Annotated in this window: 179 protein-coding genes, 5 pseudogenes and 1 riboswitch; of the genes and pseudogenes, 111 read left to right on the top strand and 73 right to left on the bottom strand. The window is 62.5% G+C overall.

The features are described 5' to 3' along the window. Window positions 1-57: 57 nt before the first annotated feature. The 3 genes from BJI47_RS13880 (at window position 58) to BJI47_RS13870 (ending at window position 3432) form a co-directional block, all read left to right on the top strand. On the top strand, window positions 58-1236 hold the full coding sequence (locus tag BJI47_RS13880; protein ID WP_217808487.1) for an IS30 family transposase: 1179 nt from the start codon (window positions 58-60) through the stop codon (window positions 1234-1236). Between the two features lie 104 nt (window positions 1237-1340). Further along, the gene (locus tag BJI47_RS13875) at window positions 1341-2939 is read left to right on the top strand and encodes an MFS transporter (RefSeq protein ID WP_088944247.1); all 1599 of its coding nucleotides are present in this window, start codon (window positions 1341-1343) and stop codon (window positions 2937-2939) included. Window positions 2940-2994: 55 nt separating this feature from the next. Next, window positions 2995-3432, top strand: a complete 438-nt coding sequence (locus tag BJI47_RS13870; protein ID WP_088944246.1) for an OsmC family protein — start codon at window positions 2995-2997, stop codon at window positions 3430-3432. 485 nt (window positions 3433-3917) lie between these two features. Here the strand turns inward: BJI47_RS13870 and mhuD are convergent, their stop codons facing one another. Beyond that, complete coding sequence (gene mhuD, locus BJI47_RS13860; protein WP_088944244.1) at window positions 3918-4226, bottom strand: mycobilin-forming heme oxygenase MhuD; 309 nt, start codon at window positions 4224-4226, stop codon at window positions 3918-3920. A 44-nt stretch (window positions 4227-4270) separates the two neighbouring features. On the opposite strand from mhuD, the gene BJI47_RS13855 reads away from it, so the two are divergent. Next, window positions 4271-5008, top strand: coding sequence for an alpha/beta fold hydrolase (locus BJI47_RS13855; RefSeq protein WP_088944283.1), 738 nt, complete (start codon window positions 4271-4273; stop codon window positions 5006-5008). Window positions 5009-5013: 5 nt separating this feature from the next. After that, window positions 5014-5820 (top strand): alpha/beta fold hydrolase, encoded by an 807-nt coding sequence (locus BJI47_RS13850; RefSeq protein ID WP_088944243.1) that lies wholly within the window; start codon window positions 5014-5016, stop codon window positions 5818-5820. Window positions 5821-5836: 16 nt separating this feature from the next. Here the strand turns inward: BJI47_RS13850 and BJI47_RS13845 are convergent, their stop codons facing one another. Beyond that, entirely contained in the window at window positions 5837-6733 is an 897-nt protein-coding gene (locus BJI47_RS13845; RefSeq protein WP_088944282.1) for an A/G-specific adenine glycosylase, read from the bottom strand. Between the two features lie 68 nt (window positions 6734-6801). On the opposite strand from BJI47_RS13845, the gene BJI47_RS13840 reads away from it, so the two are divergent. Beyond that, window positions 6802-7425, top strand: coding sequence for a carbonic anhydrase (locus tag BJI47_RS13840; RefSeq protein WP_088944281.1), 624 nt, complete (start codon window positions 6802-6804; stop codon window positions 7423-7425). 97 nt (window positions 7426-7522) lie between these two features. Then, complete coding sequence (locus BJI47_RS13835; RefSeq protein WP_088944242.1) at window positions 7523-8275, top strand: hypothetical protein; 753 nt, start codon at window positions 7523-7525, stop codon at window positions 8273-8275. Window positions 8276-8297: 22 nt separating this feature from the next. Here BJI47_RS13835 and disA read toward each other — a convergent pair whose 3' ends face one another. From disA to BJI47_RS13820, 3 genes are all read right to left on the bottom strand, one after another. Then, complete coding sequence (disA, locus tag BJI47_RS13830; protein ID WP_088944241.1) at window positions 8298-9395, bottom strand: DNA integrity scanning diadenylate cyclase DisA; 1098 nt, start codon at window positions 9393-9395, stop codon at window positions 8298-8300. 112 nt (window positions 9396-9507) lie between these two features. Further along, entirely contained in the window at window positions 9508-10917 is a 1410-nt protein-coding gene (radA, locus tag BJI47_RS13825) for a DNA repair protein RadA (protein WP_088944240.1), read from the bottom strand. A gap of 35 nt (window positions 10918-10952) precedes the next feature. After that, window positions 10953-11612 carry a hypothetical protein gene (locus BJI47_RS13820; RefSeq protein WP_088944280.1) on the bottom strand — a complete coding sequence of 220 codons (660 nt, stop codon included), beginning with the start codon at window positions 11610-11612 and terminating at the stop codon, window positions 10953-10955. A 358-nt stretch (window positions 11613-11970) separates the two neighbouring features. Here BJI47_RS13820 and BJI47_RS13815 point away from each other — a divergent pair, with 358 nt between their 5' ends. The 5 genes from BJI47_RS13815 to rlmB are packed head-to-tail and all read left to right on the top strand — an operon-like array spanning window position 11971 to window position 16022. Beyond that, window positions 11971-12459, top strand: coding sequence for a CarD family transcriptional regulator (locus BJI47_RS13815; RefSeq protein ID WP_084345496.1), 489 nt, complete (start codon window positions 11971-11973; stop codon window positions 12457-12459). A gap of 2 nt (window positions 12460-12461) precedes the next feature. Continuing rightward, a complete protein-coding gene (gene ispD, locus BJI47_RS13810) occupies window positions 12462-13145 on the top strand; it encodes a 2-C-methyl-D-erythritol 4-phosphate cytidylyltransferase (protein ID WP_088944239.1) in 684 nt (227 codons plus the stop codon). Beyond that, a complete protein-coding gene (gene ispF, locus BJI47_RS13805; RefSeq protein ID WP_088944238.1) occupies window positions 13142-13606 on the top strand; it encodes a 2-C-methyl-D-erythritol 2,4-cyclodiphosphate synthase in 465 nt (154 codons plus the stop codon). Before ispD ends, ispF begins: the two co-directional genes overlap by 4 nt. Window positions 13607-13629: 23 nt before the next feature. Then, window positions 13630-15045, top strand: a complete 1416-nt coding sequence (gene cysS, locus BJI47_RS13800; protein ID WP_088944237.1) for a cysteine--tRNA ligase — start codon at window positions 13630-13632, stop codon at window positions 15043-15045. Continuing rightward, entirely contained in the window at window positions 15045-16022 is a 978-nt protein-coding gene (gene rlmB, locus BJI47_RS13795; RefSeq protein ID WP_088944236.1) for a 23S rRNA (guanosine(2251)-2'-O)-methyltransferase RlmB, read from the top strand. Before cysS ends, rlmB begins: the two co-directional genes overlap by 1 nt. A gap of 20 nt (window positions 16023-16042) precedes the next feature. Here the strand turns inward: rlmB and BJI47_RS13790 are convergent, their stop codons facing one another. The 6 genes from BJI47_RS13790 to BJI47_RS13765 form a co-directional block, all read right to left on the bottom strand. Next, on the bottom strand, window positions 16043-16900 hold the full coding sequence (locus tag BJI47_RS13790; RefSeq protein ID WP_088944235.1) for a biotin-dependent carboxyltransferase family protein: 858 nt from the start codon (window positions 16898-16900) through the stop codon (window positions 16043-16045). Next, a complete protein-coding gene (locus BJI47_RS13785; RefSeq protein ID WP_088944234.1) occupies window positions 16897-17499 on the bottom strand; it encodes an allophanate hydrolase subunit 1 in 603 nt (200 codons plus the stop codon). The genes BJI47_RS13790 and BJI47_RS13785 overlap by 4 nt, the downstream gene beginning before the upstream one ends. Then, complete coding sequence (locus BJI47_RS13780; RefSeq protein WP_088944233.1) at window positions 17499-18257, bottom strand: LamB/YcsF family protein; 759 nt, start codon at window positions 18255-18257, stop codon at window positions 17499-17501. Before BJI47_RS13780 ends, BJI47_RS13785 begins: the two co-directional genes overlap by 1 nt. An 11-nt stretch (window positions 18258-18268) precedes the next feature. Further along, window positions 18269-19147, bottom strand: a complete 879-nt coding sequence (locus BJI47_RS13775; protein WP_088944232.1) for a metal ABC transporter permease — start codon at window positions 19145-19147, stop codon at window positions 18269-18271. Next, a complete protein-coding gene (locus tag BJI47_RS13770) occupies window positions 19148-19966 on the bottom strand; it encodes a metal ABC transporter ATP-binding protein (RefSeq protein ID WP_088944231.1) in 819 nt (272 codons plus the stop codon). Between the two features lie 73 nt (window positions 19967-20039). Further along, window positions 20040-20969: a metal ABC transporter solute-binding protein, Zn/Mn family gene (locus BJI47_RS13765; protein WP_088944279.1), complete on the bottom strand. Its 930-nt coding sequence runs from the start codon at window positions 20967-20969 to the stop codon at window positions 20040-20042. A gap of 217 nt (window positions 20970-21186) precedes the next feature. Between BJI47_RS13765 and BJI47_RS13760 the strand changes: the two genes are divergently transcribed. After that, entirely contained in the window at window positions 21187-22275 is a 1089-nt protein-coding gene (locus tag BJI47_RS13760; protein ID WP_176224850.1) for a LacI family DNA-binding transcriptional regulator, read from the top strand. Window positions 22276-22368: 93 nt separating this feature from the next. Here the strand turns inward: BJI47_RS13760 and otsB are convergent, their stop codons facing one another. Together otsB and kstR are read right to left on the bottom strand one after the other, a co-directional pair. Then, window positions 22369-24918, bottom strand: a complete 2550-nt coding sequence (gene otsB, locus BJI47_RS13755) for a trehalose-phosphatase (RefSeq protein WP_088944229.1) — start codon at window positions 24916-24918, stop codon at window positions 22369-22371. Window positions 24919-24969: 51 nt separating this feature from the next. Further along, window positions 24970-25662, bottom strand: coding sequence for a cholesterol catabolism transcriptional regulator KstR (kstR, locus tag BJI47_RS13750; RefSeq protein ID WP_254900592.1), 693 nt, complete (start codon window positions 25660-25662; stop codon window positions 24970-24972). Window positions 25663-25756: 94 nt separating this feature from the next. On the opposite strand from kstR, the gene BJI47_RS13745 reads away from it, so the two are divergent. The 9 genes and pseudogenes from BJI47_RS13745 to BJI47_RS13710 all read left to right on the top strand — a co-directional run bounded on the left by BJI47_RS13745 (window position 25757) and on the right by BJI47_RS13710 (window position 34529). Then, entirely contained in the window at window positions 25757-27898 is a 2142-nt protein-coding gene (locus BJI47_RS13745; protein WP_088944227.1) for an acyl-CoA dehydrogenase, read from the top strand. A 132-nt stretch (window positions 27899-28030) separates the two neighbouring features. Then, window positions 28031-28954 (top strand): annotated as a pseudogene (locus tag BJI47_RS24690) (acyl-CoA dehydrogenase family protein); the annotation flags it as partial. Between the two features lie 117 nt (window positions 28955-29071). After that, entirely contained in the window at window positions 29072-30211 is a 1140-nt protein-coding gene (locus BJI47_RS24685; RefSeq protein WP_254900596.1) for an acyl-CoA dehydrogenase family protein, read from the top strand. Then, window positions 30208-31128: a bifunctional MaoC family dehydratase N-terminal/OB-fold nucleic acid binding domain-containing protein gene (locus BJI47_RS13735; protein ID WP_088944225.1), complete on the top strand. Its 921-nt coding sequence runs from the start codon at window positions 30208-30210 to the stop codon at window positions 31126-31128. The genes BJI47_RS24685 and BJI47_RS13735 overlap by 4 nt, the downstream gene beginning before the upstream one ends. After that, a complete protein-coding gene (locus BJI47_RS13730; protein WP_088944278.1) occupies window positions 31125-31538 on the top strand; it encodes a MaoC family dehydratase in 414 nt (137 codons plus the stop codon). Before BJI47_RS13735 ends, BJI47_RS13730 begins: the two co-directional genes overlap by 4 nt. Continuing rightward, window positions 31535-32710, top strand: a complete 1176-nt coding sequence (locus BJI47_RS13725; RefSeq protein ID WP_088944224.1) for a lipid-transfer protein — start codon at window positions 31535-31537, stop codon at window positions 32708-32710. The genes BJI47_RS13730 and BJI47_RS13725 overlap by 4 nt, the downstream gene beginning before the upstream one ends. A 154-nt stretch (window positions 32711-32864) precedes the next feature. Further along, window positions 32865-33023 (top strand): annotated as a pseudogene (locus BJI47_RS13720) (gluconokinase); the annotation flags it as partial. 106 nt (window positions 33024-33129) lie between these two features. Next, on the top strand, window positions 33130-33951 hold the full coding sequence (locus BJI47_RS13715) for a DUF2637 domain-containing protein (protein ID WP_088944223.1): 822 nt from the start codon (window positions 33130-33132) through the stop codon (window positions 33949-33951). An 80-nt stretch (window positions 33952-34031) separates the two neighbouring features. Further along, the gene (locus tag BJI47_RS13710) at window positions 34032-34529 is read left to right on the top strand and encodes a DUF427 domain-containing protein (RefSeq protein WP_088944222.1); all 498 of its coding nucleotides are present in this window, start codon (window positions 34032-34034) and stop codon (window positions 34527-34529) included. 3 nt (window positions 34530-34532) lie between these two features. Here the strand turns inward: BJI47_RS13710 and BJI47_RS13705 are convergent, their stop codons facing one another. The 6 genes from BJI47_RS13705 to kstD all read right to left on the bottom strand — a co-directional run bounded on the left by BJI47_RS13705 (window position 34533) and on the right by kstD (window position 42818). Next, complete coding sequence (locus BJI47_RS13705; protein WP_088944221.1) at window positions 34533-35474, bottom strand: YncE family protein; 942 nt, start codon at window positions 35472-35474, stop codon at window positions 34533-34535. After that, window positions 35471-36115 (bottom strand): 5,6-dimethylbenzimidazole synthase, encoded by a 645-nt coding sequence (bluB, locus tag BJI47_RS13700; RefSeq protein ID WP_088944220.1) that lies wholly within the window; start codon window positions 36113-36115, stop codon window positions 35471-35473. The genes BJI47_RS13705 and bluB overlap by 4 nt, the downstream gene beginning before the upstream one ends. Next, a complete protein-coding gene (locus BJI47_RS13695; RefSeq protein ID WP_088944219.1) occupies window positions 36105-38396 on the bottom strand; it encodes a bifunctional diguanylate cyclase/phosphodiesterase in 2292 nt (763 codons plus the stop codon). Before BJI47_RS13695 ends, bluB begins: the two co-directional genes overlap by 11 nt. A 122-nt stretch (window positions 38397-38518) precedes the next feature. Continuing rightward, window positions 38519-40252 carry a cholesterol oxidase substrate-binding domain-containing protein gene (locus tag BJI47_RS13690; RefSeq protein ID WP_088944218.1) on the bottom strand — a complete coding sequence of 578 codons (1734 nt, stop codon included), beginning with the start codon at window positions 40250-40252 and terminating at the stop codon, window positions 38519-38521. A gap of 41 nt (window positions 40253-40293) precedes the next feature. Next, window positions 40294-41154, bottom strand: a complete 861-nt coding sequence (locus BJI47_RS13685) for a MaoC/PaaZ C-terminal domain-containing protein (RefSeq protein ID WP_088944217.1) — start codon at window positions 41152-41154, stop codon at window positions 40294-40296. Then, window positions 41151-42818, bottom strand: a complete 1668-nt coding sequence (gene kstD / locus BJI47_RS13680; protein ID WP_088944277.1) for a 3-oxosteroid 1-dehydrogenase — start codon at window positions 42816-42818, stop codon at window positions 41151-41153. Before kstD ends, BJI47_RS13685 begins: the two co-directional genes overlap by 4 nt. A gap of 115 nt (window positions 42819-42933) precedes the next feature. Between kstD and BJI47_RS13675 the strand changes: the two genes are divergently transcribed. Beyond that, window positions 42934-44565 (top strand): FAD-binding protein, encoded by a 1632-nt coding sequence (locus tag BJI47_RS13675; RefSeq protein ID WP_088944276.1) that lies wholly within the window; start codon window positions 42934-42936, stop codon window positions 44563-44565. A gap of 65 nt (window positions 44566-44630) precedes the next feature. On the opposite strand, the gene BJI47_RS13670 is transcribed toward BJI47_RS13675, so the two are convergent. Both BJI47_RS13670 and BJI47_RS13665 read right to left on the bottom strand, forming a co-directional pair. Next, window positions 44631-44954 carry a hypothetical protein gene (locus BJI47_RS13670; RefSeq protein WP_088944216.1) on the bottom strand — a complete coding sequence of 108 codons (324 nt, stop codon included), beginning with the start codon at window positions 44952-44954 and terminating at the stop codon, window positions 44631-44633. After that, window positions 44951-46093: a Rieske 2Fe-2S domain-containing protein gene (locus BJI47_RS13665; protein ID WP_088944215.1), complete on the bottom strand. Its 1143-nt coding sequence runs from the start codon at window positions 46091-46093 to the stop codon at window positions 44951-44953. The genes BJI47_RS13670 and BJI47_RS13665 overlap by 4 nt, the downstream gene beginning before the upstream one ends. 155 nt (window positions 46094-46248) lie before the next feature. Between BJI47_RS13665 and hsaA the strand changes: the two genes are divergently transcribed. Genes hsaA through hsaB form a run of 4 tightly spaced genes read left to right on the top strand, consistent with a single transcriptional unit; the run spans window position 46249 to window position 49775 of the window. After that, the gene (gene hsaA, locus BJI47_RS13660) at window positions 46249-47430 is read left to right on the top strand and encodes a 3-hydroxy-9,10-secoandrosta-1,3,5(10)-triene-9,17-dione monooxygenase oxygenase subunit (RefSeq protein WP_254900591.1); all 1182 of its coding nucleotides are present in this window, start codon (window positions 46249-46251) and stop codon (window positions 47428-47430) included. Beyond that, entirely contained in the window at window positions 47427-48305 is an 879-nt protein-coding gene (hsaD, locus tag BJI47_RS13655) for a 4,5:9,10-diseco-3-hydroxy-5,9,17-trioxoandrosta-1(10),2-diene-4-oate hydrolase (protein ID WP_088944214.1), read from the top strand. Before hsaA ends, hsaD begins: the two co-directional genes overlap by 4 nt. Before the next feature lie 3 nt (window positions 48306-48308). Then, complete coding sequence (hsaC, locus tag BJI47_RS13650) at window positions 48309-49208, top strand: iron-dependent extradiol dioxygenase HsaC (protein WP_088944213.1); 900 nt, start codon at window positions 48309-48311, stop codon at window positions 49206-49208. A gap of 12 nt (window positions 49209-49220) precedes the next feature. Continuing rightward, window positions 49221-49775: a 3-hydroxy-9,10-secoandrosta-1,3,5(10)-triene-9,17-dione monooxygenase reductase subunit gene (gene hsaB, locus BJI47_RS13645; RefSeq protein ID WP_176224849.1), complete on the top strand. Its 555-nt coding sequence runs from the start codon at window positions 49221-49223 to the stop codon at window positions 49773-49775. A 102-nt stretch (window positions 49776-49877) separates the two neighbouring features. Here the strand turns inward: hsaB and BJI47_RS13640 are convergent, their stop codons facing one another. Genes BJI47_RS13640 through BJI47_RS24680 form a run of 5 tightly spaced genes read right to left on the bottom strand, consistent with a single transcriptional unit; the run spans window position 49878 to window position 54035 of the window. Beyond that, complete coding sequence (locus tag BJI47_RS13640; RefSeq protein ID WP_217808540.1) at window positions 49878-50957, bottom strand: acyl-CoA dehydrogenase family protein; 1080 nt, start codon at window positions 50955-50957, stop codon at window positions 49878-49880. Next, window positions 50954-51928 carry an acyl-CoA dehydrogenase family protein gene (locus BJI47_RS13635; protein ID WP_088944210.1) on the bottom strand — a complete coding sequence of 325 codons (975 nt, stop codon included), beginning with the start codon at window positions 51926-51928 and terminating at the stop codon, window positions 50954-50956. Before BJI47_RS13635 ends, BJI47_RS13640 begins: the two co-directional genes overlap by 4 nt. Further along, window positions 51925-53067, bottom strand: a complete 1143-nt coding sequence (locus BJI47_RS13630) for an acyl-CoA dehydrogenase family protein (protein WP_088944209.1) — start codon at window positions 53065-53067, stop codon at window positions 51925-51927. The genes BJI47_RS13635 and BJI47_RS13630 overlap by 4 nt, the downstream gene beginning before the upstream one ends. Then, the gene (locus tag BJI47_RS13625; protein ID WP_084345462.1) at window positions 53068-53904 is read right to left on the bottom strand and encodes an enoyl-CoA hydratase; all 837 of its coding nucleotides are present in this window, start codon (window positions 53902-53904) and stop codon (window positions 53068-53070) included. After that, the gene (locus BJI47_RS24680; protein WP_254900590.1) at window positions 53901-54035 is read right to left on the bottom strand and encodes a hypothetical protein; all 135 of its coding nucleotides are present in this window, start codon (window positions 54033-54035) and stop codon (window positions 53901-53903) included. Before BJI47_RS24680 ends, BJI47_RS13625 begins: the two co-directional genes overlap by 4 nt. A gap of 55 nt (window positions 54036-54090) precedes the next feature. On the opposite strand from BJI47_RS24680, the gene BJI47_RS13620 reads away from it, so the two are divergent. The 6 genes from BJI47_RS13620 (at window position 54091) to dinB (ending at window position 61149) form a co-directional block, all read left to right on the top strand. Beyond that, window positions 54091-55287 carry an acyl-CoA dehydrogenase family protein gene (locus BJI47_RS13620; RefSeq protein WP_254900589.1) on the top strand — a complete coding sequence of 399 codons (1197 nt, stop codon included), beginning with the start codon at window positions 54091-54093 and terminating at the stop codon, window positions 55285-55287. Next, window positions 55284-56081, top strand: a complete 798-nt coding sequence (locus BJI47_RS13615; RefSeq protein ID WP_088944208.1) for an SDR family oxidoreductase — start codon at window positions 55284-55286, stop codon at window positions 56079-56081. Before BJI47_RS13620 ends, BJI47_RS13615 begins: the two co-directional genes overlap by 4 nt. A gap of 52 nt (window positions 56082-56133) precedes the next feature. Then, window positions 56134-57999, top strand: a complete 1866-nt coding sequence (locus BJI47_RS13610; protein WP_088944207.1) for a Na+/H+ antiporter — start codon at window positions 56134-56136, stop codon at window positions 57997-57999. Between the two features lie 46 nt (window positions 58000-58045). Then, window positions 58046-58675: a TetR/AcrR family transcriptional regulator gene (locus tag BJI47_RS13605; protein WP_254900588.1), complete on the top strand. Its 630-nt coding sequence runs from the start codon at window positions 58046-58048 to the stop codon at window positions 58673-58675. A 12-nt stretch (window positions 58676-58687) separates the two neighbouring features. Continuing rightward, window positions 58688-59836, top strand: coding sequence for an acetyl-CoA C-acetyltransferase (locus BJI47_RS13600; RefSeq protein ID WP_088944206.1), 1149 nt, complete (start codon window positions 58688-58690; stop codon window positions 59834-59836). Between the two features lie 131 nt (window positions 59837-59967). Then, window positions 59968-61149: a DNA polymerase IV gene (gene dinB / locus BJI47_RS13595; protein ID WP_088944272.1), complete on the top strand. Its 1182-nt coding sequence runs from the start codon at window positions 59968-59970 to the stop codon at window positions 61147-61149. Here the strand turns inward: dinB and BJI47_RS13590 are convergent. Further along, window positions 61135-62523 (bottom strand): cytochrome P450, encoded by a 1389-nt coding sequence (locus BJI47_RS13590; RefSeq protein WP_088944205.1) that lies wholly within the window; start codon window positions 62521-62523, stop codon window positions 61135-61137. The genes dinB and BJI47_RS13590 overlap by 15 nt on opposite strands. Before the next feature lie 125 nt (window positions 62524-62648). Next, on the bottom strand, window positions 62649-63263 hold the full coding sequence (locus BJI47_RS13585; RefSeq protein WP_088944204.1) for a TetR family transcriptional regulator: 615 nt from the start codon (window positions 63261-63263) through the stop codon (window positions 62649-62651). Between the two features lie 163 nt (window positions 63264-63426). On the opposite strand from BJI47_RS13585, the gene BJI47_RS13580 reads away from it, so the two are divergent. From BJI47_RS13580 to BJI47_RS13570, 3 genes are all read left to right on the top strand, one after another. Continuing rightward, on the top strand, window positions 63427-64536 hold the full coding sequence (locus BJI47_RS13580) for an ABC transporter permease (protein ID WP_254900587.1): 1110 nt from the start codon (window positions 63427-63429) through the stop codon (window positions 64534-64536). Between the two features lie 90 nt (window positions 64537-64626). Continuing rightward, window positions 64627-65202, top strand: a complete 576-nt coding sequence (locus BJI47_RS13575) for a TetR/AcrR family transcriptional regulator (RefSeq protein ID WP_088944270.1) — start codon at window positions 64627-64629, stop codon at window positions 65200-65202. Window positions 65203-65235: 33 nt separating this feature from the next. Beyond that, on the top strand, window positions 65236-65514 hold the full coding sequence (locus BJI47_RS13570) for a DUF2277 domain-containing protein (RefSeq protein WP_088944203.1): 279 nt from the start codon (window positions 65236-65238) through the stop codon (window positions 65512-65514). Window positions 65515-65570: 56 nt separating this feature from the next. On the opposite strand, the gene BJI47_RS13565 is transcribed toward BJI47_RS13570, so the two are convergent. From BJI47_RS13565 to BJI47_RS13550, 4 genes are read right to left on the bottom strand one after another with little or no spacing between them, the layout of a single operon-like run. Further along, window positions 65571-66638 carry a nitronate monooxygenase family protein gene (locus tag BJI47_RS13565; RefSeq protein ID WP_088944202.1) on the bottom strand — a complete coding sequence of 356 codons (1068 nt, stop codon included), beginning with the start codon at window positions 66636-66638 and terminating at the stop codon, window positions 65571-65573. After that, entirely contained in the window at window positions 66635-67381 is a 747-nt protein-coding gene (locus BJI47_RS13560; protein WP_088944201.1) for a CoA-transferase subunit beta, read from the bottom strand. Before BJI47_RS13560 ends, BJI47_RS13565 begins: the two co-directional genes overlap by 4 nt. After that, entirely contained in the window at window positions 67378-68211 is an 834-nt protein-coding gene (locus tag BJI47_RS13555; protein ID WP_088944200.1) for a CoA-transferase, read from the bottom strand. The genes BJI47_RS13560 and BJI47_RS13555 overlap by 4 nt, the downstream gene beginning before the upstream one ends. Then, entirely contained in the window at window positions 68208-68975 is a 768-nt protein-coding gene (locus BJI47_RS13550) for an enoyl-CoA hydratase family protein (protein ID WP_084345451.1), read from the bottom strand. The genes BJI47_RS13555 and BJI47_RS13550 overlap by 4 nt, the downstream gene beginning before the upstream one ends. Window positions 68976-69235: 260 nt before the next feature. Here BJI47_RS13550 and BJI47_RS13545 point away from each other — a divergent pair, with 260 nt between their 5' ends. The 4 genes and pseudogenes from BJI47_RS13545 (at window position 69236) to BJI47_RS24665 (ending at window position 70878) form a co-directional block, all read left to right on the top strand. Continuing rightward, a complete protein-coding gene (locus BJI47_RS13545) occupies window positions 69236-69655 on the top strand; it encodes a helix-turn-helix domain-containing protein (RefSeq protein ID WP_088944199.1) in 420 nt (139 codons plus the stop codon). 459 nt (window positions 69656-70114) lie between these two features. Further along, a pseudogene (locus tag BJI47_RS24675) lies at window positions 70115-70264 on the top strand (IS630 family transposase); the annotation flags it as partial. A gap of 80 nt (window positions 70265-70344) precedes the next feature. Next, window positions 70345-70470, top strand: coding sequence for a hypothetical protein (locus tag BJI47_RS24670; protein ID WP_254900586.1), 126 nt, complete (start codon window positions 70345-70347; stop codon window positions 70468-70470). Window positions 70471-70536: 66 nt separating this feature from the next. Continuing rightward, window positions 70537-70878 carry a transposase gene (locus tag BJI47_RS24665; protein WP_088944198.1) on the top strand — a complete coding sequence of 114 codons (342 nt, stop codon included), beginning with the start codon at window positions 70537-70539 and terminating at the stop codon, window positions 70876-70878. Here BJI47_RS24665 and BJI47_RS13530 read toward each other — a convergent pair. The 6 genes and pseudogenes from BJI47_RS13530 to BJI47_RS13505 form a co-directional block, all read right to left on the bottom strand. Then, window positions 70804-70989, bottom strand: a pseudogene (locus BJI47_RS13530) (IS1380 family transposase); the annotation flags it as partial. The gene BJI47_RS24665 and the pseudogene BJI47_RS13530 sit on opposite strands and share 75 nt — an antisense overlap. A 112-nt stretch (window positions 70990-71101) precedes the next feature. Then, a complete protein-coding gene (locus tag BJI47_RS13525; protein ID WP_088944197.1) occupies window positions 71102-72577 on the bottom strand; it encodes a carotenoid oxygenase family protein in 1476 nt (491 codons plus the stop codon). A gap of 35 nt (window positions 72578-72612) precedes the next feature. Further along, a complete protein-coding gene (locus BJI47_RS13520; protein ID WP_088944196.1) occupies window positions 72613-73071 on the bottom strand; it encodes a PaaI family thioesterase in 459 nt (152 codons plus the stop codon). 3 nt (window positions 73072-73074) lie between these two features. Beyond that, window positions 73075-74814 (bottom strand): class I adenylate-forming enzyme family protein, encoded by a 1740-nt coding sequence (locus BJI47_RS13515; RefSeq protein WP_254900585.1) that lies wholly within the window; start codon window positions 74812-74814, stop codon window positions 73075-73077. Window positions 74815-74869: 55 nt separating this feature from the next. Continuing rightward, on the bottom strand, window positions 74870-76066 hold the full coding sequence (locus tag BJI47_RS13510; protein ID WP_088944195.1) for a thiolase family protein: 1197 nt from the start codon (window positions 76064-76066) through the stop codon (window positions 74870-74872). Window positions 76067-76071: 5 nt separating this feature from the next. Beyond that, window positions 76072-77730, bottom strand: coding sequence for an aldehyde dehydrogenase family protein (locus tag BJI47_RS13505; protein ID WP_088944194.1), 1659 nt, complete (start codon window positions 77728-77730; stop codon window positions 76072-76074). A gap of 322 nt (window positions 77731-78052) precedes the next feature. Here BJI47_RS13505 and BJI47_RS13500 point away from each other — a divergent pair, with 322 nt between their 5' ends. Together BJI47_RS13500 and BJI47_RS13495 are read left to right on the top strand one after the other, a co-directional pair. Further along, complete coding sequence (locus BJI47_RS13500) at window positions 78053-79615, top strand: class I adenylate-forming enzyme family protein (RefSeq protein ID WP_088944193.1); 1563 nt, start codon at window positions 78053-78055, stop codon at window positions 79613-79615. Window positions 79616-79680: 65 nt separating this feature from the next. Further along, a complete protein-coding gene (locus tag BJI47_RS13495) occupies window positions 79681-80649 on the top strand; it encodes a nitronate monooxygenase family protein (protein WP_088944192.1) in 969 nt (322 codons plus the stop codon). A gap of 81 nt (window positions 80650-80730) precedes the next feature. Here the strand turns inward: BJI47_RS13495 and BJI47_RS13490 are convergent, their stop codons facing one another. The 3 genes from BJI47_RS13490 to BJI47_RS13480 all read right to left on the bottom strand — a co-directional run bounded on the left by BJI47_RS13490 (window position 80731) and on the right by BJI47_RS13480 (window position 84180). Next, on the bottom strand, window positions 80731-81924 hold the full coding sequence (locus BJI47_RS13490; RefSeq protein ID WP_088944191.1) for a thiolase family protein: 1194 nt from the start codon (window positions 81922-81924) through the stop codon (window positions 80731-80733). A gap of 99 nt (window positions 81925-82023) precedes the next feature. After that, the gene (locus BJI47_RS13485; protein ID WP_088944190.1) at window positions 82024-82920 is read right to left on the bottom strand and encodes a helix-turn-helix domain-containing protein; all 897 of its coding nucleotides are present in this window, start codon (window positions 82918-82920) and stop codon (window positions 82024-82026) included. A gap of 306 nt (window positions 82921-83226) precedes the next feature. Then, on the bottom strand, window positions 83227-84180 hold the full coding sequence (locus BJI47_RS13480; protein WP_176224848.1) for a helix-turn-helix domain-containing protein: 954 nt from the start codon (window positions 84178-84180) through the stop codon (window positions 83227-83229). Window positions 84181-84494: 314 nt separating this feature from the next. On the opposite strand from BJI47_RS13480, the gene BJI47_RS13475 reads away from it, so the two are divergent. From BJI47_RS13475 to BJI47_RS24120, 9 genes and pseudogenes are all read left to right on the top strand, one after another. Continuing rightward, window positions 84495-86219 (top strand): class I adenylate-forming enzyme family protein, encoded by a 1725-nt coding sequence (locus tag BJI47_RS13475; protein WP_088944188.1) that lies wholly within the window; start codon window positions 84495-84497, stop codon window positions 86217-86219. A gap of 12 nt (window positions 86220-86231) precedes the next feature. Beyond that, a complete protein-coding gene (locus BJI47_RS13470) occupies window positions 86232-87470 on the top strand; it encodes an acetyl-CoA acetyltransferase (protein WP_088944187.1) in 1239 nt (412 codons plus the stop codon). After that, a complete protein-coding gene (locus BJI47_RS13465) occupies window positions 87467-88684 on the top strand; it encodes an acetyl-CoA C-acyltransferase (RefSeq protein WP_088944186.1) in 1218 nt (405 codons plus the stop codon). Before BJI47_RS13470 ends, BJI47_RS13465 begins: the two co-directional genes overlap by 4 nt. Further along, on the top strand, window positions 88681-89670 hold the full coding sequence (locus BJI47_RS13460; RefSeq protein ID WP_088944185.1) for an LLM class F420-dependent oxidoreductase: 990 nt from the start codon (window positions 88681-88683) through the stop codon (window positions 89668-89670). Before BJI47_RS13465 ends, BJI47_RS13460 begins: the two co-directional genes overlap by 4 nt. Before the next feature lie 42 nt (window positions 89671-89712). Next, on the top strand, window positions 89713-91227 hold the full coding sequence (locus tag BJI47_RS13455; RefSeq protein ID WP_088944184.1) for a carotenoid oxygenase family protein: 1515 nt from the start codon (window positions 89713-89715) through the stop codon (window positions 91225-91227). A 73-nt stretch (window positions 91228-91300) separates the two neighbouring features. After that, window positions 91301-92002: pseudogene (locus tag BJI47_RS24660) on the top strand (IS3 family transposase); the annotation flags it as partial. A 151-nt stretch (window positions 92003-92153) separates the two neighbouring features. Next, window positions 92154-93203: a site-specific integrase gene (locus tag BJI47_RS13440; RefSeq protein ID WP_254900595.1), complete on the top strand. Its 1050-nt coding sequence runs from the start codon at window positions 92154-92156 to the stop codon at window positions 93201-93203. Beyond that, window positions 93200-95539 carry a tyrosine-type recombinase/integrase gene (locus BJI47_RS13435; protein ID WP_176224846.1) on the top strand — a complete coding sequence of 780 codons (2340 nt, stop codon included), beginning with the start codon at window positions 93200-93202 and terminating at the stop codon, window positions 95537-95539. The genes BJI47_RS13440 and BJI47_RS13435 overlap by 4 nt, the downstream gene beginning before the upstream one ends. A 206-nt stretch (window positions 95540-95745) precedes the next feature. Further along, complete coding sequence (locus BJI47_RS24120) at window positions 95746-95916, top strand: hypothetical protein (RefSeq protein WP_176224845.1); 171 nt, start codon at window positions 95746-95748, stop codon at window positions 95914-95916. Between the two features lie 16 nt (window positions 95917-95932). Here BJI47_RS24120 and BJI47_RS13430 read toward each other — a convergent pair whose 3' ends face one another. Further along, window positions 95933-97063, bottom strand: coding sequence for a steroid 3-ketoacyl-CoA thiolase (locus tag BJI47_RS13430; protein WP_088944181.1), 1131 nt, complete (start codon window positions 97061-97063; stop codon window positions 95933-95935). A gap of 230 nt (window positions 97064-97293) precedes the next feature. Between BJI47_RS13430 and BJI47_RS13425 the strand changes: the two genes are divergently transcribed. After that, entirely contained in the window at window positions 97294-98562 is a 1269-nt protein-coding gene (locus BJI47_RS13425) for a cytochrome P450 (protein ID WP_088944180.1), read from the top strand. 71 nt (window positions 98563-98633) lie between these two features. Here the strand turns inward: BJI47_RS13425 and BJI47_RS13420 are convergent, their stop codons facing one another. Genes BJI47_RS13420 through BJI47_RS13405 form a run of 4 tightly spaced genes read right to left on the bottom strand, consistent with a single transcriptional unit; the run spans window position 98634 to window position 102684 of the window. Next, window positions 98634-99494, bottom strand: coding sequence for a TIGR03619 family F420-dependent LLM class oxidoreductase (locus BJI47_RS13420; protein WP_088944179.1), 861 nt, complete (start codon window positions 99492-99494; stop codon window positions 98634-98636). After that, window positions 99491-100660, bottom strand: a complete 1170-nt coding sequence (locus BJI47_RS13415) for a thiolase domain-containing protein (RefSeq protein ID WP_088944178.1) — start codon at window positions 100658-100660, stop codon at window positions 99491-99493. Before BJI47_RS13415 ends, BJI47_RS13420 begins: the two co-directional genes overlap by 4 nt. After that, window positions 100661-101710: a thiolase domain-containing protein gene (locus BJI47_RS13410; protein ID WP_088944177.1), complete on the bottom strand. Its 1050-nt coding sequence runs from the start codon at window positions 101708-101710 to the stop codon at window positions 100661-100663. Between the two features lie 11 nt (window positions 101711-101721). After that, window positions 101722-102684 carry a Zn-ribbon domain-containing OB-fold protein gene (locus BJI47_RS13405; RefSeq protein ID WP_088944176.1) on the bottom strand — a complete coding sequence of 321 codons (963 nt, stop codon included), beginning with the start codon at window positions 102682-102684 and terminating at the stop codon, window positions 101722-101724. 67 nt (window positions 102685-102751) lie between these two features. On the opposite strand from BJI47_RS13405, the gene BJI47_RS13400 reads away from it, so the two are divergent. Further along, window positions 102752-103792 carry an LLM class F420-dependent oxidoreductase gene (locus BJI47_RS13400; RefSeq protein ID WP_088944175.1) on the top strand — a complete coding sequence of 347 codons (1041 nt, stop codon included), beginning with the start codon at window positions 102752-102754 and terminating at the stop codon, window positions 103790-103792. 11 nt (window positions 103793-103803) lie between these two features. Next, entirely contained in the window at window positions 103804-104166 is a 363-nt protein-coding gene (locus tag BJI47_RS13395) for a hypothetical protein (protein WP_088944174.1), read from the top strand. On the opposite strand, the gene BJI47_RS13390 is transcribed toward BJI47_RS13395, so the two are convergent. The 3 genes from BJI47_RS13390 to BJI47_RS13380 form a co-directional block, all read right to left on the bottom strand. Beyond that, window positions 104050-105213, bottom strand: coding sequence for an FAD-binding oxidoreductase (locus BJI47_RS13390; protein WP_125458731.1), 1164 nt, complete (start codon window positions 105211-105213; stop codon window positions 104050-104052). The genes BJI47_RS13395 and BJI47_RS13390 overlap by 117 nt on opposite strands. A gap of 73 nt (window positions 105214-105286) precedes the next feature. After that, entirely contained in the window at window positions 105287-105973 is a 687-nt protein-coding gene (locus tag BJI47_RS13385) for an ABC transporter ATP-binding protein (RefSeq protein ID WP_088944172.1), read from the bottom strand. After that, complete coding sequence (locus BJI47_RS13380; protein WP_088944266.1) at window positions 105970-107055, bottom strand: ABC transporter permease; 1086 nt, start codon at window positions 107053-107055, stop codon at window positions 105970-105972. The genes BJI47_RS13385 and BJI47_RS13380 overlap by 4 nt, the downstream gene beginning before the upstream one ends. A 184-nt stretch (window positions 107056-107239) precedes the next feature. On the opposite strand from BJI47_RS13380, the gene BJI47_RS13375 reads away from it, so the two are divergent. The 8 genes from BJI47_RS13375 to pyrE all read left to right on the top strand — a co-directional run bounded on the left by BJI47_RS13375 (window position 107240) and on the right by pyrE (window position 115878). Continuing rightward, window positions 107240-108424, top strand: a complete 1185-nt coding sequence (locus BJI47_RS13375) for a sensor histidine kinase (protein WP_176224844.1) — start codon at window positions 107240-107242, stop codon at window positions 108422-108424. Next, window positions 108421-109044, top strand: a complete 624-nt coding sequence (locus BJI47_RS13370) for a response regulator transcription factor (RefSeq protein WP_088944171.1) — start codon at window positions 108421-108423, stop codon at window positions 109042-109044. Before BJI47_RS13375 ends, BJI47_RS13370 begins: the two co-directional genes overlap by 4 nt. Before the next feature lie 97 nt (window positions 109045-109141). Next, entirely contained in the window at window positions 109142-111688 is a 2547-nt protein-coding gene (gene clpB, locus BJI47_RS13365) for an ATP-dependent chaperone ClpB (RefSeq protein WP_088944170.1), read from the top strand. Window positions 111689-111764: 76 nt separating this feature from the next. Then, on the top strand, window positions 111765-112805 hold the full coding sequence (locus tag BJI47_RS13360) for a DUF5666 domain-containing protein (RefSeq protein ID WP_254900584.1): 1041 nt from the start codon (window positions 111765-111767) through the stop codon (window positions 112803-112805). Window positions 112806-112872: 67 nt separating this feature from the next. Beyond that, window positions 112873-113736, top strand: coding sequence for a hypothetical protein (locus BJI47_RS13355; protein WP_088944168.1), 864 nt, complete (start codon window positions 112873-112875; stop codon window positions 113734-113736). Window positions 113737-113839: 103 nt separating this feature from the next. Beyond that, window positions 113840-114628, top strand: coding sequence for an SDR family oxidoreductase (locus BJI47_RS13350; RefSeq protein WP_176224853.1), 789 nt, complete (start codon window positions 113840-113842; stop codon window positions 114626-114628). Window positions 114629-114689: 61 nt separating this feature from the next. Then, window positions 114690-115265: a LemA family protein gene (locus tag BJI47_RS13345; RefSeq protein ID WP_088944166.1), complete on the top strand. Its 576-nt coding sequence runs from the start codon at window positions 114690-114692 to the stop codon at window positions 115263-115265. Between the two features lie 64 nt (window positions 115266-115329). Further along, window positions 115330-115878, top strand: a complete 549-nt coding sequence (gene pyrE / locus BJI47_RS13340; RefSeq protein WP_084345867.1) for an orotate phosphoribosyltransferase — start codon at window positions 115330-115332, stop codon at window positions 115876-115878. A 9-nt stretch (window positions 115879-115887) separates the two neighbouring features. Here pyrE and BJI47_RS13335 read toward each other — a convergent pair whose 3' ends face one another. The 3 genes from BJI47_RS13335 to BJI47_RS13325 all read right to left on the bottom strand — a co-directional run bounded on the left by BJI47_RS13335 (window position 115888) and on the right by BJI47_RS13325 (window position 119118). Then, window positions 115888-116409 (bottom strand): class F sortase, encoded by a 522-nt coding sequence (locus tag BJI47_RS13335; protein ID WP_254900583.1) that lies wholly within the window; start codon window positions 116407-116409, stop codon window positions 115888-115890. 67 nt (window positions 116410-116476) lie between these two features. After that, entirely contained in the window at window positions 116477-118270 is a 1794-nt protein-coding gene (locus BJI47_RS13330; protein WP_088944165.1) for a hypothetical protein, read from the bottom strand. A 248-nt stretch (window positions 118271-118518) separates the two neighbouring features. Further along, the gene (locus BJI47_RS13325; protein ID WP_125458730.1) at window positions 118519-119118 is read right to left on the bottom strand and encodes a hypothetical protein; all 600 of its coding nucleotides are present in this window, start codon (window positions 119116-119118) and stop codon (window positions 118519-118521) included. A gap of 127 nt (window positions 119119-119245) precedes the next feature. Between BJI47_RS13325 and BJI47_RS13320 the strand changes: the two genes are divergently transcribed. After that, complete coding sequence (locus BJI47_RS13320; RefSeq protein WP_088944163.1) at window positions 119246-119917, top strand: lysoplasmalogenase; 672 nt, start codon at window positions 119246-119248, stop codon at window positions 119915-119917. On the opposite strand, the gene BJI47_RS13315 is transcribed toward BJI47_RS13320, so the two are convergent. After that, entirely contained in the window at window positions 119882-120334 is a 453-nt protein-coding gene (locus BJI47_RS13315; protein ID WP_088944162.1) for a hypothetical protein, read from the bottom strand. The genes BJI47_RS13320 and BJI47_RS13315 overlap by 36 nt on opposite strands. An 88-nt stretch (window positions 120335-120422) precedes the next feature. Here BJI47_RS13315 and BJI47_RS13310 point away from each other — a divergent pair, with 88 nt between their 5' ends. The 4 genes from BJI47_RS13310 to BJI47_RS13295 all read left to right on the top strand — a co-directional run bounded on the left by BJI47_RS13310 (window position 120423) and on the right by BJI47_RS13295 (window position 123745). Further along, a complete protein-coding gene (locus tag BJI47_RS13310) occupies window positions 120423-121211 on the top strand; it encodes an SDR family oxidoreductase (protein ID WP_176224843.1) in 789 nt (262 codons plus the stop codon). A gap of 83 nt (window positions 121212-121294) precedes the next feature. Beyond that, window positions 121295-121909: a DUF6636 domain-containing protein gene (locus BJI47_RS13305; protein WP_088944160.1), complete on the top strand. Its 615-nt coding sequence runs from the start codon at window positions 121295-121297 to the stop codon at window positions 121907-121909. A 5-nt stretch (window positions 121910-121914) separates the two neighbouring features. Further along, entirely contained in the window at window positions 121915-122589 is a 675-nt protein-coding gene (locus BJI47_RS13300) for an RNA methyltransferase (protein ID WP_088944159.1), read from the top strand. A 43-nt stretch (window positions 122590-122632) separates the two neighbouring features. Continuing rightward, complete coding sequence (locus BJI47_RS13295) at window positions 122633-123745, top strand: glycoside hydrolase family 76 protein (RefSeq protein WP_088944158.1); 1113 nt, start codon at window positions 122633-122635, stop codon at window positions 123743-123745. 9 nt (window positions 123746-123754) lie between these two features. Here BJI47_RS13295 and BJI47_RS13290 read toward each other — a convergent pair whose 3' ends face one another. Next, window positions 123755-124405 carry a DedA family protein gene (locus BJI47_RS13290; protein WP_088944263.1) on the bottom strand — a complete coding sequence of 217 codons (651 nt, stop codon included), beginning with the start codon at window positions 124403-124405 and terminating at the stop codon, window positions 123755-123757. A gap of 60 nt (window positions 124406-124465) precedes the next feature. Further along, window positions 124466-125194, bottom strand: a complete 729-nt coding sequence (locus BJI47_RS13285; protein ID WP_088944262.1) for a VTT domain-containing protein — start codon at window positions 125192-125194, stop codon at window positions 124466-124468. A 214-nt stretch (window positions 125195-125408) separates the two neighbouring features. On the opposite strand from BJI47_RS13285, the gene fbaA reads away from it, so the two are divergent. Next, window positions 125409-126449 carry a class II fructose-bisphosphate aldolase gene (gene fbaA, locus BJI47_RS13280; RefSeq protein ID WP_088944261.1) on the top strand — a complete coding sequence of 347 codons (1041 nt, stop codon included), beginning with the start codon at window positions 125409-125411 and terminating at the stop codon, window positions 126447-126449. Window positions 126450-126542: 93 nt separating this feature from the next. On the opposite strand, the gene BJI47_RS13275 is transcribed toward fbaA, so the two are convergent. Continuing rightward, on the bottom strand, window positions 126543-127334 hold the full coding sequence (locus BJI47_RS13275; RefSeq protein ID WP_088944157.1) for a hypothetical protein: 792 nt from the start codon (window positions 127332-127334) through the stop codon (window positions 126543-126545). 101 nt (window positions 127335-127435) lie between these two features. Here BJI47_RS13275 and BJI47_RS13270 point away from each other — a divergent pair, with 101 nt between their 5' ends. The 3 genes from BJI47_RS13270 (at window position 127436) to BJI47_RS13260 (ending at window position 129985) form a co-directional block, all read left to right on the top strand. Continuing rightward, on the top strand, window positions 127436-127852 hold the full coding sequence (locus BJI47_RS13270) for a DUF3151 domain-containing protein (RefSeq protein WP_088944156.1): 417 nt from the start codon (window positions 127436-127438) through the stop codon (window positions 127850-127852). A gap of 52 nt (window positions 127853-127904) precedes the next feature. Beyond that, window positions 127905-128987, top strand: a complete 1083-nt coding sequence (locus tag BJI47_RS13265; protein WP_176224842.1) for an aromatic acid exporter family protein — start codon at window positions 127905-127907, stop codon at window positions 128985-128987. A 71-nt stretch (window positions 128988-129058) separates the two neighbouring features. Further along, on the top strand, window positions 129059-129985 hold the full coding sequence (locus BJI47_RS13260; RefSeq protein ID WP_088944259.1) for a cation diffusion facilitator family transporter: 927 nt from the start codon (window positions 129059-129061) through the stop codon (window positions 129983-129985). Here BJI47_RS13260 and BJI47_RS13255 read toward each other — a convergent pair. The 4 genes from BJI47_RS13255 to BJI47_RS13240 are packed head-to-tail and all read right to left on the bottom strand — an operon-like array spanning window position 129975 to window position 132474. Beyond that, window positions 129975-130442, bottom strand: coding sequence for a pyridoxamine 5'-phosphate oxidase family protein (locus BJI47_RS13255; protein WP_088944155.1), 468 nt, complete (start codon window positions 130440-130442; stop codon window positions 129975-129977). The two genes, BJI47_RS13260 and BJI47_RS13255, sit on opposite strands and share 11 nt — an antisense overlap. A 42-nt stretch (window positions 130443-130484) precedes the next feature. After that, complete coding sequence (locus BJI47_RS13250) at window positions 130485-131021, bottom strand: zinc-binding dehydrogenase (RefSeq protein WP_088944154.1); 537 nt, start codon at window positions 131019-131021, stop codon at window positions 130485-130487. A 47-nt stretch (window positions 131022-131068) separates the two neighbouring features. Beyond that, window positions 131069-131812: a site-2 protease family protein gene (locus BJI47_RS13245; protein ID WP_254900582.1), complete on the bottom strand. Its 744-nt coding sequence runs from the start codon at window positions 131810-131812 to the stop codon at window positions 131069-131071. After that, the gene (locus tag BJI47_RS13240) at window positions 131809-132474 is read right to left on the bottom strand and encodes a hypothetical protein (RefSeq protein WP_176224841.1); all 666 of its coding nucleotides are present in this window, start codon (window positions 132472-132474) and stop codon (window positions 131809-131811) included. The genes BJI47_RS13245 and BJI47_RS13240 overlap by 4 nt, the downstream gene beginning before the upstream one ends. Window positions 132475-132676: 202 nt before the next feature. Here BJI47_RS13240 and BJI47_RS13235 point away from each other — a divergent pair, with 202 nt between their 5' ends. From BJI47_RS13235 to BJI47_RS13195, 10 genes are all read left to right on the top strand, one after another. Further along, the gene (locus BJI47_RS13235) at window positions 132677-133966 is read left to right on the top strand and encodes an adenylosuccinate synthase (RefSeq protein ID WP_088944151.1); all 1290 of its coding nucleotides are present in this window, start codon (window positions 132677-132679) and stop codon (window positions 133964-133966) included. A 410-nt stretch (window positions 133967-134376) separates the two neighbouring features. Continuing rightward, complete coding sequence (locus BJI47_RS13230; protein WP_088944150.1) at window positions 134377-134931, top strand: alternate-type signal peptide domain-containing protein; 555 nt, start codon at window positions 134377-134379, stop codon at window positions 134929-134931. Between the two features lie 12 nt (window positions 134932-134943). Further along, on the top strand, window positions 134944-135504 hold the full coding sequence (locus BJI47_RS13225) for a hypothetical protein (RefSeq protein ID WP_254900581.1): 561 nt from the start codon (window positions 134944-134946) through the stop codon (window positions 135502-135504). Further along, window positions 135501-136100 (top strand): signal peptidase I, encoded by a 600-nt coding sequence (locus BJI47_RS13220; RefSeq protein ID WP_088944149.1) that lies wholly within the window; start codon window positions 135501-135503, stop codon window positions 136098-136100. The genes BJI47_RS13225 and BJI47_RS13220 overlap by 4 nt, the downstream gene beginning before the upstream one ends. Continuing rightward, window positions 136097-136615 carry a hypothetical protein gene (locus BJI47_RS13215; protein ID WP_088944148.1) on the top strand — a complete coding sequence of 173 codons (519 nt, stop codon included), beginning with the start codon at window positions 136097-136099 and terminating at the stop codon, window positions 136613-136615. The genes BJI47_RS13220 and BJI47_RS13215 overlap by 4 nt, the downstream gene beginning before the upstream one ends. Continuing rightward, window positions 136615-137238 carry a TasA family protein gene (locus BJI47_RS13210; RefSeq protein ID WP_088944147.1) on the top strand — a complete coding sequence of 208 codons (624 nt, stop codon included), beginning with the start codon at window positions 136615-136617 and terminating at the stop codon, window positions 137236-137238. The genes BJI47_RS13215 and BJI47_RS13210 overlap by 1 nt, the downstream gene beginning before the upstream one ends. An 11-nt stretch (window positions 137239-137249) precedes the next feature. After that, window positions 137250-137819 (top strand): signal peptidase I, encoded by a 570-nt coding sequence (locus BJI47_RS24115; RefSeq protein WP_176224840.1) that lies wholly within the window; start codon window positions 137250-137252, stop codon window positions 137817-137819. Continuing rightward, the gene (locus BJI47_RS24110) at window positions 137803-138420 is read left to right on the top strand and encodes a SipW-dependent-type signal peptide-containing protein (protein WP_176224839.1); all 618 of its coding nucleotides are present in this window, start codon (window positions 137803-137805) and stop codon (window positions 138418-138420) included. Before BJI47_RS24115 ends, BJI47_RS24110 begins: the two co-directional genes overlap by 17 nt. A gap of 13 nt (window positions 138421-138433) precedes the next feature. Beyond that, complete coding sequence (locus tag BJI47_RS13200) at window positions 138434-140155, top strand: signal peptidase I (protein WP_176224838.1); 1722 nt, start codon at window positions 138434-138436, stop codon at window positions 140153-140155. A 136-nt stretch (window positions 140156-140291) separates the two neighbouring features. After that, window positions 140292-140732 carry an LGFP repeat-containing protein gene (locus BJI47_RS13195; RefSeq protein WP_088944145.1) on the top strand — a complete coding sequence of 147 codons (441 nt, stop codon included), beginning with the start codon at window positions 140292-140294 and terminating at the stop codon, window positions 140730-140732. A gap of 146 nt (window positions 140733-140878) precedes the next feature. Here the strand turns inward: BJI47_RS13195 and BJI47_RS13190 are convergent, their stop codons facing one another. Further along, window positions 140879-141250 (bottom strand): methylated-DNA--[protein]-cysteine S-methyltransferase, encoded by a 372-nt coding sequence (locus BJI47_RS13190; RefSeq protein ID WP_088944144.1) that lies wholly within the window; start codon window positions 141248-141250, stop codon window positions 140879-140881. Between the two features lie 75 nt (window positions 141251-141325). Here BJI47_RS13190 and BJI47_RS13185 point away from each other — a divergent pair, with 75 nt between their 5' ends. Beyond that, window positions 141326-142804: a PLP-dependent aminotransferase family protein gene (locus tag BJI47_RS13185; RefSeq protein ID WP_088944143.1), complete on the top strand. Its 1479-nt coding sequence runs from the start codon at window positions 141326-141328 to the stop codon at window positions 142802-142804. Between the two features lie 11 nt (window positions 142805-142815). Here the strand turns inward: BJI47_RS13185 and BJI47_RS13180 are convergent, their stop codons facing one another. After that, window positions 142816-143892: a CaiB/BaiF CoA-transferase family protein gene (locus tag BJI47_RS13180; protein ID WP_088944142.1), complete on the bottom strand. Its 1077-nt coding sequence runs from the start codon at window positions 143890-143892 to the stop codon at window positions 142816-142818. 117 nt (window positions 143893-144009) lie between these two features. On the opposite strand from BJI47_RS13180, the gene purT reads away from it, so the two are divergent. After that, window positions 144010-145197 (top strand): formate-dependent phosphoribosylglycinamide formyltransferase, encoded by a 1188-nt coding sequence (gene purT, locus BJI47_RS13175; protein ID WP_088944141.1) that lies wholly within the window; start codon window positions 144010-144012, stop codon window positions 145195-145197. Beyond that, window positions 145194-145676: a DUF456 domain-containing protein gene (locus tag BJI47_RS13170; protein WP_176224836.1), complete on the top strand. Its 483-nt coding sequence runs from the start codon at window positions 145194-145196 to the stop codon at window positions 145674-145676. Before purT ends, BJI47_RS13170 begins: the two co-directional genes overlap by 4 nt. An 8-nt stretch (window positions 145677-145684) precedes the next feature. Here the strand turns inward: BJI47_RS13170 and BJI47_RS13165 are convergent, their stop codons facing one another. Beyond that, the gene (locus BJI47_RS13165; protein ID WP_088944140.1) at window positions 145685-146419 is read right to left on the bottom strand and encodes an amidohydrolase family protein; all 735 of its coding nucleotides are present in this window, start codon (window positions 146417-146419) and stop codon (window positions 145685-145687) included. Window positions 146420-146457: 38 nt separating this feature from the next. On the opposite strand from BJI47_RS13165, the gene BJI47_RS13160 reads away from it, so the two are divergent. Beyond that, complete coding sequence (locus BJI47_RS13160; protein ID WP_088944256.1) at window positions 146458-147327, top strand: SMP-30/gluconolactonase/LRE family protein; 870 nt, start codon at window positions 146458-146460, stop codon at window positions 147325-147327. Between the two features lie 73 nt (window positions 147328-147400). On the opposite strand, the gene BJI47_RS13155 is transcribed toward BJI47_RS13160, so the two are convergent. Then, window positions 147401-148786, bottom strand: coding sequence for an FAD-dependent oxidoreductase (locus BJI47_RS13155; RefSeq protein WP_088944139.1), 1386 nt, complete (start codon window positions 148784-148786; stop codon window positions 147401-147403). A 411-nt stretch (window positions 148787-149197) separates the two neighbouring features. Here BJI47_RS13155 and BJI47_RS13150 point away from each other — a divergent pair, with 411 nt between their 5' ends. Genes BJI47_RS13150 through BJI47_RS13140 form a run of 3 tightly spaced genes read left to right on the top strand, consistent with a single transcriptional unit; the run spans window position 149198 to window position 151432 of the window. Next, window positions 149198-149725, top strand: a complete 528-nt coding sequence (locus BJI47_RS13150; protein WP_088944138.1) for a hypothetical protein — start codon at window positions 149198-149200, stop codon at window positions 149723-149725. Between the two features lie 37 nt (window positions 149726-149762). Next, window positions 149763-150176, top strand: a complete 414-nt coding sequence (locus BJI47_RS13145; RefSeq protein WP_088944137.1) for a rhodanese-like domain-containing protein — start codon at window positions 149763-149765, stop codon at window positions 150174-150176. A 17-nt stretch (window positions 150177-150193) separates the two neighbouring features. Continuing rightward, window positions 150194-151432: an O-succinylhomoserine sulfhydrylase gene (locus BJI47_RS13140; RefSeq protein WP_088944255.1), complete on the top strand. Its 1239-nt coding sequence runs from the start codon at window positions 150194-150196 to the stop codon at window positions 151430-151432. Window positions 151433-151462: 30 nt separating this feature from the next. On the opposite strand, the gene BJI47_RS13135 is transcribed toward BJI47_RS13140, so the two are convergent. The 4 genes from BJI47_RS13135 to BJI47_RS13120 all read right to left on the bottom strand — a co-directional run bounded on the left by BJI47_RS13135 (window position 151463) and on the right by BJI47_RS13120 (window position 155291). Next, the gene (locus tag BJI47_RS13135) at window positions 151463-152578 is read right to left on the bottom strand and encodes an isochorismate synthase MenF (protein WP_088944136.1); all 1116 of its coding nucleotides are present in this window, start codon (window positions 152576-152578) and stop codon (window positions 151463-151465) included. After that, window positions 152578-153375 carry an HAD-IIA family hydrolase gene (locus BJI47_RS13130; RefSeq protein ID WP_088944254.1) on the bottom strand — a complete coding sequence of 266 codons (798 nt, stop codon included), beginning with the start codon at window positions 153373-153375 and terminating at the stop codon, window positions 152578-152580. The genes BJI47_RS13135 and BJI47_RS13130 overlap by 1 nt, the downstream gene beginning before the upstream one ends. 46 nt (window positions 153376-153421) lie before the next feature. Further along, the gene (locus BJI47_RS13125) at window positions 153422-153688 is read right to left on the bottom strand and encodes a WhiB family transcriptional regulator (protein WP_088944135.1); all 267 of its coding nucleotides are present in this window, start codon (window positions 153686-153688) and stop codon (window positions 153422-153424) included. A 115-nt stretch (window positions 153689-153803) separates the two neighbouring features. Beyond that, the gene (locus BJI47_RS13120) at window positions 153804-155291 is read right to left on the bottom strand and encodes an MFS transporter (protein WP_088944134.1); all 1488 of its coding nucleotides are present in this window, start codon (window positions 155289-155291) and stop codon (window positions 153804-153806) included. 312 nt (window positions 155292-155603) lie between these two features. Next, a riboswitch (SAM riboswitch) is annotated at window positions 155604-155701 on the top strand. Between the two features lie 4 nt (window positions 155702-155705). Here BJI47_RS13120 and BJI47_RS25010 point away from each other — a divergent pair. The 18 genes from BJI47_RS25010 to BJI47_RS13040 all read left to right on the top strand — a co-directional run bounded on the left by BJI47_RS25010 (window position 155706) and on the right by BJI47_RS13040 (window position 171543). After that, window positions 155706-155780: a putative leader peptide gene (locus BJI47_RS25010; protein WP_368655894.1), complete on the top strand. Its 75-nt coding sequence runs from the start codon at window positions 155706-155708 to the stop codon at window positions 155778-155780. Between the two features lie 111 nt (window positions 155781-155891). Beyond that, window positions 155892-156812, top strand: coding sequence for an amino acid ABC transporter permease (locus BJI47_RS13115; RefSeq protein WP_088944253.1), 921 nt, complete (start codon window positions 155892-155894; stop codon window positions 156810-156812). Next, entirely contained in the window at window positions 156809-157591 is a 783-nt protein-coding gene (locus BJI47_RS13110; protein ID WP_088944133.1) for an amino acid ABC transporter ATP-binding protein, read from the top strand. The genes BJI47_RS13115 and BJI47_RS13110 overlap by 4 nt, the downstream gene beginning before the upstream one ends. A 35-nt stretch (window positions 157592-157626) precedes the next feature. Further along, window positions 157627-158601, top strand: coding sequence for an ABC transporter substrate-binding protein (locus BJI47_RS13105; protein WP_088944252.1), 975 nt, complete (start codon window positions 157627-157629; stop codon window positions 158599-158601). Window positions 158602-158629: 28 nt separating this feature from the next. Continuing rightward, window positions 158630-159715 (top strand): FAD-dependent oxidoreductase, encoded by a 1086-nt coding sequence (locus BJI47_RS13100; RefSeq protein ID WP_088944132.1) that lies wholly within the window; start codon window positions 158630-158632, stop codon window positions 159713-159715. Further along, window positions 159712-160755 carry an LLM class flavin-dependent oxidoreductase gene (locus tag BJI47_RS13095; RefSeq protein ID WP_088944131.1) on the top strand — a complete coding sequence of 348 codons (1044 nt, stop codon included), beginning with the start codon at window positions 159712-159714 and terminating at the stop codon, window positions 160753-160755. Before BJI47_RS13100 ends, BJI47_RS13095 begins: the two co-directional genes overlap by 4 nt. A gap of 103 nt (window positions 160756-160858) precedes the next feature. Further along, window positions 160859-162472 (top strand): ABC transporter substrate-binding protein, encoded by a 1614-nt coding sequence (locus BJI47_RS13090; protein WP_088944130.1) that lies wholly within the window; start codon window positions 160859-160861, stop codon window positions 162470-162472. Window positions 162473-162474: 2 nt separating this feature from the next. Next, on the top strand, window positions 162475-163449 hold the full coding sequence (locus tag BJI47_RS13085; RefSeq protein WP_088944129.1) for an ABC transporter permease: 975 nt from the start codon (window positions 162475-162477) through the stop codon (window positions 163447-163449). Further along, window positions 163442-164302: an ABC transporter permease gene (locus tag BJI47_RS13080; protein ID WP_088944128.1), complete on the top strand. Its 861-nt coding sequence runs from the start codon at window positions 163442-163444 to the stop codon at window positions 164300-164302. Before BJI47_RS13085 ends, BJI47_RS13080 begins: the two co-directional genes overlap by 8 nt. Next, window positions 164302-165897 carry an ABC transporter ATP-binding protein gene (locus BJI47_RS13075; protein ID WP_088944127.1) on the top strand — a complete coding sequence of 532 codons (1596 nt, stop codon included), beginning with the start codon at window positions 164302-164304 and terminating at the stop codon, window positions 165895-165897. The genes BJI47_RS13080 and BJI47_RS13075 overlap by 1 nt, the downstream gene beginning before the upstream one ends. Continuing rightward, complete coding sequence (locus BJI47_RS13070) at window positions 165890-167002, top strand: LLM class flavin-dependent oxidoreductase (protein WP_088944126.1); 1113 nt, start codon at window positions 165890-165892, stop codon at window positions 167000-167002. The genes BJI47_RS13075 and BJI47_RS13070 overlap by 8 nt, the downstream gene beginning before the upstream one ends. Beyond that, a complete protein-coding gene (locus tag BJI47_RS13065; protein WP_088944125.1) occupies window positions 167002-168363 on the top strand; it encodes an NtaA/DmoA family FMN-dependent monooxygenase in 1362 nt (453 codons plus the stop codon). The genes BJI47_RS13070 and BJI47_RS13065 overlap by 1 nt, the downstream gene beginning before the upstream one ends. After that, window positions 168360-169136 (top strand): DUF1684 domain-containing protein, encoded by a 777-nt coding sequence (locus BJI47_RS13060; RefSeq protein ID WP_088944124.1) that lies wholly within the window; start codon window positions 168360-168362, stop codon window positions 169134-169136. Before BJI47_RS13065 ends, BJI47_RS13060 begins: the two co-directional genes overlap by 4 nt. Further along, window positions 169133-170260, top strand: coding sequence for an LLM class flavin-dependent oxidoreductase (locus BJI47_RS13055; RefSeq protein WP_254900580.1), 1128 nt, complete (start codon window positions 169133-169135; stop codon window positions 170258-170260). The genes BJI47_RS13060 and BJI47_RS13055 overlap by 4 nt, the downstream gene beginning before the upstream one ends. A gap of 70 nt (window positions 170261-170330) precedes the next feature. Beyond that, window positions 170331-170678, top strand: coding sequence for a multidrug efflux SMR transporter (locus BJI47_RS13050; protein ID WP_254900579.1), 348 nt, complete (start codon window positions 170331-170333; stop codon window positions 170676-170678). Next, on the top strand, window positions 170678-171001 hold the full coding sequence (locus BJI47_RS13045; protein WP_088944121.1) for a multidrug efflux SMR transporter: 324 nt from the start codon (window positions 170678-170680) through the stop codon (window positions 170999-171001). The genes BJI47_RS13050 and BJI47_RS13045 overlap by 1 nt, the downstream gene beginning before the upstream one ends. Before the next feature lie 45 nt (window positions 171002-171046). Continuing rightward, entirely contained in the window at window positions 171047-171205 is a 159-nt protein-coding gene (locus BJI47_RS25005) for an alpha/beta hydrolase (RefSeq protein WP_368655893.1), read from the top strand. A gap of 5 nt (window positions 171206-171210) precedes the next feature. Then, the gene (locus BJI47_RS13040; RefSeq protein ID WP_368655892.1) at window positions 171211-171543 is read left to right on the top strand and encodes an alpha/beta hydrolase; all 333 of its coding nucleotides are present in this window, start codon (window positions 171211-171213) and stop codon (window positions 171541-171543) included. A gap of 74 nt (window positions 171544-171617) precedes the next feature. Here BJI47_RS13040 and BJI47_RS13035 read toward each other — a convergent pair whose 3' ends face one another. Beyond that, the gene (locus tag BJI47_RS13035) at window positions 171618-171824 is read right to left on the bottom strand and encodes a dodecin (protein WP_088944251.1); all 207 of its coding nucleotides are present in this window, start codon (window positions 171822-171824) and stop codon (window positions 171618-171620) included. A 172-nt stretch (window positions 171825-171996) separates the two neighbouring features. Between BJI47_RS13035 and BJI47_RS13030 the strand changes: the two genes are divergently transcribed. The 3 genes from BJI47_RS13030 to fgd all read left to right on the top strand — a co-directional run bounded on the left by BJI47_RS13030 (window position 171997) and on the right by fgd (window position 174264). After that, on the top strand, window positions 171997-172704 hold the full coding sequence (locus BJI47_RS13030; protein WP_088944120.1) for a GNAT family N-acetyltransferase: 708 nt from the start codon (window positions 171997-171999) through the stop codon (window positions 172702-172704). 103 nt (window positions 172705-172807) lie between these two features. Then, complete coding sequence (locus BJI47_RS13025; protein ID WP_088944119.1) at window positions 172808-173149, top strand: YidH family protein; 342 nt, start codon at window positions 172808-172810, stop codon at window positions 173147-173149. 101 nt (window positions 173150-173250) lie between these two features. After that, window positions 173251-174264: a glucose-6-phosphate dehydrogenase (coenzyme-F420) gene (fgd, locus tag BJI47_RS13020; protein ID WP_088944118.1), complete on the top strand. Its 1014-nt coding sequence runs from the start codon at window positions 173251-173253 to the stop codon at window positions 174262-174264. A gap of 230 nt (window positions 174265-174494) precedes the next feature. Here fgd and BJI47_RS13015 read toward each other — a convergent pair whose 3' ends face one another. Continuing rightward, window positions 174495-175013 carry a nitroreductase family deazaflavin-dependent oxidoreductase gene (locus BJI47_RS13015; protein WP_088944250.1) on the bottom strand — a complete coding sequence of 173 codons (519 nt, stop codon included), beginning with the start codon at window positions 175011-175013 and terminating at the stop codon, window positions 174495-174497. A 61-nt stretch (window positions 175014-175074) separates the two neighbouring features. Here BJI47_RS13015 and pta point away from each other — a divergent pair, with 61 nt between their 5' ends. Continuing rightward, window positions 175075-177150: a phosphate acetyltransferase gene (pta, locus tag BJI47_RS13010; protein ID WP_088944117.1), complete on the top strand. Its 2076-nt coding sequence runs from the start codon at window positions 175075-175077 to the stop codon at window positions 177148-177150. Continuing rightward, a complete protein-coding gene (locus tag BJI47_RS13005; protein ID WP_088944116.1) occupies window positions 177147-178331 on the top strand; it encodes an acetate kinase in 1185 nt (394 codons plus the stop codon). The genes pta and BJI47_RS13005 overlap by 4 nt, the downstream gene beginning before the upstream one ends. Here the strand turns inward: BJI47_RS13005 and BJI47_RS13000 are convergent. Genes BJI47_RS13000 through BJI47_RS12990 form a run of 3 tightly spaced genes read right to left on the bottom strand, consistent with a single transcriptional unit; the run spans window position 178320 to window position 182931 of the window. Beyond that, window positions 178320-180632: a serine/threonine-protein kinase gene (locus BJI47_RS13000; RefSeq protein WP_088944115.1), complete on the bottom strand. Its 2313-nt coding sequence runs from the start codon at window positions 180630-180632 to the stop codon at window positions 178320-178322. The genes BJI47_RS13005 and BJI47_RS13000 overlap by 12 nt on opposite strands. 2 nt (window positions 180633-180634) lie before the next feature. Continuing rightward, complete coding sequence (locus BJI47_RS12995; protein ID WP_254900593.1) at window positions 180635-181573, bottom strand: glutamate ABC transporter substrate-binding protein; 939 nt, start codon at window positions 181571-181573, stop codon at window positions 180635-180637. 53 nt (window positions 181574-181626) lie between these two features. Continuing rightward, a complete protein-coding gene (locus BJI47_RS12990) occupies window positions 181627-182931 on the bottom strand; it encodes a hypothetical protein (protein WP_088944248.1) in 1305 nt (434 codons plus the stop codon). Window positions 182932-183046: the final 115 nt, after the last annotated feature.

Raw genomic sequence — 183046 nt, 5'->3', positions numbered from 1 at the left:
GGGCAATCTCAAGTGGTCGTTGCAACACAGCTCCTGACCTGAGGAGATGTCGAGCAGATGCCACGACGTGTTGTCCCGAATCGCGCAGAAGTAGTCGCTAAGTTCCATGCCATGCGAGATTCGGGTGCTTCAGTGATCCACGCGTCGGCCGCTGCCGGCGTCAGCCGCACCACCGGCAAGCGGTGGATAGATCAGAAGGCAGGAATCGTCCGCGGGGCCAAACGGGTCCGGCCCGAACCCAGCGGACGATTCCTCTCGCAAGCCGAACGAGAGGAAATCGCGATCGGCACCGCGATGGGACTAACCCAGACCGATATCGCCGACCTGATCGGACGTCACAAGTCCGTCGTCTCCCGCGAACTCAAACGCAACACCAACCTTGGCGGCACCTACCGATCAGTGTCCGCACACCAGCGAGCGGACACACGCGCCCGCCGACCCAAGGCCGCGAAACTCGCCGACCGCAACAGTGAGCTCCGCACAGAAGTCGTCCGCAGACTCCGCAAAAAGTGGTCACCACAACAGATCTCGGCGACACTGAAGATCGACTACCCCGATCGACCGGAGATGCACGTGTCGCACGAAACGATCTACAACGCCATCTACGTCCAAGCCAAAGGCGAACTCAAAGCCGAAGTCGCCGATGCACTACGGACCGGGCGGGCGCATCGCCGCAAACACGGCCGGGTACCCAGCAACGCTCATCACATCCCCGACAAAACGCTGATCTCCGAACGACCCGACGACGTCGAAGACCGCACAGTACCCGGGCACTGGGAAGGCGACCTGATCCTCGGTGCCGGCAACAAATCGGCGATCGGCACCCTCGTCGAGCGCACGTCACGGTTCACCATGCTGCTCCACCTGCCGCACTCGCACAATCTCGACGCCGTCCGAGACGCGATGATCGAGGCAATCCGGTCGATGCCTGCGGTACTCAAACAGTCGGTGACCTGGGATCAAGGTCTCGAAATGCGTCGGCATGCAGAAATCACTATGGCCACCGACATGGCAATCTACTTCTGCGACCCCCACAGTCCCTGGCAGCGCGGAACGAACGAAAACACCAACGGACTCCTGCGGCAATACTTCAAAAAAGGCACCGACCTGTCCGTGCACACCGCCGAACGACTCCAAGCGGTCGCCGCTGAACTCAACGACCGCCCCCGGAAAACACTAGGCTGGAAATCACCAGCAAAAGTGATCAACGAGTTAGTCGTTGCAACAACCACTTGAAACCGCCTTGATGGCTTCGATGTCACATTCAAGCGGCGGCGAAACCGTCGGATTCGCACTCGAGAGGTGAGGCGGAGAACGCGGCACTGGGTTTTACTGAGTACGTGACTACAGTCGACAGGCACACAGCACCCGCGCGGGCCGGTTTGGTTCTGTTCGTACTCATCCTCGTTGCTTCCGTCGCGAATCTGAATTTGGCGGTGGCCAACGTCGCGTTGCCGGCAATCGGTCGTGACTTCGACGCCAGTCAGACGCAGCTCAATCTGATCGCGGTCGCGTATTCGCTCGGCCTCGCTGGTTCAGTCCTCTATCTGGGTGCTCTTGGGGACCGCTATGGGCGCAAACTGTTGTTGGTTCTAGGGATGGTGCTGTCGATACCAGCCTGTGTCATCGCCGGTTTCGCGCCCAATTTCGAAGTCCTGTTCGGTGCGAGGTTGCTCGGCGGTCTGTCCGCTGGCCTGGCCTACCCGACGACGCTGGCGCTCATCACTGCGTTGTGGTCCGGGGCTTCGCGCACGAAAGCAATTGCGTTGTGGTCGGCTCTCGGCGGCGCTATGTCCGCGCTCGGACCACTGATGTCCGGGGCATTGTTGGAGAAGTTTCAATGGGGTTCGGTATTCCTGGTGACGTCGCCGCTAGCATTGGTCGCCCTGGTTCTGGCAGCTGCGTTCGTGCCTGCACATGTGAACGAAACTACCGATCCGGTAGACAATCTCGGCGGAATCGTGTCGGTTGTGTTCATTGCGGCGCTGGTGCTCAGTATCAATTTCGCTCCGGTCGACGGGATGGGAACCGTTGCACTCGGGTTGGGTGCAATCGCTCTCGCAGCAGGGGCGGTATTTCTCTTCCGACAGAGCCGCACGTCATTCCCGCTCTTCGATTTGAAAATCGCACGGCGGAGGACGTTCTGGGTTGCGGCCCTGGCCGGGATCATCGTGTTCGGTTCGCTGATGGGTGTCATCTTCGTCGGTCAACAGTTTCTGCAGAACGTTCTCGGCTACTCGACGCTCGCTGCCGGCGCGTCGACGCTACCTGCGGCAGTAGCGATGGTGCTGGTGGCTCCGCAGTCGGCGAAGTTGGTGGAGCGTCGGGGGTCGCGATTCACGTTGCTGCTCGGTTACGTCTTTATCGTTCTCGGATTGGTGATGGCCTGGCTGACATGGAAGGAGGACGTGTCCTATGCGGTGGTGGCGATCAGTTACGTATTGCTCGGCGTCGGAGTGGGCCTTGCAGGCACACCCGCCTCGCGTTCGTTGACAGGCTCGGTGCCGGTCGATCGCGCCGGAATGGCGTCGGGAACAGCTGATCTCCAACGCGATCTAGGCGGAGCGATCATGCAATCGACATTGGGTGCACTGCTCACTGCTGGGTATGCGGCATCGTTGACCTCGCAGATTTCGAGTTCGCCCGAGGCGAGCAGTATCAGCGAGGAAACCCAGTCGATTCTCACCAAGTCGTTTTCGTCGGCAACCGATTTGGCCAGCACCTATCCTCAGTACGCCGATCAGATCATCGGCGCAGCCAAGCAAGCTTTTCTCGACGGCGATCAAATGTCCTATGCCGCCGCGATAGTCGTGGTCCTGGTCGGTGCAGTATTGGTCTTCTTCGCTTTTCCGGGTCGCGACGAGGAGAGAAAGCTTCTCGCTCAATATCATTCGATCGACGTAGATCGATCTGCAACGCCGATCGACGAATCCGGTTAGCCTGGGGTTCTCCGGGCTCATCCGAGCTCGAATTCGAACGAGGAGTCGAAAAGCGATGCCTACACGCACTTCACGCACAGCCTGGAACGGGACCTTGGAGAAGGGTTCGGGTCAGGTCGAGCTGACCAGTTCGGGTGCTGCGACATTCGACGTGTCCTTCCCCAAGCGCGCGGCTGAAGACGCTGATGGCACGACGAGTCCGGAAGAACTCATCGCTGCAGCGCATTCGGCTTGTTATGCGATGCAGCTGTCGGCCGTGATCGCCGAGGCGGGCGGCACCCCGCAGAGCCTGGACGTCACTGCGGAGGTATCGCTAGGACCGGATACACCGGGCTTCAAACTCACCGGTATCAAGCTCACCGTCCGAGCCGAGGTCGACGGTCTCGACGCTGACGGTTTCGCCAAGGCTGCACAGGCCGCGAAGGAAACCTGTCCGGTGAGCAAGGCGCTGACCGGGGTCGACATCACTTTGGACGCTGCACTCGAATCTTGATCTATCGCACTGTTCAGCGTGATATTCGATCGATTCGCTGAGGTGCTCGCTACGAATTGCTCCCGGTCGGACCGTTTCTTCCCGATGCCGAGCACCGGCATGCCAATGCACCGGCATGCCAATGCACTGGCGTGTTGCAGTGCGTTGCGCCGCAACGGATCCAACATTCGGGTCGCGATCAATCTCTCGGTCCGGGAATTCGATCGACCTCACGCTCCTCGGGCAGGTCGCTCAGGCGCTCCAGTGTCACGATCTGCCTCCGGGGAGGGGAATTCGAAGTGACCGAGACCTCGGCAACGACCGATACACGTCGGTGGGTCGATTCCCTTGCGCTCAGTGATCTGGTGTGGCCATTGCGATCGACAACTACGGGACCGGCTACAGCCCGGTGCCGCCCGAAGAGCTAGCGGAATCGATCCTCCGAATCGAACGCATGCTCTGCGTCGCAGGAACGAGTGCCGACGACCGGCACTGCGACGGGGGCGTCAGGCCTTGGCTGCGACGTCCAGGACTACTTCGAATTCGAGTAGCGATGCTCCGGAGGCGACGGGCTTGGCTCGTTCCCCCGAATGTGCTGCCCTGGCTGGGCCCGCCGACCACGCCTGGAATGCCTCCTCGGTTTCCCATTGCGTCACCACGAAGTAGCGGGTTTCACCCTTGACCGGGCGCAGCAGTTGAAAGCCGAGAAAACCTGGCGAACCTTCGACAGCGCCTGCGCGGGCCGCGAAACGCTTCTCCAATTCCGTGCCTGCACCCTCGGGAACTTCGATTGCATTTATCTTCACGACAGCCATGACCGAGAGGCTACTCGGTCGTACGGAACGCTACAGTCGTGACGATGCTGCACGACGAGGGTGGGGACGGGCGACCGATCTTGCTGTTGCACGGGTTGATGGGTAGCGCGCGAACGTGGCGTCGCCAAGTGCCGTGGCTACGTGCGTTCGGCCACGTCTACACTTACGACGCGCCGGGGCACGGCAGGGCTGCCCCGCGAGGGATCGGTACCGAGGCGTTCGTCGAGGACCTGACTGCGCATGCGGAGCAACTCGGGGAGTGTGTCGTCATCGGGCATTCGATGGGTTCGCTGCACGGTTGGTGTCTCGCCGCGGCGAGACCCGATCTGGTGGCAGGTCTCGTCGTCGAGGATATTGCTCCGGACTTCCGCGGGCGCACGGCCGATGACTGGGCTGCACTCATTCGTCGGTGGCCACAGCCGTTCGAGACCGAATCGACGGTACGTGAGTTCTTCGGCGACGTCGCAGGACAATACTTTCTGGATTCCTTCGAGCGTCGAGACGACGGCTGGTATCTGCACGGTGACGTATCGACGTTCGAGGCGATCTCGCAGGAGTGGGGTACGAGGCACTTCTGGAACGAGTGGGAATCCGTCACCGCTCCGTCGTTGCTGATAGAGGGTGCGTCCGGAATCACACCGCCGGGGCAAATGCGTCGTATGTACGAGAAGAACGCCAAGTCGAGCTACGTACTGATTCCAGAGGCTGCGCACCTCGTGCACGATGAGCAGCCCGAGTCCTACCGCGCAGCTGTGGAAGTGTTCCTCCGACAACTACTATGACGCGAATGTCCCTAGTGAAGCTCAACGGAATCGATATCAACTTCGACGTCAAAGGTACCGGCCCTCTCGTCGTGTTGGTGATGGGATCGGGGAGCCCGGGGCGGGTGTGGCAGACGCACCAGGTGCCGGCACTGGTGAAGGCAGGCTTCCAGGTCCTCACGTTCGACAACCGGGGGATAGCGCCGTCGTCCGAGTGCGGTGCAGGCATGGTGCTCGACGATCTGGTTGCCGACACCGCCGCGTTGATCGAGCACGTGGGCACAGGGCCGGCACGAGTCGTCGGAACGTCGATGGGCTCGCGTGTCACTCAGGAACTCGCTTTGGCACGACCGGACCTCGTCTCGCACGCAGTCATGATGGCGACGTACGGCCGTTCGTCGACGATGCAGAAGGCCATGGCCCAGGGCGAACGAGATCTGTACGACGCGAGCATCACACTTCCGGCGACCTACCGCGCGGCAATTACCGCAATGAACAATTTTGCACCGAAAACCCTGCGCGACGAGGCGGCGATCGGTGACTGGCTCGCCGTCATGGAGTTCTCCGGCGGTACCAGATCGGCGGGTAAGCGAGCGCAGATCGGCCTCGAAATGCGTGCCGGATCCGAACGGCTCACCGCATATCGCACGATTGCAGCCAAGACCCTCGTGGTGGGATTCGCCGACGACCGGCTCATCCCCGTCCATCTGAGCCGCGAAGTCGCGCAGGCGATTCCGGGTGCTCGGTACGAGGAGATTCCGGACACCGGACACTTCGGCTACCTCGAGCGTCCCGAGAAGGTCAACGAAGTGCTCATCGACTTCTTGCGCTGACATACGGGGTCACCGGCTATCCGAGACCGGTCGGGGACCCCGCATCACCGGCCAGAGCGAAAAGCCCTGCCGCCGTCTGCTCGATCAGGCCGTCCACGAGTAGGGAGTCCAAGGCGCGATCGCGTTGCCCGGGATCGCTGAGCCACACGACATCCAACCGGGCCCGATCCACCGGACCGTCGGTTTCACGTAGAACAGACATCAGTTTCCCGCGTACTTGCCGATCGGTGCCCGTGAACTTCTGCACCTTCTTGGCAGGTCCGCTGTATGCCGGGCGGCCTGCTTCGATCCACGAGCACTCGGGCAGTGGGCACAGCAGGCAGGCAGGATTCTTGGCGGTGCAGATCAACGCGCCCAATTCCATCAGTGCTGCCGAATACCTGGCCGCGCGCGCGTTCCCCACTGGAAGCAATGCCTCGACGTCGGCGAGGTCCCGCGTCGTCGACGGATTGCCCGGTTCTGCAGCGCCGTGCACTGCCCGAGCGACGACGCGTCGAACATTGGTGTCGACGACGGGAACACGCTGGCCATACGCGAAGCAGACGACAGCGCGAGCCGTGTAAGCCCCGATACCTGGTAACGACAGCAGTGTCTCGATGTCCTGCGGGACGACGTCGCCGTGCTCGGCGGCCAATATTCCCGCGCACTGATGCAAACGCAACGCCCGACGCGGATAGCCCAACTTGCCCCACGCACGTAGGACATCGGCTTGCGAGGACGAGGCCATCTTCGACGGGACGGGCCAACGCGCGATCCACTCTTCCCAGATCGGAGCAACGCGGGATACGGGCGTCTGTTGCAGCATGATTTCGCTCATCAGAATCTGCCAAGCGCTGACGCCTGGACGTCGCCATGGCAGGTCGCGCTCCTCGGTGTCGAACCACCCGAGGAGTGCAACTGGACTGATCGGCACGCATATCTCCTCGAGTTGTTCGGTATCCGACTCGCCGGTAACAGCCGGATCGGTGCACAATGACGACTATGCCTTCGACGAATCCGATAACCGCGTGGAAATCACTTCGAGAGGGTAACCAGCGTTTCATCGCGGGCGAGTCTCTGCACCCGAGCCAGGGTATCGAGGACCGTGCACGTCTCACCCAGGAGCAGCATCCACGCGCCGTGCTCTTCGGCTGCGCGGACTCCCGCGTCGCCGCCGAGATCATTTTCGACCAGGGCCTCGGTGACATGTTCGTCGTCCGAACCGCAGGCCACGTCATCGATTCTTCCGTCCTCGGCTCGATCGAATACGGCGTAGCGATTCTCGATGTACCGCTCATCGTCGTGCTCGGACACGATGGGTGTGGGGCGGTCAAAGCGACTCTCGACGCGTTGGACTCCGGTGACATCCCCGGTGGCTACATTCGTGACCTCGTCGAACGCGTCACCCCGTCCGTGCTGTCCGCTCGCCGTGACGGCTACTCCAACGTCGACGATTTCGAGGCACGCCACGTCGAGGAGACCGGCAATCTGTTGATGCAGCGGTCGCGGATCATCGCGGAGAAAGTCGACGCCGGGGAAGTGGCCATCGTCGGCCTGACCTATCAGTTGTCCGAAGGTAACGCTCGCTTGCGCGGGGTAATCGGTGATATCGGCGAGCTTCCCTGAGCTTGTTCGTCGATCGCACGGTTTCTTGGTGACCTACAAGGCGACACGCCGCAGGCGCTTCAGAGAATCGTAGCTGGGTAACGCCTACGGTTGTTCTGTGTTGGAACCAAGCGGGCCGTTGCCCCCCGAAATCTATTGGCGTCGTCGCGCACTCGCCATCGGTGCGGCTGTTGTGGTGCTCGGTTTGATCGTGTGGTTCATCTCCTCGCTCAGTGGTGGCAACGAAGACCCGCCGCAGGCGGAACCGGCAGGTGTCGTGACGTCTCCGGGTCCCGCCGCGACGCCGAGTGCCTCCGCCGCAGCCAATGAATCTGGTGCCTCCTCGGAAGGTTCGGGTGCTGGATCCGGCGCCTCGGCATCCGGTGGTTCCGCATCCGGTGGTTCCGAAAGGGGCACGCCGGCGAGCAGTGCAGCGTCGACGACGACCTCGAAGCCTGCCGGGGCCGCTGCAGTCCCGAGCAGTCAGTGCTCGGATCAAAGCCTCGCTATCAAGGCGACGCCGGACAAAGCGTCGTACAAGGTCGGCGAAGAGCCAGGCTTCACCGTCGTCATCACCAACATCAGCTCCATGGAGTGCCAGCGCGACGTGGGTGCAGGTCTGCAGCAGGCGCTCGTGTTCACGCTCGACGATCGGCGGATCTGGTCCAACACCGATTGCTTCCCCGACGCGCAATCCGATCTGCGGACGTTCAAGCCCGGCGAGCAGGCAGGGTTCACGGTCAAGTGGTCCGGTACCAATTCGGTTCCCGGCTGTGGTGAGGAGCGCATCCCTGTCGGCGTCGGCTCGTACAAGGTGATCGCTCAACTCGGTGAGCTGCGTAGCTCGCCCGAGCCGTTCAACATGACCTGATCCGGCCGGCGTGCGGGTCCGGTCAGTCGAACGGGCCCGCGATGGACGACTCGGCCAGACGTGAAAGCCCTTCACGAATATGGCGCGCCCACAGTCCGCCGATGCCGTCGACCGACTGTAGGTCCGCCGCTGTTGCTGCAAGAAGCCCCTGCAGCGTGCCGAACGAGACGACCAGTCGATGAATTTGACTGAACTGCAGCCGCGGTACCCGGGTGAGGACGCGGTAGCCTCGGGGGCTCATCGGGGTGTCGAGTGCTTCGATGGTTGCCGGGTAGCCGAATGCGCGTGCGAGCGTCGTGAGGTCGAGTAGATCGACATCGGTCAATTTGTCGAGAGCAGCCAAGGCTTTCTCCACGGCTGCCGTGGTCGACGGTTCCGGACCGGCAAGGTAGTCGCGGACGACGAGCTGACGGTCGACGTCATTGTCGCCCAGTAGTTCCTCGAGCTGCAGCGCCAGCTGTCTGCCGTCGGTGCCGAGTTCGAGGACGTTCTGCTCGATTTCGACCGAGACCCTGCGAACCATCTCCAAACGCTGAGCGACCGTCAGTGCGTCACGCAGCGTGACGAAGTCCTCGATTTCCACGACCGAGAGCTGACGGGTGTTGTCGTCGAGACGCTGCTTGTAGCGCTCGAGTGTGGCTACTGCCTGATTCGCACGCGAGAGGATGGTTGCCGAGCCTTCGATGACATGTCGAACACCGGCCACGTAGACGCTGACGATGCTCATCGACTGGCTGACCGAGACGACCGGATATCCGGTCTCCATGGCGGTACGTTCGGCGGCGCGGTGCCGCGTTCCCGATTCGACTGTGGGGATCTTGTGATCCGGCACAAGCTGGACGTTGGAGCGGACGATCCGTTTGCCGTCCGTGGACAGGACGACGGCACCGTCCATCTTGGAGAGCTCACGCAGCCTGGTGGGCGCGAACTCGACATCGAGTTCGAATCCGCCGTCGCAGATCTTCTCGACTTCGTCGTCGTAGCCGAGGACAATGAGTCCGCCGGTACGACCTCGAAGTATTCGTTCCAGCCCGTCGCGCAGGGCTGTGCCCGGTGCCAACCGGGCGATGGTTTCACGTAGCGCCGGGGATGCACTCGCATCGCGTGCGTTCTCGTCCACGTTCGTCCCCTCGTCCCAGCATTTACTTCCACAACGGCTTGTCGGCTGCATCGGCACCACTTCTACAACAGTGGTGTCTCACAGTCTCGCAGCTAGAGGCTACGGGAGTTGATCAAACCGCCCGCATATGTGCGTAATCGAGTGCCTCGCCGAGATTGGTGACGGTGCGTACTTCGATTCCCTTCGGCACCGTGTCTTCGTGTTCGGGGGTGATGGCGTGAGTGAATCCGAGTCGCGCCGCCTCGGCCAAGCGTCGGCCTAGCCCCGAAACCCGACGGACTTCTCCCGCCAACCCGACCTCGCCGAGGATGACCACCCCTGTGGGTATCGGACGATCCGTTACGGCCGAGGCCACTGCCACCGCGAGTGCCAGGTCCACAGCAGGTTCGCTGGTACGCATTCCGCCGATCGTTGCTGCATAGACCTCGCTCCGGGCCACTTTTACCCCGCAGCGCCGCTCCAGGACGGCCAGAATCATGGCCACTCGCGCATGGTCGAGACCGCTGACGGCTCGGCGCGGGGAAGGCATGTGCGTATCGACGACGAGTGCCTGTACTTCAGCGAGCAGTGGACGCTTACCGTCCATGGTGACCGTCACTGCCGTGCCGGGTACCGCGTCGGTGCGGTGATGCAGGAACAGGCCCGACGGATCGGTGATGCCCTCGATGCCGGTATCCCGCAGTTCGAAGCACCCCACCTCGTCGGACGCACCGAAGCGATTCTTGACCCCGCGGATCATGCGGAGAGTGGAGTGCTTGTCGCCCTCGAAGTGGAGAACGACGTCGACCAGGTGCTCGAGTGAACGGGGACCCGCTACGGCACCGTCCTTGGTGACGTGACCGATCAGTAGGACCGCGATGCCGGTTGTCTTCGCCAGCGACGTGAGCGCACTGGTGATCGCGCGGACCTGGGTGACACCGCCGATGACTCCGTCGACGTCCGCGGCAAGCATCGTCTGGACCGAATCGACGATCAGCAGACTCGGTGCGACCTGCTCGACATGGCCGAACACCGTCGCGAGATCGGATTCTGCGGCGAGGAAGACGCGTTCGTGGACCGCGCCTGTCCGGTCTGCCCGTAACCGAACCTGACCGGCGGATTCCTCACCCGTGACATAGAGCGCACGCCGGTCCTCGCCGGTACGGGCCCAGCGGTGCACCACCTCGAGCAGCAGCGTCGACTTGCCCACCCCAGGCTCGCCAGCGAGCAGTACTACGGAACCGGGGACGAGCCCACCTCCGAGTACGCGGTCGAACTCCGGGATACCGGTCGAATTCGCCTGTGCGGTACTGCTGCTGACCTGGGTAAGGGCCGTTGCGGGTGACGTCGGAATCATGGCGGTGGTCGCCGACCGCGTGTTGCCGACGCCGAGACCGGAAGCTCCCGGTCTGCTTGCAACCGGGGTGAGCACGGGCACCTCGTCCATCGATCCCCAGCTACCGCAGTCCGGGCATCGGCCTACCCATTTCGCCACGATGTGTCTGCAGGCCGAACATCGGTAGTTCGTCTTCAGTTTGGCCACGTGGAGAACGCTAAACGACGGTACCGACAGGAACGTCAGTTGTTGCCGTCTGCGCCTTCCTCGACCTGAGTCTCCACGACGCTGTTCTCGGCGCCGTGCGCCTCGGCTTCGATGGGCGACTTCGTCGAAACGTCGCGAGGGAGAACCGGGCCTGCATCGACGGGGACCAGAACCTCGACGTCACCGGCTTCCTCGAACGTGAACGTCACGGGAACCGTGAGGCCTGGGCGAACTTCCTCACCGATGCTGTTGAGCTCGACGACGATCATCTGCAAGGGGATCAGCTCGTCATCGAGCTCGGTGCCCGAGGGCGCTCCGGCGCCGAGGGCGGTCAACGGTGCAATCTCGCTTCCGCCAGGCTCCTTGCCGACCGTCACCGAGGACGCCGCTGTCGTGGAGATCCGTGTGAGGCGATCGGGGGTCGTGGTGCTGTTGTTGACGGCGATGAAGCCGAGTTCGACCTTGCCACCCGGCTCGATCGAGTACTCCTCGCTCTGCGGGTAGACCACATGCACATTGCGCAGTGAGATGTCGCCGATATCGGCGAAGTTTCCGTTCACAGCGGAAACCTGCTGGGCGGTCTGAGAAATCTGACCGGAGCCGCAGGCAGACAGAGTCAGTGCTGCGCCTGCCGCGAGAGCGGTTGCCCACAGTCGGGTCTTTCGGTGCGTAGTCGCAGCGTTGAACGCAGTCACGGGTCGTCCTCCAGTTGTGCCGGTGTGTCCGGGGGTGCCGATGTGGTTCCGGGCCAGTGCCTTTGTCGAGCCCAGGCCGGTGGCTCCAGGTCCACTAGGCAGAGTAGTAGTCAGCTTTCGAGGGTAGACCGCTGGGTCGTCCGGAACGTGCGGAATCGGGCTCCGACCGGCGTGTTGACCGGCGATTGCTGTTACGTGGACCACCTTGGTGGGGGGTGTCGAGATGCCCACTCGAGGGGCTGCGGATACACGTTAACCCGCGGCTGTCAACCCCTGAAAAGACTGCGTTATGCCCCTGACCTGCGCCGTTGATCTGAGCGCGTGGTAAACTGGCAAAATCGAAAGGGGCACGGGACACATGATTTTCAAGGTCGGAGAGACCGTCGTTTACCCCCATCACGGAGCGGCGTTAATCGAAGCGATAGAAACCCGCACCATCAAGGGTGAACCGAGAGAGTACCTGGTTCTCAAAGTTGCGCAAGGTGATCTCACTGTTCGAGTTCCTGCGGACAACGCCGAGTACGTCGGAGTTCGTGACGTCGTAGGTCAAGAAGGTCTGGACAAGGTCTTCCAGGTGCTTCGGGCACCGCACACGGAAGAGCCCACCAACTGGTCGCGACGCTACAAGGCGAACCTCGAGAAGCTAGCTTCCGGCGACGTGAACAAGGTAGCCGAGGTTGTTCGTGATCTCTGGCGTCGTGAGCAGGACCGCGGCCTGTCTGCAGGCGAAAAGCGCATGCTGGCAAAGGCGCGTCAGATTCTGGTCGGAGAGCTCGCGCTCGCCGAGGGAACGGATGAGGCCAAGGCCGACATCATTCTCGACGAAGTCCTGGCCGCAGCCTCCTAGGTGTGACCAGCGTGCATGCTGGCCCGGTCGTCGCGCTCGTACCAGCGGCGGGCCAGGGGCTTCGGCTACAGCAAGGAATGCCGAAGGCATATGTAACTCTGAAGGGTAGAACCCTTCTGCAACATTCGGTCGACGGTCTGACAGCGTCAGGCGCCGTCGACCGAATTGTTGTGATTGTGCCGGCCGATCTGGTCGAGCACACGCGTGATCTCCTCGGACCTACCATCACGGTGGTCGAAGGAGCTCATGAACGAACCGAGTCGGTGCGTTGCGGTCTCGCGGTCGCTGGAGACGCAGCCATCGTGCTGGTTCACGATGCTGCGCGGGCGCTCACTCCGCCCGCCCTGGTTGCACGGGTGGTCGCCGAGGTGCGCGCTGGGCGCGGTGCCGTCGTACCCGCAGTTCCGGTAACCGACACCGTCAAGTCGGTCGATCTTCTGGGCGCCGTGGTCGGGACCCCTGACCGGAGTTCACTCCGAGCAATTCAGACCCCACAGGGATTTCGTGCCGATCTGTTGATCCGCGCCTACGCCGAATCCTCGGACTCCGCGACCGACGACGCAGGCCTGGTGGAGCGCCTCGGTGCGACGGTGCACACGATCACCGGTGAATTACTCGCATTCAAGATTACGACTCCACACGACCTTTTGCTCGCAGAAGCGATCACCGCACAGGAGACTGCATGAGAGTCGGCATCGGAACAGACGTGCATCCGATCGAGGTCGGGCGGCCGTGTTGGCTCGCGGGCCTGCTGTTCGAGGACGGTGACGGCCTCGAAGGCCACTCGGACGGTGACGTCGCCGCCCACGCGCTGTGCGATGCGCTGCTGTCCGCGGCAGGTCTCGGTGACCTCGGCTCGGTTTTCGGGATCGGACGACCCGAATGGGACGGCGTCAGCGGTGCCGCAATGCTGACCGAGGTACGTCGCCTTCTCTCCGAACACGGTTTCGGTATCGGTAACGCCGCAGTCCAGATCATTGGAAATCGGCCGAAGATCGGGCCGCGTCGTGTGGAGGCCCAGGAGACGTTGTCGGCGATTCTCGGAGCCCCCGTCTCGGTGTCTGCGACCACCACCGACGGTTTGGGATTGACCGGTCGTGGCGAAGGAATTGCAGCCGTTGCGACGGCACTTGTCATGAGCGAGTAAAACCCCCGGTAGCATGGCGAGTCGTGACCCTTCACCTTTACGACACCGAGACGAGGGCCTTGCGGGAATTCACCCCCTTGGTCCCTGGCCATGCGTCGGTGTACCTGTGTGGGGCGACGGTCCAGGGTGAGCCTCATATCGGCCACGTTCGTAGCGGTGTCGCATTCGACGTCCTTCGCAGGTGGCTCCTCGCCCACGAGGTCGACGTCGCTTTCGTCCGCAACGTCACCGACATCGACGACAAGATTCTGAACAAGGCACGCGACGCCGGACGGCCGTGGTGGGAGTGGGCCGCGACGTTCGAGCGATCTTTCGCCTGGGCCTACGACCAGCTCGGGGTGCTACCTCCGTCGGTCGAGCCGCGAGCAACCGGACACATCACCCAGATGGTGGAGTTGATCGACAGATTGATCGAGTCCGGGCACGCGTACGCCTCTGCCGGTGACGTGTACTTCGACGTGATGAGCTTCCCGAGTTACGGGGCACTGTCCGGGCACAAACTCGACGACGTTCATCAGGGCGAAAGCGCGGCCGAGGGGAAGCGTGATCTCCGGGACTTCACGTTGTGGAAAGCAGCGAAGCCCGGCGAGCCGTCGTGGCCGACGCCGTGGGGTCGTGGACGGCCCGGATGGCATCTCGAGTGCTCGGCGATGGCCGAGACCTACCTCGGGCCCGACTTCGATATTCACTGCGGTGGTCTCGATCTGGTGTTCCCGCACCACGAGAACGAGCGCGCGCAGAGCCAGGCGGCCGGTGACGGGTTCAGCCGATACTGGTTGCACAACGGCTGGGTCACGATGGGCGGCGAGAAGATGTCCAAATCGCTCGGCAACGTCCTGTCGGTCCCCAATGTTCTCCAGCACGTGCGACCGCAGGAGTTGCGCTACTACCTCGGTGGTGCGCACTACCGTTCGATGCTCGAATACTCGGACCACGCGTTGCGGACGGCAGCGGTGACCTATCGAGGAATCGAAGGGTTCGTCAAACGGACGGTCGAGCGAGCGGGAGACGTACCACTCGGCACATGGACCGACGGCTTCGCTGCCGCGCTGGACGACGACTTGGGAGTTCCCAAGGCGCTCGCCGAACTACACGCGACGGTGCGGGCAGGTAACAGCGCGCTCGAAGGGGGAGACCTCGAGTCCGCCGTCCAGCATGCCGGGCAGGTGCGTGCGATGCTGTCGATTCTGGGTGTGGATCCGTTGGATCCGCACTGGGCAAGTGGCTCCGGCGACACCGACGCCCTCGAGGAAGCCCTCGGAGTGTTGGTCGACGCAGAGTTACAGCGTCGAGCACAAGCCAAGGTGGACAAGGACTGGCCCGCCGCGGACGCGATCCGAGATCGCCTCGCCAAGGCAGGCATAGACGTGACAGATACTCCCAACGGGCCGGAATGGTCCGTCGGGGCAACACGCAGTAACGACGAAGCAGGGCAGTGATGGCAGGCAATTCAAGTAGGCGCGGCGCGATACGCAAGACCGGCACCAAGAAGGGGCAGGTCGCGGGCTCCGGCGGAAATCGGCGCAGAGGTCTCGAAGGCCGCGGCGCCACTCCGCCCGCTGAGGAGCGCACCAAGCATCCAGCGTCACGTCGCGCCAAGATGGCGGAGAAGTCCGCCCAGAACCGTGGCGACAGCCGTGGTCGCAGCACTCGTGTCCCGACTCGGAAGAACGACGACGGCCCCGAGGTCGTGCTGGGCCGCAACCCCGTCGTGGAGTGCCTTCGGGCGGGAGTTCCGGCGACGGCCCTGTGGGTTGCCGTCGGCACCGACAGTGACGAGCGGCTCAAGGAGAGCGTCCAGCGTGCAGCCGACGCTGGCATCTCCATTCTCGAGGTTCCACGTTCGGATCTCGACAAGCTGAGCGCGAACGGTCTGCATCAGGGTCTCGCCTTGCAGGTTCCGCCGTATCGCTACGCCCACCCGGACGACTTGATCAGCACCGCTCGTTCGCACCAGGAACCGGCGCTTCTGGTCGCACTCGACAACATCACCGACCCTCGTAACCTCGGCGCTGTCGTGCGCTCGGTGGCGGCGTTCGGCGGACACGGGGTGGTCATCCCGCAGCGTCGTAGCGCCAGCGTCTCGGCCGTCGCGTGGCGCACCAGCGCAGGTGCCGCGGCGCGACTTCAGGTTGCCCGCGCCACCAACCTGACCCGGACGTTGAAGGATTGGCAGGCCAAGGGTGTCACCATCATCGGTCTCGACGCCGAGGGCGACACCACGCTCGACGAATTCGACGGCACCGGGCCACTGGCTGTGGTTGTCGGATCCGAAGGCAAGGGTCTCTCGCGTCTGGTTCGCGAAACCTGTGATTCGATTCTGTCCATCCCGATGGCAGGTCCGGTCGAATCGCTGAACGCTTCGGTAGCAGCGGGCGTCGTGTTGGCCGATATCGCGCGTCAGCGTCGTCGGTAGGGCGGGACGCCAGTCGGGGGCTAGTGCACTCGGAACCGTATCGAGTCCCCGGGCCGCAGTTGGCCGATCGATGGCAGATCGGTATCTCGAACGACGGCGATGACGGGATACCCGCCCGTCACCGGGTGGTCGGCGAGGAAGAGGACGGGCTTGCCGTTCGGTGGAACCTGAAGGGCGCCGGGAACCATGCCCTCGCTGAGTAGCTCCTCGGTCCGCGCTCGTTCCAGCGGCGTACGACCGTCGAGCTTGACCCCGACGCGATTCGAATCAATGGTTGCCGTCCATATTTGGCTCGCCAGGACATGGAGTGCCTCGGAGGTGAACCAGTCCTGGCGCGGACCGAGGTTCACCGACACTTCCAGGTGTCCGGTTCGGTCCGGGGGCGGCGCCAATTCCGTTGCAGGCCAATGCGACTGTGCATCACCGATCGCGAGGACGTCACCTTCCGTCAGTGGGGCCGGACCCAGCCCCGACATCGTGTCGGTGGACCTGCTCCCGAGAACCATGGCGACATCGAATCCGCCGCGCGCAGCGATATAGCTGCGGAGTCCCGAAGTTGGTGTCGCCACTGACAATTGGTCCCCGTCGGACAGGTACAGCGTGTTGTACATCGCCACCGCAATGCCATTGACGGTGATACTGCCCGAAGCGCCGGTGACCGCTGCGACGACCGATCCCTGCATGCGAACCTGTACGCCACCCATCGTTGCCTCGAGTGTCGCTGCGTCGACGGTGTTTCCGACCAACCTGTTGGCAGCGTCGTGCGAGCGGAGGTCTGCGGCACCGGATCTTCCGACGCCGATGGATGCGTGACCGGGACGGCCTCGATCCTGCACGGTGAACAGTGGTCCGGGACGCAGTATCTCGACGGCTTTCACGACTGCTGGAACCTGACCTTAGTGCCCGGCTGTAGCCGCGCGGGGGGCGAGCCTCCCTCGTCCCACAGGACTGCATCGGTGGTCCCGATCAACTGCCATCCACCTGGGGAACTGCGTGGATAGATCCCGGAGAACTCGCCGGCAAGTCCGACCGAACCTGCCGGGACCGAAGTGCGAGGTTCGGATCGGCGAGGAACATGCAGACGGTCGTCGGGGCCGACGAGATAGCCGAACCCAGGTGCGAACCCACCGAATGCGACGGTCCAGATCCGACCAGTGTGCGTTGCCACGACTTCCGGCGTCGACAGACCGGTGTGTCTGGCCACATCTTCGAGATCCGGGCCGTCGTAGCTGACCGCAATCGTCACCGCGTCGGCCTTCGCTTCACTGTCCTCTGACACTGGTTCGACCGAACGAATCCATGTCACGATCCGTTCTCGCTCACCCCGGAATCGCACCAGAATTGTCCGTGCGGCCGGGACCAGATCCTCGACATCGACGGGGGCCGTCGCGCGCAGTGAACGGAAGAAGGTCATCGTCTCGCGGAGGTCGGCGTACTCGATCAGTACGGCATGTTCACCAGCATCTCGGACGATCATCAGACAAAGGATGAGATCGCGATACCGTTGTCGGACAGTATCTTCCGGACTGCAACGGCCATGTCGACCGCGCCTGGAGTGTCTCCGTGCACACACACCGATTCCGCGGAGACGGCGATGCTGGTGCCGTCGATCGACTCGACCGTTCCTTCCCTGACGAGCTGGAGTATGCGCGTTGCGACCACGACAGGATCGGACAGGATGGCGCCGGCATCACGTCGGGACACCAACTCACCCGCGGGTGTGTAAGCACGGTCGGCGAAGGCCTCCGCCACGGTCCGCAAACCGGCCGCCTCGGCTTCCTCGAGGAACACCGAGCCTGCCAGGCCGAGGACGGGGAGTGTCCGATCGTAGGTTCGGACGGCGTCGACGACAGCTTTCGCCTGATCCCGATGCGTCACGACGGCGTTGTACAGCGCGCCGTGCGGTTTGACGTAGGCGATGGCCGAACCGGCTGCCTGACTGAGTCCGTCGAGGGCCCCCATCTGGTAAAGCACGTCGGCAGTCAGATCAGCAGTCTCGATGTCGATGAATCGTCGCCCGAAACCGGCGAGGTCGTGATAGCCGACCTGAGCACCGATACGGACGGCCTTGCCTGCAGCGGCTCGGCAGGTCGCCAGGATCGTCTGTGGGTCACCTGCATGGAATCCGCAGGCAATATTGGCGCTGGTCACCACCGCCAGCATTGCATCGTCGTTACCGAGCTTCCACGTTCCGAAGCTCTCGCCGAGGTCTGAGTTGATATCGATGGATGTCATCGGCTTCGAGTCTAGGCGAGAACGACGCGACCGGAGTCGGCCTTCCGGCGAGACCCCACCGCGCGGCAGATGAGGTAGATGACGAACGAGATGGTCGTGACAAATGTCGAGACGGGAACACCGGGTGCGAGCGAGAGTAGAATGCCACCCACAGCTGCGATTTCGGCGAACAGAATGGACAACAACGTCGCCTTGAGCGGGCTCGCAGTCACACGCGCAGCAGCGGCTGCGGGTGTGATGAGCAACGACAACACGAGCAGCGCACCGACGATCTGAACGCCGAGCGCGCACGCGACTCCGACCAGAACTGCGAACACGACGGCGAGCCCACGGACCGGGACGCCGCGCGCCAACGCAACCTCCGGGTCGGTGCTGGCGAACAACAGTGGACGGTAGACGACCGCGAGCACGATGAGGACCAATACTGCGCACACCAGCAGAAGTTGAATACCGCTCTGCCCGACGCCGACGATCTGACCGATCAGGAGCGAGAAGCTCGTACCGGTTCTACCCGGATACAGCCAGATGAACAACACCGACAGCCCCAGCCCGAACGACATGATGACACCGATCACCGAGTCGCGATCACGAGCCTTGGAGCCGAGCATAGCGAACATCACCGCAGCGACGACCGAGCCGACGATAGCTCCGAGGCCGACACTGATGCCGACAAGCAAAGCTGCCGACGCGCCGGTCAACGACAATTCACTCGACCCGTGCACCGCGAACGCCCACTGCCTACTGACGATCAGCGGGCCGAGGGCACCGGAGAGGAGGCCGAGAATGGCCGCCGCCAGGAGTGCCTGCTGCACGAAGTCGTAGCTCAACAAATTCACCGTCGTGCTGAAGTCGAAGATCTTGGAGAGGGCGTCGACCACTTTCTCGTTCATTCAGACGTCCTCGGTCGGTGGATGGTGCGCACCCGCAGAGCCGAGAGCGTCGATGGAATCTCCGGTACCGACGACGACGAGCCGCCCACGCACCTTCAGAACTTCCACCTCGGTTCCGTACAACTCCGAGAGCACTTCGGTCGTCATGACATCGGCAGGTGCGCCGATACGGAACTTGCCGTCGACGATGTAGACGATGCGGTCCACCAGCGGCAGAATCGGATTGATCTCGTGCGTCACGAACAGCACGGCCGTGTCGTGCTCCCGCCGTCGCCGATCGATGAGACCGGACACCAGACTTTGGTTGGCCAAATCGAGGCTGAGCAGAGGTTCGTCGCACAGCAACACCGTCGGATTGCCGACCAGCGCCTGGGCGATGCGTAGGCGCTGCTGCTCGCCTCCCGACATCGTCCCGACAGGCGCACCCGCGAAAGCATTGGCGTCGACCTGGTCGATCGCATGCTGCACGACACGTGTGCGCTCACGCATTCCGCGAAGACCGAGCCCCCAACGATGGCCGTCCCAGCCGAGACCGACGAGATCACGCCCACGCAGCGGTAGGTCGTCGTCGATACTGCGTTGCTGCGGGATGTAACCGACACCGGACTGACCTTTGCGTACAGGCTCTCCCGCAATTGCCGCAGTCCCCGTCGTCAAATGGTTCTGTCCGAGCAGCACCTTCAGAAGCGAGGTCTTGCCCGAACCGTTCGGTCCGAGAACAGCTACGAACTCACCGCTCTCCACCGCGAGATCGAGGTTCCGCCACAACGTGCGCTCCCCGAACGCCAGTCCGGCATCGCGCAGTTCTACAGCAGGCATGAACTACAGCCTTCCAGCCCCGGCCCGCCGGCCGTTCCGCGGGTTCCACTCCCGGTAGCCGGTGTCATCACGCTCAGGATGCCGACGCCAGCGCGGATTCGAGATCCTGCGCTGCCTGCGTCTGCCACTCGATGTAGGTCTTGCCCTCGGGCAGTGTCTCGGTCACTTCGACGACGGGGATTCCGGCGGCCTCGGCGGTGGAGCGGATGTCCTGGGTGACAGCGTCCTGAGTCTGGATGTTGTAGACGAGGACCCGAACGGACTTCGAGGTCAACAGGTCGCGAGTAGCCGCGATGGACGCGGGCGATGGGTCGTTGCCCGATTCGAGGGCGTTCTTGAAGTCCTCGGGTGTCCGATCGTCGAGGTCGGACTCTTCGATCAGGTAGTGCGCGATCGGTTCCGTTTGTGCGATAGGAGCGTTGGCATGATCGACGGCGATCTTGGATGTCACGTCGGTGATGCGATGGACCTGATCATGAAACGTTTCGGCATTCGCGGTGTACTGGGTGGCATTGTCGGGGTCGAGCTGGCCGAGCTTGTCAGCGATCGATTCTGCGGTGGATGCGGCAGCTTCCGCGTCGAACCAGACGTGCTCGTTGGCGTCGCCATGGCTGTGGCCGTGGCCATCGGTGGAGCTGTCCGGGGCCGCTTCTTCGTCGCCGTGTGCATGGCCCGAACCGACGAGGTCGTATGCGTTGACCGACGGCACGTTCTTCCCCTCCGAGCCGAGGATGTCCTCGATGAACTCGTCGTATCCGCCACCGTTGTATACGACGAGCGACGCTTCGGCCACCTTCGCGGCATCGCCGGCGCTGGCCTCGTAGGAGTGCGGATCTGCCGACGGGTCGGCGATGATCGATTCTACCGACGCGAGGTCTCCCGCAACGGCTTGCGCGACGCTGCCCCATACGTTGGTCGAGGCCACGATGGTGATCGGGCCGTCGATCGCGGTGGCAGGCGTCGAAGTGTTGGATGTGCTCGTGTCCGAGCTACATGCGGTCATGGCCAGTGCGGCGGCGCATGTAAGCCCTATGAGAGCGGTAGTCGAGCGGGTGAGTTGTCGCACTGGGGACCCCTTGAGTCGAAGCTTTCGGAAGCGAAGTACTCGCCTAGTTGGAAATGGTTACCGTTGTACTCTAGCGATTCGACGGCTGCCGATCGAATCGGGTACCCGGGTGCCGAATTTCACTGCAGCGCCCTTTTCCGGCTAACGTCCCCGTATGTCCAGGTCGAGCGAGCCGCGCCGCCCCGCCACATTGGCCTCCATCGCCGCCGACCTGAAGGTGTCGCGCACCACAGTATCGAACGCCTACAACCGGCCCGACCAGCTTTCACCCGAACTTCGTGAGCGCGTTCTCATGGCAGCCAAACGCCGCGGGTACGCAGGTCCGGACCCGCTCGCTCGTTCGCTCCGCACTCGCAAGGCGGGCGCGGTCGGGCTCGTTCTTACCGAGGCACTGAGCTATTCCTTCCGGGACCCCGCCGCTATGGCATTCCTTGCCGGGCTCGCCGAATCCTGCGAAGCCGCAGGTCAAGGCTTGCTGTTGATTCCAGCAGGGCCGGACCGAGATGACACCGCGGCCGCCGCCGTCGTACAACAGGCAGGGGTCGACGGCTTCGTCGTCTATTCCGTCGCCGACGACGACCCCTACTTGATGGCCGTCCGCGAGCGGCACCTACCGATTGTCATCTGCGACCAACCACGCGGGGTGCCCGAAGCTGCCCTCGTCGCCATCGACGATCGTGCCGCGATGAAATTGATCGCCGAGCAGATCATCGCCCTCGGGCACCGCCACATCGCCGTTCTCTGTATGAGACTCGGACGCGACCGTCGCGACGGCGTCGTACCGCCCGCCCGGCTCGCCGGAAGCCACTTCCACGTCCAACGGGAGCGGATCGCGGGGGTGAAGGACGCTATGAAGGACAGCGGCCGCGATCCGGAATCGCTCACCGTCGTCGAACGGTTCGAACACACCACCCGCTCCGGCCACTCCGCTGCAGCTCAGGCGCTACAAGCCAACCGCGAGGCCACCGCACTGCTCTGCACCACCGATGTCCTCGCGCTCGGCGCACTCAACTTCGCCAAGGTCGCCGGCATCGACGTTCCGAGCCAGCTCACCATTACCGGCTTCGACGGCGTGGAGGACGCAATCCGCGAGAACGTCACCACCGTTCGTCAGGATGCCGAGGAGAAGGGGCGACGCGCAGGCGCGCTCCTGCTCTCCACCTCGCAGTCGGGCATCATGGCGGCCGAGTTCTTACCGACCGAGTTGGTCAAAGGTCGTACGGCGGCTCCGCCGCCCGACTGAACCCCGGCTGGACCGCTTGAATGGCCACTTCAAGCTGACAGATCGTATGAGTGGACCATTCAAGCGATTGTGGGCGAGCGATTGCGTGCCCGCTCAGGCGCTGAGCAAACTTGCACACCTGAGCAGACCGAGGTGGCTGTAGGCCTGGGGATGGTTGCCCAGTGAGCGTTCGGCGACGGGGTCGTATTCCTCGCTGAGCAGGCCGGTCGGCCCGGCTGCACTGACGAGTTGCGCGAACAATGCCTCTGCTTCGGATCGCTGCCCGATGAGTAGGTACGCCTCGACGAGCCACGCCGCGCACAGGTGGAACCCACCCTCGCCGCCGGGCAATCCGTCGTCGTGGTGGTAGCGATACACGGTCGATCCGCTGCGTAGTTCTGCTTCGGTTGCCGTCACGGTCGCCGCGAATCGAGGGTCGGACGGATCGATCAGGCCAGAGAGTCCGATGTGCAAGGTGGCAGCGTCGAGGTCGGTACCTTCGTAGGCGGCGGTGAAGGACCGGACTTCTTCGTTCCAACCCTTGTCGATGACCTCGGCATGGATCTGCTCGCGCAGACCGGCCCAGCTCGGTTCGGTTTCCCGACCGAACGTGGCGGCGAGAGTGAGCGCCCGATCGATGGTCATCCAGCCCATGACCTTGGAGTACACGTGGTGTCGGGGTGTCCCGCGGATCTCCCAGATGCCGTGGTCGGGTTCGTCCCATCGGCGTTCTACGGCCTCGACCATGGAGCGGACCAGACTCCAATCATCTTCGGACAGAGCATCTTTCCCAGTCAGGCCCTGCGCCTGGCGGGCATGCGCGAGAGAAGACACGAGGTCGACGATCGGCCCGAATACGTCGAGCTGGACTTGCTGGTTGGCTGCGTTTCCGACGCGGACCGGGCGCGAGCCGGCGTATCCGGGCAGCTCGTCGATGACTGCCTCGGACGGCAGACCGAGACCTCGGATCGTGTACAGCGGATGCAGTCGTTCCGGGCCCGGCACGGACTCCAGGACCTCGTGGATCCATCCGAGGTATCCCTCGGCTTCGGCCGTCGAGCCGAGGTTGACCAGCGCCGAAGCGGTGAGGGCCGCGTCGCGCAGCCAGCAGTAGCGGTAGTCCCAGTTGCGCACGCCGCCGATCTCTTCGGGTAGCGACGTCGTTGCGGCTGCCATGATCGAGCCGGAGTCGGCGTGAACGAGTCCACGTAGCGTCAGGGCGGATCGTTTCATCAAATCCGGTTTGAGCGGCGGCAGGTCCAGGGCATCGACCCAGTCCTTCCAGTAGGCCTCGGCCTCTGCCCGTCGCTCCGGTTCCGGTAGCGCAGAGGCGCCGAGATCCTCGCTGCCCAAACGTAATTCGAGGACGACAGGTCCACCGGTCGGGTCGATCTCGGCATGCGCGGTCTGTTGGGCGCCATCGGATACGATGTTCCATTTCACGCCGGGACTGCGCAGGACCATCGGCTCTGCGGTGCCGGAGATCCGCAGTCCGTCTTCTTCGGGTTCGAGCTGAACCCACACCTTGCCGAATTCCGGTCGGGGTGCGAACGTCACGATCGCGGTGGCCCTGCCGCTGACGACGCGGGTGAGCGAGGTCTGCCCGATTGCGACGTCGTGCGGGAGGTAATCGGTGACCTGCAGGCTCGCCCACTTGGTCTGGACGGTCATGGTGCCATCGACGTACTGCTGGCTCAGCGGCAATGCCGTGCGCTTGGGGCCGATGCTGAAGTGCCCGGCCTCGTTGCCACCGAGGAGGTGCGCGAAAATCGCTGCCGAATCCGGTTCGGGGTGGCACAGCCATGTCAGGTTCGCGTCGGGAGTCACCAGTGCGACGGCGTTTGGGCTGGCGAGCATCGTGAGCCGCTCGATGCGTGGAGCATCGGCACCGGAGAGCCACCGGCGACGCTCTTCGAGCAGAAATGCCAGCGCGAGTGAGACCTGCTCGGTGCTGTCGATGTGGAACTCGGCGAGACTGTCGCCGGGGCCGATCTTCACGCCGACGTCGGGGCCGTGCAGGCGGGTGAAGGCCTTCTCGTCGGTGACATCGTCGCCGAAGAACACCGCGGCCGTCGCACCCTCCTGATGCCGGAGGATATCGAGGGCGTCGCCCTTGTCGGTAACGATGACAGCGAGTTCGATGACGGACTTACCTTCGGTCACGTGCACGCCTTCGCGCAGAGCAACCCCGTCGCGCACGGCAACGAGAGCGGCTTCCGCATCGGCCGAGTCGGCATTTCGGACATGCAGCGCGGCACTCGCGGGTTTGGTCTCGACGGCCACACCGGGGAACCGGGCGGCAATCGAGGTCATCTCCTCGGCGATATCGTGCAGGAGTTGCTTGGCCTTGTCGTCGATTGCATTGATGAACCCGACGTCGAATTCGCTGCCATGGCTGCCGACGAGTTGAACCTCGGCAGGGAGCCTGGACAGGATGGCCAGATCGCGGAGGGCGCGACCGGAGATGACGGCGGCCTTCGTTGCGGCCAAATTCGCCAACCCGCGCATAGCGCTCACGGACTCGGCATGCGGAAATGCCTTCGACGGATCGGAGACGATAGGTGCCATCGTCCCGTCGTAGTCGGAGGCGACGAGCAGGCGAGGCGTCCGGGCCACGGCCATGAGAGCGCGGCGAAGTTCAACCGGTAGATCCAAAGCAATCACGGAATGAATCTAGGCGATGCGAGCCGATCCAGCTCACTCGGACGCGGACGCTCAGTAGAGCGGCTTGGAGTCTCCGAGGAGCAAATCGACGGTCAGTTCGAGTCGAGCGGCGACGTCGGTGGCCGACGATCGACGTGTCAACCACGCGACGAGATTGGACAGCCAGACATCGCTGATGACGCGAGCGATGCTGAGCTGCAATTCCGTTGGTTCGCCGTCGCTCATCGCTTTGGCGAACAGTCGGTCCATCAATCGGCCGACCTGGTCCACCTCGGCGGCAGCGGATGCGTCCGCGAACATGAACGCGCGAGTCATCGCTTCGGTGAGCAAAGGATCACGTTGCATCGCACGTGTGATTTGCCCCAGGATCAGGTGCATCCGCTCCTGCGGCGTCTGTCCGGGCGGAAGCTTGCGACGGGAGTCGATCTTCTCGAACTCGCGGGAGAGAGCTGAAACCAGCAGGTGCACCTTGGAGGGAAAGTATCGGTACAGAGTTCCGACGGCGACGTCGGCACGCTCGGCGACGGCGCGCATCTGAACGGCTTCGTAGCCGCCCTTCGATGCGAGAGCCAGGGTCGAATCGAGGATTCGCTTGCGGCGTTCGCGCTGAGCATTGGAACTCAGGTCGTCGTCGGTCAGTACGCCGACCGAACGCAGTGGTGTAGCCGTGTTGGTTTCATTCACGGCCGTTCCTCTGTTCTTGTCGGCATTGTTCGCCGAACGCGACCGAGAAGATGTGGTCATCGACGTTGTCCTTCGCACCTTGACTCTGAACCAGCTACCGTATTAGAACACGTTCTAGACAAAAAAGTCATCTTGAGGAGTAGGGAACAGCATTGTGACAATTGCCACCACCGACGACCAGCGCGACGTCCAACAGTCGATTCGGTCGTGGGCTTCCACTACCGATCCCATGCGGACCCTACGCGCCGACGAGCAGTCGGGATGGCGCTCGCACTGGCGTGGGCTCGCTGAACTGGGCGTGTTCTCCGTTGCCGTTCCCGAATCGGTGGGCGGCGTCGGCGGCACGGTCGCGGACCTCGCAGCGATGCTCGAGGAAACGTCGACAGCCCTGGTAGGTGGCCCGGTGCTCTCGACCGCACTGGCCGCTCTCGTGGTCGGCCGGAGCACTGGACCGGCGGCGGCGCGGTGGGGTGCCGATCTTTGCGAAGGCGCTCTTCCCTGCGCCGTAGTGCTTTCCGACGCGCCTGTCGCGGCCCGTCGCGACGGCGACGCGCTGATCCTCGATGGCACTGCGGATATCGCCTTCGGTGCGGCGGATCGCGTCGGCGTGCTGTTGCCTGCAACGGTCGATGGCGAGACGGTCTGGTGCATGCTCGGAATCGAGATGCCGGGTCTGAAGATCGAGTCGTTGCTCGGCGTCGATCGCAGTGTTCCGGTAGCCCGGCTGACCCTCCAGGATGTCGCGGTGGATCCGGATTCGGTTCTCTCCGACGTCTCGACGTCGTACGTTCTCGATCTGGCAGCCACTCTCGCTGCTGCGGATGCTGCCGGCGTCGCCGGGTGGGCGTTGCGTACCGCTGTCGAGCACGCCAAGATGCGAGAGCAGTTCGGTGCGCCGATCGGCAGCTTCCAGGCGATCAAGCATCTGTGCGCTGAAATGCTGTGTCGGGTGGAGAAGACGCGTGCCGCCGCATGGGACGCTGCAGTGGCAGTGGACTCCGCGGCAGAGGAGCATCCGCTGGCGGCCGCTGTGGCTGCCGCGATCGCGCTCGATGCCGCAGTGGACAACGCCAAGGACGCGATCCAGATCCTCGGCGGTATCGGATTCACGTGGGAGCACGATGCGCACTTCTATCTGCGCCGTGCCCTGTCCATCCGGCAGTTGCTCGGCGGTACGTCGCGTTGGCGGATGCGCGTGACGGACCTGACCCGCGACGGCATGCGACGCCACCTGAGCGTCGACCTCGGCGAGGCCGAAAATCGACGCGAGGATGTTCGCGCGGAGGTACGCGCGGTGGCAGACGCGGAGGACCCTCGTCGCACGCTTGCCGAGTCGGGGTTGGCTGCCGCGCATTGGCCGCAACCTCACGGCCGGGACGCCAGTGCAGCGGAGCAACTGCTCTACGCGGAGGAGATGGCTGCGGCCGGTCTCGAGATTCCTGATCTGGTCATCGGCTGGTGGGCTGTTCCGACGATTCTCGAACACGGAACCGCCGAGCAGATCGAGCGTTTCGCGGGTCCGACGCTGCATGGGGATATTCGCTGGTGCCAACTGTTCAGCGAGCCGGAGGCCGGTTCCGATCTGGCGGCATTGCGGACCACTGCGACGAAGGTCGATGGAGGGTGGAAGCTCAAGGGCCACAAGATTTGGACTTCGCTCGCTCAGCAGGCCGATTGGGGAATCTGCCTTGCCCGGACCGACCGTGACGTCCCGAAGCACAAGGGAATCAGCTACTTCGTCCTCGATATGACCTCGCCCGGTATTCGTATCGAGCCGCTGCGGGAAATCACCGGTGACGCCGTGTTCAACGAGGTATTCCTCGATGACGTCTTCGTTCCGGAGGACTGCCTCGTCGGAGATCTGAACAGCGGCTGGAAGTTGGCCAGGACCACTCTCGCCAACGAGCGGGTTGCGATGAGCAGCGGCTCGACGCTCGGTTCTGCGCTCGAGGATGTTGTCGAGGCGACATCTTCGAGCACCGATCCCGGTGTCGCGGACGCGCTGGGTGGGCTCGTTGCGAACGGGCTGGTGGGTTCCCTGCTCGAGTTCCGCTCGACACTTCGGCGACTCGGTGGGCAGGATCCCGGAGCGGAATCCTCCGTTCGCAAGCTCGTCGGCGTGCGTCATCGGCAGGATCTCGCGGAATTCGCGTTGGAGGTCTCGGGCCAGGCTGGGGTGATCGAGGGACCACTCGCGAAGGAGATGCTGCTGACCCGCTGCTTGTCGATTGCGGGCGGTACCTCACAGATCCTGCTGACCGTCGCTGCCGAGCGGATTCTCGGTCTGCCTCGCTGACTGCTGGTGTATCGGTACCGATGGTGTTAAAAATAGAACAGGTTCTACCGAAAAACTCTTCGGTTCATCTTCCGTAGGCAGGATCAAGGCGTGGACTTCACCAGAAACTCCAATCAATCGACGGTCGCGGAGATGATCTCCGGATTGCTCGCGCGCGACTCCGAGCCCGAAGCGTTGTGGACGGCGCTGTCGGAGGCAGGGCTGTTCCAGATGGTGCTGCCCGAGGATCTCGGCGGCGACGGACTCGGATTGCCGGAAGCGGCGACGGTTCTGACCGAGCTCGGCAAGGCCGCGGCAGTCGGACCCGCACTCGCGACACTCGGGTTCGGCATCATCCCGCTCACGCGTCTCGCGGAACCGGCTCTGATTCGCGACACCGTCGGCTCGGGCCGCATTCTGACGGCGGCACTCATGGAACCTGGGTCGCCGTTCCCGGCGGAACCGAAGACCAAAGCCGTTCTCGACGGCGACCTCATGCGTGTGAGCGGTACCAAGATCGCTGTCCCGTACGCCGAGCAGGCGTACCGCATCCTGGTGCCGACTTCCGAAGGTGTCGTATTGGTCGACCCCTCCGCGGAGGGTGTTCGGCTCGTGCCGACCCCGTCGTCGAGTGGCGACCCCGAGTACGCGATCGAATTCGATTCGGCACCGGGACAATTGGTCAGCAAGGATATTGCCGAGCTCTATCGGATCGCAATCGCGGCCATCGGCGCAGTCGCCGACGGGTTGGCTGCGGGCGCAGCGGCGCTCACCGCGTCGCACCTGGCAAGCCGTCATCAGTTCGGTAAGCCACTGGCAACGTTCCAGGCCGTTGCCGGCGAGATCGCCGACGTATATGTGATTGCTCGGACTACTCACGTCGCTGCTGTCTCCGCGGTGTGGCAGGCCTCGCAGGAGAAGCCGAGCCGGCCGGGTGACGGCGATGTGCTCGCGTATTGGATTGCCGCCGAGCTACCAGCTGCCATGCAGGTGTGTCATCACCTGCACGGAGGCATCGGAGTGGACGTCACGTATCCGATGCACCGATACTATTCGGCGGCAAAGGATCTCGCGCGGCTCGTCGGTGGCGCCTCGTACCGGCTCGATCTGGTGGGTGCCTCGATTCAGCGGGAGGATGCGCTCGAATCGGTCGCGGCCTCGTCCGAGGCGACGGATGAGTCACCCTTCGTCGAACTGACTGCAGAGCAACAGAAGCTGCAGCGAACCCTGCGAACGTATTTCGCCGATCTCGTCAGTGACGAGGACTCCGAAATCATGATGACCGAGCGGCACGGCCCTACGTATCGCGCGATCATCGAACGGATGGGCACCGACGGTTGGCTCGGAGTCGGTTGGCCCAAGGAATTCGGTGGCCACGGGTTCGGTGACGTCGAGCAGTCGATCTTCGTGAACGAGGCTGCGCGCGCTGATATTCCGCTGCCAGCGGTGACCTTGCAAACTGTTGGTCCGACCTTGCAGAAGTACGGAACCGAGGTCCAGAAGGACAAGTTCCTGAAGTCGATCCTCGCCGGCGAGGTCCACTTCGCGATCGGTTACACCGAGCCCGAGGCAGGAACCGACCTCGCTTCGCTGCGGACCACAGCGGTGCGCGACGGCGACGAGTACATCGTCAACGGACAGAAGATTTTCACCACGGGCGGGCACGACGCGGATTACGTCTGGCTCGCTGTGCGCACGGGGCCGGCGGATTCGCGTCACCGCGGTATCTCCATGCTCATCGTCGACACCACCGACCCCGGATACACGTGGACGCCGATCATCACTCTCGACGGCGCACACCACGTCAACGCGACGTATTACAACGATGTGCGGGTTCCCGTCGACATGCTGGTGGGGGAGGAGAACGCCGGCTGGCGTCTGATCACCACCCAGCTCAACCACGAGCGCGTCATGCTCGGACCTGCCGGTAAAATCGACGGACTGTACGTGCACTTGCGCGGATGGGCGCAGAAGCACGGGGTGCTCGACGAGCCCGATGTGCGCCGCACGCTCGGCGAGATCCATGCCACGTTCCGGATCAACGAGCTGCTGAACTGGCAGATCGCCTCGTCCACCGCGGATGCAGTCGACGTCGCCGATGCCTCGGCTACCAAAGTGTTTGCCACCGAACGGATCCAACGCGTCGGGCGGCTTGCCGAGGAGCTGATCGGCCGACACGGAAACCCACTCGATCCCGACACTGCCAAGCTCATGGCCTGGCTGGACAAGCAGGTCAAGCGCAATGTGGTGATCACCTTCGGTGGCGGAGTGAACGAGGTGATGCGGGAGCTGATCGCTACCTCGGGTCTCGGACTACCCAGGGTCGTGCGATGAGCGAGTCGATCGAAGAAGCAGCGGATCGTATTGCTGCAGCGGGTGAATGCGCGCCTCGCGCTGGGCGGGACCCGATCAATCAACCGATGATCAACAATTGGGTCGAAGCCATCGGCGATGCGAACCCCATCTACGTCGATGCCGGCGCCGCGAGAGAGGCCGGGCACAGGGGCGTCGTCGCGCCTCCTGCCATGGCTCAGGTGTGGACGATGGGCGGGTTGCATTACACGCGATCTTCCGACGATCCGCTCGGGCTGATGATGGGCATACTCGACGACGCCGGATTCACCTCTGTCGTGGCGACCAACTGTGACCAGACCTATCACCGCTATCTCACGCTCGGTGAAGAAGTCACTGTCACAACGAAACTCGATAATGTCGTCGGACCCAAGAAGACCGGTCTCGGACTCGGCTGGTTCGTCACCACACGCAACATCTGGTACGTGGGTGACGAGGCCGTCGCAGAGATGGTGTTCAGGGTGCTCAAGTTCGCACCGGAAGCCAAGCCGACGGCGGAGGACACCTCGGAGGCAATTCGTCCGGTCGTATCTCAAGAGACCGAGTTCTTCTGGGAGGGAGCACGAGTAGGCGAACTGAGGATTCAGCGGGTCGAGGACGGCTCGCTGCGGCATCCCCCGATTCCGGCGATCTGGCAGGACAAGGCCGCACCGATCGACTACGTGGTTGCGAGCGGTAAGGGCACGGTGTTCAGCTTCGTCGTCCACCACGCACCCAAAGTGCCCGGGCGGACACTGCCTTTCGTGGTTGCACTGGTCGAACTCGACGAGGGAGTCCGTGTTCTCGGTGAGCTGCGCGGAATCGAGCCCTCCGAGGTCACCGTTGGATTGCCGGTCGAGGTCGAATTCCTCCGCATCGACGAGAACTTCACACTCCCCGCATGGAAGGCGGTTCGATGATTGCAGCGAAGGTAGGTGACGAACTGCCGGAACTCGAAATTTTCGCCGATCCGACATTCGTAGTCTCGACGGCGTTGGCCACCAGAGACTTTCAAGATGTTCACCACGACCGCGACAAGGCGATCGAGCGCGGTTCCAAAGACATCTTCGTCAATATCCTTACCGACACCGGTTTGGTGCAGCGTTTCGTGACCGACTGGGCGGGCCCGACTGCGGTCTTCCGTTCGATCGGTCTGCGGCTGGGGGTTCCCTGGTACGCCTACGACACTTTGACGCTGCGCGGGAAGGTATCTGCCGTCACCGACGGTGAAGTGACGGTCGAGGTGACCGGTTCCGACTCTCTCGGTGACCACATCGTGGCAAAGGTAAAACTGGCATCGTCAGAGCTGACAGGGGGGAGGCCGGCATGAGCGGTTTGTCGGGCAAGGCGGCGATCGTCGGAATCGGCGCCACAGATTTCTCCAAGGACTCAGGGCGAAGCGAACTTCGACTGGCCGCCGAGGCAGTGCAGGCCGCACTGACCGATGCCGGTCTGACGCCCGCCGACGTCGACGGTCTGACCTCGTTCACGATGGACACCAACACCGAGATCGCTGTTGCGCGGGCCGTCGGGATCCCGAACCTGAAGTTCTTCAGCCGAATTCACTACGGCGGCGGCGCAGCCTGTGCCACGGTTCAGCAGGCCGCGATGGCAGTTGCCACCGGAGTCGCTGATGTCGTCGTCGCGTATCGGGCATTCAACGAGCGCTCCGGCTCGCGGTTCGGTCAGGTTGCTCCGCATCTCGCTGCGGCACCGACGTCCTCGGGTGTCGACGCCGGATGGGCGTACCCTCAGGGGCTCGGTACTCCCGCTTCGTTCGTGGCGATGGTCGCGCGTCGGTACATGCATGTCTACGGCGCGACAAGCGAGGACTTCGGCCGAGTTGCCGTCGCCGACCGTAAACATGCGGCGAACAATCCGGCTGCATTCTTCTACGGCAAGCCGATCACGTTGGAAGACCACCAGAATTCACGGTGGATCGCCGAACCGCTGCACCTTCTCGATTGCTGCCAGGAGTCCGACGGCGGAATTGCGATCGTCGTGACTTCGCCGGAGAGGGCGAAGCACCTACCCAATCCGGCCGCCGTCATCACCGCGGCAGCGCAGGGAAGTGGCCCGGACCAATACATCATGACCAGTTACTACCGTGACGCGATGACAGGTCTTCCGGAGATGGGTCTGGTCGGGGATCAATTGTGGGCGCAGTCCGGCCTCACCCCGAAGGACATGCAGACGGCAGTGCTGTACGACCACTTCACTCCGTTCGTATTGATGCAGCTCGAGGAACTCGGGTTCTGCAAGCGCGGCGAGGCTCGCGACTTCATTGCCGACGGTGCCATCGAACTCGGCGGACGGTTGCCCCTGAACACTCACGGTGGTCAGCTCGGTGAGGCGTACATCCACGGGATGAACGGAATTGCGGAGGGCGTCAGACAGATTCGCGGTACCTCGGTCAACCCGGTTCCGGATGTGGAGAACGTGCTCGTCACTGCGGGTACCGGTGTGCCCACCTCTGGGCTCATCCTCTCCCGGAGCCAGTAGCGAAAGTAGTCGGGTACCGCCGTCATGGAAAACTCGACGACATGACTCCTGATGCCGTGACAGATCGCCACCCTCGAGCCCACCGTGCGTGTGGCGAGGGTGGTGATCTGTCTTGACGGACTCCACCGGCGGCGCACATTCGGTTCTGGTCATCATGGGTGTGTCGGGATCGGGCAAGTCCACGGTGGCCGGCGTCCTTGCGCGAGCACTCTCATGGGATTTCCAGGAAGGCGACGACCTGCATCCGGCGTCGAATATCGCGAAGATGGCCTCCAGAGTTCCGCTGACCGACGAGGACCGGCTGCCGTGGCTGCACCGCGCCCCCTGACGCGTCGTCGTCTTCTTGCGTCACCTCCCGAAGAACCGAGACCACAGCATCAGACCGAACATGTCGGAGGCGTACTGCATCATGTGCACTCATGAACAAGGTCCTGCGCGCGACGCTCGTCAGCGCTGTCGTCATCACCACGGTCATCGGCATCGCGTCGTTCGTCTTGAGTTTCGCTGCATTGTGGGATTTGGCGACCATGGCCGGAGTTCCACGCAACCTGTCATGGTTGTGGCCGGTCATCGTCGACGGCACAATCCTGCAGGCCACCATTTCGGTCATTGCGCTTGCTCAATTCGCAGATCAGCGTAGCGGCAGGCGCTTCTTCTGGTGGGTGCTCGTCATCGCAGCCTTGGTCAGTATCGGCGCAAATGCCCTGCACGCCTTCACTTCCAACACTGGAACACTGCATCCCGCGCTGTCCGCTGCAATCGCCACTGTCGCACCGGTGAGCTTGCTCGCTGCCACCCACGGACTGGGCATACTCGTGCGAATCCCGTCGACGCAACCAGGACCGGTGGCGGTCGTGGAGCCCGAAGTGCCCGTGGAGCCCGAAGTGCCCGTGCAACCCGAAGTGCCCGTGCAACCCGAAGTGCCCGTGCAACCCGAAGTGGCCGTGCAACCCGAAGTGGCCGCGGCACGAGACGTCGAGTCGATCGGCCCGTACTCGCCGCCGTCTCCACAGTTTCCGGTCGCCCACGCCACTACGGAAAGAACCGACGCGACGGCCGAACCCCAGCGCAGTGTCGAACCCCAGCGCAGTGTCGAACGCCAGCGCAGTGTCGAACTACGCGGCGTCGAGCTGTTGGACGGCGTCGAACATGTGGGCAGCGCAGAGCCTCTGGACAGCGTCGACAGGTGGATCCTTGACGAGGAGCGCATCGAGGACCTCTACCCGGTCGATGCACCCTGACCGCGTACGGCTCTGTGGCACAGGAGTGACCTCACGGGCACAGGAGTGACCTCACGGTCGTGCAGTGGCACTATCGAGGGATGAGCAAGGTGATACCGCAGGTTCCCCGCCCAGGACAAGAATCGGTGTGGGATTATCCGAGACCACCTCGGTTGGAGCACTCGAATCGATTGATCACGGTCCGCTTCGGTGGGACGCTGATCGCCGAGACACGTGATGCGTGGCGAGTGTTGGAAACCTCGCACCCACCCACCTGGTATATCCCGCGTGATGATGTTGCCGCCGAGGCGCTTTCGCCCTCTGCAACCCGATCGACGCATTGTGAGTGGAAGGGCGCGGCGACGTACTGGACCGTCCACGGTGCCAACTCGGTGAGTGACGGCGCCGCGTGGAGTTACGAGGAGCCGACGGCGTCGTTTCTGCCGATCACCGGGCATCTGGCGTTCTCGCCTTCGCGGTTGGAATGCGAGGTCGACGGCGAACGCGTCACCCCTCAGGAGGGCGGCTTCTACGAAGGCTGGATCACGAGTGAGGTGGTGGGACCGTTCAAAGGGGTCCCCGGTAGCTGGGGTTGGTGATTTTCAGGGTGTGAGAGCTTCGGCGGGGATGATCTGCAGGCTGGATTCGTCACCGGGATTGCTTCCCGTCACCAGCACGTCGCCCGAACGCGTATCGACTGCAACCGAATTGGCTTGCCGAACGGTCGGAAGGTCGACGATCGGTCGCGGAGCCGTCGGGTCTGCGATGTCGACGACGCGGAGGACGTTCGATTCGGTCAACGTGATCAGCAGCAGCTTTCGCTGCGGGTCGTACGCGAGTCCGTAGGGATTGCCGGGTGCTTCGATGCGAGATACTTCGCTGACCTGCGGGTCGACTCGTTCGATGAACACTGCGCCACCGTCGGTGTCGGCGAACGCGGCAAGGTCTCGACCGAGCGCGGTGGCGTGGGTCAATTTGGTTCCGAGTGGTGCTTGTGCGACTAGCTCATGATCGGGGCCACTGTAGATCCACACGCCGTTGCCCTGGACGTCGGCGACCGCAGCGTACTCGCCGACGGCGGCAAGGCCACCGGGTTGTACCGGCCCTGCAGGTAGCGAGGCGCTCACTGCGCCGTCGCGAACGAACACGACGCCGCCGCCCATCTCGTTGGTGACGACGGTGGTCCCGTCGGAGGTGGTGACGGCATCGTGCGGTGCGAGGACCGGTCCAGCAGGTCCGGCGAGGGACAGGTGTCTGGGTGCACCGGTTGTCGGTACGAACGACCGCTCGACGCCGGTGGTCGCATCGACCAACCGAATGCCGTCGGGCTCTCGAACGCCGACGGCGGCAATACCCGAAGTAGTGACGACGATTCCCTCCGGCGCGCCCGCGAGTGGCGTCACCACTCCCACTGGCGTCTGTGCCGAGGGCGCTTCGGCAGGCTCTGCGGCCGGCGTCGTCGTCGTTGCAGGTTTGTCGCTGTCCTCAGCGGCACACCCCGTCACCAGTGCGAGTACGGCAACAGCAACGAGAAGCTGTTTCACGCGCCGCCGAACTTCTCGTAGTGCACTGCCTCTACGAGTGGGCGTCGATGGCGCCATCCGAATCGTTCCAGGTCGGGAGTCTCGGCGAACTCGGTGACCGGGCCGACACACAACCAGGCGATCGGCCGGATCGGGTCCGGGATACTCAGCAACTCCTTCAGGTAGTCCTCTTCGTAGAAGGACACCCACCCGACTCCGATACGTTCCGAGATCGCAGCCAGCCACAGGTTCTGGATGGCAAGGACGGCTGAGAACAATCCGGTGTCCTCGACGCTTGCGCGTCCGAGAATATGTTTTCCTCCGCGGGTCGGGTCATAGGTGACCACGACGCCGGTGCCGCTCGTTTCGATTCCTTCGATGCGAATGGGATCGAAGGTAGCTTGGCGGTCGGGCGGGAGCGAGTCGGCGAACGCGCGTCGCTTCTGCGCCACGTGCGCGGCGAAGGTGGCGAGCGTGTCGGGGTTCTGGATGACCACGAAGTCCCACGGTTGGGTGTTGCCGACACTCGGCGCCTTGTGTGCGGCGCTCAGGATGCGCTGTAGTACCTCGTCGTCGACGGAGCTGCCGTCGAACTCTGCTCGCACGTCACGCCGCATCGAGATGGCCGTGTACACCGACATCGGATTGTCGTCATCGTTCATATGTCTTCGTATATTCCTTCAGTTTGGCGTTCGACTCCGCGACCGAATCGGGAATCCGATGTGCAGGAACGGGGCGTCCCACAAAGTATCCCTGAGCGGTCGTACAGGAGAGCCTACGTAACTCGAGCAGGGTGGCGGCGTCTTCTACGCCCTCGGCCGTGATGGTCAGCCCGAGGGTGCGGGCCAGATCGATCGTGGATCTGACGATGATGCCGTGAGCCTGATCGCGTGCCATGTCACTGACGAAAGTTTTGTCGATCTTCAATTGCTGCACGGGAAGCCGCTGCAGATAGGCGAGTGCGCTGTAACCGGTGCCGTAGTCGTCGATAGCAAGGGTGACTCCGAGCCTGCGGAGGCCCAACAGTGACTCGATGGCGACAGGTGGATCAGCCATCGACGACGTTTCGGTAATCTCGATGGTCAAATTCTCGGGCTCGGCTCCGTTTGCGGCGAGTGAGCGTCGAACCTGCTCGACGAGAGTGCTGTCGAGCAGATTGCGTGTGGAGATGTTGATCGAGACGTTCAGCTCCACCCCTGCCTCGCTCCACTCCTTACGATGGGCCAGTGCCTCGCTCAGGACGAAGTTGGCCAGCGGCCTGATCAGTCCGGTGTGCTCGGCCATCGGAAGGAACCGGTCGGGTTGGATGATGCCTTCGACAGGGTGATTCCAGCGGAGAAGCGCCTCGACCCCGGTGGCCTCCATCGAGTCGAGATTTACTTGAAGTTGGTAGTAGAGCTCGAGTTCGCGGGCATCGATCGCGGTGGTGAGCTCACTGAGCAGATGTAATTGGCGGCTGCTGTCGCGAGCCATCGACGGGTCGTAGCTGGCAATGCGCGGTTGGAGAATCTTGGCCGCTTGCATCGCCAGATTGGATCGGTGGACCAGGTCGTCGGAGCGGGAGTGTTCGATGCTCAGCGCGGCATCGCTCTGGGGGGTGATCCGGTCACTCAGCGCGATACCGATGCTGGCTTCCACGAGAAGAGTCGCGCTTCCCACCTTGATTGGGCGGCACAGCGACGCATGCATGCCGTGTGCCGCGGCCACAGCCTGCGAATGTGTCTCTTCCACGGCGAGTGCCACGGCGAACTCGTCTGCTCCGAGTCGGGCGAGTACTCCATTGCTTCCGACGGCGTCGGCCAGTCGGTCGGCAACTTCGCGGAGGACGTCGTCGCCGACGGAATGTCCGAAAGTGTCGTTGATTTCTTTGAACCGATCGACGTCGAGCAACAGCAAGGCGAGTGGTCCGTCGTGGTCGTGAATCCACACCTCCATACCTCGTCGATTGAGCGTCCCGGTCAAATGATCGGTCTCGGCGGCCGACCGTAGGGTGTCCGTCTGTCGGCCCAGTAGCCGCAGCAGTTCGGTAACTCTGACGAACACCAGGGTGACAAGCGCCGTCGCGCACAGCACGACACCCCAACCCCACTCGATGACGGGTGTCCCGCGGCCGAGAAGAATCGCCATGACTGCACCCGGTGTGATGGCAGCCAGCGTCAGAACGATGGCGGTGGGCGTGCTGAAGGAGGCCGCGAGGTTACTCGACGGGCCCGGTAGCGCGCGCGGTGCTGCCAGGTATTTCATGGACGGGTGAAGCGCAGCGGTTCCGAGCAGAACGTAACAGAGGAGAAATCCGACGTCGGGGATGTTCGGGGTCGTGCTCGTCAACTCGGGAGAGCTGACGTTGACAACGACATCGGTAATGAGCGTCAGCACAACCGCCGCCGTCAATAGTCTGAACGACATACCCTGCCATTGCACAGTGCCGATCAAATGAACCAGTAGGCCGAGCAAGAACACATCCATCGCCGGATACGCGATCGCAGTCAGGCCCGAGCTCGTCGACACATCCACACCATCGACAGGCGTTCCGAACACCCACAGCAGTAGACCGAACGCGATCATGACGATGACGCTGTTGGTCACGTGCCCGAGCTGTCCTTGCCGCCAGCCCCGATGCACCAGGAGGTAGAACCCGCCGGCGAATACTGGATAGCCGAGCAAATACACGACATCGGCAGCCGACGGTGCCGACACGACCTCGCTGACGCGAGCGATCCAGAAGAATGCGACGTCACCTACCACCCATAGTGCCGTCCCGAACCAAATCAACCACCAGGCGATGGGCGAAGCGGGCCGATTCAACCGAATCCCGACAAGTATGGCAATCACCGAAGACAGACCGATTCCGATGAACAACGAATCGGACAGATCACCCGCCGGGCATAAAAAGTATCCGAGGCACCCCAACGCTGCGAAAGCTGGATACAACCACCATCTCACCCGGTGGATCCTTCCGCTGCGTCGTGTCTTCGGTTTCTCATCACTGCCTAACTTCCCACATTTCACGATTCGAATCACTTCGAACGCAGAATGTGGGAAGCCGGAGCAGTGAGACGTTCGACTCAGGGAAGAAGTTGATCGATGAACGAATTCGAGTAGATCCGGTGTGGATCGAGATCGTTGTACGTGGCGCGAGCGGTGTCCCAGTTCTCGCTTACGGGCACTCCCTCACGGTAGGTATCGGGCAGGATGTTCTCGATCACCTTCGCGTCCTTGTACGGAAGTTCGGTGCTGAACGCCCAACCCTTGGACCACTCGGGACGGAATGTCGCCCAGCCGCCGGTGTAATGCGAGCGCATCCACTGTTCCATCTCGCGATAGAAGGCGAACATCCCCGGCGTGCCGGGGACGCCGAGCACGTTGAGCCAGATCGCAGTGTCCCACTCTGGGTGGTCGGGTCGTGGACGCATCGCCGAGATCGTCGGTGGCCCAGCAGAATCGACGAGTAGGTCCGACTCCGCGTCCATGCCGCAGCAACGTATCTCCACTGGACCGTTGATCGGAAACTGGCCGATCGACTGGTAGTGCGACACCCGTTGTTCGAACCAGACGGTGAAGTCGTGGACCACTCGCGCGACGTTGTCGCGGCTTGTGATGACCGCTCCGCCGCCTTCGGTCAGCAGGAGAGTGCTCGGCTTGATGTAGAACTGGACGTCCTTCGACCAACCCCACAGGTCGTTCGACGCAGTTGCCGCCAACCCTGCCACCGTCGTCCCATAGAAGACCTGACCGAAAGCCGGTGCGATGAAGGTGTTTCCAGCCGTCAATTGGCCGATCAGGTCGGAAACCACTTCGGGCAGGTTGTCGGAGAAGATGTAGTTGTACGGTCCGGTCACCTCGCGTGCAGTCAGAGGCTTTTCGGGGCAGATCGACCACACCTTGAGCCACGGCTTTTCGGTGAACGGATACCAGATGGCCTCGACGCGGCCTGTCTGTTGCAGGAAGCTTTCGAACGTACGTCCCGTTGCCCCTGCTGCGCCGAACAGCTCACGCCAATCGATGTCGGTGTAACTCTGGCAGCGCATACGTGGATTGGTGCCCGCCATCAGCGTGACGGAGGTCAGGAAAGCGCGACCCAGATGTGTCAGTAGTGGGGTGATCTCCGGGTCGGATCGATCGAAGGAGCGCAGAGCGTAGGCATTTCCGTCCCAGACGACGGCAGTCAGTGCGGTCACCAGATTGCTCAAGGAGCCGTACGTGGTTCCGGGTACCGGAATTTCACCGGCAGCCGGGATCGCAGCACCGTGCGCATCGACGGCCAGCGACCCTGCGATGGTCAGTACTCCCGGTGCAGGCACGCTGACCCAGCCGAGACCGTTGTTTTCGAGTTGTTGCAGGATCGCTTCCAGGGTCGCGCCGGCGCCGGCGGTCACGGTTGCGGGACGATCCGAATCCGCGGGGTCGACCGCAATCCCGTTCAGATGGACCATGGTGTCGACCAGTACGACCCGGTCGAGGTTCTCACCGTTGACGATCGTCAACGGCGTCCACCCATGCATCGCGCCACGCGGCCTGATGCGATAGGAGTTTTCGTGGGCCCAATTCGCCAGTCGGACTACATCGTCCGGCGTGAGCGGTGAGCACGTCCAGATGGCGTCGAGAATGATCTCCTTCGACCAGTTCTGATAGCGCTGCTGGTACAGCGGAATCCCCGACGGAAAGTTCGGGGGCGCAGGGATGGTGCTCTCAGAGCTGCCGAAAGGCACGGCGCCCGCAGGGGCGGCGCGCATCACGGATGCCACTGCGAGCGCACCGGCGCCCGCGGCAATGAACTGTCGGCGATTCAAATCGGACATTGTGTTGGATACTCCGTCGTCTCGAAGCTACGAAAAAGGGGTTAGCGGGTTGTCAATACGACATCGGCGAGGGCCGGCGCGTCCTCTCGTGCGGGAACGGTGACGCTGATCAAATATCTACCGCCTTCGAGCCAGATACGGCAGGCCAAGGTCTCGCCAGGGTAGACAACGCCTGCGAACCTGGCGTCGAAACTGCCGATTGCGTCCGTGTCACCGTCGAGGACCGTGTCCGTGACGGCCTTGCACACCATCGAGTATGTGCACAGGCCGTGCAGAATCGGGTTGGGAAACCCTGCAGCGGCGGCGAACTCGGGATCGGAGTGCAGTGGATTGCGATCGCCGCACATGCGGTACATCAGTGCCTGTTGCGGCAGAATCGCTATCGAAGTTTCGGCGTCCGGTGCCCGTTCGGGTAGGACGGTCTTGTTGGACGGTCCTCTCTCGCCACCGAAGCCGCCTTCACCGCGGGCGAAGATCGATGACCGCGCCCGCCACAACTCGGTGCCGTCGAGCGTGGTCGTGATCTTCTCCTGGACGATGACCGCGGCGCTGCCCTTGTCCCAGATATCGGTGATGCGAGTGATCGTCCGGGCCTGTCCGGCAGCAGGAATGGGACCGGAGACGGTCACGCCCTGGCTACCGTGCACCACCTTGGCGAGGTCGATGTCGACACCGGGGAACTGCACCCGGGGTGCTTCGACCTCGTGGAAGGTGGCTGCCACAGTCGCGAAGGTCGGGAGTACCTTCGGTTTCGCGTCGTCCAAGTAGCGGAGTTCGCGAGGGTCGGTGGGGGACCCACCGGCCCCGATCGCCAGGTGGAAGGTCTGCACGTCGTTCGCAGTCCACGAAAAGTCTTCCGCCGGTAGCTCGGCACCGATCGCGAGGTCGGGATCGATGCTCACTGTGACGCCCTGCTCGCCATGTCGAGAACGGCCAGGTAGCCGAAGGTCATCGCGGGTCCGATGGTTGCGCCAGGGCCCGCGTAGGTGTGGCCCATCACCGGCGCGCTGGCGTTGCCGATTGCATACAAGCCGTCGATGACGCTTCCGTCCTCGCGCAGTACCCGGGCGTCGGCGTCGGTAACGAGCCCACCCTTGGTGCCCAGATCGCCAGGCACCATCTTCACGGCGTAGTAGGGCGGCTTGTCGATCACGCCGAGACTCGGGTTCGGCTTGTTGGTCTTGTCTCCGTAGTACTTGTCGTAGCCGCTGTCGCCACGACGGAAGTCCTCGTCGACTCCGCTGCGTGCAAATCCGTTGAAGCGCTCCACGGTTGCGGTGAGCTGCTCGACGGGCATACCAGTCTTCTCGGCCAGTTCGGCAACGGTGTCGGCTTTGACCACCACACCGGACTCCAGCCAACGAGAGGGGAACCGCTTCTTCGGGGTCAGCCCGGCGAAGATGTAGCGATCGCGGTAGCGCTGGTCGATGATCATCCACGTCGGGATGTTCTCGCCGGGACCCTCACCGATGCCGTACTCGCCGCCGTACATCATGTGCACGGCCTCGACGTAAGGTGCCGCCTCGTTGAGGAACCGCTTCCCTGCGGTGTTGACCATGATGCCGCCGGGCAGCGTGCGCTCGGCGATACAGAACCACGGGCCGCCGGTCAGTGGAATCGATGGCCCCCACCAGGCGTCGTCCATGAGATCTACAGCCGCGCCCAGCTTTTGGCCTGCCGTGATGCCGTCGCCGGTGTTTGCCGCAGCGCCGACCGTCCATTCGGTCCCAATCGGCTGACGCTGGTACTTCTCACGCATCTCCGCGTTGTGCTCGAAACCGCCCGACGCCAGCACGACGCCCAGTTTGGCCCTGATGACCGAGCCGGAACCGGCCACGACGACGCCGACGACACGGCCGTCCTCGACGTGGAAGTCCGTCATAGGTGTCTCGAGGAGCACAGGCACGTTGGCGTCGAGGAGGCCGGCACGCAGTCCGGCGGACAGTGCTTGGCCGCGGCCGAGTAGATGCTTGCCGGTGAGCTTGGCGCCCATCCAGCGCATACCGACGCGCATCACACGGGCCAGCCCGCTCGGGTGGCGTCGCAAAAGGTTGATCGCCCGGTAGTCCGCTTGAGTGATCACCACGTTGAGTGGAGCTTTGCCGTAGTCGGGTTCGAGATTGTCGATCTCGGTGCCCAAGCAGGTGGAGTCGAACGGAGTGGGTTCCACCGATCGTCCGCCGACCCGTCCGCCCGGCGCCTCCGGGTAGTAGTCCGAGTATCCCGGGACCCACTGCATTTTCAGCGGTGAGTTCTTCAACACGAAGCTCAGCATCTCGGGCCCGCGCTCGAGATAGGTGTCGATGCGTTCCTTCGACACGACGTCGCCGATGATCGCGTGCAGGTAGTCGCGCGCGGCCTCCGGGGTGTCGTCGACGCCGTCGCGTTCGAGTACTTCGTTGTTCGGGACCCACACACCGCCACCCGACCGGGCGGTGGATCCGCCGAACTTTGCTGCCTTCTCGATGACGACCACGCTGAGTCCCCGATGTGCTGCGGTGAGCGCAGCCGTCATTCCGCCCGCGCCACTACCGACCACGACGATGTCGTATTCCTGCTTGTTCATGTAGAACACGTTATAGAATGATGTGGGTGTCAGTCCATGCTTTCTGCCAGGAAGAATTGACGAAAATCGATTCGAGAACAAAAACACGTTGCAGTTTGTGTTCAGGAGGTTTCAAGTGAGCTGGGATCTACGCGCCGATGTCGTAGTCGTCGGGTTCGGTGTGGCAGGGGCAGCGGCTGCGCTCGAGGCCGTCGCCGCGGGCAGTTCCGTCATCGCACTCGATCGGTACGCCGGGGGCGGTGCCAGCACGATCTCGGGGGGAGTCGTCTACGCCGGCGGTGGTACGTCCATTCAGGGGCAAGCCGGAGTCGAGGACAGTCCCGAGCAGATGTTCGCGTACCTGACCAAGGAGGTCGGCGACGCCGTCAGTCCGGCCACCCTGCGCAAGTTCTGCGATCAGAGCCCTGAGATGATCGAGTGGCTTTCCCATCACGGTGTGCCGTTCGAAGCGTCGCTATGTCCTTACAAGACTTCGTATCCCACCAATCGTCACTACCTGTACTACTCGGGCAGTGAGGCTGCGGGAGAATTCCGTGAGGTGGCCACGCCTGCACCGCGTGGACATCGAGCCAAGGGCAAGGGCACCTCGGGGAAGATGTTGTACGGGCCGATGGCGAAATCCGCCCAGGACGCGGGTGTGCAGTTGATACCGCAAACTCGCGCGGTTTCGCTCGTCGTCGAAGATGGCCGAGTCGTAGGCATCGAGTGTCGGACGCTGAAGGATGCCCCCGCTCGAATCCGGCTGGCTCACAAAAGGATCGGCCTACTCTCCGCGAAGCCGGGCATCTACGCCCCGCAGCTTCGGTACCTGCTCGAGCGCAGACTCGCTCGGATCGAGAAAAAGTACGGCCGTCTCGTCCGCATCCAAGCGCGTGGAGGGGTCATTCTCAGCGCAGGTGGATTCGCCGCGAACCGCACGATGATGAAGACGCACGCATCGAAATACACCGGCGGAATTGCACTCGGAACGGCCGGCGACGACGGCAGTGGCATCGGCTTGGCCACCGACGTCGGCGCCGAGACGGCGAAGCTGGCCAATATCTCGGCCTGGCGGTTCATCGTTCCCGCCGTCCCGTTCCTCGGCTCTCTACTCGTAGATCGGGCAGGTGAGCGCATGGTCGACGAATCTCGTTACGGCGCAGCTCTCGGTCACGCCATCGTAGAAAAGGGCGGCGGTCGTGGCTGGTTGCTCGCCGATGCGGACCTGGTACGGGACGCCAAAGCGCAACTGCCGAAGCAGGCGATGTGGTTCCAACGAGTCCAGAATGCCGGGTTGATGCGCACGGCCCGGCGTGGAAATACGATCGAAGAAGCGGCACGCGCTGCCGGTCTCGACCCCACAGGACTGCGGGAGACAGTGGACCGACACAACGAGGCCATCGCGTCGGGAACCGTAGATCCGATGGGCAAGCACGACGACTTCCGACGACCCGTCCTCGCGGCGCCGTTCACACTCTTCGACGCGGGCATTCCTGGTGGCTCGACGATCGCGAAGATGATGAATCCGTGCCCGATGATCACCCTCGGTGGACTCATCGTCGATGAGCACACCGGAGGCGTGAAAGATACGCGCGGAGTAGTCATTCCGGGACTGTTCGCTGCCGGCCGCACTGCTGTCGGACTGTGTTCGAATTCGTATGTCAGCGGACTCTCACTCGCGGACTGTGTCTTCTCGGGCCGTCGGGCAGGAGCACACGCGCTGGTTTCGGCAAGCGATGACCGCGGGATCGACTTCCAAGCGATGTGAGCTCGAAGTGTTGTGAGAGAGGTGTAGGGGCCCAGCGTCGCTGAGCCCCTACACGGCGGAACTGCCTAGTCGGAGGGGACCGACAGAATCCCTTCCATCACTGCATGGTCGATGCTGTCCTGCATGCGGGGGCACGAGTCCTGCGTTGCCGAGTTCCCTGCATCACGAAACACCGGGCAAGTATCGGCAGGTCTGGTGGTCCACTGCACCGAGGTCTGCTTGGAACTGTTCTTGCGAACCAGGACGCCAGTTCCACATGCTCGACATTCCACCGGTGCGAGAGACGAATCGAGATAATTTTCCTTGTCGCGCACGGTCTGCGCGTGAATCTCCTCGATTCGCGCCGGATCCTGCGCGAAGTCCGGTGCCTTGGCCCAGCTCAGGCTCATGACACTTCGGCGTTCTCGGCCTTGTCGGCCTTCTGGCGAGCGAGATTCTCGTCGACCTCCACCTGCCAGGCTTCGTTCGCCTTGGAGGTATCGACCTCGAACTCGAACCGGCCGGTCATCTTGTCGTCGACATCGGCGACGTCGACGTAGAACTGGTCGTACCATCGGCGCAACTGATAGACAGGGCCGTCCTCCTCGCAGAGCAACGGGTTGTCGATCTTGGTCTTGTTCTTCCAGATCTCGACGTCCTGTAAGAATCCGGCGCTGATTCCCTCGGTGAACTTCTCCGCAAGTTTGATCGAGGTCTTGTCATTCATGCCTGCTGGCTTCTTGACGGTGATGCCCCACTGCAACACGAACGAATTCTGATCGATCGGGTAGTGGCAGTTGATCAGTACACTCTCGACCTCGAACCCGCCGTAACTGTTCATCAGCGGGTTGATCATGTACGAGGGGCCGTAGTAGGCGGCTTCGGACTTCAGCAGAGTGTCGCCGCCGTACTGCGAGGCCATTCCGATGTCCGGACGGCCCTTGGTGTTGAGGTACTGCGAGGCGATGTGGCCCTCGAACACATTCTTGAAGTACGTCGGGAAGGCGTAGTGAATGTAGAAGAAGTGCGCCATGTCCACGACGTTGTCGACGATCTCGCGGCAGTTGGCACCCTCGATGACCATCGAGTTCCAGGTCCAGTCGGTCCAGTCGTCGCTGTAGGCACCCTCGATCCGTGGGATCGTGACCTCCTCGGGAGGCGGATTACCTTCGGCATCGTTCCAAACGAACAGCTGGCCGTTCTGATCCAGCGTCGTCCAGGTTCTCGTACGCGCCAGCGGTGGGACACGCCTCGCATACGGAATCTGGGTGCATTTGCCGCTCGCGCCCCATCGCCAGTCGTGAAACGGGCAGGCGATCTCGTCACCTTTCACGGTTCCCTGGGTCAGGTCGCCGCCCATATGACGGCAGTAACCGTCGAGGACGACGATTTTCCCGGCCGAATCAGCGAAGACGACAAGTTTGGTGCCGAAAGCCTCGACGGAGTGCGGTTTGCCGTCGGTGAACGTTGTGGTGAGGCCGAGGCAATGCCAACCACGTGCGTAGCGGGTCGGTGTATTGCCGACGTCGATCTCTCGGATCTTTGCCATGTGAACCCCTCACGGTCTACTCGAGCTGTTGCTACTAGAACACGTTATAGAATTCCGGTAGAAATGGCTAGTGAAAGCGCGGGGAAGAGTTCTCGACACATGAGAGAACGTGTTCTAGTCTTGCTAGGAAACCACTGAGAAGGTAGGAGTCAATCGTGACGCAGGAGCCGATCGTCAGCCACGAGGTGTTGGATCGAATCGACGCCTTACTGCCAACCCTGCGCGAGCGCGCGCAGGAGACCGAAGATCTGCGACGTCTACCCGACGAGTCGGTGAAAGCCCTCCAGGAGACCGGCTTCTTCCGTTTGCTGCAGCCGGCGCAGTGGGGCGGTTACGAAGCAGACCCGGGGTTGTTCTATACCGCAGTGAAAAAGATCGCGAGTGCCTGCGGATCCACCGGTTGGGTCTCCTCCATCATCGGAGTGCACAACTGGCACCTTGCACTGTTCCCGCAGCAGGCGCAGGAAGATGTGTGGGGACAGGACACCGATGTTCGGATCTCCTCTTCGTACGCACCGATGGGCGCGGGCAACGTCGTGGACGGCGGATACCGGGTATCCGGTGCATGGCAGTGGTCTTCGGGCTGCGATCACGCGACATGGGCGATGCTCGGCGGGCCCGTCATCAAGGATGGTCGACCCGTCGACTTCGTGACGTTCCTCATCCCGCGTGAGGACTACCGCATCGACGACGTCTGGAATGTCGTCGGACTGCGTGGAACCGGCAGCAACACCGTGGTGGTCGAGGATCAGTTCGTTCCGTCGCACCGCGTGCTGAGCTTCGGAAAGATGAACGATCACACCGCTGAAGGGCTCGAGCGCAATACCGCTCCGGTGTACAAGATGCCGTGGGGCACGATTCACCCGACCACCATTTCCGCCCCGATCGTAGGAATGGCGGAAGGTGCCTATGCTGCGCACGTCGAGCATCAGGGTAAGCGTGTGCGCAAGGCATTCGTCGGCGAGACCGGTAAGGACGATCCCTTCGCGAAGGTGCGTATCGCCGAGGCCAGCAGTGACATCGATGCCGCGTGGCGTCAGTTGTCGGGCAATGTCGCCGAGGAGTACGCACTGCTGAAGGCAGGCGAGGAAGTGCCGATCGAGCTACGGCTTCGAGCACGCCGCGATCAGGTGCGTGCGACCGGCCGATCCGTCGCCTCGATCGACCTTCTGTTCGAGAGTGCAGGTGCGACCGCGCTGCAGAACGATGCTCCGCTGCAACGCTTCTGGCGAGACGCTCACGCGGGCCGAGTGCATGCTGCAAACGATCCGGAACGCGCGTACCAGATGTTCGGTGGAGGAGAGTTCGGCCTCCCGCTCAAGGACACGATGGTATGACCGCGGCCACGCAGGAGATCACCTTCGAATCGACGTCGAAGTTCGCGCAGATTCGTCCGGACATGAAACTTCATTACCACGAGGCGGGCGTCGGGAACGATACGACGATCGTGCTGCTGCACGGCGGTGGACCGGGCGCGTCGGGATGGTCGAACTTCGCGGCCAACATTCCGGTGCTCGCGGAACAGTTCCACGTCCTGTGCGTCGACCAGCCCGGATTCGGGTTGTCCGACAAGCCGATCGACCATCCGCAGTACTTCGTGCACTCGTCGTCTGCGCTCAAGGATTTGCTGGATCATCTCGGAATCGCGAGAGCCCACCTGCTCGGAAATTCTCTCGGGGGCGGCACCGCGGTGCGATTCGCGCTCGATTTCCCCTCCAGCGCAGGCAGGTTGGTGCTCATGGGACCCGGAGGGTTGAGCATCAACCTGTTTGCCCCAGACCCGACCGAGGGCGTCAAGCATCTCGGCAACTTCAGTGCTCCGCCGGGGCCGTCGAAGGAAAAGCTCGAGGCGTTCCTCAAAGTGATGGTGTTCGACCAGTCGCTGATCACCGAAGAGCTACTCGAACAGCGCTACGCCGCCGCATCGACGCCGGAGTCCATCGGCGCGATGCGTGCCATGGGGAAGTCGTTCGCCGGCGCCGATTTCGAGAAGGGCATGCTCTGGCGTGAGGCATACAAGTTACGCCAGCCTGTGCTGCTGATCTGGGGCCGCGAGGACCGCGTCAATCCGATCGACGGCGCATTGGTGGCACTCAAGACGATTCCGCGTGCGCAGTTGCATGTGTTCGGTCGATGCGGACACTGGGCTCAGGTTGAAATGGCCGAGGAATTCAATCGTTTGACTGCTGCATTTCTTACCGAGGGGAGCTGAGAGATGGGCATCCGATCTCTGGCATACATGCGTATCGAGGCCACCGACATGAACGCGTGGCGCGAATACGGGCTCAAGGTGCTCGGCATGGTCGAGGGCAAAGGCGTCACCCCGGGCGCGCTCTACCTACGTATGGACGACTTCCCGGCCCGGCTCGTCATCGTTCCGGGTGAGAAGGACCGACTGCTCGTATCCGGTTGGGAAACTGCGAATGCTGCCGAGCTGCAGAGCATAAGAAGTTCCCTGGACAGTGCCGGTGTTGCCTACAAGGAGGGCACTGCCGAGCAGATTCAGGACCGTCGAGTAGACGAGTTGATCGTGTTCGAGGACCCGTCGGGCAACACCCTCGAGGCGTTCCATGGGGCAGCTCTCGAGCATCGGCGCGTGGTCAGCCCGTACGGCCATACGTTCGTCACCGGCGAACAGGGCCTGGGTCACGTCGTGCTCTCCACCGACGACGATGACGCGTCACTGCGGTTCTACCGCGATGTCCTCGGCTTCCGGCTTCGCGATTCGATGCGTCTGCCTCCGCAGATGATGGGTCGGCCTGCCGACGGCGATCCCGGATGGTTGCGATTCTTCGGGTGCAATCCTCGGCATCACAGCTTGGCGTTCCTGCCGATGCCGACCCCCAGTGGAATCGTGCATCTGATGATCGAGGTCGAAAACTCCGACGACGTCGGACTCGGACTCGACCGCGCATTGCGTAAGAAGGTTCCGATGTCGGCAACGCTGGGACGTCACGTCAACGACTTGATGCTGTCCTTCTACATGAAGACTCCCGGCGGTTTCGACATCGAATTCGGTTGCGAAGGAAGACAAGTCGAAGACGAGAAATGGGTTGCCCGCGAAAGTACGGCCGTGAGCCTGTGGGGACACGACTTCTCGGTGGGAATCAGATAGGTGAGTGAACACGTGGCGAACTTCGAACCCCGGACGTTCCGGACTGTTCTCGGGCAATTCTGCACCGGAATCACGATCATCACTACGGTCGACGAGGACGTCCCGGTGGGCTTCGCCTGCCAGTCGTTCGCCGCGCTGTCGCTCGATCCACCACTCGTATTGTTCTGCCCTACAAAGGGTTCCAGGTCGTGGGCTGCAATCGAACGAAGCGGAAAATTTGCAGTCAATGTCCTGGGTGAAGAGCAGCAGGACACCTGTGCGCGTTTCGGATCTCGTGAGCCGGACAAATTCGCCGGTGTCGAGTGGAGCCCGTCGGAACTGGGCTCGCCCATTCTGGCAGGCTCGCTCGCGCACATCGATTGCACGGTGGAGAGGGTTCTCGACGGTGGTGACCACTACATCGCCATCGGTCGGGTCCACTCACTCGGCGAGATCACCGGTGAGCGTCCGTTGCTCTTCTACCGCGGCCAGTACACCGGTATCGAACCGGACAAGACCGTTCCCGCACCATGGCGGGACGATCTCGAAGCTTTCCTTACCGCGTCGTCTCCGGACACCTGGTTGTAATTCGAGTCACGACCAAAAAATCGCCCCGGGCATACCCGGGGCGATTTTTCCTTCACTGAAAATCCTCGTCGTGCCGGCTCGCTCGGCCGGCGACGGGTCCGACTACACAGCCGCGGGAGCGTATCGGCTAACGTACTCGCTCGGTCGCCCGAACAGCTGTGAAGAGCCGTGTGCCCGTTTGAAGTACAGGTGTGCGTCGTGCTCCCAGGTGATCGCGATGCCACCGTGAATTTGTATCGAATCTGCGGCGATGTGCGAGAGTGCTTCGGAGCAGTGCACTTTCGCTACACCCGCATCGTCGTGGGCCGACGGAAGCTGCTCGGCGAGTGACCGCGCGGCTGCGTACGACACCGATTTTGCGCTCTCGAGCAGAACGTACATATCCGCCATACGGTGCTTGAGCGCCTGGAAACTTCCGATCGGGCGACCGAATTGTACCCGGGTGCGACTGTATTCCACGGTCATGTCCAGGCTTGCCGCAGCAGCACCGATTTGATCGGCAGACAGTGCGGTACAAGCGATATCGCGAACTTTTGCGAGCGTATCTGGCGCGGTATCGATCTTGCGCCCGGTGACGCCGGCGAACTCGACGGTGCTCAGTCGACGCGTGGGGTCCATCGTCGGAGTGTTGCGACGGGTGACGCCTGCGGCGGACGGGTCCACCTCGTACAGCGATACCGTGCCGTTGTCCGAGGCAGCGACGACGAGGACATCGGCGTACAGACCGTCGAGGACGTACTCCGCCACACCGGTGAGAGTTCCGTCGGTGACGGTCACCGGGACGTCGTCGTCACTCCATACCGAACCGGCCCAGCACAGCGCTGCAATGGAACTGCCCTCCGCGATGCCGGGGAGCAAACGCTCACAGGCCTCGCGGTCGCCGGACACGAGCAGTGCCTGGCCTGCGAGTACAACCGAACCGAGCATCGGCGACGGCGTCAGGGATCTACCCAGTTCCTCGAGCACCACGTGCGATTCGATGGCCCCGAATCCGGCTCCGCCGAACTCCTCCGGAATTGCCAGTGACGCAATGCCGACCTCGCACAATTGCTGCCACAGCGACTCCTGGTAGCCGCGGTCGGTGTCGATCGCGGCGCGCAGGTCCGAGCGCTTGTCGAGCAACGATCTGATCATGACCCGCAGATCGTTCTGCTCTTCGGTGAACACCCCTACCCCGTTCATACGGCGGCCAGAGCGTGTGCGATACGTGCGCGGTGAGCAGCTACGGTTCCCCATGCGGTGTAAAGGGCCCGTACCTTCGTCAGCCACAGCGACAGGTCGTACTCTGCGGTGTAGCCGATCGCGCCGTGCACCTGGAGTGCGACGCGCGACGCGAGGTAGGCAGCCTCGGAACTGGCAACCTTCGCGGCCGACACGTCGCGGGATGCGTCTTCGCTGCCGCCTGCGATGGAGATAGCAGCGCCGTAGATGAGCGGCATCGCCATTTCCAGACCGATGAGTGCGTCGGCCAACTGGTGCTTGATCGCCTGGAAGGAGCCGATGGGCTTGCCGAACTGCACACGGCCCTTGGCGTACTCGGTGGTCGTATCCACCAGATGGCGACCGAGTCCGAGAAGCTGTGCGGAACAGGCCAACGCTGCCAGATCGAACGCGCGATCCCAGGCCTGCGCGACGGCGGGGTCCTCGACCAACGTCGAGCTGTCGGTCACCTCGAACAATCTGCGAGCAGTGTCGACGGAATTGCGACGAGTTCCTGGCTGCACCTGCTCGATTCGCGATCCGTTCACGCGCAGCACGAGGTCGCAGACGTCTGCGTCCAGTGCGCGAGGACTTGCCACGGACGCAAGTGCAGATCCGTCGGCAATTCCTGGAAGCCATTTTTCGGCGAGATCGCCGAACGGCGCGAGCAGTGTCGGCGCAACAGCGACGGATTCGATCAATGGGCCGGGCGCTGCTGCGCGTCCGATTTCGATGAAACCGACGACGAGATCGACTGGATGTGCGCCGAGACCGCCGTGGTTCTCCTCGATGGTCAACCCGGTGACACCGGTGTCGGCGAGTCCGCGCAGCAGCTTGCGGCCTGGCTCCAGTTCGTCGCGGCTCCAGGCTCGAATTGCTCCGGCCGAACCGGCGAGCTGTTCACGCAGACTGGATGCGAAGTCTTGTTGTTCGGTGGAAAGTGCGAATCTCATCGGTCCGCCTTAGGAAGGCCGAGCAGACGCTCGGCAACAATGTTGCGTTGAATCTCGTTGGTACCCGCGTAAATCGGGCCGGAGAGGGAGAAGAGGTAGCCGTCCTGCCAGGAGCCGTCGAGCTCGCCGTCGTCGCCGAGTAGGTCGAGTGCGGTCTCGTGCAGTGCGACGTCGAGTTCGGACCAGAAGATCTTGTTGATCGAGGACTCGGCACCGAGTGCTCCGCCTTGCTGCAGACGCGTCACCGTGCCGAACGTGTGCAGGCGGTAGGCACGTGCCCCGATCCATGCGTCGACGACCCGGTCGGCGGTATTGGAATTCGCCACCGCATCGGAATTCTGCTTCCAATGCCCGATCAAACGATCTGCTGCGGCAGTGAACCTTCCGGGGCTACGCAGGGAGAGTCCGCGTTCGTTGCTAGAGGTGCTCATGGCGACGCGCCATCCGTCGTTCGGTTGCCCGATTACGTCGGCGTCCGGAACGAAGACATCTTCGAAGAAGATCTCGGCGAAACCGGCCTCACCGTCGAGTTGCGGGATCGGGCGCACCGTGACGCCCTCGGCAGTCAGCGGGAACATCACGTACGTCAGGCCGCGGTGGCGCTGCGCTTCGGGATCGCTGCGGAACAGACCGAAGCCCCAGTCTGCGAAGCTAGCGCGTGAACTCCAGGTCTTCTGACCGTTGAGGACCCAGCCGCCCTCGACCTGCTTGGCGCTCGACCGGATACCAGCAAGGTCACTGCCGGCCTCGGGCTCGGACCAAGCCTGTGCCCAGATGTCGTCGCCGCGTCCCATACGCGGAAGGAAGCGCTCGCGCTGTTCCTCGGTTCCGTGCTCGAACAGTGTCGGAGCGAGCAGGAAGATTCCGTTCTGCGCGACGCGTCCCGGTGCGGCGGCGGCGTAGTACTCCTCCTCGAAAATTACCCATTCCAGCAGTGAAGCGTCACGGCCACCGAGTGCGCTCGGCCATGAGACGACGGAGAGGCGGGCGTCGGCGAGGGTGTTCTCCCACTGCCGGTGCTGCTCGAAGCCCTCTGCCGTGTCCATCGAGGCGAGTGGTTCCGCGGGGATGTTCTCGGCGAGGAACTCGCGCACGCTGTCGCGGAACGCAATTGTGGAGTCATCGAGATCGAGATCCATTTACTTGCCCTTCTCCTTCATCGTCTTGGCGTTCATGCCGCCGAGGGAGTCGGTGTCGACCTCGGCATTGTGTGCATGCGCAAAGTGGTGGAGACCGAATACCGAGTCCATGCCTGCGCGCATTCCCATCTGGTCCTCGCACTGGTTGACGGCCTTCTTGGTCAACGCAAGTCCGAACTGCGGCATTGCCGAGATGCGTCCGGCGAGAGCGCGGGTCTCCGACTCCAGATCATCTCGCGGTACGACGCGCGAAACCATGCCCCACTCGTAGGCGCGCTGTGCCGAGAAGCGGTCGCCGGTGTACAGGATTTCCTTGGCGGCACGGGTGCCGAGCACCCACGGATGCGCGAAGTACTCCACGCCCGGGATGCCCATGCGCACAACGGGGTCGGAGAAGAATGCATCGTCGGAGGCCACGATCAGATCGCAGACCCACGCGAGCATCAGTCCGCCGGCGATGCAGGCGCCCTGTACCGAAGCGATGATCGGCTTGGGGATTTCGCGCCAACGGCGGCACATCCCGAGATAGACCTCCATCTCGCGAGCGAAGCGCTGGTCGCCGCCGACCCGGTCGATGTGGTCCCACCACATGACGGCCTTGTTCTCGAAGTGGACGTCCACGTCGCGTTCGGGGGTACCGATGTCGTGTCCGGCACTGAAGTGTTTGCCGTTGCCCGCCAGAATGATCACCGCGACATCGGGGTCCTCGGTCGCGCGGGTGAATGCGGCGTCGAGTGCGTACGTCATGGCCGAGTTCTGCGCATTGCGGTACTCGGGCCGGTTCAACGTCACCGTCGCGATCTTGTCGACAACTTCGTATGTCACAGGTTCGCTCATCGGATTTCCTTACCTAGTTCGATCCGGGAGGCCTTGCCGGGGGCCTCGTAATACTTGCAACGAGTGTTGGTCGGGGTCGGCCCTGCCGCACGTCGGAGTGGGTCCGGGCCGATGCTCGGTTCCGTAGTCATGGTCTCCTCGGGCGGTTCGTTAACAAGCAAGTGCTTGGTAGGTTATCCTACTGAAGTGGATGGAAGCCAGGGGCAGGTTCGGCAAGGTATCTCGGGTGCGTCCGATGTGGAGTTCGCCGCCGAGGTTCGACAATGGTTGGCAGAGAACCTGAACGGGGAGTACGCAGCCTTACGTGGGCTGGGTGGACCTGGGCGGGAGCACGAGGCCTTCGAAGAGCGGCTCGCGTGGGATCGCCACCTCGCCGCCTCCGGATGGACGTGTCTCGGCTGGCCGGAGGAATACGGCGGACGGGCGGCGACGCTCGATCAACAGTTGATCTTCCACGAGGAGTACGCCAAGGCCGATGCGCCCGCGCGCGTGAGCCACGTCGGTGAGGAGCTGCTGGGCCCGACGCTCATCGCGTTCGGTACCGAGGAGCAGAAGAAGCGCTTTCTTCCCGGCATCAACACGGTCTCCGAACTCTGGTGCCAGGGCTACTCGGAGCCCGGTGCAGGCTCGGATCTCGCAAACGTCTCCACGACGGCGCGCCTCGACGATCAAGGCTGGGTAATCAACGGCCAGAAGATCTGGACTTCGCTGGCGCACGTCGCCGACTGGTGCTTCGTCCTTACTCGAACCGAACCAGGATCCAAGCGGCACGCCGGACTGTCGTATCTGCTCGTGCCGATGGACCAACCCGGTGTGACCGTTCGACCCATCAACCAGTTGACCGGAACGTCCGAGTTCAACGAAGTGTTCTTCGAGGATGCTCGAACCGACGCAGAGCTCGTAGTCGGCGAACCCGGAGACGGGTGGCGAATTGCCATGGGAACGCTGACCTTCGAGCGCGGTGTATCCACGCTCGGGCAGCAGGTCGGCTTCGCTCGCGAACTCGACGGTATCGAGGAAATCGCCCAGCGAAACGGTTCGGCCGCGGACCCGATTCTGAGCGACCGGCTGGCACGGGCGAGGATCGGACTGTCGGTGATGCGAGCGCACGCGTTGCGCACATTGGCAACCGTCGACGCCGGCACGAGCGGCGGCGAGGCATCGGTCTCGAAGCTCCTGTGGGCCAACTGGCATCGAGGACTCGGTGAACTCGCGATGGACGTGCTCGGTGCGAATTCACTGACCTACGAAGAAGAACTGACCAACCTGCAACGGCTGTACCTCTTCACTCGCGCCGACACCATCTACGGCGGATCGAACGAAGTGCAGCGCAACATCATCTCCGAGCGAGTGCTCGGCCTACCCCGAGAGGCGCGTCCATGACCGGACCACTGTCCACCCCACCGGCCGAGATCTCCGGCCACGGACTACTCGTCGGCCGGGTCGCCGTTGTGACGGCTGCAGCCGGAACCGGCATCGGCTCGGCGACGGCACGTCGGATCCTCGCCGAAGGTGGAGACGTTCTCGTCTCCGACTGGCACGAGCGCAGGCTCGACGCCACCCGCGAGAGCTTGGCGGAGCAGTTCCCCGACGCCCGAGTCGAGTCCGCGGTGTGCGATGTATCGAGCACCGAGCAGGTACGCAACCTCATCGACACGGCCGCCGAGCGGATGGGCCGCATCGACATCCTCGTCAACAATGCAGGTCTCGGTGGCGAAGTTCCCGTAGTGGACATGACCGACGAGCAGTGGGATCGGGTCCTCGACATCACGCTGAACGGCACATTCCGTTGCACCCGAGAGGCATTGCGGTACTTCCGTACTGCCGGTCACGGTGGCGTCATCGTCAACAATGCAAGCGTCCTCGGCTGGCGCGCGCAGAAGGGGCAGGCGCACTACGCCGCCGCTAAAGCCGGCGTCATGGCGCTGACCCGCTGCTCCGCCGTCGAAGCAGCCGAATTCGGAGTGCGGATCAATGCCGTCGCACCGAGTATCGCCAAGCATGCGTTCCTCGCCAAGGTGACCTCCGAGGATCTTCTCGACCAGCTTTCTGCCGGAGAAGCCTTCGGCCGCGCTGCGGAACCGTGGGAAATCGCAGCAACCATCGCGATGCTGGCCAGCGACTACTCGAGCTACCTGACCGGTGAGGTGGTGTCCGTCTCCAGCCAGCGGGCCTGAGACGGGTCCCTCACTTCGCCGTCCGGCGAGGATGCGGGGACAATGACTGGCTATGGAGATCGCTGTCTTTCTCGTAGCCCTCGCGGTCGGTGTACTCACCGTCGCGGGCCTGGCCGAGCGACTGGGCGTTCCGCCGCCCCTACTGCTGATCGCGGTAGGGGTCGCGGCGTCTTATGCGCCGGGAATGCCGGAGATTCATCTCGAACCCGAGGTGGTATTGCTCGGACTGCTTCCGCCCCTGCTCTATGCGACGGCGATCCAGTCCTCGCTGGTCGATATCAATGCCAACCGCCGATCGATCCTTCTACTGTCCGTCGTGCTGGTTGCCGTCACGGCAATCGGCGTCGGCGCAATCGTGCACGCGATCCTGCCGGGGATCTCCTGGCCCGCATCGCTCGCGATCGGTGCAGTCGTGGCACCACCGGATGCGGTCGCGGCCTCTGCCATCGGACGTCGAATCGGCTTACCCCGTCAGATAGTCACGATCCTCGAAGGTGAATCGCTGCTCAACGACGCGACGGCACTCGTCGCGCTGAGCACGGCGATCTATGCGCTGAGCAATTCGGTGAATGCCGGCCGGATCGGACTCGACTTCGTCATTGCGGCAGGCGGCGGCGTAGCGGTCGGTCTGGTGACGTTCTACGTTGTCGCCAAGGTGCGGCGCAGACTGACCAATCCGGTGCTGGACACCGCGATCTCGTTCGTCGTTCCGTTCGCCGCATATCTCTTGGCCGAGGAGATCCAGGCCTCCGGCGTCCTGGCGGTCGTCGTCGCCGGGCTGTTGCTCGGGCACGAAGCCCCGATCCTGCAGTCGGCGCAATCTCGAATCGCGGAGCGCATCAACTGGCGAACCATCGCCTTCATTCTCGAGAATGCAGTATTCCTGCTCATCGGCCTACAGGCGTCGTGGATCGTGCACGACGTCGCCAAGAGTCCGCTCTCGCCCCTGACCATCGTCTCGGTGTGCGCAGCCACGCTCGCAGGCGTCATCGCGATCCGAATCTTCTGGGTATTCGTTTCCCGCTATGCCCTGGTACGGCCGGGGGCCGATCCCACGACCGGCACGGTCCCGTCGTGGCGCTACACACTGCTCATCGGCTGGGCCGGGATGCGTGGGGTCGTCACACTTGCCGCCGCCTTCATCATTCCGTTGGGAACCGAGGACAGAGAAGTCCTGCTTCTCATTGCCTTCACGGTCGTCGCCGGAACTCTGTTCCTGCAAGGGCTCTCGCTTCCGATTCTTGCCCGGCGACTGAAGGTCCCGTCACCAGATCCGATGGATGACGCCTTGGCGCGCGCCACCCTGCTGCAGCAGGCATCCAAAGCGGGATATGCCGCGCTCGACGAGCTCGAATACGAGGACCCGCACGACATCGACACACTCGTTCGTCAACGCGTGGAGCAGCGCAACTCCGCAGCATGGGAAAGACTCGGCACCACGGCCGATCAGGAGACGCCCAGTGAGCTGTACGCCCGCGTGCGATTGACCATGATCAAGGCCGAACGCGATCGAATTCTCGAGATCCGCAGTTCCGGAAAGGTGCCCTCCGAGGTCGTCGGCGAGGTGTTGGGGATGCTCGACGTCGAGGAATCGATGATCGACGCGGGCAGTGAGTCGCGTCGAGATATTCGAGCGTCGAACGAACTGCGTGGCCACCCCGGAGTCGCATGCGAGGATCTCGATCGCTACCCGGAAGCGCAGACGCACACCGACGGCACTTGCCACGAATGCGTCCGCGAAGGGACGGAATGGGTCGCATTGCGTGCCTGTCTGGATTGTGGACACATCGGGTGTTGCGACTCCTCGCCGCGCCAGCACGCCACTGCCCACTTCCGGGAGACAGGCCACCCCGTCATGGAATCCGCCGAGCCGGGGGAGAACTGGCGGTGGTGCTTCGTGCATCACCTGACGGCTTGACCCATGCACGTATGCAAAGCAAGTGCTTGGTTGGTATGATGTGCTCGTGCCCCGAATCCCAAAAGCCGTAGGACGACGCGATGAGCTGCTAGAGCTCGCCGCGACGCTCTTTGCCGAACGTGGCATGCGTGCAACGACGGTCCGTGACATTGCCGACGCAGCAGGGATCCTCTCCGGAAGTCTCTATCACCACTTCGACTCCAAGGAGTCGATGGTCGACGAGATTCTGCGGGGGTTCCTCGACGAACTCTTCGACAGCTACCACAAGATCGTGGCAGAGGGATTGGGTTCGCGGGAAACCCTGGAAGGTCTCGTAGTGGCGTCGTTCGAGGCGATCGACCGTTCGCATTCGGCCGTCGCGATCTATCAGGACGAGGCCAAACACCTCGTCGGCACCGAGCGCTTCGAGTACATCACCGAGCGCAACAGTGAGTTTCGTGAACTCTGGAACGGTGTGGTCGAGCGCGGTATCGCAGACGGCAGTTTCCGGCCGGATGTCGACGTCGAACTCGTCTACCGATTCATGCGTGACACAGTGTGGGTGGCCGTCCGGTGGTATCGCCCGGGTGGCAAGCTCACCGCAGAAGCCGTCGCGCAGCAGTATCTCGCCATCGTGCTCGACGGATTGTCGAGCACTCCCAAGTCCGTCACACGATCCCGCACGGCGTCAACCTAGGAGAGTCTTCCCATGCCCGAGGCCTACATAATCGACGCTGTTCGAACTCCGGTCGGTAAGCGCGGCGGTTCCCTCGCCGAGACGCACCCCGCAGATCTCGGTGCGAGCGTCCTGCGTTCGCTGATGGATCGTTCCTCGATCGATCCGCCCCAGATCGACGACGTCATTTTCGGTTGCGTCGACGCCATCGGCGGGCAAGCTGGAAACATTGCGCGCACAGCCTGGTTGGCGGCCGGATTCCCGGAAGAAGTACCAGGGGTCACCGTCGATCGTCAGTGCGGCTCGAGCCAGCAGGCGATTCACTTCGCCGCCCAGGCCGTCATGAGCGGGACGTCGGATCTGATCGTCGCCGGTGGCGTACAGAACATGACACAGATCCCGATCGCGGCAGCAATGGTCGTGGGACAGCAATACGGCTTCGAGACACCGTTCAGTGGGTCGAAGGGGTGGGAACACCGCTACGGCAAGCAGGAAGTCTCGCAGTTTCGCGGTGCCGAGCTCATCGCCGAGAAGTGGGACGTCACGCGTGAAGACATGGAGCAGTTCGCTCTGGCCAGCCATCAGCGTGCGCGGCACGCTATAGCCGAAGGGCGCTTCGATCGCGAGATCGTCGGCGTCGGCGACTTCATGGTCGACGAGTGCCCGCGTGAGACGACTCTCGAGAAGATGGCTTCGCTCAAGCCCCTCACCGAGGGCGGACGGCTCACCGCAGCCCTCGCCAGCCAGATCTGCGACGGAGCGAGTGCGACGCTCGTGGCTTCCGCAGCAGCAGTCGAGGCACACGGACTCACCCCGCGCGCCCGAATTCATCACCTCAGTGCCCGCGGTGCCGACCCGATCTTCATGCTGAGTGCGCCGATCACGGCCACCAAGCACGCACTCGAGAAGGCCGGTCTGTCGATCGACGACATCGACGTCGTGGAAATCAACGAGGCGTTCGCTCCCGTTGTCCTGGCGTGGCTGAAGGAGACCGGCGCTGATCCGGCCCGGGTCAACATCAACGGTGGTGCGATCGCTCTCGGGCACCCCCTCGGCGCGACGGGGGCAAAGCTCTTCGCCACCATGCTGTGTGAGCTCGAACGTACCGGTGGCCGTTACGGCCTGCAGACCGTATGTGAAGGTGGCGGTACCGCCAACGTCACGATCATCGAACGGCTCTGATCCTCGCGTAGCGCGCCGGCGTCGGGGCGAATGTCGGACCTGTGTGCGACCCTGTGGTCGTGACCGAGTTCGCCCCCGACGCCCCAGCGAACAGCGCTCAGACTCCAGCGAACAGTGCTGGAGCCAGCATTATGCATGCCGATCTGGACTCTTTCTATGCGTCGGTAGAGCAGCGAGACGACCCACGCCTACGAGGCAAACCGGTGCTGGTCGGCGGCGGGGTCGTGCTCGCGGCCAGCTACGAGGCCAAGGCATTCGGGGTTCGCACGCCCATGAGCGGCGCTCGAGCCCGTGCCCTGTGTCCGCACGCAATTTTCGTTGCCCCTCGGATGGAGGCGTACACCGAGGCAAGCCGGGCCGTATTCGAGATCTTTCGTAATACCACTCCGCTCGTGGAGGGCATTTCCGTCGACGAGGCGTTCCTCGAGGTCGGCGGGTTGGGCAAGATCAGGGGCACTCCGGTTCAGATTGCCGAAAGATTGCGGCGAGAGGTCAGAGAGCAGGTTGGTCTGCCGATCACTGTCGGGATCGCCTGTACCAAGTTTCTGGCGAAAGTGGCCAGCGCGGTCGGAAAGCCCGACGGATTGCTACTGGTTCCGCCTGGCCGTGAACTCGAGTTCCTTCATCCGCTGAACATCGAGCGGCTATGGGGCGTGGGTAAGGTCACCGCCGACAAGCTCCACGCGTTCGACATCGTGACTATCGGTGACATCGCCGCCCACAGCGAAGCCTCCATCGTGTCCATTCTCGGTAAAGGTGCGGGGCATCATCTGTACTCGCTCGCCAACAATCGCGATCCCCGACAGGTTCAGACGTATCGAGGGCGCAGTTCGATCGGTGCGCAGCATGCACTCGGGAGCGGCCCGACGTCTTCGGCGGAGGTGAAGGCATCCCTCATCGCCCTGGTGGATCGAGTGACGCAGCGGATGCGTGCCGCTGAACGCACCGGCCGCACAGTGGTTTTGAGCGTACGGTTCGGTGACTTCACCCGCATCACACGTTCCCACACGCTGGGCCGTGCGACAGCCGACACTCAGGCCATTCTCGACGCGTCCCTGACGCTTCTTCGCGAAGCTGCATCTGTGATCGCCGAGCGTGGGATCACTTTGGTGGGCATCACGGTGTCCAATATCGAACGTACGGGCACCGAGCAACTCGAGTTGCAGTTCGACCAACCACAAGATGCTCCGAGTGCTTCTGCCTTCGATATGGCGCTCGACGGCGTCCACACCAAATTCGGTAAGGGTGCTCTCACCAGGGGAGTGCTGTTGGGCCGCAACTCCGGTCTGTCGGTTCCGCTACTTCCGGACTGACACCGTCAGCTCGAAGTTCTTCGGCATCAACGTCAGCCGTTCCTCGATCTTCAGGCTGTAGTCGGGGTCGGCTCGAATATCGAACTGCTGCAGTATGGTTCCGAGAACGAGTACTGCCTCATGAATGGCGAACTGTCGACCGATGCATGCGCGTTCACCCGTACCCCACGGTTTGTAGACGTGTCCCGGCCGTGACCGGACATTGGCGGACAGAAACCGATCGGGATCGAACGCATCGGGGTTCTCACCCCAGACCGGATCTCGGTGCAATCCCGGGATGAGAACGAACGCCCAATCGCCCTTCTTCATCGCATGGACGCCGCCGATGGAGGTGTCTTCGCGCGCTTCGCGGGCGAACGCCGGTGCCGTCGGCCACAGCCGCAAACTCTCGTCGAGGATGCGTCGAACCAGTCGGAGCTTGGGGACCTGTTCGAATTCCGGAGTCCGCGAACCCCATACCTCGTCGACCTCGGCACGGGCAGCCTCGAGAATGTCGGGGTGCTGCGAGAGGTAGTACAGAGCGAAAGACAGCGCACCCGAGGTGGTTTCGTGGCCGGCGATCAGGAACGTCACGATCTGCTGGCGAATATTGATCTCGCTCAGGGCATTGGGATTGTCGGCATCACGCGCAGCATCGAGCATGATGTCGAGAAGATCTCCTTGCCCCGACGTGCCCGCATCGCGCCGAGTCCGCACGATGTCGTCGAGAAGGGTTGCGATGTAGTGCTTGTCGCGATCGTTTCTACGCTCGGCTTTACGGAAGACGATGTCGGCCAGCCAGGGGATCGGCACGATCTCGCGTCGTTGATTGTGTGAAAGGACCCCTACCATCGCGTCGACGAAAGGGTGCGGCTCATCGCGGTTGAACGAGTCGAACCCATAGCTGAATCCGGTTCTGCCGATGGTGTCGAGGGTCAGCTTGGTCATGTCGGCGGACACATCGACCGTGGTGTGCGAGCGCCAGTGCGCCGCGAGATCGGATGCGACGTCGACCATGATGTGGTGGTAGCTGCGCATTGCGTTCTGAGTGAAGGCCGGGCGGAGTAGATCGTGTGCCTTCTGCCAGTTGGGCTCGTCCGAATACGCGGTGAACAGCGCATCGCCTCCGATCGAGCGCAATCCCACGATGGCGGGGGATACGTGCTTGACGAACCGATGTTCGTCGCACAGCTCCCCGGCCAGGGCGGCGCCGGAGACCATCACGTATTGGCGCCCGAGGACTACGCGTTCGAAGATCGGGCCCAGTTTCTTGGACAGTGCTATCGAATCCTGAACGGGTGTGGACGCATGGACGCCGACGACGTCTCCGAGGAGCGGCAGGCGCCTGTTCGGGTGCGGAAGTGCGTGTGTCGCGACGTCGACGTCGGTGACCATGCTGACCCTCTCGATTCACTACTGAACTCGAATTCAACAGTGAACCTACTCGCTACTGAACCAGTGTCAAATGTCACACGGCGAAGCAACGTCGGGCAGGGCGACGGGCTGGCGCAGGATCGTCTTCAGCTTGCCCGGGGAGGTTGACGTCGCGGCCCGCCATCGATGACGGTTTGTAGTGCGTCGCCGTAGCTTTCGACGATGTCATCGGTAGATGCGGCGAGCAGCCACGGACTTTCGACGACGTACAGGGCGGTCATCAGTCCGGATAGCTGAGCTGCGAGCAGATGGGAACGCAACTCGGCGTCGCCCCCGGAGAGTCGCGGAGCGAGTGGCGCAATGATCATCTGCTCGATCGCCTCCTGCAGGTGTTCGCGGACCACTGGGCGGTCGGATGCGCGAACGAGTGCTGCGTAGACGGCAGCCGAAGTGCCGACCTGTCGCTGACGCGTTCTCCGGACTACGAAATCGACCAGGGCGCTGCCCAATTCGTCGAGTGGGCCTTGCATGACCTCCACGAACGCGTCGGACATCGTCATCGTGCGAACGAAGAGCTTTTCCTTGGAGCCGAAGTATCGAATGACCAGAGCTGGATCCACGCCCGCATGTCTGGCGATGTCACGGACCCCGGTGGCGGCAAAGCCTTGCTCGGCGAACAGTTGCGCCGCGGCGGCCTGTACCGCTTGGCGGTTGTGCGCGGTACCCGAGCGGGCACCCTCGTCTGAGATTTCGGCCAGCATGCTTCGCATCCTTCGTTCGGTTCGACCAACCACTTGCTACCAACCACTTGCTACCAACCACTTGCTACCAACCATAGTCAACAGTGTTGACAAATTTACTGTCAACACTGTTGACTGTGGTTTGTCATCACCGTTGACACTTGAACTGAAAGGTTTGTTGCGCATGCCACACTCCAGTGACCATCGGCATCCCGACTGGGATCAGGCCCTCGGGGCCGACACCGAAGCGATCGCTCCCACTCATCTCCTGGAGCACTCCCAGCCATCGGCGTCCGCTCCTGCCGACGGTCGGACCGCGTGGCGCACCATCGTCGAGGCGATGGTGTTTCCGATCTTCTTCGCCGTGATGTTCGCGCTCTGCTACGTGAGTGCCTTCCACAATCCGACACCTCGGAATGTGGAGATCGTGGTCACCGGTCCAGAATCCTCCGTCACAGCACTCGTCGATCAGCTCGCGAGCAAAGTCGAGGGCAAGTTCGACCTCCAAGCTTCGACCGACACCGCTGCAGCGATCGAACGCCTGCAAGGCCGGGAGATCGCCGGCGTCATCGAACTCGGTTCACCCATGAACTTGCACGTCGCGTCCGCCGAAGGTCCGGTGCTCGTGCAAGCCGTCGAGGGACTGGTGCAGCCACTGGCCGCAGCCCAGGGACAGCCGGCGAACATCGTCGATCACGCACCGCTCGCACCCGACGACCCCACCGGCCAAGCACTGTTCTATCTCCTTGTGGTGAGCACGATCCTCGGATATCTGACGATCACCGTCCTCGCGCAGGTTGCCCCGGCCATGAAGATGCGGCCCAAACTTGGAATTCTCGCCGGGATGTCCTTCATCGGAATCGTGCTGTCGTACCTCGTGTCGTCGATATTCGTGGGGTTCTACGAAGCTTCGTTCTTGGAGAACCTGGCGATGCTCGCGGTGATCTTCACCTATACCTTCACCGTCGGACTGGTCAGCATCTTGGCCAACAAGGTGTTCGGCCACGCCGCGATCATGGTGGTGTTGTTGCTCATGATCTTCATGAACTTCCCCAGCGCAGGTGCAGCCATCCCCGTCGACTTCCTCCCCGGATTCTGGTCGGGTGTCAGTAACTTCTGGATCGGCTCAGGGGCCATGGACGCAGCTCGTTCCATCGTCTACTTCGGTAGCACCGGCGTCGACAAGGGACTGCTCATCCTGGGCGGATGGCTCGTCCTCACCGTGGCACTGCTGGTAGTCACCCACCGGCCGAAGAAGACATCGAAGGATGTTGCGGCGCACGCTGCACACTGACCCGGTAATGGACGTGGACTCCCCGAGCATTCGGCGGGAGTCCGCGTCCATCTTCGTCTCGAAGTGCTGCCGAGTAGCATCGCGAACACGATGTCCAGCCTACGTAAACGCCTGTCACCCGACCTGCGACGCGCACAATTGCTCGACATCGGGTCCCGCCTGTTTGCCGAGCGGCCCTACGAAGACGTGTGGATCGAGGAGGTCGCTGACCTCGCAGGCGTCTCACGTGGATTGATGTACCACTACTTTTCCTCGAAGCGTGACTTCTTCGCCGAGATCATCCGCGTCGAGTCGGCACGGATTCTCGAAATGACCGCCCCCGATACCTCGCTCCCGATCACCGAGCAAGTTGCAGCCGGGCTCGATGCCTATATCGGTTACGTGCTCGCCCACGAACACGGAATCCGCGCCGTCAACCGAGGAGCGATGTCCGGCGACACCGAGATTCAGGCGATGGTGACGGCCGAACTCGGGGTGCAACAGAATCGCATCCTCGCCGCCCTTCCCCCGGAGGTCCGAGAGGACGAGGTTCTCAGAACGGCGCTACGGGGATGGGTGTCGTTCGTGCGGGCCGTATGCCTCGACTGGATGGACCGCCGGACCATCTCCGAAGAAGACGTGCGCGCACTGTGCCTACGGGCACTCGAGGGACTTCTCAGGCTCTAGAAGGAGCGCACCAGCAGGACTATCGTGACGGCTATGTGCCGAAACATCACCACCCTGCGCGGGCTCGAACCGCACGCCACGGACAATGAGATCGAGGCCGCGGCAAGGCAGTACGTTCGCAAGATCAGTGGAGTCCAGAAGACATCCGACGCCACCCGGGAGGCGTTCGAGCAGGCCGTCGCAGAAGTGACCGCCACCACGCACCGACTGCTCGACGCGCTGCCCGAGAGACGTCGACCGCCCCCCACCGTCCCGCCCCTGCGCAGGCCCGAGGTGCAGGCGCGGATTGCCGCAAAGGCTCCCGCTTCCTAGCTCTCGGCTGGTCTGGCAGGTGGCGATATCGGCGGGGGGCGGTGACACAAGGTTGATCAGCTAACGGTTGTGAACTTCTGTACGTCCTCGATCCGACGCACTGCGTCTTCGACGATCGAAGAGATCAGCTCGGCACAGGTTGGCAGGTCTTCGATCATTCCGACAACCTGACCCGAAGCCAACACACCAGCGTGCGTATCGCCGTCGACCAAGCCTGCTTTGAGCAGCATCGGGGTGTTCGCAGCCATGATGATCTGCTGCCACGTGCGATCGCTGCTGCGGCGCATGGCAATTCCGTCGCGGACGAGATTCGACCACGTCATACCGGTCATCGACTTGAACTTGCGAGCATTGCCGACAGCTGCGAAAAGGCCACGAGCGGGGTTCGACTGTTCGAGGCTCGTCACCAGCTCGGTGTTGAGCACCCGGTGGGGCATGCCGTCGACGCGTCGAGAGACGGTTGTGTCCTGCAGACCCCGTTTGAGGTATTCCTGCTTGACCGAATCGGGAACCGTGCTTTCCTGCGTCAACAGGAACCGGGTACCCATCGCAACGCCCGCCGCACCGTAGGCCAATGCTGCAGCGAGCCCGCGGCCGTCGTAGAAGCCACCTGCCGCCACCACGGGGATGTCGACGGCGTCGAGCACGGATGGCAGCAGAAGCGTCGTCGCGACAGGTCCGGTGTGACCGCCGCCCTCGCCACCCTGAACGATGACTGCGTCGGCACCCCAGGCGGCAACCTTCTTGGCGTGCTTGGCAGCACCGATCGATGGAATTACTACTACGCCTGCCTTCTTGAGCAGCGCGATCAGTTCTTCCTTGGGTGCCAGCGCGAAGGATGCGACACGCACGTTCTCCCGAATCAATAGATCGATGCGTTGACGAGCATCGGTGGCATCGGCACGGATGTTGACACCGAACGGCTTGTCGGTCAACGTCTTCGTCTTCGCCACTGCCGCTTCGAGCTCGGCGTAGGTCATCGTCGCCGACGCCAGGATGCCGAGGCCGCCCGCATTGGCGGTAGCCGCGACCAGGCGCGGCCCGGCCACCCAGCCCATGCCGGTCTGAACGACGGGATGTTCGATGCCGACCAGTTCGGTCAGCGGAGTGTGAAGGCCTGTCATCCCTTGACCTCGCGGCTACGCGACCCCTTGGGATCGATGACGCCCAGCAGAGTCATCTCTTCATCGGTGGGGAGCCTTGAATCGGTGACATCGGAGGTGTCGAGTTCGAATCCGGTGTTCTCGAGCACCTCGTCGACGGTGACTCCGGGATGCACCGAAAGCAGGCGCATCGCGTGGTTCTCGCCGGAGAAATCGAATACACCCAGATTGGTGACGACCCGGTGCAGATCATGATGTGCGAACCCTGCGTTGTCGGTGACGCGGTCGTAACCGACACCGGACACCAGATCGACGGTCTCGGTGAAGACGCGTGCCGAGTGCCGTGCAATCCAGTAACTGGTGCGGTGATTGATCGTGTTGCCGGGGGCGCCGCGGGAGCCGAACATCTGCCGCGTCGGCTTGTCGTGCGGGCCGAAGTGCGAAATGTTCTGGTTGCCGAACCGGTCGATCTGGTTGGCACCCATCACGACATGACGTCGACCGCTGGCAACGACGTCGAATACCTTCCGGTACGGGATCCAACCCTCGATCGCGCCGGTGGCACCGAGTGCCGGTGTGTCGGCCATGAGGAACGCCTCTCCATCGGAGAGAAGTAGATCGGGCTCGGTGGTGAGTTTGGCCAGGCGGGCGCCGATGCTGGGCATGAGGCCCATCGGGCTTGCCATGATCTCGCCTGCGCCTGCGAACATGTCCGCGCATGCAACTGCGCAGATGTCCGCCCGGGTGATGTCGATGCCGCTCATGCGGACGCCCCTTCCTGATTTGTCAGCTGAGCGAAGCGCTTCCATCCGTCGGGTTCGGACGCTGCCTCCGCATACTGTTTCTGGAGTTCTTCGTCGCGACCGTAATCAGGCACGCACGAGGTGAATCCGGCACCGCCCGGTGCCTCCACGACGCCGTCGACCATCATTCGGTTCAGCAGGAGAGCCTGCGGGGGAGCGCTCGCAACGAGGTCTGCGGTATCGACGATGCGTTCGACGGAGACGAAACGCTGTTCGGCTGCAAGGCAGAACAAGTCGTCGAAGTACGGGTCCGGGCCGAGGTATGCGGCGTTGCCGTGGGCGTCGGCGAGGTTCAGGTGAACCAGGGCGGCGTCGAGTTCGAGAGCAGGCATTGCGATGAGCTCGCTGGCATCGTCGTAGGGCGAGACCACGGTCTTCAACTCGGGGAAGTACTTCGGCACATCGGAACCGAGACCGGCACGCATCGGCAGGAACGGCAGTCGCTGTGCGGCAGCCTGGAGGCCGGTGTTGACCATGCCCTCGTCGAGCTCGCGGATCTCGATCTCTCCGGCCGTTCGGGCTGCGGAGAAGTAGGGGTCGTACGGAATGGAGTCGAGGGAGACGAAGCCGAAGTAGAGCTTCTTCAATTTCCCTGCGGCACAGAGCAAGCCGACGTCCGGTCCGCCGAAGCTGACGACAGTGAGATCGGTCAGGTCCGAGCGAAGGATCGACTGGACGAGAGCCATCGGCTTGCGGCGAGATCCCCAGCCCCCGATGCCGATCGTCATGCCGCTCTTCAGCCGGCCCGCGACGTCGTCGGCGGTAAGTACTTTGTTGCGCATTGCTGTCATTTTGCTGCTGCTCCTTTGGCACGTGCGAGATCGTCCTCGAACGATGCGCGGATCTCGTCGGCGGCTCCCGACAGGTTTAGTTCGAAGGTGAAGCCTTGCTCGTAGCGGTAGCTTCTGTGTACCGGCTGCAGATCGATACCGTTGAGTGCTTCCTTCGCGGCACGGATCACCCGCGGGTCCTTGGCGGCGATATCGCGCGCGATTTCCAAGGCCGTATCGTCCAGTTCCGCTCGCGGAACCACTCGGTAGACCGAGCCGTGGTGCTCCAACTGTTGCGCGGTGATGGTGGACGCGGTGAAGAACAGCGCGCGCATGAGGTGCTGTGGGACGAGTCGGGACAGGTGCGTCGCCGCGCCCAGGGCGCCACGGTCGACCTCGGGGAGTCCGAAGGTTGCGTCGTCGGAAGCCACGATGATGTCGGAGTTGCCGACGATCCCGATGCCCCCGCCGAGGCAGAATCCCTGCACGGCGCTGATGACCGGTACTGCGCAGTCGTAGACCGCTGCAAATGCGGCGGCGCATCCTCGGTTGGCGTCGATGAGGCGTCCGTGCCCGGAGTCGCGAGCGAACTCCTTGATGTCGACGCCCGCGCAGAACCCGCGGTTCTCCGCTCGCACGACCACGACGCGTGTGTTCTCGTCGCGGCTTGCTGCGGTGACTATGTCAGCGAAGTCGAACCATCCCTGCGTCGGATACGCATTGACGGGTGGGTAGTCGACCGTTACGACGGTGATTCCGTCGGTGGTGCTCGAAGTGATTGCCATTGATCAAGGATCCTCACGTAAGCCGAAAAGCAAGCAAGTGCTTGGTAGGTTAACACGAAGATGGAGATGTCGGTCTTCTAGATGGTTCAGGGCACTGCCCCGAGGGCTTCATTTGGCAGTTTTCATCGAATATCAAGATCAACATGTGCGGTGATCAGCAGGAAACGGTCGACCAGCAGGTATAGAGTTACCTTTTCGTTATCGTTACGGCGCCCAATGAGGGCGGTGCCGCTCCGTTCCGAGAGGATGAGAAGATTCCGATGCCCGTCGACTTCGCAGCACGTCTGAACAAGCTCTTCAGTATCGTGCATCCCCCTGGCCGCAGGCCTCACACCAATGCCGAAGTTGCCGACGCGCTCGCCGGCAGCGGACATCAAATTTCCAAGCCGTACATTTCGCAACTGCGGTCCGGTCAGCGCAACAACCCGTCGAACGAAACGGTTGCCGCACTGGCTCGCTTCTTCAAGGTCAAGCCGGACTACTTCTTCAACGACATCTACGCGGCCAAAGTCGATCACGACCTCGAACTTCTCGCTCAACTGAAGGGTTATGGCCTCCGGCGGTTGTCGGCCAGAGCTTTCGACCTGTCCGAGGAGTCGCAGAATCTCCTGAGTTCGATGGCGGAGAAGTTGCGAGCCAGTGAGGGTCTTCCGGAGGTTCCGCCGGACAGCACCGGATAGGGCGGTTCCTGCACGCATTCGGACGCCGATTTGTCGACTGGCATGGCCGCGAGCAGCTATTCTGGAAACTTGAGGGTTGCTGAAAAGTAGCTGATGCGGTTGAATCCTCAACGACAGATCTCGTTGACCATGCCCCGCACTCCCCTGCTCGACGAACGCGACTCCAAGTAAGCTGTGGGCCCGCGCAAATGGCCGCTGGGGCCACACCGCCTTCGGATCCAGTTCTGCAGGCGCTCGATCTGCACACTAGTGCGGCGCGCCTGAAGTGCCTGGGCGGTTATGTTTGATGAATTACTTATGCGCGCTGCCCCGTTGTAGATCCCCTGGCACCGACCGTGACCAGCTCGAGATGTGGACGACGAAGGCGGGGCCGGTGCAGCGGGTGAGGATCGTGTGGCTCGCCGCCGGCGGTGTTCTCATGCGTAGATCGCGCGCCGGTTCTCGATCTCGCGGCAGACCGTGATCAACTGGCGGTCCCGCTACGAGGACTCCGGCGTGGACGGACTGTTCGACGAAGACCGCTCCGGCCGGCCCCGCATGCTCGATCGTGACAAGTTGATTTCGGTGACATCGACACCGCCGCCGAAGAAGTGCGGTGTCAAACATTGGAGTTCGCGATTGCTCGCCGATCATCTCGGCATCGGTTACGGCACCGTCGAGCGAGTGTGGCGTGAGCACGGTGTCCAGCTATGGCGCACTGGCACATTCAGTTCTCTACCGACCCGGAGTTGGTCGCGAATGTCACCGATATCGTCGGTTTGTCTGGCGCCACCAGAGAGAACGCGATCGTGCTCGGCGTCGACGAGAAGTCGTAGATTCAGACGCTCGATCGCACCGCACCGCACCGCACCGCACCGCACCGCACCGCGTCGACGTTGCCGATGCAGATCGGTATCCCGGAGCGGCAGACCCACGACTACGTCCGGCACGGCACGACGACCTTGTTCGCTGCGCTCGACATCGCCACCGGTCAGGTCACCGGGATCTGTAAACCGCGCCACCGCCATCAGGAGTTTCTGGTGTTCCTCAAGCATGTCGCGCATGCCTATCCGGGCGAGGAATTGCATCTGGTGATGGACAACTACTCCACTCCCGAGAAGCAGGAGGTACGGGACTGGCTCGCTGACAACCCCCGCATCACGGTGCATTATCTTGCGGCCGGCGTTGGAGCCTTTGTCGGTCGGCACCGTGAGATGCTCGTCGGCAAACGTCAGCAACCCTGATCGCTGCGCCAGGGCCATGACCGGAACCAACCCAGCTGCGGACACGAGATTCGGGTGGTCGAACCTCGCGGTAGCGACCGGTCGGGTGTGAGAAAGTGGCGTCTGCGAGATGCCCTTCTTGTGGTCAGAATTGGTTCTGTACGAAGTACCATTCTTCCACCACAACAGGGCATCTCGCGTCTACGGCTCACCTATGAACCGCACCGAATCGGTGCCTTCAGGTTTAGGCCTTCTCGAGTTGGTCGCCGCGAATCCAGCAGGCGTGGAATCCCGACGGAACCCGCTGGGGTAGTAGCACCCGGGCGATTGGACCTCCGGCGATGTTCTCGGCATCGAAGATGTTGATCTCGCCGCGATCCTCAGCCTCGTCGTTCACGAAGCAGACCAGGTAGCCGTCGGTTTCGCTGGTGGAGCCGTCGCGCGCCGCGAACGGCGCTTCGGAACCCCATCGTCCCGGTCCGAACTTGTGCTCTTCCTTGGTTTCGGTCTGCGAGTCGAATTTTACGAGTCCGTCGAAGAGCAGGGTGGGCTCATTGGCGAGACTCATGTTGTACGAGTAACGATGCTGACGGCCCATGATTCGCGAGTCGATACTGGGGAACTCGATGTTGGCGTCGTCGAGCGGTGTCTCGATCGTTGTTCCGGTACGAAGGTTGAAACGGTACCGGTAGAGCTGCGCGTCGAGGCGCATGTAGGCAAGCATGTTGGAGAGTGGATGTTCGAATGTCGACTGGTGCTGGGGGTTCTTCACTCGGCAGACATCCATGATGATTTCGTCGCCCTGTTCCCAGGAGTTGACGACGTGATAGATGTAGCAGGGTTTTGCCTCGAACCAACGGACGTCTTGTCCGGTGCCGTGGCGGGGAATGACAGCAAAGCGGGCTGGTAGAGCCTGATCGTAGAAGATTCGGTACTTGCCGGCCTTCCGAGCCTCATGGTCTTGGACCAGAGGAAGATCCATCAGGACCGAGTAGTTTTCGGTGATTGCGATGTCATGCGGCAGACGGGGGCCGGGGACGTCGATCTTTGTTTCATGTGTCTGCGTGCCCTCGGCTCCGATGATTCCGTAGCGTAGGTAGTTCTGGTCCGGACCGTAGTCGAACCAGATGAGCTCGCCTGTCGTCTCGTCGACTTTGGGGTGAGCCATCATGTCTCCGGCGAATGTGCCTAGGAAGTCCTGTGCACCAAGTGTTTCCAACGAAAGAGGGTCAACGGCGTACGGGGCTCCACAGAGATACCACGTCGAAAGCACCTGGCCGCGGTGATAGATGACGTCGGTGTTGGACGCGTCCTTGATGCCGAGTCCGTGGCCGTTACCCCAGGGGTTGTCCTTGGGGTTCTCCATCAGGCCGGTCCACAGTGCGCGGCCGGCCTCGGATTCCTGCTCGAAAGACCGAGTTTGGACGTACCGGTTGCGGTATCTGACCTTGCCGTTCTCGAAGTGAGCGGCATGGATCATGCCGTCTCCGTCAAACATGTGGTAGCGCCCGGTGGCCGGGAACTGACGGTTCGGACCGTTCCGAAGGTAGACGCCGTTGAGATCCTTGGGAATCTCTCCGATCACGGTCAGGTCGTCAAGTGTCAGTTCATCTTTCACCGGAGTAAACACTCCGAGAAGGTAGGGGTTTTCTTCGTCGTTGTTCACAGGACGTGCGACCGCGATCGGCGCCTCGCCGCCAGGCAACTGAGTATTCGTCATCGTTTTCCTTCCATCGATTTGAGCTGCGGTCCCGTTCAGAGCCGGACTACCAACTGCGTGCATCGGAATTCGGCGATACGCCGACCTTCCTCGTCCCGGACGCTCGCATCCCACAGTTGAGTGCGTCGCCCGCAGTGGATCGGTGTGGCGACCACTGTGACCACTCCCGATCGTGCGGTTCCGAGGTAGTTCGTCTTGATTTCCAGTGTGGTGAAGGAATCACCTTCTGTCAGTGCCAGACGTGCGCCGATTCCGCAGGCCGTATCTGCTAGTGCGACAACAGTTGCCGCGTGCAGATAGCCGTTGGGTGCCAGGAGTTCTTCACGAACGGTCAGCTCCGCGATGACTGATTCTGCCGAGGCTTCGCGGATACGCATGCCGATCAGGCCTGGCAGTCGCCCTTGGAGCATGGCGTTCAGCTCATCGGTCAGCGGGAGGTCGGCGCCGGTGGGTGTTGCGCGCGGCAGACCTACCGGGAGTTGATTCTGGCTCATCGATCAACCGTTCTGCGCGATGTGTACTCGCAGGTCGCGACGCTGCAGTTTTCCGACGGGGTTGCGCGGCAGCTCGTCGACTGTGAGGAGCCGTTCGGGCAGTTTGAACGACGCAATGTCCTTGGCGCGCAGGAACTCCACCAGCTCGTCGAGTGAGACACTCTTCTCGGTCATGGGAACGACTACGGCACAGCACTTCTCGCCGAGGACGGCATCGTCGTAGCCGATGATCGCGATATCGGATACGTGGGGATGTTCGAGGAGCAGCCCCTCGATCTCGGCCGGCGCGATGTTCATTCCGCCTCGGATGATGATTTCCTTGCTACGGTCGACAAACTTGAGGTACTCGCCAGATTCTCCGCAGAGTTCGAAAACATCACCGCTGCACAGGTATCCGTCGTCGTCGAACGGGCTCTTTTCTGCAGTTCCCTCGAGGTAGCCGGCGAATACCGTCGGTCCCTTCAGTCGAAGTTCGCCGCGACCGCCGACCTCGGTGACGACCTCACCGGTCGTCAGGTCGACCAGGCGCACCGAGGTGCGTTCTGCAACCGGCGTTACCCAAGTCCGGTTAGTGGCACCGTAGTTGGGAAGATACTCGGCCCGTATCATCGGGTCGGGGGTATCGCACGCAGCCCCGAGTAGGCACACACCTTCATTGGATCCGAAGAAGTTGAGAACCTCGATACCGAGGTTGTTCTGCCACTCGCGCACTACCCCGGGAGGCAGAGGTGCACCGCCGGATCCGACCGTGTGCAATGACGACAGGTCGAACGAGGCAAGCAACTTCGGGTTCTGCAGCAGCATGCTTAGGACAGCGGGCGGCATACTGGCATGGGTGACATGGTGCTGTTGAACCTGGTCGAGGAAAACTCCGATGTCCAGCGGATGATGCTGGACCAGGTGCGCGCCGCTGAGCAGCCACGGCAGCAGAGAAGTCGCGAATCCTGCCATGTTCACCATCGGGAAGGGACCGAGAATGACTGAGTCCGAGTCGGTTCGCAGTCCGTCCTGCACCGCCTGGCCGATTGCGAGCCAGTCGGCGTGGCACCGGGGAACGCCCTTCGGTGCTGCCTCGGTTCCGCTCGTCCAGCAGATCGTGATGCAGTCGTTGATGGTTCGGTCGAGTTGTCCGTACACCTTCCGGACCGCCTCGATGGCGTCCGCCGTCGAGGAAGCCCCGTCCAACGGCACACCGGCATTGTCTTGCGATGAGCCGAAGGTGAAGACGTGACGCAACGACGGTGCCACACCGATGAGGGTGAGAGCTTCCTCGTGCGGGGCTCGGTCATGCAGTCGAGTCCCTGTGACGACGGCGACTGCTCCGGAAGATTCGACGATCCGGCTCAATTCGTGTCGTCGGTAGGAGGCCGGCATGGGTGCCGCAATCGCTCCGAGGCGCCACAATGCCAGGTAGGTGGCGGTAAGGGCGATCGAGTTCGGTAGCAGAACTGCAACAACGTGACCGGGGCCCACTCCATGCGCGTGCAAGGTTGCGGCGACGTCGTCGATCTGCGCATCGAGTTCACGCCAGGTCAACGAACCGGGTGCGATCCCGGCGATGTCCGAGAGGTTCTTCGGGTCGGTGATGGCGGGTGCGTCGCCGCGCGCGAGAACATGACCGTCGAAGAGATCGAGAATCGTTTCCGGAACCCACCATCCACGTTCGAGATGATCGAGGACCCGACTTTCGGGATGGCAGTCGCGCAACTGATTCGTCTGTTCTTGATTCATGATGGCGTTCACGAGTTCCGTTTCCTTGAATAGCTGGGCAGGCTTGGACGAGGCGCAGGGGAGAGGCTCATCGCAGGCGCCTGACAACGACGGCAGCGCCAAGTCCGAGGGCCGCCGGAATGGTGATCAGGGCGTACTCACCGTCGATGCGGCGGAGTTGGTCGAGGGCGTTGACGAGCAACACTCCGCCGCCGGCGCCGAGCGGATGTCCGGTTGCCATGGAACCACCCAGTGGATTCACGATGGCCGGATCGAGCTCGAATTCGCGGGTCATCAACAGCACAGAGGCGGCGAAGGATTCGTTCGCTTCCACGACGTCGAGTTGTGATGCCGTGATCCCGGCGTTGGCCAAGGCGCGCTGTGCTGCCACTACGGGCGCGGTCAGCAGAGGAGAACGCACGGCGGCCTGCGCGACACCGATTACCTCGGCTACCGGCTCTCGGCCGATGCGTGCCGACGCGGCGCGCGAGCCGAGGACGGACAACGCTGTACCGTCGGCGAGTTGAGGGGCGGTCGCCGAAGTGTGCAGTCCCGCTGCGGGTCGAGGAGCGGACCGCAATCGATTCGCCACCCGTTGCCACGACGGATCTTCCCCGAACAGTGTCGGCAGTTCGGCGAGCCCGTCGACGCTCAGGCCTGCGCGGGGGCCTTCGTCCGCGGAGAGGATCGTCGTGTCGTTCGACCGCACCGCAATGATCGAATCGGATGACGGCGCCGCAAGCGCCCGCTGGTGCGAGGAAATCGCGCACTCGTCGAGCTGTGTTCTCGTGAAGCCGTACTGGGCTGCCGTGAGATCGGCGGACACTCCGATAGTGACGTAACCCGTGCGATCTCCGAGGTCGTTGTCGATCGCGAACGAGGGCTTGTCGGCCATCATCGGGACCCGAGACATCGATTCGACGCCACCGGTGACGACGACGTCCGCAATGCCGGAAGCAACCTTGGCGGCGCCGGTCTCGAGGGCGTCGAGGCTCGAACAACACAGCCTTGATACGACACCGGCATTCACTTCGTCGGGCCAGCCGGCCCACAATGCGGCGGCACGCGCGACGTTGCCGCCCTGGTCGCCGACCGCGGTGCTTGTCCCGATCACGATGTCCCCGACCAGTTCTGGTGCAAGGCCGCGTTCTGCGGCAGCCGCGAACAACTGGCCGAGCAGGTCGTGAGCCGGGACGTTCGCGAGGGTGCCGCCTTGGCGACGAACCCGGGCTTTCGGAGTGCGGATGGCGTCGTAAATGTAGACGCCGGAGGAAAATTGCGACATGTTCTTTACCCCTCGACCTGACGGCGGTCCTGGACCATTCGGAATCGCCCAGCCACGAAGGATTCGTCGGTCAAGGTGGCGTTGCCGGCCGGGTTCAGGCCGGTGACGTGGTAATCGCTGTATGCGGCCGCGTACTGCATCGGCATCGACGAGACGAGATTGGCCGAAAGTGACGCCCCGGCATCGGCATACGCGTCCGCGATGCCGTCGATGGCGTCGTCGTCGGTGCAGTACAGGTACGAGCTGATTGCACCGTGTTGACGGATGCTTGCGGTCGCGTGCTCGACGGCAGCGTCACGGTCTGCGCAATCGATGAGGTAGGCAACGGGTCCGAACTGCTCACCGTCGGGCAAAGGGTCACCACGGCGCGGATCGACACGGATCAACAACGGCGTCACCGCGCGGGCCTGCGGGTACTCCGGGTGTGCGTAAGTAACTGGATTGCGCACCAAGGTTCCGTCAGTTTCCGCTTGGGTTGCAAGGGAATTGAGCGACTGAAGGGTGAGGTCGGACTGAAGCGCACCGCAGACGGCAGCTGCCCGGCGCGGCGCTCCCGCCAGATCGTCGATGGCTGCGCCGAGGGCGGCGACCACGTCGTCTCGGGAAACGACGCCGTCGGCTGTGCGGACGCCCGCATCAGGGATGTAGATGTTCTGGGGCGTTGTACACATCTGTCCGCTGAACAGTGACAGACCGCCGGCCAATGTTCGCATCGTCGCGGCCAGGTCCTGAACCGAATCGAGGATCACGGTGTTGACGCCGGCCGTCTCCGTGAACACGAGTGCATTCGAGACGTTGCGCTCGAGCCAGTTTCCGAATCGCTGGCTACCTGTGAAGTCAACGATTCGAGTGGCCGGATCGGTTGCCACGTCACCGGCGATGGGGCTCTCGGTCGTGTCGACGAGGAGTTGGACGGAGTCAGCCGGCAGGTCGGCTTCGGTGAGTACGTCCCGCATGATGCCGACGGCGAGTGCAGTGGCGAGAATCGATCGGGGATGCGGCTTGACGAGCACCGGGTTGCCAGTCGCGAGGTTCGCGAGTATCGCGGGATAGGCGTTCCAGGCGGGGAACGACGCGCAGGCAATGACGAGTGCCGTGCCGAGGGGGCGGGGGCGGAAGCGCTTCCGCAAAGTCACTGGGGTCTTGCCGAACGTCTGCTGCCAGGTAACTTCGCTGGGAACACGATTCATGGCAGCCCAGGCCATTGCAACGGCCTCCAGTCCACGGTCGAGAGCGTTTGTCCCACTGCCACTGCATGCCATGTTGAGACTTTGGCCGGTGGTGTGGGAGGTGACGGCTGCGAACTCCGGTCCACGCTGGTGGATACGATGCAACGCCTCGAGGCACACGCCGACCCGGCGCTGGACCCCAGCGTCACGCAGGTCTGCAGCCACCCGAGCGGCACCGTCCAAGGCTTCACGTGCGGTCGGTGCGCTATAGGTTACGTTGAGCGACTTCCCGGTGTACGGAGAAACCTCGTCGGCGGTGATCGTCGACGTTGAGGCTGTTGAAAGCTGCAGTACTGCACCGTCATATGCTCCGACAAAGGTGTCGGCCTGCTGGGAATCGGGTGGAGTGACGGGGGTAAATCCAGTCCATGCGGTGCGTGACAGATTGGCTTCTACTGCGGCGTGAAGTAGATCCAAATGGACTTCGAAGAACATGAACGCTCGTTCCTGTCGGCGGTAATTGCGACTCAGGGTGAGAATTGGCACAGAGTTTAATCAAGCACTGCGAGCTACTACGCGGGGTCCGGCGTATGGATGGGCTCACGGCGCCAACCAGGTTCTGCTACTGCTAATGAAGTTAAACCAGTGCGACTGTGGTTGTCAACGATCTGTCCTGGAATGCCTTGTGTGGCAGGTGGCCTGTTGCTCTAAGAGAATCCCCAACTGTCCTTGCGGAAATATCCGCGCACAGTTGCGAAAAGTGACCCTCACGTTGTCTACTTCAATAAGTGTAGTTAATTGGAGGGATCGAGTTCGAATGTCAATCGCAAATGTGGTGCGTGATGCAGCAGACAAGTACGGCCCCAGCGTGGCTGTGGAAGACAACGAACGTTCACTGACGTTCTCGGAACTGTCCGACCGAGTCCATCAACTGGCGGTCGGACTCGACAATTTCGGCGTTTCACGTGGCGGTACAGTCCTCGTGCTTCTCCCCAACTCCGTTGCATCTGTTGAGGTTGACCTCGCCTTGACTGTCGGGGGATACGTTCGAGTGGCGCTCAACCCGCGTGTCGGCGAACGGGACTGGGCAAGAATCGAGCAAGACTGCGCTCCTCGTGCGTTGATCTTCGACCCGAGGGTTGAGGGAGCGGCTGACTTCGCGTCACGGTCGACCGCTAAGGCCGTCATCGCAGCTCATCACAGTAACAACGCCCGGACCACGCTCGAAGAAGTTATCGCCGATGCACCGGTCGGTGTCTCCCCCAGAACCCCCGACCCTGCGTCCCTCTGTGCTCTGCACTATTCGTCCGGTACAACAGGTGTACCAAAAGGGGCGCAGCGGTCACACACAAACCGGCTCGCGTCGCTACGCGCGATGCGAGAGCACGTGCTCGAAGACAGCCTCGACGGGCCGGAACCTTCGGTGTTCATCCATGCCGGGCCAGTGATCCACACGAGCGGGTTGTTCGTCCTCCCGTTCCTCGAGGCCGGAGGCCGTCAAGTGCTTCTCGATCATCCACGTCCCGAGGACATGATCGACGCCATCGAAACGCATGGTGGGACACACACGGCGCTGGTGCCTACCGTCGTGGCGCGCTTGCTGGATTTCGATGACGTACAACTTGGCCCGATGCGCCGCCTGCGCATGCTCGCCTATGCAGGCGCGCCGATGCCGGTCGAGCATCTCCGTCAGGCATACCACCGGATCACGCCGAATCTCGTGCAGTATTACGGGATGGTCGAGGCGATTCCGCCGCTGACCGTACTCAGTGCAGCTGATCACCGCCGGGGTGTGGCGGAGGACGCGGACGTGCTCAGCTCGGTCGGGAAGCCGTGCGAAGGAGTCGAAATCGAGTTCCGCGACAGCGGTCAGACCGTCCCGGATGGCCTGATCGGCGAACTCGTTGTCAGCGGACCTTCGGTGAGCCCCGGGTACCACAACGCAGAAACACGAACCGACCTCGGAAAAAGTCATGACAAAGGACTCCTGCACTCCGGAGACCTCGGGTTCCGTGCGACCAACGGTTACGTCCATCTGACCGGTCGCAGCAAGGACATGATCATTACCGGGGGATACAACGTCTACCCGAGAGAGGTCGAAGAGGAGATCTCCGCGATACCTGGCATCAATGATGTTGTCGTCATTGGCCTTCCAGACCCACTCTGGGGTCAGCGTATCGTCGCGGCGTACACCGTCGAGTCCACCTCGACGATCGACGAACCGAGCGCCCTGGCCGAATGCCGGCGCCGGCTTCCTGACTTCAAACGTCCCAAGTCCGTTCACCACGTCGACGAGCTTCCGCTGACACCACTGGGAAAGATCGACAGGGTCGGTGCAACGCGACTGCTAGAGCAACTCACGCAGAAAGCCACCGGGTGATCCGAAAGGACATGCAGTGGTTGAACTCCGACATCTGAACCCGAAACAACCTTAAGTAGGTACCAATGAACAGCCCGCTCCTCACTGCCCTCCGTCTCCCCATCGTTGCCGCGCCGATGTTCTTGGTCTCGGGACCCGACCTCGTCGTCTCTGCATGTCAATCAGGTGTCATCGGTTCATTTCCCACGCAGAACTGCCGGACCCTCGACGACCTCGACAGCTGGATGGGGTCGATTACGGATCGTCTCGGTGCTGACGGAAATGGTTCCACCAGTCCGGCTCCGTGGGCCGCGAACCTTGTCACCCACAGCAGCAACGAACGTCTCGCGAACGACCTCCGCCTGATCGCCGAATACAAGCCCAAGGTGGTCATTACAGCCCTTGGCTCCCCGAAGCCGGTCATGGACGTCGTGAAAGGTTACGGAGGCATCGTGATTGCGGACGTCGTCAACATGAAACTTGCACACAAGGCCGCAGATGCGGGAGTCGACGGTATGGCGTGCATATCTGCAGGGGCTGGTGGACACACCGGCCATCTCTCCCCGTTCGCCTTCACGTCTGCTGTCCGCGAGTTCTTCGATGGCATGATCATCATCGGCGGTGGAATCAGCGACGGTTACGGAGTTGCAGGCGCCATTACCGCGGGTGCTGACCTCGTATACATGGGAACTCGATTCCTAGCGGCGGAAGAGAGCATGGCACAGCAGGCGTACAAGCAGATGATCGTCGACAGTGGCCCCGACGATCTTGTTGTCAGTTCAGCTGTCACAGGCACCCCGGCATCCTGGCTGAAACCCAGTCTGATCGCGACTGGACTTGATCCCGACAACCTTGCGCCACTGACAGGGGAGAAGAACTACACGGCCGGCGGCGGATCGCTCAAGCGATGGAAGGACGTGTGGGCGGCCGGCCAGGGACTGCAGACCATCCACGCTGTCGAGCCGGTGAGCGACATCGTCGACCAGATCGCTGCGGAGTACGACGCTGCGCTGCAGCGGATTTCGTCCTTCCGTCCAGTGGGAGTCGGGGTCTGACAGCGTCAAGCTGGTAGATACGGACGGGCCGAAATGCATCGCATTCCGGCCCGTCTTGTCGTTGGCACAATCTCGAGGTCTTTACACCTCTACGACGACGGCGATTCCCTGTCCGACTCCAATGCACGCAGTCGCGATACCGATACCGCCGCCCAACCGGCGAAGATGCCGCATGCAGTCGACGACGAGTCTGGCGGCGGACGCCCCGAGTGGATGCCCCAGTGCGATAGCCCCTCCGGAGGGGTTTACCCGATCCACCGGTATCTGCGACAACTCGCGCAGGCATGGTAGCACCATCGCTGCAAATGCCTCATTTATTTCGAGTACCCGAACGTCGGCGAAGTTGAGATTCAAGCGGTCCATCGCCTTGTGTACCGCGGCCACTGGTGCCAGCGCAAAACGTTGAGGTTCCACGCCGACTACTGCCGAGGTCAAGATTCGTCCCAGCGGCTCAACTCCGAGATCGTCTGTGCTAGCCCGAGTTCCGACCAGGGCGGCCGTCGCGCCGTCGCTGATAGGTGATGAATTGCCTGCCGTCACAGAGCCTCCCGGGGAGAACGCCGGACGCAACGAGGCGAGTTTTTCCGTGCTTGTCTGTCGAATCAGTTCGTCACATTCCAGACTGGGCAACGGATCCACGAATCCGGAATGAACCCCGTCCGACCATGCCTGGGATGCCAGTTCGTGCGACCGCAGGGCCCACTCGTCCTGCTCTTCGCGGCCGACCCCTCGTTCTTCGGCGATCAACTCGGCTGAACGCCCGAGAGTTTCCACCCAGGGCTGCGGGAATTGAGGATTCACCATCCGCCATCCCACCGTTGTCGAGACAAGTTCGACTGAACGTGGAAACGCGGAATCTAAGGGAGGCAGGACGAAGGGCGCTCGGCTCATGCTCTCCGAGCCGCCGGCCAGATACAGATCTCCTTCTCCTACCGCTACCCGCCGAGCGGCCGATGCGAGGGCTTCTGCACCGGATCCGCACAGCCTGTTGACCGATACACCGGGGATGCTCGTCGGAAGACCCGCAAGGAGCGTAGCCATTCTCGCTATGTTCCGGTTGTCCTCGCCGGCGCCGTTTGCATTGCCCCACACTACATCCTCGATGCGAGAAGCATCAAGGTTCGGGTAGCGGGCGATCAAGGAAGCGATGGGTAACGCGGCGAGATCGTCGGCACGTATGTGCGCCAAGGATCCTCGTGCAGCACCGAACGGCGTCCGAGCCGCATCGATCACCCACGGCGCAGAATCACCAGAACCGAATGTATTGCGTTTCATGCCAAATCATCCTTCGTGAGTGTGATGGCGGAGTTGGGAGAACCTGGGCGATGTGGGCAGACTTCTGTTGTTGAAGCTCAGCGGTGAGGTAACTGCCGGCTACTGCGTTCGAAGGTGATCGAACCGCACGCTGGTTCGATCAAGCCGGCTGTTGCAACCACGGCACTTCAATACCGGTTCTACAAGCGCGTCACACAGCCTGTGACGGATGATGAGGCCTCGCCCCGTCGCATCCGGAAATGCCTGCCCGGACCACCAGATGAACGATGCGTACACGCCGAACAAGTCCATGCCGCGGGCAGTCGGTCGGTACTGCTGCCCAGGTTCGCACTTGCGGAGAATGTCCGCTGCGCACAGTCGGCTGAGCCGATCGGTGAGAGTTGTGGGAGAAACATTCAGGGCCGCCCTGAAATCACCGAACCGCCTGGCACCGGCCAGTGCATACCCGGTTACAAGAGCACTCCAGCGATCTCCGATCGCTTCCATTACGGTATTGAACTGCATATCCCCGCTTTGCGTGGGCTGGCTGGGAAGTCGACTCGAACGTCGGCGGGCACCCGATGTCGACGACCAGACTGCGTCCGATTCGATCTCGACAACGGTGTTACGTGCGGTGATGTGGTTGTCGCATTCCCAACAAACCACAACTGCAGGTCCACGGTGTCCACACTGTTCATGAACCAACTCGGGTTCCCCGGCTCCTTCTGCGGTCCATTCGCGCTGCCAACCCCACAGGCACACGAGGATTAGCCACGTCGACAAGCCCAATTCGGTGAGTTGGTATTCGTATCGTTCCGGCGTGTCCGGCTGTGGCACTCGGTGAAACACACCCCGTAGGACAAGGGCATTGAGTCGGTCGGCCAGTATCGCAGGCGGAGCGCCGGTGCGTTCGAGCCACTGATTGAACCGGCATGTCCGTTCGAGAAAGGCGTCCCGCAACACTGCAAGTGTGAGTCGATCGCCCAGAAGCTCAAATGTCGCTGACGTGGCGTTCATGATGTCAGAATTTTCTAGATCATGGTCGATCGTCACTACAGCTCATTCCTCGCAGTCTGGAGGCACCGTTTCCGGCGCAACTGGCCAGTATCGCTGTTCGGGATCGCAACGAAAAACAGTCCACCAGAAAATTTGCTACATGTTCCGCGCAGTCGCGTTCGGCGGTCGAGTCGCAATCTTGCAGATCGTGACGTTCAAACGCCTCCGTTCTTCGATACAGTAATTGTACTACAATCGGCATCCGCGCATAATTTCGCCTGTAATTGTCCGTTCGCCTGCTGTCGACCTATAGCAATTCGCCAAAATCTAACGCAGCACTTGCTCTTCGAGAGCTTCGAAAATGACGTCGGCTCGAGATATTTCGATGTTGCAGGCATTGCAGGTATACCGGGGGAGCAGGATGTGGTCGCCGGCTCGATGGAAGAACTCGAGCCCGGACAGTCCGTCCTGGGACAGGTGAACCTTTGCCCAATCGTTGAGTGCGGCGAAAACCGGAAAGAAGTCCAGGCTCTTGGGCGTCGTACGGTATTCCTGACGGCGGGCGCCGTCTGTGACAGGCGCCCGTGCCAGCATTCCGTTCTCGACGAAGACGGTGAGCCGGTCGGTGAGGGTGACCGGGGAGATCGAGCCGAGTGTGTCCTGGAAGTCGCTGAATCTGCGAATGCCTTGCAAGGCGGCGGACAAGATGAAGGTGGACCAACGTTCGGCGAGAACGCTTGTCGAGTCCATGTTGTCTGCGACGTCGTTGGCGGAGGATCGGCGGGATCTGCGATCGCTGACATCGAGAAGCAATCTGTCGTCGACCTCGGTGTAGACATCGCGGGCTGAGACGCCGATCGCATGGCATTCTCCGCAGCCGAATACGGGTGCGATGAGATGACCGCAGGTGAGATGCCGAAGCGCAGTCTCGGATTTTCCGCTGACTCGGGGTGCCCAAGCTCGGTCCCACGTCCAGAGTGCAACAAATGTCTGCCAGAGTTGCTCTCCTGATTCGGTGAGCGCGTATTCGTTTCGCGGCGGTGTGCTCGAGTACTGACGTGCTTCGAGAATGCCGTCGGACGTCAGTCGGGTGAGCCGTTGTGAGAGGACCGCATCTGAGATCTGTAAGTCGTCGCCCAGTTGCCGGAAGCGTCGTGCGCCGCCCAACGTGTGGCGAATGATCTGCAGGCTCCATTTGTCGCCGGCGATCAGGAGCGCGTGCCCCAAGGCGGACGACGCGGGGCGCGGCGCGTTCGCAGGGGTATGCGGCTTCGTGGACATGGCTTCATCATTGCAAACCTCCGTTCCTGTGTTCGACCGGCTCGCCGATGCCTCCGACACAGGTATCACTCTCGTAAACGAAGTGATGGTGATCCTCTCATGGAGCAGGAGGCCTGTCATTCTGGCGGGCTCATTTGGAGATAAGCCACATAAGTCGTTCGAAAGTCCGCAAGCGTAGCCCGAGTAACTATGGGTATTGAAGTAATTGGATCAAGGCGCTAATCTTCGGGACAAGCGATTGTGATGTCGGCAACCGTGTTCCCAGCTCCTTGTCCAGATTCTGCGGACGATTCCCGAGAAGGAAGTGCACAGCGATGAGATTGCATCCTCAAACGACGGTGGACGAGTACACCCGAGCCGGCTTGTGGGGGCAGGAATCGTGGGACCTGCTGCTGGCAAAGAACGTCGCAGCGCAACCCGATGCCATTTCCATCGTCGACCCGGCAAATCGGGCCGCCATCACTGACGGTCCGCCGCGAGAACTCACCTGGGCGGAGCTTTCAGACCTCGTAGATCGACTCGCGGTCACGCTGTTGGACGCAGGAATCGGTATTGACGACGTAGTGGGCGTGCAGTTGCCCAACTCGGTCGAGCTCTCGGCGGCGCTGCTCGCGATCACCAGTATCGGCGCCATCGCCTCGCCTCTGCCCGTCCAGTACCGCGAGTACGAGCTTGAACAGCTAGCCGAGCTCGCGAAGTTCCGTGCATTCGTGACGGTCAGTCGCGTTGGCAGTCACCGGCTGGTCGACTCGGCCGTGACGGTCAAGAGCAGTGTCCCCAGCCTTACGACAGTGTTCGCATTCGGTGACAACCTCCCGGCCGGCGCCGTGGACATGGGAGCAGCATCGGCAGACGTCACTGATTTCAGCGCTCTGCGCGAGCACCGCACCACATTCACCGCCGATCCGAACGACTGCGTCACGATCTGCTGGACATCGGGTACGGAGTCGACGCCCAAGGCAGTTCCGCGGTGTGCCAACGACTGGTACGGCTCCGCCATGGGGAGCGTATCTGCCGCTGCTCTCACGCGAGATGACGTGCTGCTCAACCCCTTTCCGATGGTCAACATGGCCGGAATTGCCGGCATGTTCCTGCCCTGGCTCATGACCGGTGCGACGCTGGTGCAGCATCATCCGTTCGATGCGCCTACCTTCTTCGGCCAGTTGATGCAGCGCAAAGTCACGTACACCGTCGCACCGCCCGCGCTACTGACCCGCGCACTCGCAAGCGACGCGGCGTCCGCAGGTGTTTTCGACAGCGTCCGCGTCATCGGCTCAGGCTCGGCTCCGTTGTCTCCTCACATGATCGGGGAGTACAAAGAACGTTTCGATATCGAGATCAACAACTGCTTCGGCTCCAACGAGGGCACGTGCCTTGTCGGTGACCAGGTAACCGTGCCGGAGCTTGGCCGTCGTGCCGTCTACTTCCCGCGGTTCGGTTCGCCCGACCACACCTGGGACAACACCGCGTCGCTCGGGATGGACAATCGACTGGTCGATCTCGCGACGGAGGAAGAGATCACCACAGCGGGTGTGCCCGGAGAACTGCGAATCAAGGGGCCTCAGGTTTTCGCGGGATATCTCGAGGGAACGGCATCGTCGAACCCGTTCGACAAGCAGGGATACTTCGCGACCGGCGACATTTTTCAGTACGTCGCCGACGAGACCGGCGATCTGCGGTACCTCCAGTATGTCGACCGCGCCAAGGATCTGATCGTGCGCGGCGGTATGAACATTTCACCGGCCGAGCTCGAATCCATGCTGGCCGGACATCCAGCGGTGGCCGAGGCCGCCATGATCGGGATTCTCGATCCGGAAATGGGCGAGCGCGTCGCAGCGGTGATCGTGGCTTCCGGCGACGTCGACCCCACACTCGACGACATCCTGAATTTCCTTCGCGCACAGAATATTGCAGCCTACAAACTGCCCGAATCCTTGACCGTGCTCGACGAATTGCCGAGAAATCCTGTCGGGAAGGTCGCCAAGCGTGACCTTCGAACGATGGTCGCCACAGTTTCGTCGAGTGCGTCCAAGAGTTAAGGAGAAGGTCCGATGACTGACCCCGTTTACGTCCTGGGCGGAACCCAGACCGATTTTGCTCGTAACTGGACCAAGGAGGGACTCGGTCTCTTCGACATGTTCGCGGAGATCCTTCCGGCCACACTGTCCGACGCCGGAGTCGACGCGACAGAGGTGGAAGTCATCCATGTGGGAAACCTTGCCGGAGAACTATTTTCCGGTCAGGCACAGCTCGGCGGAATGGTAGTCGCAGCTGAGCCGGGGTTGGACGGAGTGCCGAGCACTCGCCACGAGGCGGCATGTGCGTCGGGTGGCACGGCCGTTCTGGCGGCTTGCGCCGACATTCAGTCCGGACGCTACGACGTGGCCCTGGTGGTCGGCGTCGAATTGATGCGCAACGTTTCGGCGCAGACAGCTGCCGAACACCTGGGCTCGGCAGCCTGGGCGGGCCGTGAGGCAGTAGATGCGACCTTCCCGTGGCCGGCTCTCTTTGCCGAGATCGCGACCGAGTACGACCGGCGCTACGGACTGGATCATGTCGAGTTGGGGCGGTTTGCCGAGATCGCATTTGGTAACGGCGCTACCAATGATCTTGCTCAGACGCGTGATTGGGACTTTCCGGAAGGTTCGTTCGACGAGAATGGCGACGTCAATCCGGTCGTGGAAGGCCTGCTTCGTAAGACGGACTGCGGCCGGATTACCGACGGGGCAGCGGGAGTCATCCTTGCCGGGCCCAAGTTTGCTCAGGCATGGGCTGAGCGCAATGGCCGCACACTCGAAGACGAAGCGAATATCGCGGGCTTCGGGCATCGGACTGCGACGCTGCTGCTCGCAGACAAGTTGGAGCAGAGCGCCGACGCCGATTACATGTTCCCGCATCTGCGCGGTGCCGTGGAGGATGCTTACCGGCGCGCCGGTATCGCGGGCGTGGAAGACCTTGATATGGCGGAAATTCACGACTGTTTCACCATCAACGGTTTGGTCACGCTCGAACATATCGGTGTGGCGGCTCCGGGCAAGGGCGGTCAAGCCGTCACACAAGAGGTAATCGGTCGCAATGGCAGCTTGCCGATCAACCCGGGCGGCGGCCTCCTCGCAAACGGGCACCCTGTGGGCGCCACCGGCGTGCGGATGGTTCTCGACGCCGCAAAACAGGTGACGGGGCGGGCCGGTGAACACCAGATCGACGGTGCGCGTACTGCATTGACGGTCAATATCGGTGGGTCGTTCACCACCGCCGTGTCCACCGTGGTGACGAGAGGCGTCCGATGAGTGGCGACCGCAAAGCCTTTGTCCTCGGTTCTCTCCGAACCCCGCGCGGGAAGTCCTGGGCATCGGGCGGTCTAGCCGGCACAACTCCACTGCAACTGGTGGAGCAGTTGTTGAACGGTTTGGTGACGCGGCTGGGTCTAGACCCAACCGTTGTCGACGAATTTGTCCTTGGTTCCGCCACTCAGGTGGGGCCGCAGGGCGGAAACATCGCCCGTACCGCAATTCTCACTTCTGGCTGGCCCCAACATATTCCAGGCTTAATGGTCAATCGTTTCTGTGCGTCCGGCATCGATGCGGTATCGGTTGCCTCGGCGCTGGTGCGCTCGGGTCAGGCAGACCTCGTGATTGCCGGCGGAGTTGAATCCACATCTTCCGTACCGATGTTCGCCGACAAGGGGCCGCTGTGGGCTGATAACGACGTCATCGAATCCATCGGCAGCGTTCACATGGGTATCGCCGCTGACATTGCCGCGACCGAAGGCGGCTACGAACGTGAAGAACTCGACGCCTACGGGGTACGGACGCAGCATCGCGCTGCCGCTGCGTGGGCCTACGGGTTCTTCGATTCGACCGTCATGCCCGTTCTCGACGGTGCGGGCGCGGTGGCGTTGGATCACGACGAGCACGTGCGAGCCTCGGTCACCGCCGAGCAGCTGGCAGATCTCCCACCGGCATTCGCCGAGCTGGGTGCATCGGGTCAGGACGCTTTGGCGCTGCGACACCTCCCCGAACTGGGGGAGATTCGGCATCTGCACACGCGCGGCACATCGCCGTCCGTCGCTGATGCCGCCGCGATGGTGGTCATCGGAACGGTCGAGGCTGCGCAACGCGCCGGACTGACCCCGCATGCCCGGGTGGTCAGTGCGGCAAGTTCGGGATCGGATCCTGTTCGCATGCTGCACGCGGGGCAGCACGCAATTGAACGGGTGCTGGAACGGACGGGTCATACGCCCGATGATCTCGATGTAGTCGAGTTCGCCGAGGCATTCTCCGCGCTGTGCCTCAAGATTCAGCGTGAGCTGCGCTTCGGCGACGAGCGGTTCAATGTCAACGGCGGAACCATCGCAATGGGCCATGCTTTCGGAGCGACGGGTGCCATTCTCGTCGGCCAGGCCGCGGAGCAACTCAACCGGTCCGGTGGTCGCTACGGTGTGGCGGCGGTCAGCGGTGCGGCCGGACTGGGATCGGCAGTACTACTCGAAGGTGTCCGATGAACACGCGTCTGGAAGTCTCGCTCGGACTGTGGCAGGACCGCCCAGCCGAGGAGGCGCTCGAGACAGCCGCCCTGGCCGACGAGTTGCGATTCCCGGCTCTGTGGATCGGCGAGATGGCCACCTACGACGCGTGCGCCCTCGGCATGGCGGTGGCGGCACATACCGAGCGGATCAGCCTTACCCTGGGGCCTTTTGCTGTCGCCGTGCGCGATCCGATGATGATCGCCATGGGCGTCGCGTCTGTTGGATCGTTGTCCGGACGGACCGTCGACGTGGCGTTGGGGACGTCGAGTCACGTTGTGGTGGAGGAGTGGCATGGCCGGTCCCGGACTCGCTCGGCGCGCGCCCTCGCGGAATCGGCTCGGGCTTTGCGTCCATTGCTTGACGGTGAAAAGTCCTCGTTGGACGGCGAAGTGGTGCGCAGTCACGGTTACCGCTTGCGGCTTCCTCCACCGAGATCGAGTTTGACGGTGGCCGCATTCGGGCCCTCGGCTATTCGTACTGCAGCGCGATACTCGGATCGGATGGTCCTTAACCTGGTGAGCGTCGAAACTGCGCGGCAATTGATCTCGGACCTGCGTAGAGAAGCAGAGGCACTGGACCGGCCGTGCCCGCGGGTTGCCGTCTGGTTGTCTGCCGCGGTGGATGTGGGCAAGCCTGCCATCGACCAGATTCGGCGCGCCGTAGTCGGGTACTTGGCTGCGCCAGGGTATTCGGAGATGTTCGAGCGAGCAGGATTCCGGGATGTGGTGGCCTACGCCCGAACCCGTCCGCATCCGAGGGATCTTCTCGCCAGGGTTCCTGATGAGCTGGTTGCAGCCGTCAGTGTGATCGGCGACAGGGATCAGGCACGGGTGCGAATCGAGGCGTATATCGACGCTGGAGTGGACGATATCGTGTTTCTGCCCTCGGCCACCGACGCAGACCCCGCTGGCGAGCGAACATTGCGCAGCCTTGCCGGTCTCTTTCCGAACAACTCTGCTTAGTTGCAACTTTCGTACATTCTGTTGATCGAAGGAGTGTCAGTTATGGACATCGAAGTTCTGGGCCGCGTTCTGTCCACGATTCCGGACGATGACGATCACCCGTACCGCACTGGTCCGTGGCGTCCGCAAACCACCGAGTGGTCGGCAACCGATTTGGTGGTCGAAGGCGAGATTCCGACAGATCTGAATGGGGTTTATCTACGAAATACCGAGAACCCGGTCCATCCTTCCTTGGGTAACTACCATCCGTTCGATGGTGACGGAATGGTTCATGTTGTCGGTTTTCGTGACGGAGCGGTGTTCTACCGCAATCGGTTTGTCCAGACTGATGGATTTCTGGCAGAACAGGAATCCGGTGGACCACTGTGGACCGGCATCGTAGGCAATCCGAACAAGTCGATTCGTGAGGACGGTTGGGGTGCGCGCGGGCGGCTGAAGGATTCTTCCAGCACGGATGTGAGCTTGCACGCGGGTGTCGCGCTCACCAGTTTCTACCAGTGCGGTGACCTCTACAAACTCAATCCCACCACCCTGGAAACGTTGGGTAAGGCGGATTGGAACGGTCAATTCCCCTCCGATGTCGGGGTATCGGCGCATCCTAAGATCGATACGCGCACCGGCGAGATGCTGTTCTTCAACTACAGCAAAGATGAACCGTACATGCACTACGGCGTCGTCGACGCCGCGGAGCAGCTGGTGCATTACATCGACATTCCGTTGCCCGGGCCGCGGTTACCGCACGACATGGCATTCACCGAGAACTATGCAATCCTCAATGACTGCCCGCTCTTCTGGATCCCGGAGGCGCTCGCTGAAGGCAAGCATGCCACCCGCTTCTATCCCGACATTCCCTTACGAATCGCGGTAGTGCCCAGACGGGGAAACACCTCTGACATCAAGTGGTTCGAGGCAGATCCGACTTTTGTGCTGCACTTCGTCAACGCCTACGAGGAGGGGGAGGAAATTGTCCTCGACGGATTTTACGAGGAGAACCCCGAACCGGTGGACGACGGTGTCGGTTCTGCATATCAACGTGCATTCCGCTTCCTGTCACAGGAACGGATGGGAACGCGTCTGCATCGCTGGCGACTGAACATGCGAACGGGAACGACTCGGGAAGGACATCTTTCGGATCTGGTGACCGAATTCGGTATGATCAATGCCAACCACGGGGGCATCAAGCATCGGTACACCTATGCAGCACAGGCGGTTCCGGGATGGTTCCTGTTCAGCGGACTGGTCAAGCACGACACCCTGACCGGTAAGGAAGAGTCCTATTCCTTCGGGGAAGGCATCTACGGCAGTGAAACCGCGATGGCTCCACGCATCGGTTCGACGAGCGAAGACGACGGCTACCTCATCACCATCGTCTCCGACATGAACAAGGACATCTCGGAATGCCTGGTATTCGATGCGCAACGATTGAGTGATGGTCCGATTGCCCGGGTGCGTCTACCCGAGCGGGTGTCGAGCGGAACACATTCGACGTGGGCGCCTGCTTCCGACCTGCCCGAGTGGAATACCGCTGACAAGATGGAGGATGGGGTCGGACTGTAGCCGTGATCGGCCCAGGGATTTCGGACAGTGGACTCGCTTAGAATGGTGATCTACTGAAATGAGTCAGACGAGCATGAGCAGATCACGGCGATCGTTCTTGGCCGAGTTCAAGGGTGAACTGTGCCGTGAGGTTATCGAGTTGTCCAAGCCGATCAGTGCAGTCGCCAAGACGTACGGGTCGGTGACGACAGCCTGCGCCGATGTCTGACCAAGTATCGCGACACCCACGGCGGCGAAGGCAGTGAACTCACTCTGACCGAACGAGCACGCCTGAACCAACTCGAACGGGAAGTTCGTGAAACTCGTTCCGAGGAAGCAGTTTTGAAAACGGTAGCCTCGTACTTCGCGCGGGAGCCACGGTAGTGGCGAAGTACGAGTTCATCGATTCCTTTGTCGCTGACGACTCCGCGATCGTACCCGTCGTCGATCGTTGCCGCTGGCTCGAGGTGTCGACCTCAGGTTTATACCATGGGCGCAGCAGGCCACAGTCAGCGACCTCGAAGCGTAGAGATGCTTTGGCGGGGCAGGTTCGAGTGTTTTCGACGCGGCACACGGTACCTACGGGTATCGGCGTATCCATGCCGACCTACGCGCCGTCGGCGTCGAGTGTTCCCCGGAATTGGTCCGCTCGATCATGCGTGAACACGAACTCGTCCCGTGTCAGCCGCGTTCGTTTCGGACGACCACGCAATCCGGTGACGACGACGCGGTGCCGGACCTGGTCACGCGGGATTTCACTGCCGATCAGCCAGGGGTCGAATTCGTGGGCGACATTCCCCCAAGCACTTCGTGCTGGGCGGTACCCCCACTAAACATTCATACCTGACAGGGGTTCGTGTACTTATTAGTTACGTGGAATCACACCGAGGGTCGGTTGTTCGTCCCGCGGTGTCACCACGAGCTGAGAGGCCATGTTGACTGTGTCGATGATCTTGGAGGAGAAGTGGCCGGTCCTGCGCCGGCACGAGCGGGCGGCCGAATGGTTGCAGATCTGGACCGATCTGGGGCGGGCGCCGCGCACGATCGACGCGTATGCGCGCGGCTTGGCCGAGTATCTGCTGGTCTGTGAGCGCGAGGACGTCGATCCGGTTGCCGCCACCCGGGCCCACATCGCCTTGTTTGTCAGGGAGTTGCGGACTCGCCCGAGTCAGCGCGGTACCAATGTTGTTGCGTTGGATTCAGGTTCGGGTCTGGCGAACGCGACGCTGCAGCAGCGGCTGGTTTCGGTGCGGTTGTTCTACGGCTTTCTGGTCGAGGAGGGGGTACGTGAGTCCAATCCGGTCGGTCGCGGGCGTTACACGCCGGGCCGGCACTTCGGTGGACAACCCCGGCCGCTGGTCCCGCGGATGGTCAAGTTGCCGTGGATTCCCGGTGAGGCCGAGTGGTTGCAACTGCTTGACAAGTTTCGGCTCGAGCCGATCCGTAACCGGCTGATGCTGGCGCTGGCCTATGATTCGGCACTGCGCCGTGAGGAGTTGTGCTCGCTGCGCACCGACGATCTCGATCCCGCGTACCGCGTGCTGCGGGTGCGGGCGGAGACGACCAAGACCCGTCGGGAGCGGGTGGTGCCGTATTCGGCGGCGACTGGGGTGCTGCTGTCGGGCTACCTCGCCCATCGGGCCAGGATCAGCCGCGCCCGGGGTCCGCTGTTCTTGTCCGAGTCACGGCGCAATTATGGTGAGCCGCTGAGCTTGTGGAGTTGGTCGAAGGTGGTGCGGCGGGTCGCGTTGACTGCTGATGTTCCGCAGTTCTCCACGCATTCAACCCGACACCTGTGTCTGACTGACCTGGCGCGAATGGGTTGGGAGTTGCATGCGATCGCAACGTTCGCTGGGCACCGTTCCACCGAGTCGACGCTGACTTATATTCACCTGTCGGGCCGCGATCTTGCGGAGAAGTTGAATCGTTCGATGACGCACCTGCATGCGCAGCGCATCAGCATGCTCACCGCACCCGACGGGATGGGTCCGGCGTGACCGCCGCGGTTCGTGCCGTCGGCAAGGCGGATCTCACGTGTCCGGCGTGGACGTTTCCGGTGTCCTTCGAACTCTACGATCGGTGGGAGGAGCTGTCCGACGCGGAGCGCCGCGCACTGCGTGACTTGGGACCGAAGGCGTTGCGCCGCAATAGAGCACGGGGAATCCCACGCCGGACTGCGGCCCACCGGACGGCGCTGGCGCGGCTCGTCGAGCCGCTCGACGCCGCGCGGGCCGGGTTGCATCATGGCGATAACGCCCGGTTTCGGCGGGCCGGGGCGCACGCGGCCGCGATCATCTTGCAGCATTGCGCGGACACCGGCCGGTCCTACTGGGCGTGGACGACCGGGGACTGGGCGCAGCTGTGCGGTTCGAGCGCCGAGGGGTTCGTCGCGGCCAGGGAACTGCCTACCGAGAGCACAGTGCGTCCCTTCCTCCTCGCGCTGGCCTATCTGATCGGTGGCTTCGATGCCTTCCAACTATTGGGCACATTCAACCGGCTGCATCTGGCTCGCCTCGTCTTCGGCGCCGAGGCGATCGAGGAGTCGATGCGCCAGGTCAGCGCGGTCTTGGATCAGTGGGGCTACCGCGGTGTCTTGAGCGGTAAGCACCGACTGCGCGGGGTGCTCGGCCAGGTCCTGCTGATCAACCGCAGCCCCAGACTCAAGGACCTCGATACCGCGGCATTCGAGCGACTGCGCGTGCACCCAGCCACCAACGATCACCAGGGCGAGATGCTCTACGCGCTGCACCGTGCCGTCGCCGCACTTCGGCACTGCGACCCGCCGGCGCGCACCGCAGGCAACCCCTATGCGGTCATCGAGGGGACCACCGACAGCTGGGCCAACTGGGTCGCCCGGTGGCACGACACCTCCGCGCTCACCCCGCGGGTCCGCAGGACCATCCGCACCATTATGGCCAAGGCCGGGCGGTGGCTGGCCGCTGAGCATCCTGAGATCACCGAACCCAGGCAATGGACCCGTCAGACCAGTGCCGCCTGGGTCGCGGCCGTGGACCGCATGAGCGTCGGCGACTACGTCCAACGCCGCGACCACCTCCACTCCCGCACCGGAGACCCGATATCCCCACGTACCAAAGCCCACATTCTCATGGCCACCCGCACCTTCTTCCGCGACTGCCAGGAGTGGGAATGGATCGGTCGTCGCTTTGACCCGGCCCGCGCACTCGCGTTGCCGCGCAGCGTGTCCGCCCTGATCGGCACTAACCCGCGTGTCATTGCCGACGATGTGTGGGCGAAGCTGTTGTGGGCCGGGCTCAATCTCGACTCAAGTGACCTGCCCGGTAATTCCGCCGACACCTATTACCCGATGGAGCTGATCCGGGCGATCACGCTGACCTGGCTGTTCGGCGGACTGCGCAGTGACGAGCTATCGCGACTGCAATGTGGCTGCGTGCGTTGGCAATACGACGGTCAGCCCATTGCTGCCGACTCACCCGATGTGCTCGCCGAGGACGCCGTCTGCCTGCTGGAGGTGCCCGTTCACAAGACCGGTACCGCGTTCACCAAACCTGTCGATCCTCTTCTGGGACAGGCGATCGAGGCCTGGCAGGCACTGCGCCCGCCTCAGCCGAGCACACTCGACCGCAAGACCAGCGAGCGGGTGGCCATGCTCTTCGCTGTCCGCGCGCACCCCGTCGCGAAGAACTACATCAACCGCACGATCATCCCTGCGCTCTGCGCCAAGGCCGGTGTCCCGGGCAGCGACGCCCGCGGCAACATCACCAGTCACCGGGCCCGTTCCACGATCGCGACCCAGCTCTACAACGCCAAGGAACCGATGACACTGTTCGAGCTGCAGGCCTGGCTCGGCCACCGCTCACCGAACACCACGCAGCACTACGCGAGAATCACCCCAAACACCCTGTCCAAAGCTTATGCCGAAGCCGGCTACTTCGCCCGCAACGTCCGCACCATCGAGGTGCTCGTCGACCGCGACGCCGTCACCTCCGGTGCCGCCGCCACCGGCCAACCCTGGCAGCACTACGACCTCGGCCACGGCTGGTGCAGCTACACATTTTTCGAGCAGTGCCAGCACCGGATGGCCTGCGCGCGCTGCGACTTCTACACCCCGAATGACTCCAGCAATGCCCAGCTACTCGAGGCCAGCGGCAACCTGCAGCGCATGCTCACCAGCATCCCACTCACCGACGACGAACGCGCCGCCGTCGATGATGGACACACCGCCATCGCCTCGTTGCTCGACAGCCTCACCGACGTCCCCACACCAGCCGGACCCAGCCCACGAGAGATCGGCGCGTCCCCGACCATGACCCTGCTGCCGATCGTGCAAGTCCGACACGGAGAACCAGGATGAACTTGACAATCTTGATTCCACATAATGGCGATGGTGATCGACTGCTTCCCCCGGAAAGTCGTGGGCTGGTCGATCGCCGATCACATGCGCACCGAGTTCATCGCAACCGCACTCAAAAATGCTGCTGCGACCAGCCTGATCGAGGCGGGAGCGTCCATTGCAGTTGCCGGCAGCACATCAACGCGGCCTGCATGTAACCATCTCCAGTGTCCGAAATTCTCGCGTCAGATCAGTTTCCGGACCTCGTAGATCCCGATCCCGACGCGATTCTCACCGGAGACGGGCGCTTGATCACCGAAACGTGGATTCCGTGGCTCGCGCCGAGCAGCGACGATGTGGCGCTGCCCGACACGAAAAAGCCGCCGAATTATCTCTGACCTCTAGCTGAGAGGTTCAGATCCGTTCGATGATGGTGCCGGTGGACAAAGCCCCACCTGCGCACATGGTGATCAATGCTGTCGAACCGTTGCGACGCTCGAGCTCGTGGAGCGCGGTGGTGATGAGTCGAGAACCTGTGCTGCCGACCGGGTGACCGATTGCCAAGGCGCCACCGTTGACATTGACCTTGTCCATATCGGGCTTGTGCACCGCAGCCCAGGACAACAGAACCGAAGCGAAGGCCTCGTTGACCTCGAACAGGTCCAGGTCACCGATCTTCATCCCGCTCTGCTCGAGCACCCGAGTGGTGGCCTGCACCGGGCCGTCGAGGTGGAACTCCGGCTCCGCTCCGACCAGGCACTGCGAGACGATGCGTGCACGAGGGGTGAATCCAAGCTCTCTGGCGCGGTCCTCATCCATCAGAATGACGGCTGCGGCGCCGTCGGAAATCTGCGAAGAAGTACCTGCCGTGTGCATTCCGCCGTCCATCACGGGCTTCAACTTCGCCAGCGATTCGGCCGTCGTGTCGCGCAAGCCCTGATCCCTGCTCACGGTCTCGTCGCCGACCTGCACCGACATGACTTCACGGTCGAAGCGTCCCTCTTCCCATGCCGCCTTCGCGAGGGCCTGTGACCGAACGCCGAGGGTTTCGAGGTCGGCTCGGGTGATGCCGCGGCGTCGTGCAATCCGTTCTGCCGCTTCGAACTGATTCGGCAGGTCGATGCTCCACGACTCGGGCCGCCTCGTTCCGGCGTTCTCGCCGATATTGGCGCCCAGAGGAACACGGCTCATGGCTTCGACACCGCAGGCCATTCCGGTGTCGATGGCTCCGATCGAAATCAAGCCGGCGATCAGATGGTTGGCCTGTTGCGCCGACCCGCACTGAGCGTCGATCGTCATGGCACCGGACTGCCACGGCAGGCCCGCGTGAAGCCATGCAGTCCTGGTGACGTTGTTCGATTGTTCACCGGCCTGGGTGACGCATCCACCGATGACTTGCTGGACCAACTCGGGGGCGATGCCGAGCCTCTCGATTGCACCGGTCTGGGCGAGGCCGAGCAATTCGGCAGCGTGCAGACCCGACAGCCATCCACCTCGCTTGCCGATGGGTGTACGGACGGACTCGACGATAACGGGATTGCCCACTGCGGGCTCCTCTCTTGTCATTCGAAAGTAGAACAGGTTCCATCTTACTGTTAATGGCGGTTGACCGTATCTTCTTCCCTATCTCGACCCCTTGTGTTTGAATAAAGCTAGAACGTGTTCCATAAGAGCGTGGCCCGTAAAAGTGGCTCCAAGCAGGAGCGCAGCCTGCTCGGCGGCCCCGAACAGGACCGCAGCCTGTGCATCGACCCAAGAAACTGTCAGGAGAGCAAGTGACAGACCTACATCAGGACCTCATTCGTCCCGATTTGCCGGAGGGCTTCGACCCGACCGACCCCGATATCTACGAGCACAGGATACCGGTCGAAGAGTTCGCCGAGCTTCGCAAGACAGCTCCGGTCTGGTGGTGCCCGCAGCCGCGCAATGTCGGTGGATTCGACGACGACGGATATTGGGTCGTCACCAAGCACGCCGAGATCAAAGAGATCTCCAAGCGCAGCGACGTGTTCTCGAGCTTCGAGAACACCGCGATGCCGCGATTCAACGACGACATCACGCGCGAGCAGATCGAACTGCAGCGCTTCGTGCTGATCAACCAGGATGCCCCCCAACACACCAAGACCCGCAAGATCGTCGCGAAGGGATTCACCCCTAGGGCGATCGGTGGCCTGCACGACGAGCTCGAGCGCCGTGCGCAGGCGATCGTCAAGAAGGCTGCAGAGAACCCGACCGGTGACTTCGTCACCGAAATCGCCTCGGAGTTGCCGTTGCAGGCCATCGCCGATCTGCTCGGGATCCCGCAGGAGGATCGCAAGAAGATCTTCGATTGGTCCAACGAGATGACCGCCTACGACGATCCGGAGTTCGACATCGACCCGGTAGAGGCGTCGGCCCAGATCCTCGGGTACGCGTACGGCCTCGCGGATGAGCGTCGAAAGTGCCCCAAGGACGACATCATCACCACCCTGATCAACGCCGACATCGACGGTGATCACCTCGCACCCGAGGAATTCGGCTTCTTCGTGATCATCCTTGCCGTCGCGGGCAACGAGACCACCCGCAACGCGCTCACACACGGAATGGGTGCGTTCATCGACAATCCTGAGCAGTGGGAGTTGTACAAGAAGGAGCGCCCGGACACCACGGCCGACGAAGTCGTCCGTTACGCCACCCCGGTCACCTCCTTCCAGCGCACCGCGAAGGAAGATTTCGACCTGAACGGCACCACGATCAAGGCCGGCGACCGAGTCGTGATGTTCTACGGCTCCGCGAACTTCGACGAAGATGTCTTCGAGGACCCGTACAAGTTCGACATCCTGCGAGACCCGAACCCCCACCTCGGCTTCGGTGGCCACGGCGCCCACTACTGCATCGGGGCGAATCTCGCGCGGATGGAGATCAACCTGATGTTCAACGCGATCGCCGACCACATTCCCGATATCTCCAAGCTCGGCGATCCACGTCGACTGCGTTCGGGATGGCTCAACGGAGTCAAGGAATTCCAGGTCGACTACAAGGGCGGCTGCCCAGTCCCGCACTAGCCCGGTAGCAAACACGAGAGCGGCAGTACGTCTTCGAAAGGCGTACTGCCGCTCTCGTATGTGTAGGGCGTCTAAATGAACTTCTCCGCGAACTTCCGAAGCGAGTCCTGCTTCGCTTCCAGTGGACCGTCGAATCCGATGCCGTCGAATATCCAAGGCACCGAGATGACGTCGGTGACACCGGCGTCTTCGAGTTCGGCGTAACCGTCCTTACCGAAGCGGTCGACGCACACGGTCTGGATCTCGAAAGGCTTGTCAGCGGTGCCGTACTCCTCGCGCAGTTCTCGCAACCGGGCGATGACGGTGACCAGATCGTCGAACTTGATCATCGCCGAGGTCCACCCGTCGCCCACCCGAGCGGCACGCCGTAGCGCCACATCGGTGTGCCCGCCGACATAGAACGGAACCGGCTTCGTCGGTGCCGGACTCATCTGAAGCTTGTCGAAATCGAAGAACTCGCCGTGGTACTCAACCATGCCGCCGCCGAGGATCGCCTTGATGACCTCGATCATCTCGTCGACGCGTTTGCCGCGCTTGGCATACGGTGCCCCGCACCATTCGAATTCCTCTGGAGCCCAGCCGATCCCAACGCCGAAGCCGAATCGATTGTCGGTCAATGCAGCAACCGAACCTACCTGGCGGGCAAGCAGAACCGGATTGCGAGACCCGAGCTTGAGGACCTGGGTATAGAACCCGATAGTCGAGGTCACTGCACCCATCGCTGCCGCCGCGATGAGCGGATCGACCCAGGGGGTCTCGGCATTCCACATTCGTGTGCCATCAGGTGTGTACGGATAGTCCGTCGACTGGGTTTCCATGTAGAACAGCGAATCCGGCAGCGCGATCGAAGAAAACCCGCACTCCTCGGCCGTCTTCGCCAGTGTCGGCAGTTCGTGTAGCGGTGTCATTGCAATACCGACCGTGTACTTCATAGCTGTTCGCTCCCTACGACCCACATCGAGAAATATTGGGACCCTCCGCCGTAGGCGTGGCCGAGGGCTTTCTTGGCATTGTCCACCTGGTGGTCGCCCGCGCGGTGCATAACCTGCATTGCAGCCTCGGCAAACCTGATCATTCCCGACGCCCCAATGGGGTTGGACGACAGAACGCCGCCGGAGCAGTTGACCGGGAGCTTGCCGCCCATGGCCGTGTCGCCTGCTTCGGTCAGTTTCCATCCCTGACCCTCCGGCACGAATCCGAGGTTCTCGAGCCACATCGGTTCGAACCACGAGAACGGAACATAGATTTCAGCGACGTCGATCTCTTCGAGAGGATCGGTGATTCCCGCTGCTTTCCACAGTGCCGCAGCCGCATCCCGGCCCGCCTGCGGATTGACCTGGTCGCGCCCGGCGAACGTCGTCGGCTCGGTGCGCATCGACGTAGCGTGGATCCAGGCGACCTTCTTACCGTCCGCCTCGCGTGCGTGGGCAGTAGCCTCGTCGCCGATCACCACCGCGCAGGCCCCATCGGACGACGGGCACGTCTCGTCGTAACGGATCGGGTCCCACAACATCTGTGATGCCTGAACCGACTCGAGGGTGATGTCCGGGTGCTTGAGGTGCGCGTAGGGATTCCGGCTCCCGTTGAGCCGGTCCTTCACCGCCACCATCGCGCCGATGTGCTCGGGTGCATTCGAACGGCGAATGTACGAGCGGATGTGCGGCGCAAAATATCCACCGGCGCCCGCACCGACGGGCATGTTGAACGGCACCGGAATCGACAAGGCCCACATGGCATTGCTCTCCGATTGCTTCTCCCAAGCTACGGCGAGAACACGTTTGTGTACGCCCGACTGCACCAACGACGACGCCACGATGGCCGTCGAGCCACCTACCGAGCCGGCAGTGTGGACGCGCAGGAGTGGCTTTCCGGTGGCGCCGATAGCGTCGGCCATGAACAACTCGGGCATCATGACGCCTTCGAACAGGTCAGGTGCCTTGCCGATGACGACCGCATCGATGTCGTCCCACGACACTTCGGCGTCGATCATCGCACGGTCGATCGCCTCGCGGACGAGTCCGGACATCGAGACGTCGTGTCGCTTGGCGACATAGTGAGTCTGGCCGGTACCCAATACCGCAGCGGGTTGCTTGCTCACTTATCTTCCCTCCATGACGGCGACCAAGTTCTGTTGTAGCAGTGGGCCGCTCGTTGCATGCGCGAGAACCCGACCGGCACTGCCGTCGAAGATCCTCGACGCCGCATGGCCGATTCGCTCGAGTCCGGCGGAGAACATCGGGTTCCCCACCAACGTGCCACCGGAGGGATTGATCGTCGCGGTATCGGGGAGCCAGTCGGAGAGAATCAATTCCTGATGGGTGAACGGTGCGTGCAGTTCGGCCAGTTCGATTCCGGCAAGATCGCCGCCCGACGCTTTCACCGCGGCGTTGTATGCCGAGGGGGCGGTCGTCAGATCCCTTGCGCCGAAGTTCGGTGAGTCGATCAGATGCTCGATTCCGCTTATCCACGCGGGGTTTTCGCGGAGAGAACGCGCACGATCACCCGCAGCGAGCACGATCGCCGACGCACCATCGGTCACCGGCGCGCAATCGTGTGCGCGTAGGGGATCGGCGATGTAGTCCGTCTGCAGCAATTTTTCGATGTCGAGGTTGCCGGACAACTGTGCCACCGGATGCGCGTTTGCACGATTGCGGACGGCGACCTCGGCCATTGCTCGCGCGTCCCACTTCCCGGCGTCGATCCCGGCGCGCGCCTGCAGGCCGGCAATGGACAGCGAATCCGGCCACAGCGGAGCGACTAGGTAGGGATCGAGTTGCATCGCAAGAATTTTCGCCAGAGTTCCCGCCGACGACTTTCCGAAGCCGTACACCAGAGCTGTCTCGACCTCGCCCGTCATCAGTTTGATCCAGGCCTCGTACAGTGCCCATGCCGCATCCATCTCGACGTGAGACTCGTTGATCGGTGGGACCGCACCGATGGCGTCGATCGCGGAAATGAAGGAAAAGGCCCGTCCGGCCAGGTAGTCGGAAGACCCCGAGCACCAGAATTCGATGTCGGACTTCGTGATTCCCAACTCGGCATACAGCTGCTGGAAACATGGAACCAGCATCTCGACGCCGTTGGTGGTACCCGCCGTCTGCGCGACATTCGGTGCCTGTGCGAAGCCCACCACTGCGATATCGGTCATGCTCTCGCCCCTCAGAGGTGGTGCTTGTAGGTGTCGTACTCGGCGTCGGGCTCACCCGTCGGCCGGAAATACTCGATGTTCTCGAGCGTGTAACCCCATTCCTCGCGCGGCTTCCACTTGGCCTCGACCCGCATTCCCATTCGGACCTCAGCCGGATCGCATTCGAGAATCAAATGCTGAAACGGAATGTCGGCACCGTCGAGCAGCACATATGCCGCAATGTACGGGGGCTTGATCTTCTGGCCCTTGAACGGCACATTGACGATGCAGTAGGTCGTCATGACGCCGTGATCGGGTAGTTCGACCTTCTCCGTCGTCGGACGCCCATCCGTCGGGCTTGCGCCACGCGGAGGGACGTACACCTTGCCCTCGGAATCTGTTCGGCCCCCGATGAAGCGCCCTTCGGCGAGACCACGGAGGTAGTAGCTTTCCTCGGCCGAGGCAGTGTGGGTGTACTCGAGTCGGACAGGGGTGGTGATCATCTCGACGGGTTCCCCGGATTCACCCTCGGGTTCCGGTCCGGATTCCTCTGCTCGATCCGCAGGTTCGAAGCACACGACGTCGTGAATGTCGCCGGTGCGGTCCTGCGCCCATCGCGGCTGGACGCGCATGCCGGTGGACATCCGATCCGAGGACTCTGCGTCGACGGCATGAAGGAGTGAGGTGTCGGCGCCGTCGAGCTGGATCAACGCGAAGGCGAAAGGGTGATCGAGAGGGTGATCGTCGAACGGAGTCGCTACCCAGGACCAAGAAGTTACGGTGCCGGTGGAACCGACGTCGACGAAGTCGGTAACGGGTTCTTTTGTAAGGGAGTCGTATTCGGGTGGGGGTACGTATACCCGCCCGTCGCTTCCTCGTCCGCCGATAATTTGCTTGCGGCGCAGGCCCGTCAAAAATGCCCCGATCGTCGGCCCGACAGAGCGGGTGTAGTCGAAGGCGTTGTTCAAGGGCGCGCTGAGTGGTGTACTCACCATAGTCACATTTTTCAGTAGAACAGGTTCTCATTATGGTGGCAAGACCGCGCTACGGGAAGGCTCGCGAATGAAGCTCGGATTACAGCTCGGATACTGGGGTGCGCAGCCGCCGACCGGCACGGGAGGACTCGTCGACGCGGCCGAGGCTGCCGGCTTCGACGCCATCTTCGCCGCCGAATCCTGGGGGTCGGACGCGTTCACTCCGTTGGCGTGGTGGGGTGCACGGACGGAATCGGTGCAGCTCGGTACTTCGGTTGCTCAGTTATCCGCTCGTACACCGACGAATTGCGCCATGCACGCCCTGACGCTGGACCACTTGAGCGGAGGGCGGGCGATCCTGGGCCTAGGTGTCTCGGGCCCCCAGGTCGTCGAGGGCTGGTATGGGCAGCCGTTCTCCAAACCCCTCGCTCGTACGCGGGAATACGTCGACATCGTGCGGCAGGTTCTCGCCCGCGAAGCCCCGGTAACCAGTGCCGGGCCACATTATCCGCTGCCGGTGGACGGAACAGGAATGGGTAAGCCACTCAAGCCGATCACGCATCCGCTGCGCGCGGATCTGCCGATCTGGCTGGGTGCGGAAGGTCCCAAGAATGTTGCCCTCGCCGCCGAAATCGCCGACGGCTGGCTGGCAATCTACTATTCGCCGAGGCTCGCATCGATGTACAACGGGTGGCTCGACAAGGGGTTCGCACGCCCGGGCGCGCGCCGCAGCCGGGCCGATTTCGAAGTTGCTGCCACCTGCCAGGTAGTGCTCACCGACGATCGGGCTGCCACCATCGCGCGGCTCAAACCGACCATCGCGCTGTACGTGGGAGGCATGGGCGCGCCGGAATCGAACTTTCACGCCCAGGTGTACAACCGCATGGGCTACGACCGCGAAGTAGCCGAAATCGGCAAGCTCTATCAGTCCGGGCGTAAGGACGAGGCCGCAGCGACGGTGCCCGATGAAATGGTTGCCGAAACGATGATCATCGGAAATGCCGATTTCGTCCGCGAAGAGGTGAAGCGGTGGGAGGATGCGGGCGTCACGATGCTTCTGGTGACCGCAGATACTGCAGATCGAGTATATGAACTCGGGGCCTTGCTCAAGGGGAAGAACGCGTTCTAGATTTGAGGGCCATGACCGTCGACACCGATACGCAGACTCGCAACGGTGGATTGTGGAACTTCGCTGCCGAGGAACCTGATCCAATCGCCTTGGTGGATCCGATCGGCGGCGAGTGCAGTTTCGGCGAGATGGTCAATCACCCCGAGATCGCGGATATCGCGGTATTCGGTGTACCCCAGGAGGATTCAGGTGAAGAGATCAAGGTCGTCGTGCAACCGGAGGCAGGTGTCGAGCCCCGCGACGAACTCACCGACGCGCTAGATCGGATCGTGCTGGACGTGTTCCATCGGCGTACCGTGCCTGCGCAGTGCGTACATGGTCGTACGCACCATCGAAGGGGATCCGGAGATCTGAATCTGCCGGTCCGCCCATGAGCCGAATTGCGTTACGACAGTGCCGATCTGACCGTAGAGTTGCCGGTGCATTCCCCACGGCAGTTCACGCGTCGGACCGGAGTGCCACCATGGGTCTTCGTAATCCTCGGTCACCGGAACCACAGTCAACCAAGGATTCGACAGCGAAATCTGCCACAGCGTTTCGATGTCGTACAGATCGCACGGGTAGACGCCGCTGACGAACAGGTGAACGCGGGGGTTGGCGCTGCGCATCGCCATGTCCATGATCTGCGCTCGCAGCGGCGCGATCCCGGTTCCGCCGGCAATCATCAGCACGTCCTCGGGGCTGTTTCGATCGATGGACATGCCGCCGAGGGGAGGGCTTATTGCCCATCTGTCGCCGACCGTCACCTCGGAGACCATCGCGGGACTGACCCATCCCCCCGAGACACGCCGAACGTGAAATTCGATCTCTCCCTGCGGATTGCTCGGAATCGCCGGTGAGAGGTATCGCCACAAATTGGGACGTTGCGGAATCCGAACGCTGACGTACTGGCCCGGGTAGTAGGGAATCGGCGCGTCGACCTTCAGTCGAATGATTGCCAGATCGTCGAGGACTCGGTGATGCTCTACGACGGTTGCACCCCAATACGGCGGCAACTCGTCATTGTCCGCGGCTACCGCCATGCTGCGGCTCACTTCGTCGAGCGTGTCGGTCCAGGCTGCTTCGACCTCTTCGGTCCACACCTCGTTACCCACGAAACCACGGAAGGCTGCAATGAGCGCGGACTGCCCGGCGCGAAAGTGGGCGCCGGTGATTGCGTGCTTTCGGTGATCGCGACCGAGTTGCTCCAGAAACGGTTCGGCCCGATCCGGTTTGTCGAGATTGTCGAATATGTAGCCCAGAGCGAGAACGAAATGGCGACGAAGTTGATCCATCGACACCGGAAACAGCGTCCGGAAATCCGGATTCTGTGCGAACAGGTGTGCAAAAAAGGAGCGAGCCAACCGATCCGGACCATCCTCGGCGGCTTGCACCGATTTGAAACCGGCCCGGATCAGGGCTATAGCTCGCTCGTCCTGCATGAACCAACCTCCGTCCCAGTAGCCGCCTACCAAACTAGACGAACGGAGGTGACGATAGTCGACCTCTACTCGATCAGGCGCCGCTCTTCACCGTGGTCCGCAGAACTCCGTCGACCATTTCGACGACATTGTCCATGGCGGATAGATGAGAGTGGTCGTGTGTGACGACCACTGTAGCGGTCGCGTTGCGGTGCGTCAGGGTGGTGATGAGGTCCAGGATTGCCGCACCGCGTTCTTGGTCCAGCGCACTGGTGGGCTCGTCGACGAGCAACACTGCGGGGTCGTTCATCATGGCTCTGACGATGTTGACCCGCTGACGTTGACCACCCGACAATTGGTTCGGTCGCTTGTCGGCTTCCTTGCTCAGCCCGACGGAATCGAGCATCGCCAACGCCTTTTCTTTCGCCGCCCGCGGAGAGTGACCGTTGATGTGTGCGATGACCTGTAGCTGCTCGACTGCGGTCAACGAGGGGAGCAGGTTCGGTTGTTGGAAAACCATGCCGACCTTGTTGCGGCGCAGAGTGGTCAAATCGCCGCGGGAGAGTGAATCGGTCGAAACCCCGTCGATGACGACGTGTCCGTGGTCGGGTGTGATCAGGGTTGCCGCGACGGCGAGAAGACTGGACTTCCCGGAGCCGGACGGCCCGATGATCGCTGTCATCGTGCCCTTTTCGACGGTCAAGTCGACGCTGTCCAACGCGGTCAGGCGGCCGGCGCCGTCAGGGTAGGTGAGGGTGATGTCGGTCAGGTTCAAGCTCATCGTGCGCTCCCGAGTGCAGTAAGGGGGTCAACCGAGGTGATGCGGTTGATGGACAGCCCGGCGCCCATCGCGCCGAGAATGATGATGATCAGTGCTGGCAGTGCCACCGTGCCGACATCGAGTACGAACGGGACTGCCCCGCCGACCAAGGCTCCGACGCCGGCAGCGAGTGCGGTTCCGATCGCCGTCCCTGCGGTCAGAAGTAGGACCGCTTGGCCGAGCGCATCTCGCAACAGGTAGCCGGTGGACGCGCCGAGGGCTTTGAGTACGGCCACGTCACCGGTGCGCTGGATGGTCCACACGGTGAAGAATGCGCCGATTACCAGCGCCGAGATTGCGAACATGAATACGCGCATCAGCTGGAGCGAACCATTTTCCGAAGTGTAGGAACCGATTGCAGATTTGGCGTCGGACGTGGTCACGGTGTCGGTACCGATCTGCGCGTCGGCTGCAGCCAGGTCGGCAGTGTCGCCGCTGGTGGTCAAACCGATCACGGTGGCCGACAGCGGACCGGTCGACGAGCCGCCGGTCAGGGTCTGCCATGCGGCCAGGTCCATGAAGATCACCGGGGTGTGGCTGTAGGAGGCGTCGCCGTCGATCGCCGCGACGGTCAGACGCTGTCCACCGAGGCGGAAGTCGTCGCCGGTGCTCACGTCGAGCTCGTCGGCTGCGGAAGTCGACAACACGGCAGTTCCGGGAACTATGCGGTCTGATTCGGGTGCCAGGGCCGAGCCTTGCTGCACGCCGAAGGCAGAGATTGCAGCACTGTGCTCACCGGCCTCGGCCTTGGTGGTGGTGATGCCGAGGGGGTCGGCTCGGTCGACGCCGTCGACGCTCGACCACTGTTGCCACATGGATTCGGAGACAGTGGAGTCGGTGAACGACACCGACTTACCCGCGGCAGGCTCGGAAAACGCCAGCCGGTCCGCTGACAGGCCGGTGATGGCGGATGTGCTTTCCTTCCCGAGCCCTGCGGTGAGCCCGGACAACAGGCCGACCAACATGGTGATCAGGATGATGACGGTGCCCATCAGGGCGAACCGCCCCTTGGCGAACAGTAGATCTCTCCAGGCGACGAACACGGCTTTTTTTGCCTCTCCTTGCATGCCACCGAATCGGGTCTCGGTGACTGACCTCAACTCTGGTCGGAACCTGCGTGTTCGGCATCGACCGGCAGACTGCATAGGTGAGGCCGTTAGGGGGAGGGCCCGCTACACCTTTCGGACGATGCAGTTGCGGGGTCGACCTCGATAGGCTGGGGTATCTATGGATCCGTCTTCGAACACCCCACTCGTTCGCGTACTGCGCGGCTGCCTACATCTGATGTTCGTCGCATTGGTTGCGCTTTCGATCGTGCGGGCGGTTCTGGGCGATGCGCCGGACGTGGTCGCGATCGTCGTCATCGCGGTGCTTCTCGGCGCGGTGTACACAGCAGGTGCGTTGTGGCCGAGGGCGCGGACCTCGCGATCGGCGGCCGCGCAGTGGTTGGTAGTGGTAGGTGTCCTGTGGATCGCGTTGCTCGTGTTGAGTCCGGAGGCCGTGTACGTAGCTTTTCCGCTCTACTTCCTGCAACTACACCTGCTGTCCCCCAGATGGGGGTTGACCGCAGTCGTGGCGACGACGATCGCGGCGATCGGCGGTTTCTCCTGGCATCAGGGTGCACTCACTGTGGGAGTCGTCATCGGACCGGCGCTCGGAGCGACGGTCGCCGTTGCGGTGGTGTTCGGGTACGACGCTCTTTACCGGGAGAGCGAACAGCGGCGCAGGCTCATCGAGGAGCTCACTGCGACCCGCGGAGAACTGGCGGCGGCCGAGCATGCGGCAGGGGCCCTCGCAGAGCGTGAGCGTCTTGCCCGCGAAATCCACGACACCTTGGCGCAGGGCCTGTCGAGTATTCAGTTACTGCTGCGTGCGTCGGAACGAATGCTCCCCGAGCGGCCGGACGAAGCGCGAGAACACGTCGTCCATGCCCGGGAGACGGCAGTGAGCAATTTGGAGGAAGCCCGGCGTTTCGTTCGAGCCCTCACTCCACCCGACCTCGAGAACAGTTCGCTCTCTGCAGCCTTGGAACGTCTGTGCGCCAATGCCTTTCATGCCGGTGGGCCGGTCGTCGATTGGACATTGTCGGGCACTCCGGTTCCATTGCCGATCGCGCACGAGGTCGCATTACTCCGGATCGCACAATCTGCACTCGCCAACGCGGTTCAGCACAGTCAAGCCGATCGAGTGGCAGTGACGCTGAGCTACATGGACACCGAAGTCGCCCTCGATGTCGTCGACGACGGAGTGGGTTTCGATCCCGATGCGCTTCCTCCTCGCACGGATCGAGGATTCGGGTTACCGGGGATGCGCGCCCGAGCCCGCTCGTTGCACGGCACGATGGTGGTGGAAACGGCCCCTGGCGAGGGCACGGCTATCGCGGTCACGTTGCCGTTGGAGGTTCGCGCATGATTCGCCTTCTGCTCGCGGACGATCACCCGGTTGTGCGCGCCGGATTGCGGGCGGTATTGGAAACCGAACCCGACTTTCAGGTTGTCGCCGAGGCTCGGACCGCCGAGGAAGCGATCGAACGGTCCGCCGAACTCGATGTCGACGTCGTGCTGATGGACCTGCAGTTCGGTCCCGGAATGAACGGTGCCGAAGCTATCGCGGTGATCAGTGCTCGTCCGGACGGGCCGCACGTGTTGGTGCTGACGACCTACGACACCGACGCGGACATCCTTGCCGCCATCGAGGCCGGGGCAGCAGGCTATCTGCTGAAGGATGCACCCCCGGAGGAGCTCGCGGCTGCGGTTCGCACTGCGGCTTCGGGCAAGTCCGCGCTCGCACCCTCGATCGCCTCGCGGCTGATGGACCGGATGAGGACGCCGGACAACGCGCTGACTCTGCGGGAGATCGAGGTACTGGGGTTGGTGGCAGAGGGCCTCTCCAACCTGCAGATCAGTCAGCAACTGTTCTTGAGCCAAGCCACCGTCAAGTCCCACCTCGCGCACATCTACACCAAGTTGGGCGTGGATTCGCGGACCTCGGCGGTTGCCGCCGCGACTTCTCGTGGGCTGATGCGACGCTGACAGAGCCACTTGTGCGAACTTGAGCGGAACAGACTCAACTTGAGTAGTGTTACATCCAGCGACACACGAAACGCTCAGTCGAGAAAGTAGGTGACCGGTGGACAGCTTCACCCCCACAACGAAAACGCAGGCCGCGCTCAGCGCAGCTTTGCAAGCCGCGTCCGCAGCGGGAAACCCGGATATTCGCCCGTCGCATTTGTTGGTGGCGTTGCTGGACCAAACGGACGGCATCGCATCGCCCTTGTTGAAGGCCGTCGGTGTCGACCCGATTGCGGTGCGTACCGAAGCGCAAAAATTGGTCGACCGCTTGCCCTCCGCGACAGGGTCGACAACCACTCCTCAGCTCGGACGTGAGGCTCTTGCAGCCATCACTGCAGCGCAAGCGCTGGCTACCGAACTGGACGACGAGTACGTCTCCACCGAACATCTGATGGTCGGCCTCGCAACAGGTAGTTCCGACGTCGCCAACCTCCTCACCGGACTCGGTGCAGGCGCCAACGAGCTACGCGACGCATTCCAAGCTGTCCGAGGGAGTGCCCGCGTCACCAGCGCCGATCCCGAGAGCACATACCAAGCCCTCGAAAAGTACAGCACCGATCTGACGGCTCAGGCTCGCGAAGGCAAGCTCGATCCGGTCATCGGCCGCGACACCGAGATCAGGCGCGTCGTACAGGTCCTCTCGCGTCGTACCAAGAACAATCCAGTTCTCATCGGCGAGCCCGGTGTCGGCAAGACAGCCATAGTGGAGGGACTTGCGCAGCGGATCATCGCCGGTGACGTGCCGGAAAGCCTGAAAGGTAAGACCGTGGTCTCGCTCGACCTCGGCTCGATGGTCGCGGGCGCCAAGTTCCGCGGTGAGTTCGAGGAGCGGCTCAAGGCCGTACTCGACGACATCAAGAACTCCGCTGGACAGATCATCACCTTCATCGACGAGCTGCACACCATCGTCGGCGCAGGCGCGAGCGGTGAGTCGGCAATGGACGCCGGCAACATGATCAAGCCGATGCTCGCCCGCGGTGAACTGCGACTCGTGGGAGCCACGACACTCGAGGAGTACCGCAAGTACATCGAGAAGGATGCCGCCCTCGAACGGCGATTCCAGCAGGTCTACGTCGGCGAACCCTCGGTCGAGGACACCGTCGGAATTCTGCGTGGACTCAAGGAACGGTACGAGGTGCACCACGGCGTCCGCATCACCGACTCGGCGCTCGTTGCTGCTGCCACACTGAGCGACCGCTACATCACAGCACGGTTCCTACCGGACAAGGCGATCGACCTGGTCGACGAGGCCGCGTCGAGGCTCCGCATGGAAATCGACTCACGGCCCGTCGAAATCGACGAGGTGGAGCGGTCGGTTCGTCGGCTCGAGATCGAAGAGATGGCACTCGAGAAGGAGACCGACGATGCGTCGAAAGCTCGGCTCGAGAAGCTGCGCGCCGAGTTGGCGGACTCCCAGGAGAAGCTCAACCAGTTGAGCACCCGCTGGCAGAACGAGAAGACGGCCATCGACTCCGTGCGTGTTCTCAAAGAAGAGCTCGAGAACCTACGCGGTGAATCCGAACGCGCCGAGCGCGACGGCGACCTCGGCAAAGCCGCGGAACTGCGTTACGGCCGGATCCCGACTCTCGAGAAGGAGCTCGCAGCCAAGACCGAGTCGACGCCCGCTCAGGAAGGGCTCATGCTCAAGGAAGAGGTCGGCCCGGACGACGTCGCCGATGTCGTCGCGGTCTGGACCGGAATTCCCGCAGGCCGGATGCTCGAGGGGGAGACGGCGAAGTTGCTGCGCATGGAAGACGAGCTGGGCAAGCGCGTCGTCGGCCAGAAGGATGCCGTCCAAGCGGTGTCCGACGCGGTCCGCCGAGCACGCGCCGGGGTCGCCGATCCGAACCGTCCGACAGGATCGTTCCTGTTCCTCGGTCCGACCGGCGTCGGTAAGACCGAGCTCGCGAAAGCGCTCGCGGACTTCCTGTTCGACGACGAACGCGCAATGGTTCGCATCGACATGAGCGAGTACAGCGAGAAGCACGCAGTAGCGCGATTGGTCGGTGCACCTCCCGGCTACGTCGGGTACGAAGCAGGCGGGCAGCTCACCGAAGCAGTCCGCAGGCGTCCATACACCGTCGTACTGTTCGACGAGGTCGAGAAGGCGCACCCGGACGTTTTCGACATCCTGCTCGCCGTGCTCGACGAGGGCAGATTGACCGACGGCCAGGGCCGCACCGTCGACTTCCGCAACACCATCTTGATCCTCACCTCGAACCTCGGGGCAGGCGGTGACAAGGATCAGGTCATGGATGCGGTCCGTCGGGCCTTCAAGCCGGAGTTCGTCAACCGCCTCGACGACGTCGTCGTGTTCGACGCATTGTCCGAGGAACAGCTCGAGTCGATCGTCGACATCCAGCTCGGCCAATTGGCCAAGCGTCTTGCTGCTCGACGGCTGACGCTCGAGGTCTCCTCGGCGGCGAAGATGTGGTTGGCGTCGCGCGGCTACGACCCCTTGTACGGGGCTCGTCCACTGCGCAGGCTGACCCAGCAGGCAATCGGCGATCAGCTTGCCAAGCTGCTGTTGGCGGGCAAGGTTCGCGACGGCGATGCCGTCTCGGTGGACGTTTCTCCCGACGGGGATCAGCTGGTTCTGAGCTGACGAACGCTCCGCTGATGGAAGTAGGGCCCACCGGATACTTTTCGGTGGGCCCTACTTCGGACGTACCCTCGTGAACATGACGAATCCGGATGAGCCGCGTGATCGGCCTCAGGGCAGCGATCGGTCCTGGGCAGATGGCACTGCGAACCCGCCGCCCGAGGGATCCGAGAACGACCAGCCCACCGAGGTCTGGCAACCCCAGCAGAGCCCGGGTGGTCAGCAGTATCAGCAGTACCCGGACTCCCAGCCTTATCCACCTGGCCAGCCCTACCCAACTGGCCAGCCCTACCCAACTGGCCAGCCCTACCCAACTGGTGAGCCTTATCCAACTGGCCAGCCCTACCCGGGTACACAGCCTTATCCGACAGGTCAGCCGTATCCGGATCAGCTTACTCAGCAGTTCGGCTTTCCACAGTCACAGTCACAGTCTCAGGGGTACGGGCAGCCGTATCCACAACAGCCGAACCCGACTCAGGCCATGCCCCCGTACGACCCCAACCAGCAGTACGCGGCAAACCAGCAGTACGCGGCAAACCAGCAGTACGCGGCAAACCCGGGGCAGTATGGTCCGCCTCCCGGTTACACCGGGGAGACGCCAGTCGAGGGAGACAAGTCTTCGGGTGGCGGTTCCGGCGGTGATTCGTCCAACAAGTGGCTCGTTGCCCTTCTTGCACTGGCAGTCCTTGCTGTCGTCGTGCTCGCGGGGATTCTCTTTCTCACCAATCGGTCCTCGGATTCCGAGGTCACTGCCTCACCCGGAATCACCAGGACGCTTCCCCAGAGTTCGGCCCCGCTGCCCAGTACACCGCCTCGCGCGTCCGTCGTTCCGTCAGCGCCAGGTGGACTCGTGCCCGGTGGGATTCCGGAGATCCTCGGTGGGGCCGGTGCGGCGGTCGGAACCATCACCGCGATCGACGGCACCACCATCTCGATCAATGGTGTCGACGGCGCTCCGGTCACGGTGACTACGACCCCGCAGACCGAAGTCATCTCCCTCTCGGGTTTCGACCTCTCCGATCTGAAGGTCGGATCCTTGGTCGTCGTCAACGGCGCACCTGTCGAAGGCGGTTCCATCACGGCCGAGGTCATCATCGAAGTGCCCAAATTCGGTGGTTGAACCCTCTCGGCTCCATCGACGCAGGCACCCCAACCAGCACGCTATAAGGTGATCACCGATGACGGTTATGTGGTTCGGACTAGCAGTGATCGCGCTCGCGGGTGCGGTCGCCCTTCTCTATGTCGATCGATCGCGCCGCGACCAGCTGGGGCGAGTTCGACAGATATGGGCGAAGGCCCAGGGCTATACCTACGCCCCGACGGATGATCAACTGATCTCGCATTTCCATCGGGCAGCGCTGGCCAAGCTCGACGATGCGATTGCTCTCGACGTCGTCCGAGGCGTCCGCAGGGGTGAGAAGTTCGTGCTGTTCGACGTCGAGGAGACCTCGACCATCGTGGCGGTCAAGCGTCCCGTCGGGTCCGACGTCGATATCGATCTTCGTCTCAAATCGACCCCGCCTCCGCGTGAGAAAGACATGGAACTGCTCGGGGCGATCGGTCCACGCGTCGTATTCGCCACCGATATCGAAATCGCTCGCCGGGTCTGCGATCAGCGCATGGCGGCCTTCACCGAGTCGGTTCCGGCGCATGTGTCGTTGCTGTGGAGCGAAAGCGAATGGGCACTGGGGTCGGTGCCGCTGAGCAGCACGGGTCGCGATTGGGACGCCGCTATCGACGCGGTGGCCAGACTGTCGGGACTTCTCCACGTACTGCCACCCGTCCGGAACCGCCCTGCGGCCCCCCGAACCGACGTGCCGCGTCGCCGCCCCGACGTCGACGCAGCCGGGCATGCGCCGAACCGGCCGCAGGCACCCGCACCCGCCGCCCGGCAGGCACCCGCGCCCGCCGCCCGGCAGGCACCCGCGCCCGCACCCGCCGCCCGGCAGGCTCCGCGCCCGCCCGTATCCGCACCCGTGGACCCGCCGCGACGCCCGAGTGGCCCGACCCCGATCAATCGCGACGCGGAACGGCGCCGACGCGAGTCCTGAGGGGCAATGATCGATCGGAACGACGCCTGGTTCCTTCAAGACGCCATCAAGCGTCCTCGAGCAGATAGCCTTCACGTCTATGACCGCTGAGTCGATCGAACCTATGTCCGCACCCGCATCGCGCCCCGTCGCGCTCGTCACCGGTCCCACTTCGGGACTCGGTGGTGAATTCGCGCGCCATCTGGCGTCGCGCGGCTACGACCTCGTGCTCGTCGCTCGCAACGAGTTGAAGCTGCGAGCCCTCGCCGACGATCTGCGCGTCGGATTCGGTGCGAACTCGGAGATCATCGCCGTGGATCTGGCCACCTCCGCCGGACGCGAAACTGTGATCGCGCGTTTGGAACTGGGCGTCGAGTATCTGGTCAACAACGCGGGCTTCGGTACCTCCGGCGAATTCTGGACCGCGGACCCGGACCTGCTGCAGTCGCAGTTGGATGTCAATGTCACCGCCGTCATGCTCTTCACCCGAGCAGCGCTCCCGTCGATGGTCGCCGCGGCCAAGGGCACAGTGATCAACGTTGCGAGTGTGGCCGGCTTGTTGGCCGGGCGAGGCTCCACCTACTCGGCGTCGAAGGCATACGTCATCTCGTTCTCCGAAGGATTGTCCGGTGGTCTCGCCGGCACCGGCGTTCAGATCCAAGCGCTGTGCCCTGGTTTCATCAAGACCGAGTTCCATCAGCGGGCGGGTATCGAAATGTCCTCGATCCCGAGCTTCATGTGGTTGAACGTCGAGCAGGTAGTGCAGACCTCGATGAAGGATCTGGACAAAGGCAAGGTCATCAGCATTCCTGGCGCACAGTACAAAGTACTGACGGCCGTCGGCAGCAAGGTGCCCAAAAGTGCGGTCCGGAAGCTGACCAACCTTGTCGGGCGAGGACGCGGGCGGACCTAATTGGCGCGGCGCGGGCGAGCCTGCGGGCGTGTCGGGCCGAACACCGATAAATTCATACCTCGTGACTGTTTTCGTGGTTCTTGCGATCCTCGTACTCGTTCTCCTTGCCTACACGGCGAGCCTCGAACGGCGGGTTCGACGCTATATATCGCGTACCGCTGCGAGTCGACATCTCGTGACCGTCGAACTCGATCGCCGTCACGTTCAGCTGGAGCCGTTCATCGCGGCCGTCGAGTCCTCGGGGCTCGATCCGAAAACAGTCCGGGCCTTGGTCGGTGCTCGATCGTGGTCCAAAGCGGTCCGTGAGCGCGAACTGAGTCTCAACGCACAGGCTGCCGCGGAGAATGCGCTGTCCGCGGCAGTGCACTCGGTGCTCGCGGAATCGGACATGCATCCCACGCTCAAGACCAATTGGGCCTTCCAAGGTCCCGCCGGGGATCTGGAGACGACCGAGAAGCGGATCGCAGGCGCAGTGCGGGTGTACAACGACAACGCATATCGACTCTCGCTGGCGCGTACGACTTTTCCGTCGAAGTTGGTAGCGAAAGCGTTGAAGGTGCTGGATCCGGAACCGTTCGTCGAGCATGCCGCGTCGGCCGGTGAGCAACCGGAAGACTTGCCCGCGCAGCTTGCCTGATCCTCTGTCGATCGATGGAGGCGGAGTCGGTAGATTCTTCGGAGACGACCGAAGGGGTTTCTTCATGGCCATCAGCGCCGACAATGCCGAGCGGGCCGAACTGGCCGGGCTCGTACGTGAACTTGCCATCGTCCACGGCAAGGTGACGTTGTCCTCGGGGAAAGAGGCCGACTACTACGTCGACCTCCGCCGTGCGACGCTCCATCACCGCGCGAGTGCGCTGATCGGGTCGTTGATGCGTGAACTCGTCGCGGACTGGGATTTCGACTCGGTCGGCGGGTTGACGATGGGCGCCGATCCCGTTGCGTTCGCAGTCATGCACGCGCCGGGCCGCCCGATCGACGCGTTCGTCGTGCGGAAGGCCGCGAAGGCGCACGGCATGCAGCGCCAGATCGAAGGACCCGACATCGTCGGTAAGCGGGTGTTGGTGGTGGAAGACACCACAACCACCGGCAATTCGCCGCTGACTGCCGTCGCTGCGCTGCGGGAGGCGGGTGCGACGGTCGTCGGAGTTGCCACCGTCGTGGACAGGGCAACTGGTGCCGACGACGTCATCGCCGCCGAGGGGCTCGAATACCGTTCGCTCCTCGGACTGGGAGATCTAGGTTTGTAGGAGCGCAAACTACAACAGCTGAGCGACCACGATGAAGTTGTCGTTCGTCGGTTCGCCGCCGCGCACGTCGCAGTTGGCGAGGATGAGCCGCCCGGGCACCGAGCGACGAAGGTCGTTGTCGCCCAGTAGCGAACCCTTCGGCAGTGGGCCGACGCTTTCGACTGTGTATTCGAGAACCCCGTTGGGGGTATCGAGTACCACTCGGTCGCCCGGCTGTGCGACGCCGAGTGCCTTGAACGGTGCGTCCTTCTTCGAATAGTTGTGGCCCACAACCACTACGGTCTGTTGGGCATCGGTTCCCGGTAGCCCGCTCTCGGCCCACCATGCAGGTCGCTCGTCGACAGGATTGAGTACCTGTCCACTGTCTCCTCCGCGGAAGAGTCCGTCGGGATTGACCGGGCTGCTCATGTAGGTGACGCCGTCGGAAGAGCGTAGTTCGATGGCGTCGGGTTGGGCCGGATCGACGACCGCGGCAGTCGGCGGAGGCGCCGAAATCTGCGCCTCCACCGACTCCCTGCTGGGACTGCTCACGTCGGAACCGTCACTTGCGCAACCGGATACAGCGATGAGCAGTGCCGCAGTGGTAACCCAGATGGATCTACGAAGCATCGGCACCGTTGCGGCGACGCAGGTACAGTCCGCCACCGACTGCGGCCACGGCGACGACTCCGACACCGGCAAGAATCGCCGGCAGAGCGCTGGAGTCGGAAGAACCGCTCGATGCTGAATCGGCTGAATCACCCAGCGCCAGATCGACGGCAGGCAGTTCGCCGGCAACCGTCATGACGCCCTGGTCGTTCGTGGTGAAGTAGTCGGCGACGGTGAAGGAACCGTCTTCGTTGAAGACACCGATGAGTTCGATGCCGGTCTCGTCGACGACCACGGTGGTCTCGTCGATCTTGGTGCTGTCGACCTCGTCGTGGGCGGTTCCGCCCAGGTTGATGGTCAAACTGAGCTTCGGGCCACTGGCGGCAAGGTCAGCGGCCTTCTTCTTCAGGTCAGCTTCGGCCTTGGCCGCGGTCTCGGCGGCGGTCTTGGCAGTAGCAGCCGCGGCCTTCGCTGCGGTCACGGCCTCGGCCTTCGTCTTTGCGTCGGCGACAGCGGTAGCCGCGGCAGCTGCGAGTGCTTCGGATTTCTCGTTCGCGGCGGTGGCGTCGGACTCTGCCTTGGTGAGCGCAGCGGCTGCTGCGGTCGCCTTTGCTTCCAGATCGGCGACGTTGTCACCGGCGGTCGCGGCAGCTTCGGCTGCAGCGGTTGCGGCGGCCTCCGCTGTCTTCAGATCTGCAGCTGCCTTGGTTGCGGCAGCCCGTGCTTCCTCGGCGGCCTTGGTCGCGGCAGCAGCCTCGTCGGAGCTCGCTGCTGCGTCTGCTTCGAGTTCTGTTGCTCTGGCGTCTGCAGCTGCAGACGCTTCTGCAGTTGCTCTGGCTTCGACGGCCAATGACGCCGAGCGGGCTGCAGTAGCCACTGCTGCGCGGACGGCTGCGGTGACCTTCGCGAGGTTGAACTTCTTGAACGCTTCTTCGACGGCGGCGACGGACTCTCGCAGTTCCGTCGTCGACTTGTCGAAGTCGGCTTGTGCAGTCAACGCGATTTCTGCTTTCGCGTCGGCCTCTGCCCGTGCTTCGGCGGCGGCGTTGACGGCGTCGGGGTCACCCGCTGCTGCTGCGGCGGCCTCTAGTTCGATTGCCTTCTTCTCGGCGGCCGCGGCTTCTGTCTTCGCTTTATCAGCGGCGTTCTTCGTCTCGGTAACCTTGGCATCCAACGTTGCTTTGTCGTTCTTGGCTGCGGTGGCTGCGGCGGAGGCGGCGATGCTGGCAATGTTGGCCGCTTCCGCTGCCTTCGTCGCGTCGGTCGCGCTCAGTGCGGCGCCTGCGGCATCGAGCTCGGCTTTGGCTGCGGCGGTGTTCGAGGCTGCTGCTGCGGCGACGGCCGCGTCGTAGCGAGTCTGGGCGGCGACGGAGGCTTCCGCGGCGGCCTTGCTGGCGATCTCGGCGTCGGCGAGCGCCTTCTTCTCCGCTTCGGAGAGCTGCGGGACGACGGTGACGTCGATGGTCGCGGTGCCGTCGTCGTTGATGACTACGCCTGCCGTGACCTGAGGCAGTGGGCGCTCGGCGGACGGTGCCTCGAGGGGAACGATCGGTCCGACCTCGGCGGCGTCACCCTCGTTGGCTGCAGGAACGGCGGCGTTGGGCACCACGCTCTCGGATACGCCTTCCCCCGTACCTGCGGTGGATTCCCCGCTGGGCGTTGTTTCTTCCGTGGAAGTCCCCGGCGTGGTGGGTTCCTGCGCGTAGGCGATGCCCGGTGCGGCGACCGTCAACGACATCGCGACCACCGCGCCGGCTGCGGCGATGCGGGCACGGCGAGACCGAGAGATCGATTTGTGCGACATGTATGTGGAGCCCTTCAGTCGGTAGCGGTATGAGCCGCTTTACTTCCGCCCCGACACGGAATTCAGGTTAGTGAGACATACTTACGAGCGTTTCAGACCATAACGGACCCGGCGGTCTTCAAAGGTCAACCACGGGTTTGGTTATAGAAGTGTTACGTGTGGGACATCTGTGACTGAAGTGGCTTGAGTTGCCCGTTTACCTCTCGTGCAGGCAGCGGAGGAGTGGTCGACGCCCCGCTACCCCTGGATCAGGACGGGCTGTCCTGATCCAGCAACTCCGCAATCTCGCGGTCCCAATCGGCATGCCTTTGGGCGTCGAGGCGAACGCGGACAGCGAAATAGGTGCCGAGCAGAATGGACGCGGCGGCGAAGAGGCTGCCGAATCCGGTGAACAGGGCCGTGACGACGGCATCGGCCCGGGTTGCTGGAGGTGCGGTCGGGTTGCCGTCGCGGTCGACCCATATCGGGAGCTGGGTGCCGGAGGGGCTGCCCGCAGGCAGGGAGACCTGTCCCTGATGATCGAGCCCGTCATAGCTCCACGTCGCGTCGACGGTAGTGCTGGTAACCGATCCGACTTCGCTCTGCAGGACGGGTGCGATATCGGCGACGGCCTTGGTGGTGGCAGTGACCTGGCGGACACTGCTCTCCTGTGCTGCGACCCGACTTTGCCCGACGGCGAGGGTGGACGTGCCGATCCACGCAGCTACCGGCAGCATCAGGATTATCAGAGCGAAGACTGTGGTCTTGATGGTGGACTGAATGCGGTCCGAGCGGCGAACCAGTGGGTTTCGCTCGACAAGATGAGATGACCGGGGCGTCCCGGCGTGCTCTGCATGCTTTCGGCGCATCGTCATCCCCATGTGTTCTCTAGCGTGTCCAACAATCACCATGACAACCTTGGGGCCTGCGATCAAGCATTCAAGGTCAACATCACATATCTGCTCAGCTCGACCGACGATGGAGGAAATAAGTCCGATGAAGCGATCGACGTTCTCACGTTTTGCATTCGGTTCGGCTGCCGTCGCGACGGTGTTCGGTGCGGTCACCGGGAACGAGACGGTGCACCGGGTGGCCAAGCCCCTCATCGTTCCTGCGCTTGCGCTCGGGATGCGACGCTTCTCGCCGGTCCTCGGGGTAGCGCTCACGGCCGCCACCGTCGGGGACGTTCTGCTGATGGACCCGGACGACGATTCGAAGATTCTGCGCGGAGCCGGGGCGTTCGCCGTCATGCAGGGTTGCTATTGCGCCCTTCTCGCTTCGGCCGGCAGTCGACCGACCCTTACCGCTGCCGTACCGCGCTTTTTCGGGTGGGCGGTGGCGTCGTCACAGTTGGCGAGAAAGTCACCGGAGGTGGCTCCGGGTTTGGCCGGGTACGGCGTGACTCTGGCGGCGATGTCGACGTTGGCTGCAGATCCAGCGTCCGCACCAGGAGCTGATGTATTTGCGGGTGTCGTGATGCCGAATTCCGATTCGCGTTCCTGGCAGGCGCTGGGCGGAATCCTGTTCACCGTCTCCGACGCATTGATCGTGTACCGACGGCTCTATCTTTCGAGCGAGATGTCTCGGCGGGTTGTCGAAGGTGCGATTCTGGCGACGTATTCCGCCGCTCAGCTACTTCTCGTCGAAGGATTCACCAGGCAGAAGTAGCACGCGGTGGTGGTCCGACGGGTCGACCATGATCGGCAAGGTTCGACCGGTTTGGAATCGCGCTGTCTCCGACGGGGGTATCGAATAGACGATTCTGCCGACGTAGGAATCCGAACCGGGAACTGTGAACGCCAAGTCGAGTTCCATTTTCCGCTCGTCGATCCTGCGACTCGCCTCGACCGTCGCCCAGCCTTCGACCCCGTTCCTGGCCAGTCGTCGCTGTTCGGCAGTGGGGCGGTTGGCGACCATCATGGCCAACGCGAGCGCCGTACCGAATCCGGCAACCAGGCCGACAATTTGGTAGGGCAGAGTACCGGGCGGTGTATGCGTTCGCAGTAAGCCGGCCCAGATGATCAACACCAAGAGGTAGCCGACAGCGACGAAGGCAACCGCTCGCAGAATTTTTTCGTGATTCACCGAAATCTCCTCGAAGACCTATCAAGAGTAGTCCCGAAATCTGCCGAAGCGGTTACCGATAATCTTAGTAACCCCTATCCTGTCGTTTGTGTCTACTCCAACTGTGCTCATAACCGGCGCGGCAGCCGGAATCGGACGGTCCACCGCATTGAAATTCGCAGGCTCGGGATACCTCGTCGGGGCCTATGACATCGACGAGACCGGATTGGCCTCGTTGGGCAAGGAGATCGCCGCGGCCGGTGGCAGGGTCGTCACGGGAATTCTCGACGTCACCGATCCGGTCCAGTGGGCCGATCGCCTCGCCGAGTTCGACAAGGAGTCCGGCGGGCGGCTCGACGTTCTGATCAATAACGCGGGCATCCTCGTCGCAGGGAAATTCGAAGAGATACCGCTCGCTGTACACAAGCGTCAGATCGATATCAACTTCAACGGCGTCGTCTACGGCACTCTCGCCGCGTTCCCGTATCTGAAGGCCACCCCCGGTGCTCAGGTCGTCAACCTGTGTTCCGCATCAGCAATCTACGGTCAACCCGAACTCGTCACCTACGGCGCGACGAAGTTCGCAGTACGTGGTATCACCGAGGCCCTGGACCTCGAATGGGCCGAGTACGACATCTCGGTGAAAGCGATGTGGCCGCTGTTCGTGCAGACCGCGATGACCCAGGGCGTGTCCACGGGCACCACCAACTCGCTCGGTATCAAGCTGACGGCCGACGATGTCTCCGAGGCGATCTTCGAAGCCACCCGGCCTTCGAGGCGCCTGCTGCACAAGGTCCATTTCCCAGTAGGGCTGCAGTCCAAGGCGATGACGATCGGATCGCGCTTTTCGCCGGCATGGCTGACGCGTGAGATCAACCGCCGTTTGAGCCACACCTGACCCCACCCCCACAGCGCTTGTCTCGGTGCGCCGGTAGGGTCGCACTGCGAAACAGGTCAGCGAGAGCGGGGTCGGGGTATTTCATGGTGGACAAGCGTCTTGCAGCAGCGGCATTTCTGGCAGTGTCGGCACTGTTGACGGCATGTGGCAGTGAGTCCGGTGCAGAGGTGGCCGCAACCTCGCCGCCGAGTGTGACGAGTGCGCCCGCCGCTACCACTACTACGACCGCCGCACCTGTTCCTGTCACCACTACCTTGGCGCCGCTTTCCACGACGACCGAGCCTGCTCCTCCGCCACCACCGCCGCCGACGCCGCAGACTACGTATGCCCCGCTACAGGGCACCTACTATTTCAGTTCGCCGGACGGGCAGTTCCAATGCGGAATCGTCACTCTTCCTTCGCGGACGGAGGCAGGCTGTCAAGGCGCGACCACGCCGGTTCCACCGCGGCCCGAGTCGTGCATGATCAGCTGGGGCAACGGGATTCGCGTCACCAATGAAGGCGCAGCCGAGTTCATGTGCTCCGGTGGCGCGGTGTACACCTCGGGTGGTGAGACGGTCGATCCGCCGCTCGAGGTGGGGCAACAAATCGTCGGCGACGGTTACACGTGCATCTCGGCCGCCGACGGTATCTCCTGCAACAACGACGAGACCGGTCACGGTTTCCGTATTGCCGCCGACAGCAACGAAACCTTTTGAGCGACATGGAGTCCGGAGTCGCAGCCGAGGCTGGGCCGACCGAGTGGGGCGAGGCTCCCAACGGTGTCGGACCGTGGATCGAGGAGTACACAACGCCGCGACCGACCGATGCTCGCTACGACGTCGAACTTCTCGACAATGGAGATCGACGCAATGTCGTCGACGCCTATCGGTATTGGACACGCGAGGCGATCGTTACGGACATCGACAGTCGTCGGCACAGTCTTCACGTTGCGATCGAGAACTTCGCGAACGACGCCAACATCGGCACAGTGGTTCGGACGGCCAATGCGTTTGCTGCGCAGGCGGTTCACATCGTCGGTCGTCGTCGGTGGAATCGGCGGGGTGCGATGGTTACCGATCGCTACCAACACATTCACCACCACGCCACGGTCGCCGACTTACTCGAGTTCGCCCGAGTGAACGCGCTGACCGTTGTCGCCGTCGACAACACGCCGGGGTCGGTGCCGCTGGAAACGGCGGATCTGCCGCGTGACTGCGTGCTGTTGTTCGGTCAGGAGGGCCCGGGAGTGACGGAGGAAGCCCGCGGCGGCGCCTCGATGACGGTGTCCATCGCTCAGTTCGGCTCGACGCGGAGTATCAACGCCGGAGTGGCTGCCGGTATCGCCATGCATTCCTGGGTTCGGCAGCACGCGGACTTGTCCTCGGCCTGGACCTGACTCCTTGTGTCACTCGTTCTGCCCGTAATGGCAGGATCGGGGTATGCAGGAGCAATGGTCGCAGCGTGCGGACGCTGCGGAGGGAGCGGTCAACGCGCGCCACGTACGTCGACTGTGGGGGTTGCCCGGTACCGCGCTAGGAGTGGTGGCGTGGCCCCCCGTCCGGCGTGAGCGACTGTTCGGGCGGTGGCATTACTGGTGGCAGGCACACCTGCTGGACTGCGCTGTCGACGCCGCTACTAGGGCGCCCACCGCCAAGCGTCGCAGGAAGCTGTCCAAAATTGCGCGCGCACATCGCATTCGGAACATCACCGGATGGACCAACAACTATTACGACGACATGGCATGGCTCGGCCTTGCGTTGGAGCGAGCGCAGCGGTTGCACGCCGTCGACAATCGGACAGCGATCCACACGATCGAATTGGAGTTGTTCGACGCCTGGGCGCCGGAGAAGGGCGGCGGAATACCGTGGCGTAAGGGCGACGATTTCTATAACACTCCGGCGAACGGGCCTGCGTCGATATTGCTTGCCCGCACCGGTCGACTGTGGCGTGCACAGGCTATGGCGGACTGGATGGACGCATACCTACGCGACCCGGCGACGGGTCTGATACTCGACGGCATTCGGACGGGCGGCGTGCTCGATCGTGCGGTGTTCAGCTACTGCCAGGGCGTCGTGCTCGGAGTCGAGACCGAATTGGCGGTTCGTCTCGATGCACCGCGCCATCGCGCGCGCGTTCATGCGCTGGTTGCCGCCGTCGAGACTCACTTGTGCCGCGATCTTGTGATCCTGGGCGGAGGTGGAGGTGACGGCGGTCTTTTCGACGGTGTTTTGGCGCGCAACCTTGCTGTCGTCGCCACGACGCTCCCCGGCGAAAGCGACGAGGACGAGCAGGCTCGCTCGCTGGCGGCGTCGATCGTTCTTGCATCGGCGGAGGCCGCGTGGGAGAACCGACTGGAAGTCGAGGACCATCCGCTCTTCGGTGCCGCCTGGAACAAGGAGGCACGCCTGCCCGGGACAGGGCATCCCATTGCAGCGTTCACCGGTGGGACCGTCCGCTCGTCCGCGATTCCTGAGCGGGATCTGTCCGTCCAACTCGGTGGGTGGATGCTGATGGAAGCTGCCCACGTCGTCTCTGCAGCGGGGTTCCGTTAGCAAGAAGTTCTACTCGTGAACCTCTTCCACCTCGACGATTTCCGTCGGTCGGGCCATCTCTTTGCGGTACTGCCAGATGCCGAGTGCGGTACCTACGACGAGAGCAACGATCATCGCAATCAACACCGCCGGTAGTAGCCACGGCACCTGCTCGAGAAAACTGCCGAAGTAGAAACCGATGAGCAGGAGTACCGGTGCCCAGATGATGGCGCCCAGCGTGCTGGCGATCGTGTATTTGCGATGGTTCATGTTTGCCGCGCCTGCGACCATCGGGCAGAGCGTGCGGACCCATGGAATCCAGCGAGCCACGAGTACCGCCCAGAAGCCGTGCTTCTCCAGCAGAACGTTCACTTTGTGCAGGTTTTTCGTGTTGAGATACTTGCCGTCCTTGCGTGCGACGAGTTTGGAGCCGGTGCGGTGGCCGATGACGTATCCGGCTTGATTTCCGGCGATCGCGGCGATCATCGCGCCCACCGACAGTGCCCAGATGTGGCCGACTCCGGACGAGTGTGTGGCCATGACGATGCCTGCGGTCACGAGCATCGAGTCACCGGGAAGGAACAAGCCGATGATGACAGCGCATTCGAGAAACACGAATGCGACGACGATGGTCCACACGACGAGGGGACCGGCAGTGGTGAGCGGTCCGAAACTGCCCATCGCCGTTATTGTCTCGGACGCTTGTGCGTTGATCTGGCCGATCATGCGCGACGCACCATGTCAGGAAGTGGCGTCCCTCTGCGACTCGATCGACTCGGTCGCCTCGGCCAACGGAGTCTTGCGTGCTTTGATCATCCGTTTGCCGACCTCGATGACGATCGGAAGCACCGAGACGAGAACGATGACGATGAAGATGATGTCGACGTGCTCGCGAATGAAGTCGATCTGGCCGAGCAGATAGCCGAGCATCGTCACACCTGCACCCCAGAGGATGCCTCCGACGACGTTGTAGGTCAGGAACAGCGAGTACTTCATCTTCGACGCACCCGCGACGACGGGGGCAAACGTGCGAACGATCGGAACGAAGCGTGCCAGGATGATGGTGATCGGCCCGTGCTTTTCGAAGAAGGCATGCGACTCGTCGATGTACTTCTTCTTGAAGAATCGTGCATCGTTCGATTTGAAGAGGGCAGTGCCGCCCTTGGAGCCGATGAAGAATCCCACTTGGTCGCCGAGGATCGCAGCGATGGGAATCAGGATCACCAACAGCCAGATCGGTGCGAACGGCTCGATGTCCGTCGACTTCGAGGCGGCGATCAGCCCTGCTGTGAACAGCAGTGAATCACCCGGTAGCAGGGGAAACAGCAACCCTGATTCGATGAAGACGACTAGCAGCAATCCGACCAGCACCCAGGTGCCGAACGAATTGAGTAGGTTGACCGGATCGAGGAACCCGGGCAGCAAAGCCAGGTTGGTCGTCACGGATTCCGAGGCGGCATTCAAACTCACGGCGCTCACACTACCGGCCGAACCTGGGAGAACCTGAACAAAAGGTTTCGACCACCGGATACGGGCTGCCCGATTGGTCGTATCGATTTCAGAGCCCCTGCGGTGGGTCCCGGGCGACACAGCGCCGGTGAGTTGCCATACTGCAGAGGACACACGGCGCGCGCCACTACGCGTGAGCGCTCGCCGATCGACTCTTTACATGGAGGAATCCGCCGTGCCGATCGCAACTCCCGAGGTCTACGCCGAGATGCTTGGCCGGGCGAAGGAACACCAATTCGCATTTCCTGCTATCAACTGCGTAGGTTCCGAGTCCGTCAATGCCGCCATCAAAGGCTTCGCCGACGCAGGTAGCGACGGCATCATTCAGTTCTCCACGGGCGGTGCCGAGTTCGCGTCGGGCCTCGGGATCAAGGACATGGTCACCGGCGCGGCAGCCCTCGCCGAGTTCGCTCATGTGGTCGCCGCGCGCTACGACGTCACCATCGCGCTGCACACCGATCACTGCCCGAAGGACAAGCTCGACACCTACGTGCGTCCGCTGATCGCCCTTTCCCAGGAGCGCGTCGACGCAGGCAGGAACCCGCTCTTCCAGTCGCACATGTGGGACGGTTCCGCGATCGCGATCGATGAGAACCTCGAGATCGCCAAGGAGCTGCTTGCCCTCTCAGCGGCAGCACGCATCATCCTCGAGATCGAAATCGGCGTCGTCGGCGGTGAAGAAGACGGCGTCGAGGCCGAGATCAACGACAAGCTCTACACCTCGAACGAGGATTTCCTCAAGACCGTCGAGGCCCTCGGTGCCGGCGACGCGGGATCGCGTTACCTGCTCGCAGCAACGTTCGGCAACGTGCACGGCGTCTACAAGCCGGGCAACGTCAAGCTGAAGCCCTCGGTGCTCGCCGACGGCCAGAAGGTCGCGTCGGAGCACCTTGGTCTTGCTGAAGGATCCAAGCCGTTCGACTTCGTCTTTCACGGTGGATCGGGCTCGGCGAAGAGTGAGATCGAAGAGGCACTCGGTTACGGCGTCGTGAAGATGAACGTCGACACCGATACCCAGTACGCATTCAGTCGCCCGATCGCCGGGCACTTCTTCAGCAACTACGACGGTGTCCTGAAGGTCGACGGCGAGGTCGGCAACAAGAAGGTCTACGACCCCCGCAGTTACCTGAAGAAGGCCGAAGCAGGGATGACTGCTCGCGTCATCGAGGCGTGCAACGACCTGAAGTCCGCCGGCCGTAGCGTGTCCGACGGATAAGACTTTCTCGAAACCGACTCGGCCCCGCAACGCGTTTTCGTTGCGGGGCCGAGTGCTGGGTGGGATCAGAGCGCTACTGCGTGACCGTAAGGGCTACTCCGGGGGTGCGGGGCTACTCGGGCTGCAGACTTTCCATACATCGCCGTCACGGCGCAGGTCGAAGGTGCGGGGTGAGGTGTCGGCGGGATTGGCCGCGGTGTGTGCGAGTACCTGCGCAATCGCGGCATCGCCGGTCACCTGGACGGCGTCGATGCTTTCCACGACCGGAACGTTGCCCTGCTCGACGGCAATACGGTGGACGTCGGCGAAATCGGCGTCCGGAATATCGCGGTAGAAGGCGGCGAGTTCGCCGCACGAGGCGCTTCGGAGAGTCGCCAGGTCTCCGGTGCTCAATGCTTGCGTGAACGATTGGATCGACATTCTGATCTGCGCATCCGCCGAACTGCCCTCGTCGTCGCGCGAGAGGTAGGCAAAGCCTGTGACACCGATGGCGATGATCAAGACCAACGCGCCCGCGATGGCGAGGATCCATCTTCGGCTCCCAGACGTCCAAGTCGAAGTGCTCCGCGTCGGTTCGATGCGCTGGGGACGTGCCTGCGGCTGCGAGAGCTCACCGCGCGCAGGGATGCGTCGCGGTGCCACTGGCGGTCGGGAAGTAGGCGTTGCGCCGGAGGGCTTCACGGTCGACGGCGCCGGGTGGGTCTGCTCGGTGGTCGGCGGCACCTTTGTAAGAGCGGTGGTCTCCGCTTCGGCTGGATCGGGAGCTGCGGGAGGCAGGCTCTTCGTTGTGAGCGGCTGCTTCGCGGCCGGTGGTTCTTGTTTTCGAATCGCCTCGGTGGCGGGCTCTTCGCCCACCTCGTTCGACTTGTCCTGCGGATCCGACACCCTGTTCTCCCAACTGACCGGACTGTGCGACGCAGACGAGCCTAGCGAGCGGAAGGGTGGGTGGACGCACGCGCGCGGAGTGTCGGGGCACAATAGGGTCCATGACTTCTTTCGGTGACCTGCTTGGACCGCAGCCGACACTCTTGCCTGGAGACGACGAGGCAGAGTCGGCGCTTCTGAATCACGAGGACCCAGCGAAGGTCGCTGCCGACAATCCGACGGCCTCGATTGCTTGGGCATATTTGGCGGAAGCCGCTTTGACCTCTGGACAGACGATCACCGCTTACGCTTATGCGCGCACCGGTTACCACCGCGGTCTCGATCAGCTGCGACGCAACGGATGGAAGGGGTTCGGGCCGGTCCCGTACAACCATGAGCCGAACCGAGGATTCCTCCGATGCGTCGCCGTTCTTACAAAGGCTGCGCGCGATATCGGGGAAAACGACGAGTACGCCCGCTGCCTCGACCTCCTCGAAGACTGTGACCCCAAAGCGGCGGAAGCGCTCGGTCTCGGCTGATCGGTTCCGCCCGACTGCACGACGCGGGAAGTCGCGGCTGAAGTCCGGTCGCATGCGGCTTCAGGTTTCCATGTTGCCGATCATTCAATGTGCGCTGGCGGCCGGGGTCGCGTGGTACGTGGCGACCGACCTGGTGGGGCACCAGCGTCCGTTCTTCGCGCCGATTGCAGCCGTCGTCTCACTCGGCCTGTCGCTGGGGGCTCGGTTGCGGCGTTCTGCGGAGCTGGTCGTCGGTGTCGTTCTGGGAATCGGCGTCGGCGACCTGATCATCTCGGCAATCGGCAGCGGTCCGTGGCAGATCTCGCTGGTCATCGCGCTTGCGATGTCGACGGCAGTCTTCCTCGACGGCGGTCCGATCTTTGCGATGCAGGCGGGATCCTCCGCCGTCCTCGTTGCGACGCTGATTCCTCCTGGAAATTCCGGTGGCGTCGACCGGATGGTCGACGCGCTGATCGGCGGTCTCGTCGGCATCGCGATCGTCGCGTTGATTCCGACGCATCCGGTGTGGCGGGCGCGCAAAGACGCAGCGAAGATTCTCAAAACGGCGTCCGAGGTGTTGCAGAAGGTGGCAGACGGTCTGGTTGCCAACGACCCGAAGCCCATCGAGGATGCGTTGAAGAAGGCGCGCGCAACGCAGTCCGATATCGACACCCTGCGCAGCGAACTCAAAGGTGGCCGTGAGATCGCGCGGATCTCGCCGATGTATTGGAGGCAACGCCACCGTCTCGCGGGTTTGGCCAGGACAGCTGATCCGCTCGACAATGCCGTGCGCAATATTCGGGTGCTGGCAAGACGTTCGCTCTCGTTGGTGCGCGACGACGAGATCCTCGATCCGCGTCTCGTAGACGAGGTCGAGAAGCTCTCTCAAGCTGTGGATGTGCTGCGGCGGATGGTTCTCGCCGATCCCGGGCAGCGTCCCGACGCGGCCGACGCCGCGCGGGTGTTGCGGACGGTCGCATCCGGTGCGAAACCTGAACTGATCGACAATGCTGGTCTGTCCGCGACGGTGGTGTTGGCTCAATTGAGGTCGATCATCGTAGATCTGCTGCAGGTGGCTGGTCTGAAGCGGATATCGGCCCTGGCGACGCTGCCGCCGACCGTCGAGAAGCCTGGTGTGACCCCGGACGTGTTCTGAGGGACGATCCCGTTGCACATATGCGTATGTACGCATATGGTGAGGTCGAATCGAACGACCGGAAGGGAATCATGGGCGCGGGGCACGGACACAGTCATGGCATGTCGGGATCCGCGCAGGCTGTAGGCCCGTCCAGCGGTCGGATCCGCAAGATGTTCATCGCGCTGGCGATCCTCGTAGCATTTCTCATCGTCGAGGCCACGGTGGCGTTGGCGATCAACTCGCTAGGTCTGCTGGCAGATGCCGGTCACATGCTCACCGACGTGCTCGGAATGTCGATGGGACTGATCGCTCTTTTCCTCGCACGCAAGGGGAGCGCCGTCGCCGCTCGGACTTTCGGATGGCACCGCGCCGAAGTCCTCACCGCGATTGCCAATGCAGTCCTGCTGCTCGGTGTCGCGGCGTTCATCATGTACGAGGCCATCGACCGAATCGGCGATGCGCCCGACATCCCCGGGTTGGCGATGATTTTGACGGCCGCGGCCGGTCTCGTAGCCAACCTCGTTGTCATGCTTCTCATTCGTGGCGACGCCAAGGACAGCATCGCGGTACGCGGTGCCTACATGGAGGTCCTCGCCGATGCGGTCGGCAGTGTCGGTGTACTCATCGCCGGTGTGCTTCTGCTGGTGTTCGATTGGACGTGGGCGGACGTCGTCATCGGCGTGCTCATCTCGCTGTGGGTCGTTCCGCGTGCACTCAAGCTGGCCGGGTCCGCGTTGCGCATCCTGACGCAAGCGAGCCCTGGACATGTCGATGTCGAAGCCGTCGAAGCGGATCTCGCTGCACTTCCTGGTGTCGTGGGAGTGCACGATCTCCATATCTGGACGCTCACTACCGGTATGGACGTCGCGACGGTTCACCTCGAGTGCGATGGCTCGGGTTCGGTGCTGCTCCAGCGCGCAAAAGCAGTCCTGGCCACCTACGGTCTCGATCATGCAACCGTTCAGGTCGAGCCGAGTGCTCAGGGCGCTACGTGCAAGGACGAACTCACCTGGTGAAGGTCTGTACTGGGGCGCTCGGTTTCCACAGCCGAACCTTCAACTCGTCCTCGACCAGCTCCGTCAGGACGACCTCGGTGATATCGAGATCGAAGACGTTGTAGCGGGACAGTTCGGGAGGGGCTGCGTCGAATATCTTCTGCAGCGCTTCGGGATCCACGAGTTCGACGGCACGCCCCGAGATTTTCGCGTCGCCACCCTCCATCGACTGATCTCCGGGGTTGGTGTGGATCGCATATCGTGGATCGCGCTGTAGGTCACGCGCTTTGAGGGCATTGAGCATCGAACCCAGTCGCAAGGTTCCATTGTCGAGGAATTCCACCTCGGTGCCGCTTACTCGGGGCGATCCGTCTGCACGGATCGTTGCCAGTACATGATGCTTGTGTGCGCCGAACCTGGCGGAAACGGCCTTCGCCAGCTCTGGTGCCGCGCTCTCGAATTCTCCCCACGTAGCCATGGACACAGTATGCAACTGTGTTGGTCCCACGAGAAAGGGCGCTTACGGCACCAACACCACCTTCCCGATGTTTCGGCGCTCGGTGAGGATTTGGTGCGCCTCCGCCGCACGTTCGAACGGAACGACGTCCGAGACCACCGGCGCGACGGTGCCGTCGTCCATCAGTGCCCGCAGCGGGGTTATCCATGGCTCGAGGGTGCCGCGGTCACAGTTCACCTGGATTGCAGCTCCCTGCTCGAAACTCAGTGTGGCAGGTAGATGCACCGCGTCCTGCTGCCGCACGCAGACCTCCTCGGCATACCCGCCGAACCTGGTCCCGGCAAAAACGCGATCTCCGATCGCGAAATCGGTTACATTCGAGGCGATCTCGGTGACGAGACCGGACACCTCGTAGCCGACGACGCTGGGCAGCGGTGGGGCGTCGGCATACAACCCGAGCCGAGCCATCACGTCGGCAAAGTTCACTCCCACTGCCCGTACCTCGATGCGTAGTGCGCCGGGTGACAGTGTGGGGGAGGGTCTTTGCTGAACCTGAAGGACGTCCGATCCGCCGTTTCGGGTGATGACTATTGCTCGCATGGACAAACGATATCGTGAAAGATCCACGACGGTACCGTAAGTCGTGTTCAGGCCCAGAATCGCATGAGGTAATTGCCGTACTGCGCGTAGATCTCCGGAATTCCGGACAGGCCGAATATCCAATAGATCGCACCGAAGAATGCCGAATTGATAACCGGGACGAACAGGAATGCGACAAGAACGAGAATTCCGTAGCCCTTGAAATTCGCGAGCGCACGACGGGTGTCGTACGCCAGATATGGCTCGAGTGCGGCGTAGCCGTCGAGACCCGGAACCGGGAGCAGATTGAGAATCGTGGCCATAACTTGGAGAAATGCCAGAAAGCTGAGTCCCCACCAGAAGACGAGGTGATCGCCGTTCATCCCCCAAATCCGGATTATCGTTAGGAGCAGAACGGCAGTCAGTGCATTTGCGGTGGGACCGGCCAGCGCGATTCGACGCTGAACTCCGGGCGTAAACATGCCCGAACGCACATAGACAGCGCCGCCGGGCAATCCGATTCCGCCGATGGCGATGAAGATGATCGGGAGCACGACCGACAGGAGCGGGTGTGAATATTTCAGCGGGTTCAGAGTCAAATACCCACGCAATTCCACCTCGCGGTCACCGGCACGGAACGCAGTGAGAGCATGCCCGAACTCGTGCAGGCAGACCGAGACGATCCAACCGGCCAGAACCAGCACGAAGACACCCGCGCGAGCCCACGTCGAGGTCGGCTCGGCCGTCCATGCCAGCGCACCGCCGGCTGCGGCGACGGCGACAACCCCGAGAAATATCGGACTCGGCTTCACCGCACCAGCAACCACTCCTGGTCGTGGCGGTAGAACGTCGAGCGTTCGACCTCGCGGTCACCCGGGACGCCGTCGCGCGTCAGTTGCGCAGCGTTTGCTCCGAGCTGCATTGCGCGGCCGAAAGTCCACCGTCGTTCGAACAATCTACGACGGCCGATGACGCGGCCCTTCAAACCAGGCATCTCGGGCGTCGGCATCACTTCTACACCGGAGACAGTTCCCGAGAAGAGCTTTGTGTCGTCCACGTACGCCTCGCCCTCCAGATCACCGCCGGCGTGACCTTCGACCAACGCTCTTCCTACGATTGCCTTGCCGGCGTCATCACGAATGAGGGGTGTGGGGGTGGCGGTGCCGGTCATTGCCACCTTCGCGGCGCGCGAACCACTTCCGAGTCGGTAGTTGCTGCAGGCCGCGGTCGTCGTCTCGGGGACGAAAGCCAGCTCGATGTGCAGCCGTTCGGTCCGCATGAGTCTGGTCAGCACAGCCGCCAGTGATGCGTCGTCACCCAGAACGATCACCCGCGGATCCAACACTGCTCCAAGCGCCGAAAACAACGTGTCGCATTCGTCGTTGGTGGGGATCTTCGAAGCCGACGTCAACGGAACATCGGTCAATGTGATCGGCAGGAGCGGAGTTCCGCATTGCAGGACGAACGGTGTCACAGTGCTCCCCAGGCGGGCCGGTTGCCGGCCCGCACCTCATCTCGAGTCTTCCGCGTACTTTATGTATCCACCGTAGCGCCACAACGGGCAAGCCGTTGCCTCGGCTAGACTGACGCCCCGGCACTGCCGTGAGCTTGGCAGCACGCTGCAACAGCCACCACTGCACAAGAAGTCACTGCACCAAAAACCACCAGGAGAGCACATGCCGGCGATAGTCCTGATCGGCGCCCAATGGGGCGACGAGGGCAAAGGCAAAGCGACCGATTTGTTCGGCGAGCGACTTCAGTGGGTCGTTCGCTACCAAGGCGGCAACAACGCGGGCCACACGGTGGTGCTCCCCAGCGGCGACAAGTTCGCTCTGCATTTGATTCCGTCGGGCATCTTGACGCCGGGCGTGAAGAACGTGATCGGCAACGGCGTCGTAGTCGACCCCGGTGTGCTGCTGTCCGAACTGGCAGGCCTGGAAGAGCGCGGCGTCGACACCTCTGGCCTGCTACTCAGTGCCGATGCGCACCTGATCATGCCGTACCACGTTGCCATCGACAAGGTAACCGAACGCTTTCTCGGAGCCAAGAAGATCGGCACGACGGGACGCGGTATCGGGCCCTGCTATCAGGACAAGTTCGCCCGAGTCGGCGTCCGCGCGGCCGACGTGCTCGACGAGAAGATTCTCACGCAGAAGGTCGAGGCTGCACTCGAGTTCAAGAATCAGGTGCTGTCGAAAATCTACAACCGGCGCGCACTCGACCCACAACAGGTGGTCGAGGAGGTTCTCGAACAGGCAGAGGGCTTCAAGCACCGGATCTCCGATACGCGACTCGAGTTGAACCTTGCCCTCGAACGCGGTGAGACGATCCTGCTCGAGGGCTCGCAGGGCACGCTGCTCGACGTCGACCATGGCACCTACCCGTACGTGACGTCGTCGAATCCGACGGCAGGCGGCGCAGCCGTCGGGTCCGGCATAGGTCCCAACAAGATCACCACGGTGCTCGGCATCTTGAAGGCGTACACGACACGTGTCGGATCGGGCCCCTTCCCGACCGAGCTGTTCGACAGCTTCGGCGAGTACCTCGCGGAGCAGGGCGGCGAGGTTGGTGTCACGACCGGGCGGGCGCGTCGTACCGGATGGTTCGACGCCGTCATCGCGCGCTACGCAACGCGCGTGAACGGCATCACCGACTACTTCCTGACCAAACTGGATGTGCTCTCGAGTTTGGAGACCGTCCCGATCTGTGTTGCCTACGACGTCGACGGCGTGCGTCACGACGAAATGCCGATGACACAGACCGATTTTCACCACGCCAAGCCGATCTACGAAGAGATGCCCGGATGGTCCGAAGACATCACCGGTGCGCGGACGTTCGAGGAACTGCCGATCAACGCGCAGAACTACGTGCTTCGCCTCGAAGAACTGTCCAAGGCATACATCTCCTGCATCGGTGTCGGTCCCGGTCGGGATGAAACCATCGTGCGTCGGGATATTCTCGGCTAATCTCTTCAGTTCTAGATTATCGGCCCCGAGAGCTCAGGCTCTTGGGGCCGATTTTTTTTATTGCTGCGCGAGCTATTTGAAAACTGCTATTTACCCAATTCGGAGATAATTACCAACGGTAAAATTGTTTGTTCAATAAGAGTCTCATACGCTTCTGGTCTGGACGGGGCACTCGTATGTGCGGGTTCTGGTCGTAATTCGATCACCCGAAGAATGTGACGATTTTCTGGTAAAGAATGGTCGAACAAATCTTTTGGACTTTTAAGTTTGCTTGGGTAACAAACTGGTTAGTCTTGACGACACACAGGTTGCCGCACCGGTTGCGTGGGCCAACCCGAGGCCAACTCGATCCATTCGGATCGCCCCTATCTGGCCTACTCACTGGGCCACACCAGAGAAAGCAGAACGATATGAAAAAATCAACCAAAGGCGCAGTAGCCGCAGGCGCGGCAGCAGTATTGCTGCTCGGCGGTTTGGGATCTTTCGCTCTGTGGCAGGACAAGGAGACGGTGAGTGGCGGAACGATCAACTCCGGCGAGCTTTACTTCGATCCTGTGGTACCGGCAACGGGAACATGGACGGAGACATCAGTGACACCAAACGTCGTTATCGGGCCCGATCCCGCTGGCTTCCTCATCGTGCCGGGTGACGTACTGGTTTACACCACGGATTATGTGGTCACCTCGGCGGGTGACAATCTTTTTGCCAGTATTACTGCAGACTTCGACGTCGTCGGCGGTGCCGGTACGGATCTTGCCGCAGCGCTGGATACCAAGGTGTCAGTAGACGGCGGCCCAGCGTTGACGAACGGGACCGCAGTCCCTCTGGTGCTGAATACCTCGCCGCAGACCATCACGGTTGGTGTGACGATCACCTTCGATGAATTGACCACCGATTTGATCGCGCAGGATGAAACCGTTGACTTGAACGACTTCACCCTCACCCTCGATCAGGTTCGTCCCTGATCAACGATTGAAGTGAACATCAAGTTCGGCCGATACTGGGCCCTCGCAGCCGCGTCCGTCGTCGTGCTGGTCTTCGCATCAGCACAGACGACGGGCGCGTTGTGGCGTGATGAAGCAGTGGTCGCTGGGGGGACCATCACTTCGGGCACTTTGGATATCAAAGTCGGGCCTTCGGGCGCAGAGGTGAACAATTACGTGCTGGCGGCATTGGGATCGACAAATCTCGGACCCAACGGGTACTCGCAGGCACCGCTGTCGATACGAAATTCAGGAAACGTTCCCTTCAACTATCGCCTGCAGGGAACGACACTGACTGGTACGGTGCCACTTTCGCTCACTGCGACAAAAGTGTCGGCGGCGGCAAATTGCCCTACCGTCGGCGCACCTTCCGGGTCCACGACGGCTCTTTTCAGCGGAAATGCACATGGCGCACAGGTTCCTGCGGCACCTGCTGCGCGGCTGCTGGCAGCTGGTGCCAACGAAGTCTGGTGTTTTCGGCTTACTGCGAGCGACGACCCGCCCAAGAGCCAGTCTTCCACGGTGACGTTTTCGTTCAGAGCGGACCAGGTATGAGCACCGACGACACCGACGTCATACCGGTTGTCCGGCCCGAAGAAGCCGAACCTCGCACCGGTGTGTGGTGGTGGGTGACTCGCATAGTGTCGTACACCCTTCTTGCCGCAACCTTGTTCGTTCTTGCGGTCACCGTCATCATTCCGCGAATCAGCGGCTCGACGCCGTACACAGTGTTGACCAGTTCGATGCGGCCGACGTATCCACCCGGAGCGTTGGTGGTGATCAAACCCGCCGAGGCTGGCGAGCTGGTCGTCGGAACCGCTGTCACCTATCAGATTCGCTCGGGTGAACCCGATGTCGTCACACACCGGATCGTGGCGACTCAGCAGAGCGGTGGGGGTGACACGACCTACATCACGCGCGGGGACAACAATGGCTCCGACGATGAGAATCCGGTGCAGATCGGCCAGATTCGCGGCAAAGTGTGGTACTCGGTTCCGTACATGGGCTACGTCAACAACTGGCTCAACGGTGAACAGCGAAAGATCACGGTGACGATCATCGTGATCGGGCTTGCGGGGTACGCGCTCTACATGTTCGGTAGCGCAGGAATGGAGCACCGCAACAAGCGGAAGGCAGCTGGAGCGCCATGACAGGCAACGTGTCGGTCTGCTGGGTCGCTGGGCTCTCTACCTTGGCGATCGTCCTGCTTATCGGAGCCGGTCCGAGCCGACCAGCTCAAAGTATCGGCTACAGCAGCGACGGCGAGGAGTGGTCGAAGTCTCTTCCCGATCCGTTGTTCGACCGGGATATTCGATGGGTTCCCGGGGATCGACGCAGTTCGGAGTTCCACGTCTTCAACGACACCGAGGAGGATGGTCGCCTGGTCCTGTTCGTGGAAAGCCCCAACCTCGCATTCCGGGAGGCGTTGACACTGTCCGTCGAGGGTGGGGATCAGGAAACACGGTGTACGCACATTTCGGTGCCGGCCCATGAAAAACGCTCGGTCAGAACAACTCTAGGCATGGCCAACAATGCTGGAAACGAAACACAAGATGCAGCAGCGGGTATCGATCTCGTCGTCCAATGGGATAACGAAAGTAACGAGGTATGCCTCGTGTCGGCACTTTCGAGCGCGGTCGATGAACAGGAAGAGGCTCAGCCCTGATGGTGCGCAAGAGTGGCGAGTTCGACCCGTCGGACGCAGTGCGGCGAGTCTGCCATGCCCTCGTCAGTGCTCGGGCCCGTGCGATCATGTCGATCGGAATCGCCCTAGGTCTCGGAGCAGTAGGAACCCTGGCTGCATGGTCGGACACCTCGGTGGCGACGTCCGGGCAATTCAAGACGGGCACGATCGACATCATGCTCGACGGCGTGGACAACAACCCGGCATCTATCTCGACGGGACTGAAGAAGGCCGCAATGCTGCCCGGTGACGCGGTTTCCGCATCGTTCGTCGTGCAGAACCAGGGCTCGGTCGTGTTCAGCTACACAATTGGAGCCTCGATGACGGACGCGCCCTTCGGTCAATTGCTGGTACTCGAGGCATACGCCGGTACAACGTGCACGGGCACCGTGCTCGGGACTCGAACCGGTCTCACTACCTCCACACAGCCGTTCGTGGTCACTGGTACGACCCCACTGACACGTCCGAACGTGGCGGCGAAAGTTGGAGCGACACCAGGTGCAGACCCACTGTGTATTTCGGTCACGATGCCCTCGAGCGCGATCTTGCCCGGAACGGTGCGGACTGGAACGATCTCGCTCACTTTCACTGCGACGTCCACATGAGCGGGCCTGCCATGACACATGAGATCGACGGACCTTCCTCGAAGGTGTCCGCCACCCCCCGACGTGTTCTGCGCGAAATCTTGCTTACGGTCGGTGCTATCAGCGGGCTGGTGTGCATCGGGATTGCGCTGGCTGCGGCGATTTTCGGTATCACGCCTCTGGTGTTTCGCTCCGGGTCGATGTCGCCGGCAATCGACACCGGCGCGCTTGCTTTTGCGAAAAGTACGCCTGCAACGGAACTCGAAGTCGGTGCCGTCGTCTCGGTGACGAATGCGAGCGGGGATCGGGTAACTCACCGCATCGAAACCATCGAAGTCGTGACGGGTAACAGCGCTACCCTCGTCCTCCGGGGCGACGCCAACGCAGACGTCGATTCCGAGCCCTATGTCGTCAGCGATGCGGATCGAATTCTGTTCAGTGTGAACAGGCTTGGATACGTCGCCACCTGGTTGTCCGGGCCGGTCGCGGTATTCGCCGGAGGTGTGCTCGTAGGTGTACTGCTGATGGTTGCATGGCGCCCGGGTGGCCTGCAGCGGACATCGAGAGTCGATCCAGAGGTGAACGATGAACCCGCCGAATAGATCACCCTTGCGCTGTGCGCTGGAATCACTGACGAGCACCCGCGTCCGTATCCTGCTCACTCTTGGCATCGTCCTCGGGCTCGGCACGGTCGGCACGATGGCCGTGTGGACCGACAACTCGACGGCAACCTCCGGAACCTTCAGCACCGGAACCGTCAGTTTGCTGATCAACAACGCCAACCCGTACAACTTCACCAGCTTGACGCTTGCGAGCATGTTGCCCGGTGAAAGCAGGGCGGCCATCCTGCAGGTTCAGAACAAAGGCTCGGTTCCGTTGAAATACAGCATGAGTGCGACGACGCCCGCTGGAAGTCCAGCACTCACCGGGTTCCTGCAGGTCACCATCTTCCCGGGCGCCTCGCCCACCAACACCACGACCAATGGCATGCGGACCGGGGGTTGCACGGGCACGCAGGTGGGGCAGGCGACGCTTGCAGCCGGTGCCTCGGTCAATCTCATCACCACCGTCCGCGAACTTGCGGCGACGACAGGGGTGGACGACCTGTGCGTCGTTGCCAAACTGTCTGCGACGGCGCCGACCACGGTGCAGAACCAGACGCTGAGCGCGGTCACCTTCAACTTCTCCGCGACGACAGTGTGAGGTCGAGATGAATATGCAAGCGAGTGTAGCGAGTCGGAGTCCGGGGCAGGGTCCCCGCAGGGCTGCCCTGACCCTCGCCGCAGTCGTCGGTGTAGTTGTCGGATTCACGGTCCTGGCGTCACTGACTTTCGGGGTCAAGGCGCTCGTCTTCCAATCCGGCTCCATGTCGCCGACCATCGAGACTGGTGCACTTGCTCTTGCCCACTCCGTACCCGCCGCCGATATTCGCCTCGGCGATGTGATCGGTGTCGAGGATGCAGGTGGCAGCCGAATCACTCACCGGGTGGTCGGTATCGACTTCAGCTCCGGTGACGCCAGAGAAGTTCGTCTTCGGGGAGATGCCAACCAGCAAGCAGACCTCGAACCGTATGCGATCACGTCAGCAGAGCGAATCTTCTTCCATGTGAACGGATTGGGTTACGTTCTCGTCTGGCTCTCGAACCCGTTTGTCGCTGCGGCCGGCATCCTGGGTGTAGCCCTAGCGCTGTCGACCACCTTTGGGTCGAGTAATCGACGGCGAAATGCTCTCCTAGACAGTCGATCTCGTGACAAGGTTTCCGGGTTCGAGCCGACCAACCCCGTGCAGGGATCGGCCAAGATTCTGCGCCGCAGCCCCCTCGTCTTGGCTTTGGTACTCCTGACGGCCGTCGGCACCGCAGACGTATCGGGCACCAGTGCCGCCCTCACTGCCGCGGCAGCTGCGAAGAGTGGTGCGTTCGGTTCGAAGGCAGCCTTCGTGCCCGCAATCAATACTCCGGTGATCGGGGGCGGAGGTAACTTCGTCAACTGCGAGTCCGACAGTTTCTATGTGGTCCGGGTGAGTTGGGCGCACCTCGGTGACCCGTACACCTATAAGGTTGCTTTGCGAACGGACACTGTCCCGCCCGAGATCTATACGACCTTCAACGTGACTCCGCCAGCGGGTACCGCTGCAGGGGCCACCGTCAGCACCACTTACGGGGCGTTCCCAGTTACGTCTTTTGGTGACTTGAACTACAACTTCGAAATCCATACCGTTCTGCCATCTTCCGGTGCAGTGTCCTCCGCATGGCGGGGAACAATCATCCACCGGCCGGGTTTGGGAACACGGGCCCGGTGCGGACGGTGGACCTCGACCGGCAAGGTGGTGGATGTATCCGGAGACAATCCAGTGCCGGCCAACAGTCCAGCAATGGCCGGGGCGCAGCGTCATTCTCTCGATCCCGAGCAGACCAGCGAAGTCGCACCGACGACTCCGCCCGATGCAGTGTCGACAACTGATCAGCCGTCGACGACCCAGCCGACAACTGATGAGCCGACAACGACCGCGCCGGCCGCACCTGGTGAGACGAGCACTACCTCGCCGGACCCGACAGCACCGACCGTCCCACCGATAGCGCCTGCGCCGACGGAGGAGCCGCTCACTTCTCCCGTCGGGTCGTCGTCCGGCAATTACATGGCACAGGTCGTCCAATCGGAGACCGGACCCAGCGCCGTGATCAGGAACGGGGACACCGAGGTGTACCGCACCAGTGTCTCGGCCGAGGACACCGTGGGATGGGTGCCGGGCACCGATGTGCTGCAGATTGTGACGGAGAGCGGCACGTGGACGGTCTCCAACTCCTCCGGCGTGTGGGTCAAGACCGCGGTCGTACCGACCCCGGCGGCGCCGCCTGTGCCCGCTCCGGGTCAGACACCGACGGTGGAACAGGTGCCGGAGGAACGGGCACCTTCGACCGAGTCTGGGCCTGCCTGAAGATCACCCGGTGGGGCCGCAGTGCATCCAACAGAGAGTGCTTGCTGGGTAGAAAACGAATATGTTCGATTCGGCTTCCAGGAACATCGAAAAGGGTGGACAATGATGGGCAATTAATGCGACGGAAGGTCGGTCGATGCCCACTACATATTGCGGTCTCGAAGTGTTCGGCTATCAATTCGATCGCTTTGCTTACGAGCATCCTTGGATCGGCGAACAGGTCGGCGATTTCATGCTCGGTCCCGGTGGCGGAGGAATGCTCGAATACCGAAACGCGACGGTTTTCGCACTCCCCGAGGGTGGTGCCTACGAAGTGCACGGCGAGATACTTGCCTACTACCTGAAGCACAGCGGCCCCTACGGTCCACTGGGTTACCCGATCAGCAACGAAAAGCCCACGCCCACGGGTTATGGACGCTACAACCTTTTCGAGCGCGGATCGATCGGTTGGCTGCCGGAGACGGGCGCCTTCATTATCGGTGGCCGAAGCGAAGGAGAGGCGACGCCACCGGGTTCCGAGGCAGAGAATATGTCTTCCGCTGATGTACCCGCGGATTCGATCTCGATTCCGGCCTGAAAGATACCGCCTGATTCTTTTCCGGTCGAAATTCGAGCCCGACGGATTGATTCATCCAATTCGACTGAATAGTAAACTTGCGGAATCGTTTACCCGACTATTGGTTGAATCTGCACTCGTACGCAACTTTTCTCACTCCCGCGCGGTCAGAAGAGTGTGGGCTCCCCGAACCCCGTAACACCCTCGATCGACAGAATCTTCTCCTTGGTGCTCGCCCCGTCCGGTGCGGAGAATCCGCCGACCTCGCACCCAGCGCCGAGGACGCGGTGGCACGGAATGACGATCGGCACCGGGTTACGGCCCAATGCTCCGCCCACTGCCTGCGCGGCACCTGGCTGCCCGAGCCGAGCAGCGAGCGCCCCGCGGAACTTCCGGTTCGCCGAAGCCATGCAGGTATTCAGAGAGTGCGTCATCCGATTCCGGTAATCCGATTCCGGCAATCCGACGGCGGTGGTGCCGGCGTCGGACCAGGCCAGACCACACCTCCCGAGGGCGGTGTCGAAGAGTGCGTAGGCCACCCCTCCAGTATGAACCAGTCCACTGGAAGGGTTGTTGGATTTGATTCCAGATGCCAGTGGGCGAATACTCGAGCGATGGCTACGAGGGTTCTCCATGCGACATCGCTGGCACGCGATCTAGGACGCTGGCGCACGGATGTCGATGACGGGTCCAGTAGGCGTCGGACGTCCCGGCCGACCTACCGGGCGCTCGCCGACGGCGTCCGACTCCTCATTCACGACGGGCGGATCCCGCTCGGGGTGGGTCTGCCGAGTGAACGGGACCTCTCCGTTGCGCTCGAGCTGAGCCGCACCACGATCACCTCTTCGTACGCAGTCCTTCGTGAGGAGGGTTATCTCATCAGCAAGCAGGGCGCACGCAGCACGGTCGCCCTTCCTGATGCGGCGCGCCCCAACGGCATCCTCCTCCAGACGAAATCGTCGAGCGGGCCGGTGGTGGACATGAGTCATGCTGCGATGGCCGCCCCCACCGAGGCAATGTTGGGGGCGTACAGCTCTGCGCTGCAAGCACTTCCGACGTACTTGTCCACACACGGCATGGAGCCGATCGGTCTTGCGGTGCTACGGGAGGCAATTGCTCGACGGTTCACCGAGCGGGGCCTCGCGACAACCCCCGACCAGATCATGGTCACCTCTGGAGCGCAGCAGGCCCTCGGGTTGTTGTTGGGCACGTTGACCTCGCCGGGAGATCGCGTGCTGATCGATCATCCGACGTACCCCAACGCACTGGAGGCGATCCGGCGCATCGGCGCGCGCCCGGTCCCGGTGCCGATCCGCCCTGACGACGATGCCTGGGATCTGGAAGGTATCCGCAGTGCGGCCAGGCAGACCGCGTCGAAAGTCGCGTACATGATCCTGGACTACCACAATCCGACGGGAAGGTGCTTGGACGCCGATGGCCGTGCCGAACTCGCGCGGATCGCCCGCGACACGTCGATGACACTGATCGTCGACGAGACGATGGTGGACCTGTGGCTCGACAGCCCACCGCCACCACCGGTCGCGTCGTTCGGTCGGGTGTCCGGGACCGATATCGTCACGATCGGTTCGGCGTCCAAGTCGTATTGGGGTGGTCTGCGCATCGGATGGATTCGAGCTAATCCGTCGCTGATCAGTCAGCTTGCGGGCTCGCGCGCCGCGCACGATCTGGGTACTTCGATCATGGATCAGCTAGCCGCAGGTTTTCTTCTCGAGGATGCGGATGCGATTCTCGAGACCAGAAGGATGCAACTGCGAGAGCGTCGTAGGGTCTTGGAAGACGCTATTGCCGAACATCTTCCGGGCTGGCGTTACCGTCGTTCGACGGGTGGAATGTCGTTGTGGTTGCAGATTCCCGCGCCCGTATCGAGTGCGTTGGCTGCGACTGCGCCTGCGTTCGGGGCGGTACTGGCGGCAGGCCCGCGCTTCGGTGTCGAGGGTGCTTTCGAACGCTTCCTTCGGATGCCGTACACCCGCGAACCTGCCGAGCTCGCCGCAGCGGTCACAGCCACTGCGGCGGCGTACCGGGCGTTGGCCCCCTCTGTCGAGGGTCAACAACCGGCGCTCGTTTTCTGAGCGAGAAAGGTTCAGCGCCAGAGTGTCTCGACGTCCGATGCGGTCGACGGGGGAGCGGTCGGGGTGCCGTTCGGGGTGCGTGAGAAACGCGGTGCCGGGCGATGCTGAGTGACGCCGTCGACCTCGATGAGCGTGCCCCGATCCTTCAGGTGCCGCTGCTCGGGAGCTTCGGCGAATGTCAGGACCGGTGAGACGCACGCGTCGGTGCCGTCGAAAATCGCAGTCCACTCGTCGCGCTTTTTGGATTTGAAGGTGGCAGTGAAAAGTTCACGCATCTCAGGCCAGCGGTCCCGCTCACCCTGACCTGGGGTCGTGGCCGGATCGAGCTCGAGCAGCCTGAGCATCTCGGCGAAGAACTGCGGTTCCAGCGCGCCGACGGCCATGTACTTTCCGTCGGAAGTCTCATAGGTGTCGTAGAAGGGAAATCCGGTGTCGAGCATGTTGACCCCACGCTCGTCGGACCAGGCTCCGATGCCGCGTAGGCCCCAGATCATGTGCGAGAGTGCGGCGGTGCCGTCGACCATCGCCGCGTCGACGACCTGGCCCTTGCCCGAGGTCTGGCGTTCGAACAGTGCAGCCAGAATGCCGAAGATCAAGAACATCGATCCGCCGCCGAAATCACCGACCATGTTCAGCGGTGGCACGGGGCGCTCACCCTTGCGCCCGATCGCGTTCAGGACACCGGTGACGGAGATGTAGTTGATGTCGTGGCCGGCGGCCGCGGACCACGGACCTTCCTGTCCCCACCCTGTCATTCGGCCGTACACGAGACGTGGGTTACGGGCGAGGACATCCTCCGGCCCCAGGCCGAGACGCTCGGTGACGCCGGGACGGAAACCTTCGATCAGGACGTCGGCACGCTCGAGCAGGCCGAGGACTTTCTCGATGTCGGCCGGGTCCTTGAGGTTTGCTTCGACGATAGTTCGGCTACGGAGTTGCTGATCGTGTTCGGCGATCTGCCCGGCGCGTTGCACTCGGACGACGTCGGCACCGAGATCCGCCAACAGCAGCGCCGCGTGCGGCCCCGGTCCGATTCCAGCAAGTTCTACGACGCGAAGCCCCGTGAGTGGTCCACCGCTACTCGACACATTTCCTCGTTCCGATCAGGTCGGCTCGTTCGGCAGGCCGACTGGGTGTCTGGAGGTTAACTTGTGCTTGGACGTCAAAGTAGTCGGGGTATGGATAATGGGCAGGTGAGCGCGGCAATGGAATATGGACGGATCGGCACACCTCTTACCTCGGGTGCGACGCGGGTGATGCTGCTCGGCGCAGGTGAGCTGGGTAAAGAAGTCATCATCGCGTTCCAGCGTCTCGGCGTCGAGGTGATTGCCGTCGATCGTTACGACAACGCCCCTGGCCATCAGGTAGCCCACCACTGTTTCACCATCGACATGAGCGACCCGGAAGAGTTGCTGGCTCTGATCGACGCCCAGCAACCGGACTTCGTGGTCCCCGAGATCGAGGCCATCGCCACCGACGCCCTCGCCGAGGTGGAGCAGCGTGGCCGCACGGTGGTCATCCCGACAGCTCGCGCAACCCAGTTGACGATGAACCGCGAAGGTATCCGTCGGCTCGCGGCCGAAGATCTGGGACTCCCCACCTCACCTTTCGCTTTCGCAGATTCACTCGACGAGGTACGTAAGGCACTGTCCGACATCGGTTTTCCCTCGGTGATCAAGCCGGTGATGTCCTCGTCGGGTAAGGGCCAGTCGGTAGTTCACGGACCCGAAGACGTCGAACAAGCTTGGGAGTACGCGCTGAAGGGTGGCCGCGTCGATCTCGGTCGCGTCATCGTGGAAGGCTTCGTCGATTTCGACTACGAGATAACACTTCTGACCATCCGTTCGATTGCCGGAACTGATTTCTGCGAGCCGATCGGTCATCTGCAGGAAGCGGGGGACTATGTCGAATCCTGGCAACCCCAGCCGATGTCCGACGCTGCCCTGGCGCGTGCGAAAGACGTCGCCGACCGGATCACCACTGCACTCGGTGGGCGCGGAGTCTTCGGTGTCGAACTGTTCGTCAAAGGGGATGACGTCTACTTCTCCGAGGTCAGTCCTCGCCCACACGACACCGGCCTGGTCACCCTACGCACCCAGCGCCTCTCGGAATTCGAACTGCATGCCCGAGCAATCCTCGGACTGCCCGTGGATACGACGCTCCTCTCTCCCGGAGCTTCGGCGGTGATCTACGGCGGTGTCGACGCGAGCGGAATCAGCTTCGAAGGGGTCGCGGACGCGCTGGCCGTGCCGGAAACCGATCTTCGGTTGTTCGGTAAGCCGGAGAGTTTCGTGCGCAGGCGGATGGGTGTTGCGGTGTCGACAGCCGCGGACATCGCCACCGCCCGGTCCAGGGCCTTCGAAGCCGCAGGAAAGGTTCACCCGGTCACGTGAGCGGCTACGCGGAAGTGCTCGTGGGCCTGGTCATTGCAGTGGGCTTGATCGGTGTCGTCGTTCCGATCCTGCCTGGAACGATCCTGATCTTCGCGGCTATCGGGGTGTGGGCGCTGTTGACCGGCGGTAGCGCAGCGTGGACGGCCTTCGGTATCGCGACGGTATTGCTCGTGGTAAGCGGCGTCGTCAAGTACACCTGGCCCGGGAGGCGGATGCGCGACGCCGGTGTTCCCACGCGATCTTTGGTCCTCGGTGGGTTGCTCGGCATCGTCGGCTTTTTCGTCATCCCGGTGGTCGGGCTGTTCGTCGGATTCGTGCTCGGCGTCTATGCCGCCGAACTTCCCCGGCATCGAAGTCATTCCGCCGCATGGCAATCCACGGTTCATGCAACCAAGGCCGCGGGGCTGTCGATACTCGTCGAGCTGTTGGGAGCTCTGTTGGCAAGCGCGGTCTGGCTTTCCGCCGTCCTCGCATTCTGATGAGTCGGTCAGGTGACGCGGTACCAGGCGCGCGCGTTGCCGTCGAGAACCGCGGGTAGGTCGCCACCGACCGCTTCGGCGATGAGGTTCAGATCGGATTCGAGGAACGGACGCGGTGCGCGCGTGCCGGGCAGATCGGTTCCGAACATCAGTGCCGACGGGTCGACCGCGTGAATCCGACGCATGGTCTCGACGATGTCGAGATCCACTCTGCCGAAGCCTGTTGCTTTTACGCGCGCTCCTCGGTCTACCAGGTTGAGCAGGTACGACAGACCTTTGGACGACATACCGAGGTGGTCGATACTGACAGCGGGCAGCTTCGCCAGAATCGGTTCGAGCGAGAGAAGCATGGACGCATCGACATACAGTTCGGCGGGCCACCCGACGAGGTCGAACGCGCGCCGCGCCTGCGTGGTCAGGGTTTGTATGTCGGTGGCGCCGCGCCGGAGATTCAAGCGAAGAGCACGAACACCTGCGTCGTCGAGCGCGAGGATGTCCTCGTCGGTGGCGTCCGGCGCGAGTTGAATGACCCCGACCCATCCTCGGCCCAACGCCGCCAGCGCGGCAACCAGGAAGCTCTGATCGCTGCCCTGAAACGAAGCGCTGACCACGGCACCACCGGTGCTGCCGAGGCCGTCGATTCGGGCCGAATAGTCGGCGATGGTGAACGGCTCCGGAACGAATCCGTTGTTCTCCACAAGAGGGTAGGCGGGATCGATGATATGAAAATGAGCGTCGAACACGCCTCACAGCATGACAGGTGTGTGTTTCGATGGCGTTCATGAAACCCGAAGTCACAGTTGTCCTCGAGAACTACACGTACTTGGAATGTCCGCGTTGGCACTCCGGCCGTATCTGGGTATCGGACTTCTACAGCCAGCAGGTGATCTCTGCCGAGGCCGACGGCTCCGATGTTCGCGTCGAGGCAGAGGTCCCGCAGCAGCCGTCCGGGCTCGGGTGGCTTCCCGACGGCAGGTTGCTCGTGGTTTCGATGCGCGATCAGAAGATTTTGCGGCGGGAGGACGACGGAACCCTCGTCGTCCATGCCGATCTGTCTTCGTACGTCGGTGCCAACCTCAACGACATGCTGGTCGACGCCAACGGTCGTGCGTATGTCGGCAATTTCGGCTTTGATTTGATGAATCTCGCGACACCCGCGACGGCGGATCTACTGCGGGTCGATCCCGACGGATCCGTCCACGTCGCAGCGGAAGATCTGTACTTTCCCAACGGGATGGCCATGACCGAGGACGGGGAACTGCTCGTCGACGAGACGATAGGCAACCGCGTGAGTGCGTTCGCGGTTCGTCCCGATGGATCGCTCGGGGAGCGGCGTGACTGGGTGAAGTTCGCCGAACTCCCGGACATGGGCGATGTGACTGCCGCACTCGGGCAGCTGGTCGTAGCCGCCGACGGGTGCTGTATCGACACCGACGGAACGCTGTGGGTAGCCGACGCGCTCGGTCAACGTGTGGTTCACCTCGCGCACGGCAAAGGCATCATCGATCAGCTCGAATTCGATACCGGTGTCTTTGCCTGCGGACTCGGTGGGGACGACGGCCGCACCTTGTTCGTCTGCGCCGCACCCGACTTCAACGAACATCAGCGCAAGGTGGAGACGGCAGGAAAACTGCTGGCTGTGCGGGTATAAAGGCTGCGACCCACGACTAGGCAGGCATGTGAGTGGAATTACGTCCTTCAGGCGTATTTCCACTCACCTGCCGCTAGGCCTTGTCCGGCTCGGACGCCTTCAACATGTCTTCACGCTCGACGACTTTGACGCGTTCGCGGCCTTCTGTTTCGCCGAGGCTGCGTTCGTGGGCGTCGAGGCGGTACCAGCCGTCCCAGGTGGTGAAGGGGACTTTCTTGCTCTCGAGGAAGTCGGTGACGGCCTGCTCGGTAGGTTCGGGGGCGGCGGTGAAGTTCGGTGCGTCTTCGAGGAGGTTGGCGACGGTTTCGTTGGCGTCGCCTTTGGTGTGGCCGATGAGGCCGACGGGTCCGCGTTTGATCCAGCCGGTGACGTAGGTCGCCGGTACCGCGGTGTGCGAGTGCGCCGATTCGAGAACGCGGCCTGCTTCGTTGGGGATGGTGCCGGCTTGGTCGTCGAAGGGGAGTTGGGCGATGTTCTTGGAGAGGTAGCCGACGGCGCGGTAGACAGCTTGGACGTCCCAGTCGTTGTATTTGCCGGTGCCTTTGACGTTGCCGGTGCCGTCGAGTTCGGTGCGTTCGGTGCGCAGGCCGATGACTTTGCCGTCTTCGCCGAGGATTTCGGTGGGAGATTCGAAGAAGTGCAGGAACAGTTTGTGCGGGCGGGTGCCGACGTCGCGGATGGCCCAGTCTTGGAGGGTGTTGGCGACCATGTCGACCTGCTTGGATCCGCGGCGTGCGGCTTCGGAGCCTTCGTCGTAGTCGATGTCCTCGGGGGCGACGATTACTTCGATGTTGGTGGAGTGATCGAGTTCGCGGAGTTCTAGGGGGGTGAATTTGGCTTGTGCGGGTCCGCGGCGTCCGAAGACGTGGACCTCGATGGCCTTGTTGGTCTTGAGGCCTTCGTAGACGTTGGCTGGGATTTCGGTGGGGAGGAGTTCGTCACCGGTTTTGGCGAGGACGCGTGCGACGTCGAGGGCGACGTTGCCGACGCCGAGGACAGCGACTTTCTCTGCCGTCAGTGGCCAGGTGCGGGGGACGTCGGGGTGGCCGTCGTACCAGGAAACGAAGTCGGCGGCGCCGTAGCTGCCGTCGAGGTCGATGCCGGGGATGTTGAGGTCGCGGTCGGCGTTGGCGCCGGTGGAGAAGATGACGGCGTCGTAGAAGCGGCGCATGTCATCGAGGGTGATGTCGGTGCCGTAGTCGATGTTGCCGAGGAGGCGGACCTGTGGTTTGTCGAGGACTTTGTGTAGGGCGGTGATGATGCCCTTGATGCGGGGGTGGTCGGGTGCCACGCCGTAGCGGATGAGTCCGAAGGGGGCGGGCATGCGTTCGAACAGATCGACGCTGACGCCGCGGCCGGCGACGTTGTAGTCGGACTTCATGAGTGCGTCGGCGGCGTAGATGCCTGCCGGTCCGGCGCCGACGATGGCGACGCGAAGTGGACGGGTCTGATCAGTCATGTGCAGCGAACTACCTTCGTCGAGGGAGGTACGGATACCCCAGCATAAATTAGGCATCACTTCACGGGGTGGGTGGTCCTCATCACTGCGGTATGAGCGGCACGAATCTCCGAAATTGCGCTATTGCCCAGTTCCAGGTAGGAATTGCACTGTGCACACGACATTTCTGGTCCGGCGGATAGCCGTCGACTTCTGTCGTGTCTGCACCAATATGTGCTGTCGGTGACCACACCCGACTCGTGAGCCTTTGCGGCCATTCTCATTTCGTTCGAATAAGCCGCACCCGTGTCGACTCCGCCCGGATTCGTCGCTGCTCTCCCACACTCCGCTGCGCGACGACATTCCGATCGGCCCCGCAACAGGACAACCCCGGCCGAACCTCGAAGCGTAAAGACAAGGAAGATTGGTCGTATGGCGTCGTGGCGTGAACGAAGACAACAGTGGGCCGATTCTCGTGAGGAAGCGCAGAACAACGCTTCCGAAGCGGCATCTGGGGCAGGCGGACGCCGTCCGGCGTCGGCATGGCCGTTCCTGCTGGCAGCCGGGATAGTGGTTGCGATTCTTGCTGCTATTTTTCTGTCCGCCAAGTTTGCACCTGCGGAGAAGAACATCACCCAGGCACAGTTGATGACGGACAGCATCACCGATTTCGTCGACGCGCAGAACACCGGTGACGCCGAGCTGCTGCGATCGGCGACGTGTTCGGACCAGGTTGCGAAGCTCATCCGCGGCACTGACGACCAGTACCGATCCGACCGGGCCGAATACGTTCAGGAGAACGGGAAGACCACGGTCGACGGCGTACCTGCCGATTATGAGGTCAACGGTGACCGGGGCGTCGCGACGGTGCCGACGAAGGAAACGAAGTCCGGCACCACGCCAGACGATCAGTGGAAGTTCGTTCGCTCCGGCGATCAATGGCTGGTGTGCAACGTATGAGAGATGTCGAATCCATCGAACATGGAAGGCTTGACCCGTGACTTATGCAGGTGACATAACCCCTCGAGCAGCCTGGGAGCTGCTTCGCAGCGATCCCGATGCAGTGTTGGTGGATGTGCGTACCCATGCGGAATGGCAATACGTCGGCGTCCCGGACACCTCGACGATCGAGCGGCCGACGCACCTCATCGAGTGGGTCAGCTACCCGGATGGTGCACGCAACGAACGCTTCGTCGATCAATTGAAGGAATCCGGTGTCGACGGCTCACGTCCGGTGGTGTTCCTGTGCCGATCCGGGCAGCGATCCATCGGGGCCGCCATCGCCGCCACTGCTGCCGGTATCGGCCCGTCTTACAACATTCTCGATGGGTTCGAGGGCGCAACCGATGCCGAAGGCCATCGCGGCGCGACAGGGTGGCGTGCGGCAGGCTTGCCTTGGAGGCAGTCGTGAGCGAGACGGGAAATCGGATGAATGGCGGGCAGAGCTCGGGTATCCCGAAGGGTGGCGGCTTCGAGAAGCCGTTGCCCACGGGGGTCGGTCAGGGAACGCTGGGGGTCCGCGGTGGTTTGATGCGCTCGGGCTTCGACGAGAACTCCGAGGCGCTGTATCTGTCTTCCGGATTTGTCTACGAAAGTGCCGGTGCCGCCGAGCAGGCCTTCACGGGCGAGGTCGATCATTTCGTCTACTCGCGGTACGGCAACCCGACCGTGAAGATGTTCGAGGAGCGATTGCGGCTGATCGAGGGCGCGGAGGCGTGCTTCGGTACTTCGAGCGGAATGTCGGCTGTCTTCACCGCGCTCGGTGCATTGTTGAAAGCGGGTGATCGCCTCGTGGCCGCCCGCAGTCTGTTCGGATCGTGCTTCGTGGTGTGCAACGAAATTCTGCCGCGGTGGGGCGTGGAGACCGTATTTGTCGACGGCGAGGACAACGATCAGTGGGAAGAAGCGCTGTCGGTTCCGACGACTGCTGTGTTCTTCGAGACGCCGTCGAACCCGATGCAGTCACTCGTCGATGTCGTGCGGGTATCAGAGCTTGCGCACGCTGCGGGCGCAACTGTTGTGTTGGACAACGTCTTTGCCACTCCACTATTGCAGAAGAGCCTCGATCTGGGTGCTGATGTCGTGGTCTACTCGGGCACCAAACACATAGACGGTCAGGGCCGAGTTCTCGGCGGCGCGATCCTCGGGTCCGCCGAGTACATCGACGGACCGGTGAAGAATCTGATGCGCCACACCGGCCCAGCGCTGAGTCCGTTCAACGCGTGGACTTTGCTCAAGGGGCTCGAGACGATGCCGGTGCGAGTGCGGCACTCCACACAGGCTGCGCTGGAGATCGCGCGGTTCCTCGAAGGGCATTCGGCGGTGTCGTGGGTCAAGTACCCCTACCTCGAGTCGCATCCTCAGTACGAACTGGCGAAGTCGCAGATGAGCGGCGGCGGCACCGTCGTCACGTTCGAGCTCGACGCGGCAGAGGGCGAGGGGAAGAAGCGAGCATTCGAATTCCTCGATGCCCTACGGATCGTCGACATCTCGAACAATCTCGGTGACGCGAAATCGCTCATCACTCATCCGGCGACGACCACTCACCGCGCTATGGGCCAGGAAGGCCGTGCCTCCGTTGGCATTACCGACGGCGTGGTGCGTATCTCGATCGGGCTCGAAGACCCCGTGGACCTGATCGCAGATCTGGCGCAGGCGCTGGGCTGACTGCTCGTTCGCACGCAACTGCCGGTTCGGTTAGAGGCCCAGGGCAGAGAGAATCGTTCGGAACTTTGCAGTCGTTTCGGCAAGTTCGGCGTCGGGATCGGATGCTCCGACGATCCCGCCGCCGGCTGTTGCGACGGCCGAGAGCCCGCCTGCTGCAAGCTCGAGCCCCCTGATCGCGACCATCCATTCGCCGTTTCCGGTGCCGTCCGTCCAGCCGACCGTGCCGGCGTAGAAGCCGCGTTTTCCTTCTATGCGTGCGATCGCTTCCATGGCCGCTGCGCGGGGGACTCCGGCGACGGCGGCCGTCGGATGCAGGGCGAGTGCTACCTCGAGCGCGGTTGTTGATTCGTCTCGGAGAACGCCGGTGATCGGTGTACTGAGATGCCATAGCTGCGGAGTACTGCTGAGCTGTGGCAGTTCTGGGATGTCGAGGTCTGCGCAGAGCGGCTCCAACGCCGCTCGAATTTCCTCGACCACGAAACGGTGTTCGGCTTGGTCTTTCGTACTCGCCTGCAATTGTGCTGCGATCTCCGCGTCCATCCGGGGATCTTCGCTACGCGCTGCGGTGCCGGCGAACGGGTGACAGGTGACGGTGGTGCCGTGGCGTCGTACCAGCAGTTCAGGGCTGGAGCCGACCAGATATTTTCCCGAGTAGTCACCGCCTGCTGCGGACAGGTCGACGGCGAAACCGTTGCCGAGTCGATCTGCACGCACCAATGAGTCGAGAAGCGAAAGTGGGGGGATCGGTCCATCCGCATGCAGCTGCAGTGACCGCGCCAGGACCACTTTCTGCGCGGCGCCCGCTCGCAACGTATCCACGAGTGCCCGTACCCGTTCGACGTGTACCGCCGAGGACGGGATCTGCCCACCGATGTGCACGCTCGGCAGTGGAACCACGGTCCCCGAGGGCTGCCACGGACCCTGCCGCCGGGTCAGTTCGAGCGGCTCGACCAGTGCCGCTGGGTCGGCGACATCGAACGGTAGCGCCCCTACGACGGAGTGCCCCGCACGCACAGCTTCGACAGCGTCCTGGATGGACCGATAGCAACGATCGGTTCCCCTGGCTTCGACGTTGTAGTCGCTGCGGGACAACACGAACGTCCCACTGTTCAGGTCGGCGGAATGGTCCGGGATAGCTCGGTTCATCAGAAGGGCGTCTGGGTGCGACCGACCAGATCTGCCACCGAGTTGATGACCTTGGTCGGCCGGAACGGGTACTGCTCCACCGATGCCGCCGTCGAAATGCCCGTCAACACCAGGATGGTCTGCAGCCCCGCTTCGAGGCCGGACACGATGTCGGTGTCCATGCGGTCACCGATCATGAGGGTGCTTTCGGAATGGCCACCGATCTTTCGAAGCGCCGATCTCATCATCAGCGGATTCGGCTTACCTACGTAATAGGGCTCTTTTCCGGTCGCCTTGGTGATGAGCGCGGCGACGGATCCGGTGGCGGGCAGCGAACCGTCGCGAGAGGGGCCGGTGGCGTCGGGATTGGTCGCGATGAAGCGTGAGCCCTTCTCGACCAGCCGAATAGCGGTGGTAATTGCCTCGAAGGAGTAGGTCCGGGTTTCACCTAGCACCACGTAATCGGGATTGGAGTCGGTGAGGACGTAGCCGATGTCGTGCAGGGCCGTCGTCAAGCCGGATTCGCCGACGACATACGCGCTTCCGCCCGGTCGCTGACTCCCCAAAAAGTTCGCCGTGGCCAGCGCGGAAGTCCAGATCGCCTTCTCCGGAATGTCAAGCCCGGTTCTTTCCAGACGGGCCCGCAGGTCACGTGGAGTCCGGATCGAATTGTTCGTCAGCACGACGAACGGGATCTCGTTCGACTGCAGTTCGGCAACGAACACGTCTGCACCGGGAATGAGATGGTCCTCGTGAACGAGGACGCCGTCCATGTCCATCAGATAGGTCCAACGCTGCCGTTCCTCTGGTGAGCTCACTCCACCATTGTGCTCTACCCGCCTGTTCCAGAGCAGCAGATGTGCTCTACCCGGCCCGTTGCGCTCGGGCACGCTCGAGCGCACGTTCACGGGCGGTCGTCCCACCCCACACCCCGAAGGGTTCGTTCGCCGAGATTGCAAAACTTCGGCATTGCGTTACGACGGGACACTCCGCACACAGATCTTTCGCCTGCTCTTCGCGCATTCGTCTCGCGGTCCGCCCCTCGCCGGAGGGGGAAAAGAAGATCTCCGAACTGGTGCCGCGGCAGGCCGCATCCATTTGCCACTGCCATGCTTCGATTGTGGGCGCCATGACTCGATGATGGTCGGGCAAAAGACCGAACGGAAGATTTCACATCATCGAGAATCTGACCATGAGGTGAACTTTTGGAGTCACCACAAGCCGACGTACAGGGACCGTTCAGGCGTCAGTTCGCTGTGGTGGCGGGTGTGAATGCCTCGGCCGCCGACTCGACTTTCGTCGAAGTGGTCGGACTCTGGAAGCGCGGGATGAAGATGCAGAGTACGAAGGCCAGAATGGAAGCCCCTGCTGCGACTGCCATCGTCACATGGAAGGCGGCCTCGGAGGGGACACTGACCGCTCCGGTGCTGATGGTCATCTGCGCAAGGATGACACCCGCCACTGCACTGGCGAAAGATGTTCCAAGAGAACGCATCAGCGTGTTGAAGCTGTTGGCCGCGCCGGTTTCCGAGGCAGGAACTGCGCCCATGATGAGCGCGGGCATAGCACCGTACGCGAGTCCGATTCCGGCTCCGATGATGATCGAAATAATCACCAGAAGCCATACCGCGCTGAGGGTGAGCGTGCCGAGCAGGTATCCGACGGCAATGACGAGCGCACCCAGCATCATGGTGACTTTCGGGCCTCTCGTTGTGGTGATGTGTGCGGAGATCGGTGCGACGAGCATCATGACCAGCCCGGAGGGAGCCATCACCAGGCCGGCAGCGAGGATCGACTGTCCCAACCCGTACCCCGTGGAGGTCGGCAACTGTAGAACCTGGGGAAAGACCAAACTCATTGCGAAGAGCGCGAATCCGACGAAAATGGAAGCGAGGTTGGTGAAGAGCACCTGCCGACGAACGGTGACGCGAAGGTCGACCAACGGCTCCGCGGTGCGGAGCTCCCACCATCCCCAGAAGACGAACGATGCGAGTGAGGCGGCGAGCATGCCCAGCGTCTGGGCGCTGGTCCATCCCCAACTCGAACCTTTGGAAATTGCCAGAAGCAAAGTGATGAGCGCGGCTGACAGGGACGCCGCTCCGGCGAAGTCGAAGCGGCCACCCGTGCGGACCTTGGATTCGGGGACGACCGCGATGACCAAGCCGATGACGAAGACTCCGAGGGCGGCTGCCGCCCAGAACAAGTAGTGCCAGCTCGCGTACTCGGCAATCAGTGAGGCCGCGGGGATTCCGAGGGCACCGCCGACGCCGAGCGAGGCGCTCATCAGGGCAATCGAACTTGCGAGCTTCTTGGCAGGAAGGACATCGCGCATGACGCTGATTCCGAGAGGTATCACACCGGCTGCGAAACCCTGCAAGATACGGCCGAAGACGAGTGGCACCACGGACGCACTCAGTGCACCGATGACCGATCCGACGACGAGCAGGGCCAGGCCGACGAGGAGCATCCTGCGTTTGCCGTACATGTCACCGAGACGGCCCATCATGGGAACCGCTACAGCGCCGGCAAGCAACGTTGCAGTGATCACCCACGCAGTGTTCGACGCAGACGTGTCCAGCAATGTGGGGAGCTGCGGGATCAGCGGAATGACCAAGGTCTGCATGAGTGCGACCACGACTCCCGCAAACGACAGGACCGCGACTATCGGACCCGTGCCGGCGCCTTTCGTTGAATCAGAGACCGCGGGGGCGGCGCCGGCCGAGCGTTGGGACATCGTGCCTCCGGGGCATATAGGCAATAGCAAAAACTATTTCTAAAGCAGTTGACTGAGCAAAGTTAATTCACCTGACTCAATCCGTCAATCCGAGGGCGCGTCGAACTCGGACTAGCGAGAAGTGTGGTCGATGCCGCACGGCGGCGGGCCCGTTGCTGCGGTGGGATCGAATGAGCCAGGGGTGCAGGCGGACCGATTTCGTTCGGGCTGCAAGGGTTGAAATCAACGTGATCTCAAGCCGAATACGCACTGCCGCAACATGAATGGAATTGCTCGACTTGACGTATCCACTGCCGAAGACATAGGTTTCCATCACCATCCAGAGCGACCGAGAGACCTTGGCTCTACGACGTCGCAGCAACCCCCTTTCTCACCGAAGGTGTGGGTGCTACCGCCAGGACCGATGGAGGAAACATGAGCTACGACACGTGGCGGCGCCTACACGTCGATCTATGCCGCGTGGCGACCTGTACCTGTCGCTACGCCTGAACACTTCACAGACATTTTCTCTCGGTACACGCCACCCGAAGGGCGCTTTCGCATGCACACAATCATTCCGTGGTCGAAGTGACCGACATCGCAACCCGGTCCGCTCCTGGCATCGCCGCCGCGAATGCCGAAGAACTGGTAGTCGCTCGAAAGTGGCATCCATGGCGGTGGGTGACGAGCTCAGTCACCTTGGTCGTACTCGCCCAGTGCCTGCACGGATTCCTGACCAATCCTGGTTGGGATTGGGGCACGTTCGCGGACTACTTCACTGCGCCATCGATACTGGCGGCTCTATGGCTCACCATTCAGTTGACGTTCTGGGGAACGCTGTTCGGATTCGTCATCGGTATCGCTCTCGCGGTGGCCAGACTGTCGGACAATCCTGTCCTGCGGGTGATCTCCTGGTTCTACATCTGGGCCTTTCGGTCCATCCCGTTGATAGTCCAGCTGTTGTTCTGGTTCAACATCGCGTATCTCTATCAGACTCTGTCGCTGGGTATTCCGTTCGGTCCGGCGTTCTTCGAGTTCGATGTCAACAGTGTCATCAGTGGCTCGACCGCGGCAATCATCGGTCTGGCACTACACCAAGCCGCGTATTCCGCCGAGATCGTTCGATCCGGGATCATCTCGGTAGATCAAGGCCAGCTGGAGGCAGCTGCTGCGTTGGGTATCCCCAAGCGTCGTGAGTTCTTCAAAATTGTTCTCCCGCAAGCCATGCGCGGAATTCTTCCGAACGCAGCCAACGAGGTCATCAGTCTCTTCAAGGGAACCTCGATCGTATCGGTGATGGCCATCGCCGAGCTGTTCTACCAAGTCCAGGTGGTGTACGGCCGCAACGGGCGGGTCGTACCGCTTCTGCTGGTGGCAACCGCCTGGTACATCGTGCTGACATCGATCCTCTCGGTGGTCCAGTTCTACGTCGAACGGCATTATGCAAAGGGTGCTGTGCGGACCATCCCACCGACCCCGATTCAGAAGCTGCGCAACAAACTTGCCGAGATCACCCTGGCGCCACGAGGGGCTACACGATGACCGCGCTGCCGAAGAATTCCGAGTACGCCGTCGAGGTGCGCGGCATCGAAAAGTCGTTCGGCACGCTGGAGGTACTCAAAGGGGTCGATCTTCTGGTACGCCCCGGCGAGGTCACGGTCATCATCGGGCCGTCAGGTTCGGGGAAGTCGACACTGCTGCGGGTTCTCAACCATCTCGAGAAAGTCGACAAGGGCACGGTTCGAATAGACGGTGAACTGGTGGGATATCGCCGCAAGGGCAACAAGCTACACGAACTGAGCAACAAGGAGATCCTTCGTCAGCGGTCGCAGATCGGGTTCGTGTTCCAGAACTTCAATCTCTTTCCGCACCTGACTGCGCTGGAAAATGTTGTCGAGGCGCCGGTCTCGGCACAGAATCGCACTCGGTCCGAGGTCGAGATCGAGGCGAAGGCTTTGCTGGGGCGCGTCGGTCTTGCGGAGAAGGAGCACGACTATCCGCGCCGGCTCTCCGGCGGGCAACAGCAACGCGTGGCTATTGCCCGAGCGCTCGCATTGCGCCCCAAAGTAATTCTCTTCGACGAGCCCACCTCGGCTCTGGACCCTGAACTCGTCGGCGAGGTTCTCGAAGTAATTCGTGTTCTCGCCCGCGACGGAGCGACGCTCGTGATCGTGACCCATGAAGTCGGATTTGCTCGCGAGATCGCGGACAACATCGTCTTCATGGACGACGGACTGATCATCGAACAGGGGTCACCTGCCGCTCTGCTCGACAATCCGAAACAAGAACGAACCAAAGCCTTTCTCGCACGAGTCCTCTGATGCAGTTTCGCCACTTCGAACTACAAGGAACAGCCATGCCCAGATCCACCAGACCTCTCGCCGCAGTCGCCTCAGCGCTCGTTGCGATCGCCCTCTCGGCCACCGCCTGCAGCGAACCCGTGACCGAAAACACCGTGACCGCATCCGATGGCGTGACCTACGATCTCTCTCCTGAACAGTCCGGCCGTATCCAAGTCGACAAGGTCGATGAGATCGCCGCGAAGGTGCCTCAGGAAATTCGGGATCGGGGCACGTTGATCGGCACGGGCTCGATCGGTTCGCTTCCCCCACTGGGCTTCTATGCCACCGACGACACGACGCCAATCGGTTCCGAGATCGATATCGAGTGGCTGATCGCCGACACTTTGGGCTTGCAGCTCGACCGCCGAACTGCGGACTGGGCACAGAACTTCGTCAAGATCGACTCGGGCGAGAACGACGTATTCATCTCCAACGTCACTGTCACCGAGGAGCGAAAAGACAAGTACGACTTCGCTACCTACCGACTCGACAACCTTGCATTCGAGGCGAAGAAGGACAGCGGTTGGACGGTCGAGGGACGCAAGGACGTCGCGGGTAAGAAGATCGGCGTGGGCTCGGGCACCAACCAGGAACAGTTGCTCGTCGACTGGAATGAGCAGAATGCGGCCGACGGACTCCCTGCCGCGGAGATCGCGTACTACCAGAATGCGTCCGACTACTACCTGGCTCTCGGATCCGGTCGTATCGACGCATACTTCGGCCCCAACCCTTCTGCGGTCTATCACTCCTCCAGCACCGGTGAGAGCGAAGTGATCGGGACCTTCTCCGGTGCAGGGGACGCACTGCAAGGCGAGATCGCAGTGCTGACGAAGAAGGACAACGGCCTCATCGGGCCGATCCAGGAAGCCATCAACCACGTCATCGAGGACGGCAGTTACGAGAAGGTGCTCGCGAAATGGGGCCTGCAGTCCGAGGCTGTCTCCAAGTCGATCATCAACCCGCCCGGCTTGCCGCGCACGGCACCATAACCAACTCGAACAGGTCAAGGAAGTTGTCATGAAGGTAGTAGTCGTCGGCGGCGGCGTCATCGGGGCGGCATCGGCGTGGAGCCTCGCCAAGCGCGGACACGTGGTGACCCTCGTGGAACAGTTCCAGCCCGGCCACAAAAGCGGCGCCTCGCACGGGACGTCGAGGATCTTTCGGCACGCCTATGCCGAAGATTACTACGTCGGCCTCGCTGCCCGCGCCTACACCTTGTGGCGCGAGCTCGAAATCGATACCGGTACAGACCTGCTCACCATTACCGGTGCCGTGGACCACGGGGTACCGGATATCGTGAGGCCGAGAATCGAAGCACTGCGACGCGCAGGACTGGCGGGGGAGGTTCTCGACCCGAACGAGGCGCACCGCCGCTGGCCGGGGATGACATTCGATACCACGGTGCTCCATCACCCTGATGCAGGTCGGTTGCATGCGGATCGCAGTGTCGCAGCCCTCACTGCGGCGGCCGAAAAGCTGGGAGTGCGAACAGAATACGGTAGCGCCGTTCGTGAGATTCTTCGAACGGAAGTTTCGACCGACGTCGGAAGTTTTGCCGCCGATCATGTGGTCGTCGCCGCGGGTGCGTGGACCTCTCGGATCGCATCGGCGCACGTGTCGATGCCAGAGCTGGTGACCACTCAGGAACAGCCCGCGCATTTCCTACCGATTCTCGACGCGTCGTGGCCCAGCTTCGTCCACCACCCCGGTGCGGCATTGCAGACGGAAGGAATCTACGGCCTCGCATCGGAGGACGGCGTCAAGATCGGCGAGCACGGTACCGGGCCAGTGGTCGATCCCGACACACGTGAGTTCACGCCCGCTCCCGAGGGCGTGGAGCGCCTGAAAAGCTACGCGAGAGCATGGCTGCCAGGCGTCGATGTCGATTCTGCTGATCCACTGACCTGCCTGTACACAACGACCGCTGATTCGAACTTCATCGTCGATCGGTCCGGTAATCTGACTGTGGCCGCAGGGTTCTCCGGACACGGGTTCAAGTTCGCCCCTGCTGTGGGGGAATTGGTGGCCGATCTCGTCGACGGCCGCACGCTCGGCACAGCACTGTTCGAGCTGGGCCCGCGCACTCGTGAGAGTGCAGCATGAAATTTCTGCTCATGACGCTGGTATCGAACAGTGCCGACCCGATTTCGCGGAAACTGAAGACCCCGGCCGAACGGCTCGGCGAAGTCGTCGACACTGCAGTGCTCGCCGAAGAACTGGGTTTCGACGGCTTTGCAGTGGGGGAACGCCACGAAGATCCGTTCATTTCGTCCTCCCCACCGGTGATTCTGAGCGCTATCGCAGCTCGGACGTCGGAGATCGGACTGTTCACTGCGGTGACCACGTTGAGTCTTCTGGACCCGGTTCGCGCATTCGAGGACTACTCGACGCTCGACAACCTGTCCGATGGTCGGCTGCAACTGATCATCGGAAAGGGCAATGGCACTGCACAGGCCGACTTGTTCGCTGTCACACCGCAGGATCAGTGGCAGCGAAATCGTGAAGGTTACGAGCTGTTTCGGATGCTCTGGGACAACGAGAAGGTGACTTGGTCCGGTCGGTTCCGCCCGCCGCTGGCGGGCGCGAAGGCGTTGCCGCGTCCGTTGCAGAGTCGCATCCGCATCTGGCACGGTAGTGCAACGAGCAGAGAGTCGGTGGATCTCGCTGCGCAGTATGGTGATCCGATATTTTCGGCCAACGTTACCCATCCCATCGAACCCTACGCCGCACTCGTCCGGCATTACCGCGAACGATGGGAGTTCTACGGTCATCGACCCGAGGGCGCTCTTGTCGGTGCAGGGACCGCAGGCTTCCATATCGCTCCGACCTCGCAGGAAGCCGTTGCTGCGTATCGGTTCACGTTCGAAGCACGCTTGGCAGCTCAGCGTAGCGCCGGCATGCCGGTGGTATTCGACTCGCTCGAAGATCTGGTCGAGCGCAGCTCTGCGTTGATCGGCAGCCCTGAGCAGGTGATCGACAAGGTCGGCCGCTACTACGAGCAGTTCGGACACGAAGTGATGCACCTGAGCGCCGACGCCGACGGTGTGACACCGCGGCAGTGGTGTCGAAGCCTCGAACTGTTCCAATCCGCCGTGGCCCCCGTCTTGCGCGAGCGACTTCCGAGCCGCCCGCTTACCCCATAGTTCTGCTTCACCGTCCACCTTCCGTCCGTCAGCTCGACGTGCCGCTGCTCCTACGGCGTCGCGGTGGACTGTTCGGGCATTCCTCGAGATCCGGAGTAACTCGGTGTCCTCACGTTCCCATTTTGTCGGAGTCAGCGCGCTCGCTGCCGTCAGCATTGTTCTGACTGCCTGCGGCGGCAGTTCCACCTCACCTGCCGACGTCGGCGAACCACAATCGGGCGGCACGCTGCGCTATGGGCTGTCCGGGGCACCGACCTGCTCGGACCCGGCGCAATCGGGCAGTAATCAGACAATCTATGTGGTTCGGCAGGTCGTGGATTCGCTCACCGATCAGAACCCCGACACCGGCGAGATCACCCCGTGGCTCGCCGACAGCTGGGAAGTCGCTGCCGACGCCTCCTCGTTCACCTTCGCACTGAAGGACGGTGTGACATTCAGCGACGGAACCCCGGTCGACGCCGAAGCGGTCAAAGCGAACTTCGACTCGATCGTCACCGACTTGACCTCGGTGAAAGCCCCTCTCGGTGCGAGCTATCTGTCCGGATACAAGGGCACTACCGTCGTCGACCCATTGACCGCACGGGTGGATTTCTACGGACCGAATGCGCAGTTCTTGCAGGCAACGTCCACTGCGCAGCTCGGAATCCAATCACTCGATACCGTCGCGCAGCCGGCGGAAGCGAGGTGCCTCGGAGCCAACATCGGTAGTGGGCCGTTCGCCTATGCCGACTACCAGCAGAACAAGTCGGTCACTCTCGCCAAGCGTGTGGGATACAGCTGGGGCTCGGCGGCATTCGACCACGAAGGTGAGGCATACCTGGACGGCATCGATTTCACTGTCGTCCAGGAGTCCGGTGTCCGCACCGGAAGCCTGTCCTCGAATCAGCTCGACGCGATCAGTGATGCGTTGCCGCAAGATGCGCCGCAGATCGAGGCCACCGGTGGTTCGATCCTGACGACCTCGAATCCAGGTACGCCGTTCGGGTTCCAGCCCAACGTCTCTCGAGGGGTGCTGCAGGATCGGGAAGTACGCAAAGCGCTGATACCGGCGATCGACCGGCAGGAGCTCATTGACACCGTTCTCGGTCCCGACTTCAAACCTGCGACAAGTACACTGGCGAGCAAGACCCCCGGTTATACCGAGCTGCCCGACGTCACGTTCGACCCGGGCAAGGCGACATCCATCCTCGACGCGGCCGGCTGGGTTCTCGGAGCGGACGGCATCCGTGAGAAGAACGGGCAGAAGCTCTCCTTCAAGGTGATGTTCACCGCTGTATTCGCGGGCAACCAGGCGATCCTGGAACTCACCCAGCAGCAACTGCGCAATGTCGGGGTGGATCTGCAGCTCGAACTCGTATCCAATCCGGAGAGCACCGCGCGTCTGGGCACCAAGGATTTCGACTCGACGTACTACAACAGCACAAGGGCAGATGGCGACATTCTTCGTACTACCTTCACTGTCGATGGACGAAACCTGAACGCACGCGGACCGATCCCGGATCTCGATACCTCCCTCACCGAAGAGTTGGCTACCACCGACACCGCTGCACGCAACGAGATCCTCGCCTCGACGCAGCAGCAGGTTCTCGACAACGGGCTGTGGATTCCGACCATCGAACTCTCACAGGCGATCGGCGCCGGGCCGGCAACGCAGGACCTGAAGTTCGAGGCGTCCGCACGTCTGCAGTTCTTCGATACCTGGTTGAGCGGACAGTAGCCATGATTCGCTACCTGGCACAGCGCGTAGGACAAGCAATTCTGGTCCTGTGGGCTGCGTTCACTGTGTCGTTCGCAGTGTTGTTTCTACTTCCATCCGACCCGGTTTCTCTCGCCGCCGACTCGGCAGGTTCCGGCACCCCGGTCGACGCGGCTGCTATCGCCGAACTGCAGGCGCGCTACGGTCTCGACCAACCCGTGTGGGTTCAGTATTGGCACTCGCTCAGCGGCGCCGTGCGCGGTGACTTCGGATTCTCGATTGCCACCGGGCAGAAGGTGACGACGGCCATCTTCGACGCAGTGCCGTCTACGTTGGCTTTGGCGACGAGCGCCTTGGTGTTGGCGCTGCTCTTCGGCGGCACGGTGGCCTTCTTCGCCACGTACACCAAGATCGGTTGGCTCAGGAACTTGCTGTTCTCGATCCCGCCACTGGGTGTCGCGGTGCCGACATTCTGGGTAGGGCTCGTTCTCCTGCAGGCGTTTTCGTTCCAACTACGGTGGTTTCCGGCGTTCGGTGACCAGGGCGTGCCTTCGCTGATCCTTCCGGCGATCACGCTGGCACTACCCACCGGAGCTGTGATCGCTTCGGTCCTCGCCACGTCGATGACGATGACATGGCGGCAACCGTTCGTCGAATCGGCTCGGGCGAAGGGTGTTTCGCGTCTTCGGGTGCAGGCCAAACATGTGGCGCGATTGTCGTCCATCCCAGCGTTCACCATTGCTGGAGTGCTCGTCGGAAATCTGCTGGCGGGGTCGGTCGTCGTCGAAACGGTGTTCTCGCGTGCGGGTGTCGGGCGACTGACACAGACGTCGGTCATGGCGCAGGACATACCCGTGGTGCAGGGCGTCGTCGTGTCGATCTCGCTTGTCTTCGTACTCGTCAATCTCGCCGTCGACCTCTTCTATCCCCTGATCGATCCGCGGATCGTCTCGGAGTACACGTCGCCGCAGCCGAAGAAAGAGGTTGTGCATGTCTGACATCCTGACTCGCCCCGTCGACACAACGCGCTCGTTGCCGAAGAAGCGTCCGAGCCGGTCCTTCTCGGAGAACATCTGGCTGGCAGCGTCGGTGGTGGTTCTGTTGCTCGCGGTCGGGTTCGCGCTGTTTCCCTCAGTGTTCGCCAGTGGCGATCCGCTCGAGGGCGTCCCCGCCGAAAAGCTGCAGGGCCCCAGCGCGGCGCATTGGTTCGGAACCGACAACATCGGCCGTGACCTGTACACACGCGTCGTCCACGGTGCAGGCCTGTCCTTGACCGCTACGTTGTTCGCCGTCGCGATCGCCCTGATCGTCGGATCCTCGATCGGTCTGCTTGCCGGTGCAGTCGGCGGCCTTCTCGACGCCATCCTGATGCGTATCGTCGATGTGCTGCTGTCGATTCCGGCTCTGCTGCTTTCGCTGGCACTCATCACCGCGCTCGGCTTCGGTACACGCAACGTGGCTATCGCCGTCGGTGTCTCTCTCATCGCCAACTTCGCGCGTGTCATGCGCTCCGAAGTGCTGCGGGTGAGGCGCTCGCTCTACGTGGAGGCGGCATACGCGTCCGGCGTTCGGTGGTACGACGTGTTTCGTCGACACATCCTTCGCAACTCGTATGCGCCGGTGATCGCTCTTGCCGCAGTCGAATTCGGGATGGCAGTCCTCGCGGTCTCGGCACTGAGCTTCCTCGGATTCGGTGCAGTGCCGCCGACGCCGGAGTGGGGGTCGCTGATCTCCGAGGGTCGTAACTTCCTGGCGACGGCGTGGTGGATGACGACACTGCCGGGGCTCGTGATCGTCGTTGTCGTCCTGTCCGCGCACCGCGTAGGCCATGCAATCGAAGGGAACTCATGATGATCCCGGTACTGAAAGTCGACAATCTCGCGGTCTCCTATGGAGACACGCAGGCCGTCCGCGGCGTCAGCCTGACGGTCGGCAAAGGCGAAGTCGTCGCGATCGTCGGTGAATCCGGCTCCGGCAAATCGACCACGGCGCAAGCGATCATCGGTCTGCTGTCCGGCTCCGGCCACATCACGGGCGGTTCGGTGCATTTCGACGGTCGCCGGATCGACGACGCTTCCGAGAAGACGTTCGATCGGCTGCGTGGCGCGCACATCGCCCTGGTGCCCCAGGACCCGACCACCTCGCTCAACCCGGTCATCCGCATCGGTGAGCAGGTCGCCGAGGTGCTCCGCGTGCACGGACTCGCCACCAAGCGATCCGCGAAGATCGAAGCCGTTCGCGTTCTTGCCGAGGCGGGAATCGACGACCCGGAACTGCGGGCGCGTCAATACCCGCAGGATCTGTCAGGGGGCCAGCGGCAACGCGTGCTCATCGGAATCGCTTTGGCGTGCCGACCGGAACTGATCATCGCCGACGAACCGACAAGCGCGCTGGATGTGACCGTGCAGCGACGCATTCTCGATCACCTCGATGCACGAATAATTGAGAGCGGTGCCGCCGTTCTGCTGATCACCCACGACCTGGGTGTCGCGGCCGAACGTGCGGACCGTGTGGTTGTCATGCACAACGGCGTCATCGTCGAAACAGGTCTCACTGCAGATGTCCTGTCCAACCCGCAGCACGAGTACACCGAGGCTCTGTTGGCAGCGGCGCCGAGCCTGAACAGAGAACTGCGTCAACCACGTTTGGCGTCGGAGCCGATTCTGAAGATCAAGGATCTGTCGAAGACATTCCGAATCGGACGCGCCGCGAGCTTGGACGCGATCGAGTCGGTGTCTCTCACGGTCGAGCGCGGTCGAACCATGTCGCTGGTGGGAGAGTCCGGCTCGGGTAAATCGACGCTCGCGCGCATCGCGATCGGCCTCGAAACTCCGACCTCCGGATCGGTCGAGTTCGACGGTACCGAAGTTTCTTCGCTTCGCCGGGCAGGTCTGCGCGCGCTACGTCGTCGAGTGCAGATCGTCTACCAAAATCCCTATGCATCACTCGATCCCAAGCTCGATATCGAGGCGATAGTTCGAGAACCACTCGACGCTTTTCGAATCGGGACCTCTACAGAGCGTTCGGCACGGACGATCGAACTCCTCGACCAGGTGGCCCTGTCCAAGGAACATCTGCGGCGCCGACCGGCCGAACTGTCGGGCGGTCAGCGTCAGCGCGTTGCCATTGCACGGGCGTTGGCGCTGAGACCGGATCTGCTGGTCCTCGACGAGCCGGTCTCCGCGCTCGACGTCTCGGTGCAATCTCGGATACTCGACCTGATCGACGATCTGCAGACCGAGCTCGAGCTGAGCTACCTGTTCATCTCGCACGATCTCGCCGTCGTGCGGCAGATCAGCGACACCGTTGCCGTGATGCAGGCCGGAAGAATTGTCGAGATTGGCTCGGCTGCAACAATTTTCGATTCCCCGCAGCACAATTACACCCGCGAGCTGCTCGCAGCTGTCCCCGGGCATTCCCGGGAGAAGGAGACCATCGATGTCTGACGGTAAATTTCTGATCGGAGTCGACTTACACGGCGCCGGTATCCACCCGCAGGCGTGGCGTCGTCACGACTCGCGTGCCGAGGAGCTGTTCACCTCGAAGTATTGGACCGATCATCTCGAGATTGTGGACCGCGCCGGTTTCGACGTCGCCTTCATCGGTGATTCCTTCGCACTGCAGTCCGGTGCAGGCTCGGAACTCGGAAGACTGGACGCCGCGTCCATCGCAGCGCGGGCGGCGGCATCGACACACTCGATCGGGCTGATTCCTACCGTCACGGTCACCCACACCGAGCCGTTCCACATCTCCAAACAGATCGCGAGCATCGACTTCGCGTCCCACGGGCGCGCAGGATGGGAAGTCGAGGTCTCCGAGGACCGGGCGGTGGCCGACGCGTTCGGTCGCAAGCCCGTGCAGCCTGCAGCCAGCCTGTGGCGTGAAGCCGACGATGCGATCGAGGTCGTCACCAGACTGTGGGACAGCTGGGAAGACGACGCCGAGATTCGCGATGCAGCGACCGGCAAATTCATCGACCGAGACAAATTGCACTACATCGACTTCGAAGGTGATTTCTTCTCGGTCAAAGGGCCCTCGATCACGCCCCGGTCGCCTCAGGGCCAGCCCGTGGTGGCCATCCGCGTCGGAGACGGGTCCTCGGTGGCTGCGTCGAGAGCCGACATCGTGCGCATCGCCGCACCCACGCTCGACGCTGCTGCCGTGCTCGCCGGGCGGGTGCGCCGCGCGGTCGTCGCAGCCGGTCGTGATCCCGCGACCGTGCTGGTGGTGTTGGACCTCGAAGTCCTCGTATCCGACACGGCAGCAGCAGATCTCGACCAGTTGAACGCGTGGGCGGAGCAGGTTCCGGAGTCGATCGCGTTTCATGGCGACGCAGAAGGGCTTCGGGTGTTGCTCGAGCAGATATTCGAATCCGGGGTCATGGACGGTGTCACATTTCGTCCACTCGCGCTCGCATCGACCCTGCCGACTATCGCGACGTACGTTCTACCGCAATTGTCTTGGTCGCCGTGCTCTCGAACAGGGTTGCTCCGCGAACGTCTCGGCCTTCCCCGCCCGGTAAATCGATACACAGCAAAGGAAGCGAAGTAATGGGACAACAGAAGAAACGGATTCACCTCGGCGCACACTTTCCTGGCGTCAACAACACCACCGTGTGGACGGACCCGGCGTCGAAAAGCCAAATCGAGTTCGACTCCTTCGTTCATCTCGCCCAGACCGCCGAACGTGGCCTCTTCGACTTCTTCTTCCTCGCCGAAGGGCTGCGTCTGCGCGAGCATCAGGGCCGGATTCACGACCTGGACGTCGTCGGACGTCCGGATACCCTCATCGTCCTCAATGCGCTGGCAGCGGTCACCACACATCTCGGTCTTGCCGGAACCATCAACACGACATTCAACGAGCCGTTCGAGATCGCCCGACAGTTCGCCTCGCTCGATCATCTCTCCGACGGTCGCGCCGCGTGGAACATGGTGACATCCTCCGATGCCTTCACCGGTGAGAACTTTCGACGCGGCGGCTATCTCGACCGTGCCGACCGTTACGTTCGGGCGAACGAGATCATCGACACGGCGCGCGAACTCTGGGACAGCTGGAGCGCCGAAGCCGTCGAAATCGATCGTGAGAATGGGGTGTTCGCTCGCAGGGAATCGATCACGCAGGTTCGGCACACCGGACCGCAGTTCGATATCGACGCGGCGTTCACGGTTCCCCGCAGCCCACAGGGACATCCGGTGCTGTTGCAGGCCGGCGACTCCGACGAAGGTCGCGAGTTCGGCGCAGCCAAGGCAGATGCCATCTTCACCGTGCACGGGACTCTGGAGGCCGGGCAGAAGTTCTACGCCGATGTGAAGGGCAGGTTGGCGAAATACGGCCGTGAGCGCGGTGATCTCAAAGTTCTGCCGGCCGCAACGTTCGTACTCGGTCACACCCTTGCCGAAGCCGACGAGCGCGCGATCGAACTTCGTCGCCAGCAGGTCGGGCCGCAGACCGCCATTTCGTTCCTCGAACAGGTGTGGGGACGCGATCTGTCCGAGTACGACCCCGACGGCCCACTGCCGAAGGAAGATCCAGCAGAGGATGCGAACATCACCCGGGGGCGCGTTCGCCATGGCGACCCGGTGGCCGTTGCTCGTGACTGGCGTGAGCGCGCCGAAGCCGGAAACCTCAGCATCCGTGAGCTCATCATCGAGGTCACGACGCGTCAGCAGTTCGTCGGCACACCGTTCTCGGTTGCCGAAGAGATCGACAGATATGTACAGAACGATGCGTGCGACGGGTTCATTCTCGTACCGCACATCACCCCGGCCGGGTTGGACGAATTCGTGGACCGGGTAGTGCCTGAGCTTCAGGAACGCGGAAGCTTCCGGACCGAATACGCCGGCACCACATTGCGTGAGCACCTCGATGTTGCTCACCCACACGACACACGAGAAGGAGTGCGAGCATCATGACCGACGCTGCGGAGAGAAAGACCTTCGAGGCTTCCTGGGCCGAGTGGCACAGTGAGCGAGAGAGCTTCTACCGCGACCCATTGGGGTGGGTCGCATTGACCGGATTATACTGGTTGACAGATGAATTCGAGTCCATCGCCGACCTCCCCTGGCGGTGGCGCGCGACCGAGGCCGCCGTCCATATCGAGAGGGCCGAAGGCACGGAGACAGTGGAACCCGTCGAGGGTGCCCCGGGTATCCTCGTCGAGGACGGTGACCGCCGCATCGAAGTGATCCGTCGCACCGGCTCGGTCGCACTTCGGGTACATGATCCGAAGTCGCCCGATCTGCAGTCGTTCGCCGGAATCCCGACCTACGACCCCGACGAGAGGTGGCATGTTCGAGGCACTTTCACGCCCTACGAGCAAACTCGCACCGTCACCACGGGTGCCGTCGTGGAAGGCCTGGAGCATCACCATACTGCCGTCGGTGTCATCGACTTCGAACTCGACTCCCGATCACAGCAGTTCGTGGCATTCGGCGGCAAGAGCGGTGGCCTGCAGATTCTGTTCACCGACGCCACCAGCGGTGTGACGACCTACCCGGCGGCGCGTGCCCTTTCGGTCGCCGAACCTGCGGCCGACGGCGCTGTCGTGCTCGATTTCAACCGAGCCGCGAATCTCCCATGCTCGTTCACCGATTTTGCGACCTGCCCGATCGCGCCTGCCGAGAACAAGTTGTCGGTCGCAGTCGAAGCAGGCGAGAAGAACCCACGCCAAGGACGAGCCCTGTGAGCAGAGTCCCGCTCTCGGTACTGGATCTGTCGCCGATCAGCGAAGGGTCGACGGTCCGCCAGGCGCTCCGAAACACTCTCGACCTCGCACGCCGGACCGAGGAGTGGGGTTACGAGCGCTACTGGGTGGCCGAGCACCACTTCGTCGCGACCGCCAGTTCTTCGCCTGCGGTACTGATCGGCTTGATCGCATCGGCGACCAACAGAATCCGCGTCGGATCCGCGGCCGTTCAGATCGGCCATCACACTGCCGCGTCGGTTGTCGAATCCTTCGGCACTGTCGACGCGCTCTACCCTGGTCGGATCGACCTCGGTATCGGCCGATCAGGTCAACGTCACGCCGAAGCGCTCGCAGGCAAGGATAATCCGGTCACGCGCAGGCAAGCGCGCGTCGTCGAGGGAATCCTGTTTCCCGAACCATTCGAGACGAAAGGCCTGATTCTCTCCGAACGGTTCCTCGCGTCTGCGTCGATTCTTCAACAGCCAGGCGCGCAGGCCCCGGGCTTCGAGGACCAACTCGACGACATCGTCGATCTCTTGCGCGGGAAGTACGAGACGTCTTCGGGTGTGGCGCTCACCGCAACTCCGGGTGAGGGTGCCGAGGTCGAACTGTGGCTGTTCGGCAGCAGTGGGGGGCAGAGCGCCCAGGTAGCCGGCGCGCGTGGGTTGCCGTTCGTTGCGAGTTATCACGTGAGCCCAGGCACGACACTGGACGCAGTTGAGGCGTACAAGGCGGCGTTCGTACCGTCCTCAGTTCTCGATGAGCCGTATTTCATCGTCTCTGCCGATGTGGTTGTCGCCGAATCCGATTCCGAAGCACTGGATCTGGCAGCGTCGTATCCGCAGTGGGTGCACAGCATTCGCAGCGGTCATGGTGCGATCCCGTATCCGAAGCCCGAAGGGATCGAGCCACTTACCGAGGAGCAATTCGCTCTGGTTCGAGATCGAACCTCGACGCAATTCGTGGGCTCGGCTGCGACCGTGTCCGAGAAGCTCGATGGTCTGCAGCGAGCCAGCGGGGCGAATGAACTGGTGGTGACGACGGTAACGCACGACCACGGTGACAGGCTTCGGTCCTACGAATTGCTCGGCAAGGAATGGGGTCTGCCGCACTTACGCGAGTAGGAGACAACCAGGGATGCAGCGGCGCTCACTTGCAGGGGGGTGGGACCATCATCGGTATGCAGGCAACGAAGTGAGCACGCGGGTATGGGCGCTGTTGGCCGCTGCCATCACCACCGAGGTCGCGGCGTCCCTGTCGTTGAAGGCAGCACTCGATGCCCCAGCCTGGTACGCGGTGGTGGTGGCTGGATATGGAGCTTCGTTCGTACTGCTGTCGATGATCTTGCGAAGCGGAGCGCCGATCGGCAAGACCTACGGCATCTGGGCGGCAGCCGGTATCGCGCTGACCGCGATACTCGGCACTGCCGTCTTCAGTGAACCATTGACCGTCACCATGGTCGCGGGCATCGTCCTCGTCATCGGAGGAGTGGTTCTCGTCGAAGTCGGCTCAGGACGTGCAGCACGCAAGGTCGACATCTGATGTGGTGGTTGTTGGCAGGTGCAATCGCCACCGAAGTTGCCGCGACGCTGTCACTACGAGCATCGGAAGGCGGGCGAGTGAAACTGTGGCTGATCCCGGTTGTGCTGGGATACATCGCCGCATTCGCGCTGCTGTCACTGACACTCTCCGCAGGGATGGCCATCGGCGTCGCGTACGGAGTCTGGGCCGCTTGCGGGGTTGCGTTGACGGCCATTGCCGGACGGGTGCTGTTCAAGGAGCCTCTCACCTGGATCATGACGGCCGGAATTGCGCTCATCATCGGTGGTGTCCTGCTGATCGAGGTCGGATCGGCCGCGAGCTGATCCGAACCGTTGACGCGCACATGAGGCAGTGATGGAGTTGTGGATGTGCCATTCTTCGACGGGGTATCGGGTCCGATCTACTACCGGCATTGGGCTGCGGAGGCCCCACGGGTGTCGGTGGTGTTTCTGCACGGGTACGGCGAGCATTCCGGCCTGTACCACCGTCTCGCGGACTCGTTGAGTTCGGACGGTGTCGAGTTCTAACCGCATTGGTCAACGATCCGCTTGCCTTCGTCCGTAGCGATGCGGGAGCGCTTCTAGCGCAAGAACTGCCACTGGCGTGGAAGCGATTCGATTCCAACCTGATCTCGCTGCGGCTTCCGGTCCTGGCTGTGCACGGCACGTTGGACCGAGTGGCCCCGATCGAGGGTGTGCGACGGTGGGCCGATGTCGTACCGAGCCTGACACTGCGAGAAATTCCCGGTGCGCGCCACGACGTCCTCAACGAGACCGGGTATCGGCGGACGGCAGCGTCGATCGCGAATTTCGTACTCGAACAAGCAGAACCGACCGAAGAGGAGGACCGGGCATGGCACGGCTGACCTACCGCGCACCCCGAGGCGTACGACGGCACTCGCGCGCGTGCGTCCTCGGGGCTATCCAGGTTGAGCCAAGATCATTCGAGCTTGAAGCCGACCTTGATCTTGACCTGGAAGTGAGCGATTGCCCCCTCCTCGATATGCCCACGCGTCTCGACGACCTCGAACCAATCGAGATTGTTCAACGTGGAGTTCGCGCGCGCGATGGCCTTGCGGATGGCGTCGTCCGAACCCTCCGTCGAGGTTCCGACGATCTCTGTCACACGGTAGATGTTGTCGCTCATGTTCTCTCGTTTCACTAGGTGACATGTCCTGAACCCATGTTCTCCGATGCCCGACGGTTCCAAACCAAAACCGCCGATTACGTTCGCGCGCGGAGGAGTTTCTCGGCTATCGGGATGGAGACTGCCCGTCGAAACGTTGCACGTCATAGCCCCACGAGAAAGGTCGGAACGAGTGAGTTCACAGGTAGTAGAGGAAACACAGGGCGTGCACCCTCTCGACAATCCAGTAGTCGGGTCGCTGCGCGGCGAACACAAGAGGTTCGCCCAGACCCTCGGTCGCGTCTCGCGATTCGACCCCGAGGTCGCGCCGTTCCTCGGACACCCGTCTCCGATGGAGGAGCAGGACTGGAAGGACGTCCGGACCCTGTTCGGACCCCGCGCCGTCGTATCGCTTCGGGGTACCGGGCACACCCTTCCCGACGGCTGGGAGTTGATCGACACGTTCGGGATCGTGCAGCTCGACGGCAGTGGCCTCGAGACCCGTCCGTTGCCGGAGGCCGTCCGGCTCGGTGCCGACGACGTCCCCGACATGGAAGCCCTCATCGCCCGCACACAGCCTGGCCCGTTCCTACCGCGAACGTACGAGCTCGGCACCTACTTGGGCATCCGCGAAAACGGCGCGCTGGTCGCCATGGCAGGCGAACGGATGCATCCACCGGGATGGACCGAAATCAGCGCGGTCTGCACCGATCCGGCGTATCGCGGACGAGGGCTCGCTACCCAGCTCGTCCGCGCTGTCGGGCACGGTATCCGCGAGCGCGGCGAGATGCCGTTCCTGCACGCATCGGCAGCGAACGTCGGCGCAATCAGGCTGTATCTGTCGATCGGGTTCGTCCTCCGAGAGCAATCTCTGCTGACCTTGGCGCGCACGCCTGCCTAGTGCGTTCAAGCCATCTCGGATACAAGGGGATCTGAAACACGACGGGGATCTGAAACACGATGGGGAACTGGGGCACGATGGGGAACTGGGGCACGATGGGGGCATGACTCAACCCGACCGCCCGGACGAGCGTTTCACACTCGCCAGCGAACGCACCTTCCTCGCGTGGATGCGCACAGCTCTCGGCCTGCTCGCCGGCGGCATCGCCGTCGTACATCTGGTTCCCGATTTCAGCACCGGATGGGTGCGGACCGGTCTCGGCTTGACGCTGATCGTGATGGGCGGGGCCGCAGCCTTCGTCGGCTTGCGACGCTGGATGCAAGTCAAGCACGCCCTCGAGCGAGGGGCGCCGATGCCAGAGGCGTCGGAGCTGTGGATTTTCTCCGTCGGCATCGGAGTCATTGCAATCCTGGCCGCAGTCGTCACGGTGCTCGGTATCACCTAGGACTGCGCTCGGTATCACGTAGGACGAGGACCGGTGTGTTCGTCGCCACGGCGGGAAGGGCACAATCGAGGCATTAGTGACATTTAACGAAGGAGTAGCGCGTGGCACAGGCTCTGAAGCTCGGATACAAGGCGTCGGCCGAGCAGTTCGGTCCACGGGATCTCGTCGAACTCGGTGTTCTCGCCGAGGCGCACGGCATGGACTCGGCGACCGTCAGCGACCACTTCCAGCCGTGGCGCCACGAAGGCGGACACGCACCGTTCTCGCTCGCATGGATGACTGCGGTCGGCGAACGCACCAAGACCATCCAGCTCGGAACCTCGGTGCTGACGCCGACATTCCGCTACAACCCGTCGGTCATCGCACAGGCCTTCGCGACCATGGGCTGCCTCTACCCGGGACGCATCATGCTCGGAGTCGGCACCGGCGAAGCGCTCAACGAGATCGCCACCGGATACAAGGGCGAGTGGCCGGACTTCAAGGAACGGTTCGCGCGGCTGCGTGAGTCGGTGCGCCTGATGCGTGAACTGTGGCTCGGCGACCGCGTCGACTTCGAAGGCGACTACTACTCAACCAAGGGCGCATCGATCTACGACGTCCCCGAAGGCGGAATTCCGGTCTACATCGCGGCAGGCGGACCCGTCGTAGCGCGGTACGCAGGTCGAGCGGGCGACGGCTTCATCTGTACCTCGGGCAAGGGTATGGAGCTCTACACCGACAAACTGCTCCCGGCCGTCGAGGAAGGCGCAGGCAAAGCCGAGCGCGACTCGGGCGAGATCGACAAGATGATCGAGATCAAGATTTCCTACGACACCGATCCCGAATTGGCGTTGGAGAACTGCCGGTTCTGGGCGCCGCTGTCACTGACCCCGGAGCAGAAGCACTCGATCGAAGATCCGATCGAAATGGAGAAGGCAGCCGACGAACTGCCGATCGAGCAGGTCGCGAAGCGTTGGATCGTCGCCTCCGACCCGGACGACGCCGTCGAACAGGTCAAGCAGTACACCGACGCAGGACTCAATCACCTGGTCTTCCATGCGCCCGGACACGATCAGAAGCGGTTCCTGGAACTGTTCGAAAAGGATTTGGCACCGAGGCTTCGCAAGCTTGGCTGACGGTTCGCTGCTTGAATGTGCACCGCTTGAATGTGCACCGCTTGAATGTGCACCGCTTGAATGTGCACCGCTTGAATGTGCGCTTCAAGCTATCTGATCGTATGAATGGACCATTCAAGCGGTGGGTGGGGCTGAACATCCACCGCTTGAATGTGCGCTTCAAGCTGACTGATCGTATGAATGGACCATTCAAGCGGTCGAGAAGCGGTCGGGAAGCGGTCGAGAAGCGGTCAGGAAGCAGCGTCAGCCGACAGCGCAAACATCCGCATATCGCGGTCGGTCCGGGTTTGGTATTCGCTGTAGGCCCGGGCGATGTCGGCGAACGCTGCGTAGATCCGAACTTTCTCGGTGCCGGTGACTGGTGTCGCTGTCACCGGGATCCGCTTACCGCCGATCGCAACGGTGGCGCGAGGCTCTTTCAACAGGTTCGACGTCCACGCCGGGTGATGATCCTGGCCGAAGTTGCTGCCGACGACGAAGAGTCGATCGTCTTCCCGGTAGTACAACAGTGGGCTGCTTCGAATCTTGCCGGACTTGCAGCCGGTGGTGGACAGCAGTACGACGGGTGCGGCGATGGGCCCGAGGACAGTGAACCTGCCGTCGGTACGTTCGAGGAGCCGACGGTCCACCCCGGCGAGGTGTCGGATGACCCACGATCCCGGTTTCGTTGCTGCGAATGCGATGGCGGGTTTGCGGATGATACTGCTCTCGCTGCCCCAGCGGACGTCTGGGAATGGTGATTCGGCCATGACCCATGATGCGCGCTGCGGGTAACAGTCTGTCAATACCGCACCGGCTAGTCTGGCTGGCATGGCCGAGTCTGCTTCCTCCATCTACATCGCCTCACCCGAGGGTGACACCGGCAAGTCGACTATTGCGCTCGGGGTGCTGCAGATGTTGTGTGCTTCGGCGGCACGGGTCGGTGTGTTCCGGCCGATTGCGCGCTCGACCACAGGAACCGATTACATCCTCGAACTGCTCATCGACCACACCACTGCGGATCTGACTTACGAGCAGTCGCTGGGCGTCACGTACGAGGAAGTGCACGCCGATCCGGATATGGCCCTGGGCGAGATAGTTTCGCGGTTCCACGACGTAGCCGAGCAGTGCGATGCCGTCGTGATCGTCGGCAGCGACTATACCGATGTCGGTAGCCCGAGTGAGCTGGGATTCAACGCGCGGATCGCCGCCAATCTGGGTGCCCCGGTGCTGTTGGCGTTGCGCGGCTCGGGAAGAACGGTCACAGAAGTCGCGCAGTACGCCGAGCTGTGCAAGTCCGAGCTCCGCGCGCATCACGCGCATCTGGCAGCGATCGTGGCCAACCGGTGTGATCCGGACCGGCTCGACGAGATCGCGACCGCGCTGGAGCCGCTCGGTGTGCCTGCGTGGACTCTGCCGGAAGTTCCGTTGCTCGTCGCGCCGACGATGGCGGAATTGCTGACGGCGATCGATGGCGAAATGTACAGCGGCGACCCCGAGCTGTTGCGCCGTGAAGCGTTGCGGGTCATGGTCGGCGGCATGACGGCCGAGCATATTCTCGAGCGGTTGAGCGAAGGTGTGGTCGTGATCGCGCCCGCAGACCGGTCCGACGTCCTTTTGGCCATGGTCAATGCGCATGAGGCCGAGGGTTTTCCGTCGCTTGCGGGCATCATCATGAACGGCGGCATTTCCCCGCATCCGGCAATCGCGCGTCTCGTCGCCGGACTGGGACCGCGGCTTCCGATTCTGACGACCGCGCTGGGAACGTTCGACACGGCGTCGGCTGCGGCCAACACTCGTGGTCGTATGGCGGTGGGTTCGCAGGGCAAGGTCGACACGGCGATCTCGCTGATGGAACAGCGGGTCGACGCCAAGGTGCTCCTCGACCGCCTCGAACTCACCATCCCTGCGGTCACGACCCCGCAGATGTTCGAGTACCAGCTCATTCACCGCGCCCGGGCCGATCGCAAACACATCGTGTTGCCAGAGGGCAACGACGATCGGATTCTGCGTGCGGCCGGCCGCTTGTTGCAGCGGCGGGTGGCGCAGTTGACGCTCCTCGGCGAAGAGGGGCCGATCCGTCGTCGGGCCGCGGAACTGGGCGTCCAGCTCGACGACGCGCAGGTGCTCGATCCGGCAACTTCGGACTACGCGGAAGTGTTCGCCGCGGAGTACACCGAGTTGCGTAAGCACAAGGGTATGACCATCGAGCGTGCCCGCGAAGTTATGACCGATATCTCGTACTTCGGAACGATGATGGTGCACAAGGGAATCGCCGACGGCATGGTGTCCGGTGCCGCGCACACCACCGCGCACACGATCAGGCCTTCGTTCGAGATCATCAGGACGGCCGAAGGGGTGAACACGGTGTCGTCGATCTTCCTGATGTGTTTGTCGGATCGAGTTCTCGCATACGGTGATTGCGCCATCGTTCCCGATCCGACGGCCGAGCAGTTGGCTGACATCGCCATCTCCTCGGCGCAGACGTCCGCGCAATTCGGTATCGAACCGCGCGTGGCGATGCTGTCGTATTCGACCGGTGATTCCGGAACCGGTGCCGGCGTGGACAAGGTTCGTGCGGCTACCGTCCTTGTCCGCGAACGGAGCCCGGAGCTGCTCGTGGAGGGGCCCATTCAATACGATGCTGCGATCGAACCCTCGGTCGCCAAGTCGAAGCTTCCCAATTCCGTGGTGGCAGGACGCGCAACGGTGTTCATCTTCCCCGATCTCAATACCGGGAACAATACGTACAAGGCGGTACAGCGGAGTGCCGGTGCCATCGCTGTCGGCCCGGTGCTGCAGGGCCTGCGGAAGCCGGTGAACGATCTCTCTCGTGGTGCCCTGGTGGAAGATATCGTCAATACTGTTGCCATTACGGCCATCCAAGCCCAGGAGATCGAACAATGAGTGTGCTCGTCGTCAACTCGGGCTCGTCCTCGGTGAAGTTCCAACTTCTCGACCCGGTGAGCGGCGACTCCATCGCGTCGGGGCTCGTGGAGCAGATCGGTGAACCAGAGGGGCACGTGACCCTCGACTACCTCGATGAGGAAACGAAGAAGACTCAAAAGATCGCCGATCACGGGGTCGGTCTCGCGATCGCCTTCGACATGCTTGCTGCGGCGGGCGTAGAACTGGGGTCCGATGTCGTCGCCGTCGGACACCGAGTGGTGCACGGCGGTGAGGTGTTCTACCGGCCTACCCTTATCGACGACGGTGTACTGAAGCAGATATCTGATCTGTCCAACCTGGCGCCACTGCACAATCCACCGAACGTGCTCGGTATCGAGGTTGCGCGGGCGCAGTTGCCGGACGTTCCGCACGTCGCAGTGTTCGACACCGCGTTCTTTCATGGTCTTCCCGCGGCCGCGTCGACGTATGCAATCGACCGTGACGTCGCGAAAGCGCACGACATTCGCCGATACGGATTCCACGGCACCTCCCATGAATACGTGTCGCAGCAGGTATCGGAGTTCTTGGGTCGCGAGGATCTGAATCAGATAGTTCTGCACCTCGGCAACGGGGCATCCGCTTCGGCGATCCGGGCCGGTGCGCCGATCGACACGTCGATGGGTCTGACGCCACTCGAAGGCCTGGTGATGGGCACGCGAAGTGGCGACATCGACCCAGGCGTCGTCATGCATCTGCGTCGCAGCGCGAACATGGAGGTCGACGCCATCGACGAGCTGCTCAACCGACGGTCGGGGCTCAAAGGGCTGGCGGGTGTCAACGACTTCCGGCAACTGCAGCAACACATCGACGACGGTGATGCCGACGCCACCCTGGCATTCGACGTCTACATCCATCGCTTGCGCAAGTACATCGGTGCCTACATGCTCGACCTCGGCCGACTCGACGTCATCACCTTCACTGCCGGGGTGGGTGAGAATGCCGCAGCGGTCCGTGCGGCCGCGCTGGCAGGTCTCGGTGGGTTCGGGATCGAGATCGACGACGAGCGGAACGCACTGCGCAGCAAGAAGGCTCGGGTCATCTCGACCGATGCGTCGGCGGTGACGGTTCTGGTGGTGCCGACCAACGAGGAGTTGGCCATCGCGCGGGCAGCAGCTGAGCTGGTGCAGTCAGAACACTGATCGCGGCCTGATGGCGTTGGCCAGGTCCACCAGGGTGAAGCGGTGGGCTCGGTCGGTGGCATTGCGGGCCAGCGCGCGTAGTCCCGCTTCGGTGCCGGTACGCAGGCCCGTTTCGGTGAACGGCGAGCCGAGGATGGGCTGGCGTTCCTCGGCGACGGCGTGCCCGGATCGCACCCAGTCCACCGCCATGGCCAACACCAACGTTCGCATCTGCAGTGCACGGCTCTCCCCGCGTGGCAACATTGCGACGCGACGCGCTGCCTCGCGAAAGTCTCTCTCCTCCAAATCTTTCGATGGTCGGTCCATCAAGATGATCAAGACGCTGGTCATCCGCGCGACGGCGTAGTGGCGTGAGCTGATCGGCACCTGGTCGAGAGCGGCTACCGCGCCTTCGAAATCTCCGCGATACATCATCTGCCGCGCCAGACCGAAGGCCGAGCTGACGATTGCGCGGTTGGTTCGCCACACTGTCCGGTAGTAGGACTCGGCGTACGCTCGCCACTTTTCGCGCTCGTCGGTATCGAGCTTCTCGGTACCTTCCCTGATGAGTTCGGCAGTGGCCGCGAGGGCTATCTTCGGCGCGAGCTCCCCGGGAAGTGCGTCGAGAACTTTCTCGAAATGCATCGAGGCATAGCCGAATTCGCCACGAAGCAGTCCGATGAGGCCCGCGTACCACTCGACCCGCCAGGGATCGTTCCCGTCGGTGCGGACCTGTGCAAGAACCGAACTGGCAACTCCGACATCACCGAGGTCGAGGTGTGCCTTGACCTCGGCGAGCGTGATCTCCAGACCACCGGACGAGCCGTCGGCGAAGCGCTCGATACCGTTGCGACGTGCATGCGCCAGCGAATCCAGAGTCTGCTGGGGTTCACTGTGTACGGACGCGGCGAGCAGCGGTGCGCTCGGGTCGGTGGGATCGACCAGCGGTACGGGCAGCGCTGTGACGATCTCGCGGCCGTTGATCTTCTCGCCCCTGACCTTCCCGTCGACGTACGTGTCGGTGCGGCCCACCGATTCCTCGGTGCCGAACGTAGTACGAGGCGGACTGAACGCCGTCGACAGACCAGGCCGTTCGGTTCCCGTCTTCAACGCCAGAATTTCACGTAAAACCCCGGTCGCCTGGCTTGCCAAAACCTCCGCCGTCGAAAAGCGTTGTGATGGATCGGGATTGGTGGCACGCTGCAGTAAGCGATGAAACGACGGATAGGTGCGCAGCAACTCGTGATCGTCGGCGGAAGGAATGCCGGCGTCGTATCTGCCCCCACTCGAGGGCATCTCCAGCGTTAGAACCGCAAGAGTGCGGCCGACAGTGTAGATGTCGGAGCTGATGGTCGGCCCGGTCTTGGCGATCTCGGGAGCCTGGTATCCGGCTGTGCCGTAGAGGAATCCGAAATCTTCGATTCCCGAGACGGCACCGAGATCGATGAGTTTGATCTGATCGTCGGTCACCATGATGTTCTCTGGCTTGAGGTCGTTGTAGACCAAGCCGATGGAGTGCAGATATGCCATCGCCGGCAGAACCTCGAGGACGTATGCGATAGCTTGCTCCACCGGCATACGTTTGTGCTCGTCTTGTGTCGGCAGGATGTCTCGGAGCGAGCGTCCGCCCACGTACTCCATGACGATGAAACCGATATCGGTGCCGTCGGCGCGTGGTTGTTCGACGAAGTTGTAGATCTTCACCACGCCCGGATGCGCGACTTCGGCGAGGAACTGACGCTCGGCCACCGCAACGGCATGCGCCTCGTCGTCGCCGGAATGGAGCAAACCTTTCAGCACTACCCATCGATCGCTGACATTGCGATCGATCGCCAGGTAAACCCACCCGAGCCCGCCGTGCGCGATACATCCCTGCACTTCGTACTGTCCGACCACCAAGTCGCCGGGTTCGAGCAGTGGTGAGAAGTCGTAGTGGGAACCGCAGCGAGCGCACGTTCCCGCAGGCTTGTCCGGTTCTCCCTCCGCGCTTCGGCCGACCGGTGCATTGCATTTCCAGCAGAATCTTTTTCGCTGCGGAACCGTGGGATCTTGCATGACGGCCGTGGCCGGATCCACTGGATCCACCCGAGGGACGTCGACCAAACCGGCGCCGAGCCGTCGCCTGATCCCGGTACCGCGCGTGCGGCCGGAACGCACACGCCCCGATGTCCGATCCGACCGGCGAACGGATGCAGGCGTTCGCTCCACCGCCTGGGTCCGGTCCGCTGCAGGCGTTCTCTCGACGGCCTGGGTGCGGTCGGTGAAATCGGGTGCCGCGGCCGGGGCTGTCGCCGGGCCGGTAGGTGTGTCGGGATCGCCCATGATCAGTCGACGTACGTAGGTGCGGGAGGGCCCGGTGAAGTACCCATCACCGTGAGCCACCTGCCGTACAACTGATTCCACGTGCCGTCCGACCGAACCCGCTCGAGGGTGCCGTTGACGTATCTGACCAAGTCTTCGCTCTCCTTCTTGATTCCGACACCGTAGGGCTCAGGGCTCAAACTGGCGCCTACCATCTCGAGGTATGGATCCTGCGAGGCGAGACCGGCAAGAATTGCGTCGTCGGTGCTGATTGCGTCGACCTGGCGTTGTTGAAGCACGACAAGGCAATCCGACCACATCGAGGCCGTGACGATTTGTGCAGTCGGTACTATGCGCTGCAGTCGGCGCAGTGACGTCGTGCCGTCCACCGTACATACCCGCTTGTCCGCGAGATCGGCGACACCGTTGATCCCCGACCCTTTGACCGCCAGAACACGTTGCTGCGCTTGGAAGTACACGGTGGAGAACGACACATCCTCTTTACGGGCACAGGTGATCGTCATGGTTTTCACCACGATGTCGACCGTGGAATCCTGCAGTCCCTCGATCCGCTCGGCGGAGGACATTATTCGAAAATCCACCCGATCCGGATCGCCGAACAGGTCGCGGGAGATCTCCCGTGCGATGTCGACGTCGAATCCGACGAGCTTTCCGGTCATCGGGTCGCGGAAGCTGAACAGATTGCTACCGGCATCGAGCCCGACTATCAGACGTCCACGTTTTTTGATCGCGTCGACGGTCGGCATCGGTGGGGCATTCCGACCGGCTGCTTCGGGCGGTATCGGCCGCAGGCTGGCGGTGGGGCGATTGCACTGGGGATCCGGGGTCGACGGTTCGGTGGAGTTGGCCGCGGGACCTGCGCCGTCGGGCAGCGGTGGTTCGGTGTAGCTGAGGGCGGGAACGTCCGGTACCGCGTCCTCGGTTGCGCATCCCCCGATCAGTGCACCGACAACCGCGAGGATTGCAATCGAGAAACGAAGGGGGACAGGATTATTCACAGGTACTCACGCAACCTCGGAATGAGCCCCGCTCCGACTGTGGCGGCAGCGGCGACGGCGAGGACGATCGCACCCGAGGCAAGTCCGGTCAGGACCGACTTGGCGCGAACCACATTGCCACGCAGCTCAGCACGTGCGCCGGCGATTCCGTCGTCGAGCATCGTGTCGAGCAAGCGGAATTGGGTCGAGGAATCCTGAACACCGTTGCCGGTGGCCACGGTGACAGCTGTAGTGAAATCGCCGACGGCGAGTGCCTGGTCTATCCGCTCGTGCGAGGCCTTCCACGCGGCGACCGAACCGGTCATATCGGCATTGTCTGCAAACAGCTCGGTCAAACGGTCGGTGTTCTGTGCGAACTCCGCGTCGAACTCTCGGGTGCTTCCACGTCGGATCAGGTTGAGTGTTTCGTCGGCGCGGGCCTGCTGCGCAAGGATGAACCCGGAGGTCAGTTTCTGCAGCGGGGCAACACCGCGGTCGAGTGCGCGGTCGGTGGCTATCGAAGAAATAAGCCCCGCCACCAACATCCACCCGAGTAGAAGCGAGATCGCCAGGGAGGCGCCGAGAAATCCCACGTTGAGCTTTCGGCGGGTGCGGGTAGAAAGGTATATCTGCGCGAGGACCAGCAATATCAGGCACACCACAACGAGACCGATCGCCACGAACGGTGGATTGACGAAGCGTTCCTGGTCGTTCGATACCCGGGCGGCCTGCTCGGCGTATAGGCGTTCGGCACGGGGCAGCAGATAAGACTGCATCTGCGTCGACGCCTCACCCAGATACGCCGCACCGACGGGATTGCCACTGCGATTGTTGGCACGAGCAGTCTCCACCAGTCCGGTGTACACCGGCAGGCCCGCGCCGATCTCCATGAGAACCGTCCGCGCTGCGTCGTCGGTAACCGCGAGCCCGTCGGAAGCTCGGATCAATTCGGTGCCGGCATTTCCGATCGCCTGGGTGTATCGATCGCGAACGTCCCTGGGCTCCAACCCGCCGGCGATGAAAGCAGTCGAGGCAGCCGCGTCGGCAACGGACAGTGCGCCGTAGAGGTTCTGTGCCGAGTTGGCGAGTGGCTCGGTCCGTACGAGAAGGGTGTCGAGGGTTCGAGCTCGCTCCGATACCGAGATGGACGTAGCGGTACCGGTGATCACGAACGCGATGACGAGTATCAATCCCAGCGCGATCATGCGCGCCGGAGTGGACCGAATCAGCCGCTGCAGTTCGCGTCGAGAATCGGCCTCCGACGTCACGGCAGCCGTCGTAGGAGGTACGGCAGCCGAGGGCGTAGTGCCGACCACAATCACAGCACCGAGCATATAAGCCGGAGCGACCGTCCGTACGCCTACTGGAAGGTTCACCTAGCCTCGATCTTTCTTCCTGCTGACGTGTCGGCCTGAACCCCTCGAGATTGTGGCTGTC

It is taken from the genome of Rhodococcus sp. 1168 (assembly GCF_002091955.1).
Taxonomy (GTDB): domain Bacteria; phylum Actinomycetota; class Actinomycetes; order Mycobacteriales; family Mycobacteriaceae; genus Rhodococcoides.
Note: the sequence above shows the minus strand (reverse complement) of the source record. Positions and strands in the feature narration are given on the sequence as shown.

Coding starts and splice junctions, on each gene's coding strand:
- BJI47_RS13455 (WP_088944184.1), top strand. CDS start 89,713: ATGGACATCGAAGTTCTGGGCCGCGTTCTGTCCACGATTCCGGACGAT.
- BJI47_RS13065 (WP_088944125.1), top strand. CDS start 167,002: ATGGGACAACAGAAGAAACGGATTCACCTCGGCGCACACTTTCCTGGC.
- kstR (WP_254900592.1), bottom strand. CDS start 25,662: ATGACCACATCTTCTCGGTCGCGTTCGGCGAACAATGCCGACAAGAAC.
- BJI47_RS13060 (WP_088944124.1), top strand. CDS start 168,360: ATGACCGACGCTGCGGAGAGAAAGACCTTCGAGGCTTCCTGGGCCGAG.
- mhuD (WP_088944244.1), bottom strand. CDS start 4,226: ATGGCTGTCGTGAAGATAAATGCAATCGAAGTTCCCGAGGGTGCAGGC.
- BJI47_RS13300 (WP_088944159.1), top strand. CDS start 121,915: ATGGAGTCCGGAGTCGCAGCCGAGGCTGGGCCGACCGAGTGGGGCGAG.
- BJI47_RS13095 (WP_088944131.1), top strand. CDS start 159,712: ATGAAATTTCTGCTCATGACGCTGGTATCGAACAGTGCCGACCCGATT.
- BJI47_RS13670 (WP_088944216.1), bottom strand. CDS start 44,954: ATGAGCCTGAGCTGGGCCAAGGCACCGGACTTCGCGCAGGATCCGGCG.
- BJI47_RS13470 (WP_088944187.1), top strand. CDS start 86,232: ATGACTGACCCCGTTTACGTCCTGGGCGGAACCCAGACCGATTTTGCT.
- rlmB (WP_088944236.1), top strand. CDS start 15,045: ATGGCAGGCAATTCAAGTAGGCGCGGCGCGATACGCAAGACCGGCACC.
- BJI47_RS13075 (WP_088944127.1), top strand. CDS start 164,302: ATGATCCCGGTACTGAAAGTCGACAATCTCGCGGTCTCCTATGGAGAC.
- BJI47_RS13080 (WP_088944128.1), top strand. CDS start 163,442: ATGTCTGACATCCTGACTCGCCCCGTCGACACAACGCGCTCGTTGCCG.
- BJI47_RS13625 (WP_084345462.1), bottom strand. CDS start 53,904: ATGAGCGAACCTGTGACATACGAAGTTGTCGACAAGATCGCGACGGTG.
- BJI47_RS13855 (WP_088944283.1), top strand. CDS start 4,271: ATGCTGCACGACGAGGGTGGGGACGGGCGACCGATCTTGCTGTTGCAC.
- BJI47_RS13015 (WP_088944250.1), bottom strand. CDS start 175,013: ATGGCCGAATCACCATTCCCAGACGTCCGCTGGGGCAGCGAGAGCAGT.
- BJI47_RS13550 (WP_084345451.1), bottom strand. CDS start 68,975: ATGGCAATCACTTCGAGCACCACCGACGGAATCACCGTCGTAACGGTC.
- BJI47_RS13230 (WP_088944150.1), top strand. CDS start 134,377: ATGAAAAAATCAACCAAAGGCGCAGTAGCCGCAGGCGCGGCAGCAGTA.
- BJI47_RS13110 (WP_088944133.1), top strand. CDS start 156,809: ATGACCGCGCTGCCGAAGAATTCCGAGTACGCCGTCGAGGTGCGCGGC.
- BJI47_RS13485 (WP_088944190.1), bottom strand. CDS start 82,920: ATGAACGCCACGTCAGCGACATTTGAGCTTCTGGGCGATCGACTCACA.
- BJI47_RS13575 (WP_088944270.1), top strand. CDS start 64,627: ATGTCCAGCCTACGTAAACGCCTGTCACCCGACCTGCGACGCGCACAA.
- BJI47_RS13200 (WP_176224838.1), top strand. CDS start 138,434: ATGCAAGCGAGTGTAGCGAGTCGGAGTCCGGGGCAGGGTCCCCGCAGG.
- BJI47_RS24665 (WP_088944198.1), top strand. CDS start 70,537: ATGCAGATCGGTATCCCGGAGCGGCAGACCCACGACTACGTCCGGCAC.
- BJI47_RS13405 (WP_088944176.1), bottom strand. CDS start 102,684: ATGGTGAGTACACCACTCAGCGCGCCCTTGAACAACGCCTTCGACTAC.
- BJI47_RS13880 (WP_217808487.1), top strand. CDS start 58: ATGCCACGACGTGTTGTCCCGAATCGCGCAGAAGTAGTCGCTAAGTTC.
- BJI47_RS13325 (WP_125458730.1), bottom strand. CDS start 119,118: ATGCGCCGAAAGCATGCAGAGCACGCCGGGACGCCCCGGTCATCTCAT.
- BJI47_RS13520 (WP_088944196.1), bottom strand. CDS start 73,071: ATGAGCCAGAATCAACTCCCGGTAGGTCTGCCGCGCGCAACACCCACC.
- BJI47_RS13760 (WP_176224850.1), top strand. CDS start 21,187: ATGTCCAGGTCGAGCGAGCCGCGCCGCCCCGCCACATTGGCCTCCATC.
- BJI47_RS13635 (WP_088944210.1), bottom strand. CDS start 51,928: ATGAGATTCGCACTTTCCACCGAACAACAAGACTTCGCATCCAGTCTG.
- BJI47_RS13560 (WP_088944201.1), bottom strand. CDS start 67,381: ATGAGCGGCATCGACATCACCCGGGCGGACATCTGCGCAGTTGCATGC.
- BJI47_RS13195 (WP_088944145.1), top strand. CDS start 140,292: ATGCCCACTACATATTGCGGTCTCGAAGTGTTCGGCTATCAATTCGAT.
- BJI47_RS13215 (WP_088944148.1), top strand. CDS start 136,097: ATGACAGGCAACGTGTCGGTCTGCTGGGTCGCTGGGCTCTCTACCTTG.
- BJI47_RS13260 (WP_088944259.1), top strand. CDS start 129,059: ATGGGCGCGGGGCACGGACACAGTCATGGCATGTCGGGATCCGCGCAG.
- BJI47_RS24115 (WP_176224840.1), top strand. CDS start 137,250: ATGACACATGAGATCGACGGACCTTCCTCGAAGGTGTCCGCCACCCCC.
- BJI47_RS13330 (WP_088944165.1), bottom strand. CDS start 118,270: ATGTCGCACAAATCGATCTCTCGGTCTCGCCGTGCCCGCATCGCCGCA.
- BJI47_RS13135 (WP_088944136.1), bottom strand. CDS start 152,578: ATGAACCGAGCTATCCCGGACCATTCCGCCGACCTGAACAGTGGGACG.
- BJI47_RS13495 (WP_088944192.1), top strand. CDS start 79,681: ATGAACAGCCCGCTCCTCACTGCCCTCCGTCTCCCCATCGTTGCCGCG.
- hsaC (WP_088944213.1), top strand. CDS start 48,309: ATGGGCATCCGATCTCTGGCATACATGCGTATCGAGGCCACCGACATG.
- pyrE (WP_084345867.1), top strand. CDS start 115,330: ATGGCCATCAGCGCCGACAATGCCGAGCGGGCCGAACTGGCCGGGCTC.
- BJI47_RS13410 (WP_088944177.1), bottom strand. CDS start 101,710: ATGACCGATATCGCAGTGGTGGGCTTCGCACAGGCACCGAATGTCGCG.
- BJI47_RS13505 (WP_088944194.1), bottom strand. CDS start 77,730: ATGTTCTTCGAAGTCCATTTGGATCTACTTCACGCCGCAGTAGAAGCC.
- BJI47_RS13375 (WP_176224844.1), top strand. CDS start 107,240: ATGGATCCGTCTTCGAACACCCCACTCGTTCGCGTACTGCGCGGCTGC.
- BJI47_RS13640 (WP_217808540.1), bottom strand. CDS start 50,957: ATGAACGGGGTAGGGGTGTTCACCGAAGAGCAGAACGATCTGCGGGTC.
- BJI47_RS13250 (WP_088944154.1), bottom strand. CDS start 131,021: ATGCGAGCAATAGTCATCACCCGAAACGGCGGATCGGACGTCCTTCAG.
- hsaD (WP_088944214.1), top strand. CDS start 47,427: ATGACCGCGGCCACGCAGGAGATCACCTTCGAATCGACGTCGAAGTTC.
- BJI47_RS13005 (WP_088944116.1), top strand. CDS start 177,147: ATGAGTGTGCTCGTCGTCAACTCGGGCTCGTCCTCGGTGAAGTTCCAA.
- BJI47_RS13295 (WP_088944158.1), top strand. CDS start 122,633: ATGCAGGAGCAATGGTCGCAGCGTGCGGACGCTGCGGAGGGAGCGGTC.
- BJI47_RS13355 (WP_088944168.1), top strand. CDS start 112,873: ATGTGGTTCGGACTAGCAGTGATCGCGCTCGCGGGTGCGGTCGCCCTT.
- BJI47_RS13360 (WP_254900584.1), top strand. CDS start 111,765: ATGACGAATCCGGATGAGCCGCGTGATCGGCCTCAGGGCAGCGATCGG.
- BJI47_RS13735 (WP_088944225.1), top strand. CDS start 30,208: ATGAGCGAGTCGATCGAAGAAGCAGCGGATCGTATTGCTGCAGCGGGT.
- BJI47_RS13155 (WP_088944139.1), bottom strand. CDS start 148,786: ATGACTGATCAGACCCGTCCACTTCGCGTCGCCATCGTCGGCGCCGGA.
- BJI47_RS13320 (WP_088944163.1), top strand. CDS start 119,246: ATGAAGCGATCGACGTTCTCACGTTTTGCATTCGGTTCGGCTGCCGTC.
- BJI47_RS13730 (WP_088944278.1), top strand. CDS start 31,125: ATGATTGCAGCGAAGGTAGGTGACGAACTGCCGGAACTCGAAATTTTC.
- BJI47_RS13545 (WP_088944199.1), top strand. CDS start 69,236: ATGCCCGTCGACTTCGCAGCACGTCTGAACAAGCTCTTCAGTATCGTG.
- BJI47_RS13255 (WP_088944155.1), bottom strand. CDS start 130,442: ATGGCTACGTGGGGAGAATTCGAGAGCGCGGCACCAGAGCTGGCGAAG.
- BJI47_RS13385 (WP_088944172.1), bottom strand. CDS start 105,973: ATGAGCTTGAACCTGACCGACATCACCCTCACCTACCCTGACGGCGCC.
- BJI47_RS13490 (WP_088944191.1), bottom strand. CDS start 81,924: ATGAAACGCAATACATTCGGTTCTGGTGATTCTGCGCCGTGGGTGATC.
- BJI47_RS13305 (WP_088944160.1), top strand. CDS start 121,295: ATGGTGGACAAGCGTCTTGCAGCAGCGGCATTTCTGGCAGTGTCGGCA.
- BJI47_RS13615 (WP_088944208.1), top strand. CDS start 55,284: ATGACCGGACCACTGTCCACCCCACCGGCCGAGATCTCCGGCCACGGA.
- BJI47_RS13475 (WP_088944188.1), top strand. CDS start 84,495: ATGAGATTGCATCCTCAAACGACGGTGGACGAGTACACCCGAGCCGGC.
- BJI47_RS13460 (WP_088944185.1), top strand. CDS start 88,681: ATGAACACGCGTCTGGAAGTCTCGCTCGGACTGTGGCAGGACCGCCCA.
- BJI47_RS13465 (WP_088944186.1), top strand. CDS start 87,467: ATGAGTGGCGACCGCAAAGCCTTTGTCCTCGGTTCTCTCCGAACCCCG.
- BJI47_RS13600 (WP_088944206.1), top strand. CDS start 58,688: ATGCCCGAGGCCTACATAATCGACGCTGTTCGAACTCCGGTCGGTAAG.
- BJI47_RS13045 (WP_088944121.1), top strand. CDS start 170,678: ATGTGGTGGTTGTTGGCAGGTGCAATCGCCACCGAAGTTGCCGCGACG.
- BJI47_RS13235 (WP_088944151.1), top strand. CDS start 132,677: ATGCCGGCGATAGTCCTGATCGGCGCCCAATGGGGCGACGAGGGCAAA.
- BJI47_RS13780 (WP_088944233.1), bottom strand. CDS start 18,257: ATGACATCCATCGATATCAACTCAGACCTCGGCGAGAGCTTCGGAACG.
- BJI47_RS13070 (WP_088944126.1), top strand. CDS start 165,890: ATGTCTGACGGTAAATTTCTGATCGGAGTCGACTTACACGGCGCCGGT.
- BJI47_RS13525 (WP_088944197.1), bottom strand. CDS start 72,577: ATGACGAATACTCAGTTGCCTGGCGGCGAGGCGCCGATCGCGGTCGCA.
- BJI47_RS13510 (WP_088944195.1), bottom strand. CDS start 76,066: ATGTCGCAATTTTCCTCCGGCGTCTACATTTACGACGCCATCCGCACT.
- BJI47_RS13265 (WP_176224842.1), top strand. CDS start 127,905: ATGCGGCTTCAGGTTTCCATGTTGCCGATCATTCAATGTGCGCTGGCG.
- BJI47_RS13085 (WP_088944129.1), top strand. CDS start 162,475: ATGATTCGCTACCTGGCACAGCGCGTAGGACAAGCAATTCTGGTCCTG.
- BJI47_RS13580 (WP_254900587.1), top strand. CDS start 63,427: ATGCCACACTCCAGTGACCATCGGCATCCCGACTGGGATCAGGCCCTC.
- BJI47_RS13125 (WP_088944135.1), bottom strand. CDS start 153,688: ATGGCGCCCACAATCGAAGCATGGCAGTGGCAAATGGATGCGGCCTGC.
- BJI47_RS13585 (WP_088944204.1), bottom strand. CDS start 63,263: ATGCTGGCCGAAATCTCAGACGAGGGTGCCCGCTCGGGTACCGCGCAC.
- BJI47_RS13725 (WP_088944224.1), top strand. CDS start 31,535: ATGAGCGGTTTGTCGGGCAAGGCGGCGATCGTCGGAATCGGCGCCACA.
- BJI47_RS13690 (WP_088944218.1), bottom strand. CDS start 40,252: ATGTCCGATTTGAATCGCCGACAGTTCATTGCCGCGGGCGCCGGTGCG.
- BJI47_RS13350 (WP_176224853.1), top strand. CDS start 113,840: ATGTCCGCACCCGCATCGCGCCCCGTCGCGCTCGTCACCGGTCCCACT.
- BJI47_RS24670 (WP_254900586.1), top strand. CDS start 70,345: ATGGCGCACTGGCACATTCAGTTCTCTACCGACCCGGAGTTGGTCGCG.
- BJI47_RS13220 (WP_088944149.1), top strand. CDS start 135,501: ATGAGCACCGACGACACCGACGTCATACCGGTTGTCCGGCCCGAAGAA.
- BJI47_RS24680 (WP_254900590.1), bottom strand. CDS start 54,035: ATGACTACGGAACCGAGCATCGGCCCGGACCCACTCCGACGTGCGGCA.
- BJI47_RS13185 (WP_088944143.1), top strand. CDS start 141,326: ATGGCTACGAGGGTTCTCCATGCGACATCGCTGGCACGCGATCTAGGA.
- BJI47_RS13630 (WP_088944209.1), bottom strand. CDS start 53,067: ATGGATCTCGATCTCGATGACTCCACAATTGCGTTCCGCGACAGCGTG.
- BJI47_RS13570 (WP_088944203.1), top strand. CDS start 65,236: ATGTGCCGAAACATCACCACCCTGCGCGGGCTCGAACCGCACGCCACG.
- BJI47_RS13120 (WP_088944134.1), bottom strand. CDS start 155,291: ATGTCCCAACGCTCGGCCGGCGCCGCCCCCGCGGTCTCTGATTCAACG.
- BJI47_RS13105 (WP_088944252.1), top strand. CDS start 157,627: ATGCCCAGATCCACCAGACCTCTCGCCGCAGTCGCCTCAGCGCTCGTT.
- BJI47_RS13370 (WP_088944171.1), top strand. CDS start 108,421: ATGATTCGCCTTCTGCTCGCGGACGATCACCCGGTTGTGCGCGCCGGA.
- BJI47_RS13765 (WP_088944279.1), bottom strand. CDS start 20,969: ATGACCGCATGTAGCTCGGACACGAGCACATCCAACACTTCGACGCCT.
- BJI47_RS24110 (WP_176224839.1), top strand. CDS start 137,803: ATGAACCCGCCGAATAGATCACCCTTGCGCTGTGCGCTGGAATCACTG.
- BJI47_RS13420 (WP_088944179.1), bottom strand. CDS start 99,494: ATGAAGTACACGGTCGGTATTGCAATGACACCGCTACACGAACTGCCG.
- dinB (WP_088944272.1), top strand. CDS start 59,968: ATGCATGCCGATCTGGACTCTTTCTATGCGTCGGTAGAGCAGCGAGAC.
- ispF (WP_088944238.1), top strand. CDS start 13,142: ATGAGAGTCGGCATCGGAACAGACGTGCATCCGATCGAGGTCGGGCGG.
- purT (WP_088944141.1), top strand. CDS start 144,010: ATGGAATATGGACGGATCGGCACACCTCTTACCTCGGGTGCGACGCGG.
- BJI47_RS13035 (WP_088944251.1), bottom strand. CDS start 171,824: ATGAGCGACAACATCTACCGTGTGACAGAGATCGTCGGAACCTCGACG.
- BJI47_RS13775 (WP_088944232.1), bottom strand. CDS start 19,147: ATGAACGAGAAAGTGGTCGACGCCCTCTCCAAGATCTTCGACTTCAGC.
- BJI47_RS13390 (WP_125458731.1), bottom strand. CDS start 105,213: ATGCAGGACGAGCGAGCTATAGCCCTGATCCGGGCCGGTTTCAAATCG.
- BJI47_RS13500 (WP_088944193.1), top strand. CDS start 78,053: ATGTCAATCGCAAATGTGGTGCGTGATGCAGCAGACAAGTACGGCCCC.
- pta (WP_088944117.1), top strand. CDS start 175,075: ATGGCCGAGTCTGCTTCCTCCATCTACATCGCCTCACCCGAGGGTGAC.
- BJI47_RS13100 (WP_088944132.1), top strand. CDS start 158,630: ATGAAGGTAGTAGTCGTCGGCGGCGGCGTCATCGGGGCGGCATCGGCG.
- BJI47_RS13290 (WP_088944263.1), bottom strand. CDS start 124,405: ATGGGCAGTTTCGGACCGCTCACCACTGCCGGTCCCCTCGTCGTGTGG.
- BJI47_RS13870 (WP_088944246.1), top strand. CDS start 2,995: ATGCCTACACGCACTTCACGCACAGCCTGGAACGGGACCTTGGAGAAG.
- BJI47_RS13480 (WP_176224848.1), bottom strand. CDS start 84,180: ATGTCCACGAAGCCGCATACCCCTGCGAACGCGCCGCGCCCCGCGTCG.
- bluB (WP_088944220.1), bottom strand. CDS start 36,115: ATGAACGATGACGACAATCCGATGTCGGTGTACACGGCCATCTCGATG.
- BJI47_RS13000 (WP_088944115.1), bottom strand. CDS start 180,632: ATGGGCGATCCCGACACACCTACCGGCCCGGCGACAGCCCCGGCCGCG.
- BJI47_RS13710 (WP_088944222.1), top strand. CDS start 34,032: ATGAGCAAGGTGATACCGCAGGTTCCCCGCCCAGGACAAGAATCGGTG.
- BJI47_RS13565 (WP_088944202.1), bottom strand. CDS start 66,638: ATGACAGGCCTTCACACTCCGCTGACCGAACTGGTCGGCATCGAACAT.
- BJI47_RS13840 (WP_088944281.1), top strand. CDS start 6,802: ATGCCTTCGACGAATCCGATAACCGCGTGGAAATCACTTCGAGAGGGT.
- BJI47_RS13395 (WP_088944174.1), top strand. CDS start 103,804: ATGACCGTCGACACCGATACGCAGACTCGCAACGGTGGATTGTGGAAC.
- BJI47_RS13270 (WP_088944156.1), top strand. CDS start 127,436: ATGACTTCTTTCGGTGACCTGCTTGGACCGCAGCCGACACTCTTGCCT.
- BJI47_RS13665 (WP_088944215.1), bottom strand. CDS start 46,093: ATGGCAAAGATCCGAGAGATCGACGTCGGCAATACACCGACCCGCTAC.
- BJI47_RS13160 (WP_088944256.1), top strand. CDS start 146,458: ATGAAACCCGAAGTCACAGTTGTCCTCGAGAACTACACGTACTTGGAA.
- kstD (WP_088944277.1), bottom strand. CDS start 42,818: ATGAACAAGCAGGAATACGACATCGTCGTGGTCGGTAGTGGCGCGGGC.
- BJI47_RS13785 (WP_088944234.1), bottom strand. CDS start 17,499: ATGATCGTCCGAGATGCTGGTGAACATGCCGTACTGATCGAGTACGCC.
- BJI47_RS13815 (WP_084345496.1), top strand. CDS start 11,971: ATGATTTTCAAGGTCGGAGAGACCGTCGTTTACCCCCATCACGGAGCG.
- BJI47_RS13590 (WP_088944205.1), bottom strand. CDS start 62,523: ATGGTCACCGACGTCGACGTCGCGACACACGCACTTCCGCACCCGAAC.
- BJI47_RS13555 (WP_088944200.1), bottom strand. CDS start 68,211: ATGACAGCAATGCGCAACAAAGTACTTACCGCCGACGACGTCGCGGGC.
- BJI47_RS13025 (WP_088944119.1), top strand. CDS start 172,808: ATGACTCAACCCGACCGCCCGGACGAGCGTTTCACACTCGCCAGCGAA.
- BJI47_RS13850 (WP_088944243.1), top strand. CDS start 5,014: ATGTCCCTAGTGAAGCTCAACGGAATCGATATCAACTTCGACGTCAAA.
- BJI47_RS13610 (WP_088944207.1), top strand. CDS start 56,134: ATGGAGATCGCTGTCTTTCTCGTAGCCCTCGCGGTCGGTGTACTCACC.
- BJI47_RS13210 (WP_088944147.1), top strand. CDS start 136,615: ATGGTGCGCAAGAGTGGCGAGTTCGACCCGTCGGACGCAGTGCGGCGA.
- BJI47_RS13440 (WP_254900595.1), top strand. CDS start 92,154: ATGATCTTGGAGGAGAAGTGGCCGGTCCTGCGCCGGCACGAGCGGGCG.
- BJI47_RS13770 (WP_088944231.1), bottom strand. CDS start 19,966: ATGCCTGCTGTAGAACTGCGCGATGCCGGACTGGCGTTCGGGGAGCGC.
- BJI47_RS13140 (WP_088944255.1), top strand. CDS start 150,194: ATGAATGGCGGGCAGAGCTCGGGTATCCCGAAGGGTGGCGGCTTCGAG.
- BJI47_RS13715 (WP_088944223.1), top strand. CDS start 33,130: ATGAACAAGGTCCTGCGCGCGACGCTCGTCAGCGCTGTCGTCATCACC.
- BJI47_RS13150 (WP_088944138.1), top strand. CDS start 149,198: ATGGCGTCGTGGCGTGAACGAAGACAACAGTGGGCCGATTCTCGTGAG.
- BJI47_RS13400 (WP_088944175.1), top strand. CDS start 102,752: ATGAAGCTCGGATTACAGCTCGGATACTGGGGTGCGCAGCCGCCGACC.